The sequence below is a fragment of the Agrobacterium vaccinii genome (assembly GCF_021310995.1).
GTDB lineage: Bacteria > Pseudomonadota > Alphaproteobacteria > Rhizobiales > Rhizobiaceae > Agrobacterium > Agrobacterium vaccinii.
Window position 1 is genome coordinate 1,532,412 of the sequence record NZ_CP054150.1, and the last position, 229,908, is coordinate 1,762,319.

Annotated in this window: 216 protein-coding genes, 4 tRNA genes and 1 riboswitch (2 of these 221 running past the window's edge); of the genes, 99 read left to right on the plus strand and 121 right to left on the minus strand. The window is 57.6% G+C overall.

Annotation, left to right across the window (positions count from 1 at the left end; genetic code table 11):
• The 13 genes from HRR99_RS07710 to HRR99_RS07770 form a co-directional block, all read right to left on the minus strand.
• Nucleotides 1-292 carry the beginning of an LpxI family protein gene (locus tag HRR99_RS07710; RefSeq protein ID WP_233123374.1) on the minus strand. It extends 575 nt beyond the left edge of the window, so 292 of the gene's 867 nt are visible here — the first part of the coding sequence; its start codon is at nt 290-292; its stop codon lies beyond the left edge, outside the window.
• Between the two features lie 3 nt (nt 293-295).
• The gene (gene lpxA, locus HRR99_RS07715) at nt 296-1,108 is read right to left on the minus strand and encodes an acyl-ACP--UDP-N-acetylglucosamine O-acyltransferase (protein WP_233123375.1); all 813 of its coding nucleotides are present in this window, start codon (nt 1,106-1,108) and stop codon (nt 296-298) included.
• A complete protein-coding gene (gene fabZ, locus HRR99_RS07720; protein WP_233123376.1) occupies nt 1,105-1,572 on the minus strand; it encodes a 3-hydroxyacyl-ACP dehydratase FabZ in 468 nt (155 codons plus the stop codon). The genes lpxA and fabZ overlap by 4 nt, the downstream gene beginning before the upstream one ends.
• Nucleotides 1,565-2,629 (minus strand): UDP-3-O-(3-hydroxymyristoyl)glucosamine N-acyltransferase, encoded by a 1,065-nt coding sequence (gene lpxD / locus HRR99_RS07725; RefSeq protein WP_233123377.1) that lies wholly within the window; start codon nt 2,627-2,629, stop codon nt 1,565-1,567. Before lpxD ends, fabZ begins: the two co-directional genes overlap by 8 nt.
• Before the next feature lie 49 nt (nt 2,630-2,678).
• Nucleotides 2,679-5,027 carry an outer membrane protein assembly factor BamA gene (bamA, locus tag HRR99_RS07730; RefSeq protein WP_233123379.1) on the minus strand — a complete coding sequence of 783 codons (2,349 nt, stop codon included), beginning with the start codon at nt 5,025-5,027 and terminating at the stop codon, nt 2,679-2,681.
• A gap of 200 nt (nt 5,028-5,227) precedes the next feature.
• Nucleotides 5,228-6,355: an RIP metalloprotease RseP gene (gene rseP, locus HRR99_RS07735; protein ID WP_422387301.1), complete on the minus strand. Its 1,128-nt coding sequence runs from the start codon at nt 6,353-6,355 to the stop codon at nt 5,228-5,230.
• Nucleotides 6,356-6,402: 47 nt separating this feature from the next.
• Complete coding sequence (locus HRR99_RS07740) at nt 6,403-7,236, minus strand: phosphatidate cytidylyltransferase (protein WP_233123381.1); 834 nt, start codon at nt 7,234-7,236, stop codon at nt 6,403-6,405.
• The gene (locus HRR99_RS07745; RefSeq protein ID WP_112499921.1) at nt 7,236-7,979 is read right to left on the minus strand and encodes an isoprenyl transferase; all 744 of its coding nucleotides are present in this window, start codon (nt 7,977-7,979) and stop codon (nt 7,236-7,238) included. Before HRR99_RS07745 ends, HRR99_RS07740 begins: the two co-directional genes overlap by 1 nt.
• Nucleotides 7,980-8,041: 62 nt before the next feature.
• On the minus strand, nt 8,042-8,599 hold the full coding sequence (frr, locus tag HRR99_RS07750) for a ribosome recycling factor (RefSeq protein WP_111838286.1): 558 nt from the start codon (nt 8,597-8,599) through the stop codon (nt 8,042-8,044).
• A gap of 65 nt (nt 8,600-8,664) precedes the next feature.
• Entirely contained in the window at nt 8,665-9,387 is a 723-nt protein-coding gene (gene pyrH, locus HRR99_RS07755) for a UMP kinase (protein ID WP_233123383.1), read from the minus strand.
• Nucleotides 9,388-9,581: 194 nt separating this feature from the next.
• Nucleotides 9,582-10,508 carry a translation elongation factor Ts gene (gene tsf / locus HRR99_RS07760; protein WP_233123384.1) on the minus strand — a complete coding sequence of 309 codons (927 nt, stop codon included), beginning with the start codon at nt 10,506-10,508 and terminating at the stop codon, nt 9,582-9,584.
• A gap of 251 nt (nt 10,509-10,759) precedes the next feature.
• Nucleotides 10,760-11,527 carry a 30S ribosomal protein S2 gene (rpsB, locus tag HRR99_RS07765; RefSeq protein ID WP_111838283.1) on the minus strand — a complete coding sequence of 256 codons (768 nt, stop codon included), beginning with the start codon at nt 11,525-11,527 and terminating at the stop codon, nt 10,760-10,762.
• Nucleotides 11,528-11,720: 193 nt separating this feature from the next.
• Entirely contained in the window at nt 11,721-12,563 is an 843-nt protein-coding gene (locus HRR99_RS07770; protein WP_233123386.1) for a cell envelope integrity EipB family protein, read from the minus strand.
• A gap of 115 nt (nt 12,564-12,678) precedes the next feature.
• On the opposite strand from HRR99_RS07770, the gene HRR99_RS07775 reads away from it, so the two are divergent.
• Genes HRR99_RS07775 through HRR99_RS07790 form a run of 4 tightly spaced genes read left to right on the plus strand, consistent with a single transcriptional unit; the run spans nt 12,679 to nt 15,523 of the window.
• Nucleotides 12,679-13,149 carry a RidA family protein gene (locus HRR99_RS07775; protein WP_111838281.1) on the plus strand — a complete coding sequence of 157 codons (471 nt, stop codon included), beginning with the start codon at nt 12,679-12,681 and terminating at the stop codon, nt 13,147-13,149.
• Entirely contained in the window at nt 13,146-13,886 is a 741-nt protein-coding gene (locus tag HRR99_RS07780) for a glycerophosphodiester phosphodiesterase (protein ID WP_233123387.1), read from the plus strand. Before HRR99_RS07775 ends, HRR99_RS07780 begins: the two co-directional genes overlap by 4 nt.
• Nucleotides 13,883-15,073 (plus strand): GNAT family N-acetyltransferase, encoded by a 1,191-nt coding sequence (locus HRR99_RS07785; protein ID WP_233123389.1) that lies wholly within the window; start codon nt 13,883-13,885, stop codon nt 15,071-15,073. The genes HRR99_RS07780 and HRR99_RS07785 overlap by 4 nt, the downstream gene beginning before the upstream one ends.
• 27 nt (nt 15,074-15,100) lie before the next feature.
• Nucleotides 15,101-15,523 (plus strand): HIT family protein, encoded by a 423-nt coding sequence (locus HRR99_RS07790; protein ID WP_233123390.1) that lies wholly within the window; start codon nt 15,101-15,103, stop codon nt 15,521-15,523.
• 9 nt (nt 15,524-15,532) lie between these two features.
• Here HRR99_RS07790 and HRR99_RS07795 read toward each other — a convergent pair whose 3' ends face one another.
• The 7 genes from HRR99_RS07795 to cckA all read right to left on the minus strand — a co-directional run bounded on the left by HRR99_RS07795 (nt 15,533) and on the right by cckA (nt 24,178).
• Nucleotides 15,533-16,483, minus strand: coding sequence for a phosphatase PAP2 family protein (locus HRR99_RS07795; protein WP_111838278.1), 951 nt, complete (start codon nt 16,481-16,483; stop codon nt 15,533-15,535).
• A gap of 55 nt (nt 16,484-16,538) precedes the next feature.
• Nucleotides 16,539-16,886, minus strand: coding sequence for an AzlD domain-containing protein (locus HRR99_RS07800; protein ID WP_162694397.1), 348 nt, complete (start codon nt 16,884-16,886; stop codon nt 16,539-16,541).
• Nucleotides 16,883-17,638 carry an AzlC family ABC transporter permease gene (locus HRR99_RS07805; protein ID WP_233123392.1) on the minus strand — a complete coding sequence of 252 codons (756 nt, stop codon included), beginning with the start codon at nt 17,636-17,638 and terminating at the stop codon, nt 16,883-16,885. Before HRR99_RS07805 ends, HRR99_RS07800 begins: the two co-directional genes overlap by 4 nt.
• Nucleotides 17,639-17,710: 72 nt before the next feature.
• Nucleotides 17,711-20,212, minus strand: coding sequence for an ATP-dependent Clp protease ATP-binding subunit ClpA (gene clpA / locus HRR99_RS07810; protein ID WP_233123393.1), 2,502 nt, complete (start codon nt 20,210-20,212; stop codon nt 17,711-17,713).
• A gap of 10 nt (nt 20,213-20,222) precedes the next feature.
• Nucleotides 20,223-20,576, minus strand: a complete 354-nt coding sequence (gene clpS, locus HRR99_RS07815) for an ATP-dependent Clp protease adapter ClpS (RefSeq protein WP_111838275.1) — start codon at nt 20,574-20,576, stop codon at nt 20,223-20,225.
• A gap of 187 nt (nt 20,577-20,763) precedes the next feature.
• Entirely contained in the window at nt 20,764-21,480 is a 717-nt protein-coding gene (locus HRR99_RS07820) for a helix-turn-helix transcriptional regulator (RefSeq protein WP_233123395.1), read from the minus strand.
• Between the two features lie 97 nt (nt 21,481-21,577).
• Nucleotides 21,578-24,178 carry a cell cycle histidine kinase CckA gene (cckA, locus tag HRR99_RS07825; RefSeq protein ID WP_233123396.1) on the minus strand — a complete coding sequence of 867 codons (2,601 nt, stop codon included), beginning with the start codon at nt 24,176-24,178 and terminating at the stop codon, nt 21,578-21,580.
• 358 nt (nt 24,179-24,536) lie between these two features.
• Here cckA and HRR99_RS07830 point away from each other — a divergent pair, with 358 nt between their 5' ends.
• The 7 genes from HRR99_RS07830 (at nt 24,537) to aat (ending at nt 31,122) form a co-directional block, all read left to right on the plus strand.
• Complete coding sequence (locus HRR99_RS07830) at nt 24,537-25,721, plus strand: flagellar biosynthetic protein FliO (RefSeq protein ID WP_233123397.1); 1,185 nt, start codon at nt 24,537-24,539, stop codon at nt 25,719-25,721.
• 169 nt (nt 25,722-25,890) lie between these two features.
• Nucleotides 25,891-26,790: a DMT family transporter gene (locus tag HRR99_RS07835; RefSeq protein ID WP_233123453.1), complete on the plus strand. Its 900-nt coding sequence runs from the start codon at nt 25,891-25,893 to the stop codon at nt 26,788-26,790.
• 85 nt (nt 26,791-26,875) lie between these two features.
• Entirely contained in the window at nt 26,876-28,003 is a 1,128-nt protein-coding gene (locus tag HRR99_RS07840; protein WP_233123398.1) for an S-(hydroxymethyl)glutathione dehydrogenase/class III alcohol dehydrogenase, read from the plus strand.
• Between the two features lie 200 nt (nt 28,004-28,203).
• Complete coding sequence (gene aroQ, locus HRR99_RS07845) at nt 28,204-28,641, plus strand: type II 3-dehydroquinate dehydratase (RefSeq protein WP_111838271.1); 438 nt, start codon at nt 28,204-28,206, stop codon at nt 28,639-28,641.
• A gap of 28 nt (nt 28,642-28,669) precedes the next feature.
• Nucleotides 28,670-29,152, plus strand: a complete 483-nt coding sequence (gene accB / locus HRR99_RS07850) for an acetyl-CoA carboxylase biotin carboxyl carrier protein (protein WP_111838270.1) — start codon at nt 28,670-28,672, stop codon at nt 29,150-29,152.
• An 11-nt stretch (nt 29,153-29,163) separates the two neighbouring features.
• Complete coding sequence (gene accC, locus HRR99_RS07855; protein ID WP_111838269.1) at nt 29,164-30,507, plus strand: acetyl-CoA carboxylase biotin carboxylase subunit; 1,344 nt, start codon at nt 29,164-29,166, stop codon at nt 30,505-30,507.
• 3 nt (nt 30,508-30,510) lie between these two features.
• A complete protein-coding gene (aat, locus tag HRR99_RS07860; protein WP_233123399.1) occupies nt 30,511-31,122 on the plus strand; it encodes a leucyl/phenylalanyl-tRNA--protein transferase in 612 nt (203 codons plus the stop codon).
• A gap of 9 nt (nt 31,123-31,131) precedes the next feature.
• Here aat and HRR99_RS07865 read toward each other — a convergent pair whose 3' ends face one another.
• The 5 genes from HRR99_RS07865 to gatB all read right to left on the minus strand — a co-directional run bounded on the left by HRR99_RS07865 (nt 31,132) and on the right by gatB (nt 34,841).
• Nucleotides 31,132-31,569: a DUF2155 domain-containing protein gene (locus HRR99_RS07865; protein WP_233123400.1), complete on the minus strand. Its 438-nt coding sequence runs from the start codon at nt 31,567-31,569 to the stop codon at nt 31,132-31,134.
• Between the two features lie 128 nt (nt 31,570-31,697).
• Nucleotides 31,698-32,096 (minus strand): NADH:ubiquinone oxidoreductase subunit NDUFA12, encoded by a 399-nt coding sequence (locus HRR99_RS07870; RefSeq protein ID WP_233123401.1) that lies wholly within the window; start codon nt 32,094-32,096, stop codon nt 31,698-31,700.
• 109 nt (nt 32,097-32,205) lie between these two features.
• Nucleotides 32,206-32,670, minus strand: coding sequence for a GNAT family N-acetyltransferase (locus tag HRR99_RS07875; protein ID WP_422387302.1), 465 nt, complete (start codon nt 32,668-32,670; stop codon nt 32,206-32,208).
• 5 nt (nt 32,671-32,675) lie between these two features.
• Nucleotides 32,676-33,173: a GNAT family N-acetyltransferase gene (locus HRR99_RS07880; RefSeq protein WP_233123403.1), complete on the minus strand. Its 498-nt coding sequence runs from the start codon at nt 33,171-33,173 to the stop codon at nt 32,676-32,678.
• Between the two features lie 165 nt (nt 33,174-33,338).
• The gene (gene gatB, locus HRR99_RS07885) at nt 33,339-34,841 is read right to left on the minus strand and encodes an Asp-tRNA(Asn)/Glu-tRNA(Gln) amidotransferase subunit GatB (RefSeq protein ID WP_233123404.1); all 1,503 of its coding nucleotides are present in this window, start codon (nt 34,839-34,841) and stop codon (nt 33,339-33,341) included.
• Between the two features lie 151 nt (nt 34,842-34,992).
• On the opposite strand from gatB, the gene HRR99_RS07890 reads away from it, so the two are divergent.
• Nucleotides 34,993-35,271: a DUF1294 domain-containing protein gene (locus tag HRR99_RS07890; protein WP_233123405.1), complete on the plus strand. Its 279-nt coding sequence runs from the start codon at nt 34,993-34,995 to the stop codon at nt 35,269-35,271.
• Nucleotides 35,272-35,306: 35 nt separating this feature from the next.
• Here the strand turns inward: HRR99_RS07890 and HRR99_RS07895 are convergent, their stop codons facing one another.
• Both HRR99_RS07895 and cobU read right to left on the minus strand, forming a co-directional pair.
• Nucleotides 35,307-35,816 carry a GNAT family N-acetyltransferase gene (locus HRR99_RS07895; protein ID WP_111838477.1) on the minus strand — a complete coding sequence of 170 codons (510 nt, stop codon included), beginning with the start codon at nt 35,814-35,816 and terminating at the stop codon, nt 35,307-35,309.
• A gap of 104 nt (nt 35,817-35,920) precedes the next feature.
• The gene (cobU, locus tag HRR99_RS07900; protein ID WP_233121033.1) at nt 35,921-36,445 is read right to left on the minus strand and encodes a bifunctional adenosylcobinamide kinase/adenosylcobinamide-phosphate guanylyltransferase; all 525 of its coding nucleotides are present in this window, start codon (nt 36,443-36,445) and stop codon (nt 35,921-35,923) included.
• Nucleotides 36,446-36,960: 515 nt separating this feature from the next.
• On the opposite strand from cobU, the gene HRR99_RS07905 reads away from it, so the two are divergent.
• Both HRR99_RS07905 and HRR99_RS07910 read left to right on the plus strand, forming a co-directional pair.
• Complete coding sequence (locus HRR99_RS07905; RefSeq protein WP_111838261.1) at nt 36,961-37,647, plus strand: DUF599 domain-containing protein; 687 nt, start codon at nt 36,961-36,963, stop codon at nt 37,645-37,647.
• Nucleotides 37,648-37,721: 74 nt separating this feature from the next.
• On the plus strand, nt 37,722-38,690 hold the full coding sequence (locus HRR99_RS07910; RefSeq protein WP_233121035.1) for an acetyltransferase domain-containing protein: 969 nt from the start codon (nt 37,722-37,724) through the stop codon (nt 38,688-38,690).
• Nucleotides 38,691-38,693: 3 nt separating this feature from the next.
• On the opposite strand, the gene HRR99_RS07915 is transcribed toward HRR99_RS07910, so the two are convergent.
• The gene (locus tag HRR99_RS07915) at nt 38,694-39,080 is read right to left on the minus strand and encodes a MerR family transcriptional regulator (RefSeq protein WP_111838475.1); all 387 of its coding nucleotides are present in this window, start codon (nt 39,078-39,080) and stop codon (nt 38,694-38,696) included.
• Between the two features lie 165 nt (nt 39,081-39,245).
• Nucleotides 39,246-40,616, minus strand: a complete 1,371-nt coding sequence (mgtE, locus tag HRR99_RS07920; protein WP_233123454.1) for a magnesium transporter — start codon at nt 40,614-40,616, stop codon at nt 39,246-39,248.
• A gap of 369 nt (nt 40,617-40,985) precedes the next feature.
• Between mgtE and HRR99_RS07925 the strand changes: the two genes are divergently transcribed.
• From HRR99_RS07925 to HRR99_RS07935, 3 genes are read left to right on the plus strand one after another with little or no spacing between them, the layout of a single operon-like run.
• Nucleotides 40,986-43,292 (plus strand): FdhF/YdeP family oxidoreductase, encoded by a 2,307-nt coding sequence (locus HRR99_RS07925; RefSeq protein ID WP_233121037.1) that lies wholly within the window; start codon nt 40,986-40,988, stop codon nt 43,290-43,292.
• Nucleotides 43,292-43,618 carry a hypothetical protein gene (locus tag HRR99_RS07930; protein WP_233121039.1) on the plus strand — a complete coding sequence of 109 codons (327 nt, stop codon included), beginning with the start codon at nt 43,292-43,294 and terminating at the stop codon, nt 43,616-43,618. Before HRR99_RS07925 ends, HRR99_RS07930 begins: the two co-directional genes overlap by 1 nt.
• Before the next feature lie 17 nt (nt 43,619-43,635).
• The gene (locus tag HRR99_RS07935; protein ID WP_233121041.1) at nt 43,636-44,127 is read left to right on the plus strand and encodes a peptide deformylase; all 492 of its coding nucleotides are present in this window, start codon (nt 43,636-43,638) and stop codon (nt 44,125-44,127) included.
• On the opposite strand, the gene HRR99_RS07940 is transcribed toward HRR99_RS07935, so the two are convergent.
• The gene (locus tag HRR99_RS07940; RefSeq protein WP_233121042.1) at nt 44,128-44,550 is read right to left on the minus strand and encodes an OsmC family protein; all 423 of its coding nucleotides are present in this window, start codon (nt 44,548-44,550) and stop codon (nt 44,128-44,130) included. It lies immediately after the preceding gene.
• A 127-nt stretch (nt 44,551-44,677) separates the two neighbouring features.
• On the opposite strand from HRR99_RS07940, the gene HRR99_RS07945 reads away from it, so the two are divergent.
• The gene (locus HRR99_RS07945) at nt 44,678-44,845 is read left to right on the plus strand and encodes a Thivi_2564 family membrane protein (RefSeq protein WP_103088505.1); all 168 of its coding nucleotides are present in this window, start codon (nt 44,678-44,680) and stop codon (nt 44,843-44,845) included.
• Nucleotides 44,846-44,917: 72 nt separating this feature from the next.
• Here HRR99_RS07945 and HRR99_RS07950 read toward each other — a convergent pair whose 3' ends face one another.
• From HRR99_RS07950 to HRR99_RS07960, 3 genes are read right to left on the minus strand one after another with little or no spacing between them, the layout of a single operon-like run.
• Entirely contained in the window at nt 44,918-45,745 is an 828-nt protein-coding gene (locus HRR99_RS07950; RefSeq protein ID WP_233121044.1) for a TolB family protein, read from the minus strand.
• Between the two features lie 43 nt (nt 45,746-45,788).
• Complete coding sequence (locus HRR99_RS07955; protein WP_233121046.1) at nt 45,789-46,109, minus strand: hypothetical protein; 321 nt, start codon at nt 46,107-46,109, stop codon at nt 45,789-45,791.
• A complete protein-coding gene (locus HRR99_RS07960; RefSeq protein WP_233121047.1) occupies nt 46,109-47,788 on the minus strand; it encodes an NAD+ synthase in 1,680 nt (559 codons plus the stop codon). Before HRR99_RS07960 ends, HRR99_RS07955 begins: the two co-directional genes overlap by 1 nt.
• A gap of 263 nt (nt 47,789-48,051) precedes the next feature.
• Between HRR99_RS07960 and HRR99_RS07965 the strand changes: the two genes are divergently transcribed.
• From HRR99_RS07965 to sthA, 3 genes are all read left to right on the plus strand, one after another.
• Nucleotides 48,052-49,947: an LTA synthase family protein gene (locus HRR99_RS07965; protein ID WP_233121049.1), complete on the plus strand. Its 1,896-nt coding sequence runs from the start codon at nt 48,052-48,054 to the stop codon at nt 49,945-49,947.
• A 113-nt stretch (nt 49,948-50,060) separates the two neighbouring features.
• Entirely contained in the window at nt 50,061-50,600 is a 540-nt protein-coding gene (locus HRR99_RS07970; RefSeq protein ID WP_233121051.1) for a DUF1003 domain-containing protein, read from the plus strand.
• A gap of 245 nt (nt 50,601-50,845) precedes the next feature.
• A complete protein-coding gene (gene sthA / locus HRR99_RS07975; RefSeq protein WP_233121053.1) occupies nt 50,846-52,255 on the plus strand; it encodes a Si-specific NAD(P)(+) transhydrogenase in 1,410 nt (469 codons plus the stop codon).
• Between the two features lie 13 nt (nt 52,256-52,268).
• Here sthA and HRR99_RS07980 read toward each other — a convergent pair whose 3' ends face one another.
• The 3 genes from HRR99_RS07980 to HRR99_RS07990 all read right to left on the minus strand — a co-directional run bounded on the left by HRR99_RS07980 (nt 52,269) and on the right by HRR99_RS07990 (nt 55,175).
• Nucleotides 52,269-52,922 (minus strand): hypothetical protein, encoded by a 654-nt coding sequence (locus tag HRR99_RS07980; protein WP_233121055.1) that lies wholly within the window; start codon nt 52,920-52,922, stop codon nt 52,269-52,271.
• A 505-nt stretch (nt 52,923-53,427) separates the two neighbouring features.
• A complete protein-coding gene (tig, locus tag HRR99_RS07985; RefSeq protein ID WP_233123455.1) occupies nt 53,428-54,900 on the minus strand; it encodes a trigger factor in 1,473 nt (490 codons plus the stop codon).
• A gap of 190 nt (nt 54,901-55,090) precedes the next feature.
• A tRNA-Leu gene (locus HRR99_RS07990) sits at nt 55,091-55,175 on the minus strand.
• A gap of 473 nt (nt 55,176-55,648) precedes the next feature.
• Here HRR99_RS07990 and HRR99_RS07995 point away from each other — a divergent pair.
• From HRR99_RS07995 to HRR99_RS08005, 3 genes are all read left to right on the plus strand, one after another.
• A complete protein-coding gene (locus HRR99_RS07995) occupies nt 55,649-55,795 on the plus strand; it encodes a DUF1127 domain-containing protein (RefSeq protein WP_082453394.1) in 147 nt (48 codons plus the stop codon).
• 346 nt (nt 55,796-56,141) lie between these two features.
• Complete coding sequence (locus HRR99_RS08000) at nt 56,142-56,285, plus strand: DUF1127 domain-containing protein (protein ID WP_003515516.1); 144 nt, start codon at nt 56,142-56,144, stop codon at nt 56,283-56,285.
• Between the two features lie 264 nt (nt 56,286-56,549).
• Nucleotides 56,550-56,735 (plus strand): hypothetical protein, encoded by a 186-nt coding sequence (locus HRR99_RS08005; protein WP_112499888.1) that lies wholly within the window; start codon nt 56,550-56,552, stop codon nt 56,733-56,735.
• A gap of 120 nt (nt 56,736-56,855) precedes the next feature.
• Here HRR99_RS08005 and HRR99_RS08010 read toward each other — a convergent pair whose 3' ends face one another.
• The 3 genes from HRR99_RS08010 to HRR99_RS08020 all read right to left on the minus strand — a co-directional run bounded on the left by HRR99_RS08010 (nt 56,856) and on the right by HRR99_RS08020 (nt 58,424).
• A complete protein-coding gene (locus tag HRR99_RS08010; protein WP_233121056.1) occupies nt 56,856-57,104 on the minus strand; it encodes a hypothetical protein in 249 nt (82 codons plus the stop codon).
• Nucleotides 57,105-57,198: 94 nt separating this feature from the next.
• Complete coding sequence (locus HRR99_RS08015) at nt 57,199-57,360, minus strand: hypothetical protein (RefSeq protein WP_162698223.1); 162 nt, start codon at nt 57,358-57,360, stop codon at nt 57,199-57,201.
• Between the two features lie 152 nt (nt 57,361-57,512).
• Nucleotides 57,513-58,424 (minus strand): PhzF family phenazine biosynthesis protein, encoded by a 912-nt coding sequence (locus HRR99_RS08020; protein WP_233121058.1) that lies wholly within the window; start codon nt 58,422-58,424, stop codon nt 57,513-57,515.
• Nucleotides 58,425-58,597: 173 nt separating this feature from the next.
• On the opposite strand from HRR99_RS08020, the gene HRR99_RS08025 reads away from it, so the two are divergent.
• A complete protein-coding gene (locus HRR99_RS08025) occupies nt 58,598-59,371 on the plus strand; it encodes an NAD kinase (protein ID WP_233121060.1) in 774 nt (257 codons plus the stop codon).
• An 11-nt stretch (nt 59,372-59,382) separates the two neighbouring features.
• Nucleotides 59,383-59,871: a hypothetical protein gene (locus HRR99_RS08030; protein ID WP_233121061.1), complete on the plus strand. Its 489-nt coding sequence runs from the start codon at nt 59,383-59,385 to the stop codon at nt 59,869-59,871.
• A gap of 8 nt (nt 59,872-59,879) precedes the next feature.
• Here HRR99_RS08030 and HRR99_RS08035 read toward each other — a convergent pair whose 3' ends face one another.
• From HRR99_RS08035 to HRR99_RS08050, 4 genes are all read right to left on the minus strand, one after another.
• Nucleotides 59,880-60,350 (minus strand): cysteine hydrolase family protein, encoded by a 471-nt coding sequence (locus tag HRR99_RS08035; protein ID WP_233121063.1) that lies wholly within the window; start codon nt 60,348-60,350, stop codon nt 59,880-59,882.
• 95 nt (nt 60,351-60,445) lie between these two features.
• Nucleotides 60,446-61,577, minus strand: a protein-coding gene (gene prfB / locus HRR99_RS08040) for a peptide chain release factor 2 (RefSeq protein ID WP_233121064.1) whose coding sequence is annotated in 2 segments (ribosomal slippage) — nt 60,446-61,507 and nt 61,509-61,577 — 1,131 coding nt in all. Because the reading frame shifts where the segments join, the coding sequence is not laid out codon by codon here.
• A 109-nt stretch (nt 61,578-61,686) separates the two neighbouring features.
• Nucleotides 61,687-64,122 (minus strand): penicillin-binding protein 1A, encoded by a 2,436-nt coding sequence (locus HRR99_RS08045; RefSeq protein WP_233121066.1) that lies wholly within the window; start codon nt 64,120-64,122, stop codon nt 61,687-61,689.
• A 337-nt stretch (nt 64,123-64,459) separates the two neighbouring features.
• On the minus strand, nt 64,460-65,758 hold the full coding sequence (locus HRR99_RS08050; RefSeq protein ID WP_233121068.1) for an N-acetylmuramoyl-L-alanine amidase: 1,299 nt from the start codon (nt 65,756-65,758) through the stop codon (nt 64,460-64,462).
• Nucleotides 65,759-66,379: 621 nt separating this feature from the next.
• Between HRR99_RS08050 and HRR99_RS08055 the strand changes: the two genes are divergently transcribed.
• Nucleotides 66,380-69,355: an Rne/Rng family ribonuclease gene (locus HRR99_RS08055; RefSeq protein ID WP_233121070.1), complete on the plus strand. Its 2,976-nt coding sequence runs from the start codon at nt 66,380-66,382 to the stop codon at nt 69,353-69,355.
• Nucleotides 69,356-69,448: 93 nt separating this feature from the next.
• Complete coding sequence (locus HRR99_RS08060; RefSeq protein ID WP_422387253.1) at nt 69,449-70,087, plus strand: demethoxyubiquinone hydroxylase family protein; 639 nt, start codon at nt 69,449-69,451, stop codon at nt 70,085-70,087.
• Nucleotides 70,088-70,156: 69 nt separating this feature from the next.
• On the opposite strand, the gene dksA is transcribed toward HRR99_RS08060, so the two are convergent.
• Nucleotides 70,157-70,576 carry an RNA polymerase-binding protein DksA gene (gene dksA / locus HRR99_RS08065; protein ID WP_111838469.1) on the minus strand — a complete coding sequence of 140 codons (420 nt, stop codon included), beginning with the start codon at nt 70,574-70,576 and terminating at the stop codon, nt 70,157-70,159.
• A gap of 265 nt (nt 70,577-70,841) precedes the next feature.
• Here dksA and HRR99_RS08070 point away from each other — a divergent pair, with 265 nt between their 5' ends.
• From HRR99_RS08070 to HRR99_RS08085, 4 genes are all read left to right on the plus strand, one after another.
• Nucleotides 70,842-71,348: a SixA phosphatase family protein gene (locus HRR99_RS08070; RefSeq protein WP_233121073.1), complete on the plus strand. Its 507-nt coding sequence runs from the start codon at nt 70,842-70,844 to the stop codon at nt 71,346-71,348.
• Nucleotides 71,349-71,453: 105 nt separating this feature from the next.
• Nucleotides 71,454-72,929, plus strand: coding sequence for a YcjX family GTP-binding protein (locus HRR99_RS08075; protein WP_233121075.1), 1,476 nt, complete (start codon nt 71,454-71,456; stop codon nt 72,927-72,929).
• Nucleotides 72,926-73,999: a YcjF family protein gene (locus HRR99_RS08080; protein WP_233121077.1), complete on the plus strand. Its 1,074-nt coding sequence runs from the start codon at nt 72,926-72,928 to the stop codon at nt 73,997-73,999. The genes HRR99_RS08075 and HRR99_RS08080 overlap by 4 nt, the downstream gene beginning before the upstream one ends.
• Before the next feature lie 129 nt (nt 74,000-74,128).
• A complete protein-coding gene (locus HRR99_RS08085; protein ID WP_233121079.1) occupies nt 74,129-74,683 on the plus strand; it encodes a hypothetical protein in 555 nt (184 codons plus the stop codon).
• A gap of 43 nt (nt 74,684-74,726) precedes the next feature.
• Here HRR99_RS08085 and folK read toward each other — a convergent pair whose 3' ends face one another.
• From folK to folP, 3 genes are read right to left on the minus strand one after another with little or no spacing between them, the layout of a single operon-like run.
• A complete protein-coding gene (gene folK, locus HRR99_RS08090) occupies nt 74,727-75,230 on the minus strand; it encodes a 2-amino-4-hydroxy-6-hydroxymethyldihydropteridine diphosphokinase (RefSeq protein ID WP_233123456.1) in 504 nt (167 codons plus the stop codon).
• A gap of 4 nt (nt 75,231-75,234) precedes the next feature.
• Nucleotides 75,235-75,600 (minus strand): dihydroneopterin aldolase, encoded by a 366-nt coding sequence (gene folB / locus HRR99_RS08095; protein WP_112499877.1) that lies wholly within the window; start codon nt 75,598-75,600, stop codon nt 75,235-75,237.
• 13 nt (nt 75,601-75,613) lie between these two features.
• A complete protein-coding gene (gene folP / locus HRR99_RS08100) occupies nt 75,614-76,390 on the minus strand; it encodes a dihydropteroate synthase (RefSeq protein ID WP_233121080.1) in 777 nt (258 codons plus the stop codon).
• A gap of 212 nt (nt 76,391-76,602) precedes the next feature.
• On the opposite strand from folP, the gene HRR99_RS08105 reads away from it, so the two are divergent.
• Entirely contained in the window at nt 76,603-77,229 is a 627-nt protein-coding gene (locus HRR99_RS08105; RefSeq protein WP_233121081.1) for a DUF922 domain-containing Zn-dependent protease, read from the plus strand.
• 316 nt (nt 77,230-77,545) lie between these two features.
• Here HRR99_RS08105 and HRR99_RS08110 read toward each other — a convergent pair whose 3' ends face one another.
• Nucleotides 77,546-77,866: a 2Fe-2S iron-sulfur cluster-binding protein gene (locus tag HRR99_RS08110; protein WP_111838234.1), complete on the minus strand. Its 321-nt coding sequence runs from the start codon at nt 77,864-77,866 to the stop codon at nt 77,546-77,548.
• Nucleotides 77,867-77,990: 124 nt separating this feature from the next.
• Nucleotides 77,991-78,356, minus strand: a complete 366-nt coding sequence (locus HRR99_RS08115) for an Hpt domain-containing protein (RefSeq protein ID WP_233121082.1) — start codon at nt 78,354-78,356, stop codon at nt 77,991-77,993.
• A 477-nt stretch (nt 78,357-78,833) separates the two neighbouring features.
• Here HRR99_RS08115 and HRR99_RS08120 point away from each other — a divergent pair, with 477 nt between their 5' ends.
• On the plus strand, nt 78,834-85,862 hold the full coding sequence (locus HRR99_RS08120; RefSeq protein ID WP_233121083.1) for an apolipoprotein A-IV repeat region-like domain-containing protein: 7,029 nt from the start codon (nt 78,834-78,836) through the stop codon (nt 85,860-85,862).
• 178 nt (nt 85,863-86,040) lie between these two features.
• A complete protein-coding gene (locus tag HRR99_RS08125) occupies nt 86,041-86,478 on the plus strand; it encodes a PACE efflux transporter (protein ID WP_112499871.1) in 438 nt (145 codons plus the stop codon).
• 75 nt (nt 86,479-86,553) lie between these two features.
• On the opposite strand, the gene HRR99_RS08130 is transcribed toward HRR99_RS08125, so the two are convergent.
• From HRR99_RS08130 to HRR99_RS08145, 4 genes are read right to left on the minus strand one after another with little or no spacing between them, the layout of a single operon-like run.
• Nucleotides 86,554-87,162 carry an ABC-type transport auxiliary lipoprotein family protein gene (locus tag HRR99_RS08130; RefSeq protein ID WP_162698247.1) on the minus strand — a complete coding sequence of 203 codons (609 nt, stop codon included), beginning with the start codon at nt 87,160-87,162 and terminating at the stop codon, nt 86,554-86,556.
• A gap of 28 nt (nt 87,163-87,190) precedes the next feature.
• Entirely contained in the window at nt 87,191-88,561 is a 1,371-nt protein-coding gene (locus HRR99_RS08135) for an MlaD family protein (protein ID WP_111838230.1), read from the minus strand.
• A gap of 2 nt (nt 88,562-88,563) precedes the next feature.
• Nucleotides 88,564-89,403: an ABC transporter ATP-binding protein gene (locus tag HRR99_RS08140; protein ID WP_422387254.1), complete on the minus strand. Its 840-nt coding sequence runs from the start codon at nt 89,401-89,403 to the stop codon at nt 88,564-88,566.
• 3 nt (nt 89,404-89,406) lie between these two features.
• Nucleotides 89,407-90,567: an ABC transporter permease gene (locus HRR99_RS08145; protein ID WP_233121085.1), complete on the minus strand. Its 1,161-nt coding sequence runs from the start codon at nt 90,565-90,567 to the stop codon at nt 89,407-89,409.
• A 143-nt stretch (nt 90,568-90,710) separates the two neighbouring features.
• Here HRR99_RS08145 and dgcA point away from each other — a divergent pair, with 143 nt between their 5' ends.
• Entirely contained in the window at nt 90,711-91,694 is a 984-nt protein-coding gene (gene dgcA / locus HRR99_RS08150) for an N-acetyl-D-Glu racemase DgcA (RefSeq protein ID WP_233121086.1), read from the plus strand.
• 15 nt (nt 91,695-91,709) lie between these two features.
• Here dgcA and HRR99_RS08155 read toward each other — a convergent pair whose 3' ends face one another.
• Nucleotides 91,710-92,540, minus strand: coding sequence for a UDP-2,3-diacylglucosamine diphosphatase (locus HRR99_RS08155; RefSeq protein ID WP_233121087.1), 831 nt, complete (start codon nt 92,538-92,540; stop codon nt 91,710-91,712).
• Nucleotides 92,541-92,755: 215 nt separating this feature from the next.
• Here HRR99_RS08155 and HRR99_RS08160 point away from each other — a divergent pair, with 215 nt between their 5' ends.
• The gene (locus tag HRR99_RS08160) at nt 92,756-95,071 is read left to right on the plus strand and encodes an NADP-dependent malic enzyme (RefSeq protein ID WP_233121088.1); all 2,316 of its coding nucleotides are present in this window, start codon (nt 92,756-92,758) and stop codon (nt 95,069-95,071) included.
• Between the two features lie 145 nt (nt 95,072-95,216).
• Nucleotides 95,217-96,341: a DUF2865 domain-containing protein gene (locus HRR99_RS08165; protein WP_233121090.1), complete on the plus strand. Its 1,125-nt coding sequence runs from the start codon at nt 95,217-95,219 to the stop codon at nt 96,339-96,341.
• A gap of 15 nt (nt 96,342-96,356) precedes the next feature.
• On the opposite strand, the gene bluB is transcribed toward HRR99_RS08165, so the two are convergent.
• A complete protein-coding gene (gene bluB, locus HRR99_RS08170; protein WP_233121091.1) occupies nt 96,357-97,043 on the minus strand; it encodes a 5,6-dimethylbenzimidazole synthase in 687 nt (228 codons plus the stop codon).
• Nucleotides 97,044-97,114: 71 nt separating this feature from the next.
• Nucleotides 97,115-97,292: riboswitch (cobalamin riboswitch) on the minus strand.
• Nucleotides 97,293-97,390: 98 nt separating this feature from the next.
• Here bluB and HRR99_RS08175 point away from each other — a divergent pair.
• From HRR99_RS08175 to HRR99_RS08185, 3 genes are all read left to right on the plus strand, one after another.
• Nucleotides 97,391-97,579, plus strand: a complete 189-nt coding sequence (locus tag HRR99_RS08175) for a hypothetical protein (RefSeq protein ID WP_233121093.1) — start codon at nt 97,391-97,393, stop codon at nt 97,577-97,579.
• A gap of 44 nt (nt 97,580-97,623) precedes the next feature.
• A complete protein-coding gene (locus HRR99_RS08180) occupies nt 97,624-99,180 on the plus strand; it encodes a phospholipase D family protein (protein WP_422387255.1) in 1,557 nt (518 codons plus the stop codon).
• Between the two features lie 76 nt (nt 99,181-99,256).
• Nucleotides 99,257-99,862: a carboxymuconolactone decarboxylase family protein gene (locus HRR99_RS08185; protein WP_233121095.1), complete on the plus strand. Its 606-nt coding sequence runs from the start codon at nt 99,257-99,259 to the stop codon at nt 99,860-99,862.
• Here the strand turns inward: HRR99_RS08185 and HRR99_RS08190 are convergent.
• The 4 genes from HRR99_RS08190 to HRR99_RS08205 all read right to left on the minus strand — a co-directional run bounded on the left by HRR99_RS08190 (nt 99,859) and on the right by HRR99_RS08205 (nt 103,342).
• On the minus strand, nt 99,859-100,695 hold the full coding sequence (locus HRR99_RS08190; RefSeq protein ID WP_111838220.1) for a response regulator: 837 nt from the start codon (nt 100,693-100,695) through the stop codon (nt 99,859-99,861). The two genes, HRR99_RS08185 and HRR99_RS08190, sit on opposite strands and share 4 nt — an antisense overlap.
• A 135-nt stretch (nt 100,696-100,830) precedes the next feature.
• Nucleotides 100,831-101,208: a response regulator gene (locus tag HRR99_RS08195; RefSeq protein ID WP_111838219.1), complete on the minus strand. Its 378-nt coding sequence runs from the start codon at nt 101,206-101,208 to the stop codon at nt 100,831-100,833.
• A gap of 165 nt (nt 101,209-101,373) precedes the next feature.
• Nucleotides 101,374-102,078, minus strand: coding sequence for an SDR family oxidoreductase (locus tag HRR99_RS08200; protein WP_233121096.1), 705 nt, complete (start codon nt 102,076-102,078; stop codon nt 101,374-101,376).
• A 106-nt stretch (nt 102,079-102,184) separates the two neighbouring features.
• Nucleotides 102,185-103,342: a pyridoxal phosphate-dependent aminotransferase gene (locus HRR99_RS08205; protein WP_233123459.1), complete on the minus strand. Its 1,158-nt coding sequence runs from the start codon at nt 103,340-103,342 to the stop codon at nt 102,185-102,187.
• Nucleotides 103,343-103,512: 170 nt separating this feature from the next.
• Here HRR99_RS08205 and HRR99_RS08210 point away from each other — a divergent pair, with 170 nt between their 5' ends.
• Complete coding sequence (locus HRR99_RS08210; protein ID WP_233121098.1) at nt 103,513-104,280, plus strand: DsbA family protein; 768 nt, start codon at nt 103,513-103,515, stop codon at nt 104,278-104,280.
• Between the two features lie 442 nt (nt 104,281-104,722).
• On the opposite strand, the gene HRR99_RS08215 is transcribed toward HRR99_RS08210, so the two are convergent.
• Both HRR99_RS08215 and HRR99_RS08220 read right to left on the minus strand, forming a co-directional pair.
• Nucleotides 104,723-104,971 (minus strand): hypothetical protein, encoded by a 249-nt coding sequence (locus HRR99_RS08215; RefSeq protein WP_233121100.1) that lies wholly within the window; start codon nt 104,969-104,971, stop codon nt 104,723-104,725.
• Between the two features lie 123 nt (nt 104,972-105,094).
• Complete coding sequence (locus HRR99_RS08220; RefSeq protein ID WP_233121102.1) at nt 105,095-105,496, minus strand: hypothetical protein; 402 nt, start codon at nt 105,494-105,496, stop codon at nt 105,095-105,097.
• Nucleotides 105,497-105,622: 126 nt separating this feature from the next.
• On the opposite strand from HRR99_RS08220, the gene HRR99_RS08225 reads away from it, so the two are divergent.
• From HRR99_RS08225 to HRR99_RS08250, 6 genes are all read left to right on the plus strand, one after another.
• Nucleotides 105,623-107,470, plus strand: a complete 1,848-nt coding sequence (locus tag HRR99_RS08225; RefSeq protein WP_233121103.1) for a PHA/PHB synthase family protein — start codon at nt 105,623-105,625, stop codon at nt 107,468-107,470.
• Nucleotides 107,471-107,496: 26 nt separating this feature from the next.
• Complete coding sequence (gene sfsA / locus HRR99_RS08230; RefSeq protein ID WP_233121105.1) at nt 107,497-108,216, plus strand: DNA/RNA nuclease SfsA; 720 nt, start codon at nt 107,497-107,499, stop codon at nt 108,214-108,216.
• A gap of 30 nt (nt 108,217-108,246) precedes the next feature.
• Entirely contained in the window at nt 108,247-109,077 is an 831-nt protein-coding gene (gene map, locus HRR99_RS08235; protein WP_233121107.1) for a type I methionyl aminopeptidase, read from the plus strand.
• Nucleotides 109,078-109,101: 24 nt separating this feature from the next.
• Nucleotides 109,102-109,932 carry a RadC family protein gene (gene radC, locus HRR99_RS08240; protein ID WP_233121108.1) on the plus strand — a complete coding sequence of 277 codons (831 nt, stop codon included), beginning with the start codon at nt 109,102-109,104 and terminating at the stop codon, nt 109,930-109,932.
• Between the two features lie 118 nt (nt 109,933-110,050).
• Nucleotides 110,051-110,473 (plus strand): TadE family protein, encoded by a 423-nt coding sequence (locus HRR99_RS08245; RefSeq protein ID WP_233121110.1) that lies wholly within the window; start codon nt 110,051-110,053, stop codon nt 110,471-110,473.
• 1 nt (nt 110,474) lies between these two features.
• On the plus strand, nt 110,475-112,205 hold the full coding sequence (locus HRR99_RS08250; protein WP_233121111.1) for a pilus assembly protein TadG-related protein: 1,731 nt from the start codon (nt 110,475-110,477) through the stop codon (nt 112,203-112,205).
• Nucleotides 112,206-112,271: 66 nt separating this feature from the next.
• Here the strand turns inward: HRR99_RS08250 and HRR99_RS08255 are convergent, their stop codons facing one another.
• The 4 genes from HRR99_RS08255 to rpiA form a co-directional block, all read right to left on the minus strand.
• Nucleotides 112,272-113,648: a class II 3-deoxy-7-phosphoheptulonate synthase gene (locus HRR99_RS08255; protein ID WP_233121113.1), complete on the minus strand. Its 1,377-nt coding sequence runs from the start codon at nt 113,646-113,648 to the stop codon at nt 112,272-112,274.
• Between the two features lie 190 nt (nt 113,649-113,838).
• Nucleotides 113,839-115,227 carry a glutathione-disulfide reductase gene (gene gor, locus HRR99_RS08260; protein WP_233121114.1) on the minus strand — a complete coding sequence of 463 codons (1,389 nt, stop codon included), beginning with the start codon at nt 115,225-115,227 and terminating at the stop codon, nt 113,839-113,841.
• A 128-nt stretch (nt 115,228-115,355) separates the two neighbouring features.
• A complete protein-coding gene (locus HRR99_RS08265) occupies nt 115,356-115,958 on the minus strand; it encodes a DUF2059 domain-containing protein (RefSeq protein ID WP_233121116.1) in 603 nt (200 codons plus the stop codon).
• 17 nt (nt 115,959-115,975) lie between these two features.
• On the minus strand, nt 115,976-116,674 hold the full coding sequence (rpiA, locus tag HRR99_RS08270) for a ribose-5-phosphate isomerase RpiA (RefSeq protein ID WP_233121118.1): 699 nt from the start codon (nt 116,672-116,674) through the stop codon (nt 115,976-115,978).
• A gap of 204 nt (nt 116,675-116,878) precedes the next feature.
• Between rpiA and HRR99_RS08275 the strand changes: the two genes are divergently transcribed.
• A complete protein-coding gene (locus HRR99_RS08275; RefSeq protein WP_422387256.1) occupies nt 116,879-117,568 on the plus strand; it encodes an HAD family hydrolase in 690 nt (229 codons plus the stop codon).
• Between the two features lie 198 nt (nt 117,569-117,766).
• On the opposite strand, the gene rpsD is transcribed toward HRR99_RS08275, so the two are convergent.
• Nucleotides 117,767-118,384 (minus strand): 30S ribosomal protein S4, encoded by a 618-nt coding sequence (gene rpsD, locus HRR99_RS08280; RefSeq protein WP_111838204.1) that lies wholly within the window; start codon nt 118,382-118,384, stop codon nt 117,767-117,769.
• Nucleotides 118,385-118,825: 441 nt separating this feature from the next.
• Between rpsD and HRR99_RS08285 the strand changes: the two genes are divergently transcribed.
• Nucleotides 118,826-119,809 carry a TerC family protein gene (locus tag HRR99_RS08285; protein ID WP_233121121.1) on the plus strand — a complete coding sequence of 328 codons (984 nt, stop codon included), beginning with the start codon at nt 118,826-118,828 and terminating at the stop codon, nt 119,807-119,809.
• A gap of 58 nt (nt 119,810-119,867) precedes the next feature.
• Here HRR99_RS08285 and HRR99_RS08290 read toward each other — a convergent pair whose 3' ends face one another.
• From HRR99_RS08290 to HRR99_RS08330, 9 genes are all read right to left on the minus strand, one after another.
• Complete coding sequence (locus HRR99_RS08290; protein WP_233121122.1) at nt 119,868-120,215, minus strand: hypothetical protein; 348 nt, start codon at nt 120,213-120,215, stop codon at nt 119,868-119,870.
• A 201-nt stretch (nt 120,216-120,416) separates the two neighbouring features.
• Entirely contained in the window at nt 120,417-121,934 is a 1,518-nt protein-coding gene (locus HRR99_RS08295) for a helicase HerA domain-containing protein (protein ID WP_233121124.1), read from the minus strand.
• A 124-nt stretch (nt 121,935-122,058) separates the two neighbouring features.
• Nucleotides 122,059-122,937: an EamA family transporter gene (locus HRR99_RS08300; protein WP_233121126.1), complete on the minus strand. Its 879-nt coding sequence runs from the start codon at nt 122,935-122,937 to the stop codon at nt 122,059-122,061.
• 43 nt (nt 122,938-122,980) lie between these two features.
• A complete protein-coding gene (locus HRR99_RS08305; protein WP_233121127.1) occupies nt 122,981-123,613 on the minus strand; it encodes a LysE family translocator in 633 nt (210 codons plus the stop codon).
• Nucleotides 123,614-123,694: 81 nt separating this feature from the next.
• The gene (locus tag HRR99_RS08310; RefSeq protein ID WP_233121129.1) at nt 123,695-124,210 is read right to left on the minus strand and encodes a GNAT family N-acetyltransferase; all 516 of its coding nucleotides are present in this window, start codon (nt 124,208-124,210) and stop codon (nt 123,695-123,697) included.
• Between the two features lie 73 nt (nt 124,211-124,283).
• Nucleotides 124,284-124,520, minus strand: a complete 237-nt coding sequence (locus HRR99_RS08315) for a DUF1127 domain-containing protein (RefSeq protein WP_233121131.1) — start codon at nt 124,518-124,520, stop codon at nt 124,284-124,286.
• 393 nt (nt 124,521-124,913) lie between these two features.
• Entirely contained in the window at nt 124,914-125,735 is an 822-nt protein-coding gene (gene murI, locus HRR99_RS08320) for a glutamate racemase (RefSeq protein ID WP_233121132.1), read from the minus strand.
• Nucleotides 125,716-126,546 carry an RNA methyltransferase gene (locus HRR99_RS08325; RefSeq protein ID WP_045230362.1) on the minus strand — a complete coding sequence of 277 codons (831 nt, stop codon included), beginning with the start codon at nt 126,544-126,546 and terminating at the stop codon, nt 125,716-125,718. The genes murI and HRR99_RS08325 overlap by 20 nt, the downstream gene beginning before the upstream one ends.
• A 76-nt stretch (nt 126,547-126,622) precedes the next feature.
• Entirely contained in the window at nt 126,623-127,153 is a 531-nt protein-coding gene (locus HRR99_RS08330) for a hypothetical protein (RefSeq protein ID WP_233121134.1), read from the minus strand.
• Nucleotides 127,154-127,366: 213 nt separating this feature from the next.
• On the opposite strand from HRR99_RS08330, the gene HRR99_RS08335 reads away from it, so the two are divergent.
• Nucleotides 127,367-128,581: an NADP-dependent isocitrate dehydrogenase gene (locus tag HRR99_RS08335; protein WP_112500010.1), complete on the plus strand. Its 1,215-nt coding sequence runs from the start codon at nt 127,367-127,369 to the stop codon at nt 128,579-128,581.
• Between the two features lie 133 nt (nt 128,582-128,714).
• Complete coding sequence (locus HRR99_RS08340; RefSeq protein ID WP_233121136.1) at nt 128,715-129,344, plus strand: glutathione S-transferase family protein; 630 nt, start codon at nt 128,715-128,717, stop codon at nt 129,342-129,344.
• 312 nt (nt 129,345-129,656) lie between these two features.
• Here HRR99_RS08340 and alaS read toward each other — a convergent pair whose 3' ends face one another.
• Nucleotides 129,657-132,320 carry an alanine--tRNA ligase gene (gene alaS / locus HRR99_RS08345; protein ID WP_233121137.1) on the minus strand — a complete coding sequence of 888 codons (2,664 nt, stop codon included), beginning with the start codon at nt 132,318-132,320 and terminating at the stop codon, nt 129,657-129,659.
• A 191-nt stretch (nt 132,321-132,511) separates the two neighbouring features.
• Nucleotides 132,512-133,600 (minus strand): recombinase RecA, encoded by a 1,089-nt coding sequence (gene recA / locus HRR99_RS08350; protein ID WP_111838196.1) that lies wholly within the window; start codon nt 133,598-133,600, stop codon nt 132,512-132,514.
• Nucleotides 133,601-133,847: 247 nt separating this feature from the next.
• Here recA and HRR99_RS08355 point away from each other — a divergent pair, with 247 nt between their 5' ends.
• Together HRR99_RS08355 and HRR99_RS08360 are read left to right on the plus strand one after the other, a co-directional pair.
• Nucleotides 133,848-134,786: a carbohydrate kinase family protein gene (locus HRR99_RS08355; RefSeq protein ID WP_233121138.1), complete on the plus strand. Its 939-nt coding sequence runs from the start codon at nt 133,848-133,850 to the stop codon at nt 134,784-134,786.
• Nucleotides 134,787-134,818: 32 nt separating this feature from the next.
• Entirely contained in the window at nt 134,819-135,742 is a 924-nt protein-coding gene (locus HRR99_RS08360; RefSeq protein ID WP_233121139.1) for a pseudouridine-5'-phosphate glycosidase, read from the plus strand.
• 56 nt (nt 135,743-135,798) lie between these two features.
• Here the strand turns inward: HRR99_RS08360 and HRR99_RS08365 are convergent, their stop codons facing one another.
• From HRR99_RS08365 to HRR99_RS08385, 5 genes are all read right to left on the minus strand, one after another.
• On the minus strand, nt 135,799-136,623 hold the full coding sequence (locus tag HRR99_RS08365; RefSeq protein WP_233121140.1) for a class I SAM-dependent methyltransferase: 825 nt from the start codon (nt 136,621-136,623) through the stop codon (nt 135,799-135,801).
• A gap of 76 nt (nt 136,624-136,699) precedes the next feature.
• Complete coding sequence (locus tag HRR99_RS08370) at nt 136,700-136,966, minus strand: usg protein (RefSeq protein WP_111838193.1); 267 nt, start codon at nt 136,964-136,966, stop codon at nt 136,700-136,702.
• A gap of 162 nt (nt 136,967-137,128) precedes the next feature.
• On the minus strand, nt 137,129-137,959 hold the full coding sequence (locus tag HRR99_RS08375) for an ABC transporter permease (protein ID WP_233121141.1): 831 nt from the start codon (nt 137,957-137,959) through the stop codon (nt 137,129-137,131).
• Entirely contained in the window at nt 137,956-138,756 is an 801-nt protein-coding gene (locus HRR99_RS08380) for an ABC transporter permease (RefSeq protein ID WP_233121142.1), read from the minus strand. Before HRR99_RS08380 ends, HRR99_RS08375 begins: the two co-directional genes overlap by 4 nt.
• 114 nt (nt 138,757-138,870) lie before the next feature.
• The gene (locus tag HRR99_RS08385) at nt 138,871-139,644 is read right to left on the minus strand and encodes an ABC transporter substrate-binding protein (protein WP_111838190.1); all 774 of its coding nucleotides are present in this window, start codon (nt 139,642-139,644) and stop codon (nt 138,871-138,873) included.
• 335 nt (nt 139,645-139,979) lie between these two features.
• On the opposite strand from HRR99_RS08385, the gene HRR99_RS08390 reads away from it, so the two are divergent.
• Nucleotides 139,980-142,205 carry an OmpA family protein gene (locus HRR99_RS08390; protein ID WP_233121143.1) on the plus strand — a complete coding sequence of 742 codons (2,226 nt, stop codon included), beginning with the start codon at nt 139,980-139,982 and terminating at the stop codon, nt 142,203-142,205.
• A gap of 126 nt (nt 142,206-142,331) precedes the next feature.
• Here HRR99_RS08390 and HRR99_RS08395 read toward each other — a convergent pair whose 3' ends face one another.
• The 3 genes from HRR99_RS08395 to HRR99_RS08405 all read right to left on the minus strand — a co-directional run bounded on the left by HRR99_RS08395 (nt 142,332) and on the right by HRR99_RS08405 (nt 144,109).
• On the minus strand, nt 142,332-142,820 hold the full coding sequence (locus HRR99_RS08395; RefSeq protein WP_111838188.1) for an Lrp/AsnC family transcriptional regulator: 489 nt from the start codon (nt 142,818-142,820) through the stop codon (nt 142,332-142,334).
• A gap of 66 nt (nt 142,821-142,886) precedes the next feature.
• On the minus strand, nt 142,887-143,522 hold the full coding sequence (locus tag HRR99_RS08400) for a uracil-DNA glycosylase family protein (RefSeq protein WP_233121144.1): 636 nt from the start codon (nt 143,520-143,522) through the stop codon (nt 142,887-142,889).
• Nucleotides 143,523-143,530: 8 nt separating this feature from the next.
• Nucleotides 143,531-144,109: a thermonuclease family protein gene (locus HRR99_RS08405; RefSeq protein WP_233121145.1), complete on the minus strand. Its 579-nt coding sequence runs from the start codon at nt 144,107-144,109 to the stop codon at nt 143,531-143,533.
• A gap of 107 nt (nt 144,110-144,216) precedes the next feature.
• Here HRR99_RS08405 and HRR99_RS08410 point away from each other — a divergent pair, with 107 nt between their 5' ends.
• Nucleotides 144,217-145,752, plus strand: coding sequence for a sensor histidine kinase (locus tag HRR99_RS08410; protein WP_111838186.1), 1,536 nt, complete (start codon nt 144,217-144,219; stop codon nt 145,750-145,752).
• Here HRR99_RS08410 and HRR99_RS08415 read toward each other — a convergent pair.
• Complete coding sequence (locus HRR99_RS08415) at nt 145,749-146,168, minus strand: diacylglycerol kinase (RefSeq protein ID WP_233121146.1); 420 nt, start codon at nt 146,166-146,168, stop codon at nt 145,749-145,751. The genes HRR99_RS08410 and HRR99_RS08415 overlap by 4 nt on opposite strands.
• Before the next feature lie 7 nt (nt 146,169-146,175).
• Nucleotides 146,176-147,198, minus strand: coding sequence for a nicotinate-nucleotide--dimethylbenzimidazole phosphoribosyltransferase (gene cobT, locus HRR99_RS08420; RefSeq protein WP_112500008.1), 1,023 nt, complete (start codon nt 147,196-147,198; stop codon nt 146,176-146,178).
• Nucleotides 147,199-147,352: 154 nt separating this feature from the next.
• Here cobT and HRR99_RS08425 point away from each other — a divergent pair, with 154 nt between their 5' ends.
• Genes HRR99_RS08425 through HRR99_RS08435 form a run of 3 tightly spaced genes read left to right on the plus strand, consistent with a single transcriptional unit; the run spans nt 147,353 to nt 149,030 of the window.
• Nucleotides 147,353-148,117, plus strand: coding sequence for an adenosylcobinamide-GDP ribazoletransferase (locus HRR99_RS08425; RefSeq protein WP_233121147.1), 765 nt, complete (start codon nt 147,353-147,355; stop codon nt 148,115-148,117).
• A gap of 17 nt (nt 148,118-148,134) precedes the next feature.
• A complete protein-coding gene (locus HRR99_RS08430) occupies nt 148,135-148,326 on the plus strand; it encodes a DUF1289 domain-containing protein (RefSeq protein WP_233121148.1) in 192 nt (63 codons plus the stop codon).
• Nucleotides 148,323-149,030: a retropepsin-like aspartic protease family protein gene (locus HRR99_RS08435; protein ID WP_233121149.1), complete on the plus strand. Its 708-nt coding sequence runs from the start codon at nt 148,323-148,325 to the stop codon at nt 149,028-149,030. Before HRR99_RS08430 ends, HRR99_RS08435 begins: the two co-directional genes overlap by 4 nt.
• Nucleotides 149,031-149,043: 13 nt before the next feature.
• On the opposite strand, the gene HRR99_RS08440 is transcribed toward HRR99_RS08435, so the two are convergent.
• The 5 genes from HRR99_RS08440 to HRR99_RS08460 form a co-directional block, all read right to left on the minus strand.
• Nucleotides 149,044-149,625 (minus strand): transglutaminase-like cysteine peptidase, encoded by a 582-nt coding sequence (locus HRR99_RS08440; protein WP_233121150.1) that lies wholly within the window; start codon nt 149,623-149,625, stop codon nt 149,044-149,046.
• A gap of 537 nt (nt 149,626-150,162) precedes the next feature.
• A complete protein-coding gene (locus tag HRR99_RS08445; RefSeq protein WP_233121151.1) occupies nt 150,163-150,867 on the minus strand; it encodes a hypothetical protein in 705 nt (234 codons plus the stop codon).
• 213 nt (nt 150,868-151,080) lie between these two features.
• Nucleotides 151,081-153,924, minus strand: coding sequence for a valine--tRNA ligase (locus HRR99_RS08450; protein ID WP_233121152.1), 2,844 nt, complete (start codon nt 153,922-153,924; stop codon nt 151,081-151,083).
• 383 nt (nt 153,925-154,307) lie between these two features.
• A complete protein-coding gene (locus HRR99_RS08455) occupies nt 154,308-154,520 on the minus strand; it encodes a hypothetical protein (protein ID WP_111838177.1) in 213 nt (70 codons plus the stop codon).
• Nucleotides 154,521-154,736: 216 nt separating this feature from the next.
• On the minus strand, nt 154,737-155,138 hold the full coding sequence (locus tag HRR99_RS08460) for a hypothetical protein (RefSeq protein WP_233121153.1): 402 nt from the start codon (nt 155,136-155,138) through the stop codon (nt 154,737-154,739).
• 96 nt (nt 155,139-155,234) lie between these two features.
• Between HRR99_RS08460 and HRR99_RS08465 the strand changes: the two genes are divergently transcribed.
• On the plus strand, nt 155,235-156,116 hold the full coding sequence (locus HRR99_RS08465) for a hypothetical protein (RefSeq protein WP_233121154.1): 882 nt from the start codon (nt 155,235-155,237) through the stop codon (nt 156,114-156,116).
• 176 nt (nt 156,117-156,292) lie between these two features.
• Here HRR99_RS08465 and HRR99_RS08470 read toward each other — a convergent pair.
• Both HRR99_RS08470 and HRR99_RS08475 read right to left on the minus strand, forming a co-directional pair.
• Nucleotides 156,293-156,368 (minus strand) — tRNA-Lys (locus HRR99_RS08470).
• A gap of 160 nt (nt 156,369-156,528) precedes the next feature.
• The gene (locus HRR99_RS08475; protein ID WP_111838175.1) at nt 156,529-156,783 is read right to left on the minus strand and encodes a GlsB/YeaQ/YmgE family stress response membrane protein; all 255 of its coding nucleotides are present in this window, start codon (nt 156,781-156,783) and stop codon (nt 156,529-156,531) included.
• 156 nt (nt 156,784-156,939) lie between these two features.
• Here HRR99_RS08475 and HRR99_RS08480 point away from each other — a divergent pair, with 156 nt between their 5' ends.
• The gene (locus HRR99_RS08480; protein WP_422387257.1) at nt 156,940-159,513 is read left to right on the plus strand and encodes a mechanosensitive ion channel family protein; all 2,574 of its coding nucleotides are present in this window, start codon (nt 156,940-156,942) and stop codon (nt 159,511-159,513) included.
• Nucleotides 159,514-159,680: 167 nt separating this feature from the next.
• On the plus strand, nt 159,681-162,194 hold the full coding sequence (locus HRR99_RS08485) for a GcvT family protein (RefSeq protein WP_233121155.1): 2,514 nt from the start codon (nt 159,681-159,683) through the stop codon (nt 162,192-162,194).
• Between the two features lie 227 nt (nt 162,195-162,421).
• On the opposite strand, the gene exoR is transcribed toward HRR99_RS08485, so the two are convergent.
• Nucleotides 162,422-163,216 (minus strand): exopolysaccharide production regulator ExoR, encoded by a 795-nt coding sequence (gene exoR / locus HRR99_RS08490; RefSeq protein WP_233121156.1) that lies wholly within the window; start codon nt 163,214-163,216, stop codon nt 162,422-162,424.
• A gap of 523 nt (nt 163,217-163,739) precedes the next feature.
• Nucleotides 163,740-164,987: an OmpP1/FadL family transporter gene (locus HRR99_RS08495; RefSeq protein WP_111838171.1), complete on the minus strand. Its 1,248-nt coding sequence runs from the start codon at nt 164,985-164,987 to the stop codon at nt 163,740-163,742.
• Nucleotides 164,988-165,524: 537 nt separating this feature from the next.
• Here HRR99_RS08495 and trmFO point away from each other — a divergent pair.
• The gene (trmFO, locus tag HRR99_RS08500; RefSeq protein WP_233121157.1) at nt 165,525-166,997 is read left to right on the plus strand and encodes a methylenetetrahydrofolate--tRNA-(uracil(54)-C(5))-methyltransferase (FADH(2)-oxidizing) TrmFO; all 1,473 of its coding nucleotides are present in this window, start codon (nt 165,525-165,527) and stop codon (nt 166,995-166,997) included.
• Here the strand turns inward: trmFO and HRR99_RS08505 are convergent.
• The 5 genes from HRR99_RS08505 to yajC form a co-directional block, all read right to left on the minus strand.
• Entirely contained in the window at nt 166,946-167,443 is a 498-nt protein-coding gene (locus tag HRR99_RS08505; RefSeq protein ID WP_233121158.1) for a hypothetical protein, read from the minus strand. The genes trmFO and HRR99_RS08505 overlap by 52 nt on opposite strands.
• Nucleotides 167,444-167,542: 99 nt before the next feature.
• A complete protein-coding gene (locus HRR99_RS08510; RefSeq protein WP_233121159.1) occupies nt 167,543-168,391 on the minus strand; it encodes a phytoene/squalene synthase family protein in 849 nt (282 codons plus the stop codon).
• A 15-nt stretch (nt 168,392-168,406) separates the two neighbouring features.
• Nucleotides 168,407-168,799, minus strand: a complete 393-nt coding sequence (locus HRR99_RS08515; RefSeq protein ID WP_233121160.1) for an Mth938-like domain-containing protein — start codon at nt 168,797-168,799, stop codon at nt 168,407-168,409.
• Nucleotides 168,799-171,375, minus strand: a complete 2,577-nt coding sequence (gene secDF / locus HRR99_RS08520; protein WP_111838167.1) for a protein translocase subunit SecDF — start codon at nt 171,373-171,375, stop codon at nt 168,799-168,801. The genes HRR99_RS08515 and secDF overlap by 1 nt, the downstream gene beginning before the upstream one ends.
• 77 nt (nt 171,376-171,452) lie before the next feature.
• Nucleotides 171,453-171,809, minus strand: coding sequence for a preprotein translocase subunit YajC (gene yajC / locus HRR99_RS08525; protein ID WP_042619276.1), 357 nt, complete (start codon nt 171,807-171,809; stop codon nt 171,453-171,455).
• A gap of 235 nt (nt 171,810-172,044) precedes the next feature.
• Between yajC and HRR99_RS08530 the strand changes: the two genes are divergently transcribed.
• Nucleotides 172,045-172,917 (plus strand): ATP-binding protein, encoded by an 873-nt coding sequence (locus HRR99_RS08530; RefSeq protein WP_233121161.1) that lies wholly within the window; start codon nt 172,045-172,047, stop codon nt 172,915-172,917.
• Between the two features lie 180 nt (nt 172,918-173,097).
• The gene (locus HRR99_RS08535) at nt 173,098-173,997 is read left to right on the plus strand and encodes a BAR domain-containing protein (RefSeq protein ID WP_233121162.1); all 900 of its coding nucleotides are present in this window, start codon (nt 173,098-173,100) and stop codon (nt 173,995-173,997) included.
• Between the two features lie 79 nt (nt 173,998-174,076).
• On the opposite strand, the gene HRR99_RS08540 is transcribed toward HRR99_RS08535, so the two are convergent.
• Nucleotides 174,077-177,475 (minus strand): YhdP family protein, encoded by a 3,399-nt coding sequence (locus tag HRR99_RS08540; protein ID WP_233121163.1) that lies wholly within the window; start codon nt 177,473-177,475, stop codon nt 174,077-174,079.
• Nucleotides 177,476-177,652: 177 nt separating this feature from the next.
• On the opposite strand from HRR99_RS08540, the gene bcp reads away from it, so the two are divergent.
• The 9 genes from bcp (at nt 177,653) to HRR99_RS08585 (ending at nt 188,530) form a co-directional block, all read left to right on the plus strand.
• Nucleotides 177,653-178,120 carry a thioredoxin-dependent thiol peroxidase gene (bcp, locus tag HRR99_RS08545; RefSeq protein ID WP_233121164.1) on the plus strand — a complete coding sequence of 156 codons (468 nt, stop codon included), beginning with the start codon at nt 177,653-177,655 and terminating at the stop codon, nt 178,118-178,120.
• A 100-nt stretch (nt 178,121-178,220) separates the two neighbouring features.
• Nucleotides 178,221-179,492 (plus strand): M23 family metallopeptidase, encoded by a 1,272-nt coding sequence (locus HRR99_RS08550; RefSeq protein ID WP_233121166.1) that lies wholly within the window; start codon nt 178,221-178,223, stop codon nt 179,490-179,492.
• Nucleotides 179,493-179,701: 209 nt separating this feature from the next.
• Entirely contained in the window at nt 179,702-181,198 is a 1,497-nt protein-coding gene (locus tag HRR99_RS08555; RefSeq protein ID WP_233121167.1) for a DEAD/DEAH box helicase, read from the plus strand.
• A 1-nt stretch (nt 181,199) separates the two neighbouring features.
• Complete coding sequence (locus HRR99_RS08560) at nt 181,200-181,616, plus strand: NUDIX domain-containing protein (protein WP_233121169.1); 417 nt, start codon at nt 181,200-181,202, stop codon at nt 181,614-181,616.
• Between the two features lie 136 nt (nt 181,617-181,752).
• Nucleotides 181,753-182,826, plus strand: a complete 1,074-nt coding sequence (locus tag HRR99_RS08565; protein WP_233121170.1) for a branched-chain amino acid ABC transporter substrate-binding protein — start codon at nt 181,753-181,755, stop codon at nt 182,824-182,826.
• Between the two features lie 131 nt (nt 182,827-182,957).
• Nucleotides 182,958-183,635 (plus strand): ribulose-phosphate 3-epimerase, encoded by a 678-nt coding sequence (rpe, locus tag HRR99_RS08570; RefSeq protein ID WP_111838159.1) that lies wholly within the window; start codon nt 182,958-182,960, stop codon nt 183,633-183,635.
• Between the two features lie 124 nt (nt 183,636-183,759).
• Nucleotides 183,760-185,067: an adenylosuccinate lyase gene (gene purB, locus HRR99_RS08575; RefSeq protein ID WP_233121172.1), complete on the plus strand. Its 1,308-nt coding sequence runs from the start codon at nt 183,760-183,762 to the stop codon at nt 185,065-185,067.
• A 185-nt stretch (nt 185,068-185,252) separates the two neighbouring features.
• Nucleotides 185,253-185,825 (plus strand): RBBP9/YdeN family alpha/beta hydrolase, encoded by a 573-nt coding sequence (locus HRR99_RS08580; RefSeq protein WP_111838157.1) that lies wholly within the window; start codon nt 185,253-185,255, stop codon nt 185,823-185,825.
• Nucleotides 185,826-185,983: 158 nt separating this feature from the next.
• Nucleotides 185,984-188,530, plus strand: coding sequence for a sensor domain-containing protein (locus HRR99_RS08585; protein WP_233121174.1), 2,547 nt, complete (start codon nt 185,984-185,986; stop codon nt 188,528-188,530).
• A gap of 26 nt (nt 188,531-188,556) precedes the next feature.
• Here HRR99_RS08585 and HRR99_RS08590 read toward each other — a convergent pair whose 3' ends face one another.
• A complete protein-coding gene (locus HRR99_RS08590; protein ID WP_233121176.1) occupies nt 188,557-188,901 on the minus strand; it encodes an ATPase inhibitor subunit zeta in 345 nt (114 codons plus the stop codon).
• Between the two features lie 245 nt (nt 188,902-189,146).
• Between HRR99_RS08590 and purC the strand changes: the two genes are divergently transcribed.
• From purC to HRR99_RS08610, 4 genes are all read left to right on the plus strand, one after another.
• Complete coding sequence (gene purC, locus HRR99_RS08595) at nt 189,147-189,911, plus strand: phosphoribosylaminoimidazolesuccinocarboxamide synthase (RefSeq protein WP_045230303.1); 765 nt, start codon at nt 189,147-189,149, stop codon at nt 189,909-189,911.
• 17 nt (nt 189,912-189,928) lie between these two features.
• Nucleotides 189,929-190,168 carry a phosphoribosylformylglycinamidine synthase subunit PurS gene (gene purS / locus HRR99_RS08600; RefSeq protein WP_112499738.1) on the plus strand — a complete coding sequence of 80 codons (240 nt, stop codon included), beginning with the start codon at nt 189,929-189,931 and terminating at the stop codon, nt 190,166-190,168.
• A 17-nt stretch (nt 190,169-190,185) separates the two neighbouring features.
• Complete coding sequence (purQ, locus tag HRR99_RS08605; protein ID WP_233121178.1) at nt 190,186-190,857, plus strand: phosphoribosylformylglycinamidine synthase subunit PurQ; 672 nt, start codon at nt 190,186-190,188, stop codon at nt 190,855-190,857.
• A gap of 117 nt (nt 190,858-190,974) precedes the next feature.
• A complete protein-coding gene (locus tag HRR99_RS08610) occupies nt 190,975-191,331 on the plus strand; it encodes a hypothetical protein (RefSeq protein ID WP_233123463.1) in 357 nt (118 codons plus the stop codon).
• An 11-nt stretch (nt 191,332-191,342) separates the two neighbouring features.
• On the opposite strand, the gene HRR99_RS08615 is transcribed toward HRR99_RS08610, so the two are convergent.
• Nucleotides 191,343-191,642, minus strand: a complete 300-nt coding sequence (locus HRR99_RS08615; protein WP_233121179.1) for a DUF1127 domain-containing protein — start codon at nt 191,640-191,642, stop codon at nt 191,343-191,345.
• 92 nt (nt 191,643-191,734) lie between these two features.
• Between HRR99_RS08615 and HRR99_RS08620 the strand changes: the two genes are divergently transcribed.
• The 3 genes from HRR99_RS08620 (at nt 191,735) to HRR99_RS08630 (ending at nt 195,763) form a co-directional block, all read left to right on the plus strand.
• Nucleotides 191,735-193,153 carry an aminotransferase-like domain-containing protein gene (locus HRR99_RS08620; RefSeq protein WP_233121181.1) on the plus strand — a complete coding sequence of 473 codons (1,419 nt, stop codon included), beginning with the start codon at nt 191,735-191,737 and terminating at the stop codon, nt 193,151-193,153.
• A 122-nt stretch (nt 193,154-193,275) separates the two neighbouring features.
• Nucleotides 193,276-195,510, plus strand: coding sequence for a phosphoribosylformylglycinamidine synthase subunit PurL (gene purL, locus HRR99_RS08625; RefSeq protein WP_233121183.1), 2,235 nt, complete (start codon nt 193,276-193,278; stop codon nt 195,508-195,510).
• A gap of 19 nt (nt 195,511-195,529) precedes the next feature.
• Nucleotides 195,530-195,763: a BolA family protein gene (locus HRR99_RS08630; RefSeq protein ID WP_062449602.1), complete on the plus strand. Its 234-nt coding sequence runs from the start codon at nt 195,530-195,532 to the stop codon at nt 195,761-195,763.
• A gap of 118 nt (nt 195,764-195,881) precedes the next feature.
• On the opposite strand, the gene HRR99_RS08635 is transcribed toward HRR99_RS08630, so the two are convergent.
• A complete protein-coding gene (locus HRR99_RS08635; RefSeq protein ID WP_233121184.1) occupies nt 195,882-197,036 on the minus strand; it encodes a hypothetical protein in 1,155 nt (384 codons plus the stop codon).
• A 112-nt stretch (nt 197,037-197,148) separates the two neighbouring features.
• On the opposite strand from HRR99_RS08635, the gene HRR99_RS08640 reads away from it, so the two are divergent.
• Complete coding sequence (locus tag HRR99_RS08640) at nt 197,149-197,406, plus strand: hypothetical protein (protein WP_233121186.1); 258 nt, start codon at nt 197,149-197,151, stop codon at nt 197,404-197,406.
• 105 nt (nt 197,407-197,511) lie between these two features.
• On the opposite strand, the gene HRR99_RS08645 is transcribed toward HRR99_RS08640, so the two are convergent.
• Nucleotides 197,512-197,596: transfer RNA gene (locus HRR99_RS08645), tRNA-Leu, on the minus strand.
• A gap of 188 nt (nt 197,597-197,784) precedes the next feature.
• Here HRR99_RS08645 and lipB point away from each other — a divergent pair.
• Complete coding sequence (gene lipB / locus HRR99_RS08650; protein WP_233121188.1) at nt 197,785-198,507, plus strand: lipoyl(octanoyl) transferase LipB; 723 nt, start codon at nt 197,785-197,787, stop codon at nt 198,505-198,507.
• Nucleotides 198,508-198,629: 122 nt separating this feature from the next.
• Nucleotides 198,630-199,694, plus strand: a complete 1,065-nt coding sequence (locus HRR99_RS08655) for an NAD(P)-dependent alcohol dehydrogenase (protein ID WP_233121190.1) — start codon at nt 198,630-198,632, stop codon at nt 199,692-199,694.
• A 385-nt stretch (nt 199,695-200,079) separates the two neighbouring features.
• On the opposite strand, the gene HRR99_RS08660 is transcribed toward HRR99_RS08655, so the two are convergent.
• Together HRR99_RS08660 and HRR99_RS08665 are read right to left on the minus strand one after the other, a co-directional pair.
• Nucleotides 200,080-201,033: a DUF2497 domain-containing protein gene (locus HRR99_RS08660; RefSeq protein ID WP_233121191.1), complete on the minus strand. Its 954-nt coding sequence runs from the start codon at nt 201,031-201,033 to the stop codon at nt 200,080-200,082.
• 217 nt (nt 201,034-201,250) lie between these two features.
• Nucleotides 201,251-201,922 carry a protein-L-isoaspartate O-methyltransferase family protein gene (locus tag HRR99_RS08665; protein WP_233121193.1) on the minus strand — a complete coding sequence of 224 codons (672 nt, stop codon included), beginning with the start codon at nt 201,920-201,922 and terminating at the stop codon, nt 201,251-201,253.
• Nucleotides 201,923-202,170: 248 nt separating this feature from the next.
• On the opposite strand from HRR99_RS08665, the gene HRR99_RS08670 reads away from it, so the two are divergent.
• The 7 genes from HRR99_RS08670 to HRR99_RS08700 all read left to right on the plus strand — a co-directional run bounded on the left by HRR99_RS08670 (nt 202,171) and on the right by HRR99_RS08700 (nt 206,036).
• On the plus strand, nt 202,171-202,323 hold the full coding sequence (locus HRR99_RS08670; RefSeq protein ID WP_065701140.1) for a DUF3309 family protein: 153 nt from the start codon (nt 202,171-202,173) through the stop codon (nt 202,321-202,323).
• Nucleotides 202,324-202,466: 143 nt separating this feature from the next.
• Nucleotides 202,467-202,540 (plus strand) — tRNA-Cys (locus tag HRR99_RS08675).
• 184 nt (nt 202,541-202,724) lie between these two features.
• On the plus strand, nt 202,725-202,994 hold the full coding sequence (locus HRR99_RS08680) for a hypothetical protein (RefSeq protein WP_111838144.1): 270 nt from the start codon (nt 202,725-202,727) through the stop codon (nt 202,992-202,994).
• Nucleotides 202,995-203,200: 206 nt separating this feature from the next.
• On the plus strand, nt 203,201-203,488 hold the full coding sequence (locus HRR99_RS08685; protein ID WP_111838143.1) for a hypothetical protein: 288 nt from the start codon (nt 203,201-203,203) through the stop codon (nt 203,486-203,488).
• A 74-nt stretch (nt 203,489-203,562) separates the two neighbouring features.
• Nucleotides 203,563-203,808 carry a DUF982 domain-containing protein gene (locus HRR99_RS08690; RefSeq protein ID WP_233121195.1) on the plus strand — a complete coding sequence of 82 codons (246 nt, stop codon included), beginning with the start codon at nt 203,563-203,565 and terminating at the stop codon, nt 203,806-203,808.
• A 565-nt stretch (nt 203,809-204,373) separates the two neighbouring features.
• A complete protein-coding gene (locus HRR99_RS08695) occupies nt 204,374-205,147 on the plus strand; it encodes a competence/damage-inducible protein A (RefSeq protein WP_112499726.1) in 774 nt (257 codons plus the stop codon).
• Between the two features lie 43 nt (nt 205,148-205,190).
• Entirely contained in the window at nt 205,191-206,036 is an 846-nt protein-coding gene (locus tag HRR99_RS08700) for a universal stress protein (RefSeq protein WP_233121196.1), read from the plus strand.
• 62 nt (nt 206,037-206,098) lie between these two features.
• Here HRR99_RS08700 and HRR99_RS08705 read toward each other — a convergent pair whose 3' ends face one another.
• Nucleotides 206,099-207,220: an anhydro-N-acetylmuramic acid kinase gene (locus tag HRR99_RS08705; protein WP_233121198.1), complete on the minus strand. Its 1,122-nt coding sequence runs from the start codon at nt 207,218-207,220 to the stop codon at nt 206,099-206,101.
• 150 nt (nt 207,221-207,370) lie between these two features.
• Between HRR99_RS08705 and tyrS the strand changes: the two genes are divergently transcribed.
• Nucleotides 207,371-208,624: a tyrosine--tRNA ligase gene (gene tyrS / locus HRR99_RS08710; RefSeq protein ID WP_233121200.1), complete on the plus strand. Its 1,254-nt coding sequence runs from the start codon at nt 207,371-207,373 to the stop codon at nt 208,622-208,624.
• A gap of 185 nt (nt 208,625-208,809) precedes the next feature.
• Complete coding sequence (locus HRR99_RS08715; protein ID WP_233121201.1) at nt 208,810-209,976, plus strand: IS4 family transposase; 1,167 nt, start codon at nt 208,810-208,812, stop codon at nt 209,974-209,976.
• 114 nt (nt 209,977-210,090) lie between these two features.
• On the opposite strand, the gene HRR99_RS08720 is transcribed toward HRR99_RS08715, so the two are convergent.
• The 4 genes from HRR99_RS08720 to HRR99_RS08735 form a co-directional block, all read right to left on the minus strand.
• Nucleotides 210,091-210,852, minus strand: coding sequence for an ABC transporter permease (locus HRR99_RS08720; RefSeq protein ID WP_111838137.1), 762 nt, complete (start codon nt 210,850-210,852; stop codon nt 210,091-210,093).
• Nucleotides 210,849-211,787, minus strand: coding sequence for an ABC transporter ATP-binding protein (locus tag HRR99_RS08725; protein ID WP_111838136.1), 939 nt, complete (start codon nt 211,785-211,787; stop codon nt 210,849-210,851). The genes HRR99_RS08720 and HRR99_RS08725 overlap by 4 nt, the downstream gene beginning before the upstream one ends.
• A 112-nt stretch (nt 211,788-211,899) precedes the next feature.
• Entirely contained in the window at nt 211,900-213,099 is a 1,200-nt protein-coding gene (locus tag HRR99_RS08730; protein ID WP_233121203.1) for an extensin-like domain-containing protein, read from the minus strand.
• A gap of 170 nt (nt 213,100-213,269) precedes the next feature.
• Nucleotides 213,270-215,087 carry a methyl-accepting chemotaxis protein gene (locus tag HRR99_RS08735; protein ID WP_233121205.1) on the minus strand — a complete coding sequence of 606 codons (1,818 nt, stop codon included), beginning with the start codon at nt 215,085-215,087 and terminating at the stop codon, nt 213,270-213,272.
• A gap of 305 nt (nt 215,088-215,392) precedes the next feature.
• Here HRR99_RS08735 and HRR99_RS08740 point away from each other — a divergent pair, with 305 nt between their 5' ends.
• Complete coding sequence (locus HRR99_RS08740; protein ID WP_111838455.1) at nt 215,393-215,704, plus strand: DUF1883 domain-containing protein; 312 nt, start codon at nt 215,393-215,395, stop codon at nt 215,702-215,704.
• A gap of 19 nt (nt 215,705-215,723) precedes the next feature.
• Here the strand turns inward: HRR99_RS08740 and HRR99_RS08745 are convergent, their stop codons facing one another.
• A complete protein-coding gene (locus HRR99_RS08745) occupies nt 215,724-217,040 on the minus strand; it encodes a replication-associated recombination protein A (protein ID WP_233121206.1) in 1,317 nt (438 codons plus the stop codon).
• The gene (locus HRR99_RS08750) at nt 217,037-218,443 is read right to left on the minus strand and encodes a DegQ family serine endoprotease (protein WP_111838132.1); all 1,407 of its coding nucleotides are present in this window, start codon (nt 218,441-218,443) and stop codon (nt 217,037-217,039) included. Before HRR99_RS08750 ends, HRR99_RS08745 begins: the two co-directional genes overlap by 4 nt.
• 164 nt (nt 218,444-218,607) lie before the next feature.
• Here HRR99_RS08750 and HRR99_RS08755 point away from each other — a divergent pair, with 164 nt between their 5' ends.
• Complete coding sequence (locus tag HRR99_RS08755) at nt 218,608-218,961, plus strand: lysozyme inhibitor LprI family protein (protein ID WP_111838131.1); 354 nt, start codon at nt 218,608-218,610, stop codon at nt 218,959-218,961.
• Here HRR99_RS08755 and HRR99_RS08760 read toward each other — a convergent pair.
• Both HRR99_RS08760 and HRR99_RS08765 read right to left on the minus strand, forming a co-directional pair.
• On the minus strand, nt 218,958-219,950 hold the full coding sequence (locus HRR99_RS08760; RefSeq protein WP_233121208.1) for a serine hydrolase domain-containing protein: 993 nt from the start codon (nt 219,948-219,950) through the stop codon (nt 218,958-218,960). The two genes, HRR99_RS08755 and HRR99_RS08760, sit on opposite strands and share 4 nt — an antisense overlap.
• 145 nt (nt 219,951-220,095) lie before the next feature.
• Nucleotides 220,096-220,773 carry an SDR family oxidoreductase gene (locus HRR99_RS08765; protein ID WP_233121210.1) on the minus strand — a complete coding sequence of 226 codons (678 nt, stop codon included), beginning with the start codon at nt 220,771-220,773 and terminating at the stop codon, nt 220,096-220,098.
• Between the two features lie 101 nt (nt 220,774-220,874).
• Between HRR99_RS08765 and HRR99_RS08770 the strand changes: the two genes are divergently transcribed.
• Nucleotides 220,875-221,375: a GNAT family N-acetyltransferase gene (locus HRR99_RS08770; protein ID WP_233121211.1), complete on the plus strand. Its 501-nt coding sequence runs from the start codon at nt 220,875-220,877 to the stop codon at nt 221,373-221,375.
• Between the two features lie 84 nt (nt 221,376-221,459).
• Here HRR99_RS08770 and ilvD read toward each other — a convergent pair whose 3' ends face one another.
• Together ilvD and HRR99_RS08780 are read right to left on the minus strand one after the other, a co-directional pair.
• Complete coding sequence (gene ilvD, locus HRR99_RS08775; RefSeq protein ID WP_045228984.1) at nt 221,460-223,295, minus strand: dihydroxy-acid dehydratase; 1,836 nt, start codon at nt 223,293-223,295, stop codon at nt 221,460-221,462.
• Nucleotides 223,296-223,443: 148 nt separating this feature from the next.
• Entirely contained in the window at nt 223,444-224,412 is a 969-nt protein-coding gene (locus HRR99_RS08780; RefSeq protein ID WP_233121213.1) for a LysR family transcriptional regulator, read from the minus strand.
• Nucleotides 224,413-224,548: 136 nt separating this feature from the next.
• On the opposite strand from HRR99_RS08780, the gene HRR99_RS08785 reads away from it, so the two are divergent.
• Nucleotides 224,549-225,163, plus strand: a complete 615-nt coding sequence (locus HRR99_RS08785; RefSeq protein ID WP_111838126.1) for an FMN-dependent NADH-azoreductase — start codon at nt 224,549-224,551, stop codon at nt 225,161-225,163.
• 70 nt (nt 225,164-225,233) lie between these two features.
• Here the strand turns inward: HRR99_RS08785 and HRR99_RS08790 are convergent, their stop codons facing one another.
• Both HRR99_RS08790 and ilvA read right to left on the minus strand, forming a co-directional pair.
• Complete coding sequence (locus tag HRR99_RS08790; RefSeq protein ID WP_233121215.1) at nt 225,234-225,545, minus strand: HlyU family transcriptional regulator; 312 nt, start codon at nt 225,543-225,545, stop codon at nt 225,234-225,236.
• Nucleotides 225,546-225,610: 65 nt separating this feature from the next.
• Nucleotides 225,611-226,885, minus strand: a complete 1,275-nt coding sequence (ilvA, locus tag HRR99_RS08795; protein ID WP_233121216.1) for a threonine ammonia-lyase — start codon at nt 226,883-226,885, stop codon at nt 225,611-225,613.
• Nucleotides 226,886-226,974: 89 nt separating this feature from the next.
• Here ilvA and HRR99_RS08800 point away from each other — a divergent pair, with 89 nt between their 5' ends.
• Both HRR99_RS08800 and HRR99_RS08805 read left to right on the plus strand, forming a co-directional pair.
• Nucleotides 226,975-228,435 carry a TrkH family potassium uptake protein gene (locus tag HRR99_RS08800; RefSeq protein ID WP_233121217.1) on the plus strand — a complete coding sequence of 487 codons (1,461 nt, stop codon included), beginning with the start codon at nt 226,975-226,977 and terminating at the stop codon, nt 228,433-228,435.
• Between the two features lie 272 nt (nt 228,436-228,707).
• A protein-coding gene (locus HRR99_RS08805; RefSeq protein WP_233121218.1) for an acyltransferase family protein crosses the window boundary here: on the plus strand, nt 228,708-229,908 show its 5' portion. Its footprint extends 791 nt past the window's final position; the window shows 1,201 of its 1,992 coding nt (coding positions 1-1,201); the start codon lies at nt 228,708-228,710; its stop codon lies off the right edge, out of view.

Consider the following 229,908-nt stretch of genomic DNA (forward strand, 5'->3'; position numbering starts at 1 on the left):
TTTTCGCGACCATTTTCAGGTTTGGTCTGATTTCGCGCCATTCCGGCCTGCGCGAAACACCGCCGGATAAAACCACGCGGTCTATCTTCTTCTCTGACAGCACGCGCCCAAGGCTGGAAACATCACCGACGCTGATCGTGACATTCTCGAAATGCGACCAGTCCAGATCAGCCTCGTTTTTGAGGCGGATGATGAAGGGCGTTTCCCCCGCCAGTTCTGCGGCCTCCGCTACATAATAGGGAAGGAAACCGCTACCGGCGATGATGGCGAGACGCCCTGCACCCGCAGACACGGATTATTTGCCGCGGTTGGGCGAAGAAATGGCCCGGTCGTTTGCAGCAGCAATAAAGTCGATGATCTCAAGCGCCTGCGGGCAATCCGTATAGTCGTCACGAACAGCCGCAGCATTGGCGCGGACGTTGCCTTCACTCTCGAAGATTTGCTTGTAGGCGCGGCGTACCTTGTGAATTTCGGCGCGCTCGATGCCAGCCCGGGTCATACCAACGATGTTGAGACCGCTGAGAATGCCGGGATTGCCGTTGAGCATGCCATAGGGAATGACATCATAGCTAACGGCAGAGAGACCACCGATAAAGGCCTGGCGTCCAACGCGCGTGAACTGATGCACGGCAGAACCGCCGCCCAGAATGGCACGGTCTTCCACGGTCACATGGCCCGCCAGCATGACATTGTTGGACAGAATGATGTTGTTGCCCAGACGGCAATCATGCGCCACATGCGCGTAGGCTAGAAACAGATTATTGTCGCCGACGACAGTCGTGCCACCATGCTCCACAGTGCCGGTGTTCATGGTCACACCTTCACGAATGGTGCAATTCTCACCGATCACCAACGTAGTATCGACGGCGCTGTGATGTGCGCTCTGGGAATCACCGCCGATGACGGCAGATGGCCAGATGGTCGTACCTTTGCCAACGGTGGTGCAGCCGAGCACGACGACGTGGCTGACGAGTTGAACGCCCTCATGCAACGTCACCTTCGGCCCGACATGGCAGAACGGCCCGATGACGACATTTTCGCCGATGACCGCACCGTCTTCGACAAATGACATGGGATGAATTTGCGCCGAAGCCGCAACTGTGCTCATTGCTGAACCTCGGGGATCATCATCGCGCCGATATCGGCTTCAGCAACGAGAACGCCATCGACCTTGGCGTCGCAATGGAATTTCCACACATTGCCGCGCTGGCGTTGCTTGACCACGTAAATCTCCAGCCGGTCGCCTGGAATGACGGGCTTGCGGAAGCGCGCATTGTCAATGGTCATGAAGTAGACGAGATGGCCGCCATCGCCCTGCTTGCGCGCACAGATCGCGCCAGCCGTCTGCGCCATGGCTTCCACGATCAGAACGCCCGGCATGATGGGGCGATCAGGGAAATGTCCCGTAAAATGGGGTTCGTTGACCGTAACGTTCTTGATGCCCGTTGCCGAATTGTCGGCATCGATATCGATGATCTTGTCGATCAGCAAAAACGGGTAACGATGCGGCAGCAGCTTCATGACTTCGAGGATGTCAGCCGCGCCGAGCGTCGTCTTTGTTTCTTCAGACATTTTTGTCTCCTGTCTTCTTATCTCGCTCTTCGGCGCGCGCCAGCAACTCTGCCATATCACGAAGGAAATGTTTGATAGGCCGCGCCGGTACACCGCCGTATTTCGCTCCAGCAGGCACATCGGCAACGACACCACTCATGGCGGCAATCTGCGCGCCGTCGCCAATGTTGATATGTCCATTGATGCCGCTTGCACCACCAATCATGACGCCATCGCCAATCCGGGTGCTGCCCGCAATACCGACCTTGCTGACGATGCCGCAGTGGCGCCCAATGCGAACATTATGTCCGATCTGCACCTGATTATCGATCTTGGTGCCTTCACCAATCACGGTGTCATCCATCGTGCCGCGATCGATTGTCGTGTTCGCACCGATCTCTACATGATCCTGAATGATGACGCGACCGATCTGCACGATTTTCAACATCCCGCGGGGACCGGGCGCATAGCCAAATCCGTCCTGCCCGATGCGCGCACCATTGTGAATGATGACACTATTGCCGACCAGGGCGGACAGAATGCTCGCACCGGCAGCGATAGTGCAATCACGCCCGATCTGAACCTCGGCACCAATAATCGCCCCTGCCCCGATCCGCGTACCTGTGCCGATATTGGCGTTGGCACCGATCACCGCAAAAGGTTCGATGACAACATCGCCTTCGATTTTCGCCGAGGGATCGATGTGAGCCGCAGGCGATATTCCCGAGAGATTGCCAACGACAGGAGATGGCCTCATCGCCAAAGGATGCAACAGAGCTCCGGCCTGGGCAAAAATCGTATGGGGGTTCTTCGAGATGAGCGCTGGAATGTGGTCTGGAACGAGCTTTCGCAACGCCTCATCGCATATAACGGCAGCCGCTTCGCACGTCAGCAGTTCGTCTCGGTTTTTGCGGGAAAGAATGTAGCAAAGCTGGTCGGACTTTGCCCGATACACTGGCGATATGGACCGCACGACGCGATCTCCAGCAGCCTCATCAGACAGTTCCGCCCCAAGACGGTCTGCGATATCTTTCAATCGCATGCCATCATGGGGCGGAAAAAAATCATTATATTCCATCAACCAGATACTCCAGAACGTTCAAACTCGCAGTTCTGGACTGCCGATATCAGAAAGTGTTGGACATGCCAAACCGGAAATTCTGCACTTCGTCGTAGTCTTCCTTCATAAAGGGCACTGCGTAGTCTACACGCAGAGGACCGAACGGCGAAGCCCACATGATACCGATACCAGCGGATGCGCGGATCGAGCTGTCGTCCTGAACATTTTCCGTGGCGGCGGTACGAACCTTGTTGCCGTAAAGCGTACCGGCATCAACGAAGCCTGCGAGACGAAGACCAAAGTCCTCAGGAACACCCGGCATAGGAGCGGTAACTTCCGCAGAAGCCGCAAAGTATGTCGTGCCACCGATCGCATCGTCACCGATACGCGGACCGATACCGTCGTTCTCGAAGCCACGGATTACACGACCACCGATCTTGAACTGATCGAAGACAAGCAGGTTGTCACCGGTTGGCGCAACATAACCGGCCTGACCTGTAAGCGAGCCGATGATGTCATATTCGTCAGACAGCGTATGGTAGTAACGAGCCTTGGCATAAATCTTGTAGTACTCGGAGTCACCACCAAGTCCCGCAAACTCATTGGTCAAGGCGCCCTGCCAGCCTTCGCGCGGCATGTTGCGATCGTCCAGGCTGTTATAGGCCAGCGTGTTCGAGATAATAGACTGCGTCCAGTTTCCACCGTTGATCAAATCAACATATGGGCTCGCTAGATTAACGTAATTACCTGCGCCATCAACTGCGTCGTAATCACCACGACCATCATATTTGATCTGCTTGTACGTGTACTTGAACGTCGTCGCCAGATTTTCGGTGATCGGAGCTGTTACGCGAAGTGCGAAGCCCTGCTCATCGTAATCGTAGTAATCTTCGCTCGAGCTCTGGCTCTTGAACAGGTCGAAGCCTGCTGCAAGGCGGTAGCCGAGGAAGTAAGGCTCGGTGAACGACAAGTTGTAGCTACGCGCATCGTCCTGACCGGCACCTGCGGCAATACGGATGTACTGACCGCGACCGAGGAAGTTCTTTTCTTCGATGGACGCTTCGAGAAGCGCACCGTCGTTCTGCGAGTAGCCAGCACCAATACCGAACGAGCCAGTTGCCTGATCTTCGACATCCACCACGATCACAACGCGGTCCGGGGCGCTGCCCTGAGACGTGCTGATGTTCACCTTGGAGAAGTAGCCGAGAGCTTCAAGACGACGCTTAGCGGCTGACACAACGGTCTGGTTGAAGGCGTCGCCTTCGCTGATGTCGAATTCGCGGCGGATAACATAGTCGCGCGTGCGTGTGTTGCCGCGGATTTCGATACGCTCGACGTAAGCGCGTTCGCCCTGATCGACGATGTAGGTAACACCTATGGTGTTGCCAGACATGTCGCGGTCGCCGCGTGGTGTTACTCGTGCAAATGGATAGCCTTCAGCAGAGACGCGCTTGGAAATCGCTTCCATGCTCTGCTGAACTTCCTTGGCGCTGTAGTTGGAGCCAGAGCGTGTCTCAACGAGGCCCTGCAGTTCCGAACCATCGACACCTGGAACGGTCGACTCGACGCCGACGTTACCGAATGCGTAACGCTGACCTTCGTCCACCGTGATGGTGATTGTGTATTCGTTGCTTGCTTCGTCAAGAACGGCATCAGAGCCTGTTACGCGGAAGTCGGCATAGCCACGGTTGTAATAGAACTGGCGCAACGCTTCTTCATCAGCGCGCAACTTGTCCTCATTGTAGACATCCTTACGCGTCAGGAATGACAGCATGTTGGATTTCTTGGTGTTAAGAACGGCAGCAAGGCGACCATCGCTGTAGGCATTGTTGCCGACGAAGTCGATGCGGGCAATCTTCGTGCGCTCACCTTCGTTGATGACGAAAGCGAGGTTTACGCGACCCTGACCGACGGGAACGACCTGTGTCGTGACTTGGATGTCGCTACGGCCGATGGCAGCGTAGGCTTCCTTGATGCGGGCGATATCAGCCGTTACCAGTGTCTGGTCATATGGACCGAGAGACTGTGTCTGCACGATGCCCTGAAGCTTGTCGTCCTTGATCTTGCGGTTGCCGTTGAACACGACCTGATTGACCAGATTGTTTTCACGAACCGTCACGACCAGCGTGCTACCGGAAACGCTCATGCTGACGTTGGAGAAGTAACCGGTCGCGTAAAGACGCTTCACCGACTCATCGATATCTGCGTTGGAAAAGTTCCGACCGGGAGCAATTGTGATGTTGGAGCGCACGGCATCCGCACCAGAGCGTTCAGCGCCCCGCACATCAACGCGCTGGATCACTGCTGCATTTGCAACACCGGAAGAAGCAAGCACTCCCAGAGCTGCGACCGAAGAAACACCAGCAGACAGCGCAACCGCCGACACCGCGTTCAAAAATCTTGAACCAGCCTTCATTTTCAATTCTTACCTTTTCCCGTTGTCCCTCAGCGGGCGGAACCCGACTCCGGCCATCTGCGTCGTTTTACCTGCTTTTCCTCTACAAGCAAGCCCGACCGTTAATTTCTGTTTACTTCGCAAGCAACCGTGGCTCAATCGCCACTTTGGCTTCAAAACAAGGTAAACGCCCCCTTAATAAACAGGCTAAAAAGCCCGATTCAGCCGATCAAGCTGCTGATATCATTCCATGTGGCAAATACCATCAAACTGAAAATCATGGCAAGACCGATACGGAAAGCAACTTCCTGCGCACCTGTACCCAGCGGTCTGCCACGGATCGCCTCGATAGCATAAAACACCAGATGCCCCCCGTCCAGAACCGGCACAGGCATCAGGTTGAGAAGGCCGATGGAGACCGAAAGCAAGGCTGCAAGCTGGATGACGGCGGCAAAACCGAGCGACGCCATCTGTCCCGACGCCTGCGCCACACGCACCGGTCCACCCAACTGGTCGGCGTTCATGCGGCCTGTCACGAGGTTGCCAATATAGGCGAATGTGCCGGTCACGACATGACCCGTCTCGCGGACACCCTCAAGCAGCGCCTCGCCTGGCGAATAGGTCACATGCCTGAAGTTTCCACGGGTCTGATCGGTCACAATGCCGATGATTCCCAGCTCCATCTTGTTGCCGAACTGGTCCGTCGTCTCGGTGCGAGTCGGCACCATCGGCAGATTGAGTTGCTGTCCGTTGCGCTCGACAGTGACCGTGATCGGCGTTGCCGGACGGACCGCCACATAGCGGCGGACATCCTCGAATGTCTTGACGTTTTCACCGTCGATTGCCACCAGCCGGTCTCCGGCCAGAACGCCAGCGGTCTGCGCAGCACTGTTTTCGCGCACTTCGGACACGATAGGATCTGAGATCATGCGGCCGTAAATGGTGAAAAGCGCCGCGAATATGAGAATCGCCAGGATGAAATTCGCGATCGGGCCAGCAGCGACCGTCGCTGCTCTTTTCCACAACTTTGCGCCTGCCAGTGTCTGCGCCCGCTCCTCCAGCGTCAGTCCGGAAAGGCTGTCGCTGTCCGGCTTGCTGGAAACATCCTCGTCTCCGAAGAATTTGACATAGCCGCCAAGAGGAATGGCAGAAATTTTCCACCGCGTTCCACGCTTGTCGGTAAAGCCGATTAGTTCAGGCCCGAAGCCGACCGAAAAAGCTGTGGATCGAATGCCGCACCAGCGCCCGACGAGGTAATGACCCATCTCGTGAACGAAAACGAGGAGAGAAAGGACGAGAATGAACGGCACCATGTACCCGGTCAAGAACCCAACCGTCGCCGTTATCATATCCATACCCAACCCAGCCTTTCGCTATTGCCTGTTCAACGCTACCGTCAGAACCCCGGCAGAATTCCGCCGCCCGACCCTGGCACATCACCGGTTATCGCCGCGTGAACAACAGCAATGAGGAATACGGTAAAGCAGGCAAAAACAAGACCGTCAACCCGGTCCATGAAGCCACCGTGGCCGGGTATCAGATTGCTAGAATCCTTGACCTTGAAACGGCGCTTGATGAATGATTCGAAGAGATCACCGATCTGGCTGAACACGGACAGCACCAACGCCATCCCTAAAACCACCATGCTGATGCGACCGTGATAGGTCGCAGCCACCGCCGCCCCCGCCAGCACGCCGGATACCGTGCCGCCAATGGCACCGGACCAGGTCTTACCGGGAGAGATCGCCGGTGCGAGCTTCGGGCCGCCAATGGCGCGCCCAACGAAATACGCCAGGATATCCGTGGCCCAGACAATCGCGAAGACGAAGACCATGGCTGCAAAGCCCGTCAACTCATCGCCCCGGATGGCTGCCAGGGAAATACCGCTAAGGCCCGCATAGACGATGCCGCCCACCAGCCACCAGTTCTTCCCTCGCAACACCGGAAACAGCGCCGCCGTCAGCGCAAAGCCTGACAGCAGAGGCAAATCAAGCGACGATTCCCCGAAAATCGTATTGCCGCTCATCACCGCCACTGAAAACCAGCCCCAGGCATAGCCAGTCGGATTGGTATCGGACAGCTTGGTAATGGTGCTCCACTCGTAATAGATCAGCAGCGCAAGAAGGCCCGCCACGAGACGGAACATCATGCCGCCGTACCACGTGGCCGTCAGAATAACGGCAGCGAGCACGATGGCGGAGATGATCCGCAGCCTTAGTTCCCGGCTCATCAGGCACCCGCCAGAGCGACTTGACCGGACAGTCCGCCGAACCTGCGGTCACGCGTCATATACTGGTCGATGGCCGAGAAAAACGTCTTGCGGTCGAAGTCCGGCCAGAAGTCGGGAATGAACAGAAATTCTGAATAAGCAGCCTGCCACAACATGAAGTTGGAGAGCCGTTCCTCACCGCTGGTGCGGATGATGAGATCGGGATCTGGCATTCCGGCGGTATCGAGACGCGCCGCAATGGCGTCGGGATCGATATCGGACGCATCGATGAGACCGGCGGCAACATCGCGTGCAAGCGAGGCGGCAGCACGGGCGATCTCATCGCGGGACCCATAATTGAAGGCAATGATAAGCGTCAAAGCCGTGTTTTCCGCCGTCATCTGCTCGGCTTCGATCAGCAGGTTGCGGATATCGTCCTTCAGGCTTTCGCGGTCGCCGATGACACGAACCCGCACATTTTCCTTGTGCAGATCGGCCAGATCGCGCCGGATGAAGGCCTTGAGAAGCCCCAGCAGATCGCTCACTTCCGATTCGGGCCGGCGCCAGTTCTCCGACGAGAAGGCGAACAATGTCAGATATTTGAGCCCACATTCGCCAGCGGCGCGCACGGTTTCGCGCACGGCCTCCACCCCACGGCGGTGGCCCATGATGCGCGGAAGCCCGCGCTGCTTTGCCCAACGCCCGTTGCCATCCATAATGATGGCAACATGCTCAGGGTGTGAGGAACGTTTAATGTCCGACATCTCGATCCAGTGTAAAGCAGCGCGGAATGAAAAGATAAAATCTGCAGTGGCCGGATGGCCGACTATACCTGCATGATTTCTCTTTCTTTCTCTCCAAGCAAGCGATCAATATCCAAAATCGTGTCATCCGTCATCTTCTGAACCTTGTCGGATTGTGCACGGCTTTCATCCTGACCGATGTCACCATCCTTTTCGGCTTTTTTCAGACCGTCCATACCATCGCGCCGAACGTGGCGAATGGCAACCTTTGCTTTTTCCGCGTAATCATGCGCGACCTTGACGAGCGACTTGCGGCGCTCCTCGTTCAGTTCCGGCAGGGGAATGCGCAGGTTCTGGCCATCTACAATCGGGTTGAGGCCGAGGTTGGACTCGCGGATTGCGCGGTCGACGGCACCCACCATCGACTTGTCCCAGATGTTCACACCCAGCATGCGCGCTTCCGGCACGGTAATGTTGGCCACCTGCGACAGCGGGACGCGCGAGCCATAGGCGTCAACGGTCACCGGGTCCAGAATGTTGGCAGATGCGCGACCGGTGCGCAGCGAAGCGATATCGCTCTTGAAGGCGTTGATGGCGCCGTCCATGCGGCGCTTGATATCGTTGAGGTCAATACCACTCATTTTCATACTCCATCAGTTCTGGCCAAGAGGGCCTCAATGTCACAGCGCGGAATCAACGCCGTATGTTACTTGTCGTGCACGATGGTCTTGCGACCGCCACCCGTCAATATTTGCGCAAAACCGCCCTTCTCGTGGATCGAAAAGACGATGATCGGAATGTGGTTTTCGCGCGCCAGGGCAACGGCTGCCACATCCATCACGGCCAACCCCTTGCCCAGCACTTCCGAATGCGTCAGTTCCTCGAAACGGGTCGCCGTCGGGTCTTTCTTCGGGTCGGCGGAATAGATGCCGTCCACCTGCGTACCCTTGAAGATCGCTTGCGCACCCATTTCGGCGGCGCGCAGTGCAGCGGCGGAATCGGTGGTGAAGAACGGGTTGCCGGTGCCACCTGCGAAAATGACGACCCGGCCCTGCGAAAGATGGTGCACGGCTGCGCGCTGCGAGAAGCTCTCGCAGATTTCCGGCATGGCGATGGCCGAAAGAACGACGGTGTCGAGATCCAGCTTGCGCAGAGAGGTCGCGAGCGCCAGCGCGTTGATGACGGTGCCCAGCATGCCCATGTGGTCGCCGGTCACGCGGTCGCCGCCCTTGGAGGCAACGGCCACACCGCGGAAAATATTACCGCCACCCACGACGACACCCACTTCGACGCCCATGGCTCTCGCCTCGGCAATGTCGGAGGCAATGCGGTCTGCGACGGCAACATCGATGCCGAAACCCTGATTGCCCATGAGGGCTTCGCCCGACGCCTTGAGAAGAACACGTTTATAAAGCGGCTTGGAAGACATCATGACTCCTTAAAGCATGTCGCGCACGGCCATGCACAGTTTGCAGTGACGACATGCGGAAACTTGAGAAACCACAGCACGGACGAATCTGAACGATCCCAAAGTGCTGCAGGATATAACCGCATCGCCGATACACGAAGGGCACCGCGTTGTCACGCGATGCCCCGTAGTTTTCCAGTATTTGGGTAAAGAGATCAGCCCTTAGCGACCGCAGCAACTTCAGCAGCGAAGTCGCTTTCTTCCTTTTCGATGCCTTCGCCGAGCAGCAGGCGAGCCATACCGACGACTTCGATCTTCGCGCCAGCTTCCTTTTCAGCTTCCTTGACAGCATCACCAACGGTGAGGTCAGGGTTGATGACGAAGGCCTGCGACAGAAGAGCGACTTCTTCGAAGAACTTGCGCATACGACCGTCAACCATCTTTTCGATGATGGCTTCTGGCTTGCCAGATTCGCGAGCCTGCTCGATGAAGACGTTGCGTTCGCGTTCAGCAACAGCAGCATCGACTTCTTCAGCGCGAATGGCGAGCGGGTTGGTCGCAGCAATGTGCATGGCAACCTGACGGCCGATGGATGTCAGAACAGCCTTGTCACCAACGGATTTCAGCGCGACGAGAACGCCGAGCTTGCCGATGCCTTCGCCAGCAGCGTTATGAACGTAGGTCGCAACAACGCCATGCTCGACTTCGAGCAGAGCCGAACGGCGCAGCGTCATGTTTTCACCGATGGTCGCAATCGCGTCCTTGATGGTGTCGGCAACAGTCTTGCCGGTCGCTGGGTACGTCGCAGCAGCAACGGCATCGACCGTACCGTCTGTCGTCAGCGCAACGGAAGCAACGCCACGGACGATGTCCTGGAAGGCGTCGTTACGGGCAACGAAGTCGGTTTCGGAGTTGATTTCGACAACGACAGCCTTGTGGCCGGCAGATGCGATACCGACGAGACCTTCAGCAGCCGTACGACCAGACTTCTTGTCAGCCTTGGCGATACCCTTGGCGCGCAGCCAGTCGATTGCAGCTTCCATGTCGCCACCGGTTTCGGCCAGCGCCTTTTTGCAATCCATCATGCCTGCGCCGGACTTCTCGCGCAGTTCCTTAACCATTGCGGCTGTGATTTCGCTCATTGTGTGCCTCTTGTCGGTTCGTCGGTCACGGCGCGATTGCGGCCCGACCGAAATCGGATTTTGGGAACGAATGTACCCGGAACTGTGACAGACTGATGAAACAGCCACCACGAAACTTCAAAAAACCGCGCCCATGCCCTGGAGGACTGCGCGATTTAAACGAACAAGGCCGTCGAACTTTCTAGTCCAGAACGGCCTTGTCAGATCCTGATTGGTGAGGCGGCATCAAGATGCCGCCCAAAGGCCGACTATCAGGCGCCAGCTTCGTCTTCGAGCGCAGGCTCGATCGGAGCTTCTTCGGAAGCGCCGATGTCGCGACCGGAAGAGCCCTGCTGACGTGCGATACCGTCGATGGCAGCGCGAGCGATCAGATCGCAATACAGCGAAATGGCGCGCGATGCGTCGTCGTTACCGGGGATCGGGAAATCGATCTGGTCCGGGTCGCAGTTGGAGTCGATGATTGCAACGACCGGAATGCCAAGACGCTTGGCTTCTTCGATTGCGATCTTTTCCTTGTTGGTATCGATGATGAACATCAGGTCAGGAACGCCGCCCATATCGCGGATACCGCCGAGAGCCTTTTCGAGCTTTTCGCGTTCGCGCTCGAGGTTCAGGCGCTCTTTCTTGGAGTAGCCGGAAGCGTCGGAGTTGAGGATTTCGTCGACCTTGCGCAGGCGCTGGATCGAGTTCGAAATTGTCTTCCAGTTGGTCATCATGCCGCCGAGCCAACGCGAGTTGACGTAGTACTGAGCGGAGCGCTTTGCGCTGTCTGCGATGATTTCAGAAGCCTGACGCTTCGTGCCAACGAACAGAACGCGACCGCCACGGGCAACCGTGTCGGACACGACCTGAAGGGCGCGCGACAGCAAAGGAACCGTCTGTGCCAGGTCGATGATGTGAATGTTGCTGCGGTCGCCGAAGATGTACGGCTTCATCTTTGGGTTCCAGCGATGTGTCTGGTGACCAAAGTGAACGCCAGCTTCCAGAAGCTGACGCATAGAGAAATCGGGCAATGCCATGCCTAGTTATCCTTTTCCGGTTGAACCCCCGCGAAGCAAACAGCGCCATCAAGATGGCACCACCGGGCGGAACGATCCGGATTTCTCCCGGAACATCCCAAGCTTCGCGTGTGGAATGGTGTGCCGCATACAGCCAGTTTCGACAGAAAGCAAGCAATTATGCGCAAAAAGACTAAATGCACCGATGCGTCGATCAACGTATCGGCTTGTTATCACAGCTTTCAGGCTGGAGAATATCGAGTTTCGCGAGTTTTCCCGTCAAAACGAAATCACCGTAGTCCATGGTCAGGTCACGGGTAATCCCGTTTTCGTAGAGTTTGAAGGACATGCGATAGATCGGCAGCGAATCGGTACCGCTCTTGTCGTTGTAATAGGCAATGGTCACCGGCCAGAACGGCGTCTTCGCAAAATCTCCTGCCTTGCCCGCATCCGCGTCGCCATCAGCTGGCGTCTGCTGCTTGCCCACAAGCGTCGAGGTGATCAGGCTTTCATCGCCATCATCTGAGCCATCGAAAACGCGCGACTCGAAGATACGTTTGCCAAGCTTGGCATTTTCAATGACCTGAAACATATGCTCTGTCGGAAATTCGCCAGCGACCAGATCGATCTTGCGAGCGTCCGGCTTGGTCAGGTCGATTGTCATCGCGCCGTTGGAATCGGATGCCGACCCGGTGACTTCCTTATCCAGCTTGTCGTCCGTGAAGGATTTGGTTTCGAACGTGAATTTCTTGGAGCCCGCGTCTTCGAACGTCGTCGTCTGCTGGTCCGTCATCCGCACGGTATCGCCAGTGCTGATCTGGGTGACGAAGCGAAAGTCGGTCTTGTAGCCTTTGCAGGAGGAGCCGGTGAACTCATAGACCATTCTGCCGGTCATGCCTTCGATGCCCGAGCGGTCGGACGCGTCCTTCAGTTCGAGGTCGTAGACGGCACGATGTGAGATCAGGTTTGGCACGGCGGCAGGCACAGCACCGGCAACCGTGGGCACCACCAGGAAGGTGCCGGAAGCAAGGGCAATGACAAGGTTCCTGACAAACATTCAATATCTCCTGTTGGACTCGCCGCTCATATTGTACAAGCAACCGCCCGGCTTTCGGACATCATGCTCTGTCTGCCGGATTTTTGAAAGATTTACAACAAAAGCGGAGACGAAAATGTCGGATGCCATCGAAGCTCGCCTTAAAGAACTGGGCTACACCCTGCCCGCTGCCGCTGCACCGGCTGCAAACTATGTGCCCTACACCATCAGCGGCAATCTGCTGTATATTTCAGGCCAGTTGCCCATGGAATCCGGCAAGATTGCGGTCACGGGCCATGTCGGTCGCGATGTCGATGTGGCAACCGCCCAGCGCGCAGCCGAACTTTGCGCCGTCAACATTCTCGCGCAGGTGAAAGCCGCTCTGAATGGCGATCTGTCGAAAGTCCGCCGGGTGCTGAAGCTCAACGGTTTCGTCGCTTCCGTTCCCGAATTCACCGAACAGCATCTGGTCATCAATGGTGCGTCCAATCTCATAGCAAATGTGCTGGGTGATGCCGGCAAGCATGCGCGCGCTGCCGTTGGCATGGCCTCCCTGCCCTTCAATGCCGCCGTGGAAATCGACGCCATCGTGGAAATCGACGTATGACACTGAAACTTTCCTGGCTGACGGCACAGCCCGTTGCCCATCGCGGCTATCACGACCAGAACAAGACGGTATGGGAAAACACGATGACTGCGTTCTCGCGCGCCATCGAAGCCGGTTACGCCATCGAATGCGATCTGCAACTGGCATCCGACAGTGTCCCTGTTGTCTTCCACGATGACGAAATGACGCGCCTGACCGGCATCAAGGGCGATGTGCGGGAACGCACATCCGTTGAACTCGGCCTTCTCTCGGTCGGTCAGACCAAGGACCGCGTTCCTACTCTGAAACAGCTCTTGAAGCTGTGTGCTGGAAAGGTCCCGCTGGTTCTGGAACTGAAAGGCCGCCAAGGCGCTGGCGTCGATGACGGCTTTGCCGAGGCGGTTCTGGAGGTGCTGGAGGGCTACGAGGGTCATGTAGCGCTGATGAGCTTCGATCACCATCTGCTGAAAGACCTCAAGACTGCCGGGTCGCCCTGGCCGCTCGGCCTGACTGCCGAAGGCTCAAAGCCCGAAGACTTCTTCAAGCACGACGAAGCCATGCAGATCGGCCTCGATTTCATTTCCTACGCCTGGGCCCATCTGCCCAACAGCTTCATCGAGGCGCAGAGAAAACTCGGGCTTCCGGTAATTACCTGGACGGTTATGGATGAAAATGCCCGCGCGACTACCTATAAATATGCTGACCAGATGACGTTCGAAGGTTTCGATCCGAAACAGGGACATACGGCCAGAGCATGAGCGAAGGATATTCCATTCGCGTAGAGCAGTCCTTCGCGGACATCGACCCGGAAAGCTGGAGCAGGCTTTCAGGCACGTCGAAATCTACGCGAACGGATGCCTACAACCCTTTCATATCACATGCCTTTCTATCATCGCTGGAGCAGTCTGGCTCGGCAGCAGCCAAGACCGGCTGGCGCGGCCATCACCTGCTGCTTGAAACGGGTGACGGAACATTGATGGGCGCGATACCAGCCTACCTTAAAAGCCACAGCCAGGGCGAATATGTCTTCGATCACGGCTGGGCGGATGCGCTGGAGCGGGCTGGTGGCAATTATTATCCTAAGCTGCAATGTTCCGTGCCTTTCACGCCCGCAACTGGACCAAGGCTTTTAACCAGCGGCATCGATGACGCGGCCTTTCGGCAAGTATTGGCGTCAGGCCTGCGGCAGGTCACCGAGAAAATTGGCGTATCTTCAGCCCACGTGACCTTTGCACCTAATGGTGACATCGACGCTTTGCTGGGCGAAGGCTTTCTTCCCCGCACCGACCAGCAATTTCATTTCATCAACAACGGCTACCGCGACCACGCCGATTTTCTCGATGCGCTCGCGTCTCGCAAGCGCAAGGGCCTGAAAAAAGAACGCCGCGCAGCACTCGAAAACGGCATCGAAATCGACTGGCTTACCGGCAGCGATCTGACCGAAGACATCTGGGACCAGTTCTACAAATTCTACATGGACACTGGCAGCCGTAAATGGGGCCGACCGTACCTCACCCGTCAGTTCTACTCGCTAATCGGCGAACGCATGGCAGAGGACGTCCTGCTGATCATGGCCAGGCGCGAGGGCCGTTACATCGCAGGCGCCATCAATTTCATCGGTGGCGACGCGCTTTACGGTCGCCACTGGGGCTGCATCGAAGACCACCCCTTCCTACACTTCGAAGTCTGCTACCATCAGGCCATCGATTTCGCCCTGGCGAAGGGCCTGAAGCGTGTGGAGGCAGGCGCCCAGGGCGAGCACAAGCTGGCACGAGGCTACACTCCTGTCACCACCCATTCTGCTCACTTCATTACGCACCCGGGCCTGCGGCGCGCAATCGCCGATTATCTGGAGCGGGAGCGTAGCGAAGTGGAAGAGATCAGCGGCTATCTTGACGACCACAGCCCATTCCGCAAAGGCGAGCGTCTGGAAACCGACGACTAGGACAACAGCATTTCGAGGAGACTTCCCATGACGGCAGCTTACGAGACAGACAATATCTTCGCCAAAATCCTGCGCGGCGAAATTCCCTGCGTAAAGGTTCACGAAGACGACGATACGCTTGCTTTCATGGATGTCATGCCGCAAGCACCGGGCCACCTGCTCGTCATCCCCAAGACCGCGTCACGCAACATGCTGGATGCCGACCCGCAAGTGCTGGCGAAAACCATCGCCGTGGTCCAAAAACTCGCAGTCGCCGCAAAACAGGCCTTCGATGCGGATGGTGTCTACATCGCACAGTTCAACGAACCCGCAGCAGGCCAGACCGTTTTCCACCTGCATTTCCACATCGTACCCCGCAAGGAAGGCGAATCGTTGAAGCCTCATAGCGGCGCGATGGCCGATGGCGCTTTGCTGAAAGAGCACGCGGAGAAGATCAAGGCCGCGCTTTGAACTAACGCATCACTGGTCTGCTGACTGTTCAGTCGCCTGCGACAGCATCGGCACCATTCTGCCGGACAAAGCGAGATACAGAACGAGTTTTCCCGATATCCAATAGGCCAAGGCGAACATCGCAATGCCGCCAAACACATCGCTGAGATGGTGCCCACCGTGAACGAGGATGGCAGGCACCATCGCCGCGTTTAATAGCAACGCAACAGGCGCGGCCATTCTGAACCGCGCTAGAAATACCGCCGACATACAAGCCATAACCGTGTGAAACGATGGAAAACCTATCAAGCCAAGCACGTGGGATGGCGAAAGATATCCTGGTCCATCGCGTCCAAGCAGCAACAATTCAGCTCCGTATTCGGGAGTCACGCCAAGATCGATCGCCGAAAGTATCTCCGGTGACAATTTGTAGAGTGTCGATGGCCCAAAGGTTGGAAACATCGCCCATACCGCGATGCAACCGATAACACCCAAAACGCCGGTCAACAAAAAATGCCAGAGATACTGCTCTTTGCCGGAGAAGCTTAGGAGAAGTACCACGAAGGCCAGTTGGGGCAACGAGCTGAAATAAACGAAAAATAGGACCTTGGTCACCAAAGGCCATTGAGCAGCGATTGCCACTGCCTCCGGCCAGCTATAACCGAAAATTGAGTCGATGCGAACGAAGGTCAAATCCACCGGTGCGGAACGTATCGGCAGGAGGAGATAGTTGAAAATAGACGCGACCAGAGTGAATATTATGAACAGGCCCGACGCAGTAAGGGCAAGAGCAAGGCGCTCCTCTCCACGATAAGTACGGTAATATTGCCCGCCAACGATGAGAAGCATGCTGCCGAAAAATGGAACTGCATAGCCAGCCCAGTCGGTTCTGACGCCCTTGACCAAAATCAGCGCCAGATCAACCGCGGCTATGGTGGCAATGACAAAGGCGAACAAACGTTCGGCTGGCAACAGTCGCATTGGCTTCTCCAAGTATGACTGACGCTAAGCCAAAAGCCTGAAATTCGTGTAAATCTCAGCGTGGACTGATAAAGAGCATACCGATCGTCAGCAAAACCAGCGGTACAATCACGCCAACCAGCACGCGTTGCCGTGCCAGCAGGAAGACGACGAACCCCAGCGCAGCAGCCCCTATCCGCAACCACATCGGCGACTGCTCCAGCACACCGGTGGGAAACACGATCAGCTTTGCGGTGACGGCCATGACCAGCGCCGTGGCAACCGCGCGGACCCAGTTCAGGACTTCGGAGCCCTCTTTCAGCCGATTGCCCGCGATCACGCCCAGCCAGCGCCAGAGGTCGGTGGCCAGCCAACCCGCAATCGCGATGAAGAGGTAGGGTGCCCACCATGCATCCGGGATCATGGCTCGCCCTCCACGGTCACGGGCTCGATTTTACGGCGAAACCAGAAACGGTCAATCAGATAGGCCAGCGTGCCGCCACCGATACCGGCATAGAGAATATCGAATTCCGGCTCGATGACCGCAAACAGCGGCCCAGCGATCACGCCGATGATGAAGGCCACTTTGACCACCGTGTGTCGGGCGGATGCCCAGATGGATGACACGAAATAAACCGGCGTCAGAAAGAACAGAATCCCCGCAACCAGCGGCGGAAAGGCAGCGACGAGGCCGTAGCAGATTCCGACGATTACCGCATTCACCAGAGTCAGCGTCATACCGAAACCTGCAAACCACGCGACCCTGGCCTCGCGCGGGACTTTGCTCAGGTTCTGTGTGGCAAACACCCAGGCGGTGATCGCGACGAAATGGGAGAGAAACAGCAGCACCCAGGTGGGTGTCTTTGCGGTGCGCATTTCGGGCACGATGGAGGCCACCATCGGCATCATACGGATGGAAGACAGGGTGACCACAAGAAAGCAGGTCGCCAGCCCCGCGCCGCTGGTCATCGCACCGATCAGGATCATCTTGGCTGGAAGCGCCCAGATGGTAAGCGTCATAAACACAGCCTCACCGCGCGGCACGCCGGACTCCAGAGCAAAGGCGCTGAAGCCAACGAACGAGGTCATGAGAATGAGCGATGGCAGCGAGAAAATGCCCTTCATGCCTCTGAAAAACCAGAGATAGATGGGCTCCGCAGGGTGTTCTAAAGGCATGTCGTTATCCGGTATCGATAAAAATAAAGTGCCGGGCATAGAGCCCGGCACTTGTCAGTCTTATGGTACCGATTACTTCTTTTTCGGCACCTTGGGAACGGTGTTGGTCTTGCGGCGAGGCTTGGCTTCTTCCGCTGCCTTGTCCGTGTCGGCGGCCACCACTTCGTCTTCCTTCTCGACCTTGGCGGCTTTCGCCTTGCTCTTGGCCTTGCCCGGAGACTTCGCGGCCTTCAACTCGGCCTCCGGCTTTGGCTTCACAGGTGCCGTCTCCGGCAGCACGTCCAGCTTCAAGCCATCCGTGCCGTCTTCCTTCTTGCCTATGCTGACGCTAACGACGCCGCCCTTCTTGAGCTTGCCGAACAATATCTCGTTGGCCAGCGGCTTCTTGATGTGTTCCTGAATGACGCGGCCGAGTGGACGCGCACCCATCTTCTCATCGTAGCCCTTCTCGGACAGCCAAGCGATGGCATCCTCATGCAGGTCGAAGGTGACGTTGCGTTCGGAAAGCTGCGTTTCCAGCTGCATGACGAACTTCTGCACCACCTTGTGAATGACCGCAGTCGGCAGCGGCGAGAACGGAATGATCGCATCCAGACGGTTGCGGAATTCAGGCGTGAACAGGCGGTTGAGAGCCTCTTCATCCTCACCGCTACGCTTGGACGAGCCGAAGCCGATGGCCGACTTCGCCATTTCGGACGCACCCGCATTGGTCGTCATGATCAGAATGACGTTGCGGAAGTCGATCTTCTTGCCGTTGTGGTCGGTCAAAGAGCCGTGATCCATGACCTGCAACAGGATGTTGTAGATGTCAGGATGTGCCTTCTCGATTTCGTCCAGCAACACAACGCAATGTGGATGCTGATCGACGCCATCCGTCAGCAGGCCACCCTGGTCGAATCCGACATAGCCCGGAGGTGCACCCAAGAGACGCGATACGGTGTGACGCTCCATGTATTCCGACATGTCGAAACGCAGCATCTCCACGCCGAGGGACGCTGCAAGCTGCTTGGCGACTTCCGTCTTGCCCACGCCCGTTGGGCCCGAGAAGACGTAGGAACCGATGGGCTTGTTGGGTTCGCGCAGACCCGCACGGGCGAGCTTGATTGCGGTAGACAGCGCTTCGATAGCGATATCCTGACCATAAACGACCGAGCGCAGCTCCTTCTCAAGATTGGCGAGAACCATCTCGTCATCCTTGGAAACGGTTTTGGCCGGAATGCGCGCCATCGTCGCAATCGTAACCTCGATCTCCTTTTCGGTGATCAGCTTGCGACGCTTGGAAGCAGGCAACAGCATCTGTGCGGCACCGGTCTCATCGATCACGTCGATTGCCTTGTCCGGTAGCTTGCGGTCCGAAATGTAACGGGCCGAAAGCTCGACAGCCGCCTTGATGGCGTCGTTGGTGTAGCGCAGGTGATGATAATCTTCGAAGTAAGGCTTGAGACCCTTCATGATCTCGATCGCATCTTCGATGGACGGCTCGTTGACGTCGATCTTCTGGAAGCGACGAACGAGCGCCCGGTCCTTTTCGAAGAACTGGCGATATTCCTTGTAGGTCGTCGAGCCGATGCAACGGATCACCCCGGAGGAGAGCGCGGGCTTCAGCAGGTTGGACGCATCCATTGCGCCGCCCGATGTCGCACCGGCACCAATCACGGTGTGAATTTCATCAATGAACAGTACCGCACCCGGAAACTCTTCCAGTTCCTTGACGACCTGCTTCAAGCGCTCTTCGAAGTCGCCGCGATAGCGCGTACCGGCCAGAAGCGTGCCCATATCGAGCGAGAAGATCGTGTCGTTCTTCAACGCTTCAGGCACCTTGCCCTCAACGATACGCTTGGCGAGACCTTCGGCGATGGCCGTCTTGCCAACGCCTGGATCACCCACATAAAGCGGATTGTTCTTGGAGCGACGGCACAGGATCTGAATGGTGCGGTTGACCTCGGCATGACGACCAATGAGCGGATCGATTTTGCCACCACGCGCCTTGTCGTTCAGGTTCACGCAGTATGCCTTCAGTGCGTCCGGCTGCTTCTTGGGCGCAGCATTGTCCTCTTCGGCACCGTTGCGTGCAGGCTTTGCTTCGTTTTCGGTGTCCTCGGCACCACGGGGCGACCGGGTCTGGGAGGTCCCGGGACGTTTGCCGATGCCGTGCGAGATGTAATTGACGGCGTCGTAGCGCGTCATCTCCTGCTCCTGCAGGAAGTAGGCGGCGTGGCTTTCGCGCTCTGCAAAGATTGCGACCAGCACATTGGCGCCGGTGACCTCTTCACGGCCCGACGACTGCACGTGAATGACCGCACGTTGGATAACGCGCTGGAAACCGGAAGTGGGTTTGGAATCCTCGTCGTAACCCGTCACCAGATTGGACAGTTCGTTGTCGACGTAATCGACCACGGTTTTACGAAGCGCATCCAGATCAACGTTGCAGGCACCCATCACGGCTGCCGCATCCGCATCCTCTATCAACGCCAGCAACAGATGCTCGAGCGTCGCATATTCATGATGACGCTCATTTGCAAAGGTCAGTGCCTGATGCAGCGCCTTCTCTAGACTTGGGGAAAAAGTTGGCACGTTGCGATCCTCATTTCTTTTCCATGACGCACTGAAGCGGATGCTGGTGCTGTCGGGCGAAATCCATGACCTGACTTACTTTTGTCTCTGCGACCTCATATGTAAATACCCCGCATTCGCCGACACCGTGCTGGTGTACATGCAACATGATGCGGGTAGCCCCTTCCCTGTCCTTCTGGAAAAAACGCTCCAGAATGTGAATGACGAATTCCATGGGAGTATAGTCGTCGTTCAGTAAAAGAACACGGTAGAGATTAGGCTTTTTTGTCTTCGGTTTGGTGCGGGTAATAACAGACGTTCCGCGGTTCGCACCGCCATCTTCCCCTTCACCGTCGCCCTGCATGTCGATCGGCTTAGCGATCATCTTACTTCATTCTCCAGATCGCACTCGCACCGGTCTTTTTGGGATACGAGCCAGAATTTCGCTCACCTATATTTAGGTCGTCCAATGGTGATTTTAAGCCCCCTTTGCCGCACTGCAATCACTAATACGTTCACAGGCGACGAAAGTGTGAAGAGAAGCGCGAAGCAATGGCGCGCGCAAGCCCTCCTCATCGCGACAGGCCGCGTCGCAGCGTGACAGCGACCGCATGTTCGAAGGTCGACACCTCCATCTTCCGGCAAATCGACTCCATCAGATAGCCTATTGTTATGCTGGAGAGAGCCACTTCTGCAGCGATAATCTCAAAGCTTTCGCCTTCTGCGGCCAGAAAAAGAATCTGCTTTTCAAGACCGGAAAGCGGTTGCCTCTTCTCCGTTCGCGCACGCCCGATCGAGGTGAGGCGCATATGCATGTGAAACATCAGCATGCTCATCCGCTCGACCTCATCCACATCAGGGTGTGGTCGGTCTCCTGCAAAGCCTATCAGGCGCGGCAGGGATGAAACGCCAAGCGCGGAAAAGCTGATCCCCATGGTGAAACCAACGGAACGATAAAATGCTGCGTGATCCGGTTCGATCTCGCCACAGGCTTCATCCTCGCTCAAATCCCAAGGGGTTGGACCCAGAGTACCGGGTAGATGCTTGAAAAGCCGTTCAGCGAAAGCCGCCACGCGCTCATCGATCTTGTAGAACAGGTCAACCGGCATGTTGGAGGGGAAAAGGAAGGATATCGGCTCTTCCTCCTCCACACGCGCCGTTTCGAACACGCAATAATAACGAAAGCCGAACATGTTCTGAATTTCGGTCAACAACAGCGCGACATCGTCCATCGTGTCGGCTTTTTGCAGTCTGATGAGAAGGTCCTGGCTGATTTCATACCTCTGCATCAAAAGAACCCCATCCGGGTGGATGGGGATTGGCCGAACGACCTTATGGGTCAGTTCGACGCTCTACCGAAAAGCCTAATCGTGCAGCTGTAGCCTGTCAATTTTCGCCATCCAGCATCTCGCGCACGGCCACGGCCAACTGCTTTAGCGAGAATGGCTTGGGCAGGAAACCGAACTTGGCATCGGCTGGCAGGTTCTTCGCGAATGCATCCTCGGCATACCCCGATACGAAGATGAACTTCATGTCGGGATAGGTCTTGCGAAGCTCCCGCAGCAGCGACGGGCCGTCCATTTCTGGCATCACGACGTCGGAGACGACGATATCGACCTTGCCGTCCAGCTCCTCCAGAACTTCCAGCGCTTCTGTGCCGGACCCGGCCTCGTGGACAGTGTAGCCGCGGGTTTCCAGCATGCGCTTGCCACCACGGCGCACCGCCTCCTCGTCCTCGACCAGCAGAACGACGGCGGATTTGCCGGTCAGGTCGAGAAGCTCTTCCTTGGCCGCAGCATCCTTGGCAGCCGCCGCGTCGGCGATGCCGCGAGCCGCAATTTCCTCTTCCGTCTGATGCACCACCTCGATGATGTGGCGCGGTAAGAAGATGCGGAAAGCCGTGCCCTTGCCCACTTCTGAATCGGGGTAGATGTAGCCGCCGGACTGCTTGACGATGCCATATACCATCGAAAGGCCAAGCCCCGTGCCCTTGCCCACTTCCTTGGTGGTGAAGAACGGCTCGAAAATCTTGTCCATAATCTCCGGCGGAATACCGGTGCCGGTATCGGCAACCTCGATCATCACGAGGTCTTCGGACGGAATATCCGAACGTCCCAGCGCGACGACTTCTTCCGCAGACATGTTGCGGGTCATGATCTTGATCTTGCCACCATCCGGCATCGCATCACGGGCGTTAACGCAGAGGTTGATCAGTACCTGCTCGAACTGCGACAGATCGGTTTTCACTGGCCACAGATCGCGCCCGTAATCCACCTCCAGCTTGACATTGGTGCCGGAAATCAACCGGTCCACCAGCATGCGCAGATCGCCGATGACGTCGGTCAGGTTCAGCACCGCCGGGCGCATCGTCTGCTTTCGCGAGAACGCCAGCAACTGGCGCACGAGAACGGCGGCGCGGTTGGCGTTGCGCTTGATTTCCATCAGATCGGCAAAGCTGGCATCGGCAGGCCGCGCCTGTAGCAGCAGATGGTCGGAAGATAGAAGAATGGCGGTCAACACGTTGTTGAAGTCATGTGCGATGCCGCCAGCCAGCGTACCCACGGCATTCATCTTCTGAGTCTGCGCCATCTGCGTTTCGAGCGCCTTCTGCTCGGTCACCTCAATGGCGTAAACAATGGCAACCTCTTCCGGCGCCTCATCGTCCTGGTCGATCACGGCGTGAACGTAGAAGCGGAAATGCCGCGCCTCATCGGTCGGATGGCGGGAATCGAACGGTGGAATATCGCCTTGGCGGTCCTTGGCGGCATCGATGGCCTGCAACAGCTTCGGCTTATCGTTGTCGTGCAGCACGGCATCCAGCACCACGCCATTGTCGATATCGTCACGACCGACGACGCCGGAAAACAGTTTCAGGAACGGCGCGTTGGTGCGCAGAATTCGGCCATCACCATCCAGCGAGGCAATCGCCATCGGCGTGTTGTTGAAAAAGCGGGTGAACCGCATGGCCGAGGCCGATTCGGCGTTCGCCTTGCCCTTGGCGCGCATCAGCACGATGGTCCGGCTTTCACCTGGCGCACCGTCGCGCGTGCCGGTGACCTGATGAACGAGACGCGCTGGCATGCTCTGGCCATTGACCCGGCGCATATCCAGATCCAGCATTTCGGTGCGGTTCGATCCGGCCTGCGGCTGAACGGATTCGATCAGCGCCATGCCCTCACCCGCGACGATATCGGAAACCGTCAGCGAACCGGGAGAAAACTGCGCAAGATCAATGCCCAGCCATTCGGAAAGCGTGGCGTTGAGATAAACGATCTCGCCCTTCTTGCCCGCAGAGAAGAACCCGGCAGGCGCATGGTCGAGATAGTCGATGGCGTTCTGCAGCTCGCGGAAAAACCGCTCCTGATCTTCCCGCTCCGTGGTGATGTCGGCAATCTGGAAAACGTGGAGTGCCTTATCGTTTGTGTCCCTCAAAAGCCGGGCTTTGAGGCGGTACCAGTGCGGCCCGGCCTGCGACGTATTGGCACTCAACGGCTTCAGCAGCCGGAATTCCTCGTAACCGTCGTTACCATCACGCAAGCCGTTGATGAGGCGATAGAGCGCTTCCGTCGATTCCCGATCCCGCGACAGCAGCGTCTCAAGGCTCTGGATGTCTGTGGCCTTGGTCGCGCCGGTCATCTGGCAATAGGTGGCATTGGCGTAGACCAGCCGCCCCTTGGGGTCGGTGATCAGGGTGCCATCGGGATGGGAAGAGAGAAACCGGCGCGCCATGCCATCGGATTGCGATTGCGGCATGACCTCGATGAAGCCGATGGCCGACGACACCAGAAAGAAGATGCCGAGCATGGCCAGCACGCCGAGAATGCCGAGTACGACTTCGTTTTCCAGCGAGTCCTTGAAATAAACGAAACCGACAGCGGCAGCCACGAGGACGAGGGCCAACAGCAGGATGCGCAACAGGGTGCCGGATCTGGCGCGCCTGTCCACCAACGGAAAGTCATTGTCGCTGGCTTGGCTGACCTTGGTCATGGAGGCTCTAACCCTTGCAGTTTTGCCGATCCTCGCACATCAGAACACAAATGCCCCTGATGGAATCGCTTTTGTCTATCCCTTGTAGCAATTCGCTGAAATATCAAAAAGCTCCGCATCACCATAAACCTTTGTCAATACACAGCGAATGCAAGGTTTTGGATGCGATATGGCTGCCTGCGTGGCACCTTTGCCACGTCAAAACGTTGTCGCTGATTGAAACGCACCGCAATTTGGTGGCGCACGCAGCATAAAAACTTGTACTTGACGGAAAAAAATCGTCTTTTCGCTTCAACCGGCTTGAAAAATTCAGACAAGGCAATCATTTGCCCCACAAAATGCAAGAGGGACTGGCTCGATGATGGAAGATTTTATCGGCACATATGGCAACAACCTCATCGTTGCTGTTGTTGGTGTCGGCGTGGCACTTCTGGCTTTGGCCATCGTCCTGTGGCTCATTCGCAGACGCGGCGGCTCGTCGCCTTTCATTCGTGGTGGTAAAACCCGTCAACCGCGCTTGCAGGTGCTGGATGCCGCAGCTGTGGATGCCCGGCGCAGGTTGGTGCTGGTGCGCCGCGACAATGTCGAACACCTCGTCATGATCGGCGGCCCGACCGATATCGTCATTGAAAGCGGCATTGGCGCCATTCCCTTCATGAAGGACGTGCGCGACCCGCAGGACGACATGCTGCCAGCGCCACCAGCCGAAAAAGCAATTCCGCCGAGCCGCACGCGTGCGCTTCCCACCGTGAAGGAAGAGGAAAGCCGTCCCGCACCGTCCATTCCTGCGGCAGCACCGGCACCACAGCCCGAATTGCGCCCAGCCCCAGCCGCCGTCCAGCCACCCGCGCCTGTGGCAAGCCCAAGGCCTGCACCGACGCCGGCACCAGCACCTCGGCCAGTCACACCACCATCCCCACCTGTGACAGCAGCCCAGCCGGTCGCCGCCCCTTCGCGTCCTGCGCTGCCAGTGGCTCCCGCCCCGCGCGTCGTTGCCAAGGAGCCGATTGCACCTGCAATGACAGCACCCATCGTACCAGCCGTAACCGCAGCATCGCTCGCCGTCGAGCCAGTCGTGAAGCAGCCTCCGGTCGCTCCACCCCAGCCCGCTGCGGTCGCACCTGACGCCGCGCCAGAGCCGGTCGCTTCCAGAGAACCGTTCATCGACCAGAACAATGCGGGAGACTTTCTGGATGCCGCCCGCGAACGCGTCCTGCCCACATTCACCACTGCCGCACCCATCGCAGCCACAGCCTCGATTGCCAAGCCGGAGCCGCTGGCACCCGGCGATAACGGTCCCGTCTTCGGCGATCAGCTGACCAGCGATTTCGAGAGCTTCCTCGAGGCTGAAATTGCCAAGAACGCCGCTGCCACGCCTGATATCACCTCCGACATCAGACCCAAAATTAATATCGAGCCGACATGGCCGACAGAACCGCAGCAGACCGTCTCGCCGCCCGTATCGGATGGCGCTGCCGATAGCGATGTTCAGAAGGAAATGGCCCGCATCTTCGGTGAAATGGCCGTCACCCGCGACAAGTAACGGCACTTCGTCATTTCATGGATCGTTACGCATTCGGCCCGCCTCTCGGCGGGCCTTTCCATACGTGATGCCGGTTGCCATCCTCTCGCGACTCTGATCAAGATCGCGACGGGGAACAAAGGGTGATCATGTGAACAATTCGGCAACTGGCTCTGCGGCGCTCAAAGGCATGCTCATCATGGCGACATGCATGATCGTGCTGCCAGTCATGGATGCCATTGCCAAATATATGGCCACCAGCGAAGGCATGTCACCGGCTCAGGTGACGTTCTATCGCTTCTTCTTCCAGCTCGTCTGCACCCTGCCCCTGCTGCTAATCATGTCGCCTCGTGCACTGCTTTCCGCCAAACGGCCATGGCTCAACCTGTTGCGCGGAGTGTTGCATGCCGCCGCGAGCCTCGCCTTCTTCGCTGCCGTCAAATACATGCCGCTGGCCGATGTCTTCGCCATCTATTTCGTCGAACCCTTCCTGCTGACCATGATGTCCGCGCTGTTTCTGGGCGAAAAAGTCGGCTGGATGCGCTGGAGCGCGATTGCTGTCGGCTTCATCGGTGCGATGATCGTCATTCAGCCGAGCTTCGAGGTTTTCGGCTGGACCTCGCTTCTCCCCGTTGCCTGCGCCTTCCTCTTTACACTCTACCTCTTCCTCAACCGCGCCATGGGCGATGCCGATAGCCCGCTGGTCATGCAAACGATGGCGGGTATCGCCGGTACGATTTTCATGGGCGCAGCTCTTTTGATCGGCCACGGGTTTGGAGATGTGAATTTCGAAATGTCGCTGCCCGGGTGGGGCCACGGCCTCGTGCTTCTGGTGCTGCTCGGCTCCATTTCCGGCTACATGCACCTTCTCGTCGTCAAGGCCTTCCGTCTCGCGCCGGTATCGCTTCTGGCACCCTTTCAATATTTCGAGATCATTTCGGCAACTGTGTTGGGCTATGTGCTGTTTGCCGATTTCCCCACGGCGTCGAAATGGGTGGGTATTTTCATCATTGTCGCGTCAGGCCTGTTCATCATCTGGAGAGAGCGGCGCGCCGCAAGGCCAACCATCGTGGATGTCGCAGAAGTGTGACGAATGTCGCCCACCGCCCTTGTTCCTGTCGCAGAGGTCGGGCAAAAGTCTTTTCGAATAAAACGAATATTATCAGGAGACGAATATGGACGTTCGCGCCGCAGTCGCTGTTCAGGCAGGCAAGCCACTCGAAATCATGACGGTACAGCTTGAAGGCCCGCGCGCCGGCGAGGTCTTGATCGAGGTCAAGGCGACCGGCCTTTGCCACACGGACGATTTCACGCTTTCGGGCGCTGACCCAGAAGGCCTGTTTCCAGCGATTCTCGGTCATGAAGGCGCAGGCATTGTGGTCGATGTCGGCCCCGGCGTCACCTCGGTCAAGAAGGGCGACCACGTCATTCCGCTTTACACGCCCGAGTGCCGCGAATGCCCGTCCTGCCTGTCGCGCAAAACCAATCTCTGCACCGCCATCCGCTCCACCCAGGGACAAGGCGTCATGCCGGATGGCACCAGCCGTTTTTCCATCGGCAAGGACAAAATCCACCACTATATGGGCTGCTCGACCTTCGCGAATTACACGGTTCTGCCGGAAATCGCGGTCGCCAAGATCAACCCGGACGCTCCGTTCGACAAGGTCTGCTACATCGGTTGCGGCGTCACCACCGGTATCGGCGCCGTCATCAACACCGCCAAGGTCGAAATCGGCTCCACCGCCATCGTGTTCGGTTTGGGCGGTATCGGCCTCAACGTCATTCAGGGCCTGAAGATCGCTGGCGCCGACATGATCATCGGTGTCGATCTCAACAATGACAAGAAGGCATGGGGCGAACGCTTCGGCATGACCCACTTCGTCAATCCGAAGGATGCGGGCGATGATATCGTGCCTTACCTCGTCAATCTGACGAAGCGTGGTGCAGACCAGATCGGCGGCGCGGATTACACATTCGATTGCACCGGCAATACCAAAGTCATGCGTCAGGCCCTGGAATCCTCGCATCGCGGCTGGGGCAAGTCAGTCGTCATTGGCGTGGCCGGTGCCGGTCAGGAGATTTCCACGCGTCCCTTCCAGCTCGTCACAGGCCGCACATGGATGGGCACCGCCTTTGGTGGCGCGCGCGGTCGCACGGATGTGCCGAAGATCGTCGACTGGTACATGGAAGGCAAAATCCAGATCGACCCGATGATCACCCACACCATGCCGCTTGAAGACATCAACAAGGGCTTCGAAATGATGCATTCCGGCGAAAGCATCCGTGGCGTCGTCGTCTATTGATCGATCAACCAACGCCCTTTGGCCTTTGCGGTCGAAGGGCGTTGCCCTGTCAGTCGCAGCGCAGTGCATTGCGTCATCCACTTCAAAACACGCCATAAACGCCAGAAGATTAAGGACAACCAGCGCTTTACGCGCTTCGGGGCTTTTCCTTCGCGGTCGCGCGGTCTATAGGTGGCGCTGATTTTTTAGCGGAACGACAAATGAGCAACACGATCTTCGTCCTCAATGGACCTAATCTCAACATGTTGGGAAAACGTGAGCCGGGCATTTATGGCGGCAAGACGCTGAAAGACATCGAGAACGATTGCATCAAGGCTGGCGAAGAGCTGGGCTTTGCAGTCGAGTGCCATCAGTCCAACCACGAGGGCGCGCTGGTCGATCTGCTGCATGAGGCTGGAGAACGCGCCGTCGGCGTCGTTATCAATCCCGGTGCTTACGGCCATACGTCGATTGCCATGCATGATGCGATCAGAGCCATCTCCGTGCCCGTGGTGGAAGTTCACATCTCCAACATCCACGCACGTGAGGAATTCCGCCATAAATCGATGATAGCGCCCGCTGCAAAGGGAATGATTTGCGGCTTCGGGCCTTATGGCTACATCATGGCGCTCAACGCCTTGAAAAATATCACGGCATAAAAAGAAACAATCAGAAATAGGGTTTGTCATGTCTGAAAAGAAAAACGGTATCGACAAGGAACTGATCCGCGACCTCGCGAACATTCTCAACGACACCGACCTTTCCGAGATCGAGGTCGAGCAGGACGATCTGCGCATCCGCGTTTCGCGCGCAGCGCCCGCACCTGTTTACGCAACCGCACCTGCGCAGTATGCCCCTGCTCCCGCAGCAGCGCCTGCTGCCGCACCGGCAGTTGCGCCCGGCAATGCTGCACCAGCCGCACCTGCCCGCAACCCGGCCAACACCGTGACATCGCCCATGGTCGGCACGGCTTACCTGTCGTCCGCCCCCGGCGCGCGTCCTTTCGTTGAAGTCGGCGCCACCGTCAAGGAAGGCCAGACGCTTCTGATCGTTGAAGCCATGAAGACCATGAACCAGATCCCTGCACCGAAGTCGGGCAAGGTCACGGAAATCATCGTCAACGACTCGCAGCCAGTCGAGTATGGTGAAGCCCTCGTGGTCATCGAATAAGGGCTGATTTCATGGTATCCAAGATCCTCATCGCCAATCGCGGCGAAATCGCCCTTCGCGTGTTGCGCGCCGCCAAGGAACTCGGCATTCCAACGGTTGCCGTCCACTCCACGGCTGACGCGGATGCCATGCATGTGCGCCTCGCCGATGAGAGCGTCTGCATCGGGCCGCCACCATCGCGTGATAGCTACCTCAACATCCACCAGATCGTTGCTGCCTGCGAAATCACCGGTGCGGATGCCGTTCACCCCGGCTACGGCTTCCTGTCTGAAAACGCCAAGTTCGCCGATATTCTCGACGCCCACGGCATCACCTTCATCGGACCGACCGCCGATCACATCCGCATCATGGGTGACAAGATCACGGCAAAGCAGACGGCGCAGGAACTCGGCATTCCCGTCGTTCCCGGCTCTGACGGCGAAGTAAAGCCTGAGAACGCGCTGGAGATCGCTCGCAAGATCGGATTCCCCGTTCTCATCAAGGCCACCGCTGGCGGCGGTGGACGCGGCATGAAGGTTGCCAAGGACGAATCGGAAGTCGAGGAAGCTGTTTCTACGGCCCGCTCCGAAGCGCTTGCCGCTTTCGGCAACGACGCCGTCTACATGGAAAAGTACCTCGGCAAGCCACGCCACATCGAAGTTCAGGTGTTCGGCGATGGTGAAGGCAAGGCCATCCATCTGGGTGAACGCGATTGCTCGTTGCAGCGCCGCCACCAAAAGGTTCTGGAAGAAGCGAACTCGCCGGCGCTGACCGTCGAACAGCGGATGAAGATCGGCGAGATTTGCGCCGATGCCATGCGTAAGCTGAAGTATCGTGGCGCCGGCACCATCGAGTTCCTGTACGAAAATGGCGAGTTTTATTTCATCGAAATGAACACCCGTCTTCAGGTGGAGCATCCGGTTACGGAAGCCATCACCGGCATGGACCTCGTGCAGGAGCAGATCCGCGTTGCCTCCGGCCAGGGCCTTTCCGTGACGCAGGATCAGGTGACATTCAGTGGCCATGCCATCGAATGCCGCATCAACGCCGAGGACCCGCGCACCTTCGTGCCGTCTCCCGGTACTTTGACCTACTTCCACACACCCGGCGGCCTCGGCGTTCGCGTCGATTCCGGTGCCTATCAGGGCTACAAGATACCGCCATATTACGACAGCATGATCGGCAAGCTGATCGTGCATGGTCGCAACCGTGACGAATGCATTCGCCGCCTTCGCCGCGCGCTCGACGAATTCGTCGTAGACGGTATCAAGACCACCCTGCCGCTGTTTCAGGACCTTCTGCAAAACGAAGACATTCTGAAAGGTGATTACGACATTCACTGGCTGGAAAAATATCTGGCCGGTGACGCGAAGTAAGACATGGGACGGCGCGGCAGAAACAACGACATCGATGTCGATATTCTGCTGCGCGCCTACTCCATCGGCCTGTTTCCCATGGCCGATTCGGCAGATGACCCAGAACTCTTCTGGGTCGAGCCGGAGATGCGGGGCATCATCCCGCTCAATGATTTCCACGTTTCTAAAAGCCTTGCCAAGGCCATCCGCAAACGCCCTTTCGACATCCGCTTCGATGCGGATTTCGAGGGTGTGATGGCGGGTTGCGCCGCAGAAGCGCCGGATCGTCCCAGCACCTGGATCAATCAGACGATCCGCAAGCTCTACGTGGAACTCCATGAGATCGGCCACGCCCATAGCGTCGAAGCGTGGGAAGGCGACGAGCTGGTCGGCGGTCTCTACGGTGTGTCCTTGGGCTCAGCCTTCTTCGGCGAGAGCATGTTCTCCCGACGCACCAATGCCTCGAAGATTTGCCTCGTCCATCTGGTCGAGCATCTGCGCGACAAAGGCTTCACGCTCCTCGACACGCAATTCACCACCGAACATCTCAAGACGTTCGGCGCAATCGATGTTCCGAAGGCTGAGTACGCGAAGATGCTGGAGCCTGCCGTCAGCAGGCCAAGCCTCGCATTCTGATTTCAGAGATCACTTGCTGGCGGTGGATGGCGCAGGCACATCCGATTCCTGCTTGCAGCCCGTCAGCCAGACGTCATAGATCGGGTGCTCGACGGCATTAAGGCCCGGGCTGTCGGCGAACATCCAGCCCGTGAAGATGCGCTTGATCTTGCGGTCGAGAGTGATTTCATCGACCTCGATGAAGGCATCGATCTTTTGCGCTTCTGTATCGTCTCGCGAATAGCAGACCTTTGGAGTGACCTGAAGCGCGCCGAATTGCACGGTTTCGTTCAGATAGACATCGAAGGACGTGATGCGACCGGTGATCTTGTCGATGCCGGAAAATACGGCGACACGGTTTTCGATTCGGGCGGCGGAGGCTGGGGTGACCAGGGCGGTCATGGGCACGAGCGTAAACAGTGAAACAGCCAGTGCACGCAAAGAGGTTTCCCGCGTGAATTTTCCCATGTCGAACCGTCTCCAGAAAGATTTCCCGCACCATCGGGCGCGGGCTCAACGCCTACAGGCGGAATGTGGCGAAAGCGGGTGGCGTTTCAATGCGAAGAGCGCACATTCACGGCGGACCCGCACCGCGATCAGTTGCCGGGCGTCCAGGCATCGTAGTCGCCGGTGACGCGTGGACGTTCGCCAGCAACGGCCAGAGAGCCCTGCGGGCGGTAGGCGTTCGATGTGCCGGTCAGGTTGGGCACATGCGGCTTTTCCCATTCGCGAGCGGCATAGTTTTCCTGGCTCGGCGGAACGTCGGTGCGATAATGCATCCAGCCATGCCAGCCGGGCGTGATCGCAGAGGCTTCGGCGTAGCCATTGTAGATGACCCAGCGACGTGGCATGCCCCAGGATGTGGTGCCGCCTTCGTAATAGGTATTGCCCAACTCATCCGTGCCGACCTTCTTGCCGAAACGCCATGTGTGAAAGCGCGTTCCAATCGTCTGGCCGTTCCACCAGGTGAAGATTTGCGTCAGGAGAGTCTTCATTATCCATTCCTCGGGCTTGAGTGAAACGCGACGACGTGATGTGCGCTGCACAGCAAAAGCTTATGCCGCTCCACGGGCCAATTGTCCAGTATTTCCCGTGCTGCGGACGCTATTTCAGCGTCATGCTGAAGCCGAGATGGCGCTGCTCGAAGCCGAGCCGTTGATAAAAGCGGTGCGCATCCACCCGTGCCTTGTTAGATATCAACTGGACGTTTTTGACGCCGCGCTCTCTCGCATCCTCGATGCAGTGGCGGATCATGATCGCGCCGATGCCGCGACCGCGCATATCCGCCCGAGTCTGCACCGCTTCGATCTTCATCGACGTCGCGCCGCGCCCGACCAGCTTGGTCAGAATCACCGTCTGAAACGTGCCGACGACCTCGCCGTCCAGTTCCGCCACATAAAGCGTCTCGTTGGAGGATTCCTCGATGGCATGAAAAGCCGCGAGATAATCCGGCATGGCCGATCGATCAGCAGTATCGCCGTGACCACCAATATCATCGGCGGCGAACATGGCGGCCAGCGACGGGATGTCGTCCTCGCGAGCAAATCGGATGGTGAGATTCTCAACCATGGTGTTCATCGGGACAGCGTTTTCTCCATGACGATGCCGGGCAAACCCTCGACACCCGCCATGCGTTCGACGCGATCGACCTCAACGAAACCGACGCCCTCATAGAACGAAATCGCGGCCTTGTTCCTAGGCTCCACCTCAAGGCGCATGATGTCCGCATCGGGAAAGCAAGTCTCGAGCTCGGCGAACATATCGTGCCCGATGCCCTGACGCTGAAACAGCGGATCGACGTAGAGCTGGTGCAGCAGCGCCGTTTTCACCATCCTGGTCGACATGGCCGCATAGCCCATGCCACCAATGCGCTTGCCGTCATCCGCCACCAGAAACTCGCCACCCTTTTTCTGGATACGCTCCTTCATCGCGGCTGGAGAATGCCAGTCGGCGATGAGTGCTGCGGTCTTTTCCGCACCGTAGAGCGTATCGTAGGTGGCGTGCCACGTTCGGGCCAGCAGTGCCCTCACCGCCTCGATATCGCGCTCATTGGCTGTCCGAATGAAAAACACGTCTTGCTCCGTCTGAGAATGCCTGTCGGTTTTCATGCCGCCACCCCGCACTTGATGCGGGGTCCAGTGCGATCAAGTCCTTGATCGCAGAAGACTCTTTAGCAGCGCAGACGCGCCGCCGCTGGATTCCGGCTCGAGGCCGGAATGACGGAGCGAGAGTAGGCCTTACTCCTCGATACCCAACTTCGCCTTGACCAGTTCCTGCACGGCCTGCGGGTTGGCTTTGCCGCCAGTGGCCTTCATGACCTGACCGACGAACCAGCCAGCCAGCGTTGGCTTGGCCTTGACCTTCTCGACCTGATCCGGGTTGGCAGCGATGATCTCGTCCACGGCCTTTTCGATGGCGCCTGTGTCGGTGACCTGCTTCATGCCACGGCTTTCCACAATCTCCGCCGGGTTGCCGCCCTCGTTCCAGACGATTTCGAACAGGTCCTTGGCGATCTTGCCGGAGATGGTGTTTGCCTTGATGAGATCGATGATACCGCCCAGCTGATCGGCCGAAACAGGCGTTTCCTCGATACCCTTGCTCGCCTTGTTCAGCGCGCCGAGCAGATCGTTGATGACCCAGTTGGCGGCAATCTTGCCGTCACGTCCCTCGGCGACGAGCTCGTAATAATCGGCAATTGCCTTTTCCGAGACCAGGATCGACGCATCGTAGACCGACAGGCCGAGCGAGCTGACGAAGCGCGCCTTCTTGTCATCGGGCAGTTCCGGCAAATCCTTGTTCAGCGCCTCGATATAGGCATCGTCAAATTCCAGCGGCAGCAAATCCGGGTCGGGGAAATAGCGGTAATCATGCGCGTCTTCCTTGGAGCGCATGGAGCGCGTCTCGCCCTTGCCGGGATCGAACAGGCGGGTTTCCTGATCGATGGAGCCGCCATCTTCCAGAATGGCGATCTGGCGACGGGCCTCGTATTCGATGGCCTGACCGATGAAGCGGATGGAGTTTACGTTCTTGATTTCGCAGCGTGTGCCGAAGGCCTCGCCCGGCTTGCGCACGGAAACGTTCACATCGGCGCGCATGGAGCCTTCGTCCATGTTGCCATCGCAGGTGCCGAGATAGCGCACGATGGAACGCAGCTTGGTCATATAGGCCTTGGCTTCATCGGAAGAGCGCATGTCGGGCTTGGACACGATTTCCATCAGCGCCACGCCGGAACGGTTCAGGTCCACATAGGACATGGTCGGATGCTGGTCATGCATCGACTTGCCTGCATCCTGCTCCAGATGCAGACGCTCGATGCCGATTTCGATATCCTCGAAATTGCCCTGACGGTCCGGTCCGAGCGAAATCACGATCTGGCCCTCACCGACGATGGGGTCCTTGAACTGCGAAATCTGATAGCCCTGCGGCAGGTCAGGATAAAAGTAGTTCTTGCGGTCGAAGATGGAGCGCTTGTTGATCTGTGCCTTCAAGCCCAAACCGGTACGCACGGCCTGCGCCACGCATTCCTCGTTGATCACGGGCAGCATGCCCGGCATGGCGGCATCCACCAGCGACACGTTGGAGTTCGGCGCATTGCCGAAGGTGGTGGAAGCGCCGGAAAACAGCTTGGAATTGGAGAGGACCTGCGCGTGAACCTCCATGCCGATGACGATTTCCCAATCGCCGGTCGCGCCGGGAATGAAGCGTTTCGGGTCTGGTGTGCGCACGTCTACAAGGGTCATATCAAGCTCTTAATATACGGAATGTCTGTCTTTGGTGAGGTAGAGCAATTGGCACCGTGGCGCAAGGCTTGTCGCGCCAAAGGCATCATCGGCATGAGATTTCGAGGCGAGAGAATACCATTTCCTTACAATTCAAGGTTTAATCGCGCGCATGATGATTCTCGGTTTGCTCCTCGGCACTTATATTGCATTCAACCTCTTCGTTTTCCTGGTCTTCTGGTGGGATAAGGAAGCGGCGCGAAATGGCGAATGGCGCGTGCGCGAAAGCACGCTGTTGTTGCTGGCCTTTCTGGGCGGCACGGCTGGGGCGATCCTGGCGCAACGCCTGCTGCGCCACAAGACGCGCAAGGAACCTTTCCGCAGCATTCTACTGTCCATCGCAATCCTTCATGTCGGCGTCGCACTTTCGCTCGTCATCATGCCGCAATAGCCCGAGAGGTTGTTTATCGAGGCTGAGAATGCGGTTCAAAAATCGAAGCCGTAACTGTCATCGCTGATGTGAACGAACTGCTTTTCGAGGCCGATGGATTGCACGTCCCGATCAAGCCGGGTGGAGTATTTCATGGAAAACCAGCTGACGCCGTAGCCGTGCTTGCGGAAAAACTGGACGGCACGTTCGTTCTGGGCGTGGCTTTCCAGCTTTGCCGAGGGGAAATTGCGCGCCACGATCTGCCGCTCGATCTCGACCAGAAGCGCCGCGCCGACACCCTGACGCTGGTGCGGTGGATCGACCCAGAAATCGGAAATCGTATCGTCGAAATGCTCCCGCGCCGCCCAGCCGACAATGCCCCCGCCTGCCTCCGCCACCGTGATCGCCGCCCATGACGCATGGGTGAAATTCTCGAAAGCATACCGCGCATTCTCCCGCAACGCCTCCGTCACACCAATCACCGCAGTCGCCTCCGCCCAAGCCCGCAACCCAATGGCCGCCAGCACTGCTGCATCCGTTTCTCTCGCAGGGCGAATATGGATCACGCTGTTTCTCTGTTTTGGGGATGATTAGGAGTTGTATGGGTTCGATAACTGGGTCTGACCGCACATTCCGCTACACAATGTAGCGCGATGTATCAGCGTCCTTCCTACCCCTTCATCCTCAAAGGCAGCCCTGCCGCAATAAAATAAACCTCCCCCGCCACAGCCGCGATCTGCTGGTGCAAACGCCCTGCATGGTCGCGAAATTCCCGGGCCATCCGGTTCTCCGGCACGATCCCAAGCCCAACCTCGTTGGACACGAACACAATCCGCGCCCGCGCAGTCGCAGCATGCGTAACCAGAGGGGCAAAGGCCGATTCGACATCCCGCCCCTCCTCCATCATCAGGTTCGTCACCCAAAGCGTCAGGCAATCGACCAGAATGATGTTCTCCGGCTCGTCCAACCGCTGCAAAACTTCGGTCAGCGCAAGCGGCTCTTCATGCGTCGTCCACACGTCGCCGCGGCGGTCGCGGTGGTGGGAAATGCGGTCTTTCATCTCATCGTCCCAAGCGCGACCGGTGGCGATGTAATGCGCGGTCCCACTGCCCGCGAGAACGAGATTCTCGGCAAAGGCCGATTTGCCGGAGCGCGCACCGCCCAGCACCAGCACAGAGCGAGCGGCGTCAGACATCGAACAGCATTTGGCTAGGATGATGAAACGATCCGGCAGCCATTGCGGTTTGAAGCGCAAGCCGGGGGGCATTCGACATGAAAAGAGAACGATTCGTAGATATGGAGGCGTTCTCCCGGTCAATCATGCCATGCGCGCCCGGTAGAGGATCGGAACCTGTTTGCCCGCCCGCATTGTGCAAGACATGTCAGCAAACCCACTCGATGCAAAAGCGCCGGATCGTCTTGATAAGGTAGGTTCAGTCAGGAAAATTGTCAAATGCCGCAAAGCAAAAACCGCGCTACGCCAGAGCGCAAACGCGGTATTGAAATCCTCCGCAACAGCGGGGAATGGCACACCGGTACGCAAAACAAATCCGGCGTGCACGAACACCAATAACGGTAGTTCGTTACCGGATGGTTAGCGCAAACAGGAAAAGAACGGAGGGATGAGTTTTCATCCAGATTGCCATGCATTCAAATCGCATCAATATAGCGCGGGAGATTCGGGCGCGACCAAAAGGATAGACTGTGATCATGACGACCGTGGATTATCTAGCGTTGATTGTCTTTCTGGTGCTGTGGACGTCCTACACGCTCATCACAACGTCGAAGTCGGCATTTGGCCGCACCAGCCTCAACCTGGCCATGGCCGAACGGCGTCGTCAGTGGATTTACAATTCGCTGACCCGCGATCTGAAAATGATCGACACCCAGATCATGGCGGGACTACAGAACGGAACGGCTTTTTTCGCGTCTACGTCGATTTTCGCCATCGGCGGATGCTTCGCACTTCTAGGCGCAACGGATCAGGTCGAATCGGTGTTTCGGGATATGCCGTTTGTTCATTATGCAGGCCGCACCGCCTTTGAAATGAAGGTCATCGGCCTCACCTGCCTGTTCGGCTATGCTTTCTTCAAATTCGGCTGGTCCTATCGCCTATTCAATTACTGCACCATTCTCTTCGGCGGTATGCCCATGATGCATCAGGCGAACGAGAACAGGCAGGCCGCCGAACATGCTGCCGAAAACGTCATCCGCATGAACATCATCGCCGCGAAGAATTTCAACGATGGCCTGAGAACCATTTTCTTCTCCATCGGTTATCTCGGCTGGTTCATCAGCCCTTACGTGTTCATGGCGTCGACCATCATCATCATGGTGGCGTTGTTGCGCAGGCAGTTCTTCTCGGAAGCGCGCCGCGCGATCATGGACGACCTGTGAAATGCCATGAAAACGACGCACTTCACAGGCGAAGCGCTGCCAGCAGTTTGTAACCGTTGCAAAGGACGGAATTGATGAGTGAAGTCCCTGTAACGCCCACGGAACTTAAGACAAAGGGCAGGATCGGCGCGCTCGATACGCTGCGCGGCTTTGCGCTGATTGCCATGGCGAGCTACCATTTTACCTGGGATCTGGAGATGTTCGGATATCTCGATCCAGGCACGGCGACCCAAGGGTGGTGGCGGCTTTACGCCCGCGCAATCGCGAGTTCGTTCCTGTTTCTTGCCGGTTTCAGCCTTTACCTTGCCCATAGGCGCGGCGTTCACTGGCCGTCCTTCGGCAAACGTTTTGCGATGGTGGCAGGCGCGGCTCTTCTGATTTCCGTCGCGACCTATTTTGCCGTACCGGATGGCTGGATATTCTTCGGTATCTTGCACAATATCGCAGCCGCCAGTCTGATTGGCTTGCTGTTTTTGCGGCTTCCGTTTGTCGTAACGCTGGTTTTCGCCGCCCTTGCGCTGCTGGCACCTCGTTATCTCAGCTCGGATAGCTTCAACCCCATATGGCTGTCATGGATCGGCCTTTCGACCGTCCCTCCCCGGTCCAACGACTATGTTCCGCTCCTGCCGTTCCTCGCACCATTTCTACTGGGACTTGCCGTTTCGCAATTCGTCACGCCACGTGGCTGGCTGGACCGTTTCAGAAAGCCCAGTGGACGCAAGAACGTCCTTGCCTTCTTCGGGCGTCACAGCCTGCTGTTTTACATTGTCCACCAGCCGATCCTGATCGGCATCGTCTATCTGGCATCCCTCATCGCCCCGCCACCGCCGGTCGATCAAGTCGAGGCATATAAGAAAAGCTGCGAGGCCAGCTGCATGCAGCAGCAGAACGGGCTGAAACTATGCCAGAGCTTCTGCGGATGTACGCTGGAAAAGCTTCAGGCGGAAAGCCTGTTCGACCCTATGATGGCCAACAGTCTCCAGCCTGAGCAGCAGTCGAAGATTGGCGAGATCGCCTCGCAATGCTCGAACCAGATCCAATAAGGATCAGGTGCCGACGCCGATTTCGGCGAGCCGCGTGAGGCAGGCCTCTTCGACATTGTCGAGCTCCGCCAAGGTTTCCTCAATGTCCTTGCGCTTCTGACGGAGATCAGCGCGCTTCTCATCGACCTTCTTCATCAACAGAACGAGCTGCCCGGACTCACCCGGCGGCTCCTTGTAGACCTGAATGATTTCGCGAATTTCAGCGATGGTGAAGCCGATGCGGCGACCGCGCAGAATTTCCTGAATGAGCCTGCGGTCTGCCATGCGAAACAGCCGCGTGCGGCCCCGCCGCTCAGGATGGATCAAGCCCTCATCCTCATAGAAGCGGAGTGTGCGGGTAGAGACCCCAAATTCGCGTGTCAGTTCCGTGATGCTATAATACTTGTTCAAGGCTTCATCCGATTCTGGAGCATCGGACCGAAAATAACACACGGTTTTCGGAATATCCGTTGCTCAAACAACAAGATAGAATGACGAAGCGTTCCGCGCCTGCCAGTTTTATCTTTTAGCAATTCAATATGATTGACCTTCACGTAAAAGTCAATTTTGAAGCCATCAGATGGAAACGCCGAACCACCAGGTCGCGAGGCCAAGGAACGAAAAGAAACCGACGATGTCGGTAACAGCGGTCACGAAGACAGCCGATGACACCGCAGGGTCCGCGCCAAATTTATCCAGCAGCAATGGGATGATGATGCCGGCGATCGCTGCGGCGAACATGTTGATCAGCATGGCTGTCGCAATGATACCGCCCAGATTGACATCATTGAACCAGAGGCCAGCGATAACGCCGATCGCGCAACCGAACAGCGCGCCGTTGAGCAAACCCACACCAGCTTCACGCCGGATAATTCGGGCGGCATTGTGAATATCGAGATTCTTGGTGGCGAGCGCGCGCACCGAAACCGTCATGGTCTGCGAGCCTGCATTGCCGCCCATTCCAGCCACGATCGGCATCAAAACGGCCAACGCCACGATCTGCTCGATCGTCGCATCGAAGAGCCCGATGACGGAAGCAGCCATGAAAGCCGTGATGAGATTGACCGCTAGCCACGGCACACGTGAACGGGATGTCACCGCGATGGAGTCGGACAGTTCTTCGTCACCCACACCGCCCAAGCGCAGCAAGTCTTCCTCGGCTTCTTCCTGAATAACGTCGACAACGTCATCGATCGTGAGCACGCCGACGAGGCGACCGTTGTCGTCAACCACAGCTGCGGACAGCAAGTCGTACTGCTCGAAAAGCTGCGCCGCCTCCTCCTGGTCCATCTCGGCTGCAATCGGATGGTTAGTCTCGTGCATGATCGATTCGACCTTCACCTGCCGCTTGGAGCGCAGCAAACGGTCGAGATCAAGCGCGCCAACCAGCTTGAAGGTGGGGTCGACGACGAAGATTTGGGAAAAGGATTCGGGTAGTTCTTCCTCTTCACGCATGTAATCGATGGTTTGGCCGACCGTCCAGAAGGGCGGCACGGCCACGAATTCCGTCTGCATACGGCGACCAGCCGAGCTTTCGGGGTAATCCAGCGCACGCAGCAACCTGACACGCTCGGTAAATGGCATCTGCGCAAGAATGTCCTCGCGGTCTTCGCGGTCCATGTCTTCGAGAATGTAAACGGCGTCGTCCGAATCCATTTCGCCGATACCGGCAGCGATCTGGTCGTTCGGCATCTGCTCGACGATATCGAGGCGGATAGCTTCATCCACCTCGGTCAGCGCAGTCATGTCGAAATCGGCACCCAGCAGACGCACCATGGCGTGACGCTGGTCAGGCTGGATGGATTCGAGCAGGTCACCCAGCTCGGATTCGTGCAGCCGCGCTACGTTCTGACGCAGAAACAGGACGTCGCGGTCGCCGATGGCCGCGCCCACCATTGCGAGGAAATCCGACCGGATAGAGCCGTCCTCGGAATAGATGTCCGCCATGATCTCGGGCCTTTTGGCATCTTCCGGCACGGGATGATGGTGGTCGGATTGCGTCAAGTTGCGCCCCTTTTTCCGGTTGATTTGCCTGCTTCGCGAAGGGCTGGAGAATGGCTGTTAAAAGCACAATGTCAACAACAGGATAGGACAAAATAAGTTGCATTTTGCCCGCTGCTTTCGCCCCCGGCGTGAGACGATGCATTAACCGCAGCCTAACACTATCGCCGAATTGATCGCCCTGCCCGTGTGGTTATGAAGTTACGAGTTGACATATGCCAGTTATGCAGGAATCTGAAGCAAAGTGCCGAAAATATAACCGCCGGGATGGCACCCGGACGAGCGGCAAATAACAAATCGGAAAGAGACCTTATAATGGGCAAGATGGATTTCATCGGAAAGGCTTCCAGCGCGGCTGGCGGCTGGGGTGCACTCAAGAGCGTGGGCAAGCGCCTGCTGGAATCGGGTGCTCCGATTTCCGGTGCCAGAACCCTGCTCAAGGCCAATCAGCCGGACGGTTTCGATTGTCCCGGCTGCGCATGGGGTGACCCGGAGCACGGCTCCTCCTTCGAGTTCTGCGAAAACGGCGTGAAGGCCGTGGCATGGGAAGCGACTGAAGCGCGCGTTCCACCGGACTTCTTTGCCAGCCACACGGTGTCCGAACTCCGCACCTGGTCGGATTACAGCCTCGAAAAGCAGGGCCGCCTGACGGACCCATTGCGCTACGACCGCGCGACAGACAAATATCTGCCCGTTTCCTGGGACGATGCCTTTGCTGAAATCGGCGGCGTTCTGAAGAGTCTCGACAGCCCTGATCGCGCCGAGTTCTACACCTCAGGTCGCGCTTCCAACGAGGCAGCCTTCATCTACCAGTTGATGGTTCGTCTCTACGGCACCAACAATTTCCCTGACTGTTCCAACATGTGCCATGAGGCAAGCGGCGTTGGCCTCAAGGCCTCCGTCGGCGTCGGCAAGGGTACGGTTCTGTTGGAGGATTTCGAGAAGGCGGATGCCATTTTCGTCATCGGCCAAAACCCCGGCACCAACCATCCGCGCATGCTGGGTGACCTGCGCCGTGCGGCCCTTCGTGGCGCGCGCATCGCGGTCTTCAACCCGATCCGCGAAAAGGGTCTGGAACGCTTCACCGATCCGCAGGACAAGATCGAAATGATCACCGGCGGCAACACCAAGATTGCCACCAACTATTACCAGCCACGTCAGGGCGGCGACATGGCCGCGGTGCGCGGCATGAGCAAGGCGGTGTTTGCGGCTGATGACGCAGCTCGCGCGGCTGGCAAGCCTGCGGTCATCGACTATGATTTCCTTGCCGAACATGCGGTGGAGTTCGACGCTTACAAAGCTACCGTAGAGGCGACGAGCTGGGAAGAAATCCTCGACCAGTCCGGCCTGACCCGCGAGCAGATCGAAGAAGCCGCTGGTATCTACATGGCGTCGAATGCCGTGATCGCGACTTGGGCCATGGGCATTACCCAGCACAAGCACTCGGTCATTACTATCAGAGAAATCACCAATTTCATGCTGCTGCGCGGCAATATCGGCCGTCCTGGCGCGGGCCTCTGCCCGGTGCGTGGCCACTCCAACGTTCAAGGCGACCGCACGGTTGGTATCGACGAGAAGGCCCCGCCTGCCCTGCTCGATGCGCTGGAAAAGGAACTTGGCGTGCCAATGCCGCGTAACCGTGGCCACAACACGGTTGAAGCCATCAGCGCCATGCTGGATGGCAAGGCACAGGCCTTCATCGCGCTGGGCGGCAACTTCCTGCGCGCCACACCGGACAGCCCGCTGATCATCAAGGCGTTCGAAAAGCAGAAGCTGACGGTCAACATCGCCACCAAGCTCAATCATTCGCATCTGGTACCCGGCGAAACATCCTTCATCCTGCCCTGCCTTGGCCGCACCGAAATCGACCGCAACTCGCAGGGTAAGTCGCAAATCGTGACCGTGGAAGATTCCATGAGCATGGTGCACGGCTCTGGTGGTATCAACGAGCCCGCGTCGCCGGAACTGCGCTCGGAAGTCGCCATCATCGCCGGTATTGCGGCAGCCACGCTCGGCAACGAGCACGTTCAGTGGGCGAAGCTGGCCGACGATTACGACCTGATCCGCGATATGATCTCTCGCGTGCTGCCAGGCTTCCACGAATTCAACGAGCGTGTGCGCGTGCCGCGTGGCTTCCATCTCCGCAATGCTGCGGCAGAAAGAGAGTGGAATACGCCTGCCAAGAAGGCCACCTTCTTTACGGGCGCCCTGCCTGAAAAGACCGACCATCAGGAAGCGCTTTCCAAAACTGGCATCTTCGTTCTGCAGACCTTCCGCAGCCACGATCAGTACAACACCACGATCTACGGCATGGATGACCGCTATCGCGGCGTCTATGGCGAGCGGCAGGTGATTTTCATGAACCCGAAGGACATGGAAAAGCTGGGTGCGCATGCCAAGCAGCGTGTGGATGTCATCGGTGAATATGGCGACGGCGTCGAGCGCATTGCGGAAAACTTCCGCCTCGTGCCCTACAACATTCCAGAAGGCAGCGTCGGTGGCTATTACCCGGAACTGAACGTTCTCGTGCCGTTGCACAGCTATGGCGAAGGCAGCTTCACGCCGACATCGAAATCCGTTCTGGTCTCGGTTCGCCTGCGCACAGAGGCAGAGGCCGCCTGATGAATGACGATCAATCCGCCGCGCGCTTTCTGGCCGTTGCGGAACAGATCAGCCAAACGGCCCCGGTTGCGCTCGACGCCACCGGGGCCGCGCTCGTTGCAGCGGTTCACCTTGGCATCGGCAATGACAGTCGCAGCCTTTCCAATAAGCTCGGCATTGCGCACGCCCTGGTGCTGCGGGAAATCAACGCGCTGTCTGGCCGCATGCTGACCATCGTCAAGCGCGATGCGCGCACGCAGCGAACATGGGTGGACCTTACGGATGAGGCATCGTCCCTTGCATCTGCCTCCCAAATCCTGCTTAAGAGCTCGCTTACAGCCGAATAGAATAAATGGAACGTCCCATGCCAACTCGTTCTATCGTGTTCTACCCGCATCCGGCGCTTGGCTCCTATTGCGAGCCTGTGACTGAGTTCGGGCCCGAACTCGCGCAACTCGCACAGGATCTGGTGGAAACGATGCGCGCCGCCCCCGGCGTCGGCATCACTGCCGCGCATGTCGGCGTGCTGCAACGCCTCTTCGTGCTGGAGCTGAAACCGGGTGATGTTAGAATCTACGTCAATTCAGAGATTCTGGACACATCTGATGAAACCATGCGCCACGTCGAAGGCAGCGTATCCATGCCGGGCTTTACCGAAGAGGTAGAGCGCCCCTCCAAGGTGACGCTGCGTTTTCAGGATGTCTCCGGCCAGTGGCACGAAGAGCAGGCGGAGGGTTTCAACGCCATCTGCATCCAGCACGAGATCGACCAGTTGAACGGCATGTTCTGGCTCAAGCGCCTGTCGAAACTCAAGCGCGATCGCTTGATCCGTAAATGGGAAAAGGCACAGCGCTGATTATTCGACGGAGAGACCGAACGCGGCGTCACCACGCAACGTGTTGCTGACGGTGCAAATCTCCTCGGCCTGATGAGCGATAGCCTGTTTCGTCTGCGCATCGAAATCGCCGATGATCTTAAGGCGCATCTCGAAATGCGTGACCCGTGCCGGCTCCCCCTCGGACTTCTCGCCGGTTACCCGCGCCTCCACGCTTTCGAAACGGTCTAGCATCCCCATGCGGCTGGCCGCGATGCGAGCGCTCAGCACCAGACAGGCGGCGAGCGAGGAGTAAAGCAGGTCGAGCGGATTGAAACCGGGCTCGGACGCAGCCGTGACGACGGCGAGTGCACCGCCGGTCGGCGTTGCGATCTGCGGGTGACCGTTGCGCCCCAATGTTGCGGTAGCACCGGTCTCGCGCTTCTTTACCCTGACTTCGCTCACGCCCATTTCCTTAATTTCGAATTTTCAGAAATTACATTTTGCACAATGGAACCAAAATACCCGTTTGTGCTTTTACTCACGGAACGGTGATCGACCGTTACAGATTTATAAATAGGAGCTGGGACATATGGCTACAGGCGCACTCGTAAGTATTCTGATCACATTTCTGGTCATCGTACTCATTCTTTGGCTGATCAACCGCCTGCCCGTTGGCGGCAGCGCGAAGCAGATCGCACAGGTAATCGTAATCATCATCGGTATTATTTCCCTGCTGAAGTATCTCGCAGTGTTCTAAGAACTATGGACTGACCGATATCAGGCCCGACTGGAGCTATCTCCAGTCGGGCTTTATTGTGCTTTTAGAACTCTATTCGGGAAAGTACCTGACATAGGCGAATTCATCACCATCAGGTGACCAATTGGGAGAATTCATTGTGCCCTGCCCGCCGAAGAGTTCGAAAAGCGTCTCCACATTGCTTCCATCCACATCCATCAGCCGCACTCTTACATCGAGATCGCGCGGATGATCGAAAACGTCGGCGTCGTAGGAAACGAACACCACCTTGTCACCCCTCGGTGACGGATGTGGAAACCAGTCGCCATATTGGCTGTCCGTGACGCGCTCGACCGCCGAGCCATCCACACGCACGCGCCAGATCTGCATCAATCCCGTACGGCTGGAATTGAAATAAATCCACTGTCCATCCGCCGAATAATCGGGTCCGTCATTACGTCCCTCGCCGTGGGTCAGACGTGTCTCGGTCGCGGTCTCGACGTCCATCGAATAGATATCGAAAACCTGATCGCGAATGCCGCAATAGGCAAAGCTTTTGCCATCGGGAGACCAGCCATGCCAGTAGGACGGCAGATTATGCGTCATCAGCCTTGGCGCACCACCTTCAGAAGGCAGAAGGTAAATCGTGCTTTTGCCAAACTCCACCTTGTCGGAAATAGCATAGAGCGAACCATCCGGCGAAATGCCGTGGTCGTTGTTGCACTCGCTCGCAAAACCCGTATCGAATTTCTTGACTGCTGCATCACCAGTCAGTGACAGGCGGTAGAGCAACCCCTCGCTGTTCAGCAAAAGATACGTACCATCCGGCGACCAGTTGGGCGCTTCGAACAGTTCCGGTGTCTGCCAGACCACCCGGTTTTCCCGTGTGCGAATGTTGAAGATTTCAACGGAACTGCGCATAAAACTCCTCGAAGTTCACTTTGCCTACCAGGCGGTGGCGACATTATTTTTTCTGCGCATTTTCCATCCTCGCCCGCATTTTTCTGAAGATAGAGTGGGCCAGCATCGTGTAGCGAGCTTCATGAAGTTCTGCTGTAAAAGCATACGCCATGCTACAGACAAGCGTTACAAAAGCGACACCGACTATCTTGAGGCTCGCATCGAAAATCCCATAAATCCCCAAAGCAACTGCCGGAAGATAAAATACGACATTGTATAATATGCGAGCCGAGGCAGAGACCTTATCCGATTGTAGCGACATGAGCTCGATATAGCGTCGCTCCTCGTCCGTAAACTCAATGTCTATCGAGCGATTACTCTCCATCATCGATCCCTGAATCGGTTGGTGATCGGGTAGCGCCGGTCACGACCAAAATTCTTCTTGGTGATCTTCACGCCCGGTGCGGATTGGCGGCGTTTGTATTCGGCCAGATAGAGCAGATGCTCGATGCGATGAACGGTTGCGATGTCGTGGCCACGCGCGACGATATCTTCCACCGACATTTCCTGCTCCACCAGGCATTCCAGAATATCGTCCAACACCGGATAGGGCGGTAGCGAATCTTGATCGGTCTGGTTGGGACGTAGCTCAGCCGATGGCGCCTTGGAGATGATGTTGGCGGGAATGACCTCGCCGGAAGGGCCAAGCGCCGTTGGTGGCACGTGATTGTTCCTCCAGGCGGAGATGGCGTAGACCTGCATCTTGTAGAGGTCCTTGATGGGGTTAAAGCCGCCATTCATGTCGCCGTACAGCGTGGCGTAACCCACCGACATCTCGGACTTGTTGCCCGTCGTCACGACCATGGAGCCGAACTTGTTGGAGACAGCCATAAGAATGGTGCCGCGCGCGCGGCTCTGAAGGTTCTCTTCGGTAATACCCTCTTCTGTGCCTTCGAACAGTTCTGCCAGCGAAGACAGGAAGCCATCGACCGGATCGGCAATCGGCACGATATCATAGCGGCATCCAAGTGCCTTTGCGCAATCCGCCGCATCCTTGAACGAATCCTCTGATGTATAGCGATAGGGCAGCATGATGCAGCGCACCCTCTCCTCACCCAGCGCATCCACCGCGATCGCCGCACATATGGCCGAATCGATACCGCCGGAGAGGCCCAGCACGACGCTTTTGAAGCCGTTTTTGTTCACATAATCACGGAAGCCCAGCATGCAGGCGCGGTAATCAGCCTCCTCGCCTTCCGGTATCTGCGAGAACGGTCCTTCGCTGCAATGCCAGCCTTTTTCGGTCCGCTTCCAGTCCGTGACCGAAAGCGTCGATTCGAACTGGCTCATCTGGAAGGCTAGCGTCTTGTCCGCATTGAAGGCAAAGCTTGCGCCATCGAACACCAGTTCGTCCTGACCGCCGACCTGGTTGACGAAGACGAGCGGCAGGCCACTTTCGATGACTTGTCGCAAGGCCACCTGATGGCGCACGTCCACTTTGCCGCGATAATATGGCGAGCCGTTCGGCACTAGCAGAATTTCCGCACCGCTTTCGGCCAGCGTTTCGCAAACGCCGAGATCGTTCCAGATTTCCTCGCAGATCGGAATGCCGATGCGAACGCCCCGGAAATTGAAGGGACCGGAAATGGAGCCTTCGGAGAAAACACGTTTCTCGTCGAACTCGCCATAGTTGGGCAGATCGACCTTGTCGCGCAGTGCCAGTATTTTGCCGCCATCCAGCAGCGCCACGGAATTGTGCCGCCCCGTCTCACCTTGACGCGGGAAACCGATGATCACGCCCGGCCCGCCATCCGCCGTTTCTGCAGCCAGTTCTTCCACCGCCTTCAGGCAAGACTTCAGGAAGGATGGCTTTAGGACCAAGTCTTCCGGTGGGTAGCCGGAGATGAAAAGCTCCGACAAGAGCAGCAGATCCGCACCTTGCGATGCGGCGTCCGCACGGGCTTCGCGGGCCTTGGCAAGGTTGCCAGAGACATCGCCGACTGTGGGATTGAACTGCCCGACGGCAATTCGCAAAACATTGGGATTGGTGTGTATTTGGCTCATAACACTTGTCTACCGTGGTCATGCCCGCTGTGCAACGCAGGCAATTAAAGTCACCGAAAAAACGACCATAGCATCATCATGATGCATTTCACGCAAAGGTTATGCTGGACGATTGTGGATTTTGCAGAGTTCATGTCGCATTCAGTCCGCTTATGTGACAGTTACATGACACCTTCATGACGCCCGATTCACCGTGTGCGTCACAGACTACCGGAGTTAGAATATTGAGGAATTTGGCGCCCAAAACAACGGTCGCCGAAAGGATGAAACTCGTCCTTTCGCACCCGTTGGCACGCAACCCAACCAGCATCGCGGGCGACCTTCAGCCGCTGGTCAATCTGACGTTAGCCTCATTGTTGCTGATCGTCTGCGTAGAGTGGATCGCGCGCGGATCGCTACACGATGTCGGCACGTTCCTCACCTCGCCCGTGCGGCCTGGCATCACCACCGTGGTCGCGATTCTCCTGTCGCTGTTGGCGTTGGATGCCGTTTTCGGCAGGCAATATCAGTCGCTGCTCATCGCTGGCCCGGTGCTGCTCGTTACGGCCTTCGTCTCGCATCAGAAACAGCTTTTTCTTTCCGACCCACTCTATCCATCCGACCTGCTGTTCGGGCGTCAAATCTTGCAGTTGATGCCTGCCATGCTGAAGGCCCAGCCGCTGACGGCAGTAGCGCTCGCGGTCGGCTTGATCGTGGCAGGTGCAGGTGCCATCCATCTATGGCGGTTCGTGCGCCAACACACACCGGCGCTTTCGGCGAGAGCACGACTGGTTCGCTTGGCGCTCGCAGTCCCGCTGCTGACCGGCCTTGCGTCGCTGATGGAATATTCTGACAACTCCTGGGTCCGCGACCGTTTGAACATTATTCCCATGATGTGGGACCAGAAGGAAAATTATCGGCACAACGGCTTTCTGATGGCCTTCGCGTTCAACATTCCCATGGCCAATGTTTCAGCCCCGGCAGGCTATGGCGAAAACACAATTGCAGACATCGCCTCAGATGGTTCGGCTTTTGCCGTCAACCACAGTCAGTGGCCGGATGTCATCATGATCATGAGCGAGTCGCTCTGGGACCCGACGCGGCTCCCCAACGTCTCGCTGTCCCGCGATCCGATGCCAAACATTCGCAGCCGGCAATCAGGCCACATCTTCTCTCCCGAATTTGGCGGCATGACTGCCAATGTCGAGTTCGAAGCACTGACCGGCTTTTCAAACGCGTTCCTGCCCTATGGCAGCATTCCCTATCAGCAATATGTGCGCCAGCCCGTTCCCTCGCTGGCAACGTTCTTCCGTGCCGAAGGCTATTCCGCCATGGCCATGCATCCGTTTCAGGACTGGTTCTGGAACCGCCGCGAGGTCTACAAGTCCTTTGGTTTTGAGGAATTCCGCTCAGAAGAAACACTTCCGGCGATGGAAAAGCGTGGCATGTTTGCCTCCGACGAGGCGCTGACATCCGAAATCATGCAGACGGTGGATGCAGCGGAAAAGCCGCTGTTCCTCTTCACCGTCACCTTGCAGGGCCATGGCCCCTACGAGCCCAACCGATACGGGCAAAACACCGTGTCCGTGGGTGGACCGCTCTCGGATGGTGCCGCAGAAGCGCTGTCGACTTACGCGCAGGGCGTTTCAGAAGCTGACGACAATTTTGCGCGGCTGATTGATTGGGCCAAGAACCGTGAGCGCGAGACCGTCATCGTTCTCTTCGGAGACCATCTGCCGCCGCTGGGGCAGGTCTATGTCGAAAGCGGCCACATGCCAGGCATGGTCGCGACACGCCGGGCGCCGCTCGACACCATGAGAAAAGAACATGAAACACCGCTTGTGGTCTGGTCCTCCAAAACCGGATTGCATAACAGGATCGGCACGATCAGCCCTGCGTTGCTGCCCTACCACGTCCTGAAAACTGCGGGTTTCGCCGACCCATTCTACACCGGCGTTCTTGGCAAGGTGCAGGCATCCTACTCTGTCATAGACCGGCATATGCTGGTGGAAAAAGACGGCTCTGCCGTGCCGGACTGGTCAACGGGCACAGGCGCGGTCCCTTCCGCCATCAACGAATATCGGCAGCTGCAATTCGATATGATGTTCGGAAAACAATTTAGCAAGGATCGGTTCTTCCCCGGTTTTGCGTGGATCAATCCGGCTCAGCCATCCAGCTGACGGCGGTGATGCCGATACCGAATTCATTTGAATTCGGTATTGGCCCCGGTTACTCGTCAAGACTATCGGACCGTCGTCCCGGGCGGTTTTGAGCATTGGCTGGAGATCGAAGAATGCCTGCTATCCCCGATTATATCGCCTCTCATTTCAAACGATCGTCCAAAGAGATCGGAGATGTGGAACGGCACATTCTCGACATCGCCCATCAGCGGCAACTCATTTCGACAGATACCAACGCGGCATTTTCGAAGAACTCCACCTTCGGGGAGCGGCTCGCAGATGGCATAGCCCGCGTTGGCGGCTCGTGGGCCTTCATCATCAGCTTCATGGTTTTTCTGGTTGTATGGGCCGTCATCAATACCGTGGTGCTAACGACGCAAGCGTTCGACCCCTACCCCTTCGTCTTCCTCAACCTCATTCTTTCCATGCTGGCGGCCATTCAGGCACCCATCATCATGATGTCGCAGAACCGTCAGGGAACGCGTGACCGTTTCGAGGCCGCGAAGGATTACGAGGTCAATCTCAAGTCCGAACTCGAGGTCCTGTCCCTGCACGAAAAGATCGATGTGAAGGTGCTGGCAGAACTGGTGGCGCTGCGGGAAGAAATTGCCAAGCTTCATACACACCGGGAAAACAGCACCGATTTGCCGTGACTTGCACCCGCGCAACACGTCTATTGTCATTCGATATTCATTTTGCGCCTTTTTCTGCATTGGTTACGAATCCGTCAGATTCTTCCGCTACAGATTGACGCGGGCATTTGTTGCATTGCACTCTGGGTGCAGCGACACGGGAATCACTTTCCGTATCAGAAGGCATCACGCTTTTCCGAGCAGCGACGCCCACGCGCTGGAGACACGATCTCCGGCTATCGAAATTCTGTTCCGAGGCATTTTTCATGAACGAGTACGATCTTGTTGTTGTCGGTAGCGGTCCCGCTGGTAGACGTGCTGCCATTCAGGCGGCAAAGCTGGATAAAAAAGTCCTCGTCATCGAAAAAGGCAGCCGCGTTGGCGGCGTTTCCGTGCACACCGGGACAATTCCCTCCAAAACAATGCGCGAAACCGCGCTCAATCTCTCCGGCTGGCGCGAGCGTGGGTTCTACGGACGCTCCTACCGTGTGAAGCAGGAAATCAGCGCGGAAGACCTGCGTCGTCGCCTGCTCATCACGCTGGACCACGAAGTCGAAGTGCTGGAACACCAGTTCGCGCGTAACCGCGTCACCCATATTCGCGGCAAGGCAGCCTTCGTGACGAACGACACAATGGAGATCAGCAAGGACGATGGCGAGGTCGTTCTCGTCAAGGGCAAGAGCATTCTGCTTGCTGTCGGCACCCGCCCCTTCCGCCCGGATTACATGCCGTTCAATGGCAAGACGGTTATCGATAGCGACGAGTTGTTGGAGCTGGAAAAGCTGCCCCGTTCGATGGTCGTCATCGGTGCGGGTGTTATCGGCATCGAATATGCCACGATTTTCAGCGCGCTCGACACGGCGGTGACCATCATCGATCCAAAGCCGACGATGCTTGATTTCATCGACAAGGAAATCGTCGAGGACTTCACCTACCAACTCCGCGACCGCAACATGAAACTGCTGCTGGGCCAGAAGGCTGAGAAGGTCGAGCATACGCCGGAAGGCAAGGTCATGCTGACGTTGGATAGCGGGCGTACGCTGACGACGGAAATGGTTCTGTTCGCTGCTGGCCGCATGGGCGCTACAGATACGCTCAACCTGGCCGCCGCTGGTCTGTCCGCCGATAACCGAGGCCGCCTGTCCGTCAATCCTGAAACCTTTGAAACCTCGGCCAAGGGAATTTTCGCCGCCGGTGACGTCATCGGCTTTCCAAGCCTTGCTTCGACGTCCATGGAACAGGGGCGCATTGCCGCGCGCGTTGCGGTCGGTGCCATCGGCATGGAGCCACAGAAGTATTTCCCTTACGGCATCTATGCCGTGCCGGAAATCTCAACCTGCGGCCTGACCGAAGAGGAAATGAAGGAACGTGGGATCGCCTATGAATGCGGCATTGCCCGCTTCCGCGAGACGTCACGCGGTCACATCATGGGTCTGGACACCGGTCTGCTGAAACTGATCTTCTCGCTGAAGACCCGCCGCCTTCTCGGTGTTCACATCGTCGGCGAAGGCGCAACAGAGCTCGTGCACATCGGCCAGGCGGTTCTCAACCTCAAGGGAACTGTCGAGTATTTCGTCGAGAACACCTTCAATTACCCGACGCTTGCAGAGGCCTATAAGATCGCCGGTCTCGATGCGTGGAACCGCATGGGCGACATCAAGAACAATAACGCCTGAGGCACGGACGCCCCTACCAGCGAATCTGGTAGCGGGCGTTGACTGAGGGGCGAAAACGGTCTTCGTATCCCTGATTGAGCTTGCCCGTCACGGTGAGATTTTCACCAAATTTCTGCTCAAGCGCGACGCTGGACGTGAATTCATCGAAAGTCTCGCGGCTGGCCCCTGTCAGCACAAAAGCGGTTCCGGTCTCCGAACGGGTCAGGCGTATGGATTGCGACACATCGAGCCCGCTCCACTGCTGCGCCGTGCCATCATATCGCACCGTCATGTTACGATTGGCCTCTACATCAAGCTCGGGGGTTGCGATGCGCTTTTGCGTCGTCGTCATGGTCCAGGCACTGGAGCCGGTCAGGGCGTTCATGAGAACCGCGATGTCACCCGCAACCTTCGCGCCGGGAACATTGGACGACAGCAGCGTGACGTTGCCCCAAAACTTGACCGGCGTATCCACCAGCGCCCCGCCTTCGGACGCGTTCATGCCCATTTCGAGCCCAGCACGCACTGGCGTCTGGATGGGGAGCTTGGCGCCAACCCGTGCGGAATAGGATTGATCGGAATTCTTGGCCGGAGACCAGATCAGTCCCCGCTCCTGCGCATGGACAGTTCCAGCCGAAAGGATGACGGCAAGCGCGGCAATCAAGAGGCCGCTGGTTTTCTGAAACATGACTTCTGTTCCTCAAGCTTTGGGAGGCACATCATTGCTGGGAGGGGCAATGACGCGCCTTGTTCGGCTTTGGACGATGGAATACCACACGTCCCGAGTTGGCAGACCGCGCCAGCAATGACGGGCGCGTGGTTGATCATCCGGCATGACGAAGCGGTCGATGATGCCGAATGGAGAGCTGAAACTGAGGGCTAAAAGCCGGGCCGCGCGCGAAGCACGACGGATTTGCACGGCGCTCTTGGCGACCGCAAATCAATGACCCGAGTCTGCCAGATGAACGGCAGATGAACAAGAGCAGATGCAGCAAAAATTCATTGTGCGCTGCATTGTGATCGAAACGGCACGGCTAAAAGCGCTAGCTAACCCAGACCTCACCTATTTTCTCGCGACCGAATTCAACGTCTCTTTTGTATGATGCGCATGCAGCCGGAAATCGTTTATCAGCACGCAATGCAAAAGGCCGCAGCTCACGCCACGGCCTTTCAAAATATTTTGAGAAAGAAGCTTACTCGGCGTCGCCTTCAGCAGCCTTCTTCTTGGCGGGAGCCTTCTTCTTCGGAGCGGCTTCTTCGCCTTCCGCAGCGTCGGCCTTGGCAGCAGCCTTCTTCTTGGCAGGCTTCTTCTCAGCCTTTTCGCCTTCTTCGGCGTCTTCAGCCAGCAGCTCTTCCTTCGTTACGGTCTTGTCCGTGACGGAGACTTCTTCGAGCAGCTTGTCGATGACCTTTTCTTCGAAGATCGGTGCGCGAAGCGAAGCGGAAGCGCCTGGTGTGTTGCGGAAGAAATCGAGGATTTCTTTCTGCTGGCCAGGGAACTGCTGCAACTGCTGGAACAGCGCGCGCTGCATTTCTTCTTCCGTTACTTCAACGCCTGCCTTCTCACCGATTTCGGAGAGAACGAGGCCGAGACGAACGCGACGTTCTGCAAGCTTGCGGTATTCTTCGCGTGCTTCTTCTTCCGTCGTGTCTTCGTCGGCAAATGTCTTGCCGGACTGTGCGAGATCGGTGTTGATCTGGCGCCAGATGTTGTCGAACTCGGCGTCAACCAGGCCAGCCGGTGTCTCAAACTTGTAGACTTCGTCGAGCTGGTCGAGAATCTGACGCTTTACCTTCTGACGGGTAACGTTGCTGTACTGGCTTTCGATCTGGCCGCGTACGATTTCCTTCAGCTTTTCAGCCGATTCCAGACCGAGCTTGGTCGCCAGTTCGTCGTTGATTTCAACGGCTGCTGCAGATGCAACTTCCTTGACGGTGATGTCGAACACGGCTTCCTTGCCAGCAAGTTCTGCAGCAGGATATTCAGTCGGGAAGGTAACAGTGATAGCCTTCTCATCGCCAGCCTTGACGCCGACCAGCTGGTCTTCAAAGCCAGGAATGAAGCGACCGGAACCGATTACGAGCTCTGCATCTTCGGCAGCGCCGCCATCGAAGGCCACGCCATCGACCTTGCCGAGGTAATTCATGGTGACGCGGTCGCCTTCAGCGGCAACGCCGTCCTTGGCTTCATACGTGCGAGCGCTTTCAGCGATCTTGAGTATCTGCTCGTTGATTTCGTCTTCGGTGACTTCAACGACTTCGCGCGTAACCTTGATGCCTTCGTTCGACTTCAGTTCGATCGCAGGAATGACTTCGTATGCAAGATTGAATTCGAAATCGGCTTCAGCAGCCAGGATCTTGTCGGCTTCGTCCTGATCTTCGGTCATGGAGATCGAAGGCTGCGTTGCAGACTTTTCGCCACGACCGGAAATGATCTCGGATGGCTTGTCGCGAACGAGTTCATTGACGAGGTCAGCCATGATGGACTTGCCGTACATCTTCTTCAGGTGCGCGAGAGGCACTTTGCCTGGACGGAAGCCGTTGATGCGAACCTTGTCCTTGGCGTCGACCAGGCGCTCGTCAAGGCGAGACTTCATATCGGCGGCCGGAATTACGACCTTGATTTCGCGCTTCAGCCCTTCAGCGAGCGTTTCGATAACCTGCATTTTCATACCTTCACATCATGGCGGCGGTGCTCAGACAGCCGTTGGTTTACTTTCGAGCACAGCGCCGGAATCTAAATTCACCGGCCGTTGCTATATAAAGTGCATGCACAAGCATTTTGCCGAGCAAAAACTGCGCTTGAGCCAAGGAAGCCGCGAAGAAAATCTCCACGCATCTTCCCGGCGATTCATGTGGTGCGGGTAGAGGGACTCGAACCCCCACAACTCTCGTCGCCAGAACCTAAATCTGGTGCGTCTACCAATTCCGCCATACCCGCGCTCTTGAATCCTGCATAAACAACATCTGGCACACGAGGCCTTCCGGAGCGCGCGTCTCTATATCACCCGTTTTCTGGAGCGCAAAGGGAAAATGACGGTTTTACGTCGCTATTTGCCGGGTTTTGCCCGCCCCTCCCAAGATTTATCGGTCGGCTCGGGCTTATCAAGCGACCAGATGAGCCACGGAATAATGCGTACGACATATGAGTCGCGAGGATCACGAACAGCAATAGATATTGTGCAATGTTGGGCATCTCCACTCAGTCGGAGCCACCTAGACGCTCACACTGCCCTCAAATTATGCATTTATTAACGAAGCGTCGGCGTTTTCAGGCGCGGCAATGCGCTGAATGCATAGGTGGCATACTTCATTGTCTGTTTTTGTTTCTCCTAAACCGATTATATTCGGTCTCAGGAAATCAAAGCAGCGCTGACCCAAGCGGCGCTCAAAGACGAAACGAAGGACACGATCATGAACATCACTCGCTCGCTGAACAACTGGCGCAAGTACCGTCAGACCGTAACTGAACTGGGCCGCATGAGCGACCGCGAACTCAGCGACCTCGGCATCGGCCGCAGCGATATCCGTCGCGTTGCACGCACAGCCGTCGGCATCTAATATATAAACAGAATATCGGAGGCATCAGCCTCTGGTTATGGTACGTTTTTAAAAAAGGTCTTGAGCTTCGGCTCCGGGCCTTTTTCTTTTTCTTTTTCTTTGTCTGCACTTCCCATGCGCCGTTGGCATTTAGCGCTCGAGCGATCGCGCTTAAAAAACACCCATTACCATGGAAATGGCTGAAAATTAGCCGACGCACTGCACAAATGCATGGCAGTCGCCTAAATTCTGCACTCCACATCCTTGGTCTGCATATGTATATACACATCAACAGCAGAGAGCGCAGACAGAAACGCCTCGGCAGCCTAATTCGAAGTCAAACAGAACATAGATCGAGGAAACGACCATGAACCCTATCCGCATTGCAAAAAACTGGATCAGCTACCGCCGCACAATCAATGAGCTGGGTAGCCTTTCCAACCAGGCCCTCAGCGACATCGGCCTGACACGTTACGACATCCGCAACGTTGCTTCCCGTTCGTTCCGCTAATCAGCGTAAAGGGCCATTCCGCCAACCGACCTCCCACGGGCGTTGAATGGCTGAGCGACAGGTAATCAGAACGGCGCCTCGGGCGCCGTTTTTGATTCAAGGCATTCGGTCGAGAGCTTCGTCTCCCGAATTGCGTCAAGCGAGGATGACAGCATCCTCATCTCCCAAGCCAACTCCGATTCGTCCACTTCGCTATAAACACGCCAGCACTTGACAACTGTCGCAAAATAATAGAACATAAAGTGAACATATGGAGTTGCAGCAATGAACGCAGCAGATAAAACCATTGAACACGCCATGTCTCTCGTCGCACAGTCACGCAGCCTTCGCGAGCGCGCGTTGGAACGGCGTCGCGAATTGCAGCGCCGCGCCGAAATGGTGACGGTCAAGCCACTTTATATTTTGAAAAAGAATGGTGGACGGCAGTTGTCGCTTCGGTTGGATAGCTAAGGGGCTGACACGCGCCCTACTTTCTAACCGCATGTACTTCGAACTAAGTTTGCTGACACAAAAAATCCCGTGCGAGATCATGTCCGCACGGGATTTTTTGAAACAGGTGTTCGCATTGGCTTACTGCATTCTTAGAAGTGCTGACTGAGGTGAGGCAATCGCTGCTTCTGCGTTGCCGGGCAGTCGATCGGTCTTCTTGAGAACCAGGATTGGCTTTTGTGCGGGTTCAACCGGTGGGGTTATGCTTGCTGTCTTGAACTCACGGTCGACTGGGATCGATGCGTTCATGTTCTTGTTGACGACGCCGTCGGCAATGGCCGCAGAAGCGGAAAAGCCGATCATGGCTGCGATAATGAGAACTGGCTTCATGTCATTCTCCCTTCTTTGTTTATATTAGCAACATATTCATCAAACTGATTGTCTTGGAATCACACGTTCGTGCTAGGCAGCTTGCAAATCCGGGTTAGCTCTTGCTGAGTTCAAGTCTTGCCTTGAGCGACCGGCGGAAAATCATCGCCACATATGTTCCGCTCAGAGGAACGATGAGCGGCTTGTATGTGGAGGCCGAAGTCGTGTTGGCCGCCTGCAATATCCGTCTGATGTTCGAGCTGTTTTGCAATTTCATGCTACCTCTCCTTCTCCAAATTAACGGAGGGCGAGACCTTTGGTTCCTGCGTCACGCAAGCAAAGGTTAACAATTCGTTTCGAAAAAATACTTTATACAGTCACGAATTCGTGATTGCTTTGGATGAAACCTTGCACGTTTTGCGCTAAGTCTCAGATATCGAAGACACCTGTGGCAACACGCACGGCATGACCGCCGATTCGGGCGCGGGAAATCTCGTTTTCCTTCACATCCATTGTGAGATGAATATGCGATGGGCGTCCCATTTCGACACCCTGCTCTATCAACATCGGGTAGTGCCCATCGGCCAACCTGTCGAAGTGATGGATAGCACCGGAAAGCGCTGCGACCGCGGAGCCGGTCGCCGGGTCTTCTGAAATGCCCATATCGGGCGAGAACATGCGGGCGTGGAATTTCGCCGCATGGTTCACGCCGCCGCGACAGTAGAGATAAGCAGATGTCAGCCGTCCCTCGACAAGCGGCGCATTTTTAAGCCACAGGCTCGCATCGAAATCCACTTCCTCCATCGCCGCAATGTTGTGCACGGGAATGGTGAGAAAGGGGACGCCCGCAGTCCAGATCGACGGGTGGTGGTTTTCAAAGCCAAGCTGTGCCTCTGCAAGGCCCAGAGCATCGGCAAGCTGATCATTGTAAAGCGGCAGGTCGAAACACGACGATTTTCGCGGCAGGTCGAATTCGGCAAAGCTCGCCTCGCCTTCACGAACACGGATGGCGCATCTGACGGGTCCGACCTTTTCCTCCAGCACAGTCACCATATCGGCAGAGCTCTGACTGTGATTTCGTTCAGCGATGGCAATGGCAGCACCCACTGTGGGGTGCCCTGCAAAAGGCAGCTCCGATGCAGGCGTGAATATTCTGAGGAGTGCGGCATAGGAAGGGTTATCGGATTGCGTGACGAAAACGGTTTCCGACAGGTTCATCTCCCGCGCGATGGCCTGCATCGTATCGTCATCCAGACCATCTGCGCCGAACATCACGGCCAGCGGGTTCCCAGCCAGTTTCTGGCGGGTGAAGACATCGTAGATACTGTACTCTATCGCCACATCCCACTCCCTGGGCACCTGCAATGCCCCGCAAACTGCCTGACCTGACTGGGCACTGCAACCCTGTTTATACGCAAGCACTCAAGAAGCTGTGGACGTGGCCGGTGCATTTTAAAGAGCTTGTCCTGACAGCAGGTCTTCATGTACCAAAGGCCATCAACAGGGGTGACTGCATGTCGCGTTCAACTGAGAGTCTGTGTTTCGTTGCTTCGACCACCGACAATGCGCAAAGTGCGCGGGACGAACTTGTCACGCATTACGGCAATGCCTCTTTCGATGAAGCCGATGTCATCGTGGTGCTGGGCGGTGATGGTTTCATGTTGCAGGTCCTCAACGAGACCATGAACTCCGGCAAGCGTGTCTACGGCATGAATCGTGGCTCGATCGGGTTTTTGATGAATGACTACCGGGTCAAAGGGTTACCGGAGCGGATCGCGATTGCCACCGGCAATGATTTTCACCCGTTGCGCATGACCACCATCGATGCCGATGGCAAAGACTTCTCGGCGCTTGCCATGAATGAAGTCAGTCTGTTCCGCCAGTCCCACCAGGCCGCAAAACTGCGGGTGGATGTGGATGGCAAGACACGGCTGGAAGAGCTGATCTGCGATGGCATGATGGTGGCAACACCTGCGGGCTCCACGGCCTATAACTTCTCGGCGCACGGTCCGATCCTGCCGCTCGAATCGCCGCTTCTGGCGTTGACGCCGGTCAGTGCGTTTCGCCCGCGCCGCTGGCGTGGCGCTCTGCTGCCAAATAAGGTAACGGTGGATATCCACGTTCTGGAGAGCGAAAAGCGTCCGGTCAACGCCGTTGCCGACCACACGGAGGTCAAGTCGGTGCAAACCGTGCGCATAGCGCAATCCCAGGACAGAACCGCAAAAATTCTCTCGGACCCGGATCGATCATGGTCGGACAGGGTGCTTGCCGAACAGTTTACGAATTGATGAAGATAACGATGATCAAAAGCTTCCTCGCCGCCACATTTCTCGCTGCCAGCCTCTGCGTGGCTCACGCCCAGACGCAAGGACCCGGCATCGACGCCCTGCCAGTCTCCACGATTTTCGTGGCAAGCAGCGGTATGTGGGAACAGGATGCCCAAGCCCAGGTTGAAAACAAGTCAGCAGGATCGGCTGAGCCAACACGCGGCTATTATAAGGTCATCGCCATGCGCCAGACCGATGGAACAGCGAAGATTTACCTTCAGCAGATCGCCTACACCGCAAATGGTCCCAGCCTTGTTGAGACCGTCGAGCTGGAAGAATTCACCCAGATGGAGGCCTATGTGACCGACATCCGCCCGGAAAGCTCCGCCGGTGCCTCCGATGTTCCAGGCCTTTTCGTCACTGTTCACCTGAAAACGAACCCCACGCAAAAAGATGCAGATGCATGGACGGTTCTGATCGATGAACTCGGCGACATGAAGATCGAGAAAGCCTCGAACTGAGTGGGCGATCAGAGGCCGATGTCCTCCGGCCTCTCCAACACAGCACCGAAATGATGTTTCCAGAGGCGAGCGCCCAGCGCGCCGCTGCGGTCGAGACTGGAACCGACGGTCAGCCACGGTATCAGCGTTGGGCGTAACCCGGCGTCGAAAAAGCTGAACCCCGCCGCAAGAACGCAGGTATCAGCCTGAATGCCGCAGACGAGCACACGGTCTGGCTTCAACGACACTAGGTAGTCAACGGCTTCTCTCGGTGGGGCATACCCATGCTTGATAAAGACGCGGTCGGCAGCGACCAGTGAATTATCTGAAGCACCCGGCTTCCAGCCCAACTGGCTCTCGAAAGGCGTGATGCTTTCATCATGCCGCTCGACGCTTGCGACACTCGGCAGCAGCGTGGCAAGGCGGGCAATGTTGCTGACGAGGTCCGCAGGCGGATCGAAGCTTGGCTGCACATCGACGATATAGAGAACCTGTTTCACGCTACACCGCTCCCCTGTAAATTGGGCTCCAAATCAAAAAGCCTCCCGCAAGACATGCGAGAGGCCAATGTCGTCACAAAGCACAACACCTGAGATCAGTCGATGTCGGAGACTTCGACGTCTGCACCGCCGCTGATGCGGTGGGCGAGCGCTGCTTCCATGAACTCGTTCAGTTCACCATCGAGCACGTTGCTCGGCGCGGTGCTTTCCACGCCCGTGCGCAAATCCTTGACCAGCTGGTAGGGCTGCAAAACGTAGGAGCGGATCTGGTGGCCCCAGCCGATATCTGTCTTGGATGCGGCCTGAGCATTGGCCGCGGCTTCCCGCTTCATCAACTCGGCTTCGTAGAGGCGCGAACGCAGCATTTCCCACGCCTTGGCGCGGTTCTTGTGCTGGGAGCGTTCCTGCTGACAGGCCACCGCGATGCCGGTTGGAATATGCGTGATACGCACAGCCGAGTCGGTCGTGTTGACGTGCTGTCCGCCCGCACCCGACGAGCGATAGGTATCGATGCGGCAATCGCTTTCGTTGATGTCGATCTGGATCGAATCATCGACAACCGGGTAAACCCAGATGGACGAAAAGGAGGTGTGTCGGCGCGCATTGCTGTCGTAAGGCGAAATGCGAACGAGACGGTGAACGCCCGATTCCGTCTTCATCCAGCCGAAAGCATTGTGGCCCTTGACCAGAATGGTCGCGGATTTGATGCCCGCTTCTTCGCCTTCATGAACTTCCAGAACTTCGACCTTGTAGCCCTGACGCTCTGCCCAGCGCGTGTACATGCGCAGCAGAATATTGGCCCAGTCCTGGCTCTCCGTGCCACCGGCGCCGGAATGCACTTCGACATAAGTATCGTTGCTATCGGCTTCACCCGAAAGCATGGCTTCCACCTGACGGCGGTTCGCCTCGCTTCGCAGCGTCTTCAAAGCGTCTTCGGCTTCCTTGATGATGTCGGCATCACCTTCCGCCTCACCCATCTCGATCAGCTCGACATTGTCGTTGACCTGCTGTTCGAGGGCTTTGACGCCATGGATGGATTCGTCAAGCTGCTGGCGCTCGCGCATCAGCTTCTGCGCTTCTGTCGCGTCATTCCAGAGGTTCGGGTCTTCGGCCTTGTTGTTCAACCAGTCCAGTCGTCTTATCGCCTGGTCCCAGTCAAAGATGCCTCCTCAGCAGGCTTATGGCCTGCCTGATTTCGTCGACGACGTTCACGATCTCATTGCGCATTTCGCAGATACTTCGCTTTCATGGAAATTGGCATTAAAACTCGATGGCTGAATAAATGCGAGGGGCGCGGATGTAAAGCCCGCGCCCCTCGCCTTTCCATCAATTGGGTTCAATAGAGGCCGCCGCCACCGCCGGTAATGGCCTGCTGGGCCTGTGGCGAAGCGCGCAGAATGTCTTCCTGGGACATGGCGCCGTCCATACCAATCACGTTGAAGCTGCTGGCCGGACCCGTGCCAGGCTTGAAGGCTTCCATGATCGTATCGGGCTCGCCCTCATTGGCAGCCATGCCGGTCTTGCGGTTGACGGCAACGAATTGCATGCCGTTGGGAACGATGAACTTGCTCTGTGGCAGATGCTTTGCAGCCTGCGCAATGAACTCACCGAAGATCGGCGCTGCCAGCGAACCGCCGGTGCCGCCACGACCAAGCGGTGCCGGGCTATCGAAGCCGATATAGAGGCCAGCCACCAGATCAGGCGTGTAACCCACGAACCAGGCGTCTTTTTCGTCATTGGTCGTGCCGGTCTTGCCTGCTACCGGCAGGTTGACCTTGATCTTGCCTGCCGCCGTACCGCGCTGAACGACGCCCTCAAGCATGGATGTCGTTTGATACGCCGTCATCGGGTCAAGAACCTGCTCGCGATTGTCAACGATCTCGGGTTCATCCTGATTCTGCCAGCTAGCAGCGTTACAGCTTTCGCAGCCGCGCTCCTCATGACGGAAAATCGTCTTGCCGTAGCGGTCTTGAATGCGGTCGATAACCGTTGGGTTGATCTGCTTGCCGCCATTCGCAATCACGGAATAGGCAGAGACCATCCGCATCACAGTGGTTTCACCGGAACCAAGCGACATGGCCAGCAGTGGCGGCATCTTGTCGTAAATGCCGAATCGCTCGGCATATTCCGCAACGAGGTTCATGCCCATATCCTGCGCCAGGCGCACAGTCATGAGGTTACGGGATTTCTCGATACCCAGACGCAGTGTCGACGGACCAGCTACTTCGCCGCCGTAGTTCTGCGGACGCCAGACCTGACCGCCGGAAACAACCTCAAGCGGTGCATCCATGACTACAGATGCAGGCGTATAGCCATTGTCCAGGGCCGCAGCATAGATGAACGGCTTGAACGAGGAACCCGGCTGGCGCATCGCCTGCGTCGCGCGGTTGAATTCCGACTGGCCATAGGAGAAGCCACCCACCATGGCCAGAACGCGGCCGGTATGCGGGTCCATCACCACCATGCCGCCCTGCACCTTCGGCGGCTGACGAAGACGGTATTCCACACCATCATTGGACAGCGGCTCGACGTAGACGACGTCGCCGGTTTTCAAGACGCTCGCAGGCGACTTGGCTGTCGCGCGCTGCCCCTTGGCATCACGGTAGGCCCAGCGCATGTTTTCCGGCTTGATGTGGCCTCGGCTGCGCTTATCCGGGTTGTCGCTATCACCATCAGGACGAAGGCCAACATCGACTCCATCGGCGGATGCGGCCAGCACGACGGCCATTTTCCATTCGGGAACGTCACGAAGCGGCTTGATCTTAGCCAGCGCCTCGCTCCAGTTGCCGGAGGTATCAATCTGATCGACAGGACCATGGAAGCCACGACGCTCATCGTAATCCAGCAAACCATCCTGAAGCGCCTTGCGGGCCTCCAACTGAATATCGGGATCGAATGACGTGCGAACGGAAAGGCCGCCTTCCAGCAATGCCTTCTCTCCGTACTTCTCAACGATCTGGCGGCGTGCCTCTTCGGAGAAGTAATCTGATGCCGCGAGACGCGCTCCGCCTGTGCGAATATTCACGCCCAAGGGCTGCGTCTTGGCATCGGCTGCGTCGGCTTGTGTGATGTAGCCATTTTCCGCCATGCGGTCGATGACCCAGTTGCGGCGTTCGACCGCAGCCTTTTCACGGCGCAATGGGTGATAATTCGCGGGTCCCTTCGGAAGCGCAGCCAGATAGGCTGTTTCCGCAATCGTCAGTTCAGTCACGGACTTATTGAAATAGGTCAGAGCAGCACTGGCGATACCGTAGGAGTTGAGACCGAAGAAAATCTCGTTGAGGTAAAGCTCGAGGATCTTATCCTTGCTGTAGGCCTGCTCGATGCGGAAGGACAAGATCGCTTCCTTGGCCTTACGCTCCATGGTCTGCTCATTGGTCAACAGGAAGTTCTTGGCAACCTGCTGCGTAATCGTCGAGCCACCCTGCGTCGGACCGCCCGTCACGTAAGCAACAGCTGCGCGGGCAAAGCCGGTGACGTCGATGCCGGGGTGCTGATAGAAATTCTTGTCTTCGGCAGACAGAAACGCAGCCTTGACGCGGTCCGGCACGGCCTGAATGGGCAGGAACAGGCGCCGCTGCTTGGCGTATTCTGCCATCAGCGCGCCATTACCGGCGTGGATGCGTGTCGTTACCGGTGGCTCGTAACTGTTCAGCACCGCGTAATCGGGCAGATCCTTCGTAATGGTCACCAAATAAATGGCAACACCGCCAGCCACCACAAGGAACAGCATGCTGGCCAAGCCGAAGAAATATCCAATAAGTCTGATCATATTAAAGCTACCGATACTTCGAATCGTAACTGGTTGCGCCCGTTGTTATGAGCACATTCTTGCATATAGCATGCCGTTTTGCACACCGCTTCATCGATGACAAGCCGCCAAGAGCAGCATTCTCTCATACATTAAAGTGAGCCGTGGCTTTCTGCTTCGCGAAAAGCACACATCACCATCGAATCCTGTGTCCGAGTAACGTGGGGAATGTGAGTAAAATAGGGCCCGTAGCAGATTATCATTCCAGATATTGTGTCTCTACGCCCTTTTTATCGCGCAGGTCGCGAAGATGTCACAGGTGACATCTTCGCGACGCATCGACACAGAACGGTAACGCCTAACCGCCGTTGGCCAGAGCCTGCGCGCGGTACCGGGTAACGGCCACAGCGAGCGTATCTGCAACCTTCTGACGCCACGTTTCATCCAGCAGCAGTTTTTCGTCATCCGGGTTGGACAGGAAACCCAGTTCTAGGAGAACCGATGGCACGTCGTGGGCGCGCAACACCTGAAAACCTGCATATCGATGCGGATTGTTGATGAGACCGATCTGCCCTTCGAAGGATTTAACGATGTTTTCCGCAAGCGTCACGGAAAATGCCTGCGTCTCGCGCCGCGTCAAATCTAGCAGGATATCGGCAACTTCGGGCTGGGAATGCTGCTGTGCGACACCTGCAATCTGGTCCGAAAGGTTTTCACGTTCAGCCAGATCCTGCGCCATCCGGTCCGACGCCCGGTCCGATATGGTGTAGACCGTCGCACCGCGAATACCCTTCTGTTTCAGTGTGTCGGCATGCACGGAGATAAAGAGATTGGCGTTCTGCTGCCGCGCCAGCGTCACACGCTCTGAGAGCGCCAGAAACGTATCGTCATCGCGCGTCAGAAATGCCCTGATGCCACCGATCTTATTGAGACGGTCGGTCAGTTCCTTGGCGAAGGTCAGGGTGATGACCTTCTCGTCGGTTCCGCTGACGCCACCCTTCGCACCCGCATCGATACCGCCGTGTCCAGCATCAACAGCAATGACGAAATCCGACTGCCTGCTGGTCTTGGGAGCAACATCGGCAGTGACAGACGCGGTGGTGGCGGGAGCCAGCGCTTGCCAGTTTTGATTCTTCAGAAGATCGGCAAATTTCTGCTTGGTCGCGATTTCCGTATCGAGCACAAAGCGGTAAACCTTGCCGCCATCTTCGGCTTTGACGTCTGCGATGGCGACCTGGACGGGCTTCTTCGCTGTCAGCACCAGCCGCGCACTGCCCTCGCCCATGGTTCCAAACCGGATATCGCTGAACAGCCCCGTGGGTGCGAGGTCTTTTGTCGGAAACGAGAAACCGACGGCAGGAAAATCGACGACGATACGCGCAGGTCCATCCAGATAATGGACTTCGAATTCCGGCTCTTCGTTGAAATCCATCACAATTCGCGTCCGCGCCTCATCGCCGATAATACGGGCCGAACTGACGATCAAAGATGGCGCTTTGTCCGTCGCATTCGCCGATGACAACACGATCGGCGCGCAAAGCGCGGCCACCAGCAGCACAGATGCGATTCGCCCCGCCAGAGTGGTGAGGATGGCGACTTTAACTCCGCCGATGAGATGTTTGCTGGTCGTCAACGTCGTTTCCGTAATTTCGGTCATTGGGGCCGGATATCGTGACATGCTGGCCAAAATATCGCTTAAGCCGTCACTAGAATGGCCTGATTTGCACATGCGCGCAACAATTGCAGCCCTTGGTGAAGCAATTCTTAACCGCCAAATTCCGCCAATGATATGGCATATTTAGCCACCCTATTGCTATTATGACAGATAGAACATACAACATGAATGAGGGTTAAAAGTGTTGACGGGATAGATGCCCGCCGGCTGCCAATCGACCAAAGACGCTGGCGCTGTAATATCGGGCAATCATCTGCCGTCGCTGCATTTTTCTCCTGAAACTGGATCAATTCCGGCGCTAGTCGGAACAATACCCGGTGGCATGCCACCGCACGCTCGAGGAGAGCATTTTCATCGGATCCTTCGGGGTCTATTTATTAAAGTCGTTCTCGCTTGGCCAATGATGTCGTTGCAGCAGCTTTCATATGAACCGGATACCAGGAGCAGGCTTCATGCTCTGCCATGCGTTCGGATGCTGCCAGTTTACAGACGCCGGGCAAGAAACTTCATTTCCGGCACACCCTCGACCATAGATGAAAGGCCTGTCCTCGCGGCGGGCCTGTTCTCGTATAAGACAGGGCTGCGCCGAGGAGCACAGCTTACATGGCAGACAAAATGCTTATCGACGCCTCCCATGAAGAGGAGACGCGGGTAGTCGTTGTTCGGGGAAATCGGATCGAGGAATTCGATTTCGAATCTGAACATAAGAAACAGATCCGTGGCAACATCTACCTTGCCAAGGTAACAAGGGTTGAGCCTTCTCTTCAGGCTGCTTTCGTGGATTACGGCGGCAACCGCCATGGTTTTCTCGCATTCGCGGAAATCCATCCCGATTATTACCAGATTCCCCTGGCCGATAGACAGGCTCTGCTGAGAGCGGAAGCCGAAGACCATCGCCGCAATGACGACTTCGAATCGGCAAACGATGGTCCCAACGAGCCATCCTCCGCGTCGTCGCTCGCCGTCGATCTTTCCCAGATCGACCAGCCTGATATCGGTATCGTCGCAGCACCCGAAGCTGCCGATGAAACGAGCGAAGTTTCCGAGATCGTAGCAGAACCGGTTGCAACCGAAGTCGAGGCTGCCGAGGCCGTGGCTGAAGAAGCACCAGCCGAAGACGAAAAGCCGAAGAAGCGCGTTCGTCGTCCCCGCACCAAGAAAAAGACCGAAGCAGATGAAGCGTCTGCTGAAGCAGCCCCTTCGGACGATGGTTCCGAAGATGATGGCAGCAAGGGCGGCGAAATGGCTGCCATGGTCGATACCGACACGATTTCGGAAGAAGTCGAAGGTCTTGGCCGTCGTAGCAATGACGATGATGACGATGATGACGATGACCACCACGAAAAGGAAGTCATCGAATCCGTCGGCGCTGAAGATGCGATGGAAGAAGTTCCAGACCGCGTTTCGCGCAAGCCACGGAAGCAGTACCGCATTCAGGAAGTCATCAAGCGCCGCCAGATCCTTCTGGTTCAGGTTGCCAAGGAAGAACGCGGCAACAAGGGCGCTGCTCTGACGACCTATCTGTCGCTCGCAGGCCGTTACTCGGTTCTGATGCCGAACACGGCGCGTGGTGGCGGTATTTCCCGCAAGATCACCCAGCCGACAGACCGCAAGCGCCTAAAGGAAATCGCACGCGACCTGGAAGTGCCACAGGGCATGGGCGTTATTTTGCGTACAGCCGGTGCAAACCGCACGCGCGTCGAGATCAAGCGTGACTTCGAATATCTGATGCGCCTGTGGGAAAACGTCCGCACGCTGACGCTCAACTCCACGGCTCCGTGCCTCGTGTATGAAGAAGGATCGCTCATCAAGCGTTCGATCCGCGATCTCTACAACAAGGACATCAGCGAGATCATCGTGTCAGGCGAAGAAGGCTATCGTGAAGCGAAAGACTTCATGAAGATGCTGATGCCGAGCCATGCCAAGGTCGTTCAGCCTTACCGCGACATTCACCCGATCTTCTCGCGCTCCGGCATCGAAGCACAGCTCGACCGCATGTTGCAGCCGCAGGTTACGTTGAAGTCCGGTGGCTATCTCATCATCAACCAGACCGAAGCACTGGTTGCCATCGACGTGAACTCCGGTCGTTCGACCCGCGAACATTCGATCGAAGAAACTGCCGTCCAGACCAACCTGGAAGCTGCAGAAGAAGTGGCACGCCAGCTGCGCCTGCGCGACCTTGCTGGTCTCGTCGTCATCGACTTCATCGACATGGAAGAGAAGCGCAACAACCGCTCCGTCGAAAAGAAGCTCAAGGATTGCTTGAAGAACGACCGCGCCCGCATTCAGGTCGGCCGTATCTCGCATTTCGGCCTTCTGGAAATGTCGCGTCAGCGCATTCGCGCATCGGTTCTGGAATCCACGACGCAGGTCTGCTCGCACTGCGGCGGTACGGGCCATGTGCGCTCCGAATCCTCCATCGCCCTGCATGTTTTGCGCGGCGTGGAAGAATATCTGCTGCGCAACACCACCCACAACATCACAGTTCGCTGCACGCCGGATACGGCGCTCTACCTGCTCAACCACAAGCGCGCGACCATCGTGGATTATGAAGCCCGCTTCGGCGTGGCGATCATCATCGCCGCAGACGACAGCGTTGGTGCACAGCACTTTGCCATTGATCGTGGTGAAGCCGTTGAGAATCCGGTCAAGATCGAAAGCCTCATCCAGATGCTTCCTGATTTCGAGGAAGAGGAAGATGACATCATCATCGAAGCCGATGAGGATGAAGACGAGGAAGAAGTCGTCGTAAAGGCTGAAAAGACCGAAGCACGTCAGCCACAGGCAGACGCGGGCGAAGATGGCAAGCGCAAGCGCAAGCGTCGTCGTCGTCGTCGGGGCAAGGGCAGCCAGAATGGCACCGAGGCTCAAGGCGAGTCGGATGACGACACATCTTCCGACGATCAGGACGATGATGCCGAAGGCGAATCCGATGACGAGGCATCCACCTCGACACTGGAAACCAGCGACAGCACGTCTGGCGACGAAGCAAAGCGCAAGCGCCGCCGTCGCGGCAAGCGTGGCGGACGCCGCAATCGTGACGAAAACGGCAACATCATCGAAGACAATGATGAAGTTGAAGCCGTGCAGGCCGTAGAAGAAGGCGAAACCACCTCTGCTTCCGAGGTCTCGGAAGAATCTGCTGTCATCGAAGCTGTCGCTGTAGAAGCAGCGCCTGCGGTTGTTGCCGAAGAGTCGGAAAAGCCGAAGAAGCCTCGCCGGACCCGTAAGGCAAAGGACAAGGCTGGCGACACCGAGGCTGAACCTGCGGCAGTTGCTGCGGTAGCTGTTGATGTTGCTGAACCAGCACCGGTCGAGACTGTTGCACCGCCAGCAGTGGAAGCACCCGTTGCCGAAGCCCCTGCTCCGGCACCAGCGCCTGTAGAACCTGCTGTTGCAACATCCGACGTTTCGAAGGAAGAAACGACGGAAGAGGCTGCCAAGCCGACCCGCGCCAACCGCGGTGACAACGTCTCCTCCTCGGAGCCCGTCGTCACCTCGGCAGCACCCGAAGGTGGCGACACCGACCCATCCAAACCCCGCAAGGGCGGCTGGTGGCAAAGACGTGGCTTCTTTTAAGCCTTAGCTTTCGACGCTGACGAATGAGTTGAGGCTCCGCATTGCGGGGCCTCTTTCATTTGACGAGAACGCAGAAATACACGCATAGAGGTTGTGCTTCGAGGAAGGTTTTCACCCGAACCAGATGGATTTTCTGTGACCAACAACCGTGATCCTGCTTTAACCGTGCGCCGCATTTTAAAAGTCAATCACGCTGGCGAGTTCGGCGCTATAAGGATTTACGGTGCGCAGATTTTCGTCGCCCGCTGGCTCTTCCCAGATATCGTTTCAAAACTCGAAGAAATGCGCGACGACGAGATCGATCATTGCCGGTTGTTTCGCGACGCAATGCCTGCGCGAGGCGCAAGACCATGCCGGATCATGGCGCTGTGGAGCTTGGGTGGCTTTGTTCTAGGCTTTCTGACGGCGCTTTGTGGACGCAACACGGTTTGGATTTGCACAGAGGCTGTCGAAAGTACCGTTCATCAACACCTCGAAGACCAGCTGACTTTTCTTCGAAAACGCGACCCTGAACTGCATGCGCTGATCCTGTCGATTCAGGAACAGGAATTGGCCCATTTGACCGAGGCCGAAAACAGCCAGAAAAGCCGTGGTACGATGCGCAAAGTTCTGTTGCCGATCATCGGAGCCCTCACCGATCTGATGATCTGGCTTTCGACGTGGGGAGATTCCAGCTGGATGCGTGCGGAAATGGCGCGTGATAGCTTGCCTGATCGGGCTGATGTGCGTTAGCACTAGGCTAGAAAAAAGGCCGTCTCACTCGGAAACGGCCCTTTCAAAACGTAGATCGAGGAGAATGGCTCACTCGTCGCGGTAGACTTTTTCGCGGCGCTCGTGGCGTTCCTGGGCTTCGATGGACAGGGTGGCGATGGGGCGAGCGTCCAGTCGCTTGAGGCCGATGGGTTCGCCGGTTTCTTCGCAGTAGCCGTAGGTCCCATCTTCGATCCGCTGCAGCGCGGCGTCGATCTTGGAGATCAACTTGCGTTGGCGGTCGCGGGCTCGAAGTTCGATGGCGCGGTCTGTCTCTGACGATGCCCTGTCGGCCAGATCAGGATGATTGGCGCTTTCTTCGGCGAGATGACCCAGCGTCTCCCGCGCTTCCCGTAAAATGTCATTTCTCCAACCGACCAGCTTTGACCTGAAATAGGCTCGCTGGTTGGCATTCATGAACTCATCGCTTTCCGAGAGTACATAATTGCTAAGATCGATCTTCTCACTCACGCGATTCTCCTCGAAGAACATCTCATATTGCGCGGGTATACTCCGATATTGTAGGCCCGTTCAAGTGCGCAGAACAGTTTTCAGGCATTTTTAAATCTGTCACAAAATTCAGCTAAACGATTATTTTTTATGCTTTATTGGCATTACACGAATTATTTCTTCGATCACGTTTTCATAACTTGCCTATACCGCCCGCCACTTGCAGCCTCACGGGCTATTCCTGTAAAGCTGTTGCCATTGTTTCGCTGCGCACAGGATACCCGGCATGCACGAGCCCTCATCGCGACCCTCCCGGATCTATCTGCTGCGCCACGCCCATGCGGCCTGGGCCGGACCCGGCCAACGGGACTTCGACAGGCCGGTCGATGCTGCAGGATTTGCGGAAGCAGAGATGATCGCAGATCGGGCTGCCGATAAGGGCTATCTCCCTGATGCCGTGATAAGCTCGACGGCATTGCGTTGCCGCGAGACGGCACAGGCGATGCGCCGGGCCTTCAATGATAGCTTCGACGTCGCTTATATCGATGAGATGTACAATGCCGAGGCCGACACCTATCTGGCCTTGATCGCAGCACAGACCACGAGCCGCGCGGTGATGCTGATCGGGCACAATCCTACCATAGAGGCCGTTGCAGAGGCGTTGATCGGTCGCAAACAGATGGAGGCTCTCCTGCCCTCCGGTTTTCCCACCGCTGGTCTCGCCGTTTTCGATGCTGACCCAAAATCCTCTGGTGAAGTGCGATGGCACCTCATCGACTTTCTTCATCCCTGAGACATCCTGCGGCGGTCAGAAAACTTTCCGACAGCCGCTTCTTTTTTGAGCAGGCAGCCACCCTATATATTTTCGGATAGTGAAATATTTTTTGGGAAACAGTCTTTGGCGCCATCCTTCACCTCCGTCACCGATAGCGCACTGATTGCCATCGACAATCTTGCAGACCGCGCCAGTGCTCTGACCAACCCGACACTTCGGCTCGGAGTGACCGGGCTGTCGCGTGCCGGCAAGACGGTTTTCATCTCGTCTCTCGTCCATAATCTGCTGAACGGTGGACGGCTACCGATCTTCGAGGCCATCCGGTCCGGTCGTGTCTCGAACGTCCGGCTTGAGCCGCAGCCGGATGACGCCATTCCGCGCTTTCAGTATGAAGACCACATTCAGGCGCTGGTGCGAGACCGTATCTGGCCGGACTCGACCCGTGCCATCTCGGAGCTGCGCATCACACTCGATTACCAGAGCGCGAGCGGCTGGGGTCGCTGGTTCTCGGCGGGAAAGCTGGCGATCGACATCGTCGATTACCCCGGCGAGTGGCTGCTCGATCTGCCGCTGCTGGGGCAGGATTACAAAACCTTCAGTGACAACACCGTGACACTGGCACAGGGCGGCGTGCGGGCGGAACTTGCGCGCGAGTGGCTCGAAATCGCCAATTCGGTCGATCTCGATGGCCCTGCCGATGAGATGACGGCGCGTCGTCTGGCGGAAAGCTTTGCCACCTATCTGCGCGCCTGCAAGTCGGACGAGCGCTCACTATCCACCCTGCCGCCGGGTCGCTTTCTGATGCCGGGTGATCTGGAGGGGTCGCCTGCCCTCACCTTCTCGCCGCTTCCCGGCCTGACCGATGGCAAGGCGGTGAAGGGCTCACTCAGGGCCATGATGGAGCGTCGCTACGAGGCCTATAAATCCATCGTCGTCAAACCGTTCTTTCGGGAGCACTTCGCGCGTCTGGACCGGCAAATCGTGCTGATCGATGCGCTTCAGGCCGTCAATCGCGGTCCCGAAGCCGTTCAGGATCTGGAACGTGCTCTGGGCGACGTTCTCGCCTGCTTCCGCCCCGGCAAGAACAGCCTGCTGTCCTCGCTCGTCGGCAGGCGCATCGACAAGGTTCTGGTCGCCGCGACCAAGGCTGACCACCTGCACCACGAAAGCCATGACCGGCTAGAAAACCTGACACGCCGTCTGGTTGACCGCGCCATAACTACCATCGGCATGAGCGGCGCTGGCATCGAGGTCATGGCGCTGGCCTCGGTGCGGGCCACCAAGGAAGCCAGCGTACGTCAGGATGGACATACCCTGCCCGTCATCGTTGGCACGCCAATTGCGGGCGAGAAGATCAACGGCGAGATTTTTGACGGAAACCGCACGACGGCGATCTTTCCCGGCGACCTGCCGGAAAACCCGGAGCCGCTGTTTCGGGCACTGGACGTCGAGGGCGACAAGGCCGATTTGCCGGATGTGAACGTGGTTCGCTTTCGCCCGCCCAAACTGGAGGAAAACAGTGACGGCATCAAGCTCTCGGTCCCGCATATCCGGCTGGACCGCGCCATGCAGTTTCTGTTCGGAGATAGGCTCGCATGAAGGACGAAACCGAAAACCCAGGCCGCCGCCCGGCAGCCTTCACGCTGGAAAGCGAGCCCGCACCGACGCGGGTGATGGACGCTAAGCGCGCACCGCGTAGTTTCGATGCCGACATATCGATGACGCCCGATGAGGAAGACCCGTTTCTGGCCCCCGAGACGGTCGATGCGGCCGCCCTGCCCGTCGCGGCTCCCCGACAGCGTCGATTCTCCTTCGGCAAGCTGGCCATGGGCGCAATCGGTGTTCTGCTTTCGCTTGCCTTCGGTCTCTGGGCAGACCAGCTCATACGCGATCTTTTCACCCGCTCCGACTGGTTGGGCTATACAGCGACGGTGGCGCTTGCGGTCGCCGTTTTCGGCCTGCTCGCGCTCGTCATCCGTGAAGGTGTCGGCATCATGCGGCTCAACGCCGTGCAATCGCTGAAAGCGGATGCGGAAAAGGCCGCACTCGAGAAAAAGCCCTCGGCGGCCCGCGCCGTTATTTCACGCCTGACCACTGTCCTCTCTCACAGAGCCGAGACGGCGAAAGGTCGTGCCGCGCTCAAGCTGACAGAAAACGACGTGATCGATGGGCCGCACCTGATCGATCTCGCAGAACGGGAGTTGTTGAGCCCGCTCGACCGGCAGGCCCGCGCGCTGATTCTCAACTCGTCCAAACGCGTGTCCGTCGTGACGGCTGTCAGTCCTCGCGCTGTGGTCGATCTGGCCTACGTCCTGTTCGAGGTCACACGGCTGGTGCGCACCATGGCGGAGCTTTACGGCGGTCGTCCCGGCACGCTTGGTATGCTGAGGCTGATGCGCGATGTCATCGCACATCTTGCTGTTACCGGGTCCATCGCGGTTGGCGATGGGCTGGCTCAGCAGGTTCTCGGGCACGGCTTAGCATCCCGGCTGTCTGCGCGTCTGGGTGAAGGTGTGATCAACGGCCTGATGACGGCACGAATCGGTATTGCTGCCATGGATCTGTGCCGACCGCTTCCGTTCCGGGCGCTGAAGCGTCCTGGTATAGGCGATTTCGTCTCGGATTTGACACCCGACCTTACGGGCGGAAAAGGTGTTGAAAAGCCATGATTTCTCGTTGAATCCTTCACCAAATGGTTACTGCTGGCAGCAGCAATATCGGTGAAAGAAACGAAGCATTAACCATTCCCGACGTAGATTAGCCCTACACAAAGCGGCCTATTCGCCAGGGAAAGTATCATGTATTCGCGCTTCTTTTCGCTACTGGGTGGCCTCGCCGCCGTGATGTCCGTCAGTGGCGGACTTGCAGTTTCCGACGTTCAGGCAGCCTCTCGTGACGACCAGTTCTTTGGCTCTGTCGCTGGCGTCTGGTCGGGTCCCGGCGAGATCGTTGCTGGCAAATACAAGGGTACGAAATTCACCTGCGACCTCACTGGAGAACCGATCAGTGACAAGGACACAGGCATCAAGCTCGGCGGCACATGCCGCGTTGGTGTGTTCAAGCAGCCCATGTCGGCAGTCATCTCGAAAAAGGGCAATGGCTACGAAGGCAAGTTCCTCGATGGTTCCGAAGGCAAGGGTATCGACATCGTATCGGGTCAGGTCAGCGGCGACAAAGTCGTTCTCGGCATCAACCGCGCAAAGCTGAACGGCGCGATGGTTGCGCGCGTGACCAACAACACATCCATGAATATCACCATTTCCGTGAAAGTCGCGGACCAGATGGTCCCCGTGATCGGACTGACGCTTGCGCGCAACGTCGATCAGATGGCCGTCGGCTCCATCAAGCCATAAGCCTTCGTCCTGCTCGTCCACGGTAGAGCCGCCTTTGCGCGGCTCACTTGAGCGCCCACCATTCCCGCTGTTCATTCGCACGAACAATCCCGGTCTTGTCGGCATTCTCAAGCCAGTCAAGCACCCGTCTCCCATTGACCACGATATCGGGCGCAATATCTGCCAGCGGCATCAGCACGAAGGCGCGCTCGGTCATGCGCGGATGGGGAATTTCAACGCGCTCGGTCATCACATGCTCTTCGCCATAGGTCAGCACGTCGATATCGATCGTGCGTGGCCCCCAACGCTCGATGCGCACACGCTTCATGCCCCGCTCTATGTCAAGACCGAGGTCGAGCAACGCTTCGGCGGCCAGTGACGTTTCGATGAGGGCGCAGCAATTGAAGAAATATGCCTGATCGACCTTTCCCCATGGCGGCGTGCTGTAGAGATGCGAAACCGCGACTAACCGGCAGCTTTCATGGCGGGAAAAAGCATCGAGCGCCTGCGCCATCGCTGCGGGCGGGTCGCCGATATTACCGCCCAGCCCCAACGCAGCCAGCGTCATGCCATCAGCCATGCAGCTCGACGCTCACTTGTGCATAATCGAGAATGCCGGGAACCGGCGCGGATGGCTTTCGAACCGTGACTTTGACACGCACGATCTGCGGGTAGCGGCGACGCAACGCGGATGCGATGTCGTTGGCAAGCGCTTCGATGAGATAGCGGCGCTGACCGGCGACGATCTTTTCGATGACGTCGAAGGCGACACCGTAATCGACGGTGTTCTTGATGTCGTCGGTCTCCAAGGCATCTCCGGCCTCGACTTCCATTTCGGCGTCAACGAAAAACCGTTGCCCAAGGGTCTCTTCCTGCTCCAGCAGGCCGTGGCGGGCGAAGAACGAACAGTTCTTCAGCAAAATCGTGTAGCGGCTCATTGGTGTCCAACCCCTAATTATGGTTCTTGTGCCTCAAAACCGCATCGGCAATCGCAAGGGCATCCCGTGTCATTACCACGTTATGGACGCGAAAAATAACTGCCCCTGCCATGCGAAGAAGTGCCGTGGTTGCCGATGTACCGACATCACGCTCCTCGGCGCCTTCGCGACCGGTCAAAGCACCGATAAATCGCTTTCTCGACGTTCCAGCCAGAATAGGCAAGCCAAACCCTGCAAGCTCTTCGAAACGCGACATCAGCGCCACGTTTTCATCCGTATCCTTGGCAAATCCAAAGCCGGGATCGAGAACGATGGCGTTGCGGGCAATGCCTGCGCCCTCCGCCAGTTCCAGCGAGTGGGTGAGAAAAAGAAACTGGTCTTCGATGATATCGGCCAACTTCTGGCGCTCGCGACCCGTGTGCATGATACAGACACCCGCCCCAGCATAGCCGATCACGCGGGCCATGTCGGCGTCTTTCTGGAGACCGAAGACGTCGTTGACGATGTGCGCACCGGCTTCGATTGCCAGCTTCGCTGTGGATGCGCGATATGTATCCACAGAAATCAGAGCTTCCGTTTCTCCTGCCAGCCTCTCGATGACGGGCAGCACGCGATCCTGTTCCTGCTGCGCTGTCACAACAGCCGCACCGGGACGGGTCGATTCACCGCCGATATCGATGATGTGCGCGCCCTGCTCCACGCAGGCTAACGCATGGCTTATCGCTTCATCCGCTGCCAGAAACTGGCCACCATCCGAAAAGGAATCCGGCGTCGCATTGACGATAGCCATAATAAGGCCATCCCCATCAAGTTTCAGGGAGCGCCCATGCGCGACTTGCCACACCTTGTCACTGGCTGTTATCACGTAACATCAAGCCTTTCCGGAATAACGGAGTGCCCCGCCATCGCTCGTCCTACCACTCCGCCTGCTAAGCCTGACGTTCCGTGCACATGGCGTTCTATGCCGCAATCATCTTCCAAGTTCAACCGGAAGGCCGGTAAATGACGCCACAGTCCCGCATACTTTCCGTCGTTTTTTCAGGCGTCATATTTCTGTCCGTTCCGCAGTTTGCCAGCGCAGAAAGTGTGATCAGCAAGTCCTTCTCCTACTTCAAGGTTGGCGGCAAGACTGCCGAGGACTTGGACCGTGAGCTTTCCCGCCACGGACCGATGACGAAATCCACCGGCGCGCGCCACCCAGGTGCAACGGAAATCAAGTTCGGCGGCGAGATCACCTATGTCGAAAAGGGCTCGCTCTGCGCCGTTGGCACGGTGAAAGTGACGCTACACACGAAAATTCTGCTGCCGCAATGGACGAACCGCCGGCGCACCACCGCCAATCTTGCCCTGATCTGGGACACGCTGTCAGCCGACATCAAGCGGCACGAAGAACGCCACGCCGAAATCTCACGCGGCTATGCCCGCAGCCTCGACAAGCAGCTCCAGTCCCTTCGTCCGCAAAAGACCTGCGAACAGATGCAGGCGCTCGTGACCCGCACCACGCAGAGCGTGATGGACGAGCATGACAAGGATCAATTGCGTTTCGATATGGTGGAATCGAAAAACTTCGATTCACGCATGACGCGGCTTTTGAAAAACCGCATATCGCAAAAAGCATCCGGGCGTTGAATATCAATTCATTACGATTACTTATGGAAATAATTTAAAGTTTCACCGCAACTTTAAGGTGAGGCAACGCCGCGTGTTTATGATGATTGAATTCTAGTCGTTTCGGTCAGAGCACGACTCGACTATTGTTTTGAGAAATAACGCGAAATCAGTCATCGCGTCTATGTTTCTAAAGTTTCGGTCCCTCGGCGCGTCCTTGAGCCTTAGGCCTCTCCTCCTGCCTGATGGTGACGTGCCCAACTCGCCTCGCTTATCCCGCGAAAAGGAAAGCGAGGCTTTTTGTGGAGCGCGCATCGCAGTCTGGCTGAATGACGGCTCAGCCCTGACGCTCAGGCACGTGCACGACCAATCCGTCCAGCGCATCGGTCAGCTTGATCTGACAGGAAAGCCGCGATGTCGGGCGCACATCGAACGCGAAATCCAGCATGTCCTCTTCCATCGGCTCTGGCGGTCCGACACGTTCCGACCATGCGTCGTCCACATAGACATGACAGGTGGCACAGGCACAGGCGCCGCCGCATTCCGCATCGATACCGGGTACGGAGTTGCGCATGGCGTTTTCCATCACCGTGGAGCCATTGCTGACGTCAAGTTCGTGCGGCGTGCCGTCGAAAGCAACGATGGTCAGTTTTGTCATTTCGGAAATCCAGAGCAAATGTTTGAGAATGTTTCTAAACAAATAGAAAGGCCGGATAGGCTTGGCAACCCGTCAAAGTGGTTACCGCGCATATCCGGCCTCAAAAACATTCAGACGAATGCGATCAACGGCACAGTTTCAGAATGAAATTTTCCGCCTCGATGACCGAAGACGCCACTTTTGCAAGTGCAACGCTATCACGGCTGCCGTTTTCGACTGCCTCTGCGGCTGCCGATACGTTGAAAGCACCGACGGCGTCGGCAGAACCTTTGAGGCGATGCGCGATGGCTTTCATGTCGATGTCATTGGCGACGGCCAGATCATGCAGCAATGTCCGGGCGTTGCGCGTGAACAGTTGCAGGATTTCGATCTCCAGATCCTTGTCGCCCATTGTCTGGCGCGCCAGATGCACGAAATCGATAGGCTTGCTGGCGGGCGCTGGGCCGCCGCGATTGTCAGGAGCTTCGAATGCGATACTCAACGCTGCCATTTTTCAGAATTCCTCGTTTGGGCCGGTTTCTTGTTTTGAGGCACATATGTCCTGCATTTGCGCAGGTTAGGACTGCGATGAGCTTAAATTGGGGCGCAACGAAGGTGGAAATCTTTCGCTATGGTTAATTTATGTTAAACTTATACGAAACAAGGCGTTCAGCCTTCTGACGAGGTTTAAAAACTGTTAACAAACCGCCACTTGGCTCAGGCGCCAACGCGGCATTAATTGTTTCAAAGCCGCAAATGTGTCACTACGGTACTGCCGTGTTTCCTAACCTCATTGCAGGCTTTGTGAATCCGGCTTGTAAATGTAGTTTTACCTGGGGCGCGGCAACCTGCTCTCAGGAATTAGTAAGAAACGAGGCACTATATACCGGCTGGTATCGTGCCTCGAGGCATGATGGCGGATTTCCCGTGCAGGCGGCATGGGATTGAACGGCATGAAGCCGGGCGTATAGTAACGAGGCGTAACCGCATGGCGAACAACAAGATTAGCGACTCGATCGACGAGACTGCGTTTCAGGCATTGGAAGATGCCTTGCAGCTCGGCGCCTACGAAAATCAGCCGGAGCCTCGGAAAAAATCCACTCCAAAGCCTGCGGGGGCCAAAGTGCCAGAACAGACGAGAGTGCCTGAGAAGAACAAAGCCCGCGCAGCTGAGCCGCAGCAGCAAAGACCTGCCGCCGAACAGGCAGCACCCAGATCGCCATCTCTGGAAGCTGCAAATGACGGCTCCAAGCGCAGCCCCGCCATGATCCTGAAATCGCTGGATGCCGGCTCCATGACAGGTGCGCTTCGCAACGCCGGTATCGTGTCCGTCCTCTGGGCCATCGCCGGTGCAGGCCTTGCCAATGTCATCTACGGCAATCTGATCTGGAACGTCAGTTCGCTTGCCGAACTCTTTGCCGTTCCCGGCGTCATGGCCATCATCGTCGGCGTCGTCGTACCGATCATGCTGTTTTTTGCCTTCGCGATCATGATGGCGCGCGCCAAGGACCTGCGCAATGCTGCGCGCTCCATGGCGGAAGTCGCTCTTCGCCTTTCGGAACCGGAAACCATTGCGTCTGAGCGCATCATGTCCGTGGGACAGGCCGTTCGCCGCGAAGTCTCGGCAATGAATGACGGCATCGAGCGCACCATTGCGCGCGCCACCGAGCTGGAAACGCTCGTTCATTCCGAAGTCAATGCGCTTGAGCGCAGCTATGCCGACAACGAATTGCGCGTTCGCAGCCTCGTTCAGGAACTGAGCGCAGAGCGCGATGCCATCATCAACCACGCCGAACGCATTCGTTCCTCCATCGTCGGCGCGCAGGACCAGATCAAGGAAGAGCTCTCCATCGTCGGTGAAGAGCTTTCGATGCGTCTGGCGACCAGCGGCGAAGCCTTCGCTTCGATGATCGACACGCGCTCGGCTGCACTGCTCGAAAAATCCCGCATTTCCACCGAGGCCATGGGCAGCCTAATTGCGGCAAAGACCGACAATCTTCTCAAGGCGCTCAATACGTCCGGCGCGTCCATTTCCAACGAATTCGATCTGCGCCTGCATGACCTCTCCACGACGCTGGATGATCGCGGTCGTTTGCTTCTCGAGCAGTTCGCAACCCAGGCCTCGACGCTGTCTGCTGGAACCGAGAACCTCAACACATCTCTGGAAGCGCGCACCCGCCTTCTCAACGACATCCTGTCCAAGCGCACGCTGGAACTCACGCAGAACATTGATCGCGGTCAGGAAATCATCGGCGGCTCGCTCGACAACGTTCTCGACAAGCTGGCAACGACGCTGGAAGAAAAAGGTCTGTCGTTCCGCCAGAACCTGCAAAGCTCCGCCGACGATGCGATCATGGATCTCGATCTTCGCACCGGCTTGTTTGAAGAAAAGCTTCAGACGACCGTCGGCCTCGTCAACTCGGCTTTCGATGATCGTGTCGCGGAATTCACCAGCGCCTTTGACCAGCGCGCAGGCAGCCTCGACAGCAAGCTGATGGAAAGCCTCGCCCGCATCAATGAAACGGTTGCTGGCGGCACTGATTCCATCGACGGCATGCTGAACTCCGGCATCGAACGCCTCAGCACGGCCCTCACCGACCAATCCTTCGCGCTGGCCACCACGCTTGGCACAGGCCAGGAAATGCTCGAAAGCTCTCTGGAAAGCCATACCCGCGAATTGAGCGACGCCATCGGCGCGCGCACGGCGGAAATCACCGGCGCATTCACCACCACACACCAGCAGATCGACACTGTTCTTGCAGAACGCAGCGCCGCCCTGTTCGGTGCGCTCTCTGCCAGCCAGGATCGTTTCGACACGGCGCTCGCCAGCCGTGCGGAAGCCATTACCGGCTCGATGTCCGGCACTGCCGAGCACCTCGCCGGACTGCTCGACGAACGTGCCGCAGCCATCAACAGCATCGTGGCCGATGTAGAGCGTCGTCTTGCCGAAACCCTCGATAGCCGCGCAGCCGCCATCACCGGCGCCGTTTCCGGTGTCGAGGAACGTCTGGCCGATACGCTTGATATGCGCACCGCTGCCATTCACCATGCCGTAGCGGGCGTCGAAGATCGGATTGCCGATACGCTCGAAAGCCGCACGGCTGCACTCGCCAACGTCGTCTCCGGCGTGGAAGATCGCATCGCCGAAACCCTGGATAGCCGCACAGCTGCTCTAAGCGGCGTCGTCTCCGGTGTCGAAGAGCGGATCGCCGATGCACTCGACAGCCGAACCATGGCCCTCGATATGGCGTTCTCCACAGCGGAAGAGCGTCTGGCCGAAACGCTGGATGGACGCACCGCTTCATTGACCAGCGCCGTGTCTGGCATCGAAACACGCATCACCGAAACCCTGGACAGCCGTACCGCCGCTCTCAGCGGCGTTGTGTCCGGTGTCGAAGAGCGCATTGCCGATGCACTCGACAGCCGCACCATGGCTCTCGATATGGCATTCTCCACAGCAGAAGAGCGCTTGGCCGAAACGTTGGATGGACGCACGACTGCGCTGACCAATGCAGTGTCTGGCGTCGATGCTCGCATCGCAGATACTCTGGATAGCCGCACGGCTGCCCTCAGTGGCGTTGTCTCCGGTGTCGAAGAGCGCATTGCCGATGCTCTCGACAGCCGCACCATGGCACTCGACATGGCATTCTCCACAGCAGAAGAGCGTTTGGCCGAGACGTTAGACGGACGTACAACAGCGCTTACGGACGCCGTCTCCGGTGTCGAGGCTCGTATCGCCGAAACGCTGGATGGCCGCACTGCCGCGCTGAGCGGCGTTGTTGCCGGTGTTGAAGAGCGTATTGCCGATACACTCGATAGCCGTACGATGGCGCTCGACATGGCATTCTCCGGTGCGGAAGAACGCATCGCTGATACCCTGGACGCGAGAACCGCTGCGCTGAACACAATCGTTTCGGGCGTCGAAAGCCGCATCGCCGATACCATTCATAACGGTACCGCTGCACTCAGCAATGCCGTGAATGGCGTCGAAGATCGTATCGCTGAAACTCTCGATAGCCGCACGGCTGCGCTCAGCAGCGTGGTTGCGGGTGTCGAAGAGCGCATCGCTGACACGCTGGACAGCCGCACGCTCGCGATCGACATGGCGTTCTCCGGTGCTGAAGAGCGTATGGCCGAGACACTGGATGCCCGCGCAGCGTCACTTACCAGCGTTGTGTCCGGCGTGGAAGAGCGCATTGCAGACACTCTCGATAGCCGCACGCTCGCAATCGACATGGCATTCTCCGGTGCTGAAGAGCGTATGGCCGAGACACTGGATGCCCGCGCAGCGTCACTTACCAGCGTTGTATCCGGCGTCGAGCATCGCATCGCAGACACCCTCGAAAGCCGCACGGCTGCCCTCAACAGCGTTGTCTCTGGCGTTGAAGAACGCTTGGCCGACACGCTGGACAGCCGCACCTTGGCCATCGACATGGCGTTCTCCGGTGCCGAAGAGCGTCTCGCGGAAACGCTGGATACACGCACTTTCGCGCTCACCAGCGCGGTTTCCGGCGTCGAAACCCGCATTGCCGACACACTGGACAGCCGCACCTCGGCGCTTGCCAACGCGGTCTCCGGCGTGGAAGATCGCATCGCAGATGCGCTCGACAGCCGTGCTCTGGCGATTGACATGGCCATATCCGGCGCCGAAGAGCGTATCACTGAAACGCTCGACAACCGCACAGCCGCCCTCACCCAGTCTGTTACGGGTGCCGAGCAGCGCCTGTCGTCCACCGCCTCCACCATCGAGGAAGCTCTGTCCGTCGGCCATCTGCGCCTCGACACTATGCTGGGCGTTCAGGCCGACGCGATCACGCGCACCATCGAACGCACCAGCGGCCTCATCGAGCAGACCGTTGGCACCGCCGCAACACGCATCGAAACCGCCACCGAAGTTGGCGCTGGCCGCTTTGCCGAGACGATGGAAAGCGGCGTTTCGCGTGTGGAAAACAACCTCGCTTCCTCACACGATCTGCTCCGCACCACGCTCGATCAGCACCATGGCGCGCTGAGCGAAACGCTGGGTTCGGCGCAGGAGCGCATGAACGATCTGCTGTCTGAACAGTCCATGTCCATCGGCACGACGATTGCGTCCAGTGCCAGCATGCTGGAAATGTCGCTGGAAAATCAGCAGGAAGCCATTCAGCGCACCATCGACGCCAGTGGCGCCACGCTGGAAGAGCGGCTGAGAAACAGTGCCGGTCTCGTGGCTGGCCGTATCGACGACGCAGCCCGTGAAATCGGCAGCGCAGCCGACGCCCTCACTTCTCGCGTCGAACAGTCCGTCAGCAACGTCTCCACCCGTCTTGACGAAACCGGCGCACGGCTGGAAAGCAACATCGATGGTTTGCAGAACCGGATTCAGACCGATCTCGGCAATGTCAACGCATCCATCGAAGATGCGAGCCGCAAGATTTCCGAAACGCTCGATGGCAAGACCGCCGATCTCGTGCGCACCAGCGATGACGCCACCCAGCGCATCGCAGGCGTGTTGGACAGCGGAACCGCCCGTATCGACGAGCGTCTCGGCACCATGGATCGCGCGCTGAACATCGGCCTCGACAACGTCAACCGCACCATCGAAGGCAAGGCGACCAACCTCGCCGTCAGCCTTCGCGACGCTGTCGTCAACGCTACCGAGACCATGGATAGCGAAGCGCTTCGCTCGACCGAACTGCTCGCGAAAACCGGCTCTGAATTTGCAGAACAGATGAAGTCGCGCAATGACGAGTTCGCCCGCGCCATAGAGCAGCGTTCGGATGAAATCGTTGGACGTATTTCCGATGCACAGGGTCGCCTCTCCGGCCAGGCTGCCGCTGTTGCCCAGACCTTCTCCGAGGCGGGCAATGCCATCGTCAACAAGGTTGCCGAAGCGGAAGCCGTTGTTCGCACACAGGTGGGCGCAATCTCTGAAACGCTGTCCGGCGTGGAAAGCTCGCTCGACGCCCGTGGCGAATCCATCCGCTCGACGCTCGATACACGCACTCGCGAACTCAACTCGATGCTGGCAAGCCGTTCTGCGGAACTGTCGCGCCTCATCGAAGAGAAGGCCAAGCCCATCGTCAACGAATATGCGACGATCGGCCATAATGCGGCAGAAAAGATCGTCACCGCCGCACAGCAGAGCGCAAACCTTCTGGCTGAAAGCAACAGCGGCATGGCGCAGCTGGTCGAACAGGCCATCGGCGATTATGCCAAGGCTGGCAACGATGCGGCTGAACGCCTTGTCGCGGCGACACGCCACAGCACCACGATGCTGACCGAAACCCATTCCGGCATGGCCGACGTCGTGACCGGCGCTGTCGATGACCTGAACGTGGCCGTCGCTCGCGCCTCGCAGGAGTTCCGGGCTGCCGACCAGACCCTCAACACGGTGGCAACGACCTTTACGGAAACCGCATCCCGTGCTGCCGATATGGTCTCCAGTTCCAGCCGTCTGTTGGAAGGAAAGATCGATCGACTGACGAATATTTCCGGCCAAGCCCTGTCGCAGATCGCCGGTATCGTCGGCCGCTTCGAAGAGCATTCGTCGGTTCTGTCGCAGGCATCGGAGCTGCTCAGTGCAGCCCAGACCAGCCTCGTCGGCACGCTGGACGAGCGCCAGGAAGCCTTGCGGACCCTGTCCGTCGGTCTGCTGAAGCGCTCCGAAGAAATCGAAACCTCGATGCGCGGCGTCATGGGCGTGGTGGAACAGACACTTGCCACTGCTGAGCAGCGTTCGGCAAATGTCGCGGGCAACCTGCGCGACAATCTCAACTCGTCCTTCGAGCAGATCGGTCGTTCGCTTGATGAGACGGAACAGCGGGCACAGTCTGCCGCGCAGAACATGCGTGGTGCACTTCTTTCCGCTGGCGAAGACGCCAGCCGCTCCATCGAAGGCACGATGGCCGAAGCGCAGAAATACTCGGATGCGCTGGTCAACCGCATGCGCGGCGGCGTCGCTGCCTCGCTCTCGAATGTCGACAAGCTGCTCGGCAACGCAACCGACAAGTCCAACGCCGCCGCAGAGGTTCTGCGCGAGACGTTGCGCGAAGCGGTCGAAGACGCTGTAACCCGCTTCGCAGGCGCGACTGACGAAATCCGCCGCTCCAGCCACGACATCCGCCGAGAACTGGACTCGACCCGCGCCGAACTGAAGCGCGGTGCTTTCGACCTGCCGGAGGAAGCCAAGGAAAGCGCTGCTGCCATGCGCCGCGCCGTTTCCGAGCAGATCAAGGCGTTGCAGGATATTTCGCAGCTCGTCGGTCGCTCCACGCAACAGTTGGAAATCTCCGAACCGGCAGCCCGCGCCATCGCGGCCACAAAGCCTGCTGCACCGGTTCAGCCGCAACCACAACCACAGCCGCAGCAGCCGCGCGTTGAACAGCCTCGTCCACAGCAGGCCGCTCCCGCTCCCATCGTGCAGTCTGCTCCCGTCATCTCGCGCCCTGCGCCACAGCAGCCCGCCGCACCGCAGTTGCGCACCACAGCGCCGCTCGAAACCCGCAGCGTACCGCCGCAGGCAGGCATTGCAGCAGCACCGGTTCAGCGCCGGGAAGACGGTGGCGGCTGGATCAGCGACCTGCTTCGTGGCGCATCGCGCGACGGACAGGATGGCAACGGTCAGTCTGCACCTGTGCCCCGTCAGGCGTCCGAGCCACAGATACGAGCAGCCGATGCGCGCAACCCACGCCATGTGGTCGAATCGCTCAACTCGCTGTCCGTGGATATCGCCCGCGCTATCGATCATGATGCGTCGGTCGAACTCTGGGGCCGCTACCAGCGTGGCGAACGCGACGTCTTCACCCGTCGTCTCTACACACTGAAAGGCCAGCAGACCTTTGACGAGATCAAGCGTAAATACGAACGTGAAACGGAATTCCGCACTGCGGTCGATCGCTACATCTCCGATTTCGAAAAGCTGCTTGCAGACGTGGCGCGTACGGACCGGGACCGCACGGTCACCCAGTCCTACCTGACCTCCGATACCGGCAAGGTCTACACCATGCTAGCGCATGCAGCCGGACGCTTCAGCTAAGCGCCTGCGCGATAGCAAAGACATCAGCCCTTCCGGTCCGCCGGGAGGGCTTTTCTTTTATGCGTGAGACCGCAGGCTTGAAGAAAAGCCGCTGAGGATTTATATGGAGCCTGCGAGGACGACCTCGGCCATTGGGGCAAAGCATACGGGACGGCCCGGGACATTTCGGGAGTTTTCCATGCGGACCATTGCCGACCGTATACGTCACGCGCTCAGCTTCGAGATTATCGGCCTCATTCTCATGATACCGCTGGGTGCGCTTTTATTCAGCATGCCTGCGGAGGACATCGGGGTTGTCGGCGTCGTCAGCGCGACCATCGCGACAGCCTGGAACTACCTCTACAATCTCATCTTCGATCACATTATGCAGCGCTCCAGAGGCACAACGCTAAAAACGACCGGTATCCGCGTCGTCCATGCGGTGCTGTTCGAACTTGGCCTGTTGGTGGTGCTGATGCCGTTCATCGCCTGGTATCTGAACATCAGCCTCGCCCATGCGCTGATCATGGATGTGTCATTCGCACTGTTCTACGTGGTCTACGCCTTCGTCTTCAACTGGTGCTACGACCGCCTGTTTCCGCTGCCGGAATGGAAGAAGGCACAGGCCGCCGAGTAAGACGCTTAATCCAGAAACAAAAACGCTGCGCATCTATCCGATACGCAGCGTTTTTTGTTGGTCGAAGTCTTTCGCTTAGAGCGACTTCAGCGTCCAGGCGACGATGTCACGCGAAGCGCCGGCAAAGGCGCTGTCCAGAGCCTTTACGAGGTTCGCATTGCCAGAACCGCTGACGCGGGCGCTGGACTGGAACACCTGTTGTGCTTTGACGGTGCCGTTCTTGTCGTTGAGCAGCTTTACCGAAATCTCGATATTGGCGAGGTTCTTTGCGGTGTCGACTTCGAAGGCGCGGATGTCGGTCACGACCTGATAGTCGATAGCAAGACCCTGACCGGGACGACCCACGCCGCCGAGACGACCCGTATCCTCAAAGGCTTCCACGAGCTTGGACTGCACCATGCGAGGCAGGCGGTCGCTCCATTGCGAGTTGGCAAGATACTGAACCTCGGAGCCTGACAGGCGCACCAGAATGTTCTCGCTGTCCAGCGCCTTCAGCGCAGTTGGGTCGGCGATCAGCAACTGGCGCGACCGCAGCACTGGACCGCGCGTCACCGGAGCCGCCGACACCGAAAGGTCGAATGTGTCATTCTTCGCGCTGCCGCCACAGCCCGCCAACAGCGCAGCAAGCAAAGGCAGCATCACGAAAGCCTTGGTTCTGGTCGGGACAGCCGCCTGCCCGCGCATCAACGAATTTTTCAAATTCCTACCCCCGTCAGCGCCTTGTTCGGCCATCATATTGTTTTACGTTCTCGCCACCGAAAATCAGCCGCTGCGGATCGCGATCGAAATTTGTGATCGCATTGTTCAGATTGTCGACCGTCTGTCGCGTGTTGCCAATCAGTGCCTGGAAATCCTTCAGACCCGAGCTGGAGAAACGTGCGAGATTGTCGGCAATAGGGCCAATGCGCGCATTGAGATTATCGGCAACCGCCTTGAATGAGGCCAATGTCTCACGCGCTTTGGAGAAAAGCGAATTGGCATCATCGGTTCCAAGAAGGCCGTCAACTTTTGCCAGAATTCCATCCACCCGGCTCGACGCCATGTTCAGCTTGCGCGACATGTCGGTGAAATCGGCAATGGCCTGATCGATATCCGGGCGGCGTGTGCCGACATCATCGGCGATCTGGCGGAACGTGGCGATGGCCTGACGGGCATCGGCTGTGGCAGCAGAGACGTCTTCAACAGCGTTGCCAACCTTTGCAGCATCCACCGACGCCAGCAACTCGTCGGCACGTTTCACGACGACCTGAACTTCAGCACTCGCCTGTTCGAAGTTTCGCGACGTGCGCTGAACGGTTTCCATCACATCCTGAATGCCGCCGGAAGAGGCCGCGACATCGGTTGTGACCTTGTCGACATTGGTCAGGATGGAGTCGATTTTCTGAGAGTCCACCGCCTTTACCAGATCTTCGACTGCCGTCAGCGTGCTGTCCAGACGGACAGAAACGGACTGTACGGTGGTCGATAGCGAGCTGAGGCTCGAGATGAAATTCTCGATGCCATCGGAGTTGGAGGCCAGAGCGTTGGAGAACTTCTCGGCGTTGCGCACTGTCTGCGTCAGCGGCCCGCGTGCGTCCTGCACGAAGCCCTGCAATTCGCCGATAGCGCCATCTGCACGACGCAGGATTTTGTCGGCAGTCGCCAAGAGGTTGGTCACGCTGGAAAGATCAGCCGTCAGTTCCGCAGGCACGCCCGTGTCGAACGACTTCTGCAAAATACGCTCTTCATTGTTACGACCGCCAGACAATTCGATATAGGCAGCACCCGTCAGGCCCTGGATTTCCAGAACGGCGCGGGTGGACGGAAACACAGGCGCATCGGCCTGCACTTCGGTAAACGCAATCGAATAGGCCGGGTCGTCACGGTCGATGGAAAGTCCGCGCACGGTGCCTACGGGAATACCGTTGAAGCGCACAGGCGAGCCAACCGACAGACCATTGGCGGAGCCCGGAATACGGATCGTCAACTGCGCAGTGGGTCCGCCACGACCGAATTCCGCCATCCAGTAAACGAAGCCGAAGGCGGCTGCGATCACGATCAGCGTGAAAATCCCGACGATGGTGTAATTTGCCTTGGTTTCCATGGCTATCCGTCACTCCCCGGAATGTGTTGCGTGCCATCGGGAAGAACGACGGCGCGTGCCCGCTTTCCGCGGAAATATGATTGAACCCAAGGATCGTCGCTATCGAACATTTCCTCAAGGGTGCCTTCCACGGCGACTTTCTTGTCGCCCAGAACGGCAATGCGGTCACAGACCGAGAACAGGCTGTCCAGGTCGTGGGTGACCATGTAGACGGTCAGGCCGAGCGAATCACGCAGGCGCGCAATCAGCATATCGAATTCGGCAGCACCGATGGGGTCGAGACCCGAGGTCGGCTCGTCCAGAAAGACGAGATCGGGGTCGAGAGACAGCGCGCGCGCCAATGCCGCACGCTTGATCATGCCGCCGGAAAGCTCCGAGGGATATTTATCCGCCGCATCGGGCTTAAGACCCACCATCTCGATCTTGATAGCGGCAAGCTCGTCCATCAGTTCCTGCGGCAAATCCAGATATTCGCGCATCGGCAACTGTATGTTTTCCTTCACAGTCAGGCCGGAAAAGAGCGCACCCTGCTGAAAGAGAACGCCGAGACGGGTGTCGAGCGCCATGCGCTCCTCATCCGTCGCCTTGTCGTAATCGATACCGAGAATCTTGATCGTGCCCGCCTGGCGCGGCAGGAGGCGCAAGACGGCGCGCATCAGCACAGATTTGCCCGCACCGGAAGGACCGATGAAGCCCAAAATTTCACCGCGGTAAACATCGAGATTGAGGTTGTCGAGAACGACCTTGTCACCGAAGGCAACGGTCGCGCCCTCGACCGAGAGAATGACTTCCCGCTCGCCTTTTTTCTTGTCTGTGTTCAATTCCTGATCCTGCACAGCCACTCCTTAAAAATCGATGGCTGCATAGAAGATGGCGAAAACGCCATCGACCAGAATTACAACGAAAATGGATTTCACGACGGATGACGTCACGTGCTGGCCGAGCGATTCGGCGCTGCCGCCAACCTTCATGCCTTCCACCGCCGCCACGATACCGATGATCAGCGCCATGAACGGTGCCTTGATCATGCCGGATGCGATGGTCGAGATTTCCACCGCAGAATGAAGCCGCGACAGGAAGACCTCGAAGGTGATGCCGGAGTACAGCAGCGAGACGACGGCTGCGCCGAAGAGAGCGGCAAAGTTTGCAATGATCGTCAAAAGCGGCAGAGCAATCGTCAGCGCCACTAGGCGCGGAAATACGAGAACACCGACCGGGTTGAGGCCGATGACCTTCAGCGCATCGATTTCCTCGCGCATTTTCATCGAGCCGATTTCAGCCGTGATGGCGCTTCCCGAACGACCGGCAATCATGATCGCGGTTAACAGCACGCCGATTTCACGAAGCTGCAAGATGCCCACGAGGTCGACGACGAAGACTTCAGCGCCGAAGTAGCGTAGCTGGAACGCGCCCTGCTGCGCGATAATGGCGCCGATCAGGAACGACATCAGCAGAATGATGGGCACGGCGCGTACGCCCATGTGGTCGATCTGGTTGGCGATGGCCGCAGGCGAAACACCGCGCCCCCGCCCCAGCTTCATCTGCGCACCGCGAACGGCGGAACCCAGAATGTACATGCCCGCCAGAAAATCGGCGCCGGCCTGAACGATGTTCTTGCCGATAGGATCGAATATGCGCTGGACGATACCGGTCTTGCTGGTGTCCTTGGGCGGCATAGGCGCTTCATCCGGCAGCGCCGCGATGATTTCCTCGAACCGTTCGTTACCCTCGAACGAAACCTGCGTTCCTGCCTTATCCAGCCGGTTGCGCATGCGACGCAGCAGCCAAGCGCCCGTGGTGTCGATGTTCTCGACGCCGGAAAGATCGATCGTGATCGCGCCTGATGGCTTGGACTTTTCGATTTTCTCGATGTCGGCAAGAACGGGAGCGACATTGGCATTGCGCCAGGAACCGGTCAAAGCATAGCGCGCGCCACCATTCTCCGCGTTGTCATCCGCCGAGATTGCTGCTGGCTGCACCTGCTGCCGTGTTTCAAGTTCTTGCATCTTGCTCCAAGCGAATGCAGCTTATTAAAGATTCTCTAACGATTCATATCGAGTGACGGATCACCAAGCCACAGCACTGCGGATGATTCCCGGTGTTTTTTCGTCGGTTTAACGGTTTATGACAAAACACGAAGGCAATTTTGATGCGTCGTTACATTCAAGCCACAGCTGAGACATTCCCGGTTGCGGGAAGTTTCACCATTTCCCGTGGAAGCCGCACGGAAGTCGAGGTCATCAAGTGCGTGATTACGCAGGATGGCGCCACGGGTATGGGAGAATGCGTTCCTTACAAACGATATGGCGAATCGATCGAAGGCGTGCTGGCCGATATCAGCGCCGTCTCGGATCGCATATCCGAAGGGCTGGGCCGTCAGGAACTGCAAAGGGTGATGAAGGCGGGTGCCGCCCGCAACGCCGTCGATTGCGCCCTCTGGGATCTCGAGGCCAAACTCTCCGGTAAAAGCGTCGCCGCGACTATCCTGCCGTCGCAACCGGGGCCTATCGTTACCGCCTACACCATCTCTCTGGGGGATGCGGACACCATGGGCGCGAAAGCGGCAGAAAACGCCGCGCGTCCGCTGCTGAAGATAAAGACAGGCACGGATGATGACGAAGCGCGTCTTCGAGCCGTGAGACGTGCCGCACCTCTCGCCCGCATCATCGTCGATGCCAATGAAGGCTGGACGGACGACAATATAGAGCACCATCTGGCGGTCGCCGCCGAGCTGGGCATCGCCCTCATCGAGCAGCCGCTGCCTGCGGGTAAAGACGCCATTCTTTCACGCATCACCCGCACCGTGCCGATCTGCGCTGACGAAAGCGTGCACCTGACCGCTGATCTGGCATCCCTGCAAGACCGTTACGATGCCATCAACATCAAACTGGACAAGACTGGCGGCCTGACCGAGGCATTGTTGATGAAGCGGGAAGCCGAACGGCTCGGCTATACGATCATGGTTGGATGCATGCTGGGCACATCGCTTGGCATGGCACCGGCCGTTCTGCTCGCACAGGATACCGCCTATGCCGATCTGGATGGCCCATTGCTGCTGGCCCGGGATCGTGTTCCCGGGCTCATATACGACGGATCACTCCTCCACCCGCCCCAGGCTGAACTCTGGGGCTGAGACGACGAGTGCTGTTCAGGCGGCGTAGGTGCTGATGAGCTTGGGGAAAGCCACCGGCTCCAGCTCGGTCACCTGGTTTTCCTCGATCTTGTCGTCCGACTTCATCCACGTGATCAGCTCGAAGGTACCGTCCATCGTTTCGGCAACCGCCGTGCAGCTTTCCACCCAGTCGCCGGTGTTGATGTAGCGGATACCGTCGATATCCTCCATCACGGCGTGGTGGATGTGGCCACAGATCACACCGTCGACATTGTTGCGACGGGCCTCATCGGCCACAACGCGCTGAAACTCGCCAATGAAGTTGACGGCATGCTTCACCTGAAGCTTTGCCCAGGCCGAGAACGACCAATAGGGCAAGCCGATCCGGCGGCGAATAGCGGCAAGGAGAACGTTAATGGCAATCGCCGCGTCGTAGGCCCAGTCACCCAGATAGGCCAGCAGACGCGCATTGCGCACCACCACGTCGAACTCATCGCCGTGAATGACGAGATATTTCTTTCCGTCAGCAGCTTCGTGGATCATCCTTTCAGCCACTTCGATACCGCCGAAATGGGTGCCGGGGAATTCCCGCAAAAACTCATCGTGGTTGCCGGGAATGTAGACGATGCGCGTTCCCTTACGGGCCTTGCGCAGAAGCTTCTGCACCACATCGTTACAGCCCTGTGGCCAGTACCAGTTGCGGCGCAGGCGCCAGCCATCGATGATGTCGCCCACGAGGATGATCGTATCGGCTTCATGGTAGCGAAGGAAATCCAGAAGGAAATCCGTTTTGGCTGCCTTGGAGCCAAGATGCACGTCGGAAATGAAAAGCGTTCTGAACTGTCTGGTTTCGGTTTGCGCGGCCATGGAACTCTTCCCCCTGTCTCGGCAATTTTCAACCTCTGGAAAACCAGACTCGTGTTTCAGCAAGATGACAGAACGCCATTTCGGGTCAGGAAGTGCCGCTTTTAAGCAATTTCAAAACGACAGTTTTGAGATATCGAGGCAAAATAAACGGCTGTACGCATGGACCGATTGTTGTATGCAAAGGCCTCCAAGAAATTGAAATAAGCGGTGATAAAATGAGTTCTGAGGACACGGGCAAGACGCAAGACCAAAACGCCAATGCGGATCTGGAACAACAGGCCCTGTTTTATCACCGTTATCCGCGCCCGGGAAAACTGGAAATACAGGCGTCAAAGCCGCTTGGTAACCAGCGCGATTTAGCGCTTGCCTACTCCCCCGGCGTCGCTGCACCATGCCTCGCGATCCATGAAAACCCTGAGGCCGCAGCGGAATACACCGCGCGTGCCAATCTCGTAGCCGTCATCTCCAACGGCACGGCAGTGCTGGGCCTCGGCAATATCGGCCCTCTCGCCTCAAAGCCCGTCATGGAAGGCAAGGCCGTTCTGTTCAAGAAGTTCGCTGGCATTGACGTCTTCGACATCGAAATCGACGCCCCCGGCATCAACGACATGGTCTCCACCATCTCGGCGCTGGAGCCGACTTTTGGCGGTATCAATCTTGAAGACATCAAGGCACCGGAATGTTTCGAAGTGGAGCGTCAGCTTCGCGAGAAAATGAACATTCCCGTGTTCCACGACGACCAGCACGGCACGGCCATCATCGTTGCAGCCGCCGTGACCAACGCACTGGAACTTGCTGGTAAGTCTCTGTCGAGCGTCAAGATCGTTGCTTCGGGTGCCGGTGCCGCTGCACTCGCCTGCCTCAACCTGCTGGTAGTGCTGGGTGCGAAGCGTGAAAACATCTGGGTTCACGACATCGAAGGCCTCGTCTATGAGGGCCGCAACACCCTGATGGACGAGTGGAAGGAAGTCTACGCGCAGAAGACAGACAAGCGCGTGTTGAGCGAAACCATCGATGGCGCCGACGTTTTCCTGGGCCTGTCCGCCGCAGGCGTTCTGAAGCCGGAACTGCTGGCGCGCATGGCGGAGAAGCCGCTGATTCTAGCGCTTGCAAACCCCAACCCGGAAATCATGCCGGAACTGGCGCGTCAGGCACGCCCGGATGCGATGATCTGCACAGGCCGTTCGGACTTCCCGAACCAGGTCAACAACGTGCTTTGCTTCCCCTATATCTTTAGGGGTGCGCTGGATTGCGGCGCGACCACCATCAACGAAGAAATGAAGATGGCCGCCGTCCACGCCATTGCCGAACTGGCGCGCGAGGAAGTGTCGGAAGTCGCGGCGAAGGCCTATAGCGATGAGACGCCGATCTTCGGCCCCAACTATCTTATCCCCTCGCCGTTCGACCCGCGCCTCATCCTGCGCATCGCGCCTGCGGTTGCCCGTGCTGCTGCAGCAAGCGGTGTCGCCGCGCGACCGATCACCGATTTCGACGCCTATCTCGATCAGTTGAACCGCTTCGTCTGGCGGTCCGGCTTCATCATGAAACCGATCTTCAACCTGGCAAAAACCGCAGAAAAAAAGCGGATCATTTTTGCCGAAGGCGAAGACGAGCGCTCGCTGCGCGCTGCACAGGTTCTGCTGGAAGAAGGCACCGGTGTGCCGATTCTCATCGGTCGTCCACAGATCATCGAGACGCGCCTGAAGCGCTTCGGGCTGCGCATTCGCCCGAATACGGACTTTGCCGTGGTCAACCCGGAGGACGATCCACGCTACCGTGAATACGTCGATGACTATTTCGCGCTCGTGGGCCGCGCCGGTATCAACCCGGAGGCTGCGCGCACCATCGTTCGTACCAACAGCACCGTCATCGGCGCACTCTCTGTGAAGCGTGGTGAAGCGGACGCCCTGATCTGCGGTCTGGAAGGTCGTTTCGACCGTCATCTGCGCGACATCAACCAGATCATCGGCAAGCGTGAGGGCGCGCATACGTTCGGCGGCCTCAGCCTGCTGATCACGCAGCAGGGTGCGCTGTTTTTGACGGACACCTTCGTCAACTACGAGCCGACCTCGGAAGATATCGCAGAACTGGCCATTCTCGCGGCCAAGGAAATCAAGCGCTTCGGCATCGTTCCGAAAATCGCACTCGCAAGCCACTCCAACTTCGGCTCGCGCGATTCCGAAAGTGCCCGCAAGATGCGCCGCGCGTTGCAGCTCGTGCGCACAACAGCACCGGAACTGGAAATCGATGGCGAAATGCAGGGCGGTTCCGCACTATCGGAAGTGCTGCGCAAACGCGCCATGCCCAACAGCTCGCTGTCTGGAGAAGCGAACCTGCTGGTCTTCCCGAATCTCGATTCGGCCAACATCACGCTTGGCGTCGTGCGCACCATGACGGAAGGTCTGCATGTCGGGCCGATCCTGCTCGGTTCCGCCCTGCCCGTGCACATTCTGTCGCCAACGGTCACGTCGCGCGGCGTGGTCAACATGGCAGCACTAGCCGCCGTGCAGGCATCGCACCCTTCGGTGTAAGCACGGGTTAACGCAATTTTGAACTGACTGTTGCCGCTTTGCTGCGCGCGCCTATGTTATCCTGATCGAAAATACGTCATCCGCATTTCGCGGGTGCGCTCCTCAGGATATGTCCTGCCCAACGGCAGGCGGAACGGACGGACCATTGATCCCGCGCCGAAGCCGACTGGTCGGCACATTTGCGATTGTCATGCTGGCCGCTCCGTTTTCGGCGCAGGCAAGCGCTGTCTGTGATTCGTTGCGCTCGCAGTTGAACCAGCCCGTGCAGGTTTACGGCAATACCGCAGAGGTACGCCGCTTTGCGAGCGCTCTTGCCCAGCAGAACATTCTCATACGGCGTATCAAGAACGACATGCGCGGCTATGGCTGCTCCTCCGGTAGCGTTATCGTCTACGGTAACCCCAATGCGCAGCTTTGCGGCGAAATCGGCGATGCGTTGGAGCAGGCGCAGGCCGAGCGCGACATGATCGCTGACGACCGCGACCGCATGCTGGCCGCCCAACGCAATGACAATGCCCAAGGGTCGCGTGAGCGCATTCTGGCCGCGCTGGATGCGCAAGGCTGCTACGACGAGCAGCCACCCTCGTTCACCTCCACAGACCCCTCGCCCTATCCCGACATGCGCGACCCGAGTGACGGCTTTGGTGAGCCGAACAACGATTACGCGCCTTCGCCCGATATGCCGATGCAGGGTGGGCTCCGAACACTTTGCGTCCGCACCTGCGATGGTGCGTTCTTCCCCATTTCTTCGGACGCGACACCGCTCGATTTCCGTGAGCAGGCAGCCCAATGTGAGCGCATGTGTCCTGGCACGCAGACCGAATTATTCTATCACGCCATGGAAGGTCAGGAGAGCGAGGACATGGTCTCGGCAAAAACCGGCCAGCCCTACGCCTCGATGCCAACCGCTTTTGCCTACCGCAACAACCCCGCATCCAGCCGCGCACCCTCATGCAGCTGCAAAATGACGGCCTCTTCCGACCCGACGATGAAGCCGCAGGACAACAGCCACGCACCGCAATCCACCGCCGTGCAAAGCTCGCCAAGCGTGACCACGCTGACGTCACCGAAGAGCGACACGAACCCCGCCCCTGCCGAAACGAAGCCGGAAACCAAACCCGTCGAGAAAGCCGAACCGATCCCCGAGCGCGACTACGATCCAGCCAACAGCAAAGTCCGCATCGTCGGCCCCCGCTTTATGCAGGAAGAAACCAGCCGCATCGACCTCAAAAATCCCGCTTTGCAAGGCGCCCAGCCACAACAGCAGTGATATTAGGGCCGGGACTTAACTTGTGCCCCACTTATCGCGAAACACAAGCTCCTCCACCGACAGTCGCTGCCGCCAGCCTTTGATAGCCAGCTCCGGTTCGCTGTAGAGCCTATCGACGCGGCCAAGGCAGAGCCAGGCAACGATTTCGATGTGTTGGGGTATTTCGAGGATTTGGCGGATATCGGCATCGTGGAAAATGCTGACCCACCCGACGCCGACACCTTCGGCACGGGCTGCCAGCCACAGGTTCTGGATGGCGCAGACGGTTGAGTAGACATCCATGCGCGGATTGTGTGTGCGCCCCAGCACGACATCGCCGCCACGGGTTGGGTCGCAGGTGACGCAGATCGAAAGCGGTGCCTTGCGAATGCCCTCCAGCTTCAGACTGCGATAGAGCGTCTGGCTTTCCTGCGCAAACATCTCGGCAGCTTCCGCATTGGCGTGCGAAAACGCCTCCCACGCCTGCTGTCTCACCCGTGCATCCGTGATAAGCGTGAAATTCCACGGCTGCATGAAGCCGACGGACGGCGCGGCATGGGCCGCTGCCAGCAATCGCGCCACCAGTTCATCCGGCAGCGCATCCGGCAAGAACTGGTCGCGAACGTCACGCCTCGTCTCAATGGCGCGATACACCGCGGCCTTCTCGGCGTCGCTGAACGCCTGCGCAGGGTGAAGCGCATCTTCGAATTCATCAGGTCGCATCGTCATTCCCCAACAATGCACGGGCAGACCACAAGGGCCCGCCTGTCAACAACCTGCCGCCGTCCATGCGGTGCGGTCTATGGTATCAGGCCGGTCTTCTGACTGGGCGTCATCACGATATGCCGCCTTCCCAATCTCTCAGTGGCATTCGACAGTCGCATCGGCCTCACAGCGTTGGGCACGTCGCGGAGTTTCACCGCGTTCCCGATTCTCCTGCGTGAAGCAGGCACCTGATAGCGCTTCTTATGTCGCTTCGCGCTACGCTATGCAAGCAGGCAGGCGTTTTACCCGCGTCGACCGGAACCGCCGGGCCGCCTCCCGCATTCTACGCATAAAGGAGAACAAAGATGGATCAGTATTCCGAACTTCGCCAGCAGATCGGTCAGGACCTCGACACGCTCAAGGCCAACGAAAGCCCGAAGTCTATCTTTGAACTCGCAGATGATTACCTGACGACAGATGCCGCTTTGAAGCGGCAGGTCATTGAGGACATCATCAAGGAAGAAGCGGATAAGCGGAATATTGATATTCATTGAATGTGCGAGAGGCTTAGGGCAAAGATGCGGGTAATATCATCACTGTGAATGTCACCGTCGCCATTTGTGCCCTCATCGTCATCGCCATTATCGCGGGCCTCGTTTTCGCATCGCGCCATCGTGACAAAATCATCATCAAGATCGCGTCGGCAGCACTTCCTACAGAAGAAGATGCCACGCCGCTCGACCGCCATTGGACGGATATCAGTCACGGTCGTGAAGGTCAGAGCGTGCTGTCGCTGATACAATCCAACCTCGGCGCGTTTGCCGCACGCGTGGGCGCGGCCCGCGCCGCCGGTCGCAGCCTCGATCTCATGTACTACATGTGGAATGCTGACCTCACCGGGCAGTTGATGATGCGTGAGGTTATCGCCGCAGCTGACCGTGGCGTCCGGGTGCGCCTGCTGCTGGACGATCTGGGTGTGTCGATCTCGGACCGCGCTTTTCAAGCTATAGACAGCCACCCCAATATCGAGCTTCGGCTGTTCAACCCCACAAAGGCGCGTGAGAACGTCTTTCGCCGTGGGCTGGAAATGGTGCTGCGGTTTCGCAGCGTCAACAGGCGCATGCATAACAAAGCCTGGATTGCGGATGGCCGCACATTGATCGTCGGTGGCCGCAATATCGGTGACGCCTATTTCGATGCTGCCGAACAGGCGAATTTCCGTGATTTCGATATTATCGCACATGGTGCCTGCGTGGCGCAGGCCGAAGAGATTTTCGACGATTACTGGAACAGTGCCGTCGCCGTTCCCGTACGCTCGCTTCTGGCCCGCCGCCCCAGCAAGCTGGCGAAGCTGCGCCGCAGAATGGACGTTCTCGCCTCCGGCAATGCCGCTCGTCCCTATCTGGCGCAGGTCGAAAGCCAGCACCATTCCGGCAACTTCCTCCTGTCAGATACGCTCCATTGGGTGGAAAGCGCAACGGTCGTTGCCGACCCGCCAGAGAAGGCTGCGGACAAACGTCGCAATGGCCACAACTATCTGATGGAGACGCTGTTGCCCGTCATGGAGGAGACGAACGACCGACTGAAGATAACCTCTCCCTACTTCATCCCCGGTCAAAAAGGTCTGGAGACATTGTCAAGGCTCTCTGCCGATGGCGTTTCCGTCAGTGTCCTTACCAACTCTTTGGCCGCCACCGATGTCGCTGCCGTTCACGCCGGTTACTCGCGATATCGCAGGCCTTTGCTGCTCAACGGTATCAAAATCCATGAATTGCGGTCCCTCGCGGATCAGCACAAATCCTTCTCATTGCGCGGTTCGGGTCAGGCAAGCCTGCACACCAAGGCTTTTACCCGGGACGGCGACACAGGCTTTATCGGTTCGCTGAACTTCGATCCGCGCTCCATGTCCCTCAACACGGAGATGGGCGTCCTGTTTTCCTCCGCCCCACTGGTGAAGGAGATGGATGACATCTTCAAGGAAGAAACCAGCCGGGAGATGAGCTTCGAGCTGGCGCTTAACGAGCGTCGAAACCTGACGTGGACCGGCTTGGTCAGAGGCGAGCCAAGGCACTACCGTCGCGAGCCCTACGCTACCTTCAGCCGCCGCGCACTGGTCAGCATCATGGGTATTTTGCCGCTCGAATCCCAACTTTGATGAAAAAAATCTGCGATGGGCTGATCGAATTCAGAGCTCAGGCATTTTAGGCATAATTGAAATACAGGAGACATTCATGTTCATCACGCCCCCGGAGCCAAAAACCAGCATCAAAATCGCGGAAATGTATCGTAACGCGGAAAGCACCTATGGCTATCTGCCCAATATGTACCGCACCTTTGGGCACCGTCCCGAGGTCATGGAAAGCTGGAGTGCGTTGCTGGTCGCTCTGCGTGGCAACATAGAGCCACGGCGTTATGAACTGGTCACGTTGGCAGCAGCGCGAGAACTGAGGTCTTCCTATTGCATGCTGGCGCACGCCTCGGTGCTGGCACGAGAGGGGCTCGACGCAGACGAACTCACCGGCATCATCACCAACGCAGAAGACGCGCCGCTGGATGAACAGGAGCGCGCCATCATGATTTTCGTTTCGAAAGTGGTGCGCGATGCAACGTCGGTGACGCAGGCCGATATCGATGCGCTGAAGACCCACGCGCTGACGGATGCCGAAATCTTCGACATCGTCGCCGCCGCATCGGCTCGCTGCTTCTTTTCCAAGACGCTGGATGCGCTGGGCACTTCACCGGACCAGGCCTATGTCGATAAGCTTGGCCCGGATCTGGCGCAGAAGCTGGCTCTCGGACGCCCCATCGAGGAGACCGAGGCCGATAGCGCGGCTTAAGCAGCGGCCTTCTTGTTGCTTTGCTTTGCCGCTTGGATCTGCACCAGCGTGTCTAGGTTCTGGTTCACGCGGCAATAGAACTCTTCATCGATGAAGGGGCGCAGCATGAAGTCATTGCCGCCAGCCTTCAGGAAGCGCGCAGACAACAGACGGTTGGTGGAGGACGATACGCCGATGATTCGCAGTTCGTGCGAGCCACGCATGGTGCGAATGCGGCGCGTCAGTTCGAAACCATCAATATCAGGCATGTTGTAGTCGGTCACGACAAGACCGATGTCCGGGTTGTTGCGCAGGATTTCCAGCGCCTTTGCACCGCTCTCGGCAAGGCTGACACGGAAGTTGTAACGCTTCAAACGGCTGGACAGCAGCGCGCGTGCGGTTGGACTGTCATCCACGATCAGCACGTGGTGGCGATGATTGGTCAGGAAGCGGCAGACCGATTCCGTCAGCATATCCACGGCAAAGACGTTGTCTTTCAAAATATAGTCGACGACTTCCTTGGTGATCAGCTTCTCGCGCGTATCCTCGTGGAACGTGCTGGTGAACACGATGGTCGGAATGGAGAGATCGACGAGATACTCCAGCGCCTCGCCATTCTCGGCGCCTGGCAGATTGATATTGGAAATCGCAAGAGTCACCTCTTCGGAAGAACGCTCATAGCATTCCTGCAATTCTTCGAAGTTACGGCAGACTTCGACCGACAGACCCAGAAGTTCTTTCAGTCTGGCGCCAATCATCTGGGTGAAGACATTGGAGTCTTCCGCCAGCAATATTCTTGTGTCGCGAAATGGCACGCCAGAATACTGCATGCCCGTAATACCCAGAAAATTCATTATGCCCCCAAAACCCTTCAAGCTTTGAAAGCCAATATAACGGCTGATATTTTCAGAATAATTAATCGCGAAACGGCTTTTCGACTATGGTTACTTATTCGCAAAGCCTATCGCGCCTCTGACCATCCCGAAGACTTAGACAGTCATCAGTTTCAAAGTATCGACGACTTTCTTGAAGTCGTAAGGCTTGGGAAAGAACACACTGCGCTCCGGCAATGCTTCGTCGGATGGGTTGTGATGTCCAGATGTCAGCATGATGCCAAGCGGTGTGTTGGAACGCCGGGCCCAGTTCGCCAGCCCAACGCCATTCATGCTGCCCGGCATATCGACATCCGTGAAGAGAACGTCAATGTCGGAGCGGCTTTCCATGATTTCCATGGCCTCGTCGGCACCCGACGCCTCGATCGCGTCGAACCCGGCATCCTCCACCAGATCGACAGCCATCATGCGTAAAAGCGGATCGTCTTCAACGACCAGCACCACTTGTTTGGCGTATGCGTTTCGCTGTCCCATGACTTCAATTTACCTGCTTCTACATCCAAGCGTCGTGTTTGTGAAAACTTTTGACCTCAGATTGAACAACGTCCCCAATAGACGCAGGTTCCTTCGTTGCCTGTCGAATCAAGCCCTCGACAAGGCAAAAACTTGAAAAGCATAGGAAACTTAATTGGAAACAGGTTAGACGGAGCGGGTCAATCCGCCGTCCACCCGCAGGTTCTGGCCGGTGATGTATCCAGCCCCTTCGGAGGCTAGAAAAGCCACTGTCGCCGCGATCTCCTCGCTCTTTCCGTAACGCTGCATGGGGACCATTTCACGCCGCTGTTCGGTGGCAGGCAGACTGTCGATCCAGCCGGGCAGCACATTGTTCATGCGCACATTGTCTGACGCATAGGTGTCTGAAAAAATCTTCGTGTAAGCGGCAAGGCCAGCACGGAAGACCGCCGATGTCGGAAACATCTCGCTGGGTTCGAACGCCCATGCGGTGGAGATATTGACGATGGCGCCCGCCTTCTGTTGCACCATGACGGGTGCGATGATGCGGGTTGGTCTGATGACGTTGAGAAAGTAGACGTCGAGCCCAGCGTGCCATTGTTCGTCGGTGATATCGAGAATGGGTGCGCGTGGGCCGTGACCGGCGCTGTTGACCAACACGTCGATGCGACCAAATGTTTGCAACGTCAGGTCGGCAAGCTTCTGGATATCATCATTGGACTGGTTGGATCCCGTCACACCAATCCCGCCAAGCTCCTTGGCCAATGCTTCGCCTTTGCCGGAGGAAGAAAGGATGGCGACCTTGTAGCCATCGGCAGCCAGACGCCGTGCAACCGCCGCCCCCATGCCACTACCACCCGCTGTCACCACTGCAACTTTTTCTGCAGACATCGTCACGCTCCCTTCGATTTGCCGGAAGCTTAGCGTGATTTTCGGCAGACTTCGAACCAAAATCCCTGATAGGTCGGTTACGGAAAATTGCGGCCTGCGAAGACGGTCATTTCAGCCAACCGGCGATGCGCCCCACCGCTTCTGCAATATCGGAGACAGATCCCGCATAGGAAAAACGCAGGGCACGGTGTCCTTCCAGCGGGTCGAAATCCAGCCCCGGTGTCGCCGCGACATCAATTTCCGCCAGCATGCGCTTGGCAAAATCCATGCTATCGTTGGAATAACGGCTAGTGTCGACATAGGCGTAGAAAGCCCCGTCCATGGGCGACGCCAGCGGCAGGCCGAGTTCCGGCAGGCGCGTTGTCAGAAAGTCGCGGTTGGTGCGGTAGCTTTCCTTGTAGACATCAAGCTCCTCTTCCGCGGAAAATGCAGCGGTGGCGGCCAGTTGGGAAAGCTCTGGCGCTGAAATATACAGGCTCTGCGCAAGACATTCGACCGGGCGGATCAGCTTCTCCGGCAGCACCATCCAACCAATGCGCCATCCGGTCATGCAGTAATATTTGGAGAAGGAGTTGATGACGACGGCATTCTCGCTGATCTCGACGGCGCTCGTCTCATCACCCACGAATGTCAGGCCGTGGTAGATTTCATCCGAGATGAAGGCGATGTTGCGGCTGTCGCAATAGGCGATCAGACGCTTGAGCGCGTCGCGTCCTGTCACGGTTCCGGTCGGGTTGGCGGGGCTTGCCAGCAGCACGCCCTTCAACTTGCATCCGGCCTTCGTCTCTGCCCGCTCAAGGCTCGCAGGCGTCAGCGTATATCCGGTCTCGGCGGTGACGGGCACCTCGACAACGTTCAGCCCCAGGGCCTTCAGAATATTGCGGTAGGCGGGATAACCGGGTCGCGCGATGGCAACGGCATCGCCCGCATCGAAGAGCGCCAGAAATGCCAGATTGAACGCCGCAGACGAACCCGTCGTCACCGCGATACGGGCGGGGTCTACGATTGCGCCGTGGCGCACACGGTAGCTGGAGGCGATGGCTTCGCGCAGGTCGCGAAGTCCCAGCGCATCCGTATAACCGATACGCCCATGCTTCAGCGCCGTCTCGGCAGCCTCAAGAGATGCGCGCGGTGCGGCATGCGATGGCTGACCCACCGCCATGGAAATAACGGGCCGCCCCGCCTGTCTGCGACGGTTGGCCTCCGCCAGAATATCCATGGCATGGAAGGGCTCAACCGCGCTGCGCTTCGACAAGGTAATCAAGGGCATGTTCTTTCTTGGAAAACTGTCGGACATTTGCCGTATTATTGCTGTCTTCACAATGACGAGAACGCAATGGGCAGATTTGATCTGCGATATGGCATTTAAATTAAATTACGGTAATTGCGTTGGATAACGGAATCACCGCCCAGTAACGACCTTAGAGGACCGACATGGCACTTTCGATCAAAACCACTGCTATCGCCAGCCTGACGGCCCTTTCGACGCTATTCGTCTCCCTGCACGCTCACGCGCTTGATGATCAGCAGAAGAAGGAATTCGGCGCTTTCATCAAGGAATATCTGATCGAAAACCCGGAGATCATGCTGGAGGTTCAGGAAGCTCTTGAGCGGAAGCAATACGATTCGCGCAATGCCAAGGCCGCCGAAGCCGTTGCTGAAAACCAGAAGGCTTTGTTCGAATCGAAATACGATCTGTCGCTTGGCAATCCAAATGGTGATGTGACGCTGGTCGAATTCTTCGATTACAATTGCGGCTATTGCAAACGCGCCATGAGCGATGTCGATACCATCCTCAAGACCGACAAGAAGGTTCGCTTTGTCCTCAAGGAATTCCCGATTCTGGGGCCTGAGTCACTGGAAGCACACAAGGTTTCCAACGCGTTCAAACTCATCGCACCCGAAAAGTACCCCGAATTTCAGCGTACCCTGCTGGGCAGCACGGGCCGCGCCAACGAGGCCAGCGCCATCGAAGTTGCGGAATCGCTGGGCGTGAAGGAAGCCGACATCCGCAAGTCCATGGCCGCCAATCCCAACGATGCGCAGGTCAAGGAAGCCTACCAGCTCGCCACCAGCCTCGGTATCACCGGAACACCTTCCTACGTCGTCGGCAACGAAGCCATCTTCGGCGCAGTCGGGGCCACTCCCCTGAAGGAAAAAATCGCGAATATGCGCACTTGTGGCAAAGCAACCTGCTCTTGAGCATGGTGGGGCGAAAGCCCCACTTTCCGTCAGGCCCAATCGGGCCTCAACGATAGCCCGTTATCGGGTACGAGCCCGTGTACCCGCCGGCAGCCGGTGCCTTGGCCTGAGCCGGGTGAAACAACGCGGTTGCAACGATCAAACAAGCGAAAAAGCATTTCATTTTCAACGCTCCCCAGCGCATATCGGCCAGTGGCCTCCCTGGACATATGTATAACGCATGAGTTGCATCCATCCGCTTAAGGAACGCAGTAAGCCGGGTCTTGTCGGCAAGCGTAAGAGTTGATGGATGTGGGTAGGGAGTTGTTAAGGGTGAATGACCAGACGTCATCGAGGAGAGAACGTGTCTCGTAATTTAATTCTATTGGCCGCATGCCTCAGTATCAGCGGTTGTGGACTAACGAAGGTCCCAGAATTTGTTCACAATAGCGATGTTGGCAGGTTAGATGCCGTAGGCTCCACGCTTGAAGCCAGCAGGGTCATGGCCACGCGAAATGGATTTAAGTGCAACCAAACCATAGATCGAAACCGCACGGTGGTTTCGGGCGACAATATCCAACGAAAAACGGATATTCTGGAATGTCACAAGACATCCCTTGATCTGGTTTGCCCACAACGACGATACCTCGTTTTCAATGCCGACGTGCGCAGCGGAAAGGTTTATACCGTTGGCAAGCGAATAACCCAACATTCCTGTTTCTGAAGAAGGATGGGTTGAGCCAGAATGTGAAGGGCTTTAGCCGCTGACGCGATCCAGGGAACGATCAACGGATCAAGCAGCTAACAGCCCGTCAAAATCCATTCCAACGCTGATTTACTGGGAAGCAGCCGGTGTCGCGACAGGCTTCTGCTGTTCGGACAACGCGCGCAGTTCGGCAACCTTGCGCTTGTATTCAGCTTCTGAAATCTGGCCCTTGCGGCGTGCGGCACCAAGACGGGTCATGGTGGTTTCCATGGTACCGGCTTCTTCGTTTTCCATCTGCGGCAGAGCGGCCGTCATAGGCTTTGCAAAGGTCGGATAGGTGCCCGTATCGCGCTTCTGGGAGACGGGAGATGCATCGACCCGCTGCGGACCAACCACCTGCGCCGTGGGGCGCGGCATGTTTTCCGGGGCGACCACCGGCGGCAGGGTTCTGCAGGAAACAACCAGCGGCAAAAGAACGCCGCAGACGGACAGCACGGTTGCCGCTCTTATGCTATCCACATGCTTGCCCATTTCGATATCCCGCCTATACCAATGTATCCCAGACCGGACGCCATTTCGCTGGCGTCTGTGTTGCTGGAACTTGTATTCGTTTTCATGCAGAATGTGCAAACACAAAAATGCACCGGAGGACAATGGATGAAGGGTACGAAAGGCGGGGTTGACGACACGGAGGAAAAGCCTGCGGGCTTCGATCCCAAATCTGCCGACGCCTATATCGTGCGCGATCCCCAGGCCTTTGCCATGAACGTGGCAAGAGCACTGGAAAATCTGGGCAAGGCAGCGTCTGAATGGCTGGCCCCGCGAGAGCGCGGCGACATTCCGCAATCCACCGCCAGCCCCACCAGCGATCTGTTCAAGACACTGTCCGACGTCGCGGAATACTGGATGGCGGAGCCGCAGCGCTCCGTCGAGGCGCAAACACATCTCCTGTCGAGCTATTTCAACATCTGGCAGAAGTCCATGTCCGAGCTTTCCGGCGAGCCTTCCGCCGCCCGGGAGAGCGCCGACACCGGGCGCAAGGACAAGCGCTTCGCCGATGCCGACTGGAAGGCAAACCCGTTTTTCGACTTTTTGCAAAAAGTCTATTTCGCCACGGCAAGCTGGGCCGACAGAATGGTGAACGAGGCCGAAGGGCTGGACGAGCATACGCGGCAGAAAGCCCGATTCTATATGCGCCAAGTGACGGAAGCGATTTCGCCCGCCAATTTCGCCTTCACCAATCCGCAGGTCTTTCGCGAGACGGTGGCGACCAGCGGTGCAAACCTCGTCAAGGGCATGGCCCAACTGGCCGAGGACATGGCCGCTGGCAACGGCAACATCAAGCTGCGCCAGACCGATTACAGCAAATTCGTCATCGGCCAGAATGTGGCCGTCACCCCCGGCAAGATCATCGCCCGCAGCGACCTGTGCGAGATCATCCAATACGCACCATCCACCGAAAAGGTGTTGAAACGGCCCCTGCTGATCATCCCGCCTTGGATCAACAAATTTTACATTCTCGACCTCAATGCCCGCAAATCCTACGTCAAATGGTGCGTGGATCAGGGCCATACGGTTTTCATGATTTCATGGGTCAACCCCGATGCGCGCCATGCTGAGAAAAACTGGGAAAGCTACACCCGTGAAGGGATAGATTTCGCGCTCGACGCCATCGAACAGGCGACGGGTGAAAAGAAGATCAACGCCGTGGGATACTGCATTGGCGGCACGCTGCTGGCCTCTACGCTGGCGCTGCATGCGCAGGAAAAGAACAAGCGCATCCGCTCCGCCACGCTGCTGGCCGCCCAGACGGATTTCACCCATGCGGGCGACCTGAAAGTGTTCATAGACGAACAGCAGTTGGCCGCGCTCGACGCACATATGAAGGCCGTCGGCTATCTCGATGGTGCCGTCATGGCCAGCGTCTTCAACATGCTGCGCGCATCCGACCTGATCTGGCCCTATGTCGTGGACAATTACCTGCGCGGCGCGCAGCCGCCACCCTTCGACCTGCTCTACTGGAATTCCGATTCGACCCGTGTAGCTGCGGCCAACCACTCGTTTTATCTGCGCAATTGCTATCTGGAAAACAATCTGGCCGAGGGGCGCATGCCGGTGGCAGGCAAGCTGCTCGATCTCAAGGACATCACCATTCCAGTCTTCGATCTAGCCACGCGCGAAGATCACATTGCGCCTGCCAAGTCGGTCTTCACGGGAGCTGCCCTCTTCGGAGGGCCGGTGGACTTCGTTCTCAGCGCATCAGGCCACATCGCGGGCGTGGTCAACCCGCCTGAGATGGACAAGTATCAATACTGGACCGGCGCATCACCGGAAGGTGACTTCGAAGCGTGGCAGCAGACGGCGAGCGCTCACAAGGGGTCTTGGTGGCCGCACTGGCAGCGGTGGATTGCCAACCAAGACAGCCGAAAAGTGGCAGCCCGCCTGCCCGGCGGCGATGTGCTGACGCCGCTTTGCGATGCGCCAGGCACCTATGTGCTTGAATAAACCATTGCCCGGCACGACACTGCGCCATGCAGTTTGATTCCCCGCTCATCCCCGCCACGCTCGTGTCCCGCTACAAACGTTTTTTGTTCGACGCGGTTCTGGAGGACGGCACGGCGGTGACGGGTTTTTGCCCCAACACCGGCTCGATGCGCGGACTGACCACGCCGGGTTCCCGCATCTGGCTTTCCCAGCATGACAGCCCTACCCGCAAATATCGCCATATGCTGGAACTGGTGGAAGCGGATGGAACGGTGGTCGGCATCAACACCGGCATGCCCAACAGGCTGGCTGAGGAAGCCATTACCCACGGTCGTATCCCGCAACTCACCGACTATACAGGTCTGAAGCGCGAGCAGAAATACGGCATCAATTCGCGCATCGATTTTCTGCTCTCTGCACCCGGCAGGCCCGATGCCTATGTGGAGGTGAAGAATGTGCATTTCACCCGCGCAAAAGGTCTGGCGGAATTTCCCGACAGCCCGACCAAGCGCGGTGCAAAACATCTGGAGGAGTTGGGAGATGCAGCTGAGGCCGGTTACCGGGCGGTGATGCTCTACCTCATCCAGCGCAGCGACTGCCAGCGGTTGCGCATCTGCGACGACCTCGATCCGGTCTATTTTTCGGCGTTTCAGCGGGCGATGAAGCGCGGTGTTGAGGCCTATGCCATCAAATGTCACATCTCCTCACTGGAAATTAGCGCAAACGAGATGGTTGCAATGGACGACTGGCACCCTGCTGCATTATGAAACAAAGCATAAAGCACAGAAGGCGGTACAATGGTTACTTACATCGACGCGGCAACGGCCCCCATGAAGAATACGGGCGTGATCCGCCTGTATAACCAGGAAGACTTTGCGGGCATGTACAAGGCGAGCCAGCTGACGGCGCGCTGCCTGGATGCGCTGGCCGATATCGTCAAGCCCGGCGTGACGACTAATGCCATCGACCGTTTCGTGTTCGAATTCGGCATGGACAACGACGCCCTGCCCGCCACGCTGAATTATCGCGGCTACACCAAGTCCGTCTGCACCTCCATCAACCACGTCGTGTGTCATGGCATTCCCGATGACAAACCTTTGCGTGAGGGCGATATCGTCAACATCGACGTCACCTATGTGCTGGATGGTTGGTACGGTGATTCGAGCCGTATGTACCCGGTAGGTCAGATAAAGCGCGCGTCCGAGCGGCTGCTGGAAGTGACCTATGAGTGCCTGATGCGCGGTATTGCGGCAGTGCGTCCGGGTGCCCGCACAGGCGCCATCGGCGCTGCCATTCAGGCCTATGCGGAATCCGAGCGCTGCTCCGTCGTCACGGATTTCTGCGGCCACGGCGTGGGCCGTCTGTTTCACGATACGCCCAACATCCTGCACTACGGCAAGGAAAGCGATGGGCCGGAAATTCGTGAAGGCATGATTTTCACCATCGAGCCGATGATCAATCTGGGCAAGCCTCATGTGAAGGTTCTGTTCGATGGCTGGACAGCTGTAACCCGCGACCGTTCGCTGTCTGCGCAGTATGAGCATGCGGTGGGCGTGACGGCGACGGGGTTTGAAATCTTCACGCTTTCGCCCGGTGGCCTGCACCGCCCCGGTCTGCCACCGCTGTAACGAAAACCACGCGAGACGATGCCGATGGCCAAAGGCCCTGCCGATCAGAAGACATTGTTCAGCGCCGAGGATGGCGGCAGCGACGGCCTTGCCGAAGCACCTGATGAGCGCGGCTTTTTCGCAGAACAACGACAGGCGCCCCGCAAGATGAAAGCGGAGCCGACACCCGCACCGGACAGCGACGCGGCGCATTATCTCGGCCATCGCGAGCGTCTCCGCACCAAATACCGCGACAATGGCGACGCGGCGCTTGCCGATTACGAATTGCTGGAGCTTCTGCTGTTCCGGCTCATTCCAAGGCGGGATACGAAACCGATTGCCAAGGCGCTGATCGCCCGATTCGGCACCTTCGGCGGAGTCATGGGCGCTCCCATCTCCCTTTTGCAGGAGGTCAAGGGCGTCGGTGAAGCCGTCGCACTCGATCTGAAACTCATCTCGTCCGTTTCCCAGCGCATGCTGAAAAGCGAAATCCGCAACAAGCAGGTGCTGGGCTCATGGTCGTCGGTCATCGACTACTGCCATGCCGTGATGGCCCATGAAGCGCGCGAGCAGTTCCGCATTCTGTTTCTCGACAAGCGCAACGTGCTGATTGCCGATGAGGTACAGGGGCAAGGCACGGTGGACCATACGCCGGTCTATCCGCGTGAAGTGGTGCGCCGCGCGCTAGAGCTTTCTTCAACCGCCATCATTCTCGTCCACAACCATCCAAGCGGCGACCCGACACCGTCCCGCGCGGATATCGAGATGACGAAGACCATCATAGACACCGCCAAACCGCTGGGGATCGCCGTGCACGATCACATCATCATCGGCAAGGATGGGCATGTCAGCTTTAAGGGTCTGCGGCTGATCTAGGTTTTATGCACCCAGCCGTCCCGTTGTGCGCATTTGGCACAACCGTGAATTAATAAAAAATCAATCTCTATATTTTAGCCTATTCGAAAATAATAATACTTCGGATCAGGGGTGCGCCATGAAACAGGTGGCAGGAATTCTCCGTAATCGTTCTGGCTCCGCTGCGGTGGAGTTTGCCATCGTCGCCCCGGTCTTCATCCTCGTGCTTTTAACGATGATCGCCTACGGCATCTACCTGACAGCGGCCTATGCCGTGCAGCAGGTGGCTGCAGATGCGGCCCGCACGGCAGTAGCCGGGATCAACAAAACCGAGCGGGAAACTCTGGCGAAGGACTTCGTCGATCGGACAGCGCTGAACTACATCTTCCTCGACAAGAGGAATGTGAACGTCAGCGTCGGTAGCGACCCCGGTAACATCAACCAGTTTACCGTGACAGTCGAATATGACGCCACCGGCCTGCCGATCTGGAGCCTCTACAGCTTCGCGCTTCCCGACAAGACCATCAGACGTTTCTCGACCATTCGCATCGGGGGGATTTGAGATGCAGAATTCCGTTTCGAAAATCGGCAGAATGCTGCGCGACCGCTCCGGCAACGTCGCTATCATGGCTGGCATCACCGCGCCGCTGATGATGGGCGTGTTGGCGCTGGGTGTCGATTACGGCTCGCTGACAGTGCAAAAGCGCCAGTTGCAGAATACGGCAGATCTTGCCGCCATATCGGCAGCCTCTGCCAGCAATGTGGAGCGCGCGGTCTTTCAGTATTTCCAGCTTAACAACAAGAACATCGGCGTGAAGACGGCGTCCGGCATATTGACGGAAACGGGCACCACACCCTTCGATCCTAAAACTGCGTTCTCCAACCGCGATGGCTATGCCGAGGTGATCAAGGGTCGCTACGTCCCGGATGCCAGTGTGGGCGTCGGCAAGCGCTTCGTGGAAAACGCGACGCCCCCCAATGCCGTGAAGGTCAATATTTACGAAAAGGGCCATATCTATTTCGCCAGCACCTTTACCACGGCGCCAACGATCTCCGCTGTCGGCACGGCGGCAGCACAGCGCCTCGCCGCGGTCTCCGTTGGATCACGTGTCGCAAGCCTCAACAACGGCTTGCTGAACAATCTTCTGGGCGGGCTGCTGGGCACGACCATCTCGCTCAATCTGGTGGATTATCAGGCGCTGGTCGCCGCCGATGTGAACGCCCTGAAAATCATCGATGCGCTGGCGCTTGATCTCAACCTCACGGCTGGGACCTATCGCGATGTGCTGAAGACCGAGATTACCTACGGCAAATTCGTCAGCGCCCTGCTGAAGGCCACCGGCACGCGGCCAACAGTCACGGCTGCGCTGAAATCGCTGGAAAAGGCTCTCAACAAGAGCACCGTCAAGCTGCGGCTGGAGCAGGTGCTGGCGCTGGAGCCCGTTCTCGACAAACAGATCGGCAATGCCGAGAACCTCAATTTACAGGCAGGCATCTTCGATCTCATCACGGCTGCGGCGACCGCAGCAAACGGCGGCAAGCAACTGTCTCTCGACGCCGGTGTCACCGTGCCGGGACTTGCCTCCACCAAGATCACCCTTGCCATCGGCGAACCACCCGTCGGCACACCATCCCTCGCCCTTGGCTCAACCGGCAGCATCGTCAGAACGTCGCAGACGCGGCTTTCCATCGATACGAAGGTAGACGGCCTGAAGGCTCTGCTCGGCCTCTCGGTCAATGTTCCGCTCTATGTGGAAGTGGCCAATGCAGAGGCCAAACTCACCGACATCAAATGCTCGGCAAACGGCACGGCGGCTGTGGATGTAGACGTGGTGCCGGGCATTGCCGAGATATCGCTTGGTAATGTCGATACCACCGCCTTCAACAATTTCGGGCGTGACCCTCGCGTGACCAAGGCCGCCATCGTCGATGCACTGGTGCTCAAGATTAACGGCATGGCCCATGTCGATGCCGCCAACATGACGAAGACGAAGCTGACTTTCCAGCAATCCGACATCACCCAGGCAACGGTGAAAAGCGTGTCCACCAAGGACGCAACGACATCCCTGGTGAAATCGCTGCTGAAGAATCTCGACGTCGATATCAACGTCCTGTTCCTCACCATCGGCTCGCCGACGCTGGTTCAGGCTGCTCTCGCCGAAACACTCTCCGTTGCCACGGTGCCGATCGATGCGCTCCTCTACAACACGCTGATGCTGCTCGGCATCAAGATCGGTGAAGCCGATGTACGCGTCACCGATGCCCGGTGCGCCCACCCCGCGCTGGTGCAGTGAAGACATTACCACAACAAAAAAGCCGCCGGATCGCTCCGGCGGCTTTTGCATGTCTCTCAAACCCGATCAGCCGTTAACGACGGCCAGACGCTTCTCGTCGCGACCGGTCTTCATGCGCTCAGACAGCAGGAACGCGAGTTCCAATGCCTGATCGGCATTGAGACGTGGGTCGCAATGGGTGTGGTAACGGTCGGACAGCGAGTCGGCTGTCACGGTGCGCGCACCGCCGGTGCATTCTGTCACGTCCTTGCCGGTCATTTCGATGTGGATGCCGCCCGGATGCGTGCCTTCGGCGCGGTGGATCTGGAAGAAGCTTTCGACTTCCGACAGAATGCGCTCGAATGGACGCGTCTTGTAGTGGTTGAGCGTGATCGTGTTGCCATGCATCGGATCGCAGGACCACACGACCTTGCGGCCTTCCTTCTGAACTGCACGGATCAGCTTCGGCAGGCTTTCGGCGACCTTGTCGTGACCGAAGCGGCAGATCAGCGTCAGGCGACCGGCCTCGTTGGTTGGGTTCAGCGCATCGATCAGCTCGATCAGATTGTCGGGCTGCAAGGACGGGCCGCACTTCAAACCGATCGGGTTCTTGATGCCACGGAAATATTCCACATGGGCATGGTCCAACTGACGCGTACGGTCGCCGATCCACAGCATGTGGCCCGAGGTGGCGTACCAGTCACCGGAGGTCGAATCGATACGGGTCAGCGCTTCTTCATAGCCGAGCAACAGCGCTTCGTGACTGGTGAAGAAGTCCGTTTCGCGCAGGCTTGGCTGGTTTTCCGACGTAATACCGATGGCCTTCATGAAGTCCATCGTTTCAGAGATACGGTTGGCCAGCTTGCGGTAACGATCCGCCTGCGGGCTGTCCTTCACGAAGCCGAGCATCCACTGGTGCACGTTTTCAAGGTTGGCATAGCCACCCATGGCAAAGGCGCGTAGCAGGTTGAGCGTCGCAGCCGACTGGCGGTAAGCGTCGAGCTGACGCTCCGGGTTGGGAATGCGCGCGCCTTCATTGAACTCGATACCGTTGATAATGTCACCGCGGTAAGACGGCAGCTCGACACCGTTCTGCGACTCGATGTTCGAAGAACGCGGCTTGGCGAACTGACCGGCAATACGGCCAACCTTCACGACAGGAAGCTGTGCGCCATAGGTCAGAACGACGGCCATTTGCAGGAAGGCACGGAAAAAGTCGCGAATATTGTCCGCGCCATGTTCCAGAAAGCTTTCTGCACAGTCGCCACCCTGTAGCAGGAAGGCTTCGCCTTCCGCCACATTGGCAAGCTGCTTTTTCAAGCGGCGCGCTTCACCGGCAAACACCAGCGGCGGATAGGTCGCCAGCGTCGCTTCCGTGGCCGCCAGAGCAGCCATATCTGGGTAGTCTGGAACCTGCTGGACCGGCTTGTGTCTCCAGCTACCGGGTGTCCAATTCTGTGCCATGTTTTTCACCTGGTTTCCACGCCAACTCCGTCTTGAGCGGCGATCTCGAAAGTTGCGCGGCTTATAGCTTCAAGGACAGGCTTTGCAAAGCCGATCCTTATGGAGCCTAGGCGTTTCAGCCGTTTTTGTGCCGTTAAAGCGAAGAAAAGAGAATCTAAACGATTTAATTTCTCCGCCACTGCACGGGCAATTACACGCGCTGGCCGTTTTTGATGCGGTAGCTCGGCGTGTACATGGTCACCAGTTCTTCCGCAGCGGTCGGGTGAACGGCCATGGTCGCATCGAAATCGTCCTTGGTGCATCCGGCCTTCAGCGTGATACCCAGAAGTTGCGCCATTTCACCGGCCTCATGGCCAAGAATATGCGCGCCGACGACCTTTCGGTCTGCGGCGTTGACGATCAGTTTCATGATGGTCTTTTCCGTACGACCGGAAAGCGTGGCTTTCATCGGGCGGAACTGCGCGCGGTAGACCTCGATCTCCTCGAATTTGGAAGCCGCCTCCTCCTCGGAAATACCGACCGTGCCGATTTCCGGCTGGGAGAAAACCGCCGTTGCGATCAGGTGGTGATCGGGCTTCGTCGGATTGTTCTTGAACTCGGTTTCGATGAAGCACATAGCTTCATGAATGGCGACTGGCGTCAGCTGTACCCGGTCGGTGACATCGCCCAATGCGAAGATACCCGGCACATTGGTGCGCGAATACTCGTCCACGATGATTGCACCCTTTTCGTTGACTGCCACACCGGCATTTTCCAGACCAAGGCCTTGCGTGTTGGGATCGCGGCCCAGCGCCAGCATCACCAGCCCGACATGCAGCGACTCGCCCTGCTTAGTGCGCGCCACGAAACCGTCGTCGCCGTCCTTGCTGATCTCATGGATCACGTCTTCCAGAATGATGCGAATGCCTTTTTCGGTCATCGCCGCATGCAGGCCTTCCCGCATATCGTTATCGAAGCCATTCAGAATTTGCTTGCCGCGATAGATCAGCGTCGTTTCCACGCCAAGACCATGGAAGATATTGGCAAATTCCACCGCGATGTAACCGCCGCCCGCAATCAGAATGGATTTCGGCAAGGCATTCAGATGAAACGCTTCATTGGACGAAATCGCCAATTCATAGCCGGGTAAGGACACGTGCGGGTTGGGTGTGCCACCCACTGCAATCACTATGCGCGCCGCCGTTACCGTCTGTCCTGACTTCGTCAGCTTTACTGTATGAGCATCCACCAGTTCGGCACGGCTGTCGAAAATGTCGGCCTTGGCGTTTTCCAGACCCTTGCGATAGAGGCCCTCGAGGCGATCAATTTCCTTGTCCTTGGCGGCAATCAGCTTTTTCCAGTCGAAGGTGCTCTCGCCCACCGTCCAGCCGTAGCCTGCGGCATCTTCAAAATGCTCAGGAAATTGCGAGGCGTAGACGAACAGCTTCTTCGGCACGCAACCTCTTATGACGCAGGTTCCGCCATAGCGGTACTCTTCCGCAATGCCGACACGCTTGCCCAGCGACGCTGCCACACGGGCGCTGCGCACACCGCCGGAGCCGCCGCCGATAACGAAAAGGTCGTAGTCGTAAGTTGTCATGGAAGAGCCTCTGATAGGAAGGACGGTCGCAGCCATCCCTGATGCACTCATATAGGTGGCGCACCACATAAATGAAAAGCCCGGACTGATATCCGGGCTTTGAAAAATTCTGAATCTCGCTCAGACGATTAAGGCTTGGGCTTAGCCGCTGGTGCAGCAGTGGTCGGCGCTGCTGCGCCCGGTGCGCCACCTGTGTTGGCGCTGTTTGCAGGCAGTGGCTGCAGGTCTGCACCGGCAACCTTCTGCAGTTCCGTCATGCTGGATGTGTTGAGGTCACGGTTAATGCCAGCCGCCCAGATATCGGCAGCCTTCATCAGTTCACGCGTGGCGATTGGGCCGTCCTTCAACAGTTTCTTGCCAGCTTCGCTGCCGTAAAACGTGGAGATGGCCTTCAGCTCGTCGAGCGAAAATGCGCGCGCGTAGGTGAGCGCGGCTTCACGTTCCAGATCGGCGCGACGTGGTGCAAGTTCCAGCGCCTTGTTATCGACCGTCTCGGTGATGGCGTCCTGCACGTTTGGTGAAGCCTGAATAAGCTCGGCCTTCAGTCGCTCTGCAAGACCCGGCAGAATGTCGTCAAAACGGTCGGTAACGCCGAGAGTGCCAATGGCCTGCTTTGCAGCGGCAATATGCTCTTCCGTGATTTCCTGTGCGCGAACGGCAGTGCCGAAGATGACGCCTGAAATGAGGATAGAAGCAGCGGCAGCTTTGCCCAGTCCCGCAAGTTTGATCATGAAATCTCTCGCTCCTGTTATAGTTTCGCCTGCATTACGCGGGCGCCATCCGGCCCGGCGATAATAGCAAGCGATGCCAGATTAATGAAAAGTCCGTGCTCGACAACACCCGGTATGGTGTTCAGCTCGCGTGCCAGTGCTTCTGCATCAGGAATACGGCCAAAAGATGCGTCGAAAATGAGGTGTCCGCCGTCGGTTTTGAAGGGTCCGTCCTCCAACGCGCGCAGCTTCAATTCGCCCGAAAGACCAAGCCTGGACGCCAGTTTTTCAATGGCGATGCAGGTTGCGACCTGGCCGAAAATATTGATTTCGATGGGCAGTGGAAACGCTCCCAGCGTGTCCACGACCTTGGTCTGATCGGCGATCACGATGACGCGAGATGAGGCCGCAGCCACGATTTTCTCACGCAGCAACGCGCCGCCGCCACCCTTGATCAAACGCAGGCCGTGATCGACTTCGTCAGCACCATCGATGGTCAGATCAAGCTCGGGCAGTTCATCCAGCGACTTCAAGGGAACGCCGAGTTCGACGCACAGACGCGCGGTGCGCTCCGATGTGGGGACGCCCTGAACGTTGAGGCCATTGGAGACTTTTTCCGCCAGAAGCCTGACGAATTCTTCTGCCGTGGAGCCCGTACCAATACCGAGACGCATTCCGTCTTCGACGTAGGACAACGCCGCTTCTGCGGCCTTGATCTTCATTTGGCGGGCATCCATTCGGCTGCAAACTCCGGGTCGGTTTAGACTGTCCACGCCCTGCCCTTTCAAAGGGCCAGAACGTTGGCGTGGTGTTTACACGGGAAGAATAGCAAACGAAAGCCCTTTCAGATCACAACCCATGACGATCCAAAGGTTTCGTTGCAAAAGCCCGCGCCATTGCTTAGCCTTGCCGAAAATAGACAGTTATTCATGAGGCATTCCTTGACTACTCCCCTTGTCATCTTCGATCTCGACGGCACATTGGTCGACACCGCCCACGACCTGATCGACAGCCTGAATTACGCCATTGCCGCAGCCGGTCTCGCACCCACGACCTACGGTGACCTCAAACACCTCGTTGGTCACGGCGCACGCGTTATGATCAAGCGGGCCTTTGCCCTACGTAACAAAGAGCTTTCCGACGCCGAGCTGGAGCCTCTCTATGAGCGCTTCCTGTCCTATTATCTTGAAAAAATGCCCGGGCAGAGTGTACCCTACCCTGGCATCGTCTCAGCGCTCGACAGACTGGCCGCAGCGGGTTTCACGCTGGCTGTCTGCACGAACAAGACAACCGCTCTTGCAATTCCGCTGCTGGAGAAACTTGGCCTCAGCCATTACTTCGCCGCGACGACCTGTGGCGACACCTTCGAGTGGCGCAAACCGGACGCCCGCCATATCACGGGCACCATCGAAAAGGCGGGCGGCGATGCTGCAAGTAGCGTGATGGTCGGCGACAGCTTCAACGACATCGCCTCCGCCAAGAACGCCAACATCGCCTCGGTCGGCGTGACCTTCGGCTATACGGATGTGCCGATGGCCGAGCTTGGACCGGATGTGGTGATTGATAGCTATGATGAGTTGGATGCGGCATTGATCGAGCGGTTGATTGCCAAGCGGGTGGCTGCGGCCTGATAAGGTTGGAATACCGCGAACCTCCCGTCCGTCATCCTAGGGCTTGTCCCTAGGATCTAATGAACCCCAACATTTAACGTGGTTAGATCCTAGGGACAAGCCCTAGGATGACGCCAAGTTATGCAGGTAAAAGACGGAAAACCGCCCAACAAAAAAGCCGCCCCGAAAGGCGGCTTTTCAATTGGTGCTACAGGCAGATTAACGCGAGTAGAATTCGACCACGAGGTGTGGTTCCATGACGACTGGGTATGGAACGTCAGACAGAGCTGGAACGCGAGCAAATGTCGCAACCATCTTGTTGTGATCGACTTCGATGTAATCAGGAACGTCGCGCTCTGCGAGAGCAACAGCTTCCAGAACGGTTACGAGCTGCTTGGACTTCTGGCGAACTTCGATAACGTCGCCGACCTTGCAACGGTAAGAACCGATGTTGACGCGAACGCCGTTAACCGTGACGTGGCCATGGTTTACGAACTGGCGAGCAGCGAAAACAGTCGGTACGAACTTTGCGCGGTATACGATCGCGTCCAGACGGGACTCGAGCAGGCCGATCAGGTTCTCGGAGGTGTCACCCTTGCGACGGTTTGCTTCGTCGTAAGTTGCGCGGAACTGCTTCTCGCGGATTTCACCATAGTAACCCTTGAGCTTCTGCTTGGCGCGCAGCTGCGTGCCGAAGTCGCTCATCTTGCCCTTGCGGCGCTGGCCGTGCTGACCTGGGCCGTATTCGCGGCGGTTTACTGGAGACTTAGGACGACCCCAGATGTTTTCGCCCATGCGGCGGTCAATTTTATACTTAGACGATTCGCGCTTGCTCATCGTATTTCCTTTCAGAACGTTACACCGGTTTATTGCCAAACCGCATCAAGGAAACACGCCCTCCTCTGAGGTTCTGTTGAGAACCTCTGACAGGTTTCTCACATTTGCGTACGGAGAAGCCACGGGACATGTCAGTGATGTCGATTGCCGAACGACAACATAGAAGCTGCAAGGCAATCAACAGATAACACCGAGCATTGCTGCCCGGTGTTGTGCGGCTTCTAGGAGGCCTTCATAAAATTGTCAACGAGAAAAAAGTTTGGCGATCCTCTTGAAACAGGATTTCGCCACATTATTTCATCGTCGTGATCAGAACTCGGGCCCCTCTGGCGTATTACCGGACAATACGCGATGTCGAGTTTCTTAAGGTTGGGGCCACGTCTATGTCTATCACACGTTCCCCATCCGTAAAGCCAACCTCGTCCGGCCAAAGGTTGACTGATGGACTTCCTCTTCTCTGATTTTCTCGGCACGCCCACATGGATGTGGGGCGTCTTCATTTCTCTCGTATTAGGCCTGCTCGCTCTCGATCTGGGCGTGTTGCACAAGAACTCCAAAGAAATCGGCATTCGCGAAAGCCTGCTGATGTCCGGTTTCTACATCGTCATCGGCTTGGCCTTCGGCGGCTGGATCTGGTACCAGTCCGGTCAGCAATCGGCGATGGAATACGTCACCGGTTTCGTGGTCGAAAAAAGCCTGGCGATGGACAATATCTTCATCATCGCCATGATCTTCTCCTACTTCGCCATTCCCCGCCAGTACCAGCACCGCGTGCTGCTGTGGGGTATTCTGGGCGTGATCGTTCTGCGTGGTATCATGATTGCTGCGGGTGCAGCCATCGTCGATAACTTTCACTGGGTTCTCTATATCTTCGCAGGGTTTCTGGTCTTTACCGGTCTCAAGATGCTGTTTTCGTCGGACCATGATGAAAACGATATCGGCAACAACAAGATATTGAAGTTCATGCGCCGTCACCTGCCGGTGACCAATGCGCTGCACGGCGAAAAATTCATCGTCAAGGAAGTCGACGCAAAGACGGGCAAGCTGAATACCTTCGTCACGCCGCTCTTCCTCGCGCTGATCATGGTTGAAATCGCCGACCTCATCTTCGCAGTTGATTCGATTCCGGCGATCTTCGCGATCACGACAGACCCGTTCATCGTCTACACGTCGAACATCTTCGCGATCCTTGGCCTGCGTGCCCTCTACTTCGCACTGGCCGCCTTGATCCACCGCTTTGCGTATCTCAAATACGCGCTGGCTGCGGTTCTGGTCTTCGTCGGCTCGAAAATCTTCGTGGCCGACATGCTGGGCATCGCCAAGATCCCGCCTGCCCTGTCGCTGGGCGTAACCGTCGCGATCCTCGTGACAGGCGTTGTGGGCTCGCTGCTGGCGACCCGTAATGAAAAGAAGGCGATCGAGTAAGGTTAAACCGAAACGAGATGCTGACGCGGGCGCGGTAAAAACCGCGCCCGTTCCATTTTTAGCTGGTCTTGAAGACGCGAGTCGTCAGAACCTGCGTGTTGCCGGTCTGTTGGTTGCTTGTCTGGTCATAACCCGGCGGAACCGTCGCCTTGTAATCATCGGAACCCAAAAACGGGTTATCGAAATAGAAACTGACTGACCCGCCGCTGAAGGAGTAAACAACGGTGCCTTCATCGCCTGTCGCGAGACCGTTGGATTCAGCCGTCAGAGACGCGGTTGCTCCCGCCTTGATCGTCTGTGGCGGGTTGGATGCCCACACACCGTGATTGAGAGTTGAAGATGTCAACGACCAATCGGAATCGGTGGCGTTGGTAATCGTCCAGATCGTGCTACGAGCAGCAGACATAGCTCATTCTCCTCAAATGGTTTCCACTTTTGAACAGCAAGAATGCTTCTCTCTTGCCGCCTCTGGTTGTTCCATCTCAGGCACCGGGAGTCAATTTAAGGTAGTAATATAAATTAATACAATCAAAGATAGCGTTAAAGATTTGCTTGCACCCGTCCCCATGCTGTTCGCATCTGGAGCATCCCTCAGACTAAAATGAGCCTACTCAGCCGCGAACTTCGCGATATCCTCAGCCGCATCAGCATCACCCGGTGCGGTTTTTGCGTCGAGATCAGGAAACGCCACGATACGCTTGCCGGAAAAATCCGCGTGGACGACGACAAGTTCCTTCTCCTCGAAATAACCGAGCAGCATACGAGCGCGGCGCGCGGAGTGCGTACCGTAAGCGCGAGCAATGCGGGCGTCCGAAGGGCATGGCTCTTGCGCCAACGCCGCCCTGACTAGCAGAAGGAACACGCCCTGCAAATCATCCGAGACATTCTTTGAAAGCTCCAGCGCCTTCTGCCAGTCCTCGCTGGCAGCCATCTCCACATCCACGCCGGAGCGGGTAATGGCCACCTGTCGGCGGAACTCCGAAAGCGCCATGGGGGTCCCGGGAATTCGGCGCATTCGGGCGCGCACCAGAAACTCCTGATAAAGGACGGCATCCGTGCGATAGGCCGATTGCGGGTCTTCCATGATTTCGGTCAGAACGGCCGAAATCTTCTCCGTCCGCTCTTCCGGCGTCATATCCGGCTGGCTGCTGCGCTGTGGTTGCTGCAGTTCCGGCCCGCCTATCGCCGGGGTGGAACGTGAAAGCTCAGCCAGAATATCGGTCGTCGGGCGCGGTGCTGGTGGTGTGCGGCGCACGGGAGAGCGCGTGAATTCTTCCGGGTCGGGCGTGAAGATCAAGTCTTCGACGTCCTGCGGCGAATCCGGCAATGGCATCAGCTTCGGCGAAGAGGACCGTGCAGACGTCTCTACATTTCCGATGACGATGGGCAGCGGACGACGCGACAGGGCCGGGCCAAGCGCCACGAAATTGCCGCGCTGCAAATCGCGAAACATTTCCGCCTGACGACGGTCCATGCCGAGCAAATCGGCAGCGCGCGCCATATCGATATCCAGAAAGGTACGACCCATCAGGAAGTTGGAGGCCTCGGCGGCGACGTTCTTGGCAAGCTTTGCCAGACGCTGCGTGGCGATAACGCCTGCCAGACCGCGCTTTCTACCACGGCACATCAGGTTGGTCATCGCGCCCAGCGACATCTTGCGCGCATCTTCCGTTACCTCACCGGCAACGGACGGCGCAAACATCTGCGCTTCGTCCACCACGACGAGAACCGGATACCAGAATTCGCGGTCGGCATCGAAAAGGCCATTAAGGAAGGCCGCGGCAGCGCGCATCTGCTGCTCGATGTCGAGGCCTTCCAGCGTGAGAACGCAGGAAACGCGGTGCTGCCGGATGCGGTTGGAGATGCCCGCAAGCTCGCCTTCGGTGCGCTCACCATCCACTACCACATGGCCGAATTTATCGGCCAGCGTAACGAAATCGCCCTCGGGATCGATGATGACCTGCTGCACCCATGGCGCAGACTGCTCCAGAAGACGGCGCAGCAGATGCGATTTGCCGGAACCGGAATTGCCCTGCACCAGCAAACGCGTGGCAAGCAATTCTTCGATATCGAGCTTGGCCGCCTGCCCGCCCGATAAGGTTCCCATGTCGATACCGACCTGCACTGTGAATGTCCCTGCGACTTAGAATGGATGATGCGCTGGCTCGCCGCGCGAACCATCTCTTTACCAAAGTTTTAACCGAATACCCCTGCCTATCGCAACAATGCACAGGGAATATCTCCCCTCGTCAGGACGCAACGCGGCCCCATGACAGGCGACGTCCGAACACGTTTAGCGCCAGCCCCGCAACAACCAGCGTGCTGCCAATGATCTCCAGCAGCGTGATTTCCTCTGCGAAAGCGAAGTAAGCGCCGAGAAAACCGACGATCGGCACCAGCAACGAGAATGGCGCAACCGTGCCCGCCGGATACCGCAGCAGCAGGAAACTCCAGATACCCGCGCCGACAATCGTTGCCCCATAAGCCATGTAGACCACGACAAGCACTGTCATGACATTGGCAGATGCCAGACCTGCCGAAATAGCCTGCGGCCCTTCCAAAACCAGAGAAAGAGCCATAAGCGGCAGCACCGGCACAAGGCTTGTCCAGGCAACGAAAGACACGGCATTGACCCTGCCGACCTTGCGATTGACGATATTGCCGAGGGCCCAGCTAAAGGCGGCACCAACGCACATAAGCAGAGGCACCATCGCGTCGATATCAAGACGCTCAAGACCGATCACAGCCAGACCGCTGAACGCAACGGCGGCGCCCGCAATATGCGATTTCAGTGGTATCTCACCCAGCAGCGTTACCGCGAGCGCCATGGTGAAAAACGCCTGAGACTGCATGACCAGCGACGCAAGCCCGGCAGGAAGCCCCCATTTGATGGCGGTGTACAAAAGTCCGAACTGCGCGCAGCCCATCACCATGCCGTAGACGACCATGTGCTTCCAAGGCACTTTCGGGCGCGACAAAAAGAAGACCAGGGGAACTGCAGCAAAGAAGTATCGCAACGCCGTTAGAAACAAGGGCGGCATATCCATGACGCCGACCTTGATGACAACGAAATTGAAGCCCCACAAAAACACGGTGATCAGGGCGAGAAAGATATGCGGCACGGCCATTTTGTTTTTATCCAATCGGGTGCCGCACGAGATTGCGGCGTTCTTAACCGGCGGCGCGCTTCCAACCCATGGTCAGCAGGCCAGCCCCGATCAGCAGGCTTCCACCTGTACGGTTGACGATGCGCTGGACTTTTGGCTTGCGAATGGAATTGCGGGCCGCACTTGCCAGCAATCCATAAAGAGCCGCATTGCAGGTGGCAAGCACAAGGAACGTGACCTCGAAGATCATCACCTGCGGCCAGAACGGCAGCGATGGCGTCAGAAACTGCGGCAGGAATGCCACGAAGAAGATGATGCTTTTCGGGTTCAGAGCCGTGACAATATAAGTATGCAGGAAGATTTTAAGCGGACGCTCTTTGCCGGTCGCCGCTTCTTGCGCGCCCTCACCGCTGACCGGCGCACGCCACAGCCTGATGCCGAGATAAATCAGATAAGCGGCACCCACCCATTTCAGAACGGTAAACAGCGCAGCAGATGTCGCCAGCAGCGCACCCAGCCCCAGCATGGATGCCGTCATCGCCGTAAAATCCCCCAGCGCCACGCCCGCCACAGTCGCGGAACTGGCTTTGCGACCGTGACCAAGCGCATAGGAAATAACGAGCAAGATCGTCGGCCCGGGAATGGCGAGCATGACAGCGGATGCGGCCACGAAGGCCAACCAGTTTTCAATCGGCATGATGATGTCCCCTTGTGATGATAATGCGGAGCAAGCCACCAAGTCGAAAGCATGTCAATCGATGCGGTCGACCTTAGGCCGTCACTGCCCGGTGGGCGGGTTGAGAACCACCGCCATCAGCACTTCATCATAATAGGTTGGCCCGATTTTCAACGCGCGCCGTTCAAACCCATACTGCTCGAAACCCATTTTGATATACAGTTTATGGGCAGCAATATTCGACGCGCCAACAATGATGGTGACCTCTTCAACGAGCGGCCTGGCATAGTCCAGTGCGTGTTTGATGAGGGCAGCCCCAATGCCCGAGCCGCGCGTCTGCGGTCGCACATACATGCCCCAGATCGCGCCTTTATGTCTGGTCTTCAAAGCCGTCGAAATGCGAAGGCCAACGGCACCCACCAAAGTATTCGTGTCGGTGCAACGAGCGCCAAAAACGTTTCCTTCTTCAAGGCGTTGAGCGAAATCATCGACTGACAACACGGCCTCATCTTCAAACGAAGCACCGAAGGCTTCCGGATGAGCAGCCAAGCCTTCCAGACGAAGGTCACGATAAGCCTCTGCGTCAATGGTCGACAATTTTTCTATGGAAGTCTGCATGGCTTATCTCAAGATTTCAGCTGCATCACAATAAACCTCCCCGGCAGAATGACTGCCGAGGAGGCCACCACCCTCAAAAGCGTGGGGTCCAAGGTGGTAACAATGGTATTTCAAACCGATATTTGCTGACAGGAAGACCGATGTCACGCAACATGTGGTCAGACAGATGCGAGACATACACCTTCTTCTGCCGATGCTGCCAGGCAACCACCAGTACGGCTTTGAACGTCGTCCAGACACCGAAATGCCTGAACAGATCATCAACTTCTTTCGAAACATCATTTACACGTAAAGATTGTTCATGAGACATAGGAAATCCGCCCCGGCGCACTGTGGCGACCAGGTCCTTTCGTGATGGGAAAAGACGTGCGGGGACCAACAGACGCAGATAGACTCTGCGACGACTAAACGGGGACCGACACGTTATGAGACAAGTTAAAAATGCCTATAAAGGCTATAGGAACGGCTTTAAATCGCTGTTCCACGTCGCACTGATGGCACCATATAGGCGGTATGAACCGCTGCCATAAGTCGAACCACGCCAAAAAGGCCGTGCAAATTAAATGTGTTCATTTGTAGCCTCCTTGTTTGAGTTGCGGGCTTGAATTTTGTGACATGGCTTCGATTCGATTTCAAGCCACTCAATCCCGAATTGCATCAAAGAGCAAAAATCAGTGCAAAAATGTCACAGATGAGCAGTCCGCTACCCGGCGACACGGAGGCCGAAGCCCTGCATCAGTCTGCGGGTCGTGAAATCCGGTTGACCGGAGGTGAAAATGGCAACGTCGAAACCGTCGGGATGCTCCGCGCTCTCCACCAACGGCACTTTGCGCCGTGCCTGCCGTGCAATGGCTTCCGCCGGGTCCAGCCAGTCCACAGGCCATGGCGCCAGTCTTCGGAAGACATTGGCCATGAAAGGATAGTGCGTGCAGGCCAGAACGACGATATCGGTGCGCCTTCCGCTGTCCTCGATGAAACATGGCGCTATTTCCGCTGTCACCTCGTCATCGGAAATCGCCTCCCCCCGTATCCACGCTTCCGCCATGCGCGCCAGGTTTTCAGACCCCACCAGACGAACATGACATTGCGAAGCGAAAGACTGGATGAGATCGCGCGTGTAGGCGCGCTTGACGGTGCCGGGCGTGGCCAGAACCGAGACAAGACCGGAACGGGTCCGTTCCGCCGCCGGTTTGATCGCCGGAACGGTACCAACGAAGGTCATTTCGGGAAACTCTGCCCGCAGCGCCACACCTGCCAGCGTGAAAGCCGTGTTGCAGGCAACAATGCAGATTTCAGGGTCGTGAGTCTCGATCAATTGCTTAAGCAGCGACAAAAGCCGCTCGGTCAAAGCGCTCTCTTCCCAGCCGCCATAGGGAAAACCGGCATCATCGGCCACATAGACAAAGCTACGCTCGGGCATCAGCACCCTCGCCTCACGCAGGACAGTCAGTCCGCCAATGCCACTGTCGAGGACCAGCACCGGCTTGAGTGGTATCTCGCTGGGATCACGCGTTATCGATGTCATCCTGTGCATTGCTCCCGTCAGCATAAGGGCCATTGCTGCCGCGTGGTGTTTGGCGGCCATATTTGTCGAAGGTGCCGAACACCCCGCGCAGCACGCTGATTTCCTGCGAGCTCAGCGCGCGCCTCGACAAGACAGCCCGCAGATTTTCGATCATCCGCTGCTTCTTGCCTTCGGGGCGGAAATAGCCTCGCGCATCCAGCGCTTCTTCCAGCTGCTCGAACAGCCCGTAAAGCTGCTCCTTCGTCGCCTGTTTCTGCTCCAGCGGCACGAACAGCGTCTGGCTCAGGTCTTCCATGCCGGAATTCATCCACTCATAGGACATCAGCAGCACGGCCTGCGCAATGTTGAGCGATGCGAAGGCGGGATTGACCGGGAAGGTCACGATCTCATCGGCCAGCGCCACCTCTTCATTGGTCAGGCCCCAGCGCTCGCGCCCGAAGAGGATGCCGGTTTTTTCGCCTGACGTAAATTTCTGGCGCAATGTCTGTGCGGCAACCACGGGCGCACGCACCGGCTTGAAGCCGTAACGTTCTCGCGCCGTCGTGGCATAGGTGAATTGCAGGTCGGCGGTCGCTTCCTCGATCGTATCGAAAACACGCGTGTGGTCGATGACGTGATCGGCCTTGGAGGCCGCGGCGCGCGCCTTCTCGCTCGGCCAGCCATCGCGCGGGTTGACGAGGCGCAACTCGGCCAGGCCAAAATTGGCCATGGCCCGCGCCACCATGCCGATGTTTTCGCCCAGCTGGGGCTCGACCAGAATGATCGCCGGACCCTCAGCCACAAGCTCGAGCTCGCTATTCGTACCTGCCATATTCGCCTTCCGATTTTTCGGCTTCACTGGCACAGTTTTTGCGACAAATCAAAGGCACAGCACAGGCATGCGCTGCTTATTCGCCCTTGATGATGTTGGCCATCTCCTGAAGCAGGGAATCGCGGCCATCGTCGCCCACGCGGTGGATATCGTTGATGACGGGCTTGCCATCCTCTTCCACGACGTCGAAATTTACCTGATCGACGCTTGCCTTCATCTCCGCCTCATCCATGCAGGCCCAGAGCTTGAACTTCACGGTGACATCGCTCACGCCATCTTTCGGCGGTGCTGCGGTAATCGCGACATCCTGCAAAGGGCAACCATCCTGCGAATTCGTCACGACGTCGTAGCCGAACGGATCACCCTTATCGCCGCTCTCGACTTCGGATGCAGGCTTCTTGGAGGCCTCGCGGTACTGCTTGATGAATTCCTTGCTGAATAGCGTGCTCAGCAAATCCTCGTCGAAGATGTATTTCCAGTCATCCGCCTCGCCGGACCAGTTCTTGACGGTGATGTCCATCACCTTCTTGACCGGCTCCGTGGGGTCTGCCGCAAAGGCGTTGCAGGAAAAGAGAATGGTGACAGAGGCGAGCAGAAGTTTCCGCATGATGATGTCCTGGTAGCAAGCTTACCCTACGTAAGCGATTCGCCAGACTTTAGTAGCCCAATGTATTTTGGCAATGTGTCCCAGTATGTTTTAGCAAGTCCAAAAAAGAACGTGCATGGCTTTGCCTTCGGCGCTCGCGATGCTATAGCGCCACGGGATATTTTTTGCATATCGCGCCCTCCCGGCGCAATCGTTCTCGAAGGTGAGGAATTCATGACAAAGATCAAGGTAGCCAATCCGGTCGTCGATCTCGACGGCGACGAAATGACCCGTATCATCTGGCAGCTCATCAAGGACAAGCTGATCCTGCCATACCTCGATCTCGATATCGAATATTACGATCTTTCCGTTGAAAACCGCGATGCTACCAACGACCAGGTAACGGTCGATGCGGCCCACGCCATCAAGAAGCACGGCGTTGGCATCAAGTGCGCGACGATCACTCCAGACGAAGATCGCGTCAAGGAATTCAACCTCAAGCAGATGTGGAAGAGCCCGAACGGCACGATCCGCAACATTCTCGGCGGCGTTATTTTCCGCGAGCCGATCATCTGCAAGAACGTACCGCGCCTCGTGCCAGGCTGGACGAAGCCGATCGTTGTCGGTCGTCACGCTTTCGGCGACCAGTACAAGGCAACCGATTTCAAGTTCCCCGGCAAGGGCAAGCTGTCCATCAAGTTCGTTGGTGAAGACGGTCAGGTCATCGAAAAGGACGTGTTCGACGCGCCCGGCGCTGGCGTTGCAATGGCCATGTACAACCTGGATGAGTCGATCCGCGAATTCGCCCGCGCATCCATGAACTATGGCCTGATGCGCAAGTGGCCGGTTTACCTGTCCACCAAGAACACCATCCTCAAGGCCTATGACGGTCGCTTCAAGGATCTGTTCGAAGAAATCTACCAGACGGAATTCAAGGCGAAGTTCGACGAAGTCGGCATCACCTATGAGCACCGCCTGATCGACGACATGGTTGCGTCCGCTCTCAAGTGGTCCGGCGGTTACGTTTGGGCCTGCAAGAACTACGACGGCGACGTGCAGTCGGACACGGTTGCGCAGGGCTTCGGCTCGCTCGGCCTGATGACTTCAGTTCTTCTGTCGCCCGATGGCCGCACGGTGGAAGCCGAAGCCGCCCACGGCACGGTGACACGTCACTACCGCCAGCATCAGAAGGGTCAGGAAACCTCGACCAACTCCATCGCATCGATCTTCGCCTGGAGCCGGGGCCTCGCTCACCGCGCCAAGCTGGACGACAATGCCGAACTGGCACGCTTCGCCTCCACGCTGGAAACCGTTTGCGTCGACACCGTCGAAGCCGGTTACATGACCAAGGATCTGGCACTGCTCATCGGCCCGGATCAGCCTTGGCTCTCCACAACGGCGTTCCTCGACAAGATCGACGAAAACCTCAAGAAGGCAATGGCTGCCTGATCGGCAACATTCATGACTGACCACGAGAACCCGGCCTTAGCGCCGGGTTTTCTTTTGGCCGGATGGCCTCTGTCTTGATTACGTCGCAGACGCAATGCAATTTCGAAATCAGAAAACAAGAGGGAGAGAGATCATGAGTGAACTGACATTCTACACCAACCCGATGTCGCGTGGACGCATCGTGCGCTGGATGCTGGAGGAAGTGGGCGCGCCCTATGAAACGCAATATCTCGGCTACGACAGCGACGGCATGAAGTCGGCAGCCTACAAGGCTATCAATCCTATGGGCAAAGTGCCGGCCATCAAACACGGCGACACAGTGGTGACGGAATGCGCCGCCATTTGCGCCTACCTTGCGGACGCATTTCCGCAAGCCAATCTCGCCCCAGCCATCACGGATCGCGGCACCTATTATCGCTGGTTTTTCTATGCCGCTGGCCCGCTCGAAATGGCTGTGACCACCAAAGCCATGGGCTTTGAAATCGGCCCCGACAAGCAGCGCATGGCAGGCTGTGGCGCCTATTCCGATGTCATGGACACGCTGGAGCACGCACTCAACGCCAACCGTTATGTTGCGGGAGACCAATTTACGGCTGCCGATGTCTACATCGGCTCACAAATCAACTGGGGCCTGCGTTTCGGCTCCATCGAAAAGCGCCAGCGCTTCGTGGATTACCTCGCGGATCTGCAAGACCGCTCGGCCTATAAGCGCGCATGGCAAATGGATGACGATGCGGTAAAGGCGCAACAGGCGGCGGGTTAAGTCACCACGATCGGGAGGGCTGCAAGACCTTGGTGATGACGACCTAAGTCGATCCTTATCCATCGTCACCCTCGGGCTTGCGCCAACGACTGTCCGACGAAACGCTTCTTCTTTCCGTCACCCCGGACTTGATCCGGGGTCCAGTAGACGCGCGTCTGCGCGGCTAAAAGAGTTCTTTCAGACCAAGGACCTGGTCTGACTGGATTCCGGCTCAAGGCCGGAATGACGGATGGAGGTGTGATGCTGGCTCACCTCCATCGTCATTTCGGCACTTTGGATAACATGAAGTGCTTTCGCAGCACTCCCATCAACTCACCCAGCCAAAGCAGCCGCAACCGCTTCAATCGCCGCATCAGCCTTGTCCCCATCCGGGCCACCGGCCTGCGCCATGTCGGGGCGTCCGCCGCCGCCCTTGCCGCCGAGAGCGGCGGATGCGGTGCGAACGAGATCGACCGCACTGAAGCGGGCCGTCAGGTCTTCGGTCATGGCAGCAACGGCGCTGGCCTTGCCATCGTCAGAGACGGCAATCAGCAAAACGACGCCGGAGCCAAGGCTGGCCTTGGCTTCGTCAGCAAGGCTCTTGAGGTCCTTTGCATCGATACCGGACATGGATCGGGCGAGGAACTTCACACCGCCGATGTCTTTCACATCGCCAGCAGAACCTTCCGCAGAACCGCCACCCATGGCCAGCTTGCGGCGGGCGTCTGCCAGTTCACGCTCCAGCTTTTTGCGCTCATCGACAAGGCTTTCGACGCGGCCTAGCACCTCAGAGGGCTGAACTTTCAGCGATGATGCCAGCGCCTTGACGCGTTCATCCTGCTCAGCCAGATAGGCCAGAGCCCCCGCGCCCGTCACCGCCTCGATACGGCGCACACCTGCGCTCACGGCGCTGTCGCCAAGAACGCGCACGAGACCGATCTGGCCTGTCGCTGCAACATGCGTGCCGCCGCAAAGTTCGACAGAGTACGGACGATTGGCTTTGGCACCGTGAATGCCGGTTCCCATGGACACAACGCGAACCTCATCGCCGTATTTCTCTCCGAAAAGCGCCATGGCACCTTCCGCAATCGCATCGTCCACGCTCATCAGGCGGGTAACGACGGGAGAGTTCTGCAGGATGATTTCGTTTGCCATATCCTCGACGATCTTCAGTTCCTCAGCCGACATGGGCTTTGGATGGGACACGTCGAAACGCAGGCGCTCTGGCGCGACCAGAGAGCCCTTCTGGGCAACATGGGTGCCAAGGACTTCGCGCAGAGCTTCGTGCAACAGGTGCGTGGCGGAGTGGTTGGCGCGCAGACGCGAACGGCGATCGTGATCCACCGTCAACTGCACCTCATCACCGACCTTGACGCCACCCTTTGCCACGCTACCGACATGCACGAAAAGGCCTTCGCCCTTCTTGTGCGTATCGGTGACCGTAAACGTGCCCTCATCAGACACGATGATGCCCGTATCGCCCATCTGGCCACCGGATTCGCCGTAAAATGGGGTTTGATTGACGACGATCTGCACGCTCTCGCCTTCAGACGCCGCATCTACGGCTTTGCCATCCCTGACGATCGCCTGAACGATGCCTTCTGCCGTTTCAGTGTCGTAGCCCAGAAACTCGGTTGCGCCGTGCTTTTCCTTGAGCTCGAACCAGACGGTCTCCGTTGCCTTGTCGCCAGAGCCGGTCCAGTGCGAGCGGGCCTCGGCCTTCTGGCGCTCCATCGCGTCGGTAAAGCCAGCAACGTCAACGCCGATTTCGCGGGCGCGCAACGCGTCCTGCGTCAAATCGAGCGGGAAACCATAGGTGTCGTGAAGCTTGAAGGCGGTTTCGCCATCCAGCATATCGCCCTTGTGGAGCGTGGATGTCGCATCCGACAGCAGCGTCAGACCACGGGCCAGCGTCTTGCGGAAACGGGTTTCTTCCAGCTTCAGCGTTTCGGATATTAGTGCTTCGGCACGCACCAGTTCAGGATAGGCGCGGCCCATCTGCTGGATGAGGGCGGGCAGCAGCTTCCAGATCAGCGGCTCGCGCGAACCCAGCAATTCGGCATGGCGCATGGCGCGGCGCATGATGCGGCGCAGAACGTAGCCGCGGCCTTCATTGGATGGCAGAACGCCGTCGGCAATCAGGAAGGCTGTGGAGCGCAGGTGGTCGGCAATGATGCGATGGCTCGCGCGGTTTTCGCCTTCCGCAGGAACACCGGTCGCTTCAACGGAAGCGGAGATCAGCGCGCGGAACAGGTCGGTGTCGTAATTGTCATGCTTGCCCTGAAGCAGAGCGGAGATACGCTCGAGACCCATGCCGGTATCGATGGACGGGCGCGGGAGATCGATGCGTTGTTCCTTCGTCACCTGCTCATACTGCATGAAGACGAGGTTCCAGATTTCGATGAACCGGTCACCATCTTCATCGGCAGAACCGGGAGGGCCGCCCCAGATGTGATCGCCGTGGTCATAAAAGATTTCGGAGCAAGGGCCGCAAGGACCGGTATCGCCCATGGCCCAGAAATTGTCGCTTGTCGGGATGCGAATGATGCGGTCGTCGGAGAAACCGGCAATCTTCTTCCACAGGTTAAAGGCTTCGTCGTCGGTGTGGTAGACCGTCACCAGCAGGCGGTTCTTGTCGATGCCGAATTCTCCGGTGATCAGGTTCCATGCATGGCTGATCGCCTCTTCCTTGAAGTAATCGCCGAAGGAAAAGTTGCCGAGCATTTCGAAGAAGGTGTGGTGACGGGCGGTGTAGCCGACATTGTCGAGGTCGTTATGCTTGCCACCGGCACGCACGCACTTCTGCGACGAGGCGGCTGTGGAATAGGGGCGGCTTTCCAGTCCGGTGAAAACATTCTTGAACTGCACCATGCCCGCATTGGTGAACATCAATGTCGGGTCATTGCGCGGCACCAGCGGGCTGGATGGCACGATCTCGTGGCCGTTCTTCTTGAAGTAGTCGAGGAAGGTCGACCGGATTTCATTTACACCGCTCATCAGAAGTCCTTCATTTCCACGCGATCCCGCGGCTATAGCATAAAAAACACTGGCTTTTATCGTCCGCCACCCTGCCTGTCCAGCCAAAGAGGGCGGGGTTACAGCACAAATAAAGGCCGCGCGACACAATCGCACGACCTTTGATCTTCAAATGCTCGAATATATCAAGACCTCAACCCCGTGAGGTCTGATCATGCGTCGGGATCGACCCCATCCGCATCCGCTTCAGGTCCACCATTCTGGAGGAACTTCTCGGCGATCAATCCGGCGTTCTGGCGCAGCGCCAGTTCGATTTCTTCGGCCACGGCAGGATTTTCCTTGAGGAACGTTTTCGCGTTTTCACGCCCCTGCCCCAGACGCTGGCTCTTATAGGAGAACCAGGCACCGGCCTTTTCGACCAGACCAGCTTTCACGCCCAGATCCACCAGTTCGCCGGTCTTGGAAACGCCTTCGCCATACATGATGTCGAATTCGACCTGCTTGAAGGGAGGCGCCATCTTGTTTTTGACGACCTTGACGCGCGTCTGGTTGCCGACCACTTCTTCGCGATCCTTGACGGCGCCGATGCGGCGAATGTCGAGACGAACGGAAGCGTAGAACTTCAGCGCGTTGCCGCCTGTCGTCACTTCCGGAGAACCGTAGGAGATGCCGATCTTCATACGGATCTGGTTGATGAAGATCACCATGGTCTTCGATTTGGAGATCGAAGCCGTCAGCTTGCGCAGCGCCTGGCTCATCAGACGGGCCTGAAGACCCGGAAGGCTATCACCCATTTCGCCTTCGATTTCCGCACGTGGCGTCAGCGCCGCAACTGAGTCGACGACCAGAACGTCAACGGCACCCGAACGCACCAGCGTATCTGTGATTTCAAGCGCCTGTTCACCCGTATCCGGCTGGGAGATCAGCAGATTATGCAGATCGACGCCGAGCTTGCGGGCATAGACCGGGTCAAGCGCATGTTCGGCATCCACGAAGGCGCAAATGCCGCCCTTCTTCTGGGCCTCTGCAATGGTCTGCAACGCCAGTGTCGTCTTACCGGAGCTTTCCGGCCCGTAAATTTCCACGATACGGCCCTTAGGCAAACCGCCAATACCGAGCGCAACATCGAGGCTAAGTGAACCGGTTGAAATGGTCTCGACCTCGACGATACTTTCATTGGAACCGAGCTTCATGATCGATCCCTTACCGAACGCACGTTCGATCTGGGAAAGCGCCGCTTCCAGTGCCTTGCTTTTATCCACTGCTTTGTCCTCTACAAGACGCAAAGAATTTTGTGCCATCTGGAAACCACCTTTAGATTATTGAAGCCGCACAGGCAATGAAGCTCTCTGTGGGGATTTTGTACTTTATTTGTTCTCATTCCACAAGGCGCGATCATCATATTGAAAACAAATATGGATAAGTCCTTTGTTCCACTTTTGTTTTTCTTTTTTGTCTGTGGAAAAAGAGGCACTTAAAATAGGGTTGGAATGACCCGTCCGGCACGAATCGACCTACCTCCGGCCTATCGAAACAGGAAATTTGGCAGTGAAAAAAATACTCGTTCTGGGCGGTGCGCACATAGACCGGCGAGGCATGATCGAGACCGAAACGACCATGGGTGCCAGCAACCCCGGCGCATGGATGGAAGAGGCAGGCGGCGGCGGTTTCAATGCGGCGCGCAATCTCTCGCGCCTCGGCTTTCAGGTCAGGCTGATCGCACCACGCGGGGGCGATGCGAATGGCGCGGCCGTGGCGACGGCAGCCCACGATGCAGGCGTCGAGGACACGCCGTTTACCTTTCTCGACCGGCGCACGCCGAGCTACACCGCCATTCTGGAGCGTGACGGTAACCTCGTCATCGCCATTGCCGATATGGAGCTCTACCGCCTGTTCACACCGCGCCGCCTGCGGGTGCGCGCCGTTCGCGAAGCGATCATGGGCTGCGATGTCATCCTGTGCGACGCCAATCTGCCAGAGGACACGCTGAGCGCCATCGGCGTCGCTGCGAGGGTTTGCGGCAAGCATTTGGCCGCCATCGCCATCTCTCCGGCAAAGGTCGTCAGGCTTAAGGCGGCATTACCTGATATCGACATGCTGTTCATGAACGAAGCCGAAGCGCGGGCACTGACCGGCCAGACCGTCGAGGATGCCAGCGATTGGCCGCGTCATCTCGCAGCGCTTGGCCTGCGCGGTGGTGTCATCACCAGCGGAGCGCGGCAGGTCGTTGCATTTTCCGAGCGCGAAACCGCTATTCTGCGCCCGCCCTTGATCGAGGCCGTGCGGGACGTGACCGGTGCAGGCGATGCCATGGCATCGGGCTATCTGGCCGCGACACTGCGCAAAGAGCCTCCATCGCAGGCGCTTCGCTGGGGTGCGGCGGCTGCCGCCATCACCGTACAGTCACCTAGCGCCACGGCGCATGAATTGAACCCGCAAACGCTGGACGCCATGCTGGCTCTTGTGCCGCCAGCCGAAATGGTGTGAACAGACCCCTGAAATAAATCCGGAAACCTATGATGACAAAGCCCCTGCCCTCACTGCTGCCTATCGCTTATTCGCAAGAAGTCGCCGCCGCCAAGCAGCGCGGCGCGCCCATCGTCGCGCTCGAATCCACCATCATCACCCACGGCATGCCCTACCCCGGCAACATCCAGATGGCGGAAAGCGTCGAGCAGATCATCCGCGATCAGGGCGCCGTGCCAGCAACCATCGCCGTCATTCATGGCACCTTGCATATCGGTCTGGAGAAGCATGAGCTGGAAGCCTTGGCCCAGACCAAGGACGCGATGAAGGTTTCGCGCGCGGATATCGCCTTTGCGATTGCCGAGCGCCGCACGGGCGCCACCACCGTTGCCGCCACCATGATTGCCGCTGAACATGCTGGCATCAAGGTTTTCGCCACGGGCGGAATTGGCGGCGTGCATCGCGGAGCCGAGGAAAGCTTCGATATTTCTGCAGACCTTACCGAACTGGCCAGAACCGCCGTGATCGTGGTTTGCGCGGGCGCAAAAGCCATTCTCGATATTCCTAAGACACTCGAAGTGCTCGAAACCAACGGCGTGCCGGTCGTGACCTTCGGATCGACGGAATTTCCGGCATTCTGGTCCCGCGCGTCGGGCATCCAGAGCCCGCTGTCGCTCAACAGCCCGGCGGCGATTGCCAATTTCCAGTCTACGCGCGAACAGCTGGGTATCGATGGCGGCATGCTGATCGCCAACCCAGTGCCGGAAGAAGACGAAATCTCCCGCGAGGAGATGGAGGTCTATATCACCCGCGCACTGTCCCATGCCGAGGAAGATGAGGTCGCCGGCAAGGCGGTCACGCCATATCTGTTGTCGAAGATTTTCGAGATCACCGAGGGTCGCAGCCTCGATACGAATATTGCCTTGGTGCGCAACAATGCACGCCTTGCGGCTGAGATCGCGGTGGCGCTGGTTTAAGGCGTCACCCATTTCATGGATATGTTTAAAGGCGCACCCGTCAGGTGCGCCTTTTTTTATCCCTTGAACTTCGCAATCACCAGATGGCCCGGCGTCGGGTGGCCATCCTGCATGCGCACGTTGATGTCGGTCACCTCGACGACCTCGAACCCGGTGGCGGTCAAGCGTTCACGGACATAGGTTTCCGCGTGGGCGAAGCGCTGGTGCGGGCCGACCATGAAGGGGCGACCAGCCAGAACGTCGTCGGCCAGGGTTTCCGATGAGAAGATGAGCAGGCCACCCTCGACCATGTTTTCCGCCGCGCCGAAGAAAATCGGTTCCAGCGCGCCAAGATAGGGCAGCACGTCGGTTGCCGTGATCAGGTCGAAAGCGTCGTCGTCATTGTCTTCCAAGAAGTCCTCGACTTCGGCGACATAGAGCGTCTCGTAGATGTCCTTCTCATGGGCGATCTCGACCATGTTTTCGGACAGGTCCATGCCGGTGATGTCATCGACCATGTCGCGCAGGGCTTCACCCGTCAGACCCGTGCCGCAGCCCAGGTCCAGCATGCGCTTGAAGGGCCCGAGCTCCAGTGCTTGCAGGCGCTGGCGCACGATCATCGGCACGGCATAGCCGAGTTGCTCGACGAGAATATCCTCGAAGGCTTCGGCCTGCTGGTCGAACAGGGTCTCGACATAGGCGTCCGGCGCCTTGGGCGGTGTCTCGCCGCGACCCATGGACGCGATACGCACGGCAGCGCCACCGTGATCTTCCGGGTCGATGGCGAGGACGTCTTCGTACGCCTTCACGGCCGCGTCGATATCGCCAGCCTTTTCCAGCGCAAGGGCGCGGTTATAGGCCTCGGCAAGAGCTTCTTCGTCGATCTTCTGGTTGTTCGTCACAGTGCGCATCCCGGCTTGATGTCAGGTTTTGACGCCTGCTTAGTCTCCAAAGCCGGATGGTGCAATATGTGTTTCGTCAGTGAAGAATGAACTCGCCCTTCAGCGAACGCCATTCCTGCGCGGAAATCAGCTGACGATGAATGTAGCGCACGGAGTGCAGCGGACCATCCAGCTTTTCCTGCCAGAATTTCAGAAAACCGTGCATTTCGGGAAAATCGGGTGCGAGATCGTAGTTCTGCCAAAGATAGGTTTGCAGGACGACCGGATGATCCGGCATTCGGTAGAGAATTTCGGCAGTGGTCAGGCCGTAGCCTTTCAGCATCATTTCCATGTCTTTGTTCATGGTGGCTGCTCCCGTTCTTGTTGGTCGCCGATACCATCTGGTATCGATGACCATGGGAACATGACATGGTTAACCGAACCTTGCCAATTGGCCGATCTGTCACAAAATAGTTATATATTTCAGATCGTTAGCATTCACTCGCAGTGAGTGCTGCCAGCGAGTTCATCGCGCAAGGTGGCGGGTCAGCCGCGCCTCGATCCGTGCCCAGGTGTGGCGCAGTATTTCGACCATAGAGAGGTAGAAAATCGCCGCCCAGAGATAGGTCTGGTAATCGAACGTGCGGGAGAAGGCATAGCGCGTCTGCCCCATCAGATCGAAGACCGTGACAATGGACACGACCGCCGATCCCTTGATCATCAGAATGATCTCGTTGCCGTATGGACGGAGCGCCACGATCAAGGCTTGCGGAAGCACGATCTTCCAGAAGGTCACGAGCTTGGAAATGCCCAGCGACTTGGCGCCCTCATGCTGCCCCTTCGGCACGCTCTGGATCGCACCGCGCAGGATTTCCGCCTGATAGGCTGCGGTGTTGAGCGTCAGCGAAAGCAGTCCGCAATACCAGGCCTCGCGGAAGAACCACCAGAGATGGACGGATTCCAGTTCCGGGCGAAAACTGCCAAGGCCATAGTAGATCAGGAAGAGCTGCGCCAGAAGCGGCGTGCTGCGGAAGACATAAACGTAGACAAAGGCCAGCGACCCGATGATGCGGTTGCGCGACATGCGGGCGAAGGCCAGCGGCAGCGACAACAACGCGCCAAGAATGATCGATGTGCCGACTAGCGTGATCGTCGTCAACAGACCGTCGAGATAGCGCGGCCCGTAGCGGGTGAACTTGTCCGGGTCCCAATCCGAGACGACGCTGTAAAGCAGGCCCAGTGCCAGAAGCAGCCACAGGCCTGTCACGGTAACGCCGACGATTTTGGCGGTCGACAGCGGCCTTGCGATGGCCGGAGGTGCCGGGCGTGCCGGTATCAACTGATCCACATGGCTCATCGGCTTGCCTCCGAGCGGCGGGCCCAACGGTCGATGAAGCCGAGGCCGAAGGATGAGATGAGCGCAAGGAAAAGATAAAGAAGGCAGGCGATGCCGTAGAAAAAGAAGGCTTCCTTGCTGACACGCGCGGCAATGCCGGTCTGTCGCAGGATGTCGGACAGGCCGATGATCGAGACGTAGGACGTGTCTTTCAGCAGAATCATCCACAGGTTCGTCATGCCGGGCAGCGCGATACGCACAAGTTGCGGAATGATGATCAGTACCATGGTGCGGCTGCGCGAAAGGCCCAGCGCGTCACCCGCTTCGAACTGCCCCTTGGGAATGGCGCGGAAAGCCGATAGCAGCACTTCCGACGCATAGGACGAGAACACCACGGACAGCGCCACCATGCCCGCAACGAACGCGTTGATCTCTATGGGGCCGGAAATGCCGATATAGCTGCCCGCCGATTGCAGCAGCATCTGGATGCCGTAATAGACGATGAAGAGCGTCAGCAACTCCGGCAGGCCACGAAAGATGGTGGTGTAGATACCAGCCGCCAGTCGCAGCGACTTTTCCTGCGATTGCGCCGCCAGCGCAATGAGAAAACCGACGGTGAGACCGATCGGCAAAGTCGCCAGCGCCACCGAAATGGTGATCTTGACGCCGAAGGCAATTTCGTCGCCCCAGCCATCGCCGCAGGCCAGCAGGGTTCCATTGCCGAAAAGAGAGAAGATGCCAACCGGCCCACAGAAGGGATCGAAGAGATACGTCAGATAGGTCCAGAACGAACCTATGGCGGAAAGTGCTCCGCTCATGCCAATTTCCCCTGCGGACTTTGCCGCGCGTTTCGTATTATTTTAGTCTTCTGTTCTCAAACAAAAATGGCGGAAGGGCAAGCCTTCCGCCACACTATTCAACAGGCAAGCGGCTTATTTGCCGTAAACATCGAAATCGAAGTACTTGTCGTTGATCTTCTTGTATTCGCCGTTGGCGCGGATGGCGGCGATGGCAGCAGTCAGCTTGTCGGCAAGTGCCGTGTCGCCCTTGCGCACTGCGATACCGGCGCCCTGGCCATTGATGGCTTCATCGACGGGCATTGGGGCAAGGATTTTGCAGCAAGCGCCTGCGTCGGATTTGACCCATTCCGAGAGAACGACGATATCGTCGATCACGCCATCGATACGGCCATTGGTAATGTCGAGCTTGTACTCGTCGGCTGTCGGGTAAAGCTTCAGCTCGGAATCAGCCAGGTGCTTTTCCGCGTAGTTTGCGTGGGTGGTGGAACCCTGCGCGCCGATGGTCTTGCCCTTCAGGTCTTCGACCGTCTTAACCGGGCTGTCCTTCGGTACGGCGATTGCTGGAGGTGTATTGTAGTATTTCTTCGAGAAATCGACCTTTTCCAGACGCTCTGGTGTGATCGACATGGACGCTACGATGGCGTCGAACTTCTTGGCCTGAAGGGCCGGAATGATGCCGTCCCAATCGTTGGTGACGAAGGTGCACTCTGTCTTCATCTCCACGCAAAGCGCCTTGGCAATGTCGATGTCGAAGCCGGTCAGGGTGCCGTCTGCTTCAAGAACGTTGAAGGGTGGGTAGGCGCCTTCCGTGCCAATAACCAGCTTGTCCTGCGCCATGGCGGCACCGGAGAATAGCGACATCGCGGCAATCGATGCAGCAGCAAGCAGACGGGTGGAGATACGCATTTCGATCCTCTCTTTCGGCAGATCCGCCCCGGCTTGTTTGTGTTTTCCGGGCGGTAAATGTTTCGCGTGGCGCACTCATCCCTATGGGTGAGCGCCGCGCTTGCCGGATAGTCTTATCCTTGTCTTGAAAATGCAACCCTAATCGTTTCGCACCGCAACGAACGCCACAAACAGCCCATGAAATGGCCTTGATCTGTTCATTTCAGGTACAGACCCGCTCCGTCATCATGGGAACCAGACTGCAATTCGGACGTTGTTCACCGCCCGCATGTGCAGACGCGTTTTTCTAAATCCGTAAACAAGCGGTACAAACGATTTCTAGGTGAGGAACTTTGATGCTGAAGAAAAACAAGCTGCTGACCGGGGTGGTCTTCCCCCTGATGTCGATTGCCATGGTCGCCGAGCCTGCGCTTGCAGCGACGGGCAACGGCGTACCATACTATACTGCCAGCCATTCGACGCCTGCCAGCGGCGAAATGCTGGTGGCGCAGGCCGAACCGCCTGCCGAGGAGCTTCCCAAGAAGCGCCAGCAGCAAGAGCAGCAGGAAGAGCCCAAGGCCGAAAAGCCACGGGCGCCAGAGCCTAAGGCCGAAGCGCCCCGCGCGGAGCAGCCAAAGGAAGAGGCACCAGCGCGCCCACGTCGTGAAGCCGCACCTGAGGCGGCCCCCGAACCGCAGCGTCAGGAAAAGCAGCAGGAGCGCCCTCGCCGCGAAGCCGCACCGGAAGGTGCTGCCGAACCACAGCAGCGTCCGCGTCGCGAAGCCCAGCCGGATGCGGCCCCTGCACAGGCGCAGCCTGAGCAGCAGCAGGAGCGTCGCCGCCCTCAGCGCGACCAGCAGCCAGCAGCAGACGGTGAGCAGACACCGGAGCGTCCACGCCGTAACGCACAGCCAGACGCCGCCCCCGCAGAGCCAAAGGCAGAGCAGCCATCGGAAACTCCTCGCCGTCCACAACGCGAGCAGCAGCCGGCGGCCGAAGGCACGCAACCGCCAAAGGCACAGGGTGAGCGCCCTCGCCCGGCTCCCGACGCCGCACCTGCGGGCGCTGAAGAAGCCAAGCCTGAAAAGCCAGCCGTTCCCGGCAGAAAGCCTGCCCCAGAACCTGAAGCTGGAAAGACCCCTGTCCCCGCAGAGCCACCGACACCCGGCAAGGCCCCTGCTCCAACCGATCAGCCGAACCCTGCTCCCGGCCAGCAGCCATCCGAGCAGCCACGCCCGCCGCGCGGCCAGAACGGTGAGCCAGCCCCTGTTCCAACGGAACCAGCGGTTCCAAATGGCGCAACCACCGGACAGGCACCGGCAAACGAGCCAGCCCCAACGCAGGTCGCGACACCTCAGCAGGAAGCTCCTCCATCCACCAAGGAACAGCTCGACAAGGCACGCGCCGTTGCCAAGGACCCGTCCAAGTCCTCGGACACCGTGCTTCTGCCGGTCGACAAGGGTGCTGCCGTTCTCGACAGTGACAAGGAAGCCTATCGCAGCGGCAACGAGCAGACACGCGAGCAGCGTCGTCTTGAGCGTGAGCAGGGTCGCGACTTCAAGGTCCCGACATCCGACGCCGAAGCACAGTCCTCTTCCCGCCGTGACGGTGCATCCGCTCCGAAAATCGTCATCCAGAACATCACCAATGTCCAGGGTGAGCGCATCGACCGTCGTCCCGATTTCGACCGTCCAGACGGCGTGCGGGAATGGCGTCCCCGTGACATGCCGCGTGACCGCGATATGGGCGACCGCGTCTTCCTGCAATTCGGCGACCGCGTGGTCGTGCGTGGCAATGACGACGACCGCTTCATCAGCGACGGCGCAAAACCTTACTACGAGCGCCTGCCCGGTGACCGCTACCGCGAAACCATCGAGCGTCCTGACCGCACGCAGATCGTAACGATCCGCAACCGCTATGGCGACGTCGTCCAGCGTTCGCGTATCGATGCACGTGGCCGTGAGTACGTGCTGTTCTACGCACCTGAGCTCGTCGATCAGCCTGACCGCGAATACGTCTATCGTGACCCAGGTCTCGACCTGCCACCACTGCGTCTGCGTATTCCCGTCAACGAGTACATCATCGACACGTCTTCGGATGAGGATCGCGACTACTACCGCTTCCTCGAACAGCCGCCGGTCGAACCAGTTCAGCGCGTCTACTCGCTGGATGAGGTTCGCTACTCTGCCCGCGTTCGCGACATGGTGCGCCGTATCGACCTCGATACCATCACCTTCGCGACAGGCAGTGCGGAAATTCCGATGAGCCAGGCACAGTCGCTGCGCAAGGTCGCGGACGCGATGAACAAGGTCCTGAAGAACAACCCGGCAGAAACCTTCCTCATCGAAGGCCACACGGACGCGGTTGGTAACGATGAAAGCAATCTTGTGCTGTCAGACCAGCGCGCCGCCTCCGTCGCCAATGTTCTCTCAGATGTCTACGGCATCCCGCCGGAAAACCTGACGACACAGGGCTATGGCGAGCGCTACCTGAAGGTCCAGACTCTCGGCCCAAGCCAGGAAAACCGCCGCGTCACCATCCGCCGCATCACCCCGCTGGTCCGCCCAGTCGCCCAGAACTAAGGCTTGATGTTTGAAATGAGAAAGGCCCGGAAGCTAACTGCTTCCGGGCCTTTTGTTTGGTTTACAGAACCAAAGCCATGAAAGTTGACCCGAACAGTGGTGGCTCAGGTCGAGATATTCAGCGCCTCACTCCTCGCCGGACTTCGGATTGTCCAGCAGCATGTAGTCAAGCGGAAGTTCGGTCGTGTATTTGATCTGCTCCATGGCGAAGGCAGAGGAGACGTCGCGGATTTCGATCTTGGCGATCATGCGCTTGTAGAAGGCGTCGTAAGCGGCAATATCGGGTACGACGACGCGCAGAAGGTAATCCACGTCACCGCTCATGCGGTAGAATTCCACCACTTCGGGGAATTCGGAAACCACTTCGGAGAAGCGCTTCAGCCACTCGATGGAGTGAGATGCCGTGCGGATGGAGACGAAGACCGTGACCTTGGTATTGACCTTGCCAGCGTCGAGAATGGCGACGCGGCGGCGGATGACACCGTCTTCTTCCATTTTCTGGATACGGCGCCAGCACGGCGTCGTTGAAAGACCGACCTTTTTGGCAAGATCGGCGACAGCAAGTGTGGAATCTTCCTGCAAAATTCGTAGTATTTTTCGGTCGAGGCGGTCCAATCTACTCTCCTCCAGAATTATTTTCCTCTGTTTACACTAAAAAAAAGAGAAAAAAAGAATTTTGTTTCAGGCGATAAGCCTTTCCACAGACTGACGAAGTACGGGCAACAACTCTTCCTCGAACCACGGGTTTTTCCGCAGCCACGCCGTATTGCGCCAGCTGGGATGCGGCAGTGGAAGCACCGGAATGCCCTCGTTGGTATGGAAATAGCTGCGCCAGTTTTGCACCGTTTCCGTCATTGTTTTCATGCGTCGCGGGCCCAGATGCCAGGCTTGCGCATATTGCCCGATTGCCAGCACCAACTCGACCTGCGGCATCGCCTGCATCACTGTCTCGCGCCAGCGCGGAGCGCATTCCCGGCGCGGCGGCAGGTCGCTGCCCTTGGCGTCATACCCGGGAAAACAGAAGCCCATGGGCACGATCGCAAACCGGTCTGGATCGTAGAACGTCTCCCTGCTCACACCCAGCCAGTCCCTCAGCCGGTTGCCCGAGGCGTCGTTGAACGGCAATCCGCTCTCGTGCACTTTCAGGCCCGGCGCCTGTCCGGCGATCAGCAGCCTTGCTGTGGTGGAAACGACCGCAACCGGGCGCGGCTCGTGCGGCAGGCGATCTTGGGCGCCTTTCAGCGGCGCGTCACGACAGAGCCTGCATTGCGCAATGTGCAGCCGAAGCGCGGCAACGTCTGGATGATCCGGCACCATGCGCGTCCCTACCATCCCATGATCTGCCTGATCAGGCTGAGCACTCCGGCCAGCGGCACATCCATGTCGGCGGCCTTGTGTTCCCGTCGCCAATCCCGTGGCTGCTCGAAGGTACCGGACCATATGCCAGCGCGCCGGTCCTGCGCCTGCGCTTGTTCTCGGGAGAACAGGAAATATTCCGTGGTCACCGCATAACCGGCTGCAACCATCAAGCCTGCCAGATCTCGTTCTCCGATCATGCAACGAACGAGCAGCCTTTTGTAGCGGTCGCGCTCACTGCCGGAACAGTCCACGGCTCCGCTTTGCAGCAGCGTCTGGACATAGGTTTTCGCCTGCCTGCCGCAGGGCCATTCATCTGCGCTGCGCTGGCAGCTCTGGTCTAGTTCCGGCGCATCGATGCCGAGCAGCCGGAAGCGTTCGCCGTCACGGGCAATGGTGTCACCATCCACCGCCGTGAACCGGCCCGAAAACCGCTCCTGATTGATACCATCCACCCGCGCTGCAATCAGCGTGCCCATCACCAGCAACAGAACGGCGATGATGCCGTCCTTCACCAGCCGGAATGGCCCGCCCGACTTTCGTCTCATGTAAGAACAAACCCTTTTCAGAAATGGCAAACAAATCCTTTAGCGGCAGCATCTTCTTAAGATTTTGCGACTAGGCTGCAAGTCTTTAGATCATTCGCGTTGTATCAATGAGTAAAAGCGCCAGCACCATCGCTGACAAAAACATCGTCGACCGTTCCAGAACGCGCCGTAACAAGGCGGTGTTCGATACGGTCAAGGCGACGCGCGAACGCTTGCAATACGGCCCGGTCAGCGGCAATGCTTTCGAGCGTGACATGCTGCAGATGCATATTGCCGAGACGTTGCAGAGCGCAACGATCATGCCTCTGTTCACGATACTGGCAACCGGCGTCGGCATCTATATCAGCCGCGATCCGCAAATAGTTGCATGGGCCGTGCTGGCACTGACCGCCCACGCCATCGCCCTGTTGTTTGCCCGTCGCGCATCGCGTCAGGAACTGACACCCGCCAATCTGTCCACATGGCAGACCATATTCCTTGCCGCACAGATCGTCATCGGCCTTGTCTGGGTGCTGTTTGCCATCCAGAAAATAGAGGCGGGCGACCCGGCGCTGATCATGTTCTACAAGGGCGGTACGCTGCTGATTGCCCTGTCGATCACGGCGACATCCAACGTGTTGCTACGGCGCGCCATGTTGATGACGTTCCTGCCCGTGCTTGTTGCGCTGAGTGTGACGGCAGCCCTTTCGCGAAGCCCGATGGAAATTGGTCTGGCGCTGATGTTCGCGCTCGCCATGCTGTTCTGCCACCACGTCACCAAGCGCCTTTACCAGTCCAGCATCAAGCTCCTGTCCTTCCAGTCGGAAAAAGACGATCTGATCGCCGAGCTGGAAGTGGCAAAATCCATGTCGGACGAGGCGCGCCGGCGGGCTGAAGAGGCCAACATGGCCAAGTCGCGCTTCCTCGCCTCCATGTCACATGAGTTGCGGACTCCGCTCAACGCCATCCTCGGCTTTTCCGAGGTCATGGCGTCTGAAGTTCTCGGACCGCTGAACAATCCCTTATATAAAGAGTATTCCGGCGATATTCACCGCTCGGGCCAGCACCTTCTCGACCTCATCAACGAAATTCTCGATCTGTCACGCATCGAAGCCGGGCGATACGACCTGCATGAAGAAGCCATCGCGCTTCTGGAAATCGCAGATGATTGCGTGGGCATGATCCAACTTCGGGCGCGCGCCAAGAACATCCGCATTTCACAGCAGTTCGAAACCACCCTGCCCCATGTCTGGGCCGATGAAAAATCGATCCGGCAAGTCATTCTCAATCTTCTGTCCAATGCCGTGAAATTCACCCCACAGGGCGGCGAAATCACCATCAAGGCGGGCTGGACGGCAGGCGGCGGGCAATATGTCGCCATTCGCGATAACGGCCCGGGTATTCCCGAAGAGGAAATTCCCGTCGTTCTCTCGGCCTTTGGCCAGGGCTCGATTGCTATCAAGAGTGCCGAACAGGGAACGGGCCTCGGTCTGCCCATCGTACAGGCCATTCTTGCCAAGCATGACGGCCAGTTCGTACTGAAATCGCGCCTGCGCGAAGGCACCGAAGTCATTGCCATTCTGCCTGCCAAGCGCGTGCTGCAAAGCATTCCAGCCGTCGAAGACGTGCAGGTCGTGCAGCCGCGCAAACGGTCGTTCGCTTAAAGCGCAGCGACCGGAAAAAAGATCGTGCTAACCAGCGAGTAGAGCACGAAACCGCCATTCGCCATCAACAGACAGAACACTGCGAAAGAACCGAGATCCTTGGCGTTGCGGGCAGCGGAGGAGAACTCCGGCGACACCCGGTCTACGATTTCCTCAATGGCCGTATTGAGCGCTTCGATCGAAAACAACAGCAGCATCAGCACCACGAAGATCAGGTAATGCGCCAGCGGGGCACCGATGACGCCCATCACCGCCAGCCCCGCGCCAAGCGCCAGAACTTCATGGCGAAACGCCGCCTCTTTCCACAGCCGCGACAGTCCCTGCGCGGAATAGCGCGCAGCGGCGAAGAGATGCTTCAGCCCGGTCTCCTTGCGGAAAACCGGTTCTGGTGGCTGCATGACGTTGGGGTTGTCCATGGTGATCTCAGTGGTCGGTACGGGTATCGACACCCGCTGCGGCAAAGGTCGCCATACCAGAATGGCACGCCGCTGCGGATTTGACGATACCGGCAGCAAGTGCTGCCCCGGTTCCCTCGCCCAACCGCATGCCCAGCGCCAGAAGCGGCGTCTTGCCCAGCCTTTCGACCGCAGCCAGATGACCCGGCTCGCCGGACACATGGCCGATCAGGCAATGGTCGAGTGCGGCAGGGTTGGCCGCCTTGAGAAGAGCCGCAGCAGCGGTTGCCACATAACCATCGATCAGCACGGGAATTTTCTCGACGCGGGCGGCCAGAATGGCACCGGCCATCGCCGCGATTTCACGACCGCCGAGGCGGCGCATGATTTCCAGCGGGTCGGACAGGTGGTCCCTATGAAATTCGACAGCGGCTTTGACGGCAGCGATCTTGCGCGCCATGACGTCGCCTTCCGAACCGGTGCCGGGACCGGTCCATTCTTCTGCGGTGCCGCCATAGAGCGCCAGATTGATTGCAGCGGCAATCGTGGTGTTGCCGATGCCCATTTCGCCGATGCACAGAAGGTCCGTGCCGCCTGCAATGGCTTCCATGCCGAAAGCCATGGTGGCTGCACAGTCGCGCTCGGAAAGGGCCGGTTCGGTGGTGATGTCGCCGGTCGGGTAGTCCAGCGCCAGATCGAAAATCTTCAGACCCAGATCATTCGTGACACAAATCTGGTTGATGGCCGCGCCACCGGCGGCAAAGTTTTCGACCATCTGCTGCGTAACGGACGATGGATAGGGGGTGACGCCATGGCGGGTGACGCCGTGATTGCCAGCGAAAATCGCCACCAGCGGACGGTTGACCGCAGGCGCACGCCCGGACCACGCCGCCAGCCACATGGCGATCTCCTCCAGACGGCCGAGCGAACCGGCTGGCTTGGTCAGTTGCGCATTGCGCTCCTTCGCGGCCACCAGCGCGTGGGTATCGGGACCCGGCAGGTCGCGCAGCAACGTGCGAAAATCATCAAAGGGCAATCCGCTCATGCTCATGATATCGGTCTTTCTGCTCACGCCGGACGCTTGTCTTTTCCGGCAAATCGGTCTTTGCTGCGCTTCTCATAATCGGGGATGCGCAGAGGAACAACCTCAAATGCGATATGCCGCTGTTCAACAACAGGAGAGACGGTTGCGGGCTGGGAATTTCATGACGGATATGATGCGGTCGCTGAGCTTTCTCAGCCGCATTCCCGTAAACGACATCTTCTTTGAAGACGACCAGCGCCCGCTGGGGCAGATGGTGCGCGCATTCCCGGTTGCAGGCGTGCTGATCGCCCTGCCCGCCGCCTGCCTTGCAGCGATTCTGGCAAATGTGGACGCCGATCCGCTGATGGCGGCAGCACTGGTTCTCACCGTTACGACAGTCATCACCGGCGCCCTGCACGAAGACGGCCTTGCAGATACCGCCGATGGTTTTGGTGGCGGCAATAGCCCGGAGCGCGCGCTGCTTATCATGAAGGACAGCCGCATCGGCACCTATGGAGCCATTGCGCTCATCGTGTCCTTCGTGCTGAGAGCATCGGCCATCGCCGCCCTGTTTCGAGAACTGTCGCCTCCGGCCATCGCTGCCAGCATCATTGCCGCTGCAACAATCAGCCGTGGGCTGATGGTTTGGCACTGGCAGACGCTTGCCCCCGCCAGAGATGGCGGCGTGGCAGCAACGGCGGGCCAGCCGGGAGAGCGTGAACGCAAGGGCGCAATCACCTACGGCACGTGCATCGCGATTTTCCTCTGCCTGCCCTTTTTCTCACCCTATCTCCTCGTTCTCGCCGTCGCCGCTGTCTTCGGCGTTACCCATCTGTTCAATCGCCTCTGCGACCGCAAGATAGGTGGCCACACGGGAGACACCATCGGCGCAACCCAACAGATCACAGAGATCGTGATGCTCGTTGCCCTTGCCCTGATCGCCTAGATTGCGGATATGAAGTGATGGAATCACCTTGTATCGACATCTGTTCGCTGGACCCCGTGGATGGGCTGTGTACCGGTTGCCACCGCAGCATCGAGGAAATCATGGGCTGGACGGGCTACACATCGGCAGAGCGTCTTGCCATCATGGCCGAACTACCGCAGCGCGCCGCACAGCGCCATGAAACCCTTCAGGAGACAGCGACCGTATGAACAGGCTGACCTTCGTTCTCCTCGTACTGGGCATCGGCCTTGCATTGCTGGTCATCAATCACGATAGCGGCCAGACATTCGGCATCAGCAACGAGCAATTCGGACAGTTGGTCTACCTCGTACCCATCGCAGGACTGCTTTCGGCAGGGATACTGGCGGGCAATCGAGGTGGGTTTTCCACTGCGGTGCGACAGCTTGCCATCTGGCTCGTCATCATACTCACTCTCGTCGCCGCTTATCTCTATCGCTACGACTTCCAGCGTTTCGGAGACCGGGTGCTGGCAGGCCTCATGCCGGGCCGCGCCGTGGTGATGACCACCCAGAACGGCGATCAGGAAGTCATCCTCAACAAATCCATGAGCGGGCATTTCGAAACGAATGCCGAGGTCAACGGTGGCACCGTGCACATGCTGGTCGATACCGGTGCCAGTTCCGTCGTTCTGTCGAGAAGCGATGCGGAGGCGGTCGGAATCAACGTTGACAACCTCTCCTATACGGTGACCGTCATGACGGCCAACGGGCGTACATCGGCAGCGCCGGTGCGCCTGTCGGAAGTCGCGATAGGACCGATTGTCCGGCGCAACATCTCAGCCCTTGTGGCTCAGGATGGGCAACTGGACCAGAGCCTGCTGGGCATGACATTTCTCTCCACCCTCGGCTCATTGCAGATGCAGACAGACGAGTTGAAGCTGCGCGACCGCTAGCGTCTGCTAGCGCTTAAATCTGGCTGAACTGCTTCGCGCGTGGACCGGACAGAATGACTTCCCAGGCCGCTTTGTGGTCGTATTTCTGGCGCGCAAGGAAGGTGTAGCCGGTGCGATCCCAGGATTTGATCGAACTGGTCATATTGTCCAGCACGTAGTCTCCATCGGCGATACGGACCATTAGCACCGCGTGATTGTTGCCACTGCGATCCAGCACGACCGAAACGGCCATCTTGCTAGCGGGAAAGCCCGCATCCAGAAGCGCCTTGGTCTTTGCCATGGCATAGTCTTCACAATCGCCACGCCCGTCTTTCGGCAACGTCCAGTAATTGCTGCGCCCGTAGACGACGCTATCTTCTGCGGGACGGATAGCCGCATTCACCTGTCGGTTGACCTTGGTCAAAAGCTCCAGCGCCTCGGCGTCGCTCATCTTCACACCAGCCTTTGTGGTGCAGAGCCAGCTGTAACGCTGACAGGCGGATGAAAAGCCTTCCGGGGCGGCAATGGCGCGCGTCGCCTGCAACTGGCCGGCACATACGGGTGTGCAAAGCATGGCCGCGCCCAAAAGAGCGTAGCTCAAAACAGAAAATTTCATGATATGCCCGTTCCTTTGAGGTAGCCTGGTGATCCAAGGGCTCGGAAGACCGCTGCCCGACTCACGCAACAACACGTAGGCATGCACACTGTAGGTGACCGACACGACGTCGTACTCTAACCAAAACACCTTTAAAACGCGCCTAAGGCCACCTCATGGCATGATTAGCCTAAAAGATCAAAAAAATATTAACGTACCCCTTTTTGATGTGTGCCATTTCGGGAAAGTCGGCCTTCGGAACAGATGTTCTGACAGCCACATCGCCGTTCTCCGCCACAGCAAAAAAGTGCCAAAATGAGAATATAATTCTCAGAAACATATAACTACTTTGGTTAAATATAGCCCGACAATAGCTTAATATAGTTAGTGTCAAGACATTAGCACGAAATAATCACAGTATACCGTCATATTGTGCATAATATTTCGTTAATATAGCCTCCACAGTGCGGTCCTAAAACTGCCAATCAATGGAGGAATCCCATGAGCAGTAAGATAACAACTGTGTTCTCGTGTATTGCAATCTTGCTGTCCAGTACGTCACTGGTATCGGCTCAAACGCGTCCACAACGATGCGATCGAGTAACGCCAGGAACGCTGGAGGCAGCGCTCTGCAGACCCACAGCCACAATACCAACTTCTATAGACAGCCAGGGCGACAACGACAGAAACAACGGAAATCCCGGCAGTAGCAACCCTGGTGGTGGCAACCCGGGCGGCGGCAATCCCGGTGGTGGCAACCCAGGCGGTGGCAATCCCGGTGGAGGTGGTCACCATGGCGGCCATGGTCACCACGGCGGTGGCGGTCACCATGGCGGCAACAGCGGTGGTCACCACGGCGGTAACAGCGGTGGTCACGGCGGCAACAGCGGTGGCCATGGCGGCAACAGCGGTGGTCACGGCGGCAACAGCGGTGGCCATGGCGGCAACAGCGGTGGCCATGGCGGCAACAGCGGTGGTCACGGCGGCAACAGCGGTGGCCATGGCGGCAACAGCGGTGGCCATGGCGGCAACAGCGGTGGCCATGGCGGCAACAGCGGTGGCCATGGCGGCAACAGCGGTGGCCATGGCGGCAACAGCGGTGGCCATGGCGGCAACAGCGGTGGCCATGGCGGCAACAGCGGTGGCCATGGCGGCAACAGCGGTGGCCATGGCGGCAACAGCGGTGGCCATGGCGGCAACAGCGGTGGCCATGGCGGCAACAGCGGTGGCCATGGCGGTCACGGCGGTAACAGCGGTGGTCACGGTGGCTACGGCGGTAACGCCACTTAACCTCTCCCGATCCCTTCAGAACCGGCACTAAACGCGTTGCCGGTTCTGACCCAAAAACAAACGGGCCGCTCTTCAGCGGCCCGTTTTCATGTCTGCGCTACGAGAAGACAAATCACACTGCGTAATCGCAACCCGCAGACAGGTGTCTGAGACTGGTCACTCATAACGAGCGATCAGTTACAAACATCAACCGGCTTCGTTGACCCGCTGGAGAGCTGTGCGGAGGCTCTTGATCTGGACATCCAGCTCAGCCTTGCGGTCGCGGTCGGCGGCAACCACTTCCGGGTCGGCATTGGCCACGAACTTTTCGTTCGACAGCTTCTTGTCGATCCGTTCAAGTTCCGCTTCCACCTTGCCGATAGCCTTTTCGAGACGGGATTTTTCCGCCGCGACATCGATGAGGTTTCCGAGCGGAATGCACACTGTCGCCTCACCCAGCACCAACTGTGCGGAGCCCTTCGGCGCAACATCGGCGCCGCGGATTTCGTCAGCACGGGCCAGACGGCGAATGGCTGCCGAATGACGGTCGAGACGCATTTCCGTGGTCGGGTTCGCGGCAACGACCACCAGCGGGGCCGTCGCACCCGGCGGCACGTTCATTTCCGAACGGGTCGAACGAATACCGGAGACGAGGTCCACCAGCCAGTTGATTTCCGCTGCCGCCGCCTCATCGCGGAACTCCGGTGTCGGCCAGTCGGTGTGGCACAACAGGTCGGCGCGGCTCTCACCCTCACCGGCTGAATGCGCCCACAGCTCTTCCGTCATGAACGGCATGAACGGATGCAGCAGCTTGTAGATTTCCTCCAGAACATAAGCCGCGCACGCCTGCGCCTCGCGCTTGGCATCCTCGTCGTCACCACTGAAGACTGGCTTCAGAAGTTCGAGATACCAGTCACAGACCTGATTCCAAACGAAGCGGTAAAGCGAACTTGCCGCATCGTTGAAGCGGTAATTCTCGACAAAGCCGGTGACTTCCTTTGCCGTGTTGGCAAGCTCGGTCAGAATCCAGCGGTTAATCGTCTGTGTCGTCGCTTCGGGGATGAAATGCGGGTCCCGCTTTACGCCATTCATCTCTGCGAAACGGGTGGCGTTCCAAAGCTTGGTGCCGAAGTTGCGGTAACCGGCGATGCGCGCCGGGTCCAGCTTTACGTCGCGACCCTGCGCCGCCATGATGGCAAGCGTAAAGCGCAGCGCGTCCGCACCATATTCGTCGATCAGATCGAGCGGGTCGATGACGTTGCCCTTGGACTTCGACATCTTCTGGCCGTTCTTGTCGCGAACCAGCGCATGAACATAAACCGTGTTGAACGGCTCGACCGGATTTCCTGCATCGTCCTTCATGAAGTGAAGGCCCATCATCATCATGCGGGCAACCCAGAAGAAGATGATATCGAAGCCGGTGACGAGCACGTTGGTCGGATAGTAGCGCGCCAGTTCCGGCGTCTTGTCCGGCCAGCCGAGCGTGGAGAACGGCCAGAGCGCGGACGAGAACCACGTATCGAGAACGTCTTCGTCGCGAGTCAGGATTTCCCCCGGCTTGAAGTTCTCAAGCTTCTCCTCAACCCAGGCCTTCCAAGGGCCTTCATGCGCCAGATAATGCTGGATCGCCGCCTGCAACGCATCCTCTTCGGTCTTTTCAACAAAGACCTGACCATCTGGACCGTACCATGCTGGGATCTGGTGACCCCACCACAATTGGCGCGAGACGCACCACGGCTGGATGTTTTCCATCCATTCGTAATAGGTCTTGTCCCAGTTCTTCGGCACGAAGTTGGTGCGGCCTTCGCGAACGCTCTCGATGGCCGGCTTGGCCAACGTCTTGGCATCCACATACCATTGTTCCGTCAGACGCGGCTCGATCGGCACGCCGCCACGGTCGCCATGCGGCACCATGTGCTTGTGCGGCTCGATCTTGTCGAGCAGACCGGCTTCCTCGAAAATCTCGACGATGAGCTTGCGCGCGGTAAACCGGTCCTGCCCTTCCAGACGGTCCCAGGCGCCATGCAGTGCCGCGGGATGATCAAGCCCTTCGAGGAAGTCTTCATTTTCCTTGATGCAGATCGTACCATCGATGTTCATGATGTTGATGGCGCGCAGGCCCGCACGCTTGCCGACTTCAAAGTCGTTGAAATCATGCGCAGGCGTGATCTTGACCGCACCGGTGCCCGTGGTCGGGTCAGCATATTCATCCGCAACGATCTCGACCCTGCGTCCAACGATTGGCAGAATGATATGCTTGCCGACAATGCCCTTGTACCGCTCGTCATCAGGGTGAACCGCAATACCCGTATCACCCAGCATGGTTTCAGGTCGGGTGGTCGCAACGACGATGTAATCGCGAGTTTCGAATTCGGTCGCCTTGCCGTCCTCATCGAAGGCAATGGGGTATTCGTAGGTGACGCCCTTTTCCAGCGGATAACGGAAGTGCCAGAGGTTACCCTTGATCTCCTGCGGCTCGACTTCCAGATCGGAAATCGCCGTCAGCAGCTTGGGGTCCCAGTTGACGAGACGCTTGTCCTTGTAGATCAGGCCCTGCTTGTACAGCGTAACGAAGACCTCAAGAACCGCTTCGGAAAGCCCCTCGTCCATCGTAAAGCGCTCACGCGACCAGTCGCAGGATGCGCCGAGACGCTTCAACTGGTTGAAGATCAGCCCGCCGGACTCTTCCTTCCATTCCCAGATCTTTTCGACGAAAGCCTCACGGCCCATATCGCGACGGCCCGGAAGCTGGTTTTCCATCAGCTTGCGCTCGACAACCATCTGCGTTGCGATGCCGGCATGGTCCATGCCCGGCTGCCAGAGCACATCCTTGCCGCGCATACGCTCGAAGCGGACCATGATGTCCTGCAGCGTGTTGTTGAGCGCGTGGCCCATATGCAGCGAGCCGGTCACGTTTGGCGGCGGAATGACGATGGTGAAGGCCTGCGCACCCGGCTTGGCGTTGGCGCCAGCGCGAAACGCATTGGCATCATCCCACGCCTTGGCGATTTTCGGTTCTACGGATGCGGAATCGTAGGTCTTTTCGAGCATTTATGGACCTGAATTTTAGAGTTCCAGAGCATGTTGCGCAAAACCATAAAGCGGTTTTACGGTAACGACATGCGACAATTCAAACAGACTATAGCACATCGCGAATCCGGGAAATCGCGTCGTGCCATATGTATGATTTTTAAATAAGGATGGGGGATTGAGAGTCAACAGCATCTGGCTATTTCCGAGCCAAAGCGCCGCAAACAAAAACCGCCCCGTGATGTGGAACCGACCTTATGACAACGTCAAACAGGTCAGTTCGTATCTGGAGCGGTGTTGCTGTTGTCGAATCGTGTCTTGGAACAGAAGGCGCGGACGTCGCTGGCGTCCCTAGATGACGTCGGGCCAGCACCTGATCTCGGCCCGAAACGAGAACCGTCCACTCAGGACAGCAGGCGATCATCCGTAAAGCTGCTCTCGGGAACCTTACCACTGGCAAGCGCCATGATTGCGAGAACCGCATGTTGACGGTCCCAGCCAGCACCCTCGGCCTTCTCGATAAGGCCGTTGATTGATGGCTCAAGAGCAAATTGGCATTCAGCCTGATAATCCATGGTGTCGACCGAAAGCGACGGGGAATTGATCAAAGCGCGCATTAAGCACTCCATTCTAACGCACGGACTCCCGAGAGGAACTCGGGACGTACGAAAATTCACACACTCAAAGCACTGGCCACCACTAAGATGACCGGCGGTACAAGTAAAACGAATCCCCCAGCGAGAGGGAGATTCTGTCATATGAGTGTGAGTGTCAAGTTCAGATCACTGACGATCCTGTGGATATCCCGGCCATTCAAGCGGCCCAGCGGTCTCTCAATAGTCACGCCGAGGCTTGCGCCGCCAGATCAGCATCGCCATCAGAACGAGGCAGAACATGATGAACCATGTCAGCGGAAACGCCATGAACAGGGCCGCATAGCCGCAGGTCTCTCCCAAGCAGGAGCCCAGACCACCCGCTTCTGCCACAATGGTCACCGTGAAGGCGGCAACAAGCCCGCTGCCCACCACTCCGGCCATCAGAATCAAAATATTGGTAACAGTTCTCATTCGCACCATTATGCCGAAAAATAAGACGGCTTTGGGGATGGCAACCCATATCGGAAGAATAAGCTGATAAACGTCGGCGTGTGTGGCATTCGTGTTGAGGATTTCAATATTGCCAACGATTTCAGTAATCTGGAAACAATGATGGATGACGATGGCTTTCTCGGCCAAGTCTCGATGTGACCGGAAAGTTGAAAGGCGTGAAGCAGACAACTGTATTATAATTCCACCTTTGGCTGCAAAAAAGAACGACGTGGCGATCCATTTTTGATAACTATTGTCGCTAGAGACAGGTTAGATAAAGGGGAACTGCGAATGAGGCACTATCTTCGGGGAACACTCGTCGTCGCGCTCATTTGGATGTCGTCCGTTGCATCTGGTCATGCCGATGACCAGGCGGTCAAGGAATTTCTGATCGATCAAGGCTGCGCGCTCGGCCCTTCAACCATGTCGGCCGCGCTTACGGCCGGGATCGATACGTCAATCATCGTTAAACTCACGACAGATGCTCAGAGAGATGGCCGAACGGTGAAGACCGGACACTGGTTGGTTCTTCCCAGAGAGACGTGCGAAATTAAACCGCCAAGGGTCACAAGCGAAATCGCCATAGACGATCCCGAGGTCGTTCAGAATACCTCTGCGATCGACGCCTATGCCGCCGACGGTTCTCCCGGCTGTTATCTCGATGGCCAATCAGTATTCGAAACCGCAAAGGTCTCGCGAGGATGGACTGCTGATAAGGCCAATCAGGAATATCTACGGTTTTTAGGCGCTGGGTTGATTTCAGGTGATCTGGCTTTCTTCTCCCCAGACCCGCTGCGAACTCCGCCGGGATTTATGATCACGCGCGGCGCTTGCGCAAAGGTGCCGCAGATGCCGGAGGTCGAGAAGACCCACGCGCTTTTGGTAAAACACTTCGACGCCCTGATCCGAGCAGATGCTGCGGGCGAAGCGACATGTGACAGTTCCGGCGTTCCAAGCTGGAAGTTTACGGAAGTCTCAGAGCGTATTTTTGGCGAGAAGGCACCAAATGCCTGGATGGGGTTTGAAATCACATTCATCGCCATGGGCGTTGGCTGGTACGAAGGACAGTCCGCAACGAAAAAAGGCGTACCACGTCCGCCCCTGTGCCAATACAAAGCAAATTGATCACTTCACGAGACGTAGTCCTCCAGACATGTTGATGTCGGAGGTCGTGCGTTGCGTCGTTATGATGAGAAGAGAAATGCTTTTGCCTGCGACGGCTAATGGCGGTCGGACACATACCTGCATCACGTTCGCCGACTTCAAGAAGTCACAATAACATTTTGATTTTTGAGAGAAAATGGTGGGTGATGTAGGGCTCGAACCTACGACCCGCTGATTAAGAGTCAGCTGCTCTACCAACTGAGCTAATCACCCGCCGCCGCCGTGTCTGGCGGTGTGAGTGGCCGTATAAAGAGGATAATTCGGCTTGTCCAGCGTGGAAATGACATTTCTGCGAAATTTGTTTCGTAAAAATCTCGACCACGCTGGAAAACCCTTGAGTACCGGGCTTTTTAAGGCCTGGTTCTTTTTTCCATCAGCCGCGACGGAACGCGCGGGCTACCGCAATCAAGATGCAGGCACCGATGAAGCCGGCGATAAGGTAGCCGATCCAGCCCGTCAGCACGACGCCGAACAGTGCGAGAATGGCGTTGGCGATGATGGCGCCCACGATTCCCAGAATGATGTTCATGAAAACACCCATATTGCTCTTCATGAACTGTTCGGCGAGCCAACCGGCTATGCCACCAATGATAATCGCGGCGATCCAACCAATACCAGCAGTTTCCATGACGTTCTCCTTGTTTGCGCACAACATATATTCGGTGATTGTAATGGTTGAGACCGCCAAGAAGTTCCGCGCTATTCCTGCGCTTGCTTCTTGATACGCAAAACTTGCCGTTTATTTTGATCGAATGATTCGGCAGCAGCACAAAGGGCATTCTTGATGACGTTTTCGATAAGGCAGCAACGGTGGTTACCTGCCCTGTTCCTATTGCCCGTGTTATGGTTGCTGATATCCTCATTCGCCTTCGCCCAAGTCACGGATCAAGGCGCGTCCAGCGCTTCGCTTCCCATCGTGGAGCAATCCAAGGCCGATCTTGAAAAATCGAAAGCCACGCTGGCGCAAATCAACCAGCAAATCGAAGATGCGCGAAACGAAGACCCGCGTCTGGTCGATCTCAAGGGCAAGGCAGACGATCTCGCCAGCACGGCCAGCGGCACGGTCACTAGCCTGCGAAGCAGGCTCGATGAGATCAATTCGCGCATCACCTCGCTTGGCGAACCGCCCAAGGAAGGCCAGCCGCCAGAGGCCAGCGTCGTCACCGACGAGCGGACGCGGCTGAACTCCGAAAAGTCGCAGATCAATGCGGTTCTGGGCGATGCCGAAGCAGTGTCGGGCCACGCCACACAGCTTTCCAACAACATCACGGCAATGCGCCGTGCCCTGTTTGCCGCCACACTGTTCAAGCGCACGGAAATCTCGCCATCAGTTCTCGCCGATGCAGGCACCGAATTCGTCGGCGAGATCAGCGCACTCAGCAGTTCGCTAACGGGTTGGGCGATTTTCGTCTGGAACTACAAGCGCCTGTCGATGTTTGGCGCGGTCTCGCTGTCCGTCATGGCTGCGGTGCTGTTCCTTTGGGGTGGATACCGCATTTTGGGGCACCGGATGGAGCGCCGCGCCTTTTCTGGCGAGCCGTCCTATCTCAGACGCCTGTCCGTGGCCTTCTGGTCCACAACCATACAGGCCATGTCCGTCTTTCTTCTGATGGTCACCTCGGCATTCTTCCTGGATAATTTCGGCGTGCTGAGACCGGATATCGCACCCATCGTCTATGTCGCGATGTCGGTCATCGCGTTCGTCTACTTCGTATCGCGCCTGACCTACGCCATCTTTGCGCCGACCCAGCCGGAATGGCGTCTGCTGCACGTCTCCAACCATGGCGCCCATGTGTTGTCCTCAGCGGTTCTGCTCATGTCCTTGGTCAACGGGCTGGATTACCTGTTCAGCACCATCAGCGAAACGTTGAACTCCCCGCTGATCCTGACCGTCGCCAAAAGCTTCGTCGCCTCGATCATCATCGGCGTGATTCTCTTTGCGATGTCGTTCCTGAAGCCGATGATCGGTGAAGGTGAGGATGCCGAAAACGGCCATCACCGCCTGCCTCGCTGGCTATCCATCCTGCTGCGCGTCGGCGGCCTGTTACTCATTGGCGCGTGCCTGACCGGCTATGTCGGCTTGGCGCGTTTTCTGGCAACGCAGATCGTCGCGACGGGCGCGGTGCTTGCCACTGTTTATATCGGCATTCTCTCCGGCAAAGCCATTTCCAAACAGGGCGCTTTTGCGGAAACGCTGGCCGGACGCTATCTCGGCAGACGCTTCGGTCTTGGCCCCGTCCCGCTGGATCAGGCAGGCTTGGCCGCAGGTCTTGGAATTTATGGAATAGCGCTCGCCTTCGGCATTCCGCTCATTCTGTTTTCCTGGGGCTTCCAGCCGGGCGATATCGAAGGCTGGGCCTATCGTCTGCTGACCGGCTTCAGCATCGGCAATACCTCCATCTCGCTGATCAGCATTTTCACCGGCATCCTCGTCTTCGTGGTGGGCTATGCGGTTACCCGCTGGTTCCAGAGATGGCTGGACCGCAACGTCATGGCACGCGGTCAGGTGGATGCTGGCGTGCGTAATTCCGTCGGCACCGGCATCGGTTATCTCGGCATCGTAGTGGCCGCCATTTTCGGTATCTCATCCGCCGGTCTCGATCTGTCGAGCCTCGCCCTCGTCGCCTCGGCGCTGTCGGTCGGTATCGGTTTCGGCCTACAGAACATCGTGTCGAACTTCGTATCCGGCCTTATTCTTCTGGTCGAACGCCCCTTCAAGGTCGGTGACTGGGTGGTGACGGGCACGGTCGAAGGAACCGTCAAGCGCCTCTCGGTGCGTGCGACCGAAATCGAGACTTTCCGAGGCCAGTCCATCATCGTGCCGAACTCGGAGTTCATCAACTCTTCCGTCGGCAACTGGACGCATAGAAACCGCATCCAGCGCGCCGAGATTCCCGTTTCCGTTTCCTACGACACGGACCCACAGCGGGTGATGGATATTCTGCTGGAACTGGTGAAGAAGCAGCAGCCGGTTCTTCGCAACCCGGAACCGCATGTGGAATTCCTGCGGTTTGGAGAGTTCGCACTGGACTTCGAACTGCGTTTCCATCTGGCCGATCTCAGCCATGGCCTGACGGTGAAAAACAATCTGCGAATGGAGATTTTGAAGCGGTTCCACGAAGAAGGAATCAGCATTCCCATGAAACAACGCAATCTGAATATCCATGTCGATGCAGACAGCAATCCGCAGGCGCTGGCTGCGTTGATGGATGACGAAGGCGACAAGTCGGTTGTGGCACCAGCCCCAACCGCTGCCGCACCGAAGCAAGACGCGCCCAAGCCTGATAAACAGGACGCACCCGCAAAGAATGCGGAAATCGAGACGGCAAGAAGTGCTGCGCGCAACCGCAGAGGCTGATGCTCCGAGGCCTTGAAAATCGTCAAAAGGCTCGCCGTCGCGGCGAGCCTTTTGCATGTCGTAATCAGGCGTTTGGGCGGCGGTGCGACATTGCATAGTCTGGCCCCAACGGGCTTGATAAAGCCTGCGTGAAAGCGGACGAACAGGCTTCAAGGGGAATTTTCATTATGAAGACACATGCGCGGGCGGTGGTGATCGGTGGCGGCGTCGTTGGTGTTTCGACGCTTTATCATCTGGCCAAGAAGGGCTGGAGCGACGCCGTTCTGATCGAGCGCAAGGAGCTGACATCAGGCTCCACCTGGCATGCCGCTGGCCTGCTGCCGCTGTTCAACATGAGCTATTCCGTCGGCCAGATCCACAAATATTCGGTGAAGTTCTATGAAGAGCTTCAGGAAGAAACCGGCATGAATGTCGGCTTTTCGAAGGTGTCTAACATTCGTCTCGCCCGCACTAGGGATCGCTGGGACGAATATATGTACTATTCCGGCATTGCCGAAACCATCGGTGTCAACGTCAAGATGCTGACGCCGGAAGAGGTGAAGGACGTCTGGCCGCTCTGTGAGACCGATGGCCTGCTGGGTGCCATCCAGCACCCCGACGATGGCTACATTCAGCCCGCAGACCTCACACAGGCTCTTGCCAAGGGCGCGCGCGACCGTGGCGCCACCATCTATCGCAACACGACCGTCACAGCACTTGAGCAGCTTGAGGACGGTCACTGGAAGGTGACGACGGACAAGGGCGAGATCATCGCCGAGCATGTCATCTCCTGTACCGGCAACTTCGCTCGCAAGACCGGCGAGATGGTCGGCATCAACATTCCCGTCATTCCGGTCGAGCACCAGTATATCGTCACCGAACCACACCCCGCCATTCTGGAGCGTCGCAAACAAGGCCTGCCGGAAATGGGCGTGCTGCGCGAATCCGATAGCGCCTGGTACATGCGCGAAGAGGCTGGTGGCCTTATTCTCGGCCCGTATGAGGTCGGCGCGCCCGTCTGTTATGTCGATGGTCCCTCCGACCAAAGCGAATACGAGCTGTTCCAGGAAGAGCTCGACCGCCTGATGCCGCACATCGAAGCAGCAATCGCCCGCGTTCCGGCCTTCGGTGAGGTCGGCATCAAGAAGGTCTATAACGGCGCCATCGCCTATACGCCTGACGGCAACCCGATTGTCGGCCCTGCACCGGGTCTGAAGAACTTCTGGCTGAACGAGGGCCACTCCTTCGGCATCACCGCAGCCGGTGGCGCGGGCTGGCAGCTGGCGGAATGGATCGTCGACGGCGAGCCTACGCTCGACCTGATGGGCGTTGATCCACGCCGCTTCGGCCCCTATGCGACAGAAGGTTACCTCATCGCCAAGAACGAGGAGGCCTATGCCAACGTCTTCACCATGCACTACCCGGATGAAGAGCGCGTCGCCGCCCGTCCTTTGAAGACCACGCCGATCTATGACCGCCTGAAGAAACTCGGCGGCGTCTTCGGCTCCGTCTACGGCTGGGAGCGCGCCAATTGGTTCGTGCCGGATGGTTACGAATTGAAGCCGGAAGAGCTTGGCGTAGGTGCCGACGTCATCACCAACCACAATCATGCACCAGCACTGGATGATGGTCGCATCGTTGAGAAATGGTCGTTCCGCCGCTCGAACTACTTCGAGCATGTCGGAAACGAGGTGAAGAACGTCAGCCAGAATGTCGGCGTGCTGGATATGTCGGCCTTTGCCAAGATGGAAGTCTCCGGCTCCGGCGCACGCGCATGGCTGGACTCGATCCTCGCCAACGCCATCCCCAAGAAGCGCGGGCGCATTGCGCTAACCCACCTTCTAACCAAGGACGGCGGCGTGAAGGCGGAATTTACCGCCTATGAGTGGGCACCGGGTCGATTCTATCTCGTTTCCGCCGGTGGTCTAGAAAATCACGACCATGACGTACTGCGTCGCCTCGCCCCGACGGATGGCTCGGTTATCCTCCAGCCGATCACGCAGAAATACGGCGTGCTGGCATTGGCCGGTCCGAAGTCGCGCGATGTGCTGAAAAAGTTGACCCGCACCAGTCTCGATAACAAGGATTTCCCTTGGCTCACCGCCAAGGAAATCTCCGTTGGTGTCGCGACGGCCCACGCACTGCGTGTCAACTTCGTCGGAGAACTGGGCTGGGAGCTTCACCACCCCATCGAGATGCAGGCCTATATCTTCGACCGGCTGATGGAAGCCGGAGCGGAGTTCGGCATCAAGCCCTTCGGCATTCGCGCCATGGTCTCGATGTCGCTGGAAAAATCCTACCGCAACATGGGCCGCGAACTTTCGGTCGAATACAATGCCTACACGTCAGGCCTCGACCGCTTCATCAAGCCGGAAAAGCAGTTCATCGGTCGTGACGCTGTGGTCGCAGGCAAGGAAAAAGGCCTGAACTGGCTCTTCTCCACCCTTGTGGTCTCCGGCAACACGACAGTGGACGCCCGCGGTTCGGAAGCCATCTACAATGCTGCTGGCGACGTCGTCGGTCGCGCCACGTCAGGCGGCTTCGGCTGGCGTATCGGCAAATCGCTGGCGCTCGCCATGCTGTCGCCGGATCACGCCGCCATCGGCACCAAGCTGAAAATCAAGATACTGGGTGATCTCTACGACGCCGAAGTGGTGGTAGAAAGCCCGTTTGATCCCGATAACGCCGTGCTGAGAGCCTGACGCGAACACATTACGACACTTTCAGTTACCTCGGCCTTATCAACGATAGGCCGGGGTGACGGAGAGGTTAGCAGGCACGGATAATTTCTGTGACCGGCGGATAACGGAACGTGCAGGCACCACAGCCAAACTTCACAACGCGTGCGTCATCAACACGCGCGGCTCTAGGGCAGCGGGAAGCTGTTCTATACCGTTAGATCATAAGGAAATTGACCCGCCGGATGCGATCAGTCTGCGTCGCCAGCCGAGATGTTTTGTGCAAGCGAGATCGCCACGCGGCGATCGTCTTCTGCTGCCACGGAGAAAGCCTGCTCCTGCAGGTTTTGGATCCATTTGCAGTTGACGGAGGAACACTTGTCCAGCGCAGCCGTCATGAAAGCGAGGCCACGAACGGTCTGGCCTTCCTGAAACAACAGATTGCCGAAGATCGACATTGCACCGGCATGACCGTGCTTGCGGGCCTGGTTCAGCCACTTCTTGGCCTGCTGCGCGTCGGCACGACCGCCCTCGCCCGCCAGGATCATCTGCGCGAGTTCGAACTGCGCCTCGGCAACGCCGAAGGTAGAGGCGACCTGGAAATAAAGCTGGCGCGCCTGAGACAGGTCCGTCTTCACGGGGCTGCCGGGAATGCCGTGGCGGTAGTAATCGGCAAGCGAAAGCAGGGCGTTCACGAAAAAGCCCGTGTCTTCGGAACCGGGCTCCACGCCCTGGCTGGCAATCTCGCTGTAAATCTTGAAGGCTTCGAAGTCATTCTTGGCCACGCCGTCGCCAAAGGCATACATATTGGCAAGCGCCCAGCGGGAGCCCGTATGGCCCTTTTCCGCAGCATAGCGGTATGCCTCGACAGCATCGTCCTTCTTGCCGCTCTTGTAAGATTTGAAGCCGAACTTGAACAGGTCGAAAGGGCCGGATTCCTTGGTCACGCCGGAATTGATATCAAAAGCAGCAGCAGGCATTGCAAGCGTTGCAAGCAATAACCCGGTACACAGCGGTTTCAAAACGTTGATGTCACATTTCAGCATTTAAACGGACTTCTCTCACTCTTCCCGGCGTATAGCGAATACTCACGCAATACTGCAAAGCCAATTCACACCAGGCTGCAACTTTGGAACACACTGCGTCTTTCCAGCCGCACTTTTGACAGTGCTGCCAGTCATGGCTTCCGGCGATAGATCAGTCTTTGCATGGGAACAAATGTAGGAGCCGTTTCCGGCAATATAACGGCGTTGGACTGCCGTCATAATCGTCTGGAGCAAGACCACGAATTCAATTCGTGCGTTTACTTGCTTAGACACTGAATCCACACTTATTTTCACATTAACCACTTCCGCAGACCCCCTGTCGAAGCTTGCATATTCTTCCATTTCCCGCGCCCTCGAAGACAAACAAGCAACTTGTTTGTGGCGGGAAATGGACAAATAGGCAGGCATTCTTACGCTACGTGAAGGTTGCAGAAATATGTTGCCAAATCGTCACAATATTGCGAGCGGGCAACAAAAAAACCCGGCCTTGGCGGACCGGGTTTCAGAATAGTTCAAGCGCTGACTAGAACTTGACTTTAAGCGATGTCGAAACAGCCGCAACGAGGTCGTTACCAAAGCTGTAAGAGGCGTCATTACCGTAGACCTGACCGTTGATCGTGGTGAGACCAGAGGAACCACTTGTGAGGATGCCAAGAGCACCAGCAAGACGCAGTTCGACATTTTCGGTAGGAGAGTAGGAGACACCGGTACCCAGCGTCCACGTGTCTGTCTGAGTACCGAAGCCCTGAGAGGTTCCACGATCCCATGTTACGGTTACGGCGCCGCTCCACTGATCATTGAACTTGTGACCTACGCCGCCTGAGATAGTCCAGCCGTCGCGATAACCCAAATCAAGGGAGGTAGCGGGGTTTGCTCCACAGATAGGCACACCTGCCGTCGAGCAGTAAAATGGGACTTTCGAAAATTGGCTCCAGTCAACCCACTTCACAGAACCGAGCGCAAGCCAACCAGGTGCTATACCCGTCTGAAACTTGAACTCAAGCGTGTCTGGCATCGCCTGTGACCCGGAAACAGGCACGACTGGACCACCTAGTGCCGCGACCTGCGAAAGGTTAAGCGTGCCCGTGATGTCGTTCAACTTCACTTCACTATTATAAACAAGGCTCGCACGAAGTGCGTACTCTGGAATTTCATACGCGATGCCTGCGCGCCATCCCCAGCCATCACCTTTCAAATCAAGGCGACCAACACCTGTACCCAAAATATTAGCTGGCAAAACTTGACGTTCTTTAAAGCCAGAAAGCTCCTGATAAAAACCACCCCCAATGAAGCGAAGCTGTCCTTGTCCGACATCAAACTTGTAGGAACATGTTAAAGCATAGTTATCGCTCTCTACCTTGGTTTCGATATTCTCATTTATACCCGCCCAATTTCTTCCCGGCTTAGTATGCGCGCCCCAAGGCTGGGAGTAATCAACCATACAATCCGTGGCATCACCGAATCCAGCTTTTAAGCCGACTCGAGGTACCCAGTAATTTTCGCTATCGTCTGTTGATGAAGACAGATTGTTGTTGTCGCCATTCTGTCCGAGAAGCGGGTTATTGCCGGTGTTCGTATCTCTCGCATTCTTCAACTTACGCTGAGGAGCAACGAACGTCGCAGTCGATTCTGCTGCAAATCGTGAACTATCAAAAAGCAGGTCAATATTATACCCGCCGCGCTCCAACCCACCCGCAAACGCAGGCGTCATCGATGTCAAACCGACGGCAAAGCTCAAGGCACCACTTAAAATGATATTTTGTTTTGCCATGTCTCTCCCCAATCAAGGCAATGCGTTGGGAAAAACGTGCCGTGCTTTGAAAAAAAAGGCAATCTACCGCCTGCTGAGTAAAGCGTTTTGCACTGCAAAAATAATTTACGTAAGATGCCCATCTACAGCGTATACGGGTGCTTTACAGCTAATTTGTTCTAACTATTAGGGATTAATCAGGCCAAAACGGAATGAAATCCCACCAATTGGCCGTTGTGTGACTCTGCCACCACAGCCATGTTTTTCACATTCAAAAGCCGTTATTTCGCCTGCTTCGCCCTATGGTCGCATCTGTCGTCGAGGTTTCTGCAAAATTGTGAAGCGATTCTCTTGCTCGGCATCATTGCCGTCAGCATGGGGCAGAAACCGCTGATCCGTTGACAGTCTCCTGAAACAGAGCTGCCGAAAAAGTTTGGCGGCATTTCCGTGTCGTGGTACTGGATCGGCAAAATCGCCTCCTGAAAATGGCTGGCTTTCCAATCAAACCAACATGTCCGCTGGAACGCACGTCGCGCTCTATGGCGGTGCGGGTGTACGATGCAAGACAAGACTTATTCCCCCATTCATGTCATTGGCGGCGGGCTGGCCGGTTCTGAAGCGGCTTGGCAGATTGCGCAGGCGGGCGTTCCTGTCATTCTGCACGAGATGCGCGGCGTGCGCGGCACGGATGCGCATAAGGGTGATGCGCTGGCGGAACTCGTCTGCTCCAACTCCTTCCGCTCGGATGATGCGACAGCGAATGCCGTGGGTGTCATTCACGCGGAAATGCGCCTTGCCGGTTCGCTGATCATGGCCTGCGCCGACCGCCACAAGGTGCCTGCTGGCAGCGCGCTCGCCGTAGATCGAGACGGCTTTGCCGATGCGGTGACGGCAGAGCTTGCGGCCCATCCGCTGATCACTGTCATCCGCGAAGAAATCTCAGGCCTGCCGCCGCAGGAGTGGGACAACACCATCATCGCCACCGGCCCACTCACCTCGCCCAACCTCGCTGCCGCCATTCAGGCCGAAACGGGTGAGGATGCACTTGCCTTTTTCGACGCCATCGCTCCCATCATCCACCGAGACAGCATCAACATGGATATCTGCTGGTACCAGTCACGCTATGACAAGGTCGGCCCCGGCGGCAATGGCAAGGACTATATCAACTGCCCACTGGATGAGCAGCAGTACCATGCCTTTATCGACGCGCTGATCGCGGGCGATACGGTCGGTTTCAAGGAGTGGGAAGGCACGCCGTATTTCGACGGCTGCCTGCCCATCGAAATCATGGCGGAGCGTGGACGCGAGACGCTGCGCCACGGACCGATGAAGCCGATGGGCCTGACGAATGCCCACAACCCGACAGTCAAGGCTTACGCCGTAGTTCAGCTTCGGCAGGACAATGCGCTGGGCACGCTTTACAATATGGTCGGTTTCCAGACGAAGCTGAAATACGGCACGCAAGCCGATATTTTCCGTATGATTCCGGGTTTGGAGAACGCCGAGTTCGCGCGTCTCGGCGGTCTGCACCGCAACACCTATATCGATTCCCCTCGCCTGCTCGATCCATCGCTGCGGCTGAAATCACGGCCCTCGGTGCGCTTTGCGGGCCAGATCACCGGTTGCGAGGGCTATGTCGAAAGCGCCTCCATCGGCCTTCTGACTGGCCGCTTTGCGAGCGCCGAACGCAAGGATGAGCCGGTCAGCCTGCCGCCTGCGACCACCGCACTCGGTTCGCTGCTCAGCCACATCACCGGCGGCCATCTTTCCACAGATGAAGAGCCGGGCAAGCGTTCTTTCCAGCCGATGAACGTGAATTTCGGGCTGTTCCCGGAACTTGCGCCCGGCTCCATCGTCAAGCCGGAGGGCGTGAAACGCTTCCGCGGCAAGGACAAGACGATCATGAAGCGGCACCTCATGGCCAAGCGTGCGCTGACCGATTGCGCATCATGGCTTGGCGTTCCCGCCCCTGTGTTCGCTCAAGTAGAAGAGGACGGCGACGGCGTGGAGGCAGGGGCATCCGCCGCCTGATCCTCTGAAATCTCCGGCAGGCTTTCGGCGGCTTCCAGATAACTGCCGAGCAGCCACAGAGAGACTTCCGCCGCCTCGCCTGCCGATTTGAACCGGTACGCGCCGCTATATTTCGGCGCGTCGACAAAGGTCACCACGAACCCGTCGCCGGTTTCCAGTTGCTCCACCGTAATGCGCTCGGGATCGATCAGCATACAGGCGTGGTGCTTGCCCATATTGCGCATGAAACCGGCCTTGTTATCGTGCAGGCGCACGAACACCGCCATGCCATCTGCGGTCATGTGCAGGCTGCGAATGGCTTCGGTTGGAAAGGCGCGCGCGAAGTCGAGAATGGCCTGTCCGGTGTCGTGACTGTCACCATCACCCGCATCCCGCTTCATGCGCCAGAAATACATGCCAAGAAAGCCGAGCGGAACGAGAATGACGATCCAGATCAAAGGGTCCATCGACGTTGCTCCATGCGGCTGCTCGTGGTGGTGGTGGCGGGAAAGTGTCTCATCGTTTCCGGTTCATAGCCAGCGAACCTTGCGCGAATGTTGAGCAGGCTAAAACCGCTTCAGCACCGAAGCCTTGCCCAGCAGCCACTGCCTCCGCAGCATCGATGGCTGAATATCCTGTTCGAACAGCCCGGCCCCTGCCCGGCGCGCGTCGGCAATCACCCTGCCCGTCAGTGCCACCGGAATGAAGGCCGGAAACACGGGCTTGGGTATCGTTGCGCCACGCGCCTTTTTCAGATGGTCTTGCGCGTGGACGCAGAAAATCTCGATGGCTGCCGCAATGCGCGACGTGTCCTTGCCTTCCAGAAACGTCTCCCGGTCCAATCCTGCTGCCGAGAGCATGTCGAGAGGAATATAGACCTGGCCGCGCCGTCTGTGCAGCGGCGCCAGCAACAGCATTCCCGCCATGGCCTGCGCCACGCCTGCGTGACCGGCGGCATGCGCGCTCAGGGTCGCATCGGCTGGCGATAGCACAAGGCTGCACAGCTGGATCAGCGCCGATGCCGTTTCCCCGGCATAGCCTTCCAGCGCGTTTCGATCTTCGAAGGGGTCGTCATAGAGATCGAATATCCGGGCGTCGATCATGTCGATCAATGTCTGGCGCGGCAGATCGAAGGTTTCGATGGCGCTCAGCAGCCCTGCGGCGACAGGGTTGGCAAGGCTTTCGCCATGCGGCGATCCATCCAGAAAATCACGCCACCACTGCATCCGCACCTCGCCCGGCAAGGCTTCGCGCACGAGGTCGCGAATGCGGGCAATCTCGGCGTTGAAGGCGTAGAGCGCAGAAAGAGCGGGGCGTTTGTCTTCAGGCGAAAGCAGACAGGCGAGATAGCGGTCTCGGTCGAGATCACGCAACATCGTCAGGCACGCGTCCTTGTCTGCCAACGGCTCGGTCATGACTGTTCCGCTCTTTCAGCCTTCGACGGCAATCAGGGCTGCCGCAACGGCACGCGCTTCCGAAAGCATGATGTTGTAGGTGCGCACCGCAGCACCCGTGCTCATCGGGTCAGCAGCAATGCCTGCGTCCCGCAAAGCCTGCTTCAACTCTTTGGGAAGCACGCGCATCGTATCGCCCATGCCAACCAGCAGGACTTCGATGTCGCCAGCCTGCGCAATGATCCGCGAAAAATCCTCGACGGACAGTTTTGCCGGATCATCGACGCTCCAGCCGTGAATGCCAGAGGGCAAGCAGAGGATGGAGCCGCGATGGGACATGTCGGCAAAGCGAAAGCCGCCATTGCCATAGGCATCGATGGGCGCCCGGCCGGGAAAATGGGCCGGGCGTATTTCTATACCAGCCGCCATCAGACAGCAGGCTTGCCGTCAATAGCGTTTGTCTTGCCATTGGACTTTGCATCGGCCTTCTCGTCTTCGGTGTCATTACCACCTGGGCGAAGTTTGAAGGCGATAAGCACTGGTGCAGCGATGTAGACCGACGAGAAGACGCCGATACCGACACCGAACAACATGGCGAAGGTGAAGGACCTGATAACTTCGCCGCCGAAGAGATAGAGCGACAGCAGCGCCAGCATCACCGTCAGACCTGTGAGGATCGTGCGCGACAATGTCTGGTTCAGCGAAACGTCGATGATCATGGACAGCGGCATCTTCTTGTAACGCCGCAGGTTTTCACGAATTCGGTCATAGATGACGACGGTATCGTTCAGCGAGTAGCCGATAATCGTCAGGATCGCCGCGATACTGGTGAGGTTGAACTCTATGCCTAAGAACACGAAGAGACCAACGGTCAGCACCACGTCATGCACCATCGAGATGATAGCACCGAGCGCGAACTGCCACTCGAACCGCACCCAGATGTAGGCCATGATAGCGACCATGGCGAGCAGAATGCCGATGGTGGAGGTGAAGGTCAGGTCGCCGGAAACGGCAGGGCCGACGACTTCCACGCGCCGGAACTCGTACTTGTCCTCAAGCTCGCCACGCACCAGCGTGATGGCAGACTGTTCGGCATTCTCGCCGCCTTCCTGCGCCTGAATGCGGATCAGCACGTCCTGCGGAGTACCAAAGCCCTGCGCCTGGATTTCGCCGAGGTTGAGCTGGCTCAAACGATCGCGAATATCGGCAATGTCGGCATCACCCTGCTTGGCCTTGACCTCGATGACGGAGCCGCCCTGGAAGTCGATACCCAGGTTGAGACCTTTGGTCATGAAACCACCAACGCACGCCAGCATCACCGCACCGGTGAAGAGGAACACGTAACGGCGGTAGCGCATGAACGGAATATCCTTACCATCGAAAATGGCGGTGCGGATACCGTTCGGCAGATGCTTTGGACGGCTGCGGCGAACCCATACACCGAACAGCCATGCCGTCAGCGTGTAAGCGGTGAAGACGGTGGTGACGATACCGACGGCAAGCGTGACCGCAAAGCCCTTGACCGGGCCCGTGCCCATATAGAACAGCACGCTGGCAACGATCAGTGTCGTCAGGTTGGCGTCGATGATGGTCGCAAAGGCGCGGGTAAACCCGTTCTCCAGCGAGGATATCAGCGGCTTGCCGCTTTTCACCTCTTCACGAATACGCTCATAGATCAGAACGTTCGAATCCACGGCCATACCGATGGTCAGCACGATACCGGCGATACCCGGCAACGTCAGCGTCGACCCGATCATACTCAGCACCGCGAGCAGCATGACGATGTTCACGATGAGAGCGATATTCGCCAGCAGGCCGAAGAAGCCGTAGAAAATGAACATGAAGATGACAACGCCGATGGCACCGATGGCACTGGCCATCAGACCGGCGTTGATCGAATCGCTACCAAGGCTTGGGCCAACCGTGCGTTCTTCAACAACGGTCAGGGTTGCCGGAAGTGCACCGGCACGCAGCAGAACGGCAAGATCGTTTGCGCCCTGCACCGAGAAGTTACCGGAAATCTGGCCCGAACCGCCGATGATCGGCTCGCGGATCACAGGCGCTGAGATAACCTGATTATCGAGGATAATGGCGAAAGGCTTGCCGACATTCTGCTGGGTGGCCTGCGCAAAACGCTGCGCGCCACGGCTGTCGAAGCGGAAGGTCACGACAGGTTCGTTGTTTTGCTGGTTAAAGCTCGCCTGCGAATCGACCAGATTGTCACCGGAGACCAGTGCGCGACGCTCGACCAGATACGGAACCGGTGGATCGTCCTGCGAATAGAGAATTTCAGACGTCGCAGGCGGACGGCCATTTAAGGCTTCCTGCACCGGCATGGACGTATCGACCATACGGAAGGACAGCTTTGCCGTCTGGTTCAGCAGCGACTTCAAACGCTGCGGATCCTGAAGGCCCGGCACCTGCACGATGATGCGGTCGGAACCCTGACGCTGGATCAGAGGCTCGGTCGTGCCGACTTCGTCCACGCGGCGGCGAACGACTTCGATGGACTGCGACACGGCAGACGACAGGCGATAGTTGATGCCGTCATCGGTGAGGTTGAGGCGCAGCAGGTTGTCGCCGCCATCGCTCATCGTGACTTCATTAATGGATGTGCCGACCAGCGTACCGGAAGAGACGGGCAGCGTCAGGTCGCGAAGTGCGGTCTTTGCGGCCTCGTACTGTGCCGGATCGCTGATGCGAACCTGCACCTGCTGGCCGTTACCGGCAAGGCCGGAATACTTGATGTTGGCATCACGCAGCTGGGTGCGCACATCGCCCACGATGGTCTCGAGACGTTCCTTCACGATGTCGGAACGCTCGATCTTGAGCATGATGTGGGAGCCACCCTGAAGGTCGAGACCTAGCGTTACCTTATTATCCTTGTACCAGTTGGGCATGCCCTCCAGCTGCTTGTCGGTAAACAGGTTTGGAGAAGCGATAAACACGCTTATCAGCACGGCCAGCCAGATGAAGGCTGTTTTCCAGCGGGAAAAATGAAGCATTGAGGTCTCGGTCAGGGTTGGGTGTCAGAACCCAGGCTGCGGTCGCCGCAGCCTGCTTATTAGGTGCGTTGCGTGTGTTACTTCGCGTTGGCAGGCGCTTCGGTCTTCACCGGCTCACCCTTGACGCGGACTTCGGCGATGTAGGTGCGCGATGCACGAACCTTGACGCCTTCGGCGATTTCGACTTCCAGTTCGTTGTCATCGATGACCTTGGTCACCTTGCCGACGATACCGCCACCGAGAACGACCTGATCGCCGCGACGGATGGCCGTCAATGTTTCCTGACGCTTCTTCAACTGTGCGCGCTGCGGACGGATCAGGAAGAAGTACCAGACCACCATCAACGGTGCGAACAGGAAAAGCATTTCGAGGCCAGACCCGAATGCAGATGGTGCGCCCGCTGCATCCTGGGCAAAAGCTTGGCTAATGAACATTAAGAACTCCTCAGATTATCGGGCGCAGTCTTCGCCACTGGCCGGCTTTTCAAGCCGCCGGAATATAGTTGCGATCCCCTAGAATGCAACAGACAGACACTGCGCGCCGTACCGTTTCCACGCCTCATAACCTTTCAACGCAATAAACACCATGCTACCCCGCAGAAATTCTAGGCTTGTGCCGCCTTCATGGCGTGGAAAACACAACGGGAACTGTTTGCAGGGAGACGCGACGATGACGCCGGAAGAAACCAACATGGCTCTGCTTACCGAAGTTCGACGCATCGCCACGGCGCTGGAGCGCCTGGCGGGCCCTGCCCCCGCTGCAAACGACTGGAACAGCGCCGATTGCTTCGTCTGGGTGCCGGCCAATAGCTGGCTCCAGCCCGTGCCCCGGCCAAACCGCATTGCGCTTCAACTCATTCGCGGCGTGGATCATGTTCGCGATATCCTGCACGAGAACACCCTTCGCTTTGCGGAAGGCTTTGCCGCCAACAATGTCCTTCTTTGGGGCGCGCGCGGCATGGGCAAATCCTCGCTGGTCAAAGCTGTTCACGAAGACGTGCGTGCAGCCAGCGGCGCAGCTTTGAAGCTGGTGGAAGTCCACCGTGAAGACATTCACACCCTGCCAGCCCTCCTCGATATATTGAAAGCATCTGATCAGCGCGTCATTCTCTTTTGCGACGACCTGTCATTCGACCACGATGATACCGCCTACAAATCGCTCAAGGCAGCGCTGGATGGCGGCATAGAGGGGCGGCCTGACAACGTGTTGTTTTACGCCACCTCCAACCGCCGCCACCTCCTGCCCCGTCACATGATGGAAAACGAGCAATCGACCGCCATCAACCCGTCCGAGGCCGTTGAGGAAAAGGTGTCGCTGTCAGATCGCTTCGGCCTGTGGCTCGGCTTCCACAAATGCAGCCAGGATGACTATCTGACGATGATCGATGGCTACAGCGACTACTTCGATCTGGGGATGTCGCGAGAAACGCTCCATCGCGAAGCGCTGGAATGGGCAACCACACGCGGCGGTCGTTCAGGCCGCGTCGCATGGCAATATATACAGGATGCCGCAGGACGTCTGCGCAAACCGCTGGACCGATAGGCTAGATTCGCGACAATCTGCGCGAGTAAAGCCGGAAATATTCGGCGGCGAGACGAAAGTTTTAGCCGTCGACGATATAATATCGACCTTAATTAGTATTTCAGACGATACTTCGGAACAAACCGATCACGATTTCGTTTTTCGCAGGCGCAAAACAAGCGCTACTGTCAGGAGAGCGAAATGACCGACCAAACAAGATATGCCACTACGACGACAGGTGTTCACGCTCCTGTACTGCGCGATTCGATTGCAAATGTTTCCTGGGGCAGCATCTTTGCTGGTGTCGCCATTGCGCTTTCGCTGCATTTGCTGCTCAACCTCTTAGGCCTCGCTATCGGCGCAGGCGTCATCGATCCGGCGCAGAACGACACGCCAACAGCAGCTTCTCTTTCCACCGGCTCCGTTATCTGGGTCATCGTCAGCGGCATCATCGCAGCCTTTATCGGCGCTTATGTTGCAAGCCGCCTGTCCGGTCGCGTGGTTCGTTCCACAGGCGCTCTGCATGGCCTCGCATCCTGGGCTGTCACGACGCTCATCGTCTTTTACCTGCTGACAACATCCGTTGGTGCATTGGTCGGCGGCGCGTTCACAGGCGTAACGAGCGTTTTCTCTGGCGCCGGTTCCACCATCGCGACTGCGGCAACCGCTGCTGCACCATCGCTCGCTACGGCGAACAACCCGATGTCGACAATCGAACAGCGTATCCGTGAAGCAAGCGGCGGCAACGACCCGCAGGCCCTGCGCGATGCAGCCGTCAGCGCCATGCGCGCTGCTCTGACCGGTGATCAGGCTCAGGCAGACGATGCCCGCAACCGTGCTGCCGATGCTCTGGCCCGCGCCCAGGGTATCCCTGTCGATCAGGCCCGCCAGCAGGTTACAGACTATGAAAACCAGTACAAGCAGGCCGTAGAACAGGCAAAGAAGACCGCAACTGAAGCCGCTCAGGCAACTGCCACAGGCGTTTCCACCGCTGCTTACGTTGCTTTCGGTGCGCTTCTGATCGGTGCCATCGCAGCCCTCTTCGGCGGTAACATCGGCGCAGCCCATACGGACCGTCGCCGCGAAGCCATAATCGAGTAAACAAAAGCATACCTATCGTGGTGCGCGTGAAAACGGACACCACGACACTTCCGCGGGTCGCTTCCAAGCGGCCCGTTTTTTATTGGAATTCGAAGATTTGCCGGAAGACACCGGGTGCAATCAACGACAGAGGGTTGATCGTCAGGCGCGGTGAGTCGGTCTGGCCGGTCAGCTTGAATGTGATGCCGAGCAATCCGCGATCCCGCCCATTGCCGAGGAAAATGCCGATGAAGGGTAACTCGCCGAACAGACGGTTCAGACCATAGGCGGGCATGAACGTGCCGGTCATGTCCATATTGCCGTTTTGATCCTTGACCAACCCCTGGAATGTCGCCCCGATCTGCTCACCCCTGATGACGCCGTTTTCCAGCGCCAGCGTGCCATTGACATAGACCACCCGGGCAAAACCACGCTGAAACTTTTCCGAGCTGACATCGATATTGCGGCGAACGGCGTTGTTGAGGCTTCGCCCATCCTCACCCGTGGGCGTGGCAACGATATCCTGAAGCTTGGCCTCGTTCAGAACCGCGAAGTTGCGCATATCGAGCGATCCGCTCCAGTCGTTGCCGTTGGCCGTCGTTAGCGCAAGGTTCAGCAGGCCGCCGCGCACGCGCGAATAGAGGTTGGTGAAGCGGGCAAAGGAACCTGCATCGCTTGTGGTCAGATTGATCGTTCCCCCGCCGCCCCGGTTGGTGGTCTGGGCAACCAGCGCCTGCCCCCGGCTGGTGACGGCTTTCATGTCGATGGTCCGCAGCTTGCCGTCGCGCAGATTGACGTCGGCATTGACGTTGCTCATCACCTCGTCATTGAAACCGTAAACCTTATCCAGTTGCGCCTTGATGGAGAAAGCACCGAAATCGGTATTATCGGATGGTGCAGCGCCGCCATTCTTGGCAGACGAGTTGCGCAGCCTTGCGATCAGGGGCCTCAGATCGATGGACTTGCCGCTGGCGTTGATCGTGTAATTCTTGCGCACTGAGGAAACGCTGACAGAGACATCGTCTTGCGGCGAGAGCTGGAACCGCGAAAAATTGGCAGCGGTCAGCCCGGATTTATCGAATGTCAGATCACCCGCCGCACCGAAACCATCGCCCTTCAGCGAGAAATTCTCGATAGAGGTGCGGCCATCCGCCGTCTCCATCACGAAGGATGCGGATGCCGGAATGCCCGCACCTTTGGTCCAGCCAATGCCGGGCAGCACGATGGAAGCGTTCGACAGATCAAGCTTTACGGTCTGGCGACGCGGGTCGGAGGCATTGATCTCAAGCATGGTCGTGCCGCCAAGAAGCTTGGTCAACTCCGGCGCAAGCTTGGCCACCTGACCCGGCTCCAGCGTTGCCTTGATCACCATCTGCCGCGGAACGGTGCTGGTCTTGCGCGTGGGCTGCACGACATCGATATCCATCGCCACATCATCGATGCGCGCTTTGCCCTTCAGCCGAAGGGCGTCGTTGTCGATCGTCAGCGGTCCATTCACCGCCGAGATATTGCGACCCGAGAAGGGCTTGGTCAGCGCGACATCATCCAGATCCAGTCGCGCCGACCATGCAGGTGGCGGCGGGTTTTGGCTGGCCAGCAGGCCGATCCGCAGCTTGGCATTGGCTTTCACCTGCCCGGCGAAATCACCCGGCTTGAACTCCGTGTCGCGCAGAGCATTGATCGGCTGGAAGGTCGCAAGTTCCGCCACCGCATCCGCCGAGCCCGAGACATTGAGGTCGAGATCAGCCATCAGCGGCTTGTCGTAGACGGATTTGATCGCGAACGTGCTGTTTTCAAGCGTCAGCGTGCGGTTGGAGGGGAAGAACGATGTCGCCTTGATGATATCGACATCGATCGTCTCGCCGATCAGCTCAAAGTGAGCGTATGCATCGCGCAGCGGCGGGATATCGCCAGCTACATTAAGACGGGTGTTTTCCACGTCGAACTTGATCTGCAATTCGCTATCGGCAAGTTCCAGCGGGCAACCGGGGCCGCACATCCGTCCCTGCGGAATGAAGACGGAAATCGATCCGTTTCTGATCGTACCGCCAAAGAGGTTGGACACCACCCAGGGCCTTGCCTTGCGGGCCATCCAGAACGGCCATAACTGCTTGACAGCCGTCGCTTCCATCTTGGCGATCTGTCCACCGAAACTGATTTCAGGCGAACCCTTGCCAACGAAATGGACTTTGAGAGACCCGGCCATATCTCCAAGCGCACTCTTTACATAGAGCGCTGGCACATCGAGCAGGCGTGTCGATTTGTTGAATGTTCCATCCGCCGTCAGGTCGAAGGTGACGGGCGGTTCTCCACCCGCCTCGGCCAACGCTGTTGCCCGCTCCATGCGCAGGGCAAGGTCATAGCCGGTGGCGCTGTCCTTGATTTCGCCCCGCAGCGGCAGAACGGTTTGGCCGAGCGTCAGGTGGGAATTTTCAAGCGCAATAACGGTCTTGTCGAAATCGTAGCGGGCATTGATCACCCCGCTCGATACCGGCTGCGCATCGCCGCCGATATAGAGCTTGCCATCGCCGATGCCGACAGAAACGGACAGAGAAGGCTCCGCATCGCCGTGATCGCGATTGCCGATGATATTGAAGCCCGCCTTGACGTTCAGCCCCTGGTGCATCAGCCCTTCCGGGTCGTGCTGTTCCAGAAGCGGGCCGATATCGAAACCATCGAGCCGTGCGCTGAAATTGCCGATCGTGCCCTGAGACCCACGGGCGGCCAGCGACAGCGTCGCCACTTCGCCGTTGAAAGAAACATTGCCATCCAGCGAATATCCGCCGTTACCATCCGGTACCAGCGATAATTCCTCGAGCAAGATGGTGCGCGGCTGGCCGTCTTCACGCGCAGGCAGGCGCACGGCGATGTCGGAAAGATCGATTTCTTCCGTACCGCTGGCCTCGAAGGCCAGCGCAAAACGGTCCAGTTCCGCAAAGGCCAGATTGAGATAGGAAGGCACATCGCCAACGCGTAGGCTCGAAAAATCCAGCCCCTGCCCCTTCGGCAAAAGCGCCGTATCCAGCTCCATGCCGGTGGCCTCAAGGCTTTGCACAGAGACGCGACCGGTCAGGAGCGCCAGCGGATTGAGCGCCATGCCAATGGCACGAGCGCGGCTGACATGCTGGCCGGTGCCCTGGTCGATGATATCGACATCCTGCGCCACCAGCGCCAGGTGAAAGCCGGATGCGAACCGCACCGATGTAGAGCCGATCCGCGCCTCGTATTTGGAACCGAGCGACCGTTCCAGCGCCTGCTTGGCCTGCGTTGACAGCGTGCTGTCGATAGAACCGGTCTCGATGGAGAGGATGATGCCGCCGATGGAAATGAAGGCGAGGACGACGAGAGCCGCAAACACCTTGAACAGCGATCGCATCATGGAGCGCGGGAGCGGGCAATGCACGATGATCGGATCTTCGACTTGGGCAGAGGGCATCGCATGCAGCGGCGTGATATCGCGCTTGCTGAAGCTTACCTTTTCACCACGAATTTCCGCCATCCGCCTGTGCTTGCTCCCGGAATTGCCACGCCCTGAAAATACCATCAGGGTCTGTTCGGAATGGCGGCTCAACCAACCACACCGTCTGACTCGCCACAAGACTGGACGAAGCTCTTATTCGGTATATATCGAATAATGGCCCATTTACTTAACAATCCGGCGAAAGAAAGGTCACCCATGACAGAACTGAAAATCGGAGATGCTGCACCGGATTTCACCCTTCCCAGAAACGGTACGGGCGACGTCAATCTCGCAGGCCTCAAAGGCAAGGCTGTGGTACTCTATTTCTACCCAAAGGACGATACGTCGGGTTGCACGGCGCAGGCCATAGACTTCAGCGCCATGGGCGCAGATTTCGAGGCGGCCAATGCCGTCGTCATCGGCATTTCACCCGATTCGGTAAAGAGCCACGACAAATTCGCCGCCAAACATTCCCTCACCGTCATGCTGGCGTCCGATGAGGAACGACAAGTGCTTGAAACCTACGGCGTGTGGAAAGAAAAAAGCATGTATGGCAAGAAATATATGGGCGTCGAGCGCACCACATATCTCGTGGCCCCGGATGGCAAAATCGCCCATATCTGGAACAAGGTGAAGGTGCTCGGTCACGCGCAGGACGTGCTCGAGACGATCAAAAAGCTCTGAAATCGACGCGTGGACAACGAGACTGCCCGCGAAAGTCAAAACTTCGTTAACCTTAACAAATTACTATCCAGCTGAACGTGATCTTGGCTGGAGGTGGATTTTGACGGAAGCGGGTAAAAACCTGGCCTTTGGCAAAAAGCGCCAGCAGCACGTCCTCATTCTGGCGAGTGGCGAAAAGGTTCGCCACATCACCATCCGCCCCTGGCTAGCGGCAACGGCACTGTGCCTCGCGGGCCTCCTCAGCGTCGGTTACATCGGCTCCACGGCCTATCTGATTTTGCGGGATGATCTGGTCGGCGCTACGATTGCCCGCCAGTCCCGCATTCAGCGCGAATATGAAGACCGAATTGCCGCGTTGCGCGCGCAAGTGGACCGCGTCACATCCAAACAGCTTCTTGACCAGCAAGTGGTGGAGCGCAAGGTCGAGAAGCTTCTGGAACAGCAGAACGCCCTCACCTCACGCCACGGTCGCATGAGCGAGTTGCTCGAACGGGCCGAGAAATCCGGCCTGTCCGAAACGCCGGTCGAGAGCCGCCCCGTCAATGCCTATTCCGCAGACAAACGTGCCAGCCTGTCTGGCGCTTCCAGCGCAATCGAACACCTGATGGCCCCGCCATCGTCGGCAACCGCCCTCAAGGGCAGCCTCGGTTACGGCACCAGAAGCGACAAACTCTCCGAACGCAGCCTTGCCAAAATGGTCGCTTCGCTGAGCGAGGTCGAAAACGATCAGTTAAGCCGAATCGCTTCGCTGACCACGGGTGCAGCCAGCAAGGCAAACGCCATGGCGGATATCATCCGCAGCACCGGCATCAAGATCGATGACAAATCGAGTGAAAATATCGGCGGCCCCTTTGTCGAGCCGATGACAGCCAGCGCCGAAACTTTCGAGACATCGCTGAGCAATCTAGACGACGCCCTGAACCGTCTGGAAAGCGTGCGCGGCGCAGCCGTGGCACTTCCTTTCGGCAACCCTGCCCCCGGTCGCGAGATATCCAGCCGATTCGGTAACCGGATCGATCCCTTCCTCGGACGCCTCGCGTTGCATGCCGGTGTGGATTTCGTCGCCGAAACGGGCGCCGACGTCCACACGACAGGTGCCGGAACGGTGATTAGCGCCGGATTTTCCGGAGGTTACGGCAATATGGTCGAGGTCGATCACGGCAAGGGCATCACCACCCGCTATGGCCACATGTCACAAATTCTGGTCAAGGAAGGCGACAAGGTCGCGCTGGGTGATGTCCTCGGAAAAGCCGGCAGTACCGGTCGTTCGACAGGCCCGCATGTGCATTACGAAGTACGCCTGAATGACAATCCGGTCGATCCGATGCGGTTTCTGGTTGCCGGAACAGAGCTAAAAACCTATCTTCAATAAAACAGTCGCCAATGCGCGGCTTGGTTATTGATACCGATACAATTGCCAGTCTCACTGCAATCAGTGCGGCAAGCTGTATTATTTTGGGATAAATCCCTGTTTCCTTGACTTTCTTGCCAATTCGGCCTATTCCGCCGCTACCGGTCTGCGGCGTCGCCGTTATGACAGCTAAGTGTTCTTTTCGAACCAACACGGAAACAGTTTTTCCTTTGACAACATTCTCTGATCTTGGCCTGAGCCAAAAAGTTCTTTCTGCTATCGAAAGTGCCGGCTACACGACACCGACACCTATTCAAGAAGGTGCGATCCCGCCAGCGCTGGAACGACGCGACATCTGCGGCATCGCGCAAACGGGTACGGGAAAGACCGCATCCTTCGTGCTGCCGATGCTGACCCTTCTCGAAAAAGGCCGTGCGCGCGCAAGAATGCCGCGAACCCTCATTCTGGAGCCGACGCGCGAACTCGCGGCGCAGGTTGCTGAGAACTTCGAGAAATACGGCAAGAATCACAAGCTCAACGTGGCTCTCCTCATCGGCGGCGTGTCCTTCGATGAACAGGACCGCAAGCTGGAGCGCGGCGCAGACGTTCTGATCTGCACCCCTGGCCGCCTGCTGGACCATTGCGAACGTGGCAAGCTGTTGATGACTGGCGTCGAAATCCTCGTGATCGACGAAGCCGACCGCATGCTCGACATGGGCTTCATTCCCGATATCGAACGTATCGCGAAGATGATTCCCTTCACGCGTCAGACGCTGTTCTTCTCGGCCACCATGCCGCCAGAAATTCAGAAGCTGGCCGACCGCTTCCTGCAGAACCCGGTTCGCATCGAAGTGGCCAAGCCGTCTTCGACCGCGAAGACCGTGACGCAGCGCATCGTCGCCACGCACGACAAGGATTACGAGAAGCGCGCCATTCTGCGCGATCTCATAAACGCTCAGACGGAACTCAAGAACGCGATCATCTTCTGCAACCGCAAGAAAGATGTCGCCGATCTGTTCCGTTCGCTGGAACGTCACGGCTTCTCGGTCGGCGCTCTGCATGGCGACATGGACCAGAACTCGCGCACCAAGATGTTGGCGGGCTTCAAGGATAACCAGATCACCCTGCTCGTCGCTTCCGACGTTGCAGCACGCGGTCTCGACATTCCCGACGTCAGTCACGTCTTCAACTTCGACGTTCCGATCCATGCGGAAGACTATGTCCACCGCATCGGTCGCACGGGCCGCGCTGGCCGCTCCGGTGCTGCATTTACCCTGGTCAACCGTCGTGACACCAAGTATCTGGACGCCATCGAAAAGCTGATCGGTGAAAAGATCGAGTGGCTGAGCGGCGACCTGACCGAACTGCCCGCCCCGATGGAAAGCTTTGCTGCCGAGCGCCCGCGCCGTGGCAAGGAAAAGGAACCACGGGGCCGTGGCCGCGACAGAAATCGTCGCGAAGCCGCACCACAGATAGAAGTCGAAGAAAAGATCATTCAGCCAGCCGCCATCGTTGAAGTTGCGGCAAACGGAGGCGAAAAGTTGAAGGCAGAGCGCAAGCAAGAAAGAGCACCTCGCAATTTCGAGCGGAACCACAACACGACGCCTCCCGCAAACGACGATAATCGCCGTCGTCACTACCGTGATTACGACGATGGCCCGACACCAGTCGGCTTCGGCGATGACATCCCTGCGTTCATGCTGATCGTGGCAAGCGCGAAAGCCTGATATGAAACCCGGCACTCATTTTCCGGGTGTCGGTTCCGGCCTCGTCATTGAACGGGACGGAAAGGTGCTGCTCTACAAGCGGGTCAATCCGCCCGAAGCAGGCCACTGGAACATCGTCGGCGGCAAGGTGGACCATATGGAGCCCGCCGCCACAGCCGCCAAGCGCGAGGCCGAAGAAGAAACCGGCCTTGCCATCGGCGATGTGACATTCCTTTGCATCAGCGAACAGATCATTCCCGAAGATGGACAGCACTGGCTGTCGCTCATCTATCTGGCTCGCAACGTGAAGGGCGAACCGAGCCTGACAGAGCCCGATAAATTATCAGATATGGGCTGGTTCGACATGGATGACGCCCCGCAGCCACTGTCGCTTTTCGCACAGGATGCGTTCCGCCATCTGCGCAAGCGGAGCGCGTGAGGGTCACGGAGCCCCTACATTGCTGAAAATACGCCAAAATTCGTCCTGCTAGCGCCTTTTCGAAAGCATTGCCTCTTTTGTAAACGGTTCTGTGTCGATAAACATCGCAGGACAGGAAGAGGACAACAGCCGCCCGATGCCATTATTTCGCCTGCTCATCATTGCTGCCAGTGTCACCTTTGCCGGCACAGCAAGTGCCGCCACCATCGGTGTCGTCGCGCCGCAGAATGGTGCCTATGAGATGCTGGGCCTACAAATTCGCCAGGGCGTGAAGATCGCAGCGGCCAAGGCTGGCCTCGATGTCATGGAAATTCACGAAAGCTGCGAAGAAGGCAGCGGTGGCGCGATAGCCGATGGGCTGGTCGCGGCCAAAGTCAGCGTTGTCATCGGCTTTCTGTGCACAGAGACGTTGCAGGACGCCCTGCCGACGCTCAAGAATGCAGCCATTCCCGCCATCACCCTGTCCAGCCGCGCCTCCGGCCTGATGGAAGACACGTTGAAGCGTGGCTTGCCACTGTTTCGTCTCGGCCCATCCGATGCTGCCGAGTCCGACGCTGCCATCGAGGTCATGCTGCGGGACTGGAAAGGCCACTCCTTCGGCCTCATCGATGACGGCACGATCTACAGCCGCGAACTCGTGGATCGCATTCGCACCAGGCTGGAAGAATCCGGCCTGAAGCCGACCTTCACAGATACCATGCGCCCGTCACAGGAGCAGCAGGTTGCGCTGGTCAGGCGTCTCAGCCGCACCGGCATCACCCATGCCTTCATCGCCGCCGAGCGCAATGATGTCGCCACTGTCGCCCGCGACGTGGCCGCCGAGAAGGCTACGCTGACCATTATGTCCGGTGACACGATGAGAGCGGCCAACAGCCCCGTCGCCTTGCAGCCGGGCGTCCTTGCCATCACCACGCCGGATTATGCCGCTCTGCCATCTGCCGCCGAGGCGGTGAAGGAATTGCGGGCCGCCAATGTGGAGCCCGAGGGCTATGTTCTGCCAGCATTCGCCGCGACGCAGATCACCGCAAAGCTGAACGAGTTGGTAGAAGCGCAGGACAAGCCCGCGCCGACGCTGATGATCGGCACGCCGTTTGACACCGCGATTGGCCAGATCACCTTCACCGACCGCCACGAGCTTCAGGCCAATCTTTACCGCTTGCAGCAGTGGAACGGCACAGCCTTCGTTCCTGTGGACCGCGCAGAACGCTGACCACAATTGCCCAGGCGGTGATTGTTGATCCCGCGCATCGGTGTTAAATGCCCGCCATAGGAGATCGACGGCAAATGAGGCTTCCGGCCTCGGGTCGCGATTTCGCATTCTTGTTTCAGGAGCTTTTGCAGATGACACTCCCCGTCAGAATTGCCCCCTCCATCCTTGCTGCCAATTTTGCGAAACTCGGTCAGGAAGTCTCCGATGTCACGGCGGCGGGTGCCGACTGGATTCATCTGGATGTGATGGACGGACATTTCGTGCCGAACATCTCCTTTGGCCCTGATGTGATCAAGGCGCTGCGCCCGCACAGTGAAGCGTTCTTCGATTGTCACCTGATGATCGCCCCCGCCGATCCCTATCTCGAAGCCTTCGCCAAGGCTGGGTGTGATGGCATCACCGTTCATGCCGAAGCGGGTGCGCATTTGCACCGCTCGCTGCAAACCATCCGCGCGCTCGGCAAGAAGGTCGGCGTCACGCTCAATCCGGCAACGCCGCTGTCGGTTCTGGAAAACGTGCTCGATGATGTCGATCTCATCCTCATCATGAGCGTCAATCCCGGCTTCGGCGGCCAGAAGTTCATTCCCGCCATGCTGGACAAGATCCGCGCCGCCAAGGCGATGATCGGCGACCGTCCTATCGAGCTTGAAGTCGATGGCGGCATCACCATCGACACGGCAGGCAGCGCCATTGCCGCAGGCGCAAACGTGCTGGTCGCCGGTTCTGCCATCTTCAAGGGCGACGGCACGGAAGACTATCGCAAGATGGTCAGCGCCGTCAGAACCGCTGCAGAAAAAGGCCGCGCCTGACCTTCGTCTCAAGCGGCGGCCCTGCCCTGCCACCGCTTAACCCTCACACGCGCTATGCGTTGAGATTATCGGGACACTTTGCTAAAGGGGCAGAAATATTCCTTCCTGAGAGAAAGTCATTGCTATGATCCCTCGTTATTCCCGACCGGAAATGGTCGCAATCTGGTCGCCGGAAACAAAATTCCGCATCTGGTTCGAAATCGAGGCGCATGCCTGCGACGCGCTGGCGGAAATCGGCGTCATCCCCAAGGATGCGGCCAAGACCATCTGGGAAAAGGGCGGCGCTGCGGAATTCGATGTCGCGCGCATCGATGAAATCGAAGCCGTGACCAAGCATGACGTCATCGCCTTCCTCACCCACCTGGCGGAATTCGTCGGCCCCGACAGTCGCTTCATCCACCAGGGCATGACATCTTCAGACGTGCTGGACACCACGCTGAACATCCAGCTCGTGCGCGCAGCCGATCTGCTGATCGCCGATATGGACCGCGTTCTCGCAGCGCTCAAGACCCGCGCATTCGAACACAAGGACACGGTTCGCATCGGTCGCAGCCACGGCATCCATGCCGAGCCGACGACGATGGGCCTGACCTTTGCCCGCTTCTATGCCGAGATGGACCGCAACCGTGCCCGCCTCGTCAACGCTCGCGCAGAAATCGCAACCGGTGCCATTTCCGGCGCTGTCGGCACATTCGCCAATATCGATCCGTCCGTTGAAGAACACGTCTGCAAGGCGCTCGGTCTCGTACCGGAGCCCGTCTCCACGCAGGTCATCCCGCGTGACCGTCACGCCATGTTCTTTGCAACGCTGGGCGTCATTGCCTCGTCCATCGAAAACGTCGCCATCGAAATCCGCCACATGCAGCGCACCGAGGTTCTGGAAGCCGAAGAGTTCTTCTCTCCCGGCCAGAAGGGCTCGTCGGCCATGCCGCACAAGCGCAACCCGGTGCTGACCGAAAACCTCACCGGCCTTGCGCGTCTGGTTCGCATGTCTGTCGTTCCGGCCATGGAAAACGTTGCCCTGTGGCACGAGCGCGATATCAGCCACTCCTCCGTAGAACGCGCTATCGGCCCCGACACGACGATCACGCTCGATTTTGCGCTGAACCGTCTGGCTGGCGTCATCGAAAAGCTGGTGATCTACCCCGACAACATGCTCAAGAACATGAACAAGTTCCGCGGCCTCGTTCACTCCCAGCGCGTTCTTCTGGCACTGACGCAGGCTGGCGTTTCGCGTGAGGACAGCTATCGTCTCGTCCAGCGCAACGCCATGCGCGTCTGGGAAGAAGGCAAGGACTTCCTGGAAGAGCTGCTTGCCGACGAAGAAGTCCGCGCCGCGCTGCCAGAAGAAAAAATCCGCGAGAAGTTCGATCTGGGCTATCACACCAAGCATGTGGACACGATTTTCAATCGCGTGTTCGGCAAGGGTTAAAGGTCGAAAGACTTTCGTCCTTTCTTCCGTCATCCTCGGGCTTGTCCCGAGGATCTAATCACGCTTCTGCGGACGCGACGTGGGTAGATCCTCGGGACAAGCCCGAGGATGACGGAGAGAGGATTTACCGTCACTACACAAACCGCCACCTTGATTCCACCCACAATCACACCGAGATATGCGGCATGAAAGCATCTGAAGCAGATATCCTCATCGTTCCCGGTTATACCAATTCCGGCCCTGAACACTGGCAAAGCCGCTGGCAGGAAAAGCTGTCCACGGCTCGTCGTGTCGAGCAGGCGGAGTGGACAAAGCCGGTCAAGGATGACTGGGTGGCGAAGCTGATCGAGGAAGTGAATGCCTGCACCAAGCCGGTCGTGCTGGTCGCGCACTCCCTCGGTGTGCCGACCGTTATGCACGCGCTGCCGCAGATCAAGGACAAGATCGCCGGTGCGATGTTCGTTGCCCCACCGGATGTGGCAAACCCGGATATTCGCCCGAAACATCTCATGACATTCGGGCCCTATCCCCGCGAACCACTCCCCTTCCCGACCATCACCATCGCCAGCCAGAACGACCCCTTCGGCACCTATGAGCATGCGGGCGATATCGCCAATGCCTGGGGCTCGACATTGATCGATGCGGGCATGTCCGGCCATATCAACACCGAGTCCGGTCATGGTCCGTGGCCGGAGGGTACGATGGTGTTTGCGCAGTTTATCAGCAAGCTGAAACCACCTGCCGGATTCACCAAGTAATTTCATTAGTTATTTCAAATATTTCACGACCCTAACTTGCGAAGCACATTTTTTTGCACGTCCCTTTTAACTGCGACTTAAGTCTGCGAGAATAGGGTGCGAATTGAGAGCGTACGCCCGTGCGCTATTTTAATCGATTGAACATATGGCAGGATCGCGTGAACCAAGATCTGTTGCTGAAAGATATTCTTGAAGCTCTGCCCGTTCCCGTCCTCCATCTTCGGGCCAGTGGCGATATCGTCTTCGTTCCGGCCAATTTCAATATGGCCGCCTCCTGCGACACCCCAGGCCATCTGCTGGACTTCATCCACACCGATGACCACGCGGGCATTACAGAGGCGCTGGCAACCCTGCCGGAGGTTTCTTCGGCGGCGCTGGAAGCCCGGTTGCACGGCACCGGCACTGCGGATCGTTACGCGGTCCTGTCTTTAAGCGCGGTCGGCACCGGCGCGCGTGCTAGAACGCTGGCTCAATTCACCGATATCACCGAGCAGCGACACCGGGAAAAAGAAATCGCTTTTCGCGAAAGCCGCTGGAACAGCGCGCTCGTCAGCTCCGTGTCCGGCGTCTGGGACCAAAACCTCGTCACCGGTGCGATGTACGGTTCGGATACCTGGAAGGCCATTCGTGGTCTGGCACCACACGAGTCGGTCGAAACCGATTACAACAAATGGGTGGATTTGCTGCACCCGGATGACCGGGAACACACGCTGCATTGCATAGAACGGCAGAATGCTGGCGATCCCGCCTATACCGCCTTCCAGTACCGGGAGCGGCACAAGGATGGCCACTGGGTCTGGATCGAGTGTCGCGGGGCCTGCATAGAGCGCGATGAATACGGCAGGCCGGTACGGATCGTCGGCACCGATACGGATGTATCCGATCGAAAAGCCACCGAACACCTCATGGAGCGCATCTCGCGCCATCTGAAAGTCGCGCTCGAAGCCTCGCAGGTCGGCGTGTTCGAAGTCGATTTCGACGAGGGAGAAACCATCTGGGACGAGCGCATGTACGAAATGTACCAGGTCGATCCCATCACGCCCGTCAAGATCGGCGGCCTGTGGGAATCGCGCGTTCACCCAGACGATCTGAAGCGGGTCGGTAAAAACGTTTCGAACAAAATCGAAGAACTTCAGCCCTTCTCCGAAGACTACCGCATCATTCTGCCGGATGGCTCCTTGCGCTACATTCGCGCCCGTTCGCTTCCTTTCTTCGATATCGATGGCCGCAAGAAGATGATCGGCGTCAACTGGGATGTGACGGCAGACGTGCAGCTTCGCCACGAGCTGGAGCGCGCCAAGACACTGGCGGAAGCCCGCAATCTCGAGCTTGAAGCTGCGAGAGCGAGCATCGAGCACAACGCGATGCATGACTATCTGACCGACCTGCCAAACCGTCGTTATCTGGACGACGTGCTGGAGCGCCGCGTGCCGGGAACAGCCGAGAACAAACGCGGCATTGCCATCCTCCACATCGATCTCGACCGTTTCAAGCAGATCAACGACACATTGGGGCACCGCACCGGCGATGTCATGCTGCAGCATGTCGCCGATCTCTTGCGCAAAAACCTGAAAGCGGACGAGTTCGCGGCACGCATCGGAGGCGATGAGTTCGTCTTTGTATCGCCCTTCAACGGCAACACCCGAAGAGTGGCGGCGATGGCCGACGGCCTGATCAAGGAGTTGCGGAAGCCGGTTCTGCATGAAGGGCATGAATGCCGGTTTGGCGCCAGCATCGGCATTGCCTGCGGCATCGGCGATGACATCGATTACAAGCAGGTTCTGCTCAACGCCGATATCGCGCTCTACAACGCCAAGAAACGTGGTCGTAACCGCTATGAATTCTTCTCCGCCGACACGCAGGATTGGCTGATCAACACCAAGCGCGTCTCGGACGAAATTCTGACGGCGCTGGAGCGGGACGAATTCGTGCCCTACTACCAGTTCCAATTCGACGCCAAGACGCTTGATATTTCCGGCGTGGAAACGCTGGCCCGCTGGAACCACCCGATCGAGGGCATTCTGACACCGGATAAGTTTCTGGCCGTGGCCGAAGACCTCGACGCCGTGGCGACCATCGATGGCATCATTCTCGAAAAGGCATTGGCCGATTTCAAGCTGTGGAAAGCGGCAGGCATGGCCATTCCGACTGTCTCAGTCAACGTTTCGGCCCGACGTCTGCACGATCCTGCGCTAACGGACACACTGGACCGGCTGGATATCGAACCTGGAACGCTCTCATTCGAGCTACTGGAATCCATCTTCCTCGATGACAGCAACGACATCGCTATTTCCAATATGCAGAAGTTGCGCGCGCTGGGCATCGATATCGAAATCGACGACTTCGGCACCGGCCACGCCTCGATCATCAGCCTTTTGAAAGTCAGCCCCAGCACACTGAAGGTGGACCGGGAACTGGTGCGCCTGACACCTGAGTCGGCAGAACAGCGCAAGCTGCTCAGTTCCATCATCGATATCGGCCACTCGCTGGGCATCAAGGTCGTGGCGGAAGGTGTGGAGACGGCAGAGCATATCCGCATCTTGCAGGAGATGGGCTGCGATTCGCTTCAGGGTTATGCCCTGTGCCGCCCGATCCCACGGGATCAGGTTCCGGCTTTCGTTGCCGCCGAGGGTTGGCGATCGGCAGCAACGCACATGCCACCCAAAACGCGCAGAAAAGCCGCCAATCTGCCTGCAGAAGAGTAGATGGCGGCTGACTGAAACTTTGATGGTCAGGCTGCGGCTTTCGCCTGGGTTTCCGCCATTCCCTCACGCAGGCTTTGGGCGGCAGAGTTTAGCAAGTCGCGCATGCGGTCATGAATTTCATCATCGGCCACGGTCACGGCAGCCTGCTCAAAGTCGGCATGCAACTTCAGAAAAACGGCTTCGTCTTCGTTGCTATCAGCCGCACAGCCCGCCAGTTCGCTAGCATAGGCGGTTGCGTCTTCCTTCTTCATCAACGCCGCTGCCCAAAGACCGACCAGCTTGTTGCGCATGGCGTGAAGACGAAACGTCACATACTCTTCGTTGAAATAAATATTTTCGAGTGCTTTACCACGTTCTTTCAATGCAAACATAATTTCACCCCGGTTTTTATTAGATTATTATTTTCGTCCTCTTCGCTGGGACGTTTCTGTTGTAAAATAAAACTGTTGAAAAAGCGTAATCACGCAGGACGGCTCTCGCAGAAGACACACGCAAAGGCCACAATTGAAGCGAACGCTCCGTGCCTCATTGTGGAATTGCTTCTTTTCCGTTATGGGACCGCCTCAAGACACGAAACAAACGCCGCCCACCGGCGCCAACCAAGAGATTTGCTGATATGAACCGTCGCCGCCGTATTTACGAAGGCAAGGCCAAGATCCTTTATGAAGGTCCAGAGCCAGGAACTCTCATCCAGTTCTTCAAGGACGACGCAACCGCCTTCAACAAGAAAAAGCACGAAGTCATCGATGGTAAGGGCGTTCTGAACAACCGTATTTCGGAATATCTGTTCACGCACCTCAACAAGATCGGCATTCCCACGCACTTCATCCGCCGCCTCAACATGCGCGAGCAGTTGATCAAGGAAGTGGAGATGATCCCGCTTGAGATCGTCGTGCGCAATGTCGCCGCTGGCTCGCTCTCCAAAAGGCTGGGTATCGATGAAGGCGTGGTTCTGCCGCGCTCCATCATCGAATTCTATTACAAGTCCGATGCGCTCGAAGACCCGATGGTCTCGGAAGAGCACATTACAGCTTTCGGCTGGGCGAACCCTGCGGAACTCGATGACATCATGGCGCTTGCCATCCGCGTCAACGACTTCCTCTCGGGTCTCTTCCTCGGCGTCGGCATTCAGCTGGTCGATTTCAAGATCGAATGCGGCCGCCTTTACGAAGGCGATATGATGCGCATCATTCTGGCCGACGAGATTTCCCCCGATAGCTGCCGCCTGTGGGACATCGAGACGCAGGAAAAGATGGACAAGGACCGTTTTCGCCGCGATATGGGTGGGCTTCTGGAAGCCTATTCGGAAGTCGCGCGCCGTCTCGGCATCATCAACGAAAATGAACCGATCCGTGGCACCGGCCCGGTTCTGGTCAAGTAAATTCAGGAGAGCAACAGGTGATCAAGGCACGGGTGACTGTTACGCTGAAGAACGGCGTTCTCGATCCGCAGGGTAAGGCAATCGAAGGCGCCCTCGGCAGCCTCGGTTTCGATGGCGTCGGCCAGGTCCGTCAAGGCAAGGTCTTCGATCTGGAACTGAACGGCGACGCGGCAAAGGCCGAAGCCGACCTGAAGGCGATGTGCGAAAAGCTGCTCGCCAACACGGTGATCGAAAACTACTCTATCGCTATTCTCTGACGCTCAGGAGCCGCCCCATGAAATCCGCAGTCGTCCAGCTTCCGGGCCTCAATCGCGACCGTGACATGATCGCGGCTTTGACACGGATTTCCGGCAAGGCACCTGTCACCATCTGGCAGACCGAAACCGAAATCCCCGATGTCGATCTAATCGTCATCCCCGGTGGCTTTTCCTATGGTGACTACCTGCGTTGCGGCGCCATTGCCGCGCGCATGCCCGTCATGCAGGCCATCCGTGAGAAGGCGGAACAGGGCGTCAAGGTTCTGGGCGTCTGCAACGGCTTCCAGATTCTGGTCGAAGCAGGCATGCTACCGGGTGCCCTGATGCGCAATGCATCGCTCAAATTCGTCTGCCGTGAAGTGAAGCTCGAAGTCGTCAACAACGACACAGAATTCACCCGCGCCTACGACAAGGGCCAGATCATCCGCTCGCCCGTCGCCCACCACGATGGCAACTACTTCGTTGAGCAGGAACAGCTCAAGGCTCTCGAAGATAACGGTCAGGTCGTGTTCCGTTATGCCGAAGGCACCAATCCCAATGGTTCGCTCAACGACATCGCCGGTGTGATCAACACCAAGGGCAATGTACTGGGCATGATGCCGCACCCGGAAAACCTCATTGAAGCCGCCCATGGTGGCAATGACGGTCGCGGCCTCTTCGCCTCCGCTCTGGGCGTCATCGCAGCTTAATTGTTAATAAAGCCGGGATATACCCGGCTTTATGATCTCTCCCAGTCATGGATTGAAGCGATGAACCGCCTGCCCCGTCGTCACGCACTCAACATTGCAGGCCTCGGCCTTATTGCGATGTCTCTCGCCGCCTGTCAGTCCGAAAGAAAACCAGCTGCGTCGTCCTCATCGTCCTCGCAGGCGGCTTTGCCTGTCATGGAACGTGTGGCGCTGGGAGCCAATGCCTGCTGGTTCAAATCTGGCGACCCGGCCTTCAAGGCCTATCGCCTAGCGCCTGAGCTTAACTCCTTCTCCGGTCGTCCCCGCATTCTGCTGGTGCCGCGCAACAGCCCGGAATCCCGCCCGATGCTCGTCGTGCATGCGGAAGGCAACCCGGCCAAGCTGGACGCCTTCGGTCCCGCGATGAACGAGCCCCACTCCGCCCGCATCTCAGCGGACGTGAAGCGTTGGGCGAATGGCGGCAAGGGCTGCTGATCCACGCGACCTTAAAACGAGCGCGGCAGTGAGAACAGGCGTGCCTTGGAAAACTCGCGCATTGCATCCTGCCGCGTAATTCCAATGTCCGCCAATTCTTCCGCGGTCAGTTCACGCAGTGCCAGACGGGTGTTACGCTTACGCTGCCATTGGCCGAATACACCCAACAGCCGCTCGAAGACGGTGCGCGGCTCGGCCTGAAAAGGCGCAGGGCTGACCATTTCGCCATCATCGCGGAAAACACGCTCCCGCGCATAGCTATCGGGGTACATTGTATCTATTGTCGAAAGATATTGATCCAGCTTACGCATATTGTACCCCTTCGGGATTTTTTTAGAAATCATTCAATTGAAACAATCAATACAATTGACTCGAGAACGAGTACAATGCATAAATTGTCACCATGACAAATTGGCGTCCAGATTTATCGCAAGGCACCGGTCCGATTTACGTACGACTTGCCGACCATATTGAAACCGCCATATCCGAAGGCACCCTGCCGCCTGGCACCAAACTGCCGCCGCAGCGAAATCTCGCCTTCGATCTGGGGGTAACAATCGGCACGATCAGCCGCGCCTACGCGCTGATCCACGAGCGCGGCCTTGTCAGCGGCGAAGTCGGACGTGGTACCTATGTCAATGCAAGCAAGACACCCCGGCCCGCGACAAAGCCGGAACATGCGGTCTCTGACTTGGGCGGCACGCGGCCAAGTGCCGAAACACCCAACAAATATCGGCTGAACACGACAGCCGCTCCCGATATCGGCCAGAACCTGCTAATCGACCGGCACATCTCCGATATCGTAAAGGAGTGCTCTCCAAAGATCGCCGATTATGTCAGGGCGTTCCCGCCAGAGTGGGCACAGGCCGGTGTTCGCTGGTTGACCCAGGGTGACTGGTCTCCAATGGTCGACAACATTGTCCCCACGCTGGGCGCGCATGCGGCCATCATGGGCATCATCACCGCCATGACCTCGCCGGGCGACAGGATCGTGTTCGAGCCCGTCACCTATTCCCAGATTGCCCGTGCCGCGATTCTGGCCGGTCGCCGTGCGTCTGTGGTGGAGAGCGACGAACAGGGCATCGTCCCCGAAGATTTCGAGCGGATCTGCGCACAGCAGCATCCGAAGATGGTCTTCCTCATGCCGACAGGCCAGAACCCGACCTGCGCCGTGCTGCCAGAGGCGCGCCGTCGCGCCATTGCCAATATCGCTCACCGGTACAATGTCTGGATCATCGAAGACAATCTCTACGGCGCAATGGTCAGCAGCCAGCCGCCGATGATTGCACAATTCGCGCCTGATCTTACCTTCGTCGTCGGCGGCCTGTCGAAATCTGTCTCCGCTGGTGTCCGTGGCGGTTGGGTAGCCTGCCCCTCGAATTTCGCCACGCGCATCCGCATATCCCACGCCATGATGACCGGCGGCCTGCCCTTCCTCTTGGCGGAGCTGAGTGCCCGCATGGTCAATAGTGGCGATGCGCATGATATCCGCAGAGACGTCACAGACGAGATCAAGGCCCGCGAACAGATCGCCCGCAAAGCCTTTGCCAGTTTCGAATTCAATTCGATGCCGGACATTCCCTTCCTCTGGCTCAAGCTGCCGGAACCGTGGCTATCAGGCACCTTCCGCAGCGCCGCGATCAAGGAAGGCATTCTCATCGATGACGAGGATGAGTTCAAAGCCGGGCGTTCGGAAAAAGTCTTCCACCGCGTCCGCATCAGTTTTTCCGCACCCAGAACCCGCGAAGAACTGACAGACGCTTTCGGCATTCTGCGGCAACTGCTGGACAACGGCTCTGCCGGGTATGAGGGCGTGGCCTAACAGCAAAAACTGGGGTGAAGACTGATTTTGCCGGGGCGTCAGGACATTTTCCTGTCGCACGTTCCCGTCTCTTGCGGTAAAGAACCGGAAACTCCCGTACCGGCTCGAACCCCGTGAGACCTATGACACTTCCAAATCATATCCAGATCACCCCGGAACTCATTGCATCCCATGGGCTCAAGCCCGATGAATACCAGCGCATCCTCGACCTCATCGGACGCGAGCCGAGCTTTACCGAGCTTGGCATCTTCTCCGCCATGTGGAACGAGCACTGCTCCTACAAATCTTCCAAGAAGTGGCTGAAGACCCTGCCCACCACAGGCCCGCGCGTCGTTCAGGGCCCTGGCGAAAACGCTGGCGTTGTCGATATCGATGATGGCGATGTCGTCGTCTTCAAGATGGAAAGCCACAACCACCCGTCCTATATCGAGCCCTATCAGGGTGCCGCGACTGGCGTCGGCGGCATTCTGCGTGACGTCTTCACAATGGGCGCGCGCCCCATCGCCGCCATGAACGCCCTGCGTTTCGGATCGCCTGACCACCCGAAGACGCGCCACCTCGTGGCTGGCGTCGTTGCTGGGGTTGGCGGTTACGGCAACTCGTTTGGCGTTCCCACGGTTGGCGGCGAAGTCGAATTCGACGCGCGCTATAACGGCAACATTCTCGTCAACGCCTTTGCAGCGGGCCTCGCAAAATCCGACGCCATCTTCCTGTCGGAAGCCAAGGGCGTTGGCCTGCCGGTCGTTTATCTCGGCGCAAAGACGGGCCGTGATGGCGTCGGCGGCGCAACCATGGCGTCTGCCGAATTCGACGAATCCATCGAGGAAAAGCGCCCCACCGTTCAGGTCGGCGACCCCTTTACCGAAAAGTGCCTGCTGGAAGCCTGCCTTGAACTGATGAAGACAGGCGCAGTCATTGCCATTCAGGATATGGGTGCCGCTGGCCTCACCTGCTCCGCCGTCGAAATGGGTGCCAAGGGCGACCTCGGCATCGAACTGAACCTTGATCAGGTTCCGGTTCGCGAAGAGCGCATGACCGCCTACGAAATGATGCTGTCGGAAAGCCAGGAGCGCATGCTCATGGTTCTGGAACCTTCCAAGGAAGAGGTCGCCAAAGCGATCTTCGTCAAATGGGGCCTGGATTTCGCCATCGTCGGCAAGACCACGGACGATCTGCGCTTCCGCGTTCTGCACAATGGCGAAGAAGTCGCCAACCTGCCGATCAAGGAACTCGGTGACGAAGCCCCGGAATATGATCGCCCATGGACGCCCGCCAAGGTGCCTGCACCGTTGGCAGAAAATGACGTGCCGGACGCCGATATTGCCGATGCTTTAATCAAGCTCGTCGGTTCCGCCAATAACTCATCGCGCCGCTGGGTTTACGAGCAGTATGATACGCTCATCCAGGGCAACTCGCTACAACTGCCGGGCGGTGACGCCGGTGTTGTCCGCGTCGAAGGCCACGCCACCAAGGCGCTTGCCTTCTCGTCTGACGTGACGCCGCGCTATGTCGAGGCAGATGCATTCGAAGGCGGCAAGCAGGCCGTGGCCGAATGCTGGCGCAACATCACGGCAACAGGCGCATTGCCGCTGGCTGCGACCGACAATCTCAACTTCGGCAACCCCGAAAAGCCTGAAATCATGAGCCAGCTCGTCCATGCCATCAAAGGCATCGGCGAAGCCTGCCTCGCGCTCGAATTCCCGATCGTGTCCGGCAACGTCTCGCTCTACAACGAGACCAACGGTCAGGCGATCCTACCGACGCCTACCATCGGCGGCGTCGGCCTGTTGGCCGATTGGGCCAAGATGGCTCGCATCCGCTTTTCAGCCAGCGATGAGATCATTCTTTTGGCCGGCGCACCCGAAGGTTTGGGCACCCACATCGCACAATCCGTCTACATGCGCGATGTCCATGGCCGCACCGATGGCCCTGCCCCGCATGTGGATTTGGCCCACGAAAAGAAGACCGGCGATTTCGTTCGCTCAGTCATCACCGATGGTCTGACGACTGCCGTCCACGATTGCTCGTCCGGTGGTCTGGCTCTTGCGGTCGCTGAAATGGCCATTGCATCGGATATTGGTGCCACTGTGGATGCCGTCGAAGGTCACAACCCCGTCGCGACATTCTATGGCGAAGATCAGGGCCGTTATGTACTGACTATTCGCCAAGTGGATCTCGAAATGGTGAAATCCCGCGCGGCTGCGGCTGGCGTTTCCGTCACTGTAATCGGCAAGACCGGCGGCTCTGTCGTAAAGCTGGGTACCGCGCGCGCCGTCGAGATTAATGAATTGCGCAACGCCTATGAATCATGGTTCCCTCACTTCATGGATGGCGAGTTTCTCGCCGCTGCAGAATAAGAATTGAGGAGTGAACACCATGCCCATGAAGCCTGGCGACATTGAGGACATGATCAAAGCTGGAATTCCCGGCGCGAAGGTAACCATCCGTGATCTCGCCGGTGACGGCGATCACTACGCGGCAGAAGTCGTGGCCGAAGCCTTCAAGGGCAAAAGCCGCGTGCAACAGCACCAGATGGTCTATGACGCCTTGAAGGGCAATATGGGCGGCGTTCTGCATGCTCTCGCCTTGCAGACATCAGCACCAGAATAATCAACGTCCAAGTTGAAGATCAAAGGCCTGCGCGAACCCCGCGCGCAGGCCTTTTTTTATTGTCCAGTTAACCTCCCTCATACCGGCCTTGAGAGAGTGAGTGGCAACTTAAATTGCTCTACCGAAACATGTCCGGTGACTTGTCCGAGCGCAAATCCGCGAACGACACCGCAGGCAGCGGACCCGCCGTCATCAGCGTAAAATCAAACCCGGACTTGCGGTCGGAACCCAGCACATATTGCCGGTGCATGCGCAGAAAATTGCGCCGGTTCTTGCCATAGCGTTCCTCGGACATTGAATGCTTGAAGCGGATCGGCACAATTTTCGGCTGTCGGGCATCGGGATGGCCCGTCAGCTTTGCCGTATGACACTTATAGAGATGGATCGGGTCGGTCAGGCACTGAATGTCGAACCAGTTCACGTCTGCATGTTGCGCGACCATTCCAATGCTCTTGCGCAGCCGTGCAGCACTTTTCAGCAAGGCGCATTGCAGTGCCGCGCCACCCAGCGTGACGAAGGAAACAGCGCGTCCGTCGAAGGCGTCCGGCTTCTGCTCCAGCACCCTGCCCGCAACCGCCAGCGCCAGACTGGCGCCCATGCTGTGGGATACGAACAAAACCTCCTGCGAGGGCTGCTGGAGGGCAAGGAGGACCTTTGCCGCCACCGTATCGATCCAATCTCGTGCCATCGGCTCATCCCGCCCCACGGCCAGCGCAAAGCGCCAGTCCGCGAACAGATGCAGCGTATGGAAGCGCTCCGAAAACGGCATGACGCCTTTCATGAAAAACAGATAGCCGAGAGGAATGCCGATCAGGCACCACAGTGGCGAGAAACCCGCCGGCCAGGGCGATGCCGCAATCAGCACTGCGGCAGCAATTCCCGCTGCAATCAGCAGGAACGGAAACAGGAAAAACAGGCCGAAACGCCAGGCATGGTGAAAATAGGCCACAGCACCGCCTTCAGCGATAATTCCCGCCCCCGCCTTGAAACCCAGCGCAATCTGTTTCCAGATCGATGCGGCGCGAAGCTGCGAAATCAGCGTGTTATGGTCGTGGATGTAAAGCGCGGTCTGCGTGGTTTCACCACCATGCACCGCCGCAATATCGACCCTCTGCCCCGCCTCCGTCGCCACCACATCGCCAACGGCGAAATCCACGCCGAAGGTCTTTGCAGATTGCGCGGCACTGCGCTGGTAGCGGCGGTGGTGCGCAGCTGCATCCAGTGGATCGAAGCCCGGAAAATAAAAGACGAGTCGCGACGAAACCTTCGCCATCAGAAGCAATCCTTGAACGGCAACCACGAAAGGATCGCTTGATACATTGAGCGCCGCAGCTATATTCTAAATGGTGACATTTTATAGGCAGCCAGCAGCATAAGAGGCCCCATTGTCAAAAATAGTTGACCAACTCATTAGTGGCGTCGTCAAAGGTGCGATGTCCGAAATTCTCAAGAAGACCGGTGTCAAGCAAACACGGCGTACCAAGCGTCGGGCGAAAGCCAGCACATCGGTTGCAGGCGGCATTCTGGGAGGCATCCTCGAAGCAGCTCTCGGCAAGACAACCACCCGAGCTACCAAAGCCCGCCCTGCCAAAAAACAGGTCAGCAAACGCCGTACCGCCGCGGCCAGAAGTCGCCAGCGCTGAGGCGCTGGCACGCGATATCCAGACCGGAAACCGGCTGCGTGGGACTTTAACAAACGCCGAAAACATATTGGTAAAAAAGAAAAAACCCGCCGAAGCGGGTTTCTTTGGTGCGGTCGAGAAGACTCGAACTTCCACGGGTTGCCCCACAGCGACCTCAACGCTGCGCGTCTACCAATTCCGCCACGACCGCATCGTGGTAGAGCCGACTTGCGCCGACGAAGGTGCATGTACCAAAAGCACTTTGGGTGCACAAGAGCGTCATGACAGATTTTTGAAATTAAAAATCAGGCCCGTCGTTCCTATATGAAAGAAGCCCGCAAATGCCGGGCTTGCGGCCTGGAAATCATTCTGCGAGAAGGCTGTGGAAAGGACATTTTCATGCTGACACGCACCGACATACAGACAAACATGTTCCCGCAGGAAGGTTTTGCCGCCGTGCGCTGGCGAATCTCCGAGGGGTTGGTGCCCTATGAGGAGGCCGTCGCCGAGATGGAGCGGCAGGTCGCAGCCATTGCAGCAGGCGAAGCGGATGAACTTGTCTGGCTTTTAGAGCATCCGCCTCTCTACACGGCTGGCACAAGCGCCGATTCCAGCGACCTGATCGAGCCCAATCGCTTCCCGGTCTTTGCCACCGGTCGCGGTGGGGAATACACCTATCACGGCCCCGGACAGCGTGTGGTCTACGTCATGCTGGACCTCAAACGCCGGAAGCAGGATGTGCGCGCCTATGTCGCCGCACTGGAAGACGTCATCATCCGCACGTTGGACAAGATGAATGTACGGGGCGAGCGCCGCGAAGACCGCGTCGGCGTCTGGGTGCGTCGTCCTGAAAAACCGCGTCTGCCCGATGGTGGCATGAGCGAAGACAAGATTGCAGCCCTTGGCATTCGCCTGCGCAAATGGGTGAGCTTCCATGGCCTTTCCATCAATGTGGAGCCCGACCTTACGCATTTTTCCGGCATCGTGCCATGCGGCATCACGCAATATGGCGTCACCAGCCTTGTCGATCTGGGATTGCCGGTTATGATGGAAGATGTTGATATTCTGCTGCGCGAAGCTTTCGAGGAAGTTTTCGGCCCGGCAGAAAACGAAGTGGCCTGAAGGCTGGCACCCAGCCGGAAGGCAACCTTCCGTATCGACGGACGTTTCTTCAGGGCTCAAAACCCGGATCGCGATCCGGTCGTTTGCCCAATCCGATAAACCAGAAAATAGGTGACATCTCAATGTTCACAACTTCCGCCTATGCTTGCGACGATGGCTCCTCGCCGCTGAAACTCGCCACCATCAAGCGTCGCGATCCTGGCCCACGTGATGTCGAAATCGAAATCGAATTCTGCGGCGTCTGCCACTCCGATATCCACACGGCGCGTGGCGAATGGGCCGGTTCACTCTACCCTTGCGTTCCCGGCCATGAAATCATTGGTCGCGTTGGCCGCATCGGTGCCGAAGTCACCAAGTTCAAGGCAGGCGACCGCGTCGGCGTTGGCTGCATCGTCGATAGCTGCCGCGATTGCCCAAGCTGCGCGGAAGGCCTTGAGAATTATTGCGAAAAGGGCATGAGCGGCACCTACAACGCGCCTGACAAGGCCATGGGTGGCGATGCACACACACTGGGCGGTTATTCCGCACATGTCGTCGTTGATGACCGCTACGTCCTCAGCATCCCCGAAAACCTCGATCCAGCCGCGGCAGCACCCCTGCTCTGCGCTGGCATCACCACCTACTCACCGCTGCGTCACTGGAATGCCGGTCCCGGCACCCGCGTCGGCGTCGTCGGTCTCGGTGGTCTCGGCCACATGGCAGTCAAGATCGCCAGCGCCATGGGTGCAACGGTCGTCATGATCACCACCTCCCCCGGCAAGGCAGAAGACGCCAAGCGTCTAGGCGCGCATGAAGTCATCGTCTCGAAAGACGAAGAGCAGATGAAGAAGGCGGCATCCAGCCTCGACCTCATCATCGACGCCGTGGCAGCAGACCACAACATCGATTCCTACCTCGCTCTCTTGAAGCGTGATGGTGCACTGGTACAGGTCGGCGCACCCGAAAAGCCACTGTCGGTTCACGCCTTCAGCCTCATCCCGGGCCGCAAGACCTTCGCAGGCTCCATGATCGGCGGCATTCCCGAAACCCAGGAAATGCTGGATTTCTGCGCCGAAAAGGGCATCACTGCCGACATCGAGATGATCAACATCGATCAGATCAACGAAGCTTACGAGCGCATGATCAAGAGCGACGTCCGCTACCGCTTCGTCATCGACATGAAGAGCCTGCCCAAACAGGCCGCCTAATTTAGTAGGACGTGTGACGTATAGTTGAGATTCTCACGTCAGAAAATGAAAAGAGCCGCGTCCGGTACTGCACCGGGCGCGTTTTTTGATTTTGACTATGGGAGAATATTGTTTCGAGTTGCGCGCGTATTAAATTTGTCGCCCATTGACGGCCTGATAAGACAACACAACTGAGACCATAACAAACCCTCTGACGTCATCCTTGGGCTTGTCCCAAGGATCTAATCACGCTTCTGCGGATGCGACGTGGCAAATCCTCGGGACAGGCCCGAGGACGAAGAAACCTATCGCACCTACGCCAAGCCACCCTCACCCAAACAGCAAAAACCCGAAAGCTGTCTCCAACCTCCGGGTCTCTACAAATCAAATCGGACTTCGTCACATCTCAGCGGCGCGGGCCGCGGGCCACGCGTTCGATTTCTTCACGCACAAGACGCTCGACAAGTGTCGGAAGGTTATCTTCCAGCCAGTCTTGCAACATCGGGCGCAACATGTCTTGCGCCATCTGCTCGACGGATGGGCGCTCCACGCCGTCGAACAATTCGGCAAGTTCACCGAAGGACTGCGCGATTTGCGCGCCAGCAGCAGCGGAAATGAGGTTCAGCGACAGACCCGTCTCTTCCGGCTTCTGCTCCGGTTCTACAACGAAAGGCTGCGGTACAACGAGTTCGGGCATGGCAGGCGCTGGCTGTTCCGGCTCCACCGGGCCGCGAAGCTCCATCGTTTCCCATACGGGCAGAGGCCGCTGCGGTGCAGGGGCTGTTGCGGGCTGCACCAGGCTCGGCGCTGGCTGAGGCTGGGGCGCGGGTTGCGGGCGGGGTGTCGGTGCTGCGTTGAGCAGCGGGCGGATATCCGTTGGGCGCGGCGGTGGTACCGGGCGCTCCTGCTGGAACACGGGCTGCGGGAACGGCGTAGGCTCGTTCATGTGCGCAGGCTCTGCTCGCGGCGCTGGCTCAGCCACGCGCTGCTGGGTTGCAAAACCCTGCGGCCCCAAAGATGCGTTGCGATCTGCTGCTGCACGAACGCGCGCTGCAACATCGGCCAGAGACATCGTCTTTTCCGCGGCATTGGACGCGGCCATATCAATAGCGTCAGCCATGCTAGGCTCATGCTGCTGACGCGCGCCATAACCCTGGTTTGCGGCAGGCGGCACATGGGCGGGCGGGCTTGCAAGCTCGGCGGAGTAGGACATTTCTGCCTCTTCTTCCTCATCGTAAACCGGAGGCAGAGGGGCAGAAAACGCATCGCCAGATGTCGGCTCGTTGCTTTCGATAATGCGGCGAATGGATGCCAGAATTTCTTCCATCGATGGTTCGCGCGCGACGCTGGGCTGAGCCATTCTTTATCCCCGATTTACACATTCAAGTCGGATCGGAGGCAAACACGCACACTCCGAATCACCCTCAGTGTAGGCCACCGTGGACGAGAAATGAATCCACACCTTTGCAGTAACCTGCTTGTTGCACAGCTTTATTTCGCGCGTGCTTGAGCAACCAACAAAAATGCCGGACCTGTTGGGGTCCGGCATCAACCTATCGGAAGAGGCTAAGCTCCGGTCAGAAAACGAATTCGCGCGCCTTGGCAAAACCGGGCACCGGCTTGACCGAAGCATTGAAGAACGCTGTCGAGGACGTGCCCTTGCCATCGCGGCGGTACACCACGGCCTTGGCCGAATTGCCGTAACCGACAACGGCAATCAAACGTCCGCCATCGCGCAACTGGTCGAGAAGTGCAGCAGGCACCTCCTCCACCGAGCCGTTGACGAAAATGACATCGTAAGGTGCTTCTGCCGCGTTACCCTGAGAGAGTTCGCCGGTGACAACAGCGACATTGTCATAGCCCAGCGCGGCAAGCTTGGCGCTCGCACTGGCGCTCAACTCTTCGTCGCTTTCCAGCGAAACGACCGAGCCGGCCAGTTGACCCAGAACGGCTGAGACGTAGCCCATGCCGCCACCGATCTCCAGCACGACATCATCCTTGGTGATGGCGGCAAGCTGCAAAAGCTTTGCCAGCGGAGACGCCTTCATCACATAGCGCGCGCCGCGCCCGTCCTTGGCAGGACAGATTTGCAAATCCTCATCCGCATAGGCGATCTGCTTCACACCGGCGGGAACGAACTCCTCGCGCGGCACCGCCAGAAACGCCTTCAATACAGAATGCGAGGTCACATCTGTCGTGCGCAACTGGCTGTCCACCATCTTGCCGCGTGCGGTTTCGAAATCCATCATGTCGTTTTCGCCTCAATATCAGCTTCATTGCAGCCACACATGACGGCTGCCGTTGCCTACCGTCTTAATTGGCCACGCCTTAGCTTTCAAGCACAAGCACGCACGCTCAACGTTAAAAATAGACGTTGTGACGCTCGACCACGTTTTCGTTTTCGCCAAGAGGCAAAACCTCCCCTCATACGGGAACTTTTTATCCGCCTAATCATTCATAAAAGACTGGAAATGCTCAACAACATTCGGAGGCCAGCATGCTCGGCACAATCCTCGTCATCCTGCTCATTCTCTTCCTCATCGGTGCGCTGCCGAACTGGGGTTTTCACAATTATGGGTACGGCCTCTCGGGCGGCCTTGGCCTTGTTCTCGTCATCGTGCTGATTTTGGTTCTCCTGGGCCGCATCTGACACCAAACAGAAAAGCCGTATCTCCCCTCGGGCGAAGCTGCGGCTTTTCCACATAACTTCTTATCCTTTTTCAAACCTACCCTATTGCACGGAAAATGGATTCGTTCTAAATCCCCGCCATCGCTTGAGCAATCAGCGTGTGAGGCCTCGTGGCGGAGTGGTGACGCAGAGGACTGCAAATCCTCGTACCCCGGTTCAATTCCGGGCGAGGCCTCCAAATTTCAAATCCACTCCCTGATCCTTTAAAGCGGACGTCGAATTCAGGCGCAGCATTCTGCAGCTAATTCATGCAGACCTGCATCCCGTTCAGCCCTGATTAAGCTCAGTTACTTCAGTCTCCGATCTCAATGGAACTGCATGCGCCAGCGCACGTTAGAGTCCGTCATTGGAGAGGAAACACCATGAAACTTTTGAGCGCAGCTATCTGCCTTTTATCGGTCGGAATTCTTAGCGGGTGCGTGGATGATCGTGGATACCGGAGCGGTTATTATTCGTCCGGCGTCACCTATCGCACCTACGACCGCGACCGTTCCTACCGTGACTACGACCGCCGAGACTGGCGACGGGATAACGGTCGATACAGCCGTGACGACCGCGGATGGCGCAATGGTCCCCGTTACCGCCCACCCGTGGCTAGCGGCCAACAGGAATACGGCGTGATCATTCGATAACGTCAACCTTAAAGTACAGGTAATGCGAGGCACGCTAAGCAGACTGGCGTGCCTTTTTTTTGCGCAGTCGAAATGTCGAATGCTCGCATTTGGCGCTCACCTCCCAACTCACTCGGCGTTTGCGCGTCTCGGATGCGTCGGCTATGGAACTGCGCTCGCTTTCGCCAGTTTATTCCATCAGACCCCAAACCTTTTCGGAGAGCGCCATGAAACTGACCACCGCATTCGTGAGTGCCGGACTGGCGCTTGGCCTCGTGGGTTGCACCACGCCCGTTTCTTCCTACAGCGTAGAGCCCATCCCCGGCAGCATCACCTACAAGGGTCAGCCGAGAACAAAGCTGACGAAGTCTCCGATCGGTAGCACCTTTACCCACAATTTCCGTCGCTTCGACGACCGCGTAATCGAGACCTATCAGATTCAGCCGGACCGCTCGTTGCGGATCATCGATCGTCGCATCGTACGGGACTGGTCCCTGTTCGGGCGTGATGACTGAGGCGATTGCCCATTGAATAGAGCCGCATAAGCTTCTAAACGCTGGTTCCAGATTTGAAACGAGCGAGAACGATCATGCAGACGCCATGGAAAAAGCCGGTTCTGGTTGCGCTGGAAGAGCCCGGCGTATACGTCAGCATTGGGTCGACGCAAGCCGCATCCTGGGCGCTGATCGAAGACTGGCCGGAAGAAGACGGCGAGAAACTCGACCGCGCGCTTCTGGTGTTTGCAGCGGTGGATGCGGGCAAAAAGAAGCCCGAAGATGCGCGTCAGGCCTTTATCGAGGCTGCACTTGAAGCGGGCCTCGACGTAAAGTCATAATGACGCAGCAGCATTTCCTCTCTTAATATATGCGCCTCGTGCCGCTAAGACCTGAGGAACATCTAAACACCGAGTGACGCATATCCATGAAGAAATTCGTTTTCATTCTCATTCTGGCCTGCCTTTTCATCAGCATCGTCGGGCACTGGATTTTCGCGCTCGTCGTGATGTGAGCGACCTCCGCAGACATCTGGCCACGAAATCTTCATAATTCACGCCTGTGTCACGGAACTTCGTTAAGTTATGCACGTTCTTCTTCCACAGATAATGGAGGGTAAAGCGATGCGTGACGGTCTCAACAGTCTTCTTGAAGTATCACTGCTCGGTTTCGTGGTTATTACATGCCTTATGATGGTTAACCCCATTATTTAATGGCGATACATACTTTTACACTTTGATACGCTACTCAGTTAGCGATAACAAAATGCGGCTTCAGAGCCGCATTTTGTTTGTTAGCCTGTCTCTTAATCGGCAGTCGCTCCCGCGATTTTTTTCATGAGATGCCTTATTGCATTCGGCGCTCAGCGCGCTAACGTCTGCACAGACCCCACTGCGAGTGACCCCCATGCCTGCACCCTCCTCCGCCTCGAATGTCGTTTCCGCTGCCATGCTCGCCATTGGCGATGAGCTGCTGTCGGGGCGCACGAAGGACAAGAATATCGGGCATCTGGCAGATGTGATGACCATGTCGGGCATCGACCTCAAGGAAGTGCGCATTGTGGCAGACGAAGAGCCTGCCATTGTCGAGGCGCTGAACGCGCTGCGCAGCCGCTACGATTATGTTTTCACCTCCGGTGGCATCGGCCCCACGCATGACGACATTACCGCCGATGCGGTCTCTGCTGCATTCGGCCTGCCCTGCGAGCACGATGCGGATGCGATGCGCCTGCTTGGCGATATGTATCGCACCCGCGAAATGGAATTCACCGATGCGCGCAAACGCATGGCGCGCATGCCACGCGGTGCCAAACATATCGTCAACCCCGTCTCGGTCGCGCCCGGTTTCATCGTTGAGAATGTCTACGTCATGGCAGGCGTGCCGCAAGTGTTTCAGGCCATGCTGGACAACGTCATCCCCACGCTGCGCACAGGCTCGAAAATCCTGTCGCAAGCCGTGCGCTCTCCCTTCGGCGAAGGCGACATCGGCACGTTGCTCAGCGGCGTGCAGAAATCCCATCCAGACACCAGCATCGGCTCCTATCCGAAATATGATGGCCAGCGCTTCTCGACCGAGATCGTCGTGCGTGCCCGTGATGCGGATGCGCTCCATGCTGCAGCACAGGATGTGTCCGCGATGATCGATGCCATCACCCGCGAAAAGGCCGCGCATTCCGCTTGAGCCGAAGGTGCAAGCACCACTGACCACGATGAGGAGACTGATCATGGGTTACAAGACGATACTGGCAGTGATGGACACTGCGGAAAACGCTGGCAAGCTCGGAGATTTCGCCGCGGCGTTGGCCAACACTTTCTCAGCGCACGTCGTTGGCCTTCACATGGAAACCTTTGCGACCGTTCCACTCGTGGCACCGATGGAGATGCCCGACCCTGCGACCGTTCAAGCCGTGCAGGAGGTCGCCCATCAGGAAACCACCGACATCGCCTCCATTTTCGCCCGCACGATGGCTGCGAAAAATATCTCCAACGAGTGGCGCAGCTTCGTCTCCTCGGTCGGCTACTCTTCCAACACTGCGATGCAAAGCGCCCGTTGCGCCGATCTCGTCATTGCTCGCCAGTCCACGTCGTCGTCGATTTCCGACAGCCGCGCCGACCTCGATAATTTCCTCTATGAAAGCGGACGCCCCATCCTGCTGGTGCCGCATATGCTCGACCAGCCCAAGCCCATCAAGCGCGTGCTCATCGCCTGGAACGGCTCACGCGAAGCCACCCGCGCTACCTTCGATGCCCTGCCCTTCCTCATCGCCGCAGAAACCGTGGAGATATTTTCGGTGGGTGCCGATGATGACGACAAGGGATCGGCTACCCTCGCGGGTTCGGAAATCGCCTCGACACTCGCGCGCCACGGCATCAACGTCACGGTGACATCGGAAGAAAAAAGCCACGGCCTGTCTGCTGAAAAAGCCATCGAAAAACGCCTCTCAGACAACAGCATCGATCTGCTCGTCATGGGCGCTTACGGCCACTCTCGCTGGTGGGAGATGCTGTTCGGCGGCGTCACGCGCACGCTGCTGGACAAGATGACGGCGCTGACGCTGCTGTCTCGATAGGCTGACGATTATCGCCAAGGAATGGCGCCGCAGCTTCTACGGACTCCGTCACCCGGGGCTCATCACGCCCTCGCCAGAACTCCACCCGTCACCGGCTCCTTCACGCCCGTCGTCCCGGGATAGGTCAGTGGCAAACCACGCAACGACCGCACGGCCAGATACGCCCACGCCTCGGCCTCCATCGCGCCACCATCGAAGCCCGCGGCTTCCGCTGCGATCACGCCAGCGCCGCGTGTTTGCGCCTGATCGGTGAACTCCTGCATGATAACAGGGTTCAGCCTGCCGCCTCCGCACACGACATAGGTCTTTGCTGCTTCTGGCAAATAACTGGCAGATTTGAGAATGGCTGCGCCTGTCACATGGGCCAGCGTCCGCGCACCATCTTCCAGCGAGACCTCACCCTTGGCGGGCGGCAGGAAATCGGAACGGTCCAGCGAACGACGGATATTGGCGGAAAAAAACGGGCTCTCCATGTAACCCGCGACCAGCGCCGGAGCGACCGCACCCTTCGCCGCCGTCGCACCGCCCTTATCGTAAGCCGCGCCCGTATGCACTTCGATCCATTGGTCGATCAGCATGTTTCCGGGCCCGCTATCGAAGGCGGCCGGTGCGCCATCCGCGCCCACGAATGTCAGATTGGAAATGCCGCCGATATTAACGAACACGGCGGGCGTCTCGAACTGTTGCGGCAGGTTGGCGGCAAGCGCCGCGTGGTAGATGGGGATCAGCGGCGCGCCCTGCCCGCCATGCACCATGTCATTGGCGCGCATGTCATAGACCACATCGATGCCGGTTTCCTCAGCCAGCAAGGGACCATCGCCGATCTGCACCGTCAACGCGTCATCCGGGCGATGCAGCACCGTTTGACCATGAAAACCGATGACGTCGATATCCTGCGCACTCAATCTATGGCGGCGCAGAAAGGATTTGACGGCGGCAGCATGGGCCAGCGTTAATTTGCGCTCGGCATCGGCAAGATCGTCGGGCCGCTCACCGCGTTGCTGTATGGCTTTGGCGGTGATCAGCGCCCGTTTCCAAGTCTCGCGAAGCTCCTGATCATAGGGAAAATACTGGCTTGGCCCGTGGTCAACGACAGCTTCTCCATCAGTGCGCAGCAGGGCAATATCGATGCCGTCCATGGACGTGCCGCTCATCAGCCCTATCGCCGTTCTGATCTCGCCCATATCAACGCTCCTGCCTGATGGAATCATCTCGTCACTCATTGCCAACATTCATGGCGCAAACGGGTGCACTTTTCAAAAAACAATGCTAAAGGCGCGGCATTCATTGGGTTTTCCAGTGAGCACGAAGACCCAACCAGAAAGAAAAAGGTTATGTCCAGGTTCAAGTCCGATTTCCTCCGCACGCTCGATGAGCGCGGCTTCATTCACCAGATCTCCGATGAGGCAGGTCTCGATGAACTTTTCGCCAAGGAAACCGTGACTGCATATATAGGCTTTGACCCAACGGCACCCAGCCTTCACGCTGGCGGTCTGATCCAGATCATGATGCTGCACTGGATGCAGAAAACCGGACACCAGCCGATCTCCCTGATGGGCGGCGGCACCGGTATGGTCGGCGATCCCTCGTTCAAGGATGAAGCCCGTCAGTTGATGACGGTCGATACCATCGAAAGCAACATCGCCTCCATCAAGCGCGTCTTCTCGAACTACCTCGATTACGACGCCGCGACCGCGCCTGCCCTGATGATCAACAACGGTGACTGGCTGCGCGATATCAACTACCTCGAATTCCTGCGCGACGTGGGCCGTCACTTCTCGGTCAACCGCATGCTGTCGTTTGAAAGCGTTAAGACGCGGCTGGAGCGCGAGCAGTCGCTGTCGTTCCTCGAATTCAACTACATGATCCTTCAGGCCTACGACTTCGTGGAGCTGAACAAGCGTACCGGCTGCCGTTTGCAGATGGGCGGTTCGGATCAGTGGGGCAACATCATCAACGGCATCGACCTCGGCCACCGCATGGGCACGCCGCAGCTTTACGCACTGACCTCGCCACTTCTGACAACATCGTCGGGTGCCAAGATGGGCAAGTCGATGAACGGCGCCGTGTGGCTGAACCCGGATATGCTGTCGGCCTATGATTTCTGGCAATACTGGCGCAACACCGAGGACGCCGACGTTTCTCGCTTCCTGAAGCTCTACACGACGCTGCCGATGGACGAGATCGCACGTCTTTCGGCGCTGGGTGGTTCGGAGATCAATGAGGTCAAGAAAATCCTCGCGACCGAAATCACCGCCATGCTGCATGGCCGCGACAATGCCGAGCAGGCTGCCGAAACCGCCCGCAAGACCTTCGAAGAAGGCGCGCTGGCCGACAATCTGCCGTCTATCGAGGTGCCCAAGGGCGAGCTAGAGGCAGGCCTCGGCCTTTTATCGCTCATCGTCCGCGCCGGTCTTGCGGCGTCCAACGGTGAAGCCCGTCGTCACGTTCAGGGTGGTGCCGTGAAGATCAATGACAATGCTATCTCGGATGAGCGTCAGGTCATCGGAACTGGTGAGGTCACGGCAGATGGCGTGATCAAGCTTTCGCTGGGCAAGAAGAAGCACATTCTGGTGCGGCCTGTTTGACAATACATCAGGGAGATAGCGCGAGCTTCTACCTGTATTTCTACGAGGGAGAGAACCCCTCCTCCGTCATGCTCGGGCTTGTCCCACTGCTGTCCGGTTTAAATTTGTAGACACGGCGCACGGTGTTGATTCTATTCGTATTCAAGCGTTTGGCGACGATTTGGACACGAAAGAGGGGCAACACCGTGCGGCATCACAATAGCGTTTTTCATGATCTTTTGAAGCGCATTTCCTGGTCGACCTTCGAGCGGCTTGTGGATGAGCATGGCACCGACAAGCATACCCGGCGATTGTCCACCAAGAGCCAGTTGATCGCCCTGCTGTATGGGCAACTCGCCGGTGCTGTCAGCTTGCGCGAGATCGAAGGTGGTCTGGAAAGCCATTCGACACGCCTTTATCATCTCGGCGCACGCCCGGCCTCACGTTCGACACTGGCTGATGCCAATGCCAAACGCTCAAGTGCGGTCTTTACCGGTCTGTTTGCCGAGCTGGTCGCACGAGCCGGGCGCGGGTTGCGACGGTCCGTCGGCGAGGCGACCTATCTGATTGATGCCACGAGCCTTCGCCTTTCCGGTGCAGGATCGCAATGGGCGCGGTTCTCCCATCAGGCTTGCGGAGCCAAGGTCCACATCGTCTATGATGCGGGCGCAGAGCGACCGATCTATGCCGCCGTCACACCCGCCAATGTCAATGACATCACCGCCGCCAAGGCCATGCCGATCGAACCGGGCGCGACCTACGTCTTTGATCTGGGCTATTATGATTTCTCATGGTGGGCCAGAATGGATCAGGCCGGATGCCGCATCGTCACCCGCTTCAAGTCCCATACACCCCTGACGGTGTTGCATGAGCAGCCGCTGGGGGACGCGGATGCAAACGGTGGTCGCATCCTGTCGGATCGCATTGGTCTGCTGCCTGCCCGTCAGGCCGGCAACCGCAAGAACCCGTTCAGCGACCCGGTTCGCGAGATCACGGTCAGAACCGAAACCGGCAAGGTCCTGCGGATCCTGTCGAACGATCTCGATGCCACTGCGCAAGAGATCGCCGATCTCTACAAGCGCCGCTGGGCTATCGAACTGTTCTTCAAATGGGTCAAGCAGACCTTGAAGATCAAGCACTTCCTGGGTGTCTCAGAAAACGCCGTGCGCATTCAGATCACTGTGGCCCTCATCGCTTTCCTGCTTCTGCGCATGGCGCAGGCAGACCAGAAGACCATCAAAAGCCCCTGGATCTTCGCCCGCCTCGTGCGCGCCAACCTCATGCATCGAAAAAGAACAGACAGTCTTCTAAAACCACCCAACAGCAGCAGATGCCACAATGACCAGTTGATGCTCCAATGGACGTCGGTTTAAACCGGACAGCAGTGGGCTTGTCCCGAGCATCTAACGAACCCCAAGATCAAACGTGGTCAGATCCTCGGGACAAGCCCGAGGATGACGTAGAGTGGGTGAGAACTGCCCCATCCATCAGTTTCTCAACTTATACCCAGTCTTGAACATCCACGCTACCAGACCCAGGCAGGCGGCGAGGAAGGCTGTGATAATCACGAGGCTGATGACGGGATTGACGTCGGCGATTTCATAGAAGCTCCAGCGAAAGCCGCTGATCAGATACAGAACCGGATTGAAGTGGCTGACCGTCTGCCAGAAGGGTGGCAGCATGTTGATGGAATAGAAGCTGCCGCCGAGGAATGTCAGCGGCGGCACCACCAGCATAGGAATGAGGTTGAGCTGCTCGAAATTCGTGGCCCAGATGCCGATGATGAAGCCGAACAGGCTGAAACTGATTGCCGTCAGCACGAAGAACAGCACCATCATGAACGGGTGTGCGATCGATATATCAACGAAGAAGGACGCGGTGATGAGGATGATGGTGCCGATCATCAAACCCTTGGTCGCGGCGGCTCCGACATAACCGATCACGATCTCCGTCATCGCCACGGGAGCCGATAGAATCTCATAGATCGTACCGGTGAATTTCGGGAAATAAATTCCGAAAGCGCCGTTGCTGATGCACTGCGTCAGCAAGGTCAGCATGATCAGGCCCGGCGTGATGAAGGCACCGTAGGAAACACCCTCGACCTCCTGAATGCGCGAGCCGATGGCCGTGCCGAAGACGATGAAATAGAGCGATGTGGAAATGACCGGCGACACCACGCTTTGCAGCAGGGTACGGCGCGTACGGGCCATTTCGAACAGATAGATGGACTTGATAGCCTCGAAGTTCATTTTTGACCTCCCACCAGCGCCACGAAAATGTCTTCGAGCGAGCTCTGGCGTGTCGAAATATCCTTGAAATGAATGCCTGCAGCGGACAGTGCCGCCAGCACATCGGCGATACGGCCCTGTTCGCCGTTACCCTCATATTCGTAGGTCAGGCAACTGCCGCCTTCGGAAAGAGACAGCTGGAATTCGGACAGACTGTCCGGCAGAACCTTTACCGGTTCGGTCAGTTCCAGCATCAGTTGCTTGCGACCGAGCTTTTGCATCAAGGCCGTCTTGTCCTCCACCAGCAGCAACTCGCCCCCGTTGATGACACCAACACGGTCGGCGATTTCCTCGGCTTCCTCGATGTAGTGCGTGGTCAGGATAATGGTCACGCCGGTTGCGCGAAGCTCTTCCACCACCTTCCACATGTCCCGGCGCAGCGCGACGTCAACGCCCGCTGTCGGCTCATCCAGAAACAGAATTTTCGGCTCATGCGCCAGCGCCTTGGCGATCAGCACACGCCGCTTCATGCCGCCGGAAAGCTCCCGCAGCATGTTGTCCTTCTTGCTGAACAGCGACAGCGATTTCAGGATGCGCTCGATGAGCTGAGGGTTCGGCTTTTGCCCGTGCAGACCACGCGAGAAAGACACCGTGTTCCAGACCGTCTCGAATTGATCTGTTGTCAGCTCCTGGGGAACGAGGCCGATGAGCTCGCGCGTCTTGCGAAACTCGCTGACGACATCATGCCCGCCTACCAGAACCCGGCCCTCGCCGGGGTTTACCAGCCCGCAGACAATGGAAATCAGCGTCGTCTTGCCAGCGCCATTGGGGCCCAGCAACGCCAGGATTTCCCCTTGATGGATATCGAGAGAGACGCCTTTGAGCGCCTGAAAGCCATTGGCGTAGGATTTCGTCAGATTTTGAATGGAAACGATCGGTTTAGTCGGGGAATTCATGAGAAATCTTTCAACACAATCATGTTCCCAAGGATATAGGTTCAAGATTGCTCAAAAGCCATCCCTTCGGCGAAATCATACTCATTCGCGCGATGAATTTGATCGTTCATTCTCAATCGCAGTGGCGATAGCCGGATTTGCGCGTGCGCAGATCGAAATGGAAGTGATTCCAATGGTTTGGGTCGCTGCCCGGTCCCAATACCGTCGAGAAATATTTGCAACTGTCACTGCGAACGGTTTTCAGAAGTCCTTTTTCGCGGAAAGCGAAGAAGCTCTTCTTGCGAACGTCGATTTCCTTGCCGTTCTTCAGAGTGATGGTGCCGATATCGATGGCATTGCCACGCGCATGCTCCGACCACGGATTGCTGGAGCGCGAGTTCATCTTGCGGCAGGAATAGCCACCCATCGGCGTAATGCGTTCGACGCCCGAGAGGTAGCGGAAGCGCGAGGATGGCACGAGTTCGAATTTGACCCACTTGGCGAAGGCGAGCGTGATCTGACAGTTCAGCTTGACGGCAGGGCGGATCGCCACACCGCTCGAAAGGCCGCTGAGTTCGATCGGGTAATCGATGCCACAGGTCGGGCCATCGGCAACGCGCGCGACATCCCGGAAAGACACGCCGAGCCTGCGCAGTTCGGACCGGCAGGACACTTCGGCTTGCGGCATCATGCCCGGAGGCGTGGACATGCGGCGTTCCTGTGTCGGATTGTCCGGCATCAGCATCGCCACCTCCTGCACCGGCTGGCGCTGGCGCTGGCCTTCGCCGGGCGGTGGAATGAGGCGGGATTGACTTGCCGACTGCCTGCGTGGTGCAGGAGACATCGGCATCTGGCTCTCCGCCTCGTTCGCCATGGGCTGGCTGGATTGGGCACCGGAGACCTCCATGTCCTGCTCTTCGGCAAGACCGCGCACCGGTGCGACGCCCAAGCCGTCGTCCATATTGACGCCGCCCTCCCCCTCCGCCATTTCGCTGGGCATCTGTGGCGCGGTGCCACCACCCAGCCTCTGCTGCTGGGCATCCAGCGTCGAATATTGCTCGCCCGGACCGGCCTGCAACAACGGATCACGAGACGGCGCCATCTCGGCAGGCATCGGCTGCGACAAAGGCGCATAATCGTTGACGGGTTGACTTGGAACGCTTGGCGCCGATGGGGCGCTATAATTCTGCTGATGGCTGGAGCGAATGGAGCTGACACGCGTTGCGCCGTCGACATCGGCGGGCGGCACGAGCCCTTCTGCCGAACACGAAGCAATCACCGTGGAGATCGTCAGCAACGTCACAAAACGACGCGGAAGGGAAACATACGCCATACCAGAACCTGCACCTTCAGCGGCCACAATGCGTGGCAATCAAGCTAAATCTTAAACAAATTTGGTAAACGAACCGTTTTTAAGCGCGCCGTGGAAATTACAGGCAAAGGTCTGGGTGAAAAACAAACGGGCGCCGCAAATGGGCGCCCGCTATATCCTCTAGAGAAATGTCAGGCTGCGCGGGACTGGCCTTGGCGCATCGATGCCTGATCTAGCTGGAAGCGGGACAGCAACGTGCGCAACTGACGGCTTTCTTCCGCCAGCGTCTGGCTCGCAGCCGTGGTTTCCTCCACCATGGCGGCGTTCTGCTGGGTCATCTGGTCCATGTGGTTGACCGAGGTGTTGATCTCGCGAAGACCGGTCGCCTGCTCCCGCGCCGTGGTGGCAATGGTGTTGACGTGACCATCGACGCGGTTGACCAGCGCCATGATCTCGTCCAGCGCATCCCCGGTGGAACGCACCAGTGACACGCCGCCATTGACCTGTTCGGCAGAACTGTTGATCAGCGTCTTGATCTCCTTCGCCGCATTGGCGGAACGCTGTGCCAGTTCTCGCACTTCCTGAGCCACGACAGCAAAGCCTCGACCCGCCTCACCCGCCCGCGCGGCTTCCACACCGGCATTGAGAGCGAGAAGATTGGTCTGGAAGGCAATCTCGTCGATGACGACGATGATCTGGCCGATCTTCTTGGACGAGTCCTCGATACGGCCCATCGCCTCGACAGCATCGCGAACGATATCGCCAGAGCGACCAGCGCTGGTCTTGGTCTCGCTGACCATGGTGCGCGCCTCATTGGCACGCTCCGACGCCGTGTGGACGGTGGCGGTGATCTGCTCCAGTGCGGCAGCGGTTTCCTCAAGCGCTGCGGCCTGCTGCTCTGTGCGGCGTGAAAGGTTGCCGGTTGCCTGGCTGATGTCGCCAGCGCTGTCGTTCACCACATGGCTGGTGTTGGAGATAGCGCCGATGACATTGTGAAGTTCACCAACGGCATTGTTGAAATCCGCCCGCAGCTTTGCGTATTCATGGCCGATATCGCCCACCTGCACGGTCAGATCGCCATGCGACAGCCGCTCCAGCGCGCCTGCCAGTTCCGACATGGCATAGGCCTGCTGGCTGGATGCGGCGCGAAGCGTCTCCTCATTGCCGCGACGTGTGTCTTCAAGCGCTTTCTGCTGCTCGGCTTGGCGGTGCTGCAACTGGCTGCGCTCATTGACCGAATCGCGCAGCACCACCAGCATCTTCGCCATGGCACCGATTTCGTTGCGGCGATCGGTAAAGGGAACGTCGGCATTGCCATCACCATCGGCGATGCGGCCCATGATGTTTCGGATGCTGGTGATCGGTTTCGTCACACCACCAACGACAAAAGCCGCGCCAGCCAGAACGACGAGCCCGCTGATGGCGCAAATACCGGCGATCCACAGCGCTTCGCCCCAGAAAGCCGCCTTCAGGTCATCCACGTAGACGCCGGTGCCGACAATCCAGCCCCAGGGCGCAAAACCTGCAACATGCGAGAATTTCTCTACCGGATCAGGCGAGCCGGGCTTTGGCCAATAATAATCGACGAAGCCTTTGCCACTCGCCTTGACCGTTTTGACGAACTCCACGAACAGCTGCTTGCCATTCGGGTCCTTGTTTGCCGTCAGGTCCGTGCCGTTCATCTCCGGCTTGATGGGATGCATGACCATTTTCGGACCCATATCGTTGATCCAGAAATAGCCGCTGCCATTTTCATATCGCATGGCGGCAAGCGTGGCTTTCGCCTGTTGCTGCGCCACGTCGCGCGTCAACGCACCACTTTGTTCCAGACGATAATATTGATCAAGAATACCGACGCCCGTCTGCGTCATCGATTCCAGTCCTGCTTTGCGCTCCCGCTCCATCCCCTGGTAACTGCCAAACAGACTGAACGTTAAAGCGCCAGCTAATATTACAAAGAACAATCCAACGAGCGCATATAGACGCATCGAAATCGTAAGATGTTTCATCCCGACAAACACTCCCCCACTATTACACACCGTGAAATTGTATTGCGGAAAAATTTATTATTGATAAATCGCAATTATCAGCTGGAAATAGCAATCCGTGCTCCCGTTTGAAAATACGCTTGCACGTTAACTCGGGCCCGTCGCGTGGATATTGAACATCCAGAGCCGCACAATAAAAACGACAGTAAAAGCCATCTCATTTTCTTTTTATATTTCAAAAACAAGAGAATGCAGTGGACGCTAAAGAAGCGTTAAGGATCGTTTCGTATCGTTATGAAACATATCTCATCATGACGGGGCTCATCATGGCCGTGCCCGGCTTCCGCTATACACACTACGATCTGAGACAGCTGCGCGAAGGCGCTATCATCGAGGTATCGTTGAATGCGGTGAACAATGTGCGGCTGATGACGTCGGGAAATTATCAGCGCTTCACGGAAATGCTGGATTTCAAATATCTCGGCGGCGTCGCCAAGATATCGCCGTTGCGCGTTGTCATCCCCGAGACATCGCACTGGCATCTGATCGTGGATTGCGAAGGCCATCTCGATCTAGCGGAATCATCGGTCAAGATGATACCGCCGCGCACTGCGACACTCCTTCGCAAAGCATCCTGAACGGCATCGACCGGCAAACCTATTTGCCGCCACGCTCGCGCCGAAGCTTCGCCCACCAGTCCAGCCGTTTGCGGATATCACGCTCGAAGCCCCGGTCCGGCGGGTCATAGAATCTTGTGCGGCCCATTTTTTCGGGGAAATAATCCTGCCCTGAAAAGGCATCGGGCTCGTCGTGGTCATAGCGATAACCATCGCCATAGCCCTCGCCCTTCATCAGCTTGGTCGGCGCATTGAGAATATGCTTGGGCGGCAGCAACGAGCCGTTTTCCTTGGCCGCCCGCATCGCAGACTTGAACGCGGTATAGACGGCGTTGGATTTCGGCGCCGTCGCAAGATAAACGCAGGCCTGCGCCAAAGCGAGTTCACCTTCCGGCGACCCCAGATAGTCGTACGCGTCCTTGGCAGCGTTGCAGACGACCAGAGCCTGCGGATCGGCAAGGCCGATATCTTCCACTGCCATGCGCACCAACCGCCTGCCCAGGTAAAGCGGGTCTTCACCCGCATCGAACATGCGTGCCAGATAGTAAAGCGCTGCATCCGGGTCGGACCCGCGCACTGATTTATGCAGCGCCGAAATCAGATTGTAGTGACCGTCCTGCCCTTTGTCGTAAACCGGTGCCCGGCGCTGGACGATCTGGGTCAGGGCTTCCGTATCGAACATCTCGCCCTTGCGCGCCGCACGCCAGACCTCTTCCGCCAGCGTCAGCACCGCACGGCCATCACCATCGGCCATGCGGACCATGGACGCACGCGCATCCTCATCGAGCGGTAGCGGTTTGTCCTCCACCTGCTCTGCGCGCTTCAGTAGCTCAAGAAGACTTTCTTCGTCATGGCTTTGAAATGTCAGAACCCGCGCCCGCGATAAGAGAGCGGCGTTGAGTTCGAAGGATGGGTTTTCCGTGGTGGCGCCGACCAGAATGATGGTGCCGTCTTCCATGACCGGCAGGAAACTGTCCTGCTGGGCGCGGTTGAAGCGGTGGATTTCATCCACGAACAGCAGTGTCTGCCGCCCGTTCATACGGCGGGTACGAGCACTTTCAAAAACCTTCTTCAGGTCGGCAACGCCGGAGAAAATCGCTGATATCTGCTCGAACGCCAACCCCGCCTCGCCCGACAGCAGCCGGGCGACCGTGGTCTTCCCAGTACCGGGCGGGCCCCAGAAAATCATGGAGCCCAGCGAGCCGCTTTCGATCATGCGGCGCAGGACGCCCTCTTCGCCCGTCAGATGCGACTGGCCCGTGACCTCACCGAGCGTCGTCGGGCGCAGCCTATCTGCCAGAGGTCGCCGGTTGGCGACCTCCGCTGGTATCTGTGGGGCAAAGAGATCGCCGCTCATCGCAGGAATTGCCGGATGCGCTGGCCGTCGCGAATGATCTCAAGACGCCAGAAGCCCGGGTTGTCTTCCAGCGCATGCTCCACATCTGCCGTAGATGCCATATCCGCTCCGTTCAGGGAGACGATGATATCCTTGGGCTGGAAACCGACACGGGCGGCGGGCGAACTGCGTTTGACATCCGTAATGACCACGCCCGTCGTGCTGGTCGACATGCGCAACTCATCGGCAAGCTTCGGCGAAAGATTGGCGACAGTCGCACCCGCAAACGGATTGCGGCCTTCCAGCAGGCGCTCGTCACGCGGTGCCGTTTCCGGTGCCGTATCGAGCGCGATGGTAACGGTCTTTTCCTTGCCCTTGTCGATCAGGCTGATCTTGGCCGATTTGCCGATGCCGGCTGTCGTCAGACGATAGCCGAGCGCATCGGGATGCTCCACCTCGATGCCGTTGACCGCGGTAACGACCTGCCCCGGTTCGATACCCGCTTTTTCAGCCGGGCCGTCTTTCACGACGCTGACCACGAGCGCACCACGGGCACGCTTCAGGCCCAGTGCTTCGGCCACTTCCGATGTCACGGGATCGAATGTCGCCCCGACATAAGGACGCTGGAACGACGTGTCACCTTTTTCGGCAGCAGCCAGAAAGACGCGAACCAGATTGGCCGGAATGGCAAAGCCGATGCCGTTCGAGCCGCCACCACGTGAGAAGATGGCCGTGTTGATACCGATCAGCTCACCCGCCATGTTCATCAAGGCGCCACCGGAGTTACCGGGGTTGATGGAGGCATCCGTCTGAATGAAGAAACCGAAATCACCCTGCGTCACCTGATTTCGCGCCAATGCCGAGACGATACCGCTCGTTACCGTCTGGCCGACACCGAAGGGGTTGCCGATAGCCAGAACGAGATCACCGACTTCGGTCGCATCGGAATTGCCGAGCGCCAGAACCGGGAACTGTTCCTTGGCATCGATCTGCAACACCGCAAGATCGAGACGGTCATCCTTCAGCAGCACCTTGGACGAAAACTCGCGACCATCGGCAAGTGCGACCTTGATATCGTCGGCACCGTCGATGACGTGGTTGTTCGTCACCACCAGCCCGCTGGCCGTGGCGATGACACCGGAGCCGAGCGAGGACTGCTTTTCGGTGCGGTTGGGCGATTGCTGGCCGAAAAACTGCTCGAAGAAGGGATCGCCTGCAAAGGGCGAGGCCCGCTTCTGGACGAGACGTTCGGCGTAGACATTCACCACGGCACCCGCCGTGCGTTTTACCAGCGGCGCAAAGGACAGCTGCATTTCAGCCGTGCTGGATGGCACGGTCTTGTTGTCCTGCGCCAACAAAGGCGCTGGCAAAAACAGCAGCGACGCAAGAAGGCCGGTGGTCAGATACTTCACCATGCTTGGCATGTGATTCCTCATCCTCATCAATATGATGGAGTTATAACGCTTGAGCCTATAAATCAAAGGGCGGCAAGATCATGACGGACTGACGTCAAACACGGAAATGGAACAACTTGCCATGATCAAGGCTTTAGACGGCTTATAAGACTGTTCATGGAAAAGAGATCCACATGCATTTCAAGAAACATATTCTTGCTGCTCTGATTGTCACCGCATCATACTCCCATGGCTCGCCGGTGGGCGCCGCCAGCTTCGATTGCGCCAAGACAGATCTCGCCGCCGACGAAAAGACGATATGCGAAAACCTTGCGCTGAACGACCAGGACGTACGCATGGCCACGACCTTCGAAATCGTCACGCAACTGATGGCGATGGGCGCGCGCGATGAGTTGAAAACTCAACAGAGCGAATGGCTGAAACATCGCCAGAGCTGCGGTGCAGACGTCGCTTGCCTGACCACCGCCTATGACGAGCGCATGAAAAAGCTCAGCGAAGCCTTTCAGAACATCAACCGCCCGCTTTAAACAGCGGTAATGATATCAGCCATCAGCCCGTGCAACTGGTCCCGATAACCGGTACGGGCGGATGGCGCGTCCTCGCGCGAGGTCATGACGACCGAAAGCCGTTTCGACGGGACGATATAGAGCATCTGCCCACCATAGCCCCAGGCGTAACACACCATTTCCCCCGCCATCTCCTTGATGAACCAGCAATAGCCGTAACCATCGCCGTTGAAGACGGAATTGGTGCGCTGAACCCATGATTGCTCGATCCAGCTTTGGGAAATCAACCGCGTGCCATCAACCGTGATACCGCCACGCCGGTACAATTCACCGAAAGCAAGCAAAGACCGCGATGTCATCGCCATCTGGTTTCCGCCGAGATAAATGCCCTGCGGGTCGCGCTCCCAAGACCCGATCGAAAAACCATCCAGCGGGGAAAACCAGTCTCGCGCCAGCGCCAGCGTGGATTTGCCAGACGCCTTGGTCAGAACGGCAGACAGCAAATGGGTAGATCCCGTGGAATACAGCATCCCGCCACCCGGCTCTCCGGCAAAACCGGAACCCAGAGCCATGCGCACCCAATTGCGGCTGGAAACCCAACGGCCGTAGTTCGGCCCCGACATTCGTTCCAGACCAGACTGCATGGATAGCAGATTGCCGATGGTCACACGCTCGATACGCGGGTCGGGTTTGGCGGGAAAATCCGAACGCAGCACGGATGAGATCGGCTGATCGACGCCATCCAATATTTTGCGATCGATCGCGATGCCCACCAGCGACGAAACGATGGATTTGGACGCAGACTTGATATTGGTCGAGCCATTCAGCGACGCGCCGTGATAGGCGCGAGTGGCAACCTCTTTGCCATCAACGCTGACGATGACTGTTTTCAAACTGTCGAGAGCATCTGCTTTTTCGAGGAGCTTAGGAACACCGTCGCGTACTTGCGCACGGAGGCTCGAAGCGAGGGGAAGCGTGGCGATGAGGGCAAGTGCGGTGCGTCTTTTCATGGAGAGTACGTAGTACCTTTCGAGGCAGGCGGTAGCCCTCTCACCGCTTTGTGACTTCACCTCACGGTGACAAACCGTATTCGAACAAGGGTTTCCATCCTTTTGCTGAATCAGTTTGCCAACGCGTTGAATCATTTTCGAGTGGCTATTCCGCGTAAATCATCTTCTTCGTCATGCCGCCATCCAGCACCATGACCTGCCCGGTCATGAAACCTGCGCTGGCGAGATAGACGACTGCATCCGCAATATCTTTCGGGCGACCGACGCGACCGACAGGGTGCTGCATCTGATCTTTCTTCCGCAGGTCGGTATCATCGGTGATCCAACCTGGCGCAATCGCATTGACGCGAATCTTTGGCCCCAGGCTGACGGCCAGCGCATGGGTCAGCGCCACCAGACCGCCCTTCGATGCCGCGTAAGCCTCGGTTTCCGGCTCAGACATGAAGGCACGGGTGGAGACCATATTGACGATGCTGGCACCCTCTCCCATCAAGGGCACCGCCGACCGCGTCATCAGAAACGCGCCGGTCAGATGGCTATCCGTCACCCTGCGCCAATCGGCCAGAGGCAATTCATGGATGGGCCCGTTGTTTGGCGAGGCGATACCGGCATTGTTGACGAGAAGCTCAAGCCCGTTCCAGCCAAGCTGCGCAAACGCCTCTGCGACGGACGCCTCATCACCAACATCACAATGAATGTGCCGCGCTTTCGTAGTGCTTTCCTTGATATCGAACGATGCCACGGTCCAGCCTTGCTCGAGAAGAAGCTCAATAATGCCTGTTCCGATCAATCCGGCACCACCTGTTACGATTGCGCGTTTCATGTATTTTCCATTTCTTACGTTCACACCTGTCAGCCAACGTGCTGGAGGAACACCAGTTCCGGTGCAAAAAATCGCAGTTGGCATAAATGCCCGTATCGAACATGCTGCGCGCCATGCGAAAAGTAGACAGCACAGTGCCACGATTGGTGTCGAACCGACTTACGCTCCGGCCTTTCGGCGTGATTGACGCACCTGCGTTGGCGCGCATCACCAACGATCCGCTGGTCCTGCACAATCTGCTTCGCACGTCATCTCCCTTCATAGTGGACGACGCCCGAGCGAGGATACTGCGCTTTCGGAAAAACAATCTGCCCGTTTGGGCCATCGATAACGGCCAACTGATCGGCCTCATCGGCCTTGCCGGAGAATTCGGACTGTGGCTGGCTCGGAATAGATGGGGCAAGGGTTACGGCGAAGAAGCCAGTCGTCTCATCATCGACCACGCGTTTACGAACATGAAAATGACGACGCTTCACGCCAACCCCATCAGCGATAACAGAGCATCTTGCGATTTGATGGAGAAACTTGGGTTCAGGGATGTTGGGAGGACGCAGTCATTTTGCAGGCAGCGGAAGATGGTGGCTTCGCTGCGCCGTTATTAATTAAAAACGTTCGGTGAAGAAGGCATAACGTCCTTTTCACCGTCATCCTCGGGCTTGTCCCGAGGAAGACGGTGAATGACATGTTTACTCCGGCAAAATCCGAACAGCACCCTTGTCCGCGCTAGACGCAAACGCCGCATAGGCCTTCAACGCCGTCGTGACATTGCGTTTGCGGTGTTCGGCTGGCTTCCAGCCCAGTTGATCCTGTTCGGCACGGCGTGCTGCAAGTTCCGCATCTGGAACCTTGAGGTTGATGGTGCGGTTGGGGATATCGATCTCGATAGGGTCGCCCTGACGCACCAGCCCGATGGCACCGCCCTGGGCCGCTTCTGGTGAGGCGTGACCGATGGAAAGGCCTGACGTGCCACCGGAGAAGCGTCCGTCGGTGATCAGAGCGCAAGCTTTGCCCAGCCCCTTGGATTTCAGATAACTGGTCGGGTACAGCATTTCCTGCATGCCCGGACCGCCCTTGGGGCCTTCGTAGCGGATAACGACGACATCGCCCGCCTTGACTTCGTTGGACAGAATGCCCTTAACGGCTGCGTCCTGGCTTTCATAGACCACGGCTGTACCGTTGAATTTCAGGATGGATTCGTCCACGCCCGCCGTCTTCACGATGCAACCATCCAGCGCGATGTTACCGTAAAGCACGGCCAGACCACCGTCCTTCGAGAAAGGCTTTTCGACCGAGCGGATGACGCCGTTATCGCTGTCCGTATCCAGCTCATCCCAGCGCGACGACTGGCTGAAGGCCACCTGCGTCGGTACGCCACCGGGTGCTGCCTTGAAGAACTGACGCACATTTTCGCTGTTGGTGCGGGTGATGTCCCAACGGTTGATGGCATCGCCCAGCGTTGCCTCATGCACGGTATAGCAATCCGTGTTGATCAGACCGCCACGTTCCAACTCTCCCAGAATGCGCATGATGCCGCCTGCGCGGTGAACGTCTTCCATGTGCACATCACTCTTGGCAGGCGCGACCTTGGACAGGCACGGCACTCGCCGCGACATGCGGTCGATGTCTTCCATTGTGAAATCGACGCCGCCCTCATGGGCCGCCGCCAGAATATGCAGCACGGTGTTGGTGGAACCGCCCATGGCGATATCCAGTGCAATGGCGTTTTCGAAAGCAGCCTTGGTCGCGATAGAGCGTGGCAGAACGGTATAATCATCCTGCTCGTAATGGCGACGGGCCAGATCGACGATCAGATGACCCGCCTCAACGAACAGACGCTTGCGATCCGAGTGCGTTGCCAGCGTCGAGCCATTGCCTGGCAGAGCAAGACCCAGCGCTTCCGTCAAACAGTTCATCGAATTGGCCGTGAACATGCCGGAGCAGGAACCACAGGTCGGACATGCCGCACGCTCGATGGTATCGACTTCCTCGTCCGTCATCTTGTCATCGGCAGCAGCAACCATCGCATCCACGAGGTCGAGCGCGACGGTCTTGCCATGCAAAACGACCTTGCCTGCTTCCATCGGTCCACCGGACACGAAAACGGCAGGAATGTTGAGACGCATGGCAGCACTCAGCATGCCGGGCGTGATCTTGTCGCAGTTGGAAATGCAAACCATCGCGTCAGCGCAGTGGGCGTTGACCATATACTCGACGCTATCGGAAATGATTTCACGCGATGGCAGCGAATAGAGCATGCCATCGTGACCCATGGCGATGCCGTCATCCACGGCAATGGTGTTGAATTCCTTGGCAACACCGCCAGCCGCTTCGATTTCGCGCGCAACCAACTGACCGAGGTCCTTGAGGTGGACGTGGCCCGGCACGAACTGCGTGAACGAGTTGACGACGGCGATGATCGGCTTGCCGAAATCGCCATCCTTCATACCAGTGGCGCGCCAAAGGCCACGCGCACCGGCCATGTTGCGGCCATGGGTTGTCGTTCTGGAGCGATAAACTGGCATGTGCTTATTCCTCGATTTGTCTGTCGCGAAGGCTTTCACCCGCAGAGCAAACTGCCCCAATCTTCGCTTTTGCAAGGCTTTTACTCCAAAGCCGCGCGCCTGTCACTGTCACCTTGCGGCAAAACAGTACGGTTCGGTACGGTACGGTTTATTCCGCCGCATCTCGCAGGTCAGCCGAATAGCTGGGTGCAATGTGGGCCAGGAAAGTCTCATGATTAGGGCATTGCGACAGGCGCTGCTCGAACGCATCCACGAGCCACTTCGCCGCTGGTCCGCAGGGCGTGTCCGTCTTGCGCAAGGCATAAAGTGGGTATTCGCCACCCTCATAGGAATCAAGCTCCAGCGCTTTCAGATCGCCATTGATAATGTCATTGCGCACCACGGATGCCGGAAGCCCACCCCAACCCAGCCCACCCTTGATGAGCTGATATTTGGTGGCGATATCGCTGACGCGCCATTTCTTGTAGGACAGAACGTTGAAATCCTTGCCCTTGGTCAGGCCCGACGTGTCTGTCACAACAAGCTGCACCTCTTCGCGCACATCGGCCAGGGTCAGCGGTCTGTTCAGACGCACCAGCGGATGATCCGCCGCTGCAACCGGGATCATGAAGGAATGGCCGACCTTATCGATGACGAGACCGTCATCCTGATGGAACATGGCCCCGCCGATGCCGATGCCAGCCTTGCGGCTCAGCACCATCTCCATGACCATTCCGAGTTCACCGACACTGAGGTTTAGCGTTACGGTTGGAAACTGCACGCGAAAATCCCGCAGCACCTCGACCACCGCTTCGGCAGGCACCATTGTGCTGATGGCGAGCGAAACCTCCGCTTCCAGACCCTGCTTCAAACCCTTGGCCCGGGCGCGCAAATCCTGAAGTCCAGCGACGATGCGGCGCGCATGCTCCAGCATCGCCACGCCTTCCTGTGTCAGCTTGGGCTGGCGCACGCCGTTGCGCTCGAAAAGCGTCACTTCCAACTGCGCCTCGAGATTGGCGATAGTATAGCTGACAACCGATTGCGCCCGGTTCAGCGCGCGAGACGCGGCTGAAAAGCTGCCGGTTTCGGCGACGGAAAGAAACACCTGCAATTGGTCAAGTGTGGGGTTGGCTTCCATGGTCCATCCAGTTTTTCGATAGGTGACTTCCATATTATCACAGTTTTCTAGATGACAACATTGACCGATACAAGCGGCAACGATTGGGTTCCCCTGCCCCGTCCGACCTCCGAAATTGAAAACAAGGATATTTCAAATGTCGAAGATTCTTCTCGTAACCTCCAGCCCACGCGGTGGCGAATCGCTGTCGAACAAATTCGCAGGCGAGCTGGCTGCGAAGCTTCAGACGCAGACGAACGGCTCCATCACGCATGTTGATCTGGGTCAGAACCCGATCAAGCACCTCGACACCGTAACCACCTCTGCCATCCGCAAGGCTCCCGACCAGCGTACGCCGGACGAAGCATCCGCCGCAGACGATTCCGACAAGCGCGTTGCCGAATTGCTGGAAGCCGACACGATCGTCATCGGTACCGGCATGATCAACTTCAACATCTATTCCGGCCTCAAATCCTGGATTGATAACGTTGCTCGCGCAGGTCAGACGTTCACCTACACGGAAAAAGGCCCTATTGGCCTTGCCACCGGCAAGAAGGTTTACATCGTCATCGCTTCCGGCGGCGTCTATTCCGAAGGCCCGGCTGCTCCTCTCAACCACGCTGTCCCATACCTCAAGACCGTTCTGGGCTTCATGGGTATGACGGACGTTGAAGTTGTTTATGTCGAAGGTCTGGCATTCGGCCCAGAAGCTGCCGAAAAGGCAATCGCTTCCGCAACTGCCAAGGTTGAAGAACTGGCCAAGGCTGCCTGATATAAAAAAGCGGCGTTTCGCAACGCCGCTTTCAAGCACTTCCATAACGGCTGCGAGCCTCTCGCGGCCGTTATTTTTTGTCGGAAAATAACGACGCACCATTCTGGTCGATGATCAGCTGCGCCTTGCGCACGGTGCATTCCACGGCATCGTCAAGGCTGGTGAACACATCGGCACGCACGAATTCATGCGTCAACGTTTCCTCTCCCACCTTCTTTTCGATGCGTCCGGCCAGACGATACTGCCCGCCTTCCTTCATCGGCGTCGCGTAGATGACGCAATCCTTGTACGCATGCGGCTCTGATGTTTCGGCCTTCTTCGGTGCGTCATCCGATGCTTGAGAGCCGAAGGCGGACAGGATTTTCGAGAAAAACGAAGCCATGGTTACATTCCTTTTTTCTTGCCGCAGGAAGGGACGAGCCCTCCCTGCCCGGTCATGAATTGCAATCAGATGATCAGATTGGCGAGGATTTCGTTTTCGGTTATGTCCTCATAGCCCAATCCCGCATCTTCGAAGCGCTGGAACAGCCCGTTGAAATTCTCCCGGTCCGTCGTTTCGATGCCTATCAGGATCGAGCCGAAGTTGCGGGCGGATTTCTTCAGATATTCAAAACGCGCAACGTCATCATCGGGTCCCAGAAGATTGAGGAAATCGCGAAGCGCGCCCGGGCGCTGCGGCAGGCGCAGAATGAAGTATTTCTTCACACCCGTGTAGCGCATAGCGCGCTCTTTCACGTCCGGCAGACGGTCGAAATCGAAATTGCCACCGGAAACCACACACACGACGCGCTTGCCTTCCAGCCTTTCGCGACCCAGTTTCTCAAGTGCCGCGATGGACAGCGCACCGGCAGGCTCCAGCACCACGCCTTCCAGATTGAGCATGTCGATGATCGTCACGCAGATCGCATTTTCAGGGATCAACTGAACCTGTTCGGCAGAAAAATGCTGCAAGGCTTCGAAGTTAAGGTCGCCAATGCGCGCCACTGCCGCGCCATCCACGAAATTATCGACCTTGGTCAGCGTCACGGCCTTGCCCGCTTCAAGGCTTTTCGTCAGACTCGGCGCACCCTCGGGCTCGCAGAAGATGAAGTTGTCGCTGGCAACCTTGCCAGCGAAAAAGCCGGTCAGGCCAGCCGAAAGTCCACCGCCGCCAACCGGCATCACCAGCAGATCGGGCGGGTTCGAGTCGGGCAACTGGTCGACGATCTCGGCGGCAACGGTCGCCTGTCCCTCGATGATATCCTTGTGGTCGAAGGGCGGCACCATATAGGCGTCGTTTTCTTCCACATAAGCGCGGGCGGCGGCATAGCATTGGTCGAAAATATCGCCGATCAGCCTGATCTTGATGAACTCGCCACCAAAGATGCGGGTCTTGTCGATCTTCTGCTGCGGCGTCGTCACCGGCATGAAAACCACACCATGCACGCCGAAATGGCGGCAGGCAAAAGCAAAGCCCTGCGCGTGGTTACCCGCAGATGCGCAGACGAAAACTTTATTCTTGCCCGTGGTGGACACCGCCTTGCGCAGAAAGTTGAAGGCACCTCTAATCTTGTAGGAACGAACGGGCGTGAGGTCTTCACGCTTCAGCCAAATCTCGGCACCATAGCGACGGCTGAGATGTTCATTCAACTGCAACGGCGTTTCGGGAAACAATTCCCGAACTTCCCGCCGTGCGGCCTCTACAAGCAGTTTATCCACGATTTTCAATCCATTGAATTTCACGATGGCACCCGCTATGCCATAGGAAAACGCCTGACACAAAGACTCTTTACGCGCTTTCGGTACGGCTCACTCCATGAAGGTTCCCTTTTTTGAACAGCAACCTTTTGCGCGCAGTCCTTTATATCGCTTCGGTCTTCGGGCTTTACATGGCAACCGCCATGTTTATTCCCGCCATGACAGACCTCTATTACGGCAACAATGACTGGGCGGTCTTTGCCACCTCCGGCTTCCTATGCGGCGGACTGTCACTGGCCTGCGCGCTAGCCACCCGCGCGCCCATGCCAACCTTCAACAAGCGGTTCGGTTTCCTGCTGGTCAATGTACTCTGGCTGGTCTTTTCGCTGATCGGCGCCGTTCCGCTCTATCTGTCGGAGCTCAATCTCTCCTTCGGACGCGCTTTGTTCGAATCCGTTTCCGCCATCACCACCACCGGCTCCACCGCCATTTACGGGTTGGACAAGGCGCCGCAGGGCATTCTCATCTGGCGTTCGCTGCTGTGCTGGCTGGGTGGTATCGGTATCGTGGCACTTGGCCTTTTCATCCTGCCACTGCTGCGCGTTGGCGGCATGACCTTCTTTCGCATGGAATCCTCAGACACCGCCAACGACCGGCCTTTCGCGAGGCTCGCGAGCTTTACCAAGGCTTTCGTCGGCATCTATGTGGTCATGACGCTGGCCTGCACCATCGCATTCGATTTCGCGGGCATGACGCATTTCGATGCGCTGAACCACGCCATGTCGACGGTAGCCACCGGCGGTTTCTCCACCCACGACGCATCCTTCGCCTTCTTCGGCAACAATGTTGCACTGCTGTGGATCGCCACCTTCTTCCTCATCCTCGGAAGCCTGCCCTTTTCCGTGATGATCCTGCTCGCCGTGCGTGGCCGCATGGATATTCTCCACGACCCACAAATCCGCGTCTTCATCGGCTATCTCTGCGCCATATCGCTCGCCGTCGGCATCTACCACCACATCACGAACGGCGTTCCGCTCGACATCGCGCTCAGCCATTCCTTCTTCAACATGACGTCGATCCTGTCCACCGGCGGCTTTGCCAGTGACGACTATACGCTGTGGGGACCCTTCGTGGTCGTCGTCGCCTTCTTCGCCACCTTCATGGGCGGCTGCTCCGGGTCCACCGCAGGCGGCATCAAGGCCTACCGCTTCGTCATCGTCTACAATGTCGTAAAAACCGGCCTGAAAAAGCTGCTCTACCCTGACGCGGTCTACACCGTGCGCTATGGCGCCCAGGTCGTGGACGCCGAAACCATCCGCAACGTCTTCCTGTTCCTGAGCTGCTTCATAGCCCTGTGGATTGGCGGCAGCCTGGTCATGAGTGCCATGGGCTACGACTTCCTGACCGCCACCTCGGCGGTGGCCACCTCCCTCGCCAACGTCGGCCCCGGCATCGGCCCCACCATCGGCCCCGCCGGAAATTTCTCAACGATCAGCGACCCGGCGCTCTACCTGCTATCACTGATGATGCTGCTGGGACGTCTGGAGATTTTGACAGTGCTGGTGCTGCTGATGCCGCTGTTTTGGCGGGGTTGAGTATCAGTTGTCATAATTGGTCCACTCAGCTAATATTTAGGAAAATCTGAATAACTTGCGTTTAACGCATTATGAATGCTTTCTCCATTTGCATTTCTAGACAAGCACCCGACCTAAAAACTCCACAAAATATGTAAGTTCAGCTAAACTGATAATAATGCTAATTGTTGAACTGCAGTCTTTATTTTATTTGATTCCGTCCAAAATAGATATTATTTAGATTCCATAAAGTTAAACGGCATAAAATTTAAATTCCGGATTAAAGTTTTTTTATGCATTCTGAATTGAAACATAGTAATTACAGACCCGAAATTGATGGTCTTCGCGCAATAGCTGTGATCGGCGTTGTTATAAATCACGCATTTCCTAAGATTTTACCTGGCGGATTTATTGGCGTAGACATATTTTTTGTAATATCAGGATTTTTAATTACTAGGATATTGCTGTCAGATATTCAAAATTCTAAATTTTCGATTTTGCAATTCTACTGCTCACGGGCAAAAAGAATATTACCGGCATTGATAACAATGCTCATCATCACAACCATTTTCGTTGGTGCTTTTTTTTCACCACCTGATTTTCGCTCATATGCGAAGACCTTGATATCGACAGCGACTTTTACTGCGAACTTTCGTTTTCACTCCGATAGCGGTTACTTCGAACCGGATGCAAAAGAGTTACCTCTCCTACATATGTGGTCTCTTTCAATCGAAGAGCAATTCTACGTCATATTTCCTGTAGCTCTCTTTATTGCGTATCGATTTGGCAAAGTCGGTCATTTTCTGTTGTCGTGTGTATTAATTTCAATAGTAGCAACCGAATTTGAACTACATAAGGATCCAGTAACCGCATTTTATTTTCCCCAATACAGAATCTGGGAGTTTGCCATTGGAGGAATTTTGGCAACGAGAAGTCTAAGGGAATGGAAAATACCTTTTCGTCATGCCGCCTCTTTGGTTGGCCTTATGATGATTGGTCTAAGCTACATTTTCTTAAACTCTAACACGCCCTTTCCTGGCTTAGCTGCCCTTCCGGCGTGCATGGGGACCGCTTTATTGATCTGCGCAGGCACGACATCGAAGGGCGGAAGCCTCGCGTCAACCTATCCCCTAATTCCAATAGGACTGATTTCTTATTCATTATACCTTTGGCACTGGCCCATTCTCGCAATATGGTTCTACGCAAAAAGTGGTGATCTTTCGACGTTAGAACGCGCTGCTGCACTTTTGATGGCTTTTGGCGCGGCAGTAGTATCTTGGCGGTGGGTCGAACAACCGTTTAGAACGAAAAAAAGTTCTTCCGAGACGAAAAAGACGCTTATTCTCGCTTCATGTTCGTTGACTCTCCTGATCGTAACAGGCCTGGGGATAAAAGCTGCGCTCGATAGACACTCTCTCGTTGTTGCTTTTTACGGAGAAACAACGGCGAATCTTATGGAAGATACAAAACGGCTGGTCACATCCAGTAAATGCC

Coding starts and splice junctions, on each gene's coding strand:
- HRR99_RS08055 (WP_233121070.1), top strand. CDS start 66,380: ATGGCAGACAAAATGCTTATCGACGCCTCCCATGAAGAGGAGACGCGG.
- HRR99_RS07945 (WP_103088505.1), top strand. CDS start 44,678: ATGGCTACAGGCGCACTCGTAAGTATTCTGATCACATTTCTGGTCATC.
- HRR99_RS08025 (WP_233121060.1), top strand. CDS start 58,598: ATGTCGCGTTCAACTGAGAGTCTGTGTTTCGTTGCTTCGACCACCGAC.
- HRR99_RS07780 (WP_233123387.1), top strand. CDS start 13,146: ATGACACTGAAACTTTCCTGGCTGACGGCACAGCCCGTTGCCCATCGC.
- purB (WP_233121172.1), top strand. CDS start 183,760: ATGATCCCTCGTTATTCCCGACCGGAAATGGTCGCAATCTGGTCGCCG.
- HRR99_RS08290 (WP_233121122.1), bottom strand. CDS start 120,215: ATGTCTGCTGCTCGTAGCACGATCTGGACGATTACCAACGCCACCGAT.
- HRR99_RS07830 (WP_233123397.1), top strand. CDS start 24,537: ATGATGGAAGATTTTATCGGCACATATGGCAACAACCTCATCGTTGCT.
- HRR99_RS08560 (WP_233121169.1), top strand. CDS start 181,200: ATGAAACCCGGCACTCATTTTCCGGGTGTCGGTTCCGGCCTCGTCATT.
- HRR99_RS08635 (WP_233121184.1), bottom strand. CDS start 197,036: ATGGCGAAGGTTTCGTCGCGACTCGTCTTTTATTTTCCGGGCTTCGAT.
- HRR99_RS08015 (WP_162698223.1), bottom strand. CDS start 57,360: ATGAAATTGCAAAACAGCTCGAACATCAGACGGATATTGCAGGCGGCC.
- HRR99_RS07875 (WP_422387302.1), bottom strand. CDS start 32,670: ATGGTTGAGAATCTCACCATCCGATTTGCTCGCGAGGACGACATCCCG.
- mgtE (WP_233123454.1), bottom strand. CDS start 40,616: ATGGCGGACATCTATTCCGAGGACGGCTCTATCCGGTCGGATTTCCTC.
- HRR99_RS08785 (WP_111838126.1), top strand. CDS start 224,549: ATGTCGAAGATTCTTCTCGTAACCTCCAGCCCACGCGGTGGCGAATCG.
- folP (WP_233121080.1), bottom strand. CDS start 76,390: ATGGCTATCGTCAATGCGACGCCGGATTCCTTTTCGGATGGTGGCCAG.
- HRR99_RS08120 (WP_233121083.1), top strand. CDS start 78,834: ATGGCGAACAACAAGATTAGCGACTCGATCGACGAGACTGCGTTTCAG.
- HRR99_RS08405 (WP_233121145.1), bottom strand. CDS start 144,109: ATGAGACGAAAGTCGGGCGGGCCATTCCGGCTGGTGAAGGACGGCATC.
- sthA (WP_233121053.1), top strand. CDS start 50,846: ATGAACGAGTACGATCTTGTTGTTGTCGGTAGCGGTCCCGCTGGTAGA.
- accC (WP_111838269.1), top strand. CDS start 29,164: ATGGTATCCAAGATCCTCATCGCCAATCGCGGCGAAATCGCCCTTCGC.
- HRR99_RS08245 (WP_233121110.1), top strand. CDS start 110,051: ATGAAACAGGTGGCAGGAATTCTCCGTAATCGTTCTGGCTCCGCTGCG.
- HRR99_RS07935 (WP_233121041.1), top strand. CDS start 43,636: ATGCCAACTCGTTCTATCGTGTTCTACCCGCATCCGGCGCTTGGCTCC.
- HRR99_RS08530 (WP_233121161.1), top strand. CDS start 172,045: ATGACGCCGGAAGAAACCAACATGGCTCTGCTTACCGAAGTTCGACGC.
- lpxD (WP_233123377.1), bottom strand. CDS start 2,629: ATGGAATATAATGATTTTTTTCCGCCCCATGATGGCATGCGATTGAAA.
- HRR99_RS08755 (WP_111838131.1), top strand. CDS start 218,608: ATGCATTTCAAGAAACATATTCTTGCTGCTCTGATTGTCACCGCATCA.
- HRR99_RS08430 (WP_233121148.1), top strand. CDS start 148,135: ATGGAATCACCTTGTATCGACATCTGTTCGCTGGACCCCGTGGATGGG.
- trmFO (WP_233121157.1), top strand. CDS start 165,525: ATGCAAGACAAGACTTATTCCCCCATTCATGTCATTGGCGGCGGGCTG.
- yajC (WP_042619276.1), bottom strand. CDS start 171,809: ATGTTCATTAGCCAAGCTTTTGCCCAGGATGCAGCGGGCGCACCATCT.
- cobT (WP_112500008.1), bottom strand. CDS start 147,198: ATGAGCATGAGCGGATTGCCCTTTGATGATTTTCGCACGTTGCTGCGC.
- HRR99_RS08765 (WP_233121210.1), bottom strand. CDS start 220,773: ATGAAACGCGCAATCGTAACAGGTGGTGCCGGATTGATCGGAACAGGC.
- HRR99_RS07890 (WP_233123405.1), top strand. CDS start 34,993: ATGATGATTCTCGGTTTGCTCCTCGGCACTTATATTGCATTCAACCTC.
- bluB (WP_233121091.1), bottom strand. CDS start 97,043: ATGCGACCTGATGAATTCGAAGATGCGCTTCACCCTGCGCAGGCGTTC.
- ilvD (WP_045228984.1), bottom strand. CDS start 223,295: ATGCCAGTTTATCGCTCCAGAACGACAACCCATGGCCGCAACATGGCC.
- HRR99_RS08390 (WP_233121143.1), top strand. CDS start 139,980: ATGCTGAAGAAAAACAAGCTGCTGACCGGGGTGGTCTTCCCCCTGATG.
- HRR99_RS08655 (WP_233121190.1), top strand. CDS start 198,630: ATGTTCACAACTTCCGCCTATGCTTGCGACGATGGCTCCTCGCCGCTG.
- HRR99_RS08360 (WP_233121139.1), top strand. CDS start 134,819: ATGACAAAGCCCCTGCCCTCACTGCTGCCTATCGCTTATTCGCAAGAA.
- HRR99_RS08250 (WP_233121111.1), top strand. CDS start 110,475: ATGCAGAATTCCGTTTCGAAAATCGGCAGAATGCTGCGCGACCGCTCC.
- gatB (WP_233123404.1), bottom strand. CDS start 34,841: ATGACCCTTGTAGACGTGCGCACACCAGACCCGAAACGCTTCATTCCC.
- HRR99_RS08615 (WP_233121179.1), bottom strand. CDS start 191,642: ATGCGTAAGCTGGATCAATATCTTTCGACAATAGATACAATGTACCCC.
- HRR99_RS08070 (WP_233121073.1), top strand. CDS start 70,842: ATGCACGAGCCCTCATCGCGACCCTCCCGGATCTATCTGCTGCGCCAC.
- HRR99_RS08435 (WP_233121149.1), top strand. CDS start 148,323: ATGAACAGGCTGACCTTCGTTCTCCTCGTACTGGGCATCGGCCTTGCA.
- HRR99_RS08045 (WP_233121066.1), bottom strand. CDS start 64,122: ATGATCAGACTTATTGGATATTTCTTCGGCTTGGCCAGCATGCTGTTC.
- HRR99_RS08440 (WP_233121150.1), bottom strand. CDS start 149,625: ATGAAATTTTCTGTTTTGAGCTACGCTCTTTTGGGCGCGGCCATGCTT.
- HRR99_RS08305 (WP_233121127.1), bottom strand. CDS start 123,613: ATGCCGATTGAAAACTGGTTGGCCTTCGTGGCCGCATCCGCTGTCATG.
- cckA (WP_233123396.1), bottom strand. CDS start 24,178: ATGACCAAGGTCAGCCAAGCCAGCGACAATGACTTTCCGTTGGTGGAC.
- HRR99_RS08630 (WP_062449602.1), top strand. CDS start 195,530: ATGCCCATGAAGCCTGGCGACATTGAGGACATGATCAAAGCTGGAATT.
- HRR99_RS08505 (WP_233121158.1), bottom strand. CDS start 167,443: ATGGACCCTTTGATCTGGATCGTCATTCTCGTTCCGCTCGGCTTTCTT.
- purQ (WP_233121178.1), top strand. CDS start 190,186: ATGAAATCCGCAGTCGTCCAGCTTCCGGGCCTCAATCGCGACCGTGAC.
- HRR99_RS07950 (WP_233121044.1), bottom strand. CDS start 45,745: ATGCGCAGTTCCGTTGAAATCTTCAACATTCGCACACGGGAAAACCGG.
- HRR99_RS08315 (WP_233121131.1), bottom strand. CDS start 124,520: ATGTCTCATGAACAATCTTTACGTGTAAATGATGTTTCGAAAGAAGTT.
- map (WP_233121107.1), top strand. CDS start 108,247: ATGGTTACTTACATCGACGCGGCAACGGCCCCCATGAAGAATACGGGC.
- HRR99_RS07745 (WP_112499921.1), bottom strand. CDS start 7,979: ATGTCGGACATTAAACGTTCCTCACACCCTGAGCATGTTGCCATCATT.
- HRR99_RS08265 (WP_233121116.1), bottom strand. CDS start 115,958: ATGATCAAACTTGCGGGACTGGGCAAAGCTGCCGCTGCTTCTATCCTC.
- HRR99_RS07775 (WP_111838281.1), top strand. CDS start 12,679: ATGTCGGATGCCATCGAAGCTCGCCTTAAAGAACTGGGCTACACCCTG.
- HRR99_RS08215 (WP_233121100.1), bottom strand. CDS start 104,971: ATGTTGGGTTATTCGCTTGCCAACGGTATAAACCTTTCCGCTGCGCAC.
- HRR99_RS08195 (WP_111838219.1), bottom strand. CDS start 101,208: ATGGGACAGCGAAACGCATACGCCAAACAAGTGGTGCTGGTCGTTGAA.
- pyrH (WP_233123383.1), bottom strand. CDS start 9,387: ATGTCTTCCAAGCCGCTTTATAAACGTGTTCTTCTCAAGGCGTCGGGC.
- HRR99_RS07740 (WP_233123381.1), bottom strand. CDS start 7,236: ATGAGCCGGGAACTAAGGCTGCGGATCATCTCCGCCATCGTGCTCGCT.
- HRR99_RS08010 (WP_233121056.1), bottom strand. CDS start 57,104: ATGAAGCCAGTTCTCATTATCGCAGCCATGATCGGCTTTTCCGCTTCT.
- HRR99_RS08565 (WP_233121170.1), top strand. CDS start 181,753: ATGCCATTATTTCGCCTGCTCATCATTGCTGCCAGTGTCACCTTTGCC.
- HRR99_RS08300 (WP_233121126.1), bottom strand. CDS start 122,937: ATGGCCGTGCCGCATATCTTTCTCGCCCTGATCACCGTGTTTTTGTGG.
- HRR99_RS08410 (WP_111838186.1), top strand. CDS start 144,217: ATGAGTAAAAGCGCCAGCACCATCGCTGACAAAAACATCGTCGACCGT.
- HRR99_RS07800 (WP_162694397.1), bottom strand. CDS start 16,886: ATGATCCCGGATGCATGGTGGGCACCCTACCTCTTCATCGCGATTGCG.
- HRR99_RS08375 (WP_233121141.1), bottom strand. CDS start 137,959: ATGAGCCATGTGGATCAGTTGATACCGGCACGCCCGGCACCTCCGGCC.
- HRR99_RS07870 (WP_233123401.1), bottom strand. CDS start 32,096: ATGAAGACTCTCCTGACGCAAATCTTCACCTGGTGGAACGGCCAGACG.
- HRR99_RS08700 (WP_233121196.1), top strand. CDS start 205,191: ATGGGTTACAAGACGATACTGGCAGTGATGGACACTGCGGAAAACGCT.
- HRR99_RS08705 (WP_233121198.1), bottom strand. CDS start 207,220: ATGGGCGAGATCAGAACGGCGATAGGGCTGATGAGCGGCACGTCCATG.
- HRR99_RS08385 (WP_111838190.1), bottom strand. CDS start 139,644: ATGCGTATCTCCACCCGTCTGCTTGCTGCTGCATCGATTGCCGCGATG.
- purC (WP_045230303.1), top strand. CDS start 189,147: ATGAACCGTCGCCGCCGTATTTACGAAGGCAAGGCCAAGATCCTTTAT.
- rpsB (WP_111838283.1), bottom strand. CDS start 11,527: ATGGCATTGCCCGATTTCTCTATGCGTCAGCTTCTGGAAGCTGGCGTT.
- HRR99_RS08380 (WP_233121142.1), bottom strand. CDS start 138,756: ATGAGCGGAGCACTTTCCGCCATAGGTTCGTTCTGGACCTATCTGACG.
- HRR99_RS07835 (WP_233123453.1), top strand. CDS start 25,891: ATGCTCATCATGGCGACATGCATGATCGTGCTGCCAGTCATGGATGCC.
- lipB (WP_233121188.1), top strand. CDS start 197,785: ATGCTGACACGCACCGACATACAGACAAACATGTTCCCGCAGGAAGGT.
- HRR99_RS07955 (WP_233121046.1), bottom strand. CDS start 46,109: ATGGAGAGTAATCGCTCGATAGACATTGAGTTTACGGACGAGGAGCGA.
- HRR99_RS07970 (WP_233121051.1), top strand. CDS start 50,061: ATGCCTGCTATCCCCGATTATATCGCCTCTCATTTCAAACGATCGTCC.
- HRR99_RS07930 (WP_233121039.1), top strand. CDS start 43,292: ATGAATGACGATCAATCCGCCGCGCGCTTTCTGGCCGTTGCGGAACAG.
- tyrS (WP_233121200.1), top strand. CDS start 207,371: ATGTCCAGGTTCAAGTCCGATTTCCTCCGCACGCTCGATGAGCGCGGC.
- HRR99_RS07980 (WP_233121055.1), bottom strand. CDS start 52,922: ATGTTTCAGAAAACCAGCGGCCTCTTGATTGCCGCGCTTGCCGTCATC.
- HRR99_RS08485 (WP_233121155.1), top strand. CDS start 159,681: ATGAAGACACATGCGCGGGCGGTGGTGATCGGTGGCGGCGTCGTTGGT.
- folB (WP_112499877.1), bottom strand. CDS start 75,600: ATGAGCCGCTACACGATTTTGCTGAAGAACTGTTCGTTCTTCGCCCGC.
- HRR99_RS07865 (WP_233123400.1), bottom strand. CDS start 31,569: ATGGGAAAATTCACGCGGGAAACCTCTTTGCGTGCACTGGCTGTTTCA.
- HRR99_RS08085 (WP_233121079.1), top strand. CDS start 74,129: ATGTATTCGCGCTTCTTTTCGCTACTGGGTGGCCTCGCCGCCGTGATG.
- bamA (WP_233123379.1), bottom strand. CDS start 5,027: ATGAAGGCTGGTTCAAGATTTTTGAACGCGGTGTCGGCGGTTGCGCTG.
- HRR99_RS08515 (WP_233121160.1), bottom strand. CDS start 168,799: ATGGCGGCTGGTATAGAAATACGCCCGGCCCATTTTCCCGGCCGGGCG.
- HRR99_RS08135 (WP_111838230.1), bottom strand. CDS start 88,561: ATGGAAACCAAGGCAAATTACACCATCGTCGGGATTTTCACGCTGATC.
- HRR99_RS08620 (WP_233121181.1), top strand. CDS start 191,735: ATGACAAATTGGCGTCCAGATTTATCGCAAGGCACCGGTCCGATTTAC.
- HRR99_RS07840 (WP_233123398.1), top strand. CDS start 26,876: ATGGACGTTCGCGCCGCAGTCGCTGTTCAGGCAGGCAAGCCACTCGAA.
- HRR99_RS08210 (WP_233121098.1), top strand. CDS start 103,513: ATGGCACTTTCGATCAAAACCACTGCTATCGCCAGCCTGACGGCCCTT.
- HRR99_RS08450 (WP_233121152.1), bottom strand. CDS start 153,924: ATGCTCGAAAAGACCTACGATTCCGCATCCGTAGAACCGAAAATCGCC.
- HRR99_RS08125 (WP_112499871.1), top strand. CDS start 86,041: ATGCGGACCATTGCCGACCGTATACGTCACGCGCTCAGCTTCGAGATT.
- HRR99_RS08325 (WP_045230362.1), bottom strand. CDS start 126,546: ATGGCAGGTACGAATAGCGAGCTCGAGCTTGTGGCTGAGGGTCCGGCG.
- HRR99_RS08335 (WP_112500010.1), top strand. CDS start 127,367: ATGACAAAGATCAAGGTAGCCAATCCGGTCGTCGATCTCGACGGCGAC.
- fabZ (WP_233123376.1), bottom strand. CDS start 1,572: ATGTCTGAAGAAACAAAGACGACGCTCGGCGCGGCTGACATCCTCGAA.
- HRR99_RS08690 (WP_233121195.1), top strand. CDS start 203,563: ATGCAGACGCCATGGAAAAAGCCGGTTCTGGTTGCGCTGGAAGAGCCC.
- HRR99_RS08190 (WP_111838220.1), bottom strand. CDS start 100,695: ATGAATTTTCTGGGTATTACGGGCATGCAGTATTCTGGCGTGCCATTT.
- HRR99_RS08005 (WP_112499888.1), top strand. CDS start 56,550: ATGAACGCAGCAGATAAAACCATTGAACACGCCATGTCTCTCGTCGCA.
- HRR99_RS07910 (WP_233121035.1), top strand. CDS start 37,722: ATGAGTGAAGTCCCTGTAACGCCCACGGAACTTAAGACAAAGGGCAGG.
- radC (WP_233121108.1), top strand. CDS start 109,102: ATGGCCAAAGGCCCTGCCGATCAGAAGACATTGTTCAGCGCCGAGGAT.
- HRR99_RS08685 (WP_111838143.1), top strand. CDS start 203,201: ATGAAACTGACCACCGCATTCGTGAGTGCCGGACTGGCGCTTGGCCTC.
- HRR99_RS08030 (WP_233121061.1), top strand. CDS start 59,383: ATGATCAAAAGCTTCCTCGCCGCCACATTTCTCGCTGCCAGCCTCTGC.
- HRR99_RS08415 (WP_233121146.1), bottom strand. CDS start 146,168: ATGGACAACCCCAACGTCATGCAGCCACCAGAACCGGTTTTCCGCAAG.
- HRR99_RS08695 (WP_112499726.1), top strand. CDS start 204,374: ATGCCTGCACCCTCCTCCGCCTCGAATGTCGTTTCCGCTGCCATGCTC.
- HRR99_RS08535 (WP_233121162.1), top strand. CDS start 173,098: ATGACCGACCAAACAAGATATGCCACTACGACGACAGGTGTTCACGCT.
- rpe (WP_111838159.1), top strand. CDS start 182,958: ATGACACTCCCCGTCAGAATTGCCCCCTCCATCCTTGCTGCCAATTTT.
- alaS (WP_233121137.1), bottom strand. CDS start 132,320: ATGAGCGGTGTAAATGAAATCCGGTCGACCTTCCTCGACTACTTCAAG.
- HRR99_RS08175 (WP_233121093.1), top strand. CDS start 97,391: ATGGATCAGTATTCCGAACTTCGCCAGCAGATCGGTCAGGACCTCGAC.
- HRR99_RS08610 (WP_233123463.1), top strand. CDS start 190,975: ATGTCTCTCGCCGCCTGTCAGTCCGAAAGAAAACCAGCTGCGTCGTCC.
- HRR99_RS08770 (WP_233121211.1), top strand. CDS start 220,875: ATGCTGCGCGCCATGCGAAAAGTAGACAGCACAGTGCCACGATTGGTG.
- secDF (WP_111838167.1), bottom strand. CDS start 171,375: ATGCTTCATTTTTCCCGCTGGAAAACAGCCTTCATCTGGCTGGCCGTG.
- HRR99_RS08790 (WP_233121215.1), bottom strand. CDS start 225,545: ATGGCTTCGTTTTTCTCGAAAATCCTGTCCGCCTTCGGCTCTCAAGCA.
- gor (WP_233121114.1), bottom strand. CDS start 115,227: ATGACAACTTACGACTACGACCTTTTCGTTATCGGCGGCGGCTCCGGC.
- HRR99_RS08155 (WP_233121087.1), bottom strand. CDS start 92,540: ATGGCCGCGCAAACCGAAACCAGACAGTTCAGAACGCTTTTCATTTCC.
- HRR99_RS08750 (WP_111838132.1), bottom strand. CDS start 218,443: ATGCCAAGCATGGTGAAGTATCTGACCACCGGCCTTCTTGCGTCGCTG.
- HRR99_RS08580 (WP_111838157.1), top strand. CDS start 185,253: ATGAAAGCATCTGAAGCAGATATCCTCATCGTTCCCGGTTATACCAAT.
- HRR99_RS07965 (WP_233121049.1), top strand. CDS start 48,052: ATGAAACTCGTCCTTTCGCACCCGTTGGCACGCAACCCAACCAGCATC.
- HRR99_RS08370 (WP_111838193.1), bottom strand. CDS start 136,966: ATGAACAAAGACATGGAAATGATGCTGAAAGGCTACGGCCTGACCACT.
- HRR99_RS08400 (WP_233121144.1), bottom strand. CDS start 143,522: ATGGTGCCGGATCATCCAGACGTTGCCGCGCTTCGGCTGCACATTGCG.
- HRR99_RS08220 (WP_233121102.1), bottom strand. CDS start 105,496: ATGGGCAAGCATGTGGATAGCATAAGAGCGGCAACCGTGCTGTCCGTC.
- tig (WP_233123455.1), bottom strand. CDS start 54,900: ATGCAGGTTATCGAAACGCTCGCTGAAGGGCTGAAGCGCGAAATCAAG.
- HRR99_RS08200 (WP_233121096.1), bottom strand. CDS start 102,078: ATGTCTGCAGAAAAAGTTGCAGTGGTGACAGCGGGTGGTAGTGGCATG.
- HRR99_RS08540 (WP_233121163.1), bottom strand. CDS start 177,475: ATGGCGGAAATTCGTGGTGAAAAGGTAAGCTTCAGCAAGCGCGATATC.
- HRR99_RS07960 (WP_233121047.1), bottom strand. CDS start 47,788: ATGAGCCAAATACACACCAATCCCAATGTTTTGCGAATTGCCGTCGGG.
- HRR99_RS08425 (WP_233121147.1), top strand. CDS start 147,353: ATGACGGATATGATGCGGTCGCTGAGCTTTCTCAGCCGCATTCCCGTA.
- HRR99_RS08475 (WP_111838175.1), bottom strand. CDS start 156,783: ATGGAAACTGCTGGTATTGGTTGGATCGCCGCGATTATCATTGGTGGC.
- HRR99_RS08495 (WP_111838171.1), bottom strand. CDS start 164,987: ATGGCAAAACAAAATATCATTTTAAGTGGTGCCTTGAGCTTTGCCGTC.
- HRR99_RS07995 (WP_082453394.1), top strand. CDS start 55,649: ATGAACATCACTCGCTCGCTGAACAACTGGCGCAAGTACCGTCAGACC.
- HRR99_RS07805 (WP_233123392.1), bottom strand. CDS start 17,638: ATGCCTTTAGAACACCCTGCGGAGCCCATCTATCTCTGGTTTTTCAGA.
- HRR99_RS07925 (WP_233121037.1), top strand. CDS start 40,986: ATGGGCAAGATGGATTTCATCGGAAAGGCTTCCAGCGCGGCTGGCGGC.
- HRR99_RS08130 (WP_162698247.1), bottom strand. CDS start 87,162: ATGCGCGGGCAGGCGGCTGTCCCGACCAGAACCAAGGCTTTCGTGATG.
- HRR99_RS08780 (WP_233121213.1), bottom strand. CDS start 224,412: ATGGAAGCCAACCCCACACTTGACCAATTGCAGGTGTTTCTTTCCGTC.
- HRR99_RS08590 (WP_233121176.1), bottom strand. CDS start 188,901: ATGTTTGCATTGAAAGAACGTGGTAAAGCACTCGAAAATATTTATTTC.
- HRR99_RS08115 (WP_233121082.1), bottom strand. CDS start 78,356: ATGGCAGCGTTGAGTATCGCATTCGAAGCTCCTGACAATCGCGGCGGC.
- accB (WP_111838270.1), top strand. CDS start 28,670: ATGTCTGAAAAGAAAAACGGTATCGACAAGGAACTGATCCGCGACCTC.
- HRR99_RS08670 (WP_065701140.1), top strand. CDS start 202,171: ATGCTCGGCACAATCCTCGTCATCCTGCTCATTCTCTTCCTCATCGGT.
- HRR99_RS07785 (WP_233123389.1), top strand. CDS start 13,883: ATGAGCGAAGGATATTCCATTCGCGTAGAGCAGTCCTTCGCGGACATC.
- lpxA (WP_233123375.1), bottom strand. CDS start 1,108: ATGAGCACAGTTGCGGCTTCGGCGCAAATTCATCCCATGTCATTTGTC.
- HRR99_RS08665 (WP_233121193.1), bottom strand. CDS start 201,922: ATGATGGATTTCGAAACCGCACGCGGCAAGATGGTGGACAGCCAGTTG.
- HRR99_RS08720 (WP_111838137.1), bottom strand. CDS start 210,852: ATGAACTTCGAGGCTATCAAGTCCATCTATCTGTTCGAAATGGCCCGT.
- HRR99_RS08310 (WP_233121129.1), bottom strand. CDS start 124,210: ATGCAGACTTCCATAGAAAAATTGTCGACCATTGACGCAGAGGCTTAT.
- rpsD (WP_111838204.1), bottom strand. CDS start 118,384: ATGAGCAAGCGCGAATCGTCTAAGTATAAAATTGACCGCCGCATGGGC.
- exoR (WP_233121156.1), bottom strand. CDS start 163,216: ATGCTGAAATGTGACATCAACGTTTTGAAACCGCTGTGTACCGGGTTA.
- HRR99_RS08760 (WP_233121208.1), bottom strand. CDS start 219,950: ATGAAAAGACGCACCGCACTTGCCCTCATCGCCACGCTTCCCCTCGCT.
- HRR99_RS08000 (WP_003515516.1), top strand. CDS start 56,142: ATGAACCCTATCCGCATTGCAAAAAACTGGATCAGCTACCGCCGCACA.
- frr (WP_111838286.1), bottom strand. CDS start 8,599: ATGAGTGGTATTGACCTCAACGATATCAAGCGCCGCATGGACGGCGCC.
- rpiA (WP_233121118.1), bottom strand. CDS start 116,674: ATGGATGCCCGCCAAATGAAGATCAAGGCCGCAGAAGCGGCGTTGTCC.
- HRR99_RS08730 (WP_233121203.1), bottom strand. CDS start 213,099: ATGGCGTATGTTTCCCTTCCGCGTCGTTTTGTGACGTTGCTGACGATC.
- HRR99_RS08255 (WP_233121113.1), bottom strand. CDS start 113,648: ATGGCACAGAATTGGACACCCGGTAGCTGGAGACACAAGCCGGTCCAG.
- aroQ (WP_111838271.1), top strand. CDS start 28,204: ATGAGCAACACGATCTTCGTCCTCAATGGACCTAATCTCAACATGTTG.
- HRR99_RS08160 (WP_233121088.1), top strand. CDS start 92,756: ATGAGTTCTGAGGACACGGGCAAGACGCAAGACCAAAACGCCAATGCG.
- sfsA (WP_233121105.1), top strand. CDS start 107,497: ATGCAGTTTGATTCCCCGCTCATCCCCGCCACGCTCGTGTCCCGCTAC.
- HRR99_RS08050 (WP_233121068.1), bottom strand. CDS start 65,758: ATGACCGAAATTACGGAAACGACGTTGACGACCAGCAAACATCTCATC.
- HRR99_RS08725 (WP_111838136.1), bottom strand. CDS start 211,787: ATGAATTCCCCGACTAAACCGATCGTTTCCATTCAAAATCTGACGAAA.
- cobU (WP_233121033.1), bottom strand. CDS start 36,445: ATGTCTGACGCCGCTCGCTCTGTGCTGGTGCTGGGCGGTGCGCGCTCC.
- dgcA (WP_233121086.1), top strand. CDS start 90,711: ATGCGTCGTTACATTCAAGCCACAGCTGAGACATTCCCGGTTGCGGGA.
- HRR99_RS08455 (WP_111838177.1), bottom strand. CDS start 154,520: ATGCGCGCTTTGATCAATTCCCCGTCGCTTTCGGTCGACACCATGGAT.
- HRR99_RS08745 (WP_233121206.1), bottom strand. CDS start 217,040: ATGAGCGGCGATCTCTTTGCCCCACAGATACCAGCGGAGGTCGCCAAC.
- purL (WP_233121183.1), top strand. CDS start 193,276: ATGACACTTCCAAATCATATCCAGATCACCCCGGAACTCATTGCATCC.
- HRR99_RS08660 (WP_233121191.1), bottom strand. CDS start 201,033: ATGGCTCAGCCCAGCGTCGCGCGCGAACCATCGATGGAAGAAATTCTG.
- clpS (WP_111838275.1), bottom strand. CDS start 20,576: ATGATCGCTAAGCCGATCGACATGCAGGGCGACGGTGAAGGGGAAGAT.
- aat (WP_233123399.1), top strand. CDS start 30,511: ATGGGACGGCGCGGCAGAAACAACGACATCGATGTCGATATTCTGCTG.
- HRR99_RS08080 (WP_233121077.1), top strand. CDS start 72,926: ATGAAGGACGAAACCGAAAACCCAGGCCGCCGCCCGGCAGCCTTCACG.
- HRR99_RS08225 (WP_233121103.1), top strand. CDS start 105,623: ATGAAGGGTACGAAAGGCGGGGTTGACGACACGGAGGAAAAGCCTGCG.
- HRR99_RS08510 (WP_233121159.1), bottom strand. CDS start 168,391: ATGACCGAGCCGTTGGCAGACAAGGACGCGTGCCTGACGATGTTGCGT.
- HRR99_RS08740 (WP_111838455.1), top strand. CDS start 215,393: ATGGCCGTGCCCGGCTTCCGCTATACACACTACGATCTGAGACAGCTG.
- folK (WP_233123456.1), bottom strand. CDS start 75,230: ATGACGCTGGCTGCGTTGGGGCTGGGCGGTAATATCGGCGACCCGCCC.
- bcp (WP_233121164.1), top strand. CDS start 177,653: ATGACAGAACTGAAAATCGGAGATGCTGCACCGGATTTCACCCTTCCC.
- HRR99_RS08480 (WP_422387257.1), top strand. CDS start 156,940: ATGACGTTTTCGATAAGGCAGCAACGGTGGTTACCTGCCCTGTTCCTA.
- HRR99_RS08340 (WP_233121136.1), top strand. CDS start 128,715: ATGAGTGAACTGACATTCTACACCAACCCGATGTCGCGTGGACGCATC.
- HRR99_RS08285 (WP_233121121.1), top strand. CDS start 118,826: ATGGACTTCCTCTTCTCTGATTTTCTCGGCACGCCCACATGGATGTGG.
- murI (WP_233121132.1), bottom strand. CDS start 125,735: ATGACATCGATAACGCGTGATCCCAGCGAGATACCACTCAAGCCGGTG.
- rseP (WP_422387301.1), bottom strand. CDS start 6,355: ATGATAACGGCGACGGTTGGGTTCTTGACCGGGTACATGGTGCCGTTC.
- HRR99_RS07770 (WP_233123386.1), bottom strand. CDS start 12,563: ATGTTTGTCAGGAACCTTGTCATTGCCCTTGCTTCCGGCACCTTCCTG.
- HRR99_RS08105 (WP_233121081.1), top strand. CDS start 76,603: ATGACGCCACAGTCCCGCATACTTTCCGTCGTTTTTTCAGGCGTCATA.
- HRR99_RS08735 (WP_233121205.1), bottom strand. CDS start 215,087: ATGAAACATCTTACGATTTCGATGCGTCTATATGCGCTCGTTGGATTG.
- HRR99_RS07905 (WP_111838261.1), top strand. CDS start 36,961: ATGACGACCGTGGATTATCTAGCGTTGATTGTCTTTCTGGTGCTGTGG.
- recA (WP_111838196.1), bottom strand. CDS start 133,600: ATGGCACAAAATTCTTTGCGTCTTGTAGAGGACAAAGCAGTGGATAAA.
- HRR99_RS07795 (WP_111838278.1), bottom strand. CDS start 16,483: ATGCGACTGTTGCCAGCCGAACGTTTGTTCGCCTTTGTCATTGCCACC.
- HRR99_RS08145 (WP_233121085.1), bottom strand. CDS start 90,567: ATGCAAGAACTTGAAACACGGCAGCAGGTGCAGCCAGCAGCAATCTCG.
- HRR99_RS08185 (WP_233121095.1), top strand. CDS start 99,257: ATGTTCATCACGCCCCCGGAGCCAAAAACCAGCATCAAAATCGCGGAA.
- HRR99_RS08110 (WP_111838234.1), bottom strand. CDS start 77,866: ATGACAAAACTGACCATCGTTGCTTTCGACGGCACGCCGCACGAACTT.
- HRR99_RS07790 (WP_233123390.1), top strand. CDS start 15,101: ATGACGGCAGCTTACGAGACAGACAATATCTTCGCCAAAATCCTGCGC.
- HRR99_RS08330 (WP_233121134.1), bottom strand. CDS start 127,153: ATGCGGAAACTTCTGCTCGCCTCTGTCACCATTCTCTTTTCCTGCAAC.
- HRR99_RS08680 (WP_111838144.1), top strand. CDS start 202,725: ATGAAACTTTTGAGCGCAGCTATCTGCCTTTTATCGGTCGGAATTCTT.
- tsf (WP_233123384.1), bottom strand. CDS start 10,508: ATGAGCGAAATCACAGCCGCAATGGTTAAGGAACTGCGCGAGAAGTCC.
- HRR99_RS07820 (WP_233123395.1), bottom strand. CDS start 21,480: ATGCAGAGGTATGAAATCAGCCAGGACCTTCTCATCAGACTGCAAAAA.